The sequence below is a fragment of the Marinococcus sp. LNHM3E3-2.2 genome, assembly GCF_056034385.1.
Window position 1 is genome coordinate 1 of sequence record NZ_JBQLIC010000002.1, and the last position, 230,686, is coordinate 230,686.

A 230,686-nucleotide genomic window follows, 5' to 3' on the forward strand; every position below is an offset into this window, starting at 1 on the left:
TGCTGTGGCATCCGAAATGCCCTAAAAATGTGTTGCTTTTGATTGGGGCTCTGGCTTGTCTTTCCTTTTCAAAGAACAATCTGTCGTTATTTTCGCGACTTTTATATATTAACACCGGAGCGTTATTAAGTCAATAACTTTTTTCAGCTGCCTGAACAGCCTGCCGCTCTCTTTACGGCGACAAAAAATAATATATCATCGTTTCTTATTTGTACGCAACCCATTTTTATATTTTCTTTTAATTTTTTATATAAATGCCGGCTTTCGAGTCAGAAAGCCGGCAGAAAACTGTCTACTCTTCGTGGGAAGCCTGGCTGCGCATTTGCGGAAACAAGAGCACATCTCTGATAGAAGCAGAGTTCGTTAGCAGCATCACCAGCCGGTCAATGCCTATACCGAGCCCTCCTGTTGGTGGAAGTCCGTATTCCATTGCTTCAAGATAATCGTAGTCCATCATATGAGCTTCTTCATCTCCAGCTTCTCTTTCTTCCACCTGTTTTTCGAACCGCTCCCGCTGATCTACAGGATCGTTTAACTCACTAAAGGCGTTTGCATGTTCACGTCCTACAATAAATAATTCAAAGCGGTCTGTAAATCTGGAATCTTTTTCATTTTTCTTTGCAAGCGGAGAAATAGCGAGCGGATGACCGTAAACAAAAGTAGGCTGAATTAGTTTTTCTTCCACAAAGTGCTCGAAGAATTCGTTAACCACATGACCAAAGGACATCGTTTCCCGAATAGGCACATTATGTTCTTTAGCCAGCGCTCTGGCTTCTTCGTCACTCATTTCCTGCCAGAAATCCACGCCGGTTTCTTCTTTGACAGCGTCTACAATGTGCATTCTTTTCCACTGATTACCGAGTTCAATCTGTTCGTCTCCGTATTGGAGCGTGGTACTCTCAAGTACATCTTCTGCGATCTGTACGATCAAGCTTTCGGTCAGGTCCATAATATCTTCATAGTCTCCGAAGGCTTCATACAATTCCATCATAGTAAATTCAGGGTTATGGCGGGTGGAAATACCTTCATTCCGGAAGACGCGGCCAATTTCATATACTTTTTCCATGCCACCGACAATCAAACGCTTTAAATGCAATTCAATCGCAATACGCATGTACAGCTCCATGTCCAAAGCATTATGATGAGTAACAAACGGACGCGCAGACGCTCCGCCCGGTATTGTATGCAGCATTGGTGTTTCCACTTCCAAAAAGCCCTGACGGTTCAAATGATTTCTCATGGATTGGATGATCTTACTCCGCATGATAAACGTATCTTTCACTTCGGGATTTGCAATAAGATCTAAATAACGCTGGCGGTAGCGCTGTTCAATGTCCTGAAGTCCATGGTATTTATCAGGCAGCGGGCGAAGAGCCTTTGTTAAGAGCGTTACTTCTGTGGCCCGCACAGATAATTCCCCTACATTTGTTTTAAATGCACGGCCGCGCACCCCGACAATGTCTCCAATATCCATATCCTTAAAGCCTTCGTATGCTTCGTCGCCGACTTCGTCTTTCCGTACGTAAATCTGAATCTGCCCTTCAAGATCCTGCAGGTGGGCAAATCCTGCTTTCCCTTTTCCACGCTTAGTGACCATGCGCCCCGCTATCGTAATATCCGTATTTTTTTCGCTCAGCTCTTCCTTAGAGAAGGCGTCGAACTCCCGGTGCATAGTTTTTGAATCATAAGTACGCGCGAAGCGTTCTCCAAATGGGTTTTTCCCTTCATTAATCAGCGCTTCTCTTTTTTCACGCCGTACACGGAACTGGTCGTTCAGCTCTTGATCCTGGCTCATAGTAGTCTCCCCTTTAGATCGCTTTTAATTTTTTCTTCTATTATATAATACCTTTTGTTTCCAGTTTTATTCCAGCACTCATAAACAGAGCGGCTTCCCTGGAAGAAGCCGCTCTGCGTGCAAATGCTTATGCCATACTGGGAGCTTCCGTAGAACCGACAAAATTATATAGTGTTTCCGCCACTTCATCGCGTGTATTCAGTTCATTTACTTTACCCCGTACCTTAGAGCCGCCGTGCATGCCCTTTAGATACCAGGCCACGTGCTTGCGCATTTCCCGCACAGCCACATCTTCACCTTTCAACTCTATCAAACGATCCATATGCACGATACACACATCCATTTTTTCCTTTGGAGTTGGTTCTTCTTCTACAAGCTTTCCTGTCTCCAAATACTGTACTGTCCGGTAAAACATCCAAGGGTCCCCGAGAGCGGCACGGCCGATCATGACTCCGTCCACTCCAGTCGTATCAAGCATCGCCTGGGCGTCCTGGGGAGTAGAGACGTCCCCGTTGCCAATTACCGGGATGTTCACGGCGTCTTTTACTTCCTTAAGTATTTCCCAGTTTGCCACACCTTCATACATCTGCACCCGGGTGCGCCCGTGTACCGCTACGCCTTCGCCGCCGGCTGCCTCAATTGCCTGAGCATTCTCCACAGCCAGTATGTGCTCGTCATCCCAGCCCATCCGCATTTTTACCGTTACGGGCTTATCTACTGCGTTCACAGCTGCTTTTACCATTTGATAGATTTTATCCGGATCAAGCAGCCACTTGGCCCCTGCATCACACTTAGTGATTTTCGGCACAGGACAGCCCATATTTATGTCAATGATATCTGCATTGGTATGCTGATCCACTACTTCAGCAGCCCCGGCCATCGTTTCTTTGTCCCCGCCAAAAATCTGGAGACTGAGCGGCTTTTCCCTTTCATCCACGTAGAGCATCCGCATCGATTTTTCATTTTCATGCAGTATTGCTTTGTCGCTTACCATTTCTGCGCACACAAGCCCTGCTCCAAATTCCTTCGCAATCAGCCGGAAAGCAGGGTTGCTGACTCCTGCCATCGGAGCAAGCACCACCGGGTTATTCATTTCTATGTCACGAATTTTTAACACCACAGCAACCTCCTATGTGTTGTCTTTATTTTTCACGCGTCGTTGTTTTCTATTGACAGCTCGCCCCAGTATACTACGTCAGCCCGTTCTTTCTCTGGCAGATTTTTTACATACCAACGAACCGTCTTGTCCTCGTGAACAAAACGGTCGGGGGCAATATCAAAAAAGGGGACCAGAACAAAGGCCCGCTCAGTTAACCGGGGATGCGGAATAATTAAATGCTCCTTGTTCATATTTTCTTCATCATAGATAAGAATGTCAAGGTCCACCGTTCTCGGCCCCCATCGTTCTTCACGTATGCGCTCAAGCTCATGCTCGATCCGGTGAAGCGCCTCCAGCAGTTCTTCCGGTCCGTAATCAGTGCTCCATTCAGAAACCATATTCAGAAAATGCGGCTGATCGACCACCCCTACCGGTGTGGTTTCATACACCGGGGAAAGCTTTATCAGCTGCATCTGCTTCTCCTTTTGCATAGCCTGAACCGCCCGCTTTAAATACTCTTCCCGTTTCCCGAGGTTTGACCCCAGGGCAATAAAAACCTGGGGCATTACGGACGAACCCTGGTCATTTCAATGGCAACATGATCGTAGTGTCCCGGAATTGGAGGATCCGGTTTAATCACTTTTACATGAAGCTGCTTAACGATTTCAAAACGCGCAAATATTGTTTCAGCGATTTTTTCAGCAATAGTTTCTACCAGCCGGAATGTTTGGTTTTCCACGGCATCTTTCACCGCTTCGAATGCTTCGGCATAGTTAACGCTTTTTTCTACGTCATCCTCTGCCGCTGCCGGCTTTAGATCCGCTTCGAGTACTAAATTGACGCGAAAGCGCTGGCCGAGCCTGTTTTCCTCCTCAAACACTCCGTGATAAGCGTAAAACTCCATTCCCTGTAAATGAATTTTATCCAACCGAATGCTCCTTTCTTACTCCTAGCATAGCGTCCATCATCCGGGCTACGCGCGTCATTTCTTTTACGTCATGCACACGGACAATATCGCACCCGCGTTCAATACCAAGGCTTACTGTAGCGCCTGTTCCTTCTACCCGGTCGTCGGCAGGAAGCTCAAGCGTTTTTGATATGAGCGATTTACGGGAGCTGCCAAGAAGTACGGGGTACGAAAGCGACGTAAACTGATCCATTTTCCGCATCGCTTCCAGATTCTGCTCATAGGTTTTTGCAAAGCCTATGCCGGGATCCAGAATAATACGGTCTGCTTTGACTCCGGCCTTCTCGCAAATGGCTATGCTTTCATAAATATCCTGAATCATGTCCGGCATCAAATCCTGGTACTCAGTATTATCCCGGTTGTGCATCAAAATTATTGGCACGTCGTATTCAGCTGCTACCCGGGCCATGTCGGGATCTGCTTTTGCTCCCCACACATCATTAATGATATCCGCCCCGGCTTTAACAGCTGCCTCGGCGGTGGACGCTTTATAGGTGTCCACGCTGATAGGTACGCCTATACGGCCCCTCAGGGCTTCGAGCACCGGAACAATCCGCCGCTGCTCTTCTTCTGCTTCTACAAATGCCGCCCCGGGGCGTGTGGACTCCCCGCCGATATCGATAATATCCGCTCCGTCACCCACCAGTTTTTCTGCCTGCGCGACAGCATGCTCCACCTCGCTGTAACGGCCTCCGTCAGAAAAGGAATCCGGCGTCACATTTAAAATTCCCATGACAAACGTTTTTAAGGAAAAATCAAGCTCCCAATTCTTCCATCGCATTACCTGATTGCGCATTTTCTCTCCTCCCTGCCGTGCCAGCTGTTATTTTTTCTCTCTTTCTTTCTGGTAGCGGCGGTGCAGCAGCCGGGCCGCTGAATAGCTTGGAAAATAATAATCCCCAAGGGCACGGACCGCTGCAATTTCCTGAATAGAATTCGTGACAAACATTTCTTCTGCCGCTTCTATATCCTGCGGGAGGAAGTGGCCTTCCTCCACGGTGTAGTCATTTTCATGTGCTAACTGTATCACAAATTGACGGGTAATGCCGTTTAAAATACCTGTCTCCACTGCCGGTGTATACAAAGTATCTCTTTTCCGCCAGAAAATATTGGACACGATGCCTTCTGCAGCATATCCCCCGCTATTGACGAAAATACCCTCCGCCTCCGGACGGTCTTTTATTTCCTGCTTGGCGAGCCAGTTGTTCATATAATGGTGGGACTTCATTCGTTCCCGGCCTTCCGGACTGTTGCGCCTCAGCTGAAGCCATAAGGCGTCCTTTTGCATAGGTTCTGCTCCCGCTGCCGGAAGCGGCTTCATGTAAATAACAATAACCGGCTCAAGATAGGGAGTCGTTTGAAGCCCCAAATCCCCGGGACCTGCGGATACATTATATCGTACGTAGGCATTCTCTAGCCCATTGGCGTCGAGCAGCTGCTGAATTTCTGCCTCCACCGTTTCGCGTTCATAGCGGAAGACAATGCCGAGCTCTTCTGCGCCGGCTTCGAGCCTTTCCATATGAGCATTCAGCAAAAACGGGTGCCCGTTATACACCCGAAACGTCTCAAATAAGCCGAGCCCGTACATAAAACCGTGATCAAACACAGAAAGACGAGCTTCGCCCGCCTTCTTTACCTCACCGTCTATATACACATACAATGCTACAGCACCTCTTCCGACTGCCGGTGCCGATCCACAAAGCGCTTGAGCATCTGTTTCCCTTCACCGGTCATAATCGATTCAGGGTGAAACTGCACGCCTTCCACAGGAAGGGTGCGGTGGCGAATACCCATAATCTCCCCGGCTTCCGTTTCAGAGGTGATGTCAAAGCAGTCCGGCAGTGTTTCTCTTTTCACAATTAACGAGTGGTATCTTGTAGCCGTCAATGGATTTGGAAGATCGGTATAAATACTTACACCGTCATGATGGATAGCCGATGTCTTTCCGTGCATCAGCCGTTCCGCCCGTACAACATCGCCGTCAAAAGCCTGCGCAATCGCCTGATGGCCGAGGCAGACACCAAAAATCGGGATTTCACCGGCAAAGCGGCGTATCGCTTCGACGCTGATCCCCGCCTCATTCGGACTGCAGGGCCCCGGGGAAATCATCAGAATATCGGGATTCAAATGAGCAATCTCCTCCACCGTGATTTGGTCGTTACGCCGCACTTCGAGTTCTTCTCCCATTTCTCCAAGGTACTGCACGAGGTTGTACGTAAACGAGTCATAGTTATCAATCATTAAAATCATGCGAAAATCTTCCTTTCTATTCTAGTCTCAGCTCTGCTCGTGGGTGATGCCGGCCTCTGCTTCGCTCTGTCTTTTCGCTTCCCATAACGCTTTGGCTTTTTTGATTGATTCTTTGTATTCTGCTTTTGGATCAGAGTCGATAACGATCCCGGCCCCTGCCTGAACATGGGCGTACCCGTCCTTGGCAAGCATGGTGCGGATAGAAATGTTCAGCTCCGCATCCTTGTTGTAGCCGATCCAGCCAAACGCTCCTGTATAAAAACCCCGGCGTACCGGCTCGAGCTCTTCAATAATTTCCATTGTCCGTACTTTCGGAGCACCGGTGATCGTCCCTCCCGGGAACACTGCCCTTATCATATCATATACCTGCTCTGTTTCAGCAAGTATTCCTCTTACATTAGAGACAATATGCATCACGTGGGAATACCTTTCCACTGCCATTAATTCATCCACTTTTACCGAACCATAGCGGCAGACACGGCCCAGGTCATTTCTTTCAAGATCGACAAGCATGACATGCTCGGCCCGCTCTTTTTCCGTGCCCATCAGCTCCTGTTCAAGCGCCATATCCTCCTGTTCGTCCTTCCCTCTCGAACGGGTTCCGGCAATCGGGCGGGTGGACACCTCCGCACCCCGTTTTTTAACCAGAAGCTCCGGGGAGGCACTGACCGTCTGCCAGTCCGGTGTATGCATATAGCCCATATAGGGGGAGGGATTCAGCTCTCTCAGCTTTTGATAAATATGAAAGGCAGAGGTATGCAAAAGCTGTGTCTGGCGAGTGGATAAATTCACCTGGAAGACGTCCCCCGCAGCAATATACTCTTTAATCTGCTCTACTGCTCCGCCGAACAATTCCCCGGAAAAGGAGGGCACCGACTTTTCGGCAGATACAGCCCCCTTCGATTCTGAACGCTCCTGTCCGGCAGACTTTTCTGCCGCCTCCATCCATGTTTTTTTCCATTTCTCGACGAATTTAACGGCGTCTTCCTCTTCAGCATGTAAATGCCATACCCACGTTTCCCCGGTTTTTTTATCATGAATGAAAAACAGGTCATACAGTAGAAAATACGCATCCGGCATCCTCAGGTCATCCACCGCGAGTTCCGGCAGCTGTTCAATATAACGTACATAATCGTAGCTTATCTGGCCTACCGCTCCCCCCTGGAACGGCGGCAGATCCGGATCCTCTGGAAGATTGTACGGCTCCATCCATTTTGCCAATGCTTCAAGTGGATCTCCTGCATGCATTTCAGTACTTCCATGTCTATGAAGGCTCGTCTCTCCATCTTTCCCTTCCACTACCGCAAAGGGGCAAAGGCCAGCGATATCGAGTTCGCCCTGACGTCCGCTTTCAAGCAGCATATGGTAAGGTTCTTCCCTGGCAAGAAAGTCGAACGCCTGAAAAAACTGGTCATTCGTCTGAAAAAACGACGTCGTAGTCTGTGTATATGATTCTCCTGCTTGAGGCCCTCGGGCCAGTCGCTCATCCATTATGTGTATGCCCCCGGTTTCATCCAATTCTCTCTTTTTTTACAGAAAATTCTCTTTACATTTCTACCAAGTCTACGAAATTTTTTATAAAAAAACAATCAGAACGCTGCGTTTGCTTCATTACCCTTTTTCGTTCCCATTCACTCCAAATAAACCAAAGCGCATCATTAAAGCTATTTCCATAAAAAAAGCCCGTCCCTTTTTGAGGGTACGGACTTTTAAACATTTTTTATCTCAGTCTACAGTGTCTTCAAACTGGTAAAGAGGCGTACTCAAGTAGCGCTCTCCGTTACTAGGAATAACAGCCACAACTTTTTTGCCTTTGCCGAGCTTTTTCGCTTCCTGAAGAGCCACATAAATAGCCGATCCGGAAGAAATACCGCCCAAAATGCCTTCCTCGCGGGCAGCGCGGCGGGCATATTCAAACGACTGCTCCGTGGTTGCTACCGCTACTTCATCGTAAATGTCTGTATTCAGCGTACCCGGTACAAAACCGGCACCGATGCCCTGAATTTTGTGAGGGCCTTTATTTCCGCCGTTTAAAATTGGGGAATCTGCTGGCTCAATACCTACAATACGCATCTCCGGATAGTGCTCCTTCAAAAGGCCGCCTGCACCGGAAATCGTGCCACCGGTCCCGATTCCGGAAACGAAGGAATCAATCGGCCCGTCAATCTGCTCCAGCAGTTCGCGGCCGGTGGTTTCACGGTGGATTTTCGGATTGGCTTCGTTTTCGAACTGCTGCGGCATAAAGTAGCCTTTTTCTTCAGCAAGCTCATTCGCTTTAGAAATCGCACCACCCATGCCGTCAGGTCCTGGTGTAAGCACCAGTTCCGCACCGTATGCACGAAGAAGATTGCGACGCTCCATGCTCATTGTTTCCGGCATTACCAACACCGCCGGATAGCCTTTGGCAGCAGCTACCATCGCAAGGCCGATGCCTGTGTTACCGCTTGTTGGTTCAACGATTGTATCCCCTTCTTTTAAACGGCCATCCCGTTCAGCAGCTTCGATCATAGCAAGACCAATACGGTCTTTAACACTGCTTCCTGGATTCATATACTCAAGTTTCAAATAAACATCTGCATCATTTTCCCCGGTTAAACGGTTTAGTTTTACTACGGGAGTATTTCCAATGAGTTCTGTAACGTTATTTGCAGCCTTCATTCATGCTCCTCCTTCAAACACCAAGTAAATTTATTGGTTTTATTATAATTTAATCGTATCAATTTGGTCAACTTCTGTCAATCTGTAGATCAAAAGGCGCATAAATAATCTAGGAGCGGTTTTCAATTTCAGAGGTGCGCTCTTTCAAACGCTCCAGATCGTCCACGTCCAGGTGATAGACCTCGTTACAAAAGTGACAAGTTGTTTCGGCTCCCCCGTCTTTTTCAATCATATCCTGGAGCTCGTCGGTGCCAAGAGAAATAATCGCATTTTCCACCCGTTCCTTGGAGCACTGGCAGGAAAATTGAACCGGCTGGGTATCGAGCACGTTCACTTCTTCACCGAGGATAATATGAAGAATTTCCTCCGGGGTTTTACCGTGTTCAATCAGCTTGGAGACCGGCGGCATCTGCTGTATCTGCTGCTCAAGACGCGCTACATATTCTTCCTCTGCATCAGGAAGAACCTGAATAATAAACCCGCCTGCTGCTTTCACAGAGTTATCCGGGTTTACAAGCACTCCGAGACCGACAGACGAAGGCAGCTGCTCGGAATTCGCAAAGTAATACGTAAAATCGTCTCCGAGTTCACCGGAAACAATCGGAACGTTGCCGGTAAACATGTCCCGCATGCCAAGATCTTTAACGACCGATAAGGTTCCTTCTGTACCGACGGCACGGGCTACGTCCAGTTTACCGCTGTCGTTTAAATCGAAGTGAACCTGCAGGTTGTGGGCATACCCCCTCGTATCACCCGAAGAGTTACTGTCGACAATAATTGGACCCATCGGCCCATGCCCTTCAATTTTAATGGTCAGTTTATCGTCGCCTTTAAGCATCGCTCCCATCATGGAACCCGCTGTCATCGCCCGGCCTAAAGCCGCCGAAGCAGTCGGCCATGCCTGGTGGCGTCTGACCGCCTCATCCACCATCTCTGTCGTGTGTACGGCGTAAGCACGGACCTGATGATTAAACGCTGTTGCTTTTACTAAATAATCCTTCATTGATTTAATTCCTTCCTTTCCACTCTTGCTCTCTATATCATAATATTATCTTTGAAAACCTGATACATAGTATTGTACAAAACCAATTGAAAAACAACTAATCCGCTCGCATGCTTTCTGTTTATGCTATACCGCAGAACGTGCGGAGAAAAACATCCGCTCTCTTTTAAGCATACAAAAAAGGATGCCCGCTTAAAGGCACCCTTTCTTTCATGCTAGTCACGACGGTTCGTATCGTCGCTGTCGGAGCCCGAGTCCGAAGAAGTTGTCGTTTCTTCAGAAGAGGTTTCCTCCGAAGAAGATTCACCGCTGTCATCTTTTAGGACGTGGTCAGCCTGCTCCTCTTCATTTTTTTGCTCTTCGCTTTTCGTAGCACCCATCTCTTCATCCGATTTATTCGAATAGTGATCCTCTGGAAGCTTGCCATCTTCAACAAGGGAACGGATCTGCTCTGCATCCAGCGTTTCCAGCTCCAGAAGGCTTTGGGCTACAAGCTCAAGCCGGTCTTTGTACTGCGTAAGAATCTGTTTACAGCGTTCATACGATTCCATAATGATTCTTTGCATCTCATTATCAATTTCGTGAGCGATAGCGTCACTGTAATTTTGTTCGTTCTGCATGTCACGGCCGAGGAATACCTGGCCGCCGCCGCTTGAGCCAAACTGCAGCGGGCCGAGCTTTTCACTCATACCATATTCGGTAACCATGCGGCGGGCGATATCTGTAGCACGCTGGAAGTCATTATGAGCACCTGTACTCACTTCGTTAAACATAACTTCCTCTGCCACACGGCCGCCTAACAGGCCGACAATTTTATCGAGAAGCTCCGGCTTGGTCATAAAGTAACGATCTTCCTTCGGAAGCATCATTGCATAACCGCCGGCCTGGCCGCGCGGAACGATGGTTACCTTGTGCACCATATCCGCGTTTTCAAGCTTCATACCAACAACTGTGTGGCCTGCTTCGTGGTGCGCCACGATGTTACGTTCTTTTTCTGAAATAACGCGTGATTTTTTCGAAGGACCGGCAATAACGCGGTCAATCGCTTCTTCCACATGCGTCATTCTAATCTTCTGCATATCAGCACGGGCTGCCACAAGCGCCGCTTCGTTCAGAAGGTTTTCGAGGTCCGCCCCGGTAAAACCAGGCGTACGCTGTGCGATGGCCCGGAAGTTAACGTCTTCTGCAAGCGGCTTGTTGCGCGCATGCACCTGAAGGATTTCCTCCCGGCCGTTTACATCCGGACGGCCGATAAGAATCTGACGGTCAAAACGTCCTGGACGGAGAAGTGCAGGGTCGAGTACGTCGGCACGGTTAGTCGCTGCAATGATAATGATACCTTCATTGCCGGCAAAGCCGTCCATTTCAACCAGAAGCTGGTTCAGCGTCTGCTCACGTTCATCGTGGCCGCCGCCGACGCCGGCACCACGCTGTCTTCCCACTGCATCAATCTCATCAATGAAAATAATACACGGTGAATTTTTCTTCGCGTTTTCAAAAAGGTCACGTACACGGGAAGCACCGACACCGACAAACATTTCCACGAAGTCTGAACCACTGATGGAAAAGAACGGTACGTCTGCTTCTCCGGCGACCGCCTGGGCGATCAGCGTCTTACCTGTACCCGGAGGACCGACAAGAAGTACGCCTTTTGGAATACGGGCACCGATGTTGGAGAATTTACGGGCATCTTTCAGAAAGTCAACGACTTCTACAAGCTCCTGCTTTTCTTCCTCCGCACCGGCTACGTCTTTAAAACGCACCTTCTTTTTGTCTTCCTGGTACATCTTCGCCTTACTTTTACCAAAGTTCATCATCTTGCTGCCGCCGCCCTGGGACTGGCTGAGCAGGAAGAAGAACAGAAGGAAGATAATGATGAATGGAATCATCGTTGTAAGGAAAGTAACCCAGCCGCTCGTTTCTTCTTCCGGCTGCGTATCAAATTCGACAGCGTTGCCGTTAGGCCCCTGTGCTGTCTGCAGCTGCTGTGTTGATTCATCTGTCATCGGAATATACGACTCGTACGTTTCCGCATTTTCAGTATCTTCACTGGTGGCAGCTGTTACATTGTAAACTCCGCCCTCGGGCTGGAGCGTAATAGTAGCAAATTCGTTCTCACTAAGACGTTCATTGAACTCTGTACTGCTGATTGTATTTGTATCTCCACCATCGTTTTGGGCAAAGCTGATAATCCCTATAATAACCAGGAATAAAAAAAGCCAAAACACAGTGTTACGAAAAATTCGGTTCATTCCTGACCTCCTCCTGCATACATCGAAAGCTGCAATAATAGTATCATATTCACTTGTCTGTTCCTAATCATCCGCCTTGATAAATCTCGGGCTTTAATACACCGATATACGGCAGATTCCGGTATCTTTCTGCGTAATCCAGACCGTAGCCCACAACAAATTCATCCGGCACTGTAAAGCCAACCAGGTCTGCGGTAAGGTCCACTACCCGTCCCTCCGGCTTATCCAGGAGCGTTACCACTTTTAACGACTTTGCTCCCCGGGTCTGCAGGAGGCTGATTAAGTATTTAAGCGTGCGCCCGCTGTCAATAATGTCTTCAAGTATTACGATGTCTCTGTCGTAAACCGTTGTATCCAGGTCTTTGATGATTTTAACTTCCCCAGTGGAAACCGTGCCCCCGGCGTAGCTTGAAACGTCCATAAAATCCATCTCAAGATGAATGTTCATGCGCTTGACAATATCAGCCATAAAAGGAAGTGCTCCTTTTAAAACTCCGATCACTAAAGGAAAACGCCCGTCATATTCTTCCGTAAGCGTTGTGCCCAGTTCTTTAATTTTTGTCTGCAGTTCTTCTTCCGAGATTAATATATCCTGTATTTCGTCGTGCATCTGAATGTCTTTACCCTCCCAAGCGAATTTCATTCTTTCATCCGGGCTGAATTTTAACAGCCGCTGTTTTATTTTATAAAACTATAGTCACAAAACAGAAGCATTACAACCATGTTATAAGCTGCCATTGTTAAAAATGGTCCATTTTCAATCATAGCACGTATAAAGGGAATTTGCTTCCCTGCACAACAAATTTTCCGAAATTGTCACTTCTTATTTCACGTGCCTGCCCAGTGCTTTTTCCATACGAAATAGGCTGATTCTTTTTCATAGCGAAAGGAGGCACGCAGGCCGGGGAGCCATAAAATAGTCCCTTTTTCATCTGTAAATACGGGCCGGTGCGCACGTTCATGCTTTGGAACTTTTTCGTCTATAAACAGACGATGAATTTTTTTCGCTTCCTTCATGCCTGGTATATGTATTCGGTCCCCTGCGCGCGGGGGTCTTACGTATATCGGGAACGAAAGAATTCTTTCCGGGACAGCCACCCACCAATCCGCATCCTCCGGACGGTCACGACTTACCCTGACGACCCCGGGGCCGTATTTGTAGTTACCGTAGTCAGAAATACGGACCAGTTCAGGAAAAGAAGGGCCGGATTTTCCCCTGCATAAGAATTCCAGCCTATCGTAAGATTTACGGACCAGTATCCCCCCGGGTAAATGAAGCTCTCCTGAAGCGCCGGCGGCAGAAGCCAGACTGATACAGGAATCCACCAAAGAAGCCGAAATACCTGTTTCTTCTGCAGAAAAATAATAATTTAATAGTAGCGAAACCGTTTCCCTTTGTAAAGCAAGAGGGGTTTCATGAAAAAAATCCATTCTTACAGCTGCATAATTAAGTTCCAGCTTTTCTCCGTAAAAATCGAGAGAAGCACCTGCCTGGCTGCGCATATAGTTTTGCTGTTCTTTATGCCATTCATATTTTTTCTGCATGTGCTGATGCACTGAAGGAAATTCATCTGTCAGCGCCGGAATGACGTGGCGGCGCACCCGGTTGCGCCTGTAATCGTCCGTAGCATTGCTTTCATCCTCCACGTAAGGTATGCCGTGCTCTTTGCAATAGAGCAGAATTTCTGTTTTTTTCACACCAAGCAGAGGACGTGCAACCTTCAAACCGTTCATTGCACGCTTCGGGGCAATTCCTTCTTCACCGAGAAGCGACCGGCCCGAAGCTGCCTGCATGATCATCGTTTCAAGCTGATCATCTGCATGATGGCCGGTCATCAGCACGCTGTAGTCAAAATGTTCCATAGTGCGGAAAAAGAAATCATACCTTTTTTTCCGGGCCGCTGCCTGTGTCGCCTTTTCATCAGGGGTTTCTTTCATAAACATTGCCGCTGAAAAAAAAGGCAGCTGCTGATGCTCCGACCACGTCCGCACCATCTGCGCCTCGGATTTCGATGTTTCCGGACGGAAGCCATGGTTTACATGCGCAATTCCCAGGGTGAATTCATATTTACTCTGTAAGCTTTTCAGGATGGATGCAGCTGCCATGGAATCCGGGCCCCCGGAGACCGCTGCGAGTACTTTCGCTCCCGGTGGTATCATTTCCCATCTGGTGATCCATTCTTCAACGATGTGTTTCATAACGCTGGCCCACCCCTTTGCCAACAGAAAATACCGAAAATGCGAACACGAGGCCAGCCGCAATTGCAATGGCCTGCAGCACTGTTTCCACGCCCTGCTCCAGTCCGTATAAATACCGTTCCTGTACGAATGCAAGCATCGTTTCATACGCCCTGCTGCCAGGGATCAGTGGAATGATTCCCGGGAGACTGAAGGTTGTCACCGGGACTTTCATAAACCGGGCAAACCATTGGCTGACAAACGAAGCAAAAAATGCAGCTACCGCCGCCGCAAAAACGAGCGACAGGCCTAAAACCGGCATTAGTGAATAAATCGCCCACGTGCCTACACCGATAAACCCGCCCCACCAGACGAGCCGGAGCGGAATATTAAAAATAATCGCAAAAGCGATCGTCGCGACAAAACAAAGGCCCAGCTCTAATGCAAACATCGCCATCGTTATTTCCCTCTTTTCCTCAGTCTATACGAAAAAAATTGTGAGTGCTACTGCCACACCGCCTGCTATAGACATGCTTGAGACAGCCGCTTCGGCGCCCCTGGCTACTCCTGCCACCAGATCTCCCGACATTAAATCACGCACCGCGTTCGTCAGCGGCACACCTGGTACAAGAGGAATAATCGTGCCGATAATTACCTGGTTGGTATTCATTACAAGTCCCATCTGCACCATCAGCATGGCTATTAAAGCACCCGTGAATGAGGCCAGAAACTCCGAGAAAAACTTCACTTTCAGCCTCATTTGGTAGCGTACGAGCGCTACCGCTGTCACGAGTCCGCCAAGTGCGGCCGGCAGCATATCCATAATGCTCGAGCCGATCAAATAAGAAAAAGCGCCCCCGCCAATACCGGAAGCCAGGTAAATGAACCATACAGGATAATTCATCGGTGATTCTTCGATTTCTTTTAACTGCTTCTTTACTTCCCTTGAAGTAAGAAGACCACTCACGTATTCCCTCGACAGCTGGTTGACTGAGGTCACCTTGCTCAAATCCTGGTAACGCTCCTCAATTCGGAGCATCTGTATATGATCACGCTGGTCTACAGGCGATTTAAACGACAAAAAGATAGCTGTTGTCGTCACAAATGTATTCACCTGCTCCATTCCGGCAGCCCGGCCCATTCTCCGCATTGTGTCCTCTATCCGAAACGTTTCTGAACCGTAGCGGAGCATAAGCTGTCCGGCATGCAGACACATAGCCATAATGTCATCTGCTTTTTCCACGTGCCTCCCCGCCCTTCCTCAATTAATATGTAAATGTGCTTTCGCTTAAAGTATAGAATACTCGCCAGCGGAACAAAAGTAGTTTTCAGCATTGAAACCGCTTTAATTATCTGGAACAAAATAAAACCACTGCCCAATTGGCAGTGGAAGCATTCAAGTTATAATTTGGTAGCGGCGGAGGGGATCGAACCCCCGACCTTACGGGTATGAACCGTACGCTCTAGCCAGCTGAGCTACGCCGCCATTTATTGCGACATTCACGATTATAAATTGTTTTTGTATTAAAAGTCAATATGCGCTATGAAATTAATTTCTGCTGAAGCATTTCCCCAAGCAAAGAGAGCCTGCCGTGCGTTGGCAGGCTCTCTCCAGGGTTGGAAGCTTTCGGCATTACTTGCGGGATTTTTTTCCTCGTTTTTCAGTTTGCTTACGGATAGTGGCCAGGCGTTCTTCACTGTCTTTCATGAAGCTGCTCATTTTGTCTTCAAAGCTTGCCGGACGCTGCTGCGGAGGCTTCGACCCTCCACGTGGCCGGTCTCCCCCGCTTTTTGGGCGACCGCTGCCGCTGCTTTTCGGGCGTTCTTCCTGAGGACGGTCCTGCGCCTTACGGATGGAGAGTCCGATTTTTCCATCATCCTCTACCTTCATCACCTTTACTGTCACTTCATCCCCGACGGACAGAAAATCACTGATGTTTTCCACGTATTTATCCGCGACTTCACTAATGTGAACGAGACCCGTTTTTCCCGGCTCCACTTCTACAAAAGCGCCAAACTTCGTAATGCCGGTAACCTTGCCCTGTATCTTGCTGCCCACTTCAATTGCCATCTAAAAAATGCTCCTCCTTATGGATCCTATATGAAATATAAAAAGAGATTAGTGCAAAAGAAAGAGAAACGCCTCACGTTTTCAATTTCTCTGTGTCCAAGTAATTATACTCGAAGCCAAAAAACAATGTCAATTAGATGAATCGCTTTCCGGAAGTTTATAAAGCGTTTCCCCTTCTTTAGTTAAATAATACTCTTCCCGGGCGACTTCTGCTATGTAATCAAGGTCGTTGTAATCCTCCACCTGCTGATTTAAATCCGCTTCTTTATCCTCAAGGTTCGCCATCTGCTCTTCCATCTGATGCTGCTCCTCATTATTGGCCGCAATGGTCTGCCACTGTGAGAACAAAGTAATTCCCATTAATATGACGACAAAGGCAGTAACAACGGTTAAAGCAGTCATTCTTTTTTTCAATCCACGGCGCTGCTTCTGTACTGAGGCTTCTTTACGGGCATCTGTCTGTGTCTGCTGGTGGGAGTGCGGTCTATGAATGTTTGTTACTTTTTTCTTTTCTTCAATCAATCAAGAGCTCCTCCTTCGCTTGTCTCTGCAAGCTTTGTTGTAAAACAAGCGCTTTATAAACCGTTTACGATTTTAGTTATGTTAATCATAACGGAGCAGCGAAAGAGTTTCAACACGGTTTTTCCTCTTTATTACAGTTTTTCGCTTTATTTTTTCTGTTTTCGCAGGTTTTCTTCCATACTAAATAATAAAGCCGCCCCAAAAAGGAACGGCCGTTCGTATTATTTGCTTTCTTCTTCCATCAGTGTATACATCGATTCTGCTTCATCTTTTTTCGTTGTATCTTTAATGGCTTCCACTCTTAATTTTAATGTCTTCGAAGCAAAACGTACGATGATTTCATCCCCAGGCTTTACTTCCGTTCCGGCCTTCGCCTGATTACCGTTTACCGTAATGCGTCCCTGGGCAGCTACTTCCTTTGCAAGAGTTCTTCGCTTAATCAGCCGGGACACCTTTAAAAACTTATCTATTCTCACCGTTACCGTTCCTCCTTCTTCGCTTCCTGCCACCATGCTTCCGCCGTCTGCAGAAAGTTTTCTTCCTTCCAGTGCCGGTTTTCTTCATTCATTTTCTGTTCAATGTAGGCAAAACGACGGAAAAACTTCTGGTTCGTCTGTTCGAGCGCTTCCTCCGGATGTACGCGAAAGAACCGGGCAAGATTAACGAGCACAAATAAAATATCCCCAAATTCCTTTGAGCTGTTTTGTTCGTTTTCTGCACGAAGCTCCGCTTTCCATTCGTCTATTTCTTCGTGGAGCTTGTCCCACATCGGAGCATCATCGCCCCAGTCGAACCCGGCCTTTGCTGCCTTTTTCTGAATTTCGTAGGCTCTCATTAGTGCCGGCATTGCCTGCGGAATATCCGCCAGTACAGAATCTTCTTTGCCATCTTTGCTTTTTTCAGCTTTTTTAATCTGTTCCCACTGCGTGTTCACTTCTTCCGGGGTAGCCGCCGCTGACTCTGCAAACACGTGCGGATGCCGGCGGATCATTTTTTCCGTTACTGATTCCACCACATCATCAATGGTGAAAAAGCCTTCTTCTTCCCCAATTTGAGCATGAAGCATCACCTGAAGCAAAATGTCCCCCAGCTCTTCCTGCAGGTTGTCGTCGTCTTCAGCATCGATGGCACTTAATACTTCATAGGTTTCTTCGAGCAGATATTTTTTCAGCGATTGGTGCGTTTGTTTCCTGTCCCATGGGCACCCGTCCGGAGCCCGGAGAGAGGCGATAATGCTGCGCAATTTGTCCCAGTCTCCGAACCGGGCCGAAAACGGCAGCGGCGGCACATAAACGGACATTAGATTATCGACAAAGTCTTCGCGGTCAAGCTCGTACAGCGGCAGCTTCTGAAGCCGTTCTGTTCCGGTTCCCGCTCCGGAAATCATGTGTACGGTGTGCTCTTCCGGATACAGCTCCATCAGCGTCAGCTTCACCTCTGAAGCTGTCATACGATCGTACACCTGGGTAAGCAGCAAATGGGTGGAGGTCTGCACGTCTTCTCTTTTCAGCGCCGTCGCATCCAGCAGCTGGAAGCCTTCACTCGGATCCAGCCGCAGGGATGCAAAGACAGGGTCTAAAAAGCTTTGTCCGCCCACGATGTCCACCCGGCATTTTTCGGCCTTTTCTGCTTCAAGCAGTTGCTGCACCACCATTTCTGCCACTAGCGGATGACCCGGGACTGCGTAACAAATTTCCCCGGAAGCTTTGGAAGCCATAAGCAGCTCTTCCGTCATTATTCCGTATGCCTCTTCAAACGAATCTGTCTGTTCGTAGACCTGGTCAAAGGTTTTATGCGCCGGCAGCTCTTCCTGAAGCTCTCTGACTACCGGGTGCTCCCTGGTACGTAAATACAGAGAGGAAGCTGCGCGGAGACGACGGTAAACGTCCAGGGGGAGCTGCCCGGCATCTCCTGCTCCGAGCCCTAAAACGGTAATAACTGGTCGCGTGTCTGCATTATTCATTAGGAAGTCCCCTTCTTTTCATTCTTATTTCCGCCTGCGGAAAATATGTTCCACTCCTGGCGTTCGAAAAGTTTTAAGCCTTTGACAAGAGCAAGGCACAATGCCACTCCGGCCCCGGCCAGACCCAGGGCCCACATGCCAGCGACCGTCCGTGCGTCTACGCTGGCGGCAGGCAGCTGCAGCATCCACAGTCCAGCGCCAAGCAGGACTAAAAGAGTCACCCAGCAGACGCCCCACCTGGGGGAAGGCCAGGAAATCAGCCGGTACTTCTGCAGAAGCGCTCCCTGCAGAAGGCTCGTAACAGCAAGGCCGCCGATCGTTGCCGCAGCTGCACCAACTGCGCCAAAGGCCGGTATAAGCACTATATTTCCGACGAGCTTTATGATTCCTCCAGCCACTATTGATCCGGCAGCTATCCGTACATAGCCTCCCCCCTGGAGAATCGCGTTCGCAGTTACAATCCATCCGCTAAACAGAAGTGAAATAGCGAGCGCAGCCATAAGCTCTGTCCCCCTGCTGTTTTCAAACAGCATCACATTCACAAAGTCAGCTACTGTATAAAGGCCTACAGCCGCCGCTCCGCCGATAACCAGACTGATCCGAAGAGCAAGTCCACCGAGGAAAACTCCTTCCTGTCCGCGCAGCGAAGGGAGTACAGCTGCTGCGAGCGCCGTAGATACTACCGTGCCGAACTGGAGAAGCGGCTGTGCCCGGTCCAGAACACCCTTCGTTTCTTTTGCATCCTGTCCGGAAACACCGTAAGCCTCAAGGCCGGGGACTACAGTAAACGCATCTATCCATTGATAAAATAAAAACACCATTGCACCGAGACAGGCAACTACCCCCGGGATAAGCAGTTTTTTCACCATTGTTTTATACTCGTTTCCGGCTCCCCGAAAAAGAAAAGACAGCGGTTTGCGACGGTGCTGAAACCACCAGAGAAGCATCAGAATCAAAGCCCCGACGCCGGCGCCTGCTATGGAAGCTCCCATGGCTCCGGCACCTACGTTATATACCCCCTGCCCAGCCGATACTGCTGCCCAGGCAGACAACAAAATAAAGGTTACCCGGCACACCTGCTCGACTACATGCGATAAAGCTGTCGGCTCCATTTTTCCTATCCCCTGGTAATATCCGCGTCCAAGCGAAAGTACGGGCACGAGGAGAAATACGAATGAAGTCATACGCAGTACAGGTGTAAGCTGCTCATCTCCCATCGCTCCAGCCACCACGGGCGCAAAAAGAAACAGAAGCACAAAAGCCGAAGCTGCCGCAGATACCAGCACCACTCCAGCCGCTTTCATCGTTTCGAGTCGGTCGGATGCTTTTTTCTGCTGTATCATTTCCCCGGCCAGTACAGCCGGAAAGCCGTAAAGAGCAAGAATCATCGCTATACCGAAAAACGGGTACACCTGCTGATAAACATAATACCCAATATCCCCGGTCATATTTTGGTATGGAATCCGGTAAACGGCGCTGAATACTTTTCCTATCAGGGCAGCTGCTGTCAGCAGGGAAACGCTTTTTAGTAAACGGGCGAAAGAGCGTCTGTCATTTGTCATCTTCGGTCCCTTCTATTCGCCCGCTCTATTTCGGGGACGTTGTTTCTTCCGGCTCTTTTTTTGCTTCCTGTACCCCTTTTACGACCGCCTGCACAGAAGTGAGGATTTTCATTTCTTCGAGCCGCTGGTGCTGCACTGATATCTGAATCTTTTTCCCGCTGGTCCCGATACCTATATGACGTCCCAGATCATTTACAAGTCCGAACAGCGAAGCGCCGTCTGCCTCACTGCTTGCTTCTTCGCCTACCAGAATAATGGTTTTGTTTGCTTCCTGGGAAACCGACTCCACTCCGGAAGCTTCCGCGCGCAGACGAATATTACTGAGAATAAAAAGCTTTTCCACTTCCACCGGGTATTCCCCGAAGCGGTCGATCATCTCACTCTGCAGATCTTCCATATCCTCAAGTGTCTCAAGCCCCCGGAAGCGTTTATACATCTCTATTTTCTGCTTGGAGTCGTCAATATAAAAGTCAGGGATGTAGGCATCTGCTTTCATATTCATCTCCATATCCGGCTCCTGCTGCTTCGGCTTATCTCCCTTACGTTCTTCAATAGCTTCTTTAAGCATCTGTGAGTACAAATCAAAGCCAACAGATTCAATGTAGCCATGCTGCTCTGCACCGAGCAGATTACCCGTGCCGCGGATGGAAAGATCTCTCATGGCAATCTTAAAGCCCGAGCCGAGCTCCGTAAATTCCTTGATCGCCTGCAGCCGCTTTTCCGCAACCTCAGAAAGCACTTTGTCGCGCTGGTACGTGAAATACGAATACGCTACGCGATTGGACCTGCCGACCCGGCCGCGGATCTGATACAGCTGAGAAAGTCCCATCCGGTCAGCATTGTTAATAATAAGCGTATTCACGTTCGGGATATCGACTCCTGTTTCTATAATCGTTGTTGTGACCAGTACATCCTTGTTGCCCTCTAAAAACTCCACCATGACTGATTCAAGCTCCTGCTCATTCATCTGTCCGTGAGCGTAGGCGACCTCCGCTTCCGGCACAAGCATCGAAATCTGGTCAGCCATCCGGCTGATATTATCCACCCGGTTATGCATAAAGTACACCTGGCCGCCACGGCTGATTTCACGTTCTATGGCTTCTTTAACGAGCGTCGGATTGTATTCCATCACATACGTCTGTACCGGAAAACGATTTTCTGGCGGGGTCTCAATAACTGAAAGATCACGAACACCTAGCATCGACATATGCAGCGTTCTTGGAATCGGCGTCGCCGTCAGTGTTAACACGTCAATGTTTGCCTTAAGCCGTTTGATTTTCTCTTTATGAGTAACTCCAAACCGCTGTTCTTCGTCGACAATCAGCAGACCTAAATCATGAAACTGTACGTCCTTGGAAAGCACACGGTGCGTGCCGATCACAATATCGACGCTTCCTGCTTTCAGTCCCCGGGTCGTTTCGTTCTGCTGTTTTTTCGTCCGGAAGCGGCTCATTAAGCCGATGTTGATCGGCTGGTCGGCAAAACGCTCGGTGAGCGTATCGAAATGCTGCTGGGCCAAAATCGTTGTCGGCACCAAAATGGCCACCTGCTTGCCGTCCATTACTGCCTTGAACGCTGCCCGTATTGCCACCTCTGTTTTTCCGTAGCCGACATCCCCGCACAACAGGCGGTCCATCGGACGTTCGCGCTCCATGTCTTCACGGATTTCTTCAATTGCTTTTATCTGATCCTCCGTCTCCTGGTAAGGGAACGTAGCAGCAAACGCCTGCTCTTCCATCGCATACCGGTTGAAGGCGTGCCCTTTCGTAGCCTCCCGTTCGGCATACAGCTTGATCAGGTCGTCGGCGATGTCTTCCACAGAGGACTGTACTTTGCGTTTTACACGCTTCCAGTCGTTGCCGCCGAGTTTATAGATTTTCGGATCCTTTTCTTCTGACCCCACATACTTTTGAACCTGGTCAATCTGTTCGACCGGCACATACAGTTTATCGTTGCCCGCATAGGACACGTTTAAGAAATCCTGGTGCACTCCTCCAACGTCCAGAGTTTCCATCCCCAGGTATTTCCCGATGCCGTGGTTCACGTGAACCACCAGGTCTCCCACCTGCAGCTCCGAATAGCTCTTGATACGTTCGGCATTGTTCAGCTTTTCCCGGCGTCTTGAGCGGCGCACCTGCTTGGTGAACGTCTCCTGCTCTGTAATGACGGCAAGCTTCTCCAGCGGCAGTTCAAATCCGCTGTCGAGCCGCCCCTGCACAATAGCAGGCCGTCCCGGCGTAAACGGTCCATCCTTGTCTGCCCGCTCTGCTTCTACTCCGTAATCATCGAGAATTCTCTGCAGCCGTTCGAGCCGGTCTTTCGTCTCAGCGGCAAAAACGATACGAAATCCGCCGTTCTGCCAGCGTTCAATTTCATTTTTCAGTACCGGCAGCTGGCCGTGGAACTGCTGCATCGCCTTGCTCGTGACGTTTGCCACCCGGCGCGGGTGAAACTCGGATAAACTGCGGGTGAATAAAGAAAAAAGCACCTTCGGAAAATCGATGTTTCTCATAAGCGTATGGAACGGCACCGAAAGCTGCATCTCTACCGGCAGCTCCCCCTGCTCCACCATGTTTGTCCGCCATTCTGCCTCTTCTTCATCCAGCCGTTCTGCTGTTTCCTGTACCCGGCTCACTTCATCGATAAAAAAGACCGTTTCCGGGGAAAAATAATTGCTCAGGGTAGCCGGCTCTTCATAGAAAAACTGCATATATTTGTACAGACTTTGAAAACGTACGTGCTGCAGCAGCTGCTCCCGCTCTTCCGACAGGCGCTCCTGCACCTTCTGTTTCACGGTCTCGTCCTTGACCGTTTTCAGCGTTTTGCCCAGGCTGTCCTCAAGCTGCGAGGCTGCGCGCTGAAACTGTTCCGGATAAAGAATTGTCTCCTGAGCCGGACTAATATTCACTTTAGTAATCTGTTCAATTGTCCTCTGGTCCTCCGGATTAAACAAACGAAGAGAATCAATCTCTGTATCAAACAGCTCCAGGCGCACCGGATTGTCCGCTGTAAGCGAGTAAATGTCAATAATACCGCCGCGAATGCTGAATTCACCGGGAGCCGCCACCATATCGGCCCGCTGGTAGCCGGAAGCATAGAGAAATTGCTGAAACGCATCCAGATCAAGATCGTCCCCGTTATGCAGCGGCCACTGGGCTGCTTCCCAGACAGCAGGCGGAGGCAGCAGACGGCGCAGCCCGGCCACCGGGCTTACAATAATTCCGTCAAAGCCGCTGACCAGACGGTCGAGCACTTCAATCCGCTGCGACCTCATTTCCGGACTCGCTACCGCAATTTCAGCAGAAATAAGCTCATTGACCGGATAAATTAATACGTCCTTTTCTGACCATTCTAACAAATCATCGTACAGCTTCTGCGCCTGATACAACGTATGCGTCACTACTAGCTGAGGCTTTTGCGTCTTCTCCTGGGCAAGCGTCATAAATAACGTTCTTGCCGAGCCGCTGAGCCCTGAAATCAGCTGCTCCGAAACCCCGTTTTGGAGGTCGCTGATAACTGCGCTGATCTCCGGATTGGAGGCCAATATCGATGGTAAACCCTTCATGCTCGTTCCTCCCTGTTTATGGCGATCTCTTTTTTTATCACGCAAAAGGGGAGCGGAACCTGGCAGTCCCACCCCGTTTTATTAATTAAACTCGTTCATCACTTCATCAAATGATTTACTGCTCCATGCTTCCGCCGAGGCTGCGGCCTTTTTGACTGCCTCATCCATATGCTTTCTCTCTTCCGGTGGAAAGGTGCCGAGAACATAGTCGATCACAGACGCCTTCTCCGGCTTTCCAATGCCAATGCGGAGCCGCTTGAATTCCTTCGTACCCAGATGTTCAATTAACGAGCGTATACCGTTATGGCCGCCGTGCCCGCCTTTTTTACGCAGGCGGACCGTGCCGGGAACGAGATCCAGGTCATCATACACAACTAGAACGTCTTCCGGGGACGCTTTATAAAAATCAAGCATCGGGCCCACCGCTTCTCCCGAAAGATTCATATAAGTCAAAGGCTTTACCAGTATCACTTTTTCGCCCCCTGCCATTGTTTCGGCAGTTTCGCTCCTCCACTTGCTCTTTTTCCATGACAGCTTCCACATGGAAGCGAGCTCTTCAACAGCTTCAAATCCGACGTTATGACGTGTCTTTTTATATTTTTTTCCCGGGTTGCCTAACCCGACAATAAATTTCATGCTGGTCCCCCGCTCTGCCTCGTACGTATAATGTTCAGGCTGCTTCTTCATATTGTACTAAAAAAACTGCTTCTTGACGTTTAAAACGATTACAGTGCTTGTCTTATTTTAAGATATTTCAGCTTAACAGCATAGCATAAATAAAGATCGCAGGGCGCCTGTAAAACAGAGTCGCCTGCGATCTTTATTTATGACGGAAGGCAGCACGCCCTCCGTCAGCTTTGGTGCAGTGATTATGAATTGTTGTTGTCGTTGCTGCCTTCTTCAGAACCGCCTTCTTCGGATTCTTCATCCGCATCTACAAGCTCAGGCTCTTCTGCTTCTTCTTCGCCTGGCTCTTCCGGCTCTTCTTCCGGTACAAGAACAGTAACAATCGTTTCTTCCGGCTCACTCGTAATCGTGTAGTTCAAACCTTCTGGAAGATCTGCTACCTGAATGGAGTCGCCGACATTCAATGTCGAAATGTCCACGCTGATGCTGTCAGGAATTTCAGCAGGCAGTGCGCTGACAGTAATATTGAACATCATGTGGGAGACAACGCCGCCGTCTTTTTCCCCTGGCGCTTCGCCTTCGAGGCTTACAGCAACGTCTGCTTCCATTTCGGAAGTCATGTCTACTTCAAAGAAGTCAACATGGATAAAGTAATCCTTGATGGAGTCAACCTGCATATCATGCACGATGACCTGGTGCTTTTTGTTTTCGCCTTCAATAGTCAGATCAATGATGCCATTCTTCCCGGCTTCACGGATCGTTTTTAGGAATGTAACGTTGTCGACAGAGATAGGCTGGCTTTCCGTTTTCTTGCCATAAATAACGGCTGGAATCGTGCCCTCTCTGCGGAGTTTTTTCGTCACTGACTGTTTTGTTTCAGGACGACGAGCTGCAGTTAACTGCGTAGCCATGGTATTCACCTCATAATTAAATTTTATTTTCACGTGTTCGCGTAATTTTGCCCACTTGAGACAGAATTATACCAGAATCCACATCAAAAATCAATGGCTTATTCAAACCATTGATTTTCTTGTAGATTAATTAAACAAGCGGCTGACCGAAGTCTGCTCAAAGACGTTAATAATTGCTTTAGCCATAAGCGGGCCGACGGAAAGCTGTGTTACTTTATCGATATTTTTCTCTTCCGGGAGCACGATGGAGTTTGTTACGACAAGTTCTTCAATCCTGGAATTTTCGATTCTTTCTATTGCCGGGCCGGAAAGTACCGGATGGGTGCAGCACGCATACACATGGTTTGCGCCCGACTCGATTAACGCATCCGCTGCGAGAGTAATTGTTCCGGCGGTATCAATAATATCATCAATAATGATTGCCGTTTTGCCTTTTACGTCACCGACGATATTCATAACCTCTGAAACGTTTGGACGCGGCCGGCGCTTATCAATAATCGCAATAGGAGCCTTTAAGCGGTCTGCCATTCTGCGTGCGCGCACCACGCCTCCGTGGTCAGGCGATACAATAACGAGATCTTCCAGGCCTTTTTCGTTGAAGTGACGGGACAAAATAGGCTCTCCCTGCAGCTGATCCACCGGAATATCGAAGAATCCCTGAATTTGCGTCGCGTGCAGGTCCAGGCTCAAAATTCTGGTCGCTCCAGCTGTCTCCAGCAGATTGGCAATCAGCTTGGCTGTAATAGGCTCTCTCGCCCGGGCCTTACGGTCCTGACGTGCGTAACCGTAATAAGGGAGGACAACGCTGATCGTTTTTGCCGAAGCCCGCTTCATGGCATCGATCATAATCAAAAGCTCCATTAGATGTTCATTGGCCGGGTCTGAAGTTGACTGGACCAAAAAGACATCGCAGCCGCGGATACTTTCTTCAATGTTTATCTGCACTTCGCCGTCACTGAATCGTTTTACAGAGCTGAGCCCCATTGTTGTACCGATCTGTTCAACAATTTCCTCTGCGAGCCTTGGATTCGAGTTCAGGGTGAATACTTTCAAATTGGAGCGATCCATCGTGGACATTTTTTAATTCCCTCCGTCACTTGTTTTGCTTTTTATCTGCATTTAATTTTTCACTTACATAGTTTTCTTTATTCGTCTGCCTTGCCCGTGCAATGGAAAGCGCATCCTCCGGCACATCCGAAGTAATAGTGGAACCTGCTGCTACGTAAGCGCCTTTCCCAACGTTTACCGGAGCTACAAGATTGGAGTTGCATCCAATAAATACGTTATCTTCGATCTTCGTTAAATGCTTGCCCATACCGTCGTAATTAACAGTAATGGAGCCGCAGCCGATATTCACATTTTTTCCTACCTCTGCATCTCCAATGTAGCTGAGGTGGGACGTTTTGCTTCCCTGTCCGATGGAGGCTTTCTTGATTTCAACAAAATTGCCGATTTTGGCTTCATCACCGATTGACGAAGCCGGCCGGACGTGGGCATAAGGGCCGATTTGTACGGAGTTTCCTACCTCGCTGTCCGTCACTGTCGATTGACGGACCACTGTTTCGCTGCCAATGACTGCGTTGCTGATTTCTGAATGCGGGCCTAGCTGGCAGGAGGTTCCTACATGTACACTGCCGCGGAGAATTGTCCCGGGCTCAATTACTGTATCAGCTCCGATCACAGATTCCTTGGAGATATAAGTGTTCTCCGGATCAATGATAGTTACTCCCTGGCGCATCCAATGTTCATTAATGCGGCGCTTCATAGCTTTTTCAGCCTGGGATAAAGCCACACGATCGTTCACCCCGATTGTCTCAGAAAAGTCCGGGGTGGTCCAGGCAGATACGGTTTCTCCCTTTTCCTGAAGGATACCAATAACATCAGGAAGGTAATATTCCCCCTGAACGTTGTTGTTATCCACCTGACTGAGGGCATGAAACAAGGCTTCATTATCAAAGCAGTAGGTCCCCGTATTAATTTCCCGGATGCTTTTTTCCGTTTCGTCTGCATCCTTATGTTCAACGATACGGACAACTTCCCCGCTGCTGCCCCGGATGACCCGTCCGTATCCGGCGGGGTCGTCTGCTACGGCTGTTAAAATGCTTGCTTTTGCTTCCGTTTGTTCATGATGATCCATCAGCGCCTGCATCGTGCTCCCCTGGATCAGTGGAGTATCTCCACACGCAACGATAGTTGTTCCTTTTTTTCCCTCAAGCATCTGCCTTGTCTGCATTACAGCATGAGCCGTGCCAAGCTGTTCCTCCTGAAGAACATAGGAAGTACGCTCTTTTAAATGCTCTTCGACAGCTTCCGCCCCGTGGCCGGTCACCGTCACCAATTGATCGACACCGGCGTCTTCGAGCTCATCCACTACGTGCTCCACCATCGGTTTTCCGCAGACAGGATGAAGTACTTTATAGAGACTGGATTTCATGCGGGTGCCTTTTCCGGCAGCTAAAATAACGGCATAGCGATTGTTCATGTAGGTTCCTCCATATGCGCATTTTTGTCCATTAAGAATAATATCTTAAAAGCTGTAGGTTTTCAAGAATACACTATTACCTATTCTACATAATGAACGTTTACCTATCCACCCGATTTCGTTTACAGCCAAAAATAAATAACGGCCCCATCGAGACCGTTATCGCTGCCCTGGTACGTATGAAGTTACGAAGCGCCGGCTTCGTTAAAATTTTTTTCTGCGGGCTGCTGTTCCTGCTCGTCATATTCTGCCAATACAGCGGACTGGATCTTTTCTCTCGCTGCTGACGAAATAGGATGGGCAATATCACGGAATTCCCCATCAGGGGTGCGTTTACTCGGCATAGCAACAAAGAGACCGTTATTTCCATCAATGACCCGAATATCATGGACCACAAACTCTTCATCAAATGTAATAGAAGCAATTGCTCTCATCCGTCCATCAGTATTTACCCGGCGCAGCCTGACATCTGTTACCTGCATGTTTTCACCACCTTTGGTTTATTAACTCTCTCATCTATATGTATCTCTTCTTTCGCATCAAGCGTAAAGAGGCTGATTATTGATTTCTATATTATTCCGCAAAGTCCTGCCCGGACAAAAAATCGTCTGCAGATATATTTGATTTAAAGTATATAAACATGTATTAAGTATAACGATGTTTCATGTATGTTACCATATCTTTTTGCTCGAGCTAAAAGTCCTGTCTTTAAAAATCTTTCCGTTATTCTTCTTATCGGCCTGTTTTATGCTCTTTTCTACCCATATCGCAAAAAAAGCACCCCGGCTGCCATTCGCGCAGGCAGCACAGAGCACTGTTTTTATGAAGCCAGTAAAGCAATAACTTCAATTTCCACTTTTACATCCTTAGGGAGACGGGCGACTTCGACACAAGAACGGGCCGGCTGATGCTCCTGAAAGTAAGAACCATACACTTCATTAATAACCGGAAATTCATCCATATCTTTAATAAATACGGTTGCCTTAATAACATGATTCAGCGAAGAACCAGCTTCAGCAAGTACTGCCTGCAGATTCTGAAAAACCTGGTGCGTCTGCTCTTCAACTCCACCGCTTACAACTTCACCAGCCGTCGTTAAAGGAATCTGGCCGGAGCTGTAAAATACATTGTTTACCTTAATGCCCTGCGAATACGGACCAATGGCCTCTGGAGCCTGCTTAGTAAATACTTCCTTCATCGTGATCTCTCCTTTTCGAGCTTTGTTAGAAAATTACCGGGAACTACACGGATGTTTTTTGTCTTTTCGTTTACCTCTTCCACTCTTGCGATGCTTACGTAATCATCCACCAGACGCTCTCCCGCGCCTTCAGCTTCCACAAGTACTCCGATGCCTGCCACATTTGCCCGGAACTCCTGCAGCAGCTCTATCATTCCGCTCACCGTACCGCCTGCTTTCATGAAATCATCCACTACAAGGACGTTAGATCCTTCCGGCAGGCTTCTCCGCGCTAAGGACATTGTCTGAATGCGTCTCGATGAACCTGACACGTAATTGATGCTCACGGTCGATCCTTCCGTAACCCGGTGGTCTCTTCGGACAATACTTACAGGGACGTCAAGATACGTACCAATCGCGTGTCCAAGCGGGATGCCTTTCATAGCCACAGTGACAATGGCATCAATCTGCCTGTCCGCAAAAACAGAAGCAAACATTTTCCCCACTTCGTTCATCGTACGTGGACGCCCAAGGATATCCATCATATATAAATACCCTCCAGGCAGCAGCCGTTCTTTGTTTTCCAGTTTTTCACACAGGTCTCCGACAAACAATTCTGCGGTGCTTTTTTCCACTTTTGGTACATATCGCACGCCGCCGCTCGCGCCTGCTACCGTACGCAGTGCACCAACGCCCTGTGTTTCAAAAATTTCTTTAATGATAGTCAAATCTTCACTTACCGAGGATTTGGCGGAATCATACCTCTCCGTAAAATAACCAAGAGAGATAAGTTCATGTGGATGCTGCAGTAAAAAATTGGTCATATCAACCAATCGGCCGCTTCGTTTCAGTTTTTTCATGCTTACCTCCGTAAAATCCGAATATTTAGCAAGAATATACCATTTTCATACGGATTTTATCAAGCGTTTCGGTTGTTCAATAGGCGAACCGCGTACACTTGGGAGCAGAAACCACGCAACGCATTATACACACGGCTTACTTTGCTTTCCTTATCCACCAGCCCGAAAACAGTAGGACCGCTGCCGCTCATCAGTGCAGCATCCACACCGGAATCGAGCATGCGGGCTTTAATCTGCCCCACTTCGGGATAAAGCGGCAGAGTTACTTCTTCAAGGGTATTGGATAAAGAGCGGCAAAGCTGTTCATAATTGTTATTCCGAATCGCTTCCACCATCGCCGGGGTCATCTCCTGGCGTTTTTTAGCCGCGTCGATTCTGCGGTAAATTTCCCCGGTGGAAACACCTGTAGGAGGTTTAGCTAAAATTACCCAACAGGACGGGGGAGGGTCAATGTGCTCAATCTGCTCTCCCCGTCCGGTAGCGATCGCCGTTCCCCCGTGTACGCAAAAGGAGACGTCCGAGCCGATCAGCGCCCCAATTTCTGCCAGTTCCTCCATGTCCGCGCCGATTTCCCACAGCTCATTCACTCCCCGCAGCGTAGCTGCGGCATCACTGCTGCCACCGGCGAGTCCGGCAGCGACAGGGATGTTTTTATGTATGAAAATCGACACGCCATAAGCAATACGGTATTTATCCTTTAACAGCTTTGCAGCCTGGTAAGCCAGGTTTCTATGGTCTTCCGGAAGAAAGCCCTCTGACATTTGCACGACAATTTTTCCATCTTTTCTTCGCTCAAACTCCAGACGATCAGCCAAATCCACCTGGGCCATCACCATTTTTACTTCGTGATAGCCATCTGCCCGTTTACCTAAAACATCGAGCGTCAGATTTATTTTCGCCGGAGCCTTTTTTGATAACTTCACCATCATTCTCCTTCTCTCATCTTCCTCCACGTTTACCGTACTTTCAACCTTCTAACATTTTAGTTGAAAAACTGCAGCATGTACAGCAGGAAAAGCTTCCCTTACTCCCGCAGGCGCACGTAAATTTGGAAATCGGACTTTCGCCAGCCTTTTGCTGTTCTTTCTTCAACATGGCTTTAAAAATGAAAAAAGCTTTCCGCTTAGCGCAGAAAGCCTGTATGCTGTCCGGGGACTGCATTCGTATGTGTTAGTTAAGCCTGAAGCTCTTCTTCTTCCGTTAGATACAGTTTGACTGTCTGGGTGAGTACATCTGTATAGCTGTAAGAAAGACGTTCGACAGGATGCTGGGCTCTGTCCAGTTTGACAATAAAGACGGAAGGATATGTTTCCTCTAAATACCCGGAACGTTCGACGGTTTTCTTGCGTCCGCCATTAGCAATTACCGTAACTCGTTTACCTACTTTTAAATCCAACGCTTCTTTAATCTCCACCAATGTTTTTCCCATTGTCTAACCCACCTCACTAAAAATCATGTTAACATAACCCGGGTTAGTTGTCAAAAATTTTTCATTATACCAATTCTTTAATTTGAATGTCAATTACTAAATCTTCTTTTTCCGAATGTCTTAAAATTCTTGATAAAAAGGAGCAAGTTCATTGGATAATAGAGCAAATTCCTCCATGGAAAGCGTTTCACCACGTCTTCCCGGATCGATGCCAGTCTGCTCAAACGCCTGCAGCAGTCTGCCTTTGCCCTCCGCTCCGGCCAGCTGGTTCAGCAAATTGTTCCAGAGGGTTTTTCTGCGCTGTACAAATGATGCGCGCACCAGCCGGAAAAAGAATTCCTCGTTCACTACATGCACTGGCGGAGCAGAACGTTTTCTCAGGCGGAGAATCAATGAATCGACTCTCGGCTGCGGAATAAAAACGGTTTTCGGAACGGTCATCACCTTTTCTGCTTCCGCAAAATATTGTACCGCTATGGATAAGGATCCGTAGGCTTTTGTACCTGGCACGGCCGCCATTCGCTCTGCCACTTCTTTTTGCAGCATAATCACAATGTTTTTAATCGGCAGCCTCTGTTCAAGCACTGCCATCAGTATAGGAGTGGTAACATAATACGGAAGGTTCCCTACGACGGATACACTTCGGCACTCACTCATGTGTTCATGAATAAACGCCTCGAGGTCCACCTGCAGAATATCGCGGTGGTGCACCCGGACGTGCGGATAAGGAGCCATCGTTTCTTCAAGAATCGGAAGCAGGCGCTGGTCGATTTCGAATGCCTCCACCTGCCCGGCCTGTTTTGCGAGATGCTCTGTGAGGGCCCCAATGCCGGGACCCACCTCTATGACCCCGTCTTCCGGCTCTATGCCCGCTGCCTGGGCAATGCGCGTTAATATGTTTGCGTCGATTAAGAAATTTTGTCCCAGGCTTTTTTTAAACGCAAATCCGTGTCTTTCCAGTATATCCTTCGTCCGCCCCGGGGTTGCTATATCCTTCACGCCTTCTCCTCCTCTTCCAATAATTGTTCATATGCTGCGGTAAATTCAGCCTGGCTGATTTGAAACATCTCTAGCCTTTTCAAAAACTGCTTTCCATTGGCATAGCCGATGTTCAGTATTTCCCCCAGGCGGGCGCGTTTATCTCTAGAGCCGCTTCCGGCGAACAGCCCAAGCTCCAGGAGGTCTTGCCTTGTCACTGCTGCTGTCACTTCCGGATGCTCTTTTTCGCTGCGCACGTGCCTTAAGGCTTCACGGATCGTTTCCGCAGAAGCGTGCTCCACCCCCAGACTCTGGCCCGGGCTCCCGAAGGCTTTACCTTTTGTTAAGAAAGCGTGCTTGCACCCCGGCACGCGACGGCTGACTATCCTTCGGATTCTCTCGCCCGGAACGTCCGGATCAGTTAAAATAATGACCCCTCTCCGCTCCCTGGCCAGTTCAATCCGGCGGAGCGCTTCCTCACTTACTGCCGAGCCGTTTGTTTCAATGGTGTCTGCCTCCACCGCGTTGCGGACAGCTGCGGTATCAGATTTGCCCTCCACTACGATACATTCGTAAATACGCACGGTTACCTTCCTTCTAAGTCAATTTAGTCTTTTGCTATGATACAGCCCGCTTTTCCATTTTCATGGAAAGAGCGGGCCCGTTCATCGTTTACAGACGAAAAAGCTGTTTAGCGTTTTTTGTCGTCTGTTCAGCCAATTCCTCATACGGAATTTCTTTCAATTCTGCGATTTTTTCAGCTACCAGCTTTACGTATGCAGGTTCATTCCGCTTACCCCGGTATGGGTGGGGGGCCAAAAACGGACAGTCGGTTTCCACCAGCAGCCGATCCATCGGAATTTCCCTGCTTACTTCCTTAGGAAGCTTTGCGTTTTTGAACGTGACCGGACCGCCAAAGGAAATATAAAAATTCATATCCATACAGCGCTTCGCGGTTTCGGCAGTGCCGCCAAAGCAGTGCATAATACCGCCGACTTCTCCCGCATTTTCTTCCTCCAGCAGATCGACAATATCATCATGGGCCTCGCGGTCATGAATAATGATCGGCATGTTCACTTTCTTTGCCAGGTGGATCTGCCGGCGGAATACCTCTTTTTGTACATCCTTCGGGGATTTGTCCCAGTGATAATCGAGCCCCATTTCTCCGAGGGCTACAACCCGGGGATGGCCGGCGAGTTCCTCAAGCCATTCCAGGTCCTCATCGGTCATGTCAACAGCGTCGACTGGATGCCAGCCGACTGCTGCATAAATAAAATCGTACGTTTCCGCCAGTTCTATCGCTTTAGGAATCGTCTCCCGGTCAAAGCCGACGACCGTCATGTAATCGACCCCGGCTTCTTTAGCCCGTTCGATCGTTTCTGCGACTTCTCCTTCGAATTGTTTTACGTTCAGATGAACATGCGTATCAAAAAGCATCACATTCTCGTCCTTTCTTTAATTCACGACCGATCCGTTTGGAAGAGCCTGATCGATAGTGGCAAGCGTCAGTTCTTTTCCTTTAGAAGCAGCCAGGATCATTCCTTCCGACCATTCTCCCCGAAGCTTCACCGCTTTCAGGTTGGTTACACAGATCACCTTCCGGCCTTTTAAATCCTCCGGGGTGTAATGCTCTGCAATGCCGGAAACGACCTGACGCTTCTCATCCCCTACGTCAAGCTGAATTTTAAGCAGCTTATTAGCCTTTTTGACTAGTTCTGCGTCGATGATTTCCGCTACCTTCAGCTCCACTTTGCCAAAGTCATCAATTGTGATTTCCCCGTTTTCTTCTGTTTCCTCTTCCTCTTCTGCTTCCGCTTTCACTGTACCACCCATCGACTCAATAATATACTTCACTTCGTCCTCCTGCTGAAGACGCGGGAAGACAGGCACGGCCTTACCGGCTACTCTGGTGCCTTCTTTTATATGGGCGAAGGATTTTGTCGTTTCCCAGCCTGTAATTTCTTTCTCTATACCAAGCTGCGACCAGATGCTCTTCGGCGTTTCTGTCATAAACGGCTGAATCAGTATACTGATTACCCGCAGAGATTCCGCCAGATGGTAAAGCACGGAGCCCAGAACTTCCCGCTCGCTTTCATCTCTTGCAAGAATCCACGGCTGCGTTTCATCAATATATTTATTTGTCCGGCTGATAAGCTGCCATATGGCTGTCAGAGCCACTGAAAACTCCATCTCTTCAACCGCATTTTCTACCTTAGTGACGGTTGCCTCTATCAGCTCAAGCAGCGAAGCATCATACGGACTCGCGTCCTTCACATAAGCCGGGATGGAGCCGTCAAAATATTTGTTAATCATTGCCACGGTACGATTTAAAAGATTGCCCAGGTCGTTTGCGAGATCATAGTTCAGCCGGTCCACAAATCCTTCCGGCGTGAACACTCCGTCGGAGCCAAACGGTACCTCCCGGAGCAGATAGTAGCGGACAGCATCCAAACCGTAGCGGTCAACAAGCGGAATCGGGTCCACCACATTGCCTTTGGACTTCGACATTTTTCCGTCCTTCATCAAAAGCCATCCGTGGCCGAACACTTTCTTCGGAAGCGGCAGATCGAGGGCCATCAGCATAATCGGCCAGTAAATAGTATGGAAACGCACGATTTCCTTGCCGACAATATGCACATCCGCCGGCCAGTATTTTTGGTATTCTTCGTCTTGCTCTGTCGTGTAGCCGAGCGAGGTGATGTAGTTGCTCAATGCGTCAATCCATACATACACTACATGCTCCGGGTCGCTTTTGACAGGAATGCCCCATTCAAAGGTCGTTCTTGAAATGGACAAATCCCCGAGACCCGGTTTGATAAAGTTATTAATCATTTCATTCTTACGGGATTCCGGCTGGATAAATTCCGGGTTATCTTCATAAAACTGAAGCAGGCGGTCCGCATACTTGCTCATTTTGAAAAAATACGATTTTTCCCGCACCTTCTCTACCGGGTGGCCGCTTTCCGGACTGATACCGGCGGTTACGTTGCCTGCTTCATCGTACTGTTTCTCTTCGAGCTGGGTTTCTGTATAGAAGGTTTCGTCCGGCACCGAATACCAGCCTTCGTATTCGCTCAGATAGATATCGCCGTTTTCTTTCAGCTTTTCAAAGATGATCTGTACAGCATCGCGGTGACGGTCTTCAGTCGTGCGGATAAAATCATCGTAGGTAATATTTAATTTGTCCCACAGCTGCTTAATGTTCTGCGCTGCATCATCGACGAACTGCTGCGGACTGACCCCGTTTTCCTCCGCTTTTCTTTCAATTTTCTGCCCGTGTTCATCAGTTCCGGTTAAGTACTTTACATCGTAGCCTCTCAGGCGCTTGTAGCGGGCGAGAGCATCTCCGGCTACTGTCGTATACGCATGTCCGATATGAAGCTTTCCACTCGGATAATAAATCGGCGTCGTTAAATAAAAAGTATTCTTTTCTTCTGGCATATTTATGTCCTCCTTCAAAGGCGTGTAAATTCTTTTCCAATATAAAAAAGCCTCCGTCCGTCAAAGGGACGAAAGCTGCGCTCACGTGGTACCACCCAAATTTCCGTTATTTTTACAAACAACGGCTTATTTCCAGGCGCATCCGGCCCCCGGAAGTTCAGCGTTAACGCCGCTGACGGCCCGTCTTTACTGTTACAGCTCACACGGACGCCCTCCCGGACCATATTCTCTAGTTCCGCCGCACCGGTTTTCAGCATTCCCGGTTCTCTGTGCCGGCTTCTGTAGATACTCATCCATTCGTCGGGCCAATATTTTCTACACTAATATACTATGTGTTTTTTCCCTTTTCGTCAAAAATATTTTCATTCGACAATTCGACAAAATTAGTTTGGCCCAAGTAAATATTTCCCTATTATAAATTTTTATGGTTTTTTATACATAATCGGGCTGAATAAGTTCTAATTTGTTTAAAATTAATATATAAATAGATGTATAAAAGAATTTATTTCTGTATAAATGATTGAAATTTTTGTTAAATTTCACAGAAATCATAATTCAAATTCGTTGACGGTATTAGAAAACATTGGTATTGTTAGCGTACAGATAGAAAATGTCGAATTTTGACGAATAAAGCTGAATTTAAGGAGGACCTACCAATGAAATCAACAGGTATCGTACGTAAGGTTGACGAATTAGGGCGCGTAGTCATTCCGATTGAACTCCGCCGCACACTTGAAATCCAAGAGAAAGACGCTCTTGAAATTTATGTGGATCATGACCGCATTGTATTGAAGAAATACAAACCAAACATGACCTGCCAGGTAACCGGAGAAGTGTCGGATGACAACTTATCTCTTGCCGATGGTAAAATTATTCTTTCCCCTGAGGGCGCTGAAGCAATTATTAAAGATCTTCAGGATTACGTGCAAAACCATAAATCGAACGCTTAAGTTCACGAAAAAGCCTTTCCTTTCGGGGGAAGGCTCTTTTTTTATGATTTATTTAATCCGTGGTAAGCCGCATATACTTCCTGTTTTTTAACATTTCGGCGCTGGGCAGTTTTTTTAATCGCTTCTTTGCTCGATGCACCCGCTTCCACATACTTCCGGACTTCCTCCTCCATCGGCCCGTGCTCCTCTTCTCCGGATTCATCCGAAACAGGCTTTTCTACAATTAATACACATTCCCCTTTAATGTCTCTGTCTTCAAAAGCAGCCGCTGCTTCAAGCAGGGTGCCGCGGACAAACTCTTCATATTTTTTCGTTAATTCTCTTGCCACGACCGCCGGCACGTCCCCCCACTCTTCATGCAGAAAGTGGATCGTCCCGAGGAGGCGGTAGGGTGATTCATACAAAACAATTGGCACTCCTGAAGGAAGCTTTTGCAGAACCATTCGTATCTCTTTTTTCTTGCGCGGCAGAAATCCATGAAAATAAAAGCCGCCGCCCCCGAGTCCGGAAGCCGTCAGAGCTGGCAGAAGAGCACTTGCACCCGGCAGCGGCACTACCGGTATCCCCTGCGCAATGCATTCCTGCACGAGTTCATTCCCCGGATCAGATACAAGCGGCGTGCCTGCATCACTTACTATCGCCACCTGTTTTCCCTCTGTGAGCCACTGCAGAATTTTTTCCTGTTTTTGACGCTTGTTATGTTCGTGATAGCTTTCTAAAGGCGTATCTATTTGATAGTGCTGGGTAAGCTTTTTTGTCTGTCTCGTATCTTCGGCCAGAATATATTCCGCTTCCTGAAGTATGCGGACAGCCCGAAAAGTAATATCCTCTAAATTCCCGATCGGTGTTGGCACTAGGTAAAGCATGCCGGTATTTTCAGTAGCTTTAAAGCTGAACTGCTGGGTCATCATGCCCCTCCTTCATTAACCGTTGTTTGTGACTGCGGGGAAGCTGCTTAATACGGTATTCCTCCCGCATCGCCTCTCTTTTTGTAGGGAACCTCTGATGATAAACGAGCCGCACAGGCCCCCTACCCTTCGTATATTTTGCCCCCCGGCCTGCATTGTGGGCTTCCAGCCGCTTTTGCAGATTGTTTGTATAGCCGGTGTAGAGGCTCCCGTCCCGACATTGCAGTATATAGACAACATGTTTATTTTGTTCCATAGTACGCCCGAAACTCCTCTGTATACTCTCCGTCCGCCTTATATACAATAATCGGGGAAAGGCATTCCAAACCGGGCCTGCCTGCTTTTATTCCCTCCACCATCACAATATTTGCCGCCCGCCCTGCCTTTGGATGCACAAACTGCATCCGCTTCGGCTCGATCCGGTATTTCTGGTAGTAGCTAAACAGCTCTGCAAGCCTTTCCGGACGAAGAACTATAGCCACTTTTCCTTTCTGCTTGGCTAAAAATGCAGCGGAACGGACAAATTCTTCCAAACTTCCGTGCTCCTCGTGGCGTGCGTTTGCCAGCTTTTCCTGCTTATTTTTCATTGTCTCCCGGGCGGTATCAAAATAAGGAGGATTGCACGTCACCAGCGACCACTGATCCCCGTGATACCTGGAACGAACCTTCCGTACGTCTTCCTGCTGAACAGTAACCTGCCCTTCCGCTCCGTTCATCGTCATCGTCCGGGACGCCATATCACACAGCTCCGGCTGTCTTTCTATACCTGTAACAGGAACGCGGCTCCGCTCTGTTAATAACAGAGGAATAATCCCGTTGCCGGTCCCAAGATCGATAATTTTCCCAACAGTTTTCGGCACAGAGCAAAAGTACGCAAGCAGCACCGAGTCAATGGAAAACGCAAAAGCATTTTCATGCTGAATAATAGGCTTCCTCGAAGGGGTATAGTCGACTCTCTCTCCTGCCTGTAATACCTCTTTCACTGCCTGGGCCCCCTGATTTTGAATTGATTCACATTTTTTTTCATATATCCACCTTCTGCTGATTGGCCTCCTGAAAAGCTGCATATCGTCCCTGCTTTCGAAGAAGTTCTCTGTGCGTTCCCTGTTCTGCAATTTCTCCATCGTCCATTACGTAGATGGTATCTGCTTTTTCAATGGTATTTAAGCGGTGCGCCACTACAAAAGAAGTACGGCCTTTCATTAAGCGCCCCAGCGCCTCCTGTATTCTCATCTCCGTTACTGTGTCCACGCTTGACGTTGCTTCATCAAGAATCAGAATTTTCGGGTCGGACAGCACTGCCTTGGCGATGGAAAGCAGCTGCCGCTGCCCGTGACTGAACCCGCTTCCTTCCTTCCCAAGCATCGTCTGGTAACCTTCCGGCAGCCGCTCGATAAATGCATGGGCATTGGCCGCTTTTGCCGCTTCTATTACTTCTTCATCCGTAGCCTCCAGATTACCGTAGCGTATGTTTTCCATTACCGTTTTTTCAAACAGAAAATCATCCTGCAGAACTACGCTCATCTGCTTCCGAAGATGTTTAATATTCCATTCAGAAAGAGGTGTCTGATCCACATAAATCTCTCCGGCTTCCGCCGTGTAAAAACCGATAATTAAATTCATAACGGTCGTTTTTCCGGAACCGGTAGGGCCTATAAAAGCAGCTGTCTCGCCGGCATTCACATGAAAATCAATGCCGCGGAGCACCTTTTCGTTTTCATAGCCAAACGTAACTTCCTGAAACTTTACTTCCCCGGAAACAGTCTTGGCTGTTCCTCTCTCCTCCCGGTGATCCTCCGCCTTTTCGTCCAGAAACGAAAAAATTCTCTCTGCCCCGGCAAGCGCCGCAAACAGAGCATTAAACTGATTCGCCAGGTCGTTCAACGGCCGGGTAAACTGACGGGAATATTCCACAAAAATCACGATCGTACCAATAGTAACTGCACCGACACCATAATACGCCAAAATTCCTCCGGCTCCTGCCGTAATCGCGAAATTAATATTGTTTAAAAAATTCATCCATTTCGGGATAAAACCGGAATACGTCTGAGCCCAAAATCCTGCATGACGAAGGGTTTCGCTTTCCTGTTCAAAGTTTTTCATGACGCGCGGCTCTTTGGAAAATACCTTCACGATCGACTGGCCGGAAATCGTTTCTTCAGCATACCCATTCACTGCCCCGACCGCCTGCTGCTGTTTTTGAAACAACAGTCTGGTCCGCCTGGTAATCCAGCGCAGACCCAAAAACATGACCGGTAGAAACAAAAGCGTAAAAAAGGTGAGAAGCGGGCTGATCACTAACATAATAACGAGAATACCGGTAAACGTTAACAGGCTGGTCATGATCTGCACGACCGAGGTGTTTAAGGTAGTTGATATGTTATCCATATCGTTCGTCATTCTGCTCATGATAGAGCCATCCTGCCGTTTGTCAAAAAACGACAGCGGCAATGTCTGCAGATGAGAAAAAAGGTGGTAGCGAAGCTTAAAAACGGCCTGTTGGGCAAGAGAAATCATCACATAAGTCTGGATGGTGCTCATGACTCCCCACCCAACGTACACAGCAAACAACAGTAACAGTATCGTTCCAAGCCCTTCGAGCCGCTGCGGCACTAAATACTGGTCAACGATATGACCAAGAAGCAGCGGCCCCGAAAGCATAAAGGCGGCAGTGAAAAGCACGCAGACAAAAACAGCCGTCAGCCGCCATTTCTGAACGGACAGATAAGACCAGAGCCGGGCGGTGGTACGTTTCCAGTTCTGTATCTGGTCAGTGTCCGGGCGGTCGTCTGCCTGGGAAGGATCAATGTCCGGATGTTTATATTGAAACGGCGAGGTAATCCAGTGCCTTTTCATGTCGCCGCCTCCTTCCCATACTGTGATTGATACAGCTGTCTGTAGAATGCAGACTCCTCATACAGCTCTTCATGAGTGCCGAATCCAATGACTTCCCCATGCTCAAGAAGCAGCATTTTATCCGCCTTCAGTGCCGTAGAAAGCTTTTGAGTTACTAAAATGGAGGTACACGGGTACGCTTCAAGCGCTTCCAGAAACTGTGCCTCCGTTTCCGCATCCAACGCGCTCGTACTGTCATCGAGGAGCAAAAGCCCCGGGTTTCTCAGCAATGCCCGGGCAATCGTCACCCGCTGTTTCTGGCCCCCCGAAAGATTTACGCCATTTTGGCCGATCATCGTCTGCTCCTGCTCAGGCAGGGCCCGGATCGTTTCCTCAAGCTGAGCCGTCTCCACCGCTCTGCTCATTTCCTCAGCTCCGGCTTCCTCACGCCCCCACTGAATATTTTCCTGAATCGTTCCTGAAAACAATTTTGCCTCCTGGGGGACGTAGCCGATCTGGGTTCTTAACGAAGCAATGTTAAGATCCCTGGTGTCTGCATTATCAATAAAAAGACGGCCGCTGACCGGCTCATACAAACGAAGCATTAACTGGAACAAAGAAGATTTACCAGCCCCGGTCGCCCCGAGAACCGCCATCTGCTCGCCGCGTTTCACGTGAAACGTCACATCATTCAGAGCCGGAACCCGGCTGTCGCTATAAGCAAAAGTCACATTCTCAAACTGGACGTCTATACTTCCTTCTTCTTTTACGTCCTCCTGGCCGGAATTTTCCTTTTCGGCACCTTCGAGCACTTCTTCAATCCGCGAGGCGGAAGTTCTCGCCCGGGCAAGCAGTGTAATCAGCATGCCGACAACGCCAAGCGCGCCAGTCATTCTTGCAGCATAGTTCACTACCGCTACCACCTCACCTACCTGGGCCTCGTTGTTCTGCACGGCAGAGCCTCCGATCCAAAGCATGAGCACAATCGCTGCGTTCATTAAAAACAAAAGGATCGGCGAAGTAAGAGCTGTATAACGAAAAGCTTTGACAGCACTCGCCTGGAGAGCTTCATTCTGCACAAAAAAACGTTTAATTTCATGCTGCTCGCGGCCAAAAACCCTTACAAGCCTAAGGCCGCCAAGGTTTTCCTTCATCACCCTGTTTACGGCATCGATACGCTTTTGCAAACTGCCGAAATAAATCATTCCCTTTGTCATCAGCCATGCGAGGATCAACAGTAAAAAAGGAATAAAAATCACCAGTACGAGCGCCATTCGGGCATTTACCACAAAAGCCATAACTGTCGCGCCAATTAGCAAAAGCGGCGAACGAAGCATAAACCGGAGCATCATTACAATCAAGTTTTGCACCTGGGTAATATCATTGGTGAGCCTGGTCAGTAACGAGGACTGCGGGAAATCCTGCAGATTCTCCAGGCTCGACTCCTGGACACGCTTATACATTTCATTGCGCAGATCAAAGCCGGTGCTGTGCCCGACGTGATCTGCGAAAAAACAGTTCAGTACCCCGACACCAAAGCTGAGCAGGGCAAGACCTGCCATCGCAAACCCAAGGCTTACGACCAGGCCGATATCATTGTTTGCCAGACCTTCATCAATCAGTCTCGCAAGAAGAAGCGGCTGAAATAATTCAACCGATAATTCAATCAAAAGCAGAAAAAAAGACAATACCGCTGCTGCTTTATAAGGACGAACGTAGCGTAAAATAGTTTTCATCAAAAGACCCCTTGCACATTTCTGCCCGCGTAAAGAATTATTTATATTTTAGCACACGCCTGCAGCTTATTTCTTCTCGATCCAGCATAAAAACCGGCCTTCTCATACGAAAAGGCCGGTGGGCAGCTACACGATATCGAGCGGTTGCTTTGTCTGCGGCTTCGGAAAAGCACTATCTAGCATTTCGACTTCTTCATTTGTCAGTGTAATACTAGCCGCCTCGGCATTCTCCCGCACATGCTCCGGATTGGAGGTCTTCGGAATACTTAACACCATCCCTGAGCGAATGGTCCAGGCGAGGGCAATCTGCAGCGGGCTCATGCCCCGGCGTTCAGCGATTCTCTGCAGGGTCCGGCTTTCCCCAAGCGTACGCCCTCCTCCCTGATCAAGTGGACAGTATGCCATTACCGGCATCCGCTGCTCCTTCATCCAAGGCATCAGATCAAATTCAATCCCCCTTGAAGCCAGATGATATAATACTTGATTGCAGACAGCATTACCTCCGTGTTCGAGCGAGAGCAGCTCCCTCATCTCCCGGGTATCGAGGTTGGAAACGCCCCACCGTTTGATTTTTCCATCTGCTTTTAATTTTTCCATACCCTTCACGGTTTCTTTGAGAGGCACGCTTCCGCGCCAGTGGAGTAAATACAAATCCAGCTGTTCCACACCGAGACGGCTAAGCGATCCTTCGCACGCTTTTTCAAGCTTCTCGCCGCCTGCGTTATTGGGAAGAACCTTAGAAACGAGAAAGGCTTCCTCTCTTCTTCCTTCCAATGCCTCTCCGGCCAGCTGCTCTGCTTTACCTCCGCCGTACATTTCGGCTGTATCAATCACCGTCATTCCATAATCAAGTCCTGTCCGCAGTGCTTCTATTTCCTGCTCTCTCAGCCCGGTATTGTCTCCCATATGCCATGTGCCCTGACCAAGCGACGGAAGCTCTGTGCCGTCCCGGAGGGTCACCGTGCGACCCTGAACGTGCTCTTTGATGGTTTTTGAAATATCACTCATTGATGATTCAATCCTCTCTCCATCTTTATTGTTTTTAACGGCGTTTCCATGAACATTTCTGTGAAGCGCTCTGTTTTCCGGAAGCCCTGCTTTTCATAAAAAGCTTCAGCCCGGGTGTTTCCCTCTTCCACGTACACTGTCATCGTTTTCTTTTCAGCAGAAATATATTCCATTCCGGCGTCGAACAGCTTTTGTCCCCAGCCGGCGCGCTGATACCGGGGCAGCACGTAAAGAGCTGCGAGCTCTGCTTCCTCCTGCTGGAGCAAGTTAATATAACCTATCAGAACACTTTCGCTAACCGCCGCTAAAAATATGGATTCCCCACGCTTAACATCAAACATTTTTTTAGAGTAAGCAGCTTCAATGAACGCCTCTCTTGCCCGGGCTGGTATTAAATTTTCATACGTATGCTCCCACGTGATCTCAGCAACCCCGCGCACCGCTTCATAGTCTTCCTCTCGTACAGGCCTGATCATTGCATGCCCTCCTCGCTGAAAATGCATCACTTTGTCTTCTGAAGATATAAACGAAACCGCTTGTCTTTACAGACAGGCGGTTCCAGATTGCTTGTTCCTTATTTTTGATTTAAAAACGAGAGGCAGAATAAACAGTCTCCGTCCGTCCGCAGGCTGCCGTAATGCATATTACAAATGTGGAAGCCTTCATGGTACAAGCGGGCGAGGTTGTCATAGCCCTCCCCCATACTGCTCGTCTGAATGCGGCTCGGACCCGGCTGGGACGTCCCTCCGGCTAATTCCTTTTCCTGAATTTCCTCACCGCTGTCTTCCACCCGCTGACGCAGATGCTGATTTTCAAGTACGAGTGCCTGGTTCTCTTCAATAAGCATCGCCAGCTGTTCTTTGAGCTCTCCCAGTTCATCATGGAGCCTTCCAATCCGCTCTTCCATATGAATCACCTGGGAGAAAATTTCTTTTTTATCCACTCGCACCCCCACCTTCTCCGTCCGTTTAACTGTTATCCTGCGATGAAGCCTTCATCAAGCAGCTCATCCAGCGAAAATTCCAATACTCTCTCTTCTTCTGCGTAGTTCACCTGTACGAGACGTTCTAAAATATTAATACCGGCTACCTTTCCTTTGCCTTCCGGGGTATTAATATGCTCTCCAACGTCCGGCATTTCACGCTTGGCTGTTTCATAATGATCGTTTTCATATTTCAGACAGCACATAAGCCTGCCGCACAGGCCGGAAATCTTTGCCGGATTTAAGGAAAGATTCTGATCTTTTGCCATCTTAATGGAAACCGGCTCAAAATCCCCGAGAAACGTCGAACAGCAAAGCATTCTTCCGCACGGGCCGATCCCGCCGAGCATTTTGGCTTCGTCCCGGACCCCGATCTGCCGGAGTTCAATCCTTGTACGAAATTGGGAAGCTAAATCCTTCACCAGCTGACGGAAATCCACCCGTCCTTCCGCCGTGAAATAAAACAAAATTTTATTCCGGTCAAAGGTGTATTCCACATTCACCAGATTCATATCCAGCTGGTGCGTCGCAATTTTTTCGCAGCCGAGATCATATGCTTCCTGCTCAAGCTGTTTATTTTCTTTCACAGCAGCGTGATCATCCTCATCGGCAAGCCTCATAACTTTTTTAAGCGGCAATACGACGTCGTCGCCGCTGACCTGCTTATTTTCAAGCACTACTTTCCCGTACTCAATTCCTCTGGCCGTTTCTACTATGACCCAGCTTTCTACCTGTGCGTCATGGCCGTTCGGGGAAAAGTAATAAATCTTTCCCGCCTTTTTAAACCGGACGCCTACTACATCATGCAATGTCATGATCCCTCCTGTAACTGGATCAGCAGCTGTTCCATCAGAAGCTGCGCATTCGCGTTAGCCCGGAGCCGGCGCTTTGCTTCTAAAATTGCCTGCAGTCGGGCAACGACCTCCATCTCTGAAAAACGAAGGGCTACTCGTTCCAACGTCGCTTTTTGATCGAAGTATGTGATGTCATCCGAACCGTATGTGATCGACAGGAGGTCGCGATACCAAAAAAGCAGCATATCTAAGCCGATGTCCAGTTCTTCTCTATCTGAAAAATGTACAAGCCATTTATCCTGCAGTGTCAATAGTGCACTGTGAAGGCGCTGATGCACCTCTTCCGTTAATTGTATCACTAGATTTCGGCCCTGTACAATCCACTCAGCCTGTGCTGCGTCGTTTTCACGCTCAGGGACATGAGGCAGTTTTGCAAGCAGGCCGGCCGCAATTTCCCCTGTACCTTCCCTTTCCTGAAACAAATGGCGGCGACGCTCCACGGAGGGAGGAGAAAACGCAATCTTTTGGGCGCGGGACTGAATCGTGTCCAGCAGAAAATGAGCATTCTCCGTTAATAAAATGGCGAGAGTCGGGCTTTCCGGTTCTTCGAGAAACTTCAGCAGGCTGTTGGCTGCACTGGCCGTCATACGGTCAGCGTCTTCGATAATATAAATTTTTAAACGGGCTTCCATTCCTTTATAGGTGAATTCTTTTTGAAGCATTTCCACCTGTGCTTTTTTGATTGAAGCGCCTTCCGGCTGTAAAAACATTACTTCCGAATGGTTCCCGTGCGTGATTCTTCGGCATTCCCTGCATTCTCCGCACGGCACCGGGCCGTTGTTTTCTACGCAAAAAAAGCGCTGTGCCATCAGAAGCGCTGTTTCACGCTTGCCGGCACCCGCTTTTCCTTCAAATATATAAGCATGGGCCACGCGGTCTTTGTTCATGCTTCTTTCCAACAGCGACATTACTGTAGGCTGTTCTTCCTGCATGGCTTCCCAACTCATATTAATCTCTCCGTCTTTAATATTTTTCAAACTCTTCCACGTTTAATTGAAAAACGGTCGCTCCACCGACCTGTACTTCCACAGGGTAGGGAACGTAGGAATCCGCATTTCCGCCCATAGGCGAAACAGGAGCGACGAGCTGTTCCCGGGTTTTGCAGTTTTCCTGGATGACCATTTTTACTTCATCCACCTGCTCATCTTCCACACCGATTAAAAACGTAGTGCTTCCGGCTTTCAAAAACCCGCCAGTACTCGCGAGCCTGGTCGCCTGAAAATTTGCTTCCACCAGCGCATTAGACAACCGGTTACTATCTTTATCCTGCACCACAGCCACTAACAGCTTCATGCTCCGTACCTCCTATTTCGTCCAAATCCATAATATTTATTATTTTTATTTTACTGTATATACAGTAAAAAGTGAAGCATACCAACGAAACAGCCATTTTTTGAATGCTGAATTCAATACTTAAGCCTAAGACCTTTTGATCAATATTTGGGAATAAATACACTGTAATTGAAGCTGAAAGCAAAATATGGAATACTTCAAGTAACAGTTTCCTATTTATGGCATTACCGAACCATCAGATTAACGAAGAAAGGAAGTTGGACTCATGCGCTTTCCCCGCTGGCTGATCCGGGCTGTACTTATTACCGCCGTTTTATTAATAAGTTCTACAGCTATTGGCTATTCCAAGGCAGAAAACCCTTACCGGTCCTTTGACGGAATGGGAAGCAGCTTGTCCGTCGCTCCTTCTGATGACAAATTAGCGTTCACCTATATCACGGACGGCCAGGAGAAAATATATACCTCCGCTACTGATGGCGAAAATCCCGAGCCGCTTACTGACCTAAAGCAGCCGCAATTTTCTCCTTCTTTCCATCCGCACTCGCCGGAGGATATTCTATTTTTATCGGAACAAAATGATTCAATTCGCTCTATTTATACAGCAGAGACAGAAAGCAGCCAGCATGAACGGTTAACCGGCAGTGAGCTTCATGTACGTGATGCTGCCTACTCACCGGATGGCATACTCATTTACTTTTTAGGAATGCCAGCCGACGCCTGGAAATCCGCAGACCGGAGCACAGAGGAAGGATTTAGCATTTATTCCATGCCTGCCAGCGGAGGATCTTACAAAAAGATCACCAGTGAAAGCAAATATTTAATGGGAAACATCTCTCCGGACGCTACGGGCAATATGCTTCTGTATACTTACACCGAAGGCCCCGATGATGAAATGCATGTGGGAATGAAAACCCTGAACAATAAAGTATATGAGGAGCATATCGAATTTGCGAACAACCTTCCCGGGGGGCTGTACAACCCGACAGCTTCACCGTCAGAAAGCCTCTATGCCTATACAACCAACGTTGCTTCCAGCCAGGAGCCCAACTACCAGTACGATTTGTTTTTATATGATCTTGAGGATATGCAGGCCAAAAGATTAACCGACCATGAAAATAATATTGATTCTCCTTCTTTTTTTCATCAGTCAGATGATATTGCCTACATGCATCAGAAAAACTGGCCGGAGGAGCCGGCAGAGTATGAACTGCGCATTGTGAACAGCGAATCCGGGACCGATGAAGTGGTGCCGGTTAATATGAATCAAGCCGGGGATTCGCTGCTCTCTGCAGGACTCGGAGCAGCTCAGAAAACAGTCAACGTATATGTAATTGGTTTTTTCTACACTTTGTTTGGCAGCTGGTTTATTATTGCTGCCTATAAAAAATACCGTCCGTTTCTGGTCGGAGCGGCAAGCACTGCTGTTGCCCTGGGGCTGTGGGGCTTCTGCCATTTTGGAGAGACCTCCTATCCATGGTTCGCTGCCATCTGCTCTGGACTTGTCGTTCCTCTCTTTATCTGCACAGGTGTTTTATTTCTGTTCGCCGGTATTCAATCGTACCGGCTGAACATACGCGAGTATAGAGCTTCCTCCCAGTAAAAAAGCAGCCAGGGGCGGGCCCCTGCTGCTTTTTTCTATGCTTGTTTACGGTTTTTCCATTTAGCGTACAGGTCGACTACCGTGTCGCCGATGTCACGTATTTGTGCCACCTGTTCATTTTCCTTCGTACGCTTTTGATTTTCATGAAGCGTTTCGGTAGCTACAGCACGCGTCGCTATGTGATATTTTCCTACGGCTTCTTTGGAGCCCTTGAGCGTATTCGTAAGCTCCTGGATCGTCTCCATATCCCGGTTGACGGAATCGTTAATAACCTCCAGTCGCTGGGTCAGTGTTTCCGACTCATTAATCAGGCCGTCTGTTTTCTTTTGAATCCGTTCCATTGTTTCATTGATGGTCTTCATCTGGGAAGATGCTGCTTTAACAGCCTGAACAACACCGATAACTAACCAGACAAGTGCCAAAACAATGATAGCGATACTCACATACAAAATAGCAATCATCTGTCCGGCTCCTTCCTTACTTGCGATATTTTCCTAAATGCCTTTTCCCGTTTTTATTTTATTGTATGTACTGAATTTGTATTTTTCCTCAACTTTTTACGTTCAGGTAGGCCTGTACCTTTTCCCTGCATTCTTTAATTACTTCTCCAAGCGGCTGTCCGGCATCGATTTTTTTAATACGGGCCGGGTATCTCTCCGCGAGCGTCATATACGCTTCATGTACCCTCGTATGAAAAAGCGCTGCTTCATTATCTAGGCGGTTCCATTCCCTTTCTTCGGCCCGCTGGATTCTTGCTATCCCTTCCTCAGGATCTACATCAAGCAGCAGCGTGAGATCAGGCATACGTCCTTCAATCGCAAATTCATTTACAGCTGCCACTTCATCTATGCCAAGACCCCTGGCTGCCCCCTGGTAGGCGAGGCTGCTGTCCACAAAACGATCGCAGAGCACCACAGCTCCTTCGTCCAAAGCCGGAAAAACCCGCTCCACCAGGTGTTGGCGTCTCGCTGCGGCGTATAACAGTGCCTCTGTGCGCGCATCCATCTCTGAATATTCCGGCTCGAGCACCAGACTCCGGATTTTTTCAGCAATCGGAATACCTCCGGGCTCCCGCGTTTTTAACACCTTGAATCCCTCTTCCTGCAGCCACTTTTCGAGAGCTGTAATAACCGTAGACTTTCCGGACCCTTCTCCTCCTTCCAACGTAATGAACTTGCCTTTATTCGTCTCCTGCATATGACTCTATCCTTTCTTCCTATGTTTTACTTTTACTAAAAAGCGGCTATCTTTTTGACTGCCACCCTGCAGACGCCCCCCGTTCTGCAGAAGGTCAAGGGCATAGCGAATTCTTCCGGCATCCACGTATTCTCCTTCAAGCCAGAGAGGTATACCCGGAGGATAGGGCACCAGCGGCGCTGCTGCAGTTCTTCCCTCTGCGCTTTCAAGCAGGACCCATTCTTCTTCGCCGGGTTCTTCTTCCCAGACGCCTTCGGAGAGACGGGGAAACAATTCAAACATGGAAAAGGACTGGCCCATGCTCCCGTGCCGGGGTTCAAGCCCTTCCCATACTCTCTTGACTGCATTTAATGGAATGTTGATATGTTCGCTGGTCAGGGGCAAAGTCCACAGCAGGTAGCTGCTGCCGGCAAGCTCTGAATAGATGTGCTCCTGCTCGAGAGCTTCCTGCACCTCCCATCCTGTATACCCTTCAGGCACCGGCACTATCCACTTTAACGGATCCGCATCTACGTGCTCTGGCGGCTGTATCAGCCTGCTGCCGATGACTGCTTCAAGCTGCTGCTTTTGAGCGGAAAGCTGTTCGGGGCTCCACCCCTCATGCTGTATTGTATGTACGTAGTGACGGGCCGCATCGAGTGAAGCGAGCAGCAGATATGAAGGACTGCTCGACTGCAGCACCCCCAGATAATAGGATAGACGTTCACGGGAAACCCGGGAGCCGGACACATGCAGATACGCACTCATCGTGAGAGCCGGCAGCATTTTATGCGCGGACTGGACGACCACATCCGCCCCCTGGGCGAGAGCCTCCTTCGGAAGCAGCGGGCTTGCCGCAAAGTGGGCTCCGTGGGCTTCATCCACCAGCAATACTCCTTCATGCCCGTGTACGAACTCTGCAAGAGAGGATATATCACTACTCCACCCTTCATACGAAGGAGAAGTGATGACCGCCCCTTTTAACGAGGGATAACGACTCCACGCATCCACCAGTATTTCCCGGGAAATACCGATGGAAAGCTGCGTATATTCATCGATTTCCGGCCGTGCAAATACCGCCCGGACACCGGCAAGCTTCAACGCATTCATCACCGATTTGTGAGCATCGCGCTGCACGAGCACCTCGTCTCCCGGAGAAAAGGCGGCCATCACCATCGCAAGGTTCCCCGTCGTAGAACCGTTAATTAGAAACCACGTTTTTTCGGCCCCAAACACTTCCGCCGCTAAATGCTCCGCTTCTGCAATTCCTTCTTCAGGCTGATGAAGATCATCGAGCCCGGTGATTTCTGTCAGGTCGTAAGGAAATATGTTTTTCCATTCCTGCAGCGACGCCGGGAAAACAGTGCCGTTTTTATGCCCGGGCACGTGAAAGGAGACCGGCCGGCCGGCCATATGCTGCTGCGCCATGCGAACTATAGGCTGCTCCTGTTGGCAAACCATGACAACCACTCTCCCTTTTCGCCTCTATTTTTTATCTTAACATGAAAATTTGGCTGTTCTTTCTCTTTTTTTACTCGTGCTATACTATTCAATGATTGAGATATTAAAGGAGAGATGCCTGATGAAAAGCATTGCTGTATTTTGCGGCTCCCGCCTTGGAGACGATCCTATATATAAAGATTCAGCAGCAGCTCTTGGTCGAGAAATAGCCTCCTCCGGGCGCACCCTGGTCTATGGCGGCTCCAACGTAGGAACGATGGGCCGTCTCGCAGATGCTGCGCTCGAAGCCGGCGGTGAAGTGATAGGAGTTATACCGGATAAACTCGTTGAACGGGAGATTGCCCATCCTTCCTTGAGTAAGCTTTATAAAGTATCTACGATGCATGAGCGAAAAGCCAAAATGGCCGAACTGGCTGATGGATTCATAGCGCTTCCAGGCGGGCCCGGGACCCTTGAAGAGTTTTTTGAAATGTTTACATGGGCTCAGATCGGCGTGCACCAAAAACCGTGTGCGCTTTTAAACATTCATCACTATTATGATCACCTGCTTCAATTTTTCAACCATATGGAACAGGAGCAGTTTCTCCCTGCCGACCACCGCGATAAAATTATCGTTTCTGACTCTCCGGAAGAGCTTCTTCAGCAGCTCAGCGAAAATCCGGAGCTCGAAAAGAAGTCCTACGAGTAACAGGCATAAAGCTGTGCCTGTGCTCTTTTTTTATTCATTATTACTCCAGCCGGGTAAACGTTTTGCGGAGCACCTTATTTTTCGTTATGATAATAATAATTAAACAAACTATGCGGAGGAACCTATGCGAAAAAAAGTGTTTATACATATCGGTTTTCATAAGACAGCCACTACGTTTTTACAGCAGAATGTGTATCCTAAACTAAAACAGGAAATCAAATACATACGAAAAAAGCGCATCGATCAGGAGCTGTATGATTTACGGCTGAAACGGCTGAGCGATGAAAACATTTATACCATCCGCACAAATATTGAAGCATTTATGCATCCGGACAAGCCCGTGCTTATTTCCTATGAAGGCCTCTCCGGCAGTCCATTTTCCCAAAAAAAATCAAAAAACAATCTAAAGGTGCTTGAAGACCTCCGCCGCATTTTTCCGGCAGATACGTATGATACCCATATTATCGTCGGTGTACGGGATCAAATTGACCTGCTGACCTCTCTCTACGTTCAATATCTCCATCAGGGCGGGTACAAGAGCGCCAAGGCTTTGTTTAAAGACTGGGAGGACCATGGCATTCTGGATCATTATCACTATTACCGCTATCTCCAAAAAATAGAAGAGCTTTTCGGCCCGGATAACTATTACCTGCTGCAGTATGAAAACTTCCGCAATGATGAATACGGTCAAATTTTGCAGCTGCTTCAGTATATGGGCATCGATCGTGTGCCAAAATACAACCGCTCAAAGCTGAACCGCAGCTACGGAGTCATGCAGGCGGTAATCGCCCGCAAGTTGAATTATTTCTTTAAAACACCGCTGAATCCAAATGGTAAAATTCCCATTGTCGACATACCGAAGATTGGTATTGTATCCCCGCGGCGGCTGCTGCAGAATAACGCGAGCTTTGCCCTTCATTATAAAAGGTACTCGCTCCCTGTGAATCTTCAAAAAGTGCTGCAGCTGAAATACCAGAAAGATAATGAAAAGCTTGCCGAAGCCTATCACATTAAGGATTATTCCAAAAGCTAACCGAAGAGCCCAGGCTCTTCGGTTATTTTTCAATCAGGGCGAGCGTATAGCGGCTTTTGCTCCCAGGTTCATAAAGATTCACCGTATCTGTGGAATACTGCAAAATCTCCGCCCGAAATGGTTCTGCTGCCCCCACCTGCACACTAAAGTCATTTTCGTACAATAATACCGTCACATCGTGCTACTCCTCATGAGTAACCTGAAACGTAAATTCAACGATCCGTTTTCCCTCTTCCGTGCGATCGTTTCTTAACAATGTCTCTTCCTGAAACGCACGGCTATTAATATAAATCATTTTTTTCCTCCTTTTGTTCTCTGCTTCATTCTGCCCTATAAAACCTTCCGTTACAATAATTACGTCCAGTTCTTCCCCCGCCAGTTTAAGCCAGCCCTCCTGGTGGTACGGTAAGGAAAGGCTTTGTATAACTACGTATCGCCAAGCTGCAAAGAGAGGGGTAAAACATATGAATACCATCAAATCCTATGCCAAAGAACTCATGGGCGAATTTAAAAAGGACGATGTCCCGTTACTAGCCGCCGCCCAATCCTACTATTACCTGCTTTCCATTTTTCCAATGATGATTTTAATACTTACCATTCTCCCCCTTCTTAATATTGATTCCCAGGCCGTCGTCACGCTTGTGCAGAATACGGCCCCAAGCGGCATGACCTCTGTGCTCGAGGAAAACATTCTGAGTATCGTTGAAACCCCGAGGGGCGGACTTTTCACCATCGGCCTGATCGGCGCATTGTGGTCGGCTTCAAATGGGATCAACGCCTTCATTAATGCCTCTAACACTGCATATGATATCGAAGAAACGCGCTCCTTCATTAAAGTCCGGGGCCTTTCCATTGCGCTGACGCTCGGCATGATTATTGCACTTGCTGCCGCTCTTATTCTCCCTATATTCGGCAACCTGATCATTGATTTTATCAGCTCTGTCGTCAGCCTCCCGCCTCAGACCGAGCTGCTTTTTCAAATTCTCCGGTGGGTCGTCGCCCTGACTATAATGTCTGCTGTGCTTCTCGTACTGTATCGTTTTGCTCCAAACAAAAAATTGAAATGGAAGGAGATTCTGCCGGGCGCTATCACAGCCGCGGTGCTGTGGCAGCTGATATCTCTCGCTTTTTCCTTTTATGTCAGCAACTTCGGCAACTACTCTGCCACCTACGGAAGCCTTGGAGGTATTATTATTCTAATGCTTTGGTTCTTCCTGACCGGCATGATTTTAATGATCGGTGCTGAACTGAACGTTATTTATCACCGCCGGCGCGGGAAATCCTCCACCACGTCCGCTTCCACAGAAGAAACGTGAGCCGTGCTGCCCCCGGAGCAGTCCGTTTTTTCTTTTCAAGGCCTATCCTTTCAGCTTCGGGTCAAAAATAATAAAAGGAAGGCCCCTATCGCGGGAGCCTTCCTTTTTTGCGTTACTCAACTGGTTCCTGTCGACTGACTGCTGCTGCTTTCCTGTAAAAACTGCATTCCTACCCACGTTTTACGGCCCCGCTGCTGAATCCACTGGGTACGCGCGTAGTTATCTGGAAAATGATCCTCCCTCCCGGAAATATAGACTATATCTCCCGGCTGAATGCTTTTGACGTTTTTCACCTGCACCCGGCAGCCGCTCATGCTGTAGTCCTTAACTACCGCTTCATAAATAACGTTGTTTACTTTTACAGTTGCCGACATATTCACCTGTTCCCGGACAGCCATCCGTTTTGCCTGGGCCGGCTGTTTTTCCGTGCCTCTGAAAAACTTCAGAAAGGCTCTTCCAAGCGAAGAACGCTCGTAAATACGTTTCGTATAAATATCGGTCATTTCCAAAAACATGACCTGGATTAAACTCCGGTACTGTTCCAAGGTCACATTTTGAAATTTACCTCCGGCAGCAGCCATGGCCTCTGCCTCGCCGCCCACCCACAGCTTATGCACGTGGAGGCGGTTAATCGGGCCGGCGCTGAGCGTAAAGTGTTCTTCATGTGAAAGCCAGGATTTTGCTTCCGGGTGTGCTACTTCAAAACGCACCCCGGTTTCACTAAGATCCAGCACCTTGCACGGAAGCGTTCTCCCCCCGGCTGACACAGTACCTTCCAGGTCTACTTTGTGCCGTTCAGCTCCGCGAAAACGCGGACGCTCCACTGAAACCATTAATGCCAGTACAAGAGCTACAGCGTTATAAAGGATCCAGAAAATATTAATGTACAGTACGTCTTCGTTTTGAAAAAATGTTAGAGACGTGGCGAAATGCAGCACCACTCTCGCCAGTGCGATAAAGGTGAGCGCAAGCAGCACCAAATACGGAATACTGACCCTCCACAAAAACTGACGGCGGTCATTTTGGATCCCCTTGGCTGTGACATTAAACTTGATGTTTTTCCGCATAAACGCTTCCGTAATTACCGAGACTGCCATGTACGGGGCCATGGCTACTTCATAAACATGGCTCCAGAGCACGGTCCGTTTTTGGTCGGACATTAACCGGAAGGCCAGCTGGGATGAAAGAAAGGCCGGCAGCCAGTAAAGCACAAGCGTTTCAAAATCTGCGTTCAGGCTGTAAATCGAAAAAATCAAAAACAACAGCGGTGCCAGCAGGAAAATCATTTTATAAACGCCGAAGAACCAGTAGTTGATACCATCCATATACAGCAGCCGCTGCATAAAGGAGAGGCCTTTGATTTTCATGGGATTCCATTTCCGGGTGACCTGAATATTGCCCCGGCACCAGCGGTCTCTCTGTTTTAAAAGGTCGGCATATGTTTCCGGTGCGAGCCCGACGGCGAGGGTTTCGTTTACAAATACCGTCTTTTGATCCCCGGTTTGAAGCAGCATTCCAGTCGCCATATCTTCAGTAATCACTCCAGTGGCAAATCCACCGATATCCTCGAGCGATTTTCTGCGGAACAGGGCGTTACTGCCCACATACATAGTAGCGTTAAAGCGGTCTTTTCCTTCTTCAAGCCGACGCATGAAAAAATCCTGCTCGTTAGTGATGTTGTCTTCAAAAAACAAATTGTACTGAAAAGGATCTGCATTATAAAATACCTGCGGTGCCTGGACGAACGAAACTTTTTCGTCCGTGAACTGTCCGACGGTGCGCTCGAGGAATTCGGCTTTCGGCACCATGTCAGCATCCATCGTAACGACTATTTCTCCGTCGGTTTTTGTTAACGCATCATTCAAATTGCCAGCCTTGGCGTGTTCGTTGCCGGGACGGGAAATGTAGCCTACACCTAGGCTTTCTGCAAGACGGCGCACAGACTCTCTTTTTCCGTCATCGCAGACGTACACCCTAAGCAGCTCTTCAGGATAGCGCATCATTGTGCATGCAGTCATGGTTCGCTTCAGAAGATCTTCCGGTTCGTTGTATGTGGCGATAAACACATCGACTGTAGGCAGGCTTTCCAGCTCTGAGAGCGGAATATGTTTTCGTTTGAATGGTTTCCAGGATAAAATCGTAAACATGATTGCCTGGAAATAGCCCATTATTTCTGTGGCCAACAGCAGGATTCCTGCGATAAAGCTGATGATGCCCAGTGTAGGAATCGTTTCGGCCGCTCTCCAGAAAAGATAGACAGCATTGACGATAAGAAAAAGGGAGAGCAGTATGTGCCGGGACCATGTCCATTTTTTTGCTGAAAAATACAGCAGCATTAGTACAATTATCTCTGCTGCTACAATATACCAGAATGTGTCATTCATGTCCTGCCCTCCTGTCAAAGTATATGGTTAAAAATAAATGTTCGTTTCATGCGGTCATATGCAGGCTTCACTTCCCAGCTGCTGTCAAACAGCAGCGGCTCCCCGCTTTCTGATTCCTGCTCGGTGACCCAGCTTTCTGCATCACCAACTCCCCAGACGGTAAGGCCGCTGCAGGACTCCTCTTCCATACAGATGCTCGTTACATCTGCATAAATATCTGCCTGCCTCTCCAGACGTTCCTCTCGGGGAGTATCCAGATTTTGCAGCTTTACATCCATTTCAGTTACAGCAGTCTCAAAACCAGCCGTTCCCCAACGCTTAAAATTCTCCTGCATCTTTTCCCGGGAAAATCTCGGATCGGCAGCATCAATATGGGTCTGCATGCCAATACCATCAATCGGTACGCCCTCGTTTTTCCAGCTGTTTAAGGCTTCAAACATAGCATCCGTTTTTTCATTTTTCATTTCATTTCCGTAATCATTGTAGTAGAGCTTTGCTTCGGGAGCCGCTTCGCGTGCCCATTCGAAGGCAAGAGGAATATATTCCGGCCCTATGTACTCCAACCAGATTGTTTCTTTGTAGCTTCCGTCGTCGTTCCAGGCTTCGTTAACGACGTCCCATTCCTGTACGCGTCCGCTGTAGTGTCCGGCCATTGTCTGCACGTGGTCCTTCAGCACTGCTTTAGCGCTTTGTTCATCTACTACCTCTTCATGAACCCAACCAGGAAGCGCTTCGCCCCATACCAGCGGGTGACCCCGGACCTTCATATCATTTTGTTCAGCAGTCTCTACAATTTCATCTGCTTTTTGAAAGCTGTAATTGCCCGGTTCAGGCTGTACGGCTTCCATCTTCATCTCGTTTTCCACCGTGACACTGCTGAATTCTTCAACGAGCAGATCTTTATACTTTTCATTGTCTGAAAGCGGATCCCAGCGCACCGAAGCACCTATATAGTGCCCGGAATTCTCCGCGTTTGTACCAAGTGAAGCGTTTGATTTCACTGCAAACCACCCTCCTGCCCCTGCCATAAGTAAGATCAGAAGCCCGGCTGTTACAAAAAAGACCTTCTTCAAAACAGCATTTTCTCCTTTTGTGCATTGTCATTATAAAGGCTGAATTTATAACTTTTTTTTCCAATTACGTATGTATTTATACTTAATGATATCATTATTTCGATGCGTTAAGAAGCTTTAACCCACACTTTTCCATTGATAATTTCCATCTGTTTCTATATCCGTAAATTTAAAACGGGAAGCAAATTATGTTGAACTGCGAAGCTTTTATGTATAAAAACTCTTTGTTTTTAAAGATTTTTGCTTAAAAAACCTGTATTCCTGCCTGATTTATGCTTATAGTGTAACTAGTAAAATTAAGACTGCAGTTGTAATAAGGAGGACCATATATGCTCGCTTTTGAACGAAGAGAAAAGATTCTATCCACCCTCTACAGTGATAAAAAAGTATTCGTCGCTCCCCTCGCTTCAACGTTTAACGTTACTGAGGAAACGATTCGCCGTGACCTGGAAAAGCTTGAACGTGAAGGCATTGTTACCCGTAATTACGGAGGAGCCACGCTCAATGAACGCACGAGTGAAGACCTTCCATACCAGACAAGAAATACGATTAATCTGGAAGAAAAAAGAATCATTGCGCAGCTCGCTCCGCCGCTTATCAAGGACGGCTCTTCCATTATGGCCGACACGAGTTCCACGGTCTATGAAGCACTGCAGGTGCTTCAGCAGTCCAAGGATCATCTCACCATTATTACAAACAGCGTATCTATTCTTCAGGACTTTGCATTTTCATCCTTTGACGTGTTTTCTACCGGAGGAAGCCTTCGGAAAAACTCGCGCTCTCTGGTGGGGCCTTCAGCCATTCGTTCAGTACAGCAGTACAACGTAGATGCAGCTGTTGTCAGCTGTAAAGGTATTTCCATGACGCAGGGCATCATGGATACGAATGAGCCGGAAGCTGATTTAAAACAGTACATGCAGAATCAGGCCCGGCAGGTTATTCTGCTTGTTGACCATACAAAGTTCGGAGCTGTCTCCCTGGTCAAAACATTTCCTTTTGAGCAGGTGGATTGCCTGGTAACCAACAAAAAACCAACGGATGAGTGGCTCGATTTTTTCGGGCAGCATGATATCAATGTTATTTTTCCTTCATAATAAAGCTCTGTCTCTCTGCTGTGGCTGCAGGGATGACAGAGCTTTGATTTAAGAGCTGGTAAGGTGCTGCACAACATCTTCAGCCATTTGATGGGTTTCCCAGGCCTGTTCATACATATATTCCGGTATAATGTCCTGTTCCACAAAGGCCAGAAAGGTTGTAATAATAGTTTCAAAGCCGCGCTTTTTCAGCGTGGATTCCCAGTCGTTTTCTCCCTGGTGCCAAATGTCTTTATTTTTATGCACACTGACATCCCGGACATTACTTACCGTCAGCGTCTGCTCCTGGTTCATCACGTCTACACGTTCCAGGGAGGTGCCGGCTTCGCGGTTCATAATACCGAGCGCTGTCACATTTGGTGACTCAAGCTGAAGCGTCACATGGTGCAAGAGATCATATTCTCCTTTACCGCTCACCGTCATGTTCTCAATTGTTTCTGGGAACAAATACAAAATCGTATCAATCACATGAATAAAGTCGTCAAACACAAACGTGCGTGCATCCACTGCCTGATGACCCCGATGCTTTTGAACGATAATCATATTCGTGTCCTCTGCTTCCATCAGCTTTTGATAGGAAGGTGCATGCCGGCGGTTAAAGCCTGTCATTAACAGCAGCCGCTTCTCCTTGGCTTTGGTAAGCAGCCGCTGGGCAGATTCGGCGTGGTACGTAATAGGCTTGTCCACATACACATGGATGCCCATGTCGAGCAGCGCATCAATAATAGGCTCATGCGCTACGGTCGCTGTATGCACAAATGCTGCTTTCATACCGCAGCTCAGCCACTCGTCCATCTGCTGATACGTGTGAGGTATCGTATACGTATCAGCAATTTCTTTTAACGTGTCCGGGTTTCTTGTATACACGTGCAGTTCTACATCTTTTAAGTTGCTTAAAATGGGGAGATACGCTTTTTTCGCAATGTCCCCGATGCCAATCATTCCTATTTTCATGGTGTCCCCTCCCGGGCCTGAGTTCATCAAGATAACGGTTTCAAAACCAACAGAACAATTTTGAATACCTTCTTTTCTCAGAATACCATAAATTGTTTCTTCACCGTTTTTCCAGCAGATTATTTATAGTAATTTTCTTTCTGTTCTGCTATTTTCTGTACTTCAGCACGAATTTGCTGGTACGCAAGCCGTCCGCCCAGACAAAGCAGATCATCTTCTTTGCTGTAGGGTGTGCGGCTGGTTAAATGATCAATCTGTTTGTCCAGATAAGCGGAGAGCATAGCGAGTTCTTCGTTTTTCACAACTCTTCCCACCCTTTTTGTACGGAAAGAATCCGGTCAAAGGAAATATTATAATAACTGCCCTGCTCGTCCTTCCAGTGAATAAGCCGCTTAATGTGATCAATATACGTACACGTCCCTGTCGTTTCTATATCATTTTCTTCGTTTTTCCAGTGCAGTTTCAATTCATGCTTTTCTGCCCAGGCTTTACGGAGAAGGCGTTCCTTCTGTTTCCAGTCCTCCGTTTCTTTTTCCCATTCCGCCGCTATCATGCGGGCGATTGTTTTTTGTTCTTCATTCATCAGCCTCACATCCCTTCAAAGAGAAGTATATTACTTCCATTATACAAGAACGTACGTTCGAGAAAAGGATATTTTTTTCCTGGTTTTCTAACTGAACAGAAAAAACCGCTCTCTGTAAGCATTTCTGTAGGCAGAAAAAAATTTTTTCTTCATACTGGATATAGCGTATTTTAAAGGAGGAAAAGCATGCAGGTAGATATTTGGTTTGATGTAATGTGCCCGTTTTGCTATTTAGGAAAACGGCGCTTTGAGACCGCTTTGGAAAACATGTCTTTCAGGCACCAGGTGCAGGTGGTCTATCACAGCTTTCAGCTGAACCCGGAGATGCCAAAAAATCCGGCTTCGGACATTCATACCTTTCTCTCTGAACAAAAAGGCATGGACCGGGAGCAGGTGCTTGCGTTTCACCGGCAGCTCACCGATCAGGCGAAGGATATTGGTTTGGAATACAACATGGACACAGCAGTACCGGCTAATTCCTTCGACGCCCACCGGCTGTTGCAGTTCGCCACAGAACGCGGTAAAAACAACCGCATGACTGAGCGCCTTCTGCGCGCATATTTTACCGAATCCAAAAACATTGCAGATATCGACACCCTTGCCGCACTCGCAGGAGATGTCGGCCTTGTGGAGGAGGAAACGAAAGAGCTGCTCGAGCTGGATGCCTACACCCCCAGCGTACAGAAAGATTTACAGGAAGCTTCCTATATAGGAATTGACGGAGTTCCTTTTTATGTATTCGATGAAACGTACACCCTCTCCGGTGCCCAGCCGGCAGAAACATTTGAACAGGCACTGCAGCAGGTTTGGGATGAAAAGCAGCAGGCATAGCAGGAGAAGCTCTTCCTTTCCGGAAGGGCTTTTCGTATAAAGATAGGACGAAAGTAAAGCTTAATACGACTGAGCACAGGGAAACTTATTCCCATAATTGTAATATAGGAGGCCTGCGCCATGCTTGCTGTTAAAGTGAATCGTGCGCTCCATAAACTAAACAAACATGCAGCCCCTGCTGCCAAAACTGCTTTGAAAAGAAACGAACCGGTCGTAGTGCATTTAACCAGCACTCAGGAGCGGAAAGTAAAGGACTCTCTTTATTTTCTTGAAGAGGAACAATTAATTTACTGTGCCAGATTAGAAGAACAAACCACTACAGACCCCAGAATAGACACGACGCTCGAGCTCATCCCCCTTCCCAGGCTGTTTAACGTTTTAGATTAATAAAAAAAGCCTCCCCGGGATACGGGAAGGAGCATAGAGGGGTCCCCTGTCCAGCGGGATGAACCTGGGGGGATCAACACCTCCTATATTAAGCCCTTAATGTAACGCTTGTATGAAGAACCTGTTAACGTTTTGTTATTTTCTTTGGACCTGCTGCTTTTTGCCTGTAAGCACCACAAAACAAAAAATCATGATACCAATTCCAATCGTCCCGGCGAGCCAAAGAGCATTTAACAGTGCGAGCACGGTAAACATAAAGGTAAGCAGAACATATAAAGCAGCAGTGCGCGGCTGCCAATAAGCCGACACGTCAAACAACCTCCCTTGAAAGTGAAGAACCAAATACATAATCGTATGCAGAAGAAAGCCAATAATAAACCATCCCTGGAAATTCGAAAACGGAATATCATAATACCAGCCGCCTTCATTCCATATCCAGTACCCCTGCACCAGATAGTTCACAGGGTCGAGTACAAAATCAATTCCGGTGACTAAAAGTGCTCCCAGCAGCACATAAAGAATAAACGATACCCATCCACGCAGGCGTGGAAGCATGCCCAGAATATAAAGCATTAACGCATGTGACCCAGAAACGATGGCCACCCAGGCTGCTCCAATCGTCAGCGGCACCCCTAGAACCATCGCCCCGAAATCAGAAGCATATTCATAGCTTCCAAAAAAGAGATTCAGCTGCACACCGATCCCTTCAAGAAACATCGAAAGCAGAAAAATAACGGCAGTCAGCCCGCCTCCGGTTTTCCCCCCGTAAGACCGAATCAGAAAAAAAGCACCAATTACTCCGGTTAAATACAGAAAAACAGCGTTTGCCCATTCCAGCCATACCGGGAGCAAATCAAACGTCAGCAGCACGATGCCGCATATGTACCAAAAGATAAAAAAACGAAATAAACCTATGTCAAACGGTAAGTTTCTCATGGCCCCTCCTGAAGTTACAGACTATTAATGGATGCCCCTGTCTATTTCCCGGGTAATACTTGTTTTAACTGTATTTTATAAAAAAAAACAGAAAACCCCGAAGGATTTTCTGCCTGCAACTAATATTATCTCTATATTTTAAAGTAGTTGACCTCCTGTTGAAGGTCCTCTGCCATGGAAGCGAGCGTTTCGGCCGCAGAGGATATTTCCTGCATCGAGGCGAGCTGCTCCTGCGTGGACGCCGCCACCTCTTCGGAGGAAGCCGCGTTTTCCTGGGCGATCGAAGAGATATCAGAAGCCGAATGCGAAATACGCTCGACGCTTCCGGCCATGCTCCGGATCGTTCCAGTCACTTCTTCAATCTTTGGAGCCATATGCTCCATGCTGTCAAGAATCTGCTGAAACTGTTTAGAGGTGTCCTCAGATACGGTCAGCCCCTGCTCCGCATTTTTTGATACGCCCTCCATTTGAATTACAGACTGCTCTGCATCATTTTGAATGCTTTTAATCAGCGTACCAATCTGTTCTGCCGAAGTGGAGGACTGCTCAGCAAGCTTTCGCACCTCTTCCGCGACGACGGCAAAGCCCTTTCCCTGTTCTCCGGCCCGTGCTGCTTCAATGGCTGCGTTTAAAGCAAGCAGGTTAGTCTGACTCGCAATGCCGGTAATAACCTCAAGAATGCCGCCAATTTCCTTGGAGCGATCCGACAAAGCCTGAATCACCTGATTGGAGGCAGTAACAGATTGATGGATATCCTGCATCTGGGAGAGATTGCTTTCTACATACCTGCTGCCTTCGCGGGCCCTTTCTGCTGTTTCAGCTGACAGCTGAAGCACGTTGTCCGTCCGTTCCTCAATTTTTTTCACTCCGCCGGTCACTTCTTCAAGCGCGGCGCTGTTATGTTCAATTTTTTCCGTCTGTCTTTCTGCTCCGCTTGCCACCTGTTCGGTAGCGACAGCTACTTCGCTTGTCGCCTGCGAGGTCTGCTCCGAGCTTGCTTTCAGCTGCTCTGACGATGAACTCATATGCTCCACAGACGCAGAAAGCTTAGTGAGAATGCCCCGTAGAGATTCCACCATATGGTTAAAGCTTGCGGCGAGTGCTCCAATTTCATCGTTGCTGTTTACTTCCACCTGCCCGGTCAGATCACCGCGGCTGATTTTTTCAGCAGAAGCCTGAAGACGCTGGATCGGCTTTAAAATATTTTTTACGATAAAGTAGACAAACAGAAGGCCCCCAAGGAGTGCAGCGGCAATGACGATACCGGTTCTCCAGAGAATCGGCGCTGCTGCTTCCTGAAACTCGCTCGTATACATCGTGCCGCCGACCGTCCAGCCGGTGGTTTCATTCTTTATAAATTCCATTTCCTTTGCTTCCCCGTTCAGCGTGTACGAAAAATGGCCGTCACTCTTACCGTCGATTTGGCTGTAGACGTTTTCTTCCATAGGTTCTCCAGGTTCTGCGTTAGGGTTAACCATATAATTGCCCTGCGTATCCGCCAATACAACATATCCTTCTTTACCAATGGCCGCTCCTGCTGCCAGAGACTCCAGGGAGGATAAATCGTAGTCAATAGCCATTACCCCCGAGCCGTCATCCAGCTGCTGGGTAATCGTTACGATCTGGGCTTCTGTTGCTGCATCTACATAAACATCAGTAAGTACTGCCTCACCCCCAGCTTCGACTGCTTCCTGGAACCATGGACGTTCGGTTGGATCATAATCCTCCGGCAGTTCCCCCTGATCCGATGCAAACAGTGTTTCTCCTTCATTCGAGCCCGTGTAGATGGAAATAACCTTGCCATGTGTTTGAATATAGTCATTAAAGGTGTCGAGCATACGTTCTTCGGCTTCAGGATCGGTAAATGACTCTTCGGTGACGAGGCCGGCGTAATGGCTGATATCAGCAATTCTTGCATTCATTTCTTCATCCACCTGTTGGTTAATAAGACCAACGCTTTCCCCGGCATTGCTATTCATCTGGCTCCTGACTTCATTTTTGGCAGACGTGTAGGAGCTGAAGCCGATAATAATACTTGGCACCAGCAGTACGAGTAAAAACGAGATGTATAATTTTTTTCGCAGCGTTAATGATTGCAGCATAGGCATCCTCTTTTCTAAAATATATTTTTCTATGTAATAGGCCCTCTACTATTATCTATCGGTTCATTTTTGCAATTCTTTGTTCTCCAAACTGTTTTTATTTTGCATTGGCATAAAAAAATCCTCTCCATATAAATTCAGGAGAGGAAAACATTTTATTGATATTCAAGCTGTACACTGTTCAGCGAAGCAAAAACGCCGTTTTTATGGATCAACTCTTCATACGTCCCCTGCTCAGCAATACGGCCGCCGGTCACCACCACGATATTATCGGCATGCCGGATCGTCGCAAGCCGGTGGGCGATTACAATCGTCGTCCGGTTCTCCGCCAGCTGGGTCAACGACTGCTGAATCAGTGCCTCGGTTTCCTTATCGAGCGCTGAGGTCGCTTCATCCAAAATTAAAATCGGCGGGTTCTTCAAGAAAGCACGGGCAATTGCAATCCGCTGCTTCTGGCCCCCGGAAAGCTTTAACCCCCGCTGGCCGATTTCTGTTTCATACCCATCCGGAAGCTCCTCTACGAACCCGTCCAGGTTCGCCAGCCGGGCAGCTTCTTCAATCTCTTCCTCCTCAGCCGTCAATCGCCCGTAAGCGATGTTTTCCTTCAACGTGCCGTTAAACAAAAACACATCCTGCTGCACCATGCCGATCTGGGAACGAAGGGATTCCTTTGTCATCTTCCGGATGTCTATACCGTTAATTGTCACAGCACCGGCGTCCACGTCGTAAAAGCGCGGAATCAGCGAGCTGATCGTCGTCTTCCCGGCCCCGGAAGAGCCGACAAAGGCAACTGTTTTTCCAGCTTGTACCGTTACTTTCATGTCCCGGAGCACCGGCTGGCTTTTATGGTACCCAAACGTGACATCTTCAAGCCTGATGTCACCTGTAAGCACCGGAGCTTCTACTGCATCAGGGTGGTCGACAATATCTTTTTCTGCATCTGTCATTTGCACGAACCGTTTAAAGCCGGCCATGCCCTTCGGATACAGCTCTAAAATCGCACTGATTTTTTCTATCGGTTTGAAGAGCACGTTCACGTACAAAATAAAGCCGACGAACTCACCGTTTGTAATGGCACCTGTGTAAACGAGCCACGCACCGTAAACAAGCACTGCCAGAATCATAAGACGGGTCGTTAAGAAAATAGTCGCCGTAGTGTGCCCCATCGTCCGGTAGCCCGAGAGCTTAGCCCGGCGGTAACGGTTGTTGTTTTTGGCAAACCGGTCGATTTCAAAGGCTTCGTTTGTAAAGGACTGTACTACCCGTGCCCCTGAGACGCTGTCCTCCACCCGGGCGTTCACATCGCCTATTTCTGCGTACATTTTTGTCCACGCTTTGTTCATTTGAATATTCGTATAGGTAATAAGCGCAATCAGAAATGGCACAAACACAAGAGCAACAAGGGCAAGCTGCGGATTAATCGAAAACATAATCGTAAAAGCGCCCGCAAACGTCATAACGGCAATAAATAAATCCTCCGGCCCGTGATGGGCAAGCTCTCCAATATCAAACAAATCGTTAGTGATACGGCTGATAATGTGGCCGGTTTTCGTATTATCAAAAAATCGGTATGACTGGCCCTGAACGCTCTTAAACAGCTCCCGCCGCATATCCGTTTCAATATTAATGCCAAGCTTGTGCCCCAGATAATTGACGATGTACTGCAGGTAGGCACTGAATAAATAGATGGCAAGCAGGCCGGCTGAGACCCACACGACGAGGTTCCAATCCTCCTGGGGAAGCAGGGAATCAATAAACCACTGGACAACAAGCGGAAAGACCAGATCCAGGGCTGCAACAGCGATCGCGCTGAAAAAATCGATGAAAAACAGCTGTTTATGAGGAAGGTAATAGGAATAAAAACGTTTAAGCATCAGGGTCTCCTCTTCTAATCAAATTCACGTTGAAATACTTCTTTTATTGTATAGAAATGCTGATGAAATTCAATCATTTTCTACCTGGCTATTTCCATATAATGCAAATAACCATGAAATAATATGAAAACAGGCGCTTATCGGTATGGAAAGCAAATATTAGCTAAAAAACAGCATTAATTATCGGTATTCTTTTTTGTGTTTAATAGACAAACAAAGGAAATATGTTAATATAGATACACTGAATGCCATCAGGTATGTTGACCTTCCCGAAAACTTCCTAAGCTTCAGTATACAGCTGTAGAAGCTGTTTTCTTTGTATATGCGGCGCTGTACGCCAAAAAGCCTGAAAGCATTGCTGCTTCCAGGCTCTTTTTTTGACTTTATTTAGACGGCTTTTTTTCTAAAGCTGCATTGTCATCTCGTTCATGTGGCATGAGAAGCGGCTTTGGAACAGCCTTTTTCTTTGTAGCTTCAGAAACCACAAATATAAGAATAAACGCGATAATAACGATCACCGTACGGAAGGGGAAAAGCACAATCCCGTCTTCAATCATTGGGTACGGAAGAAAGACCGGCAGGCCGATCGCCGGTTCTCCGCCGCCAAGGCGCAAAAAGACAGATACAATAAATGCTGTCAGGGAACCATACACGTTCGCATTTTTATAAAACAGAGCCATGGTCAGCTGCGGGAATAAAATACAAAAAATCAAATCCGACGCAAGGTACCACAGAGTATATACACTTCCAACATTTAAAGCAATCAGGGTAGAAGCCGCCCCGATAATCACAATCGAGGTCTTGATCACCTTTTTCAGTTCATCGTTGGAGGCTTTCGGACGAAGCAGCGGGCGGTATATGTTCCATGAAGCCATCGAGGAGGCGGACAGAATCGAGGAGTCCATGGAAGACATAACGGCTGCTGCAAGAGCCCCGAGGCCAATCGCCGCTACCCATCCCGGCGTCAGATGCTGGAGCACCTCCGGCAGTACCATGGCCGCTGTTTCCGGTGCTGAAGTACCAAAGGACGCCCAGTCGACATTATAGCCGATTATACCAATAAGAACGGCTGGGACAGCCGCAATAATACATACTACACCGGCAATGATCGAAAACCACATAGCCGTTTTTTCATCTTTAGCGGAGAGCACGCGCTGGAAATAAACCTGCCAGGCAATGCCGCCGAAAATTAATAGAAAGGCATAGTCCCACCAGTTCCAGAAATAGTTGCCCCATTCCGGATGATTCCACCCGTCAAGTGGCGGAAAAAGGTTCGCATAGGTGCCAAGATCCGCCTGATAACCATTCCAGTTTACGCTCAGGCTGCCGGTGCTGCCAAAGGCAAACGGCAGCACAAGAAACAAACCACCCAACAGCAGAATCATCTGTAAAAGATCTGTATAGGCAACCGCCCACATGCCGCCAAATACGGTGTAGGCAATCGCAATAATGGCTGAAATAACAATCGACGTCGTAAAATTGATCCCTAAAATAGTACCGAATGTAGTGCCTAGTGCTGTCAGAATCGCGCCGCTCCAGAACATTTCCCCCAGGAGCGCCGGAAGATAAAGCAGACCGCCCATTTTCTTGCCAAACCGCTGCTCGAGCGGATCAATAATGGTTTTGAATTCGTAACGGCGCATTTTTCTCGCATAAAAAATACCGCCGATAATGAGACTGAGGGCATAACCCCACGGGGCCTGAGCCCATACAAGGCCGTCAGCATATGTTGATTCTGCGGTCCCGTTAATATAACCGCCTCCTACCCAGGTGGCGGCCATCGTGAAAATCATGATAACAAGCGGCAGACTCCGTTTAGCCACCATCATGTCATCGAGAGAATCAGACTTTTTAGCGGCAAAATAGGCCCCGACATAGTACATCAAAGCATAGAAAACAAGCATGGCAATAAAGCCGCTCCACATCACTTCGTCACCAGTGGCAATTATGTAAATCAGTACTGCTGCTACCAAAAGGACAAACCCTAGACTCTTTAATAAGTTTAAATTTTTCTCGATCACGAGCAACACCTCTATTTTTTATAAAATTCTAAATATTGCGAAAACATTTTCCGGAGAGATAAAGTAAAACTGTTATCTCTCTTTTTCATCATCTTCTTCTATCGGAATATATTTAAATAATTCTCCTGTTTCCATAGACTCCACGAGACGACTCAACCATTTGTAGTACTTGATCGACTGGCTGAGAATTCGCTGAATCTCCCGGGCTTCTTCTTTTATGGATTCTTCTGCTTCTTCCGACTGAATCAGCATATCCAATTGTTCCCAGGCGCTTTCGATAGCGCTCAAATTCGTCCGCACTTCTCTCTCCCACTGCTGGGCAAAGAAGTTGGTGAAAAAACGGAAAAAATCCTTTTCGGCTACGTAGGTCTGCTTTCGCTTTCCGCGCCGGTGCGTTTTCTTTACAACATTGAACTCCTGAAGCTTTCGTACTCCAGTGCTCATACTCGGTTTACTCATTCCGAGTTTTTCTCTCATTTCATCCAGCGTCATATCGCCTTCAACATACATTGTCCCATACAACGTGCCAACGCTTCTGGTGACACCGTACAAATCCATGGTTTCAGCCAGGGAATCAATGATAATATCTTTGGCGCCTTCGAGTGACTCCCTCCATTCATCCTGGTGATGAGAATCCGTCATGGGCCCCTCCTTTTCTATTAAAAAAATTCAATTTGTTAAATATTTTCTTCACAGTATCTAATCTTAACGTATAAAAATTTCTTGTCAAATGCCTAATCAAAAATATTGGAATCTAATCTTTATGTGCATTCCCCGGGAAATAAAAAGGCTTCGGATATACTCGCACGCGCGAGAGAGCCTAATAAAAATTTTAAAATTTATTTATTTCAGGGTAATGACTCCGGGCGCTGGATGAAAATTTCCCTGAAGGTCTTTGACAAGATAATTGAAAGCTGATAGATTTAGGTTATTCAAAACGTTAAATATTTTTTTAACAAAGTTAACGACTAGGAGGCATACACATATGGATATTCGCATGTATATTGACGGCGAATGGGTCGACGCTGCTAACGGCAAAACCCGGGACATTATTAATCCGCTTGACCAAAGCGTTATTACGCAGGCAGCCGAAGGCTCCCGTGAGGACGCTGTAAAAGCCGTACAGGCTGCCCGCCGGGCATTTGACAAAGGACCATGGGCCGCTACTTCCGCTTCGGAGCGCGGAGCGTATGTATTAAAGGTCGCCCAGCTCATTGAGCGGGATAAGGAAGAACTCGCAGAGCTCGAAACGCTCGATACAGGTAAAACAATGACCGAAAGCCGTGCTGATATGGACGATATCGCCGGAGTGTTCCACTATTTTGCCGGACTTGCTGATAAAGACGGCGGCGAATATATCGCTTCTCCACTGCCCAATTCCGACAGCAAAGTTGTCCGTGAACCTGTCGGCGTATGCGGTCAAATCACCCCTTGGAACTACCCGCTGCTGCAGGCATCCTGGAAGATCGCACCGGCTATTGCAACGGGAAACACCATTATCGTCAAACCAAGTGAAATTACGCCGCTTACGACCGTCAAGGTATTTCAATTGATGGAAGAAGCCGGCCTTCCGGCAGGCGTGGCCAACCTTGTGCTCGGAAAAGGCACCGACGTCGGTGCGGAGCTTTCTGAAAGCGTGGACGTGGACCTGATTTCCTTTACAGGCGGTATTGAAACCGGCCGTAAAATCATGCAGTCCGCCACCTCCAATATGAAAAAAATCGCCCTTGAGCTCGGTGGTAAAAACCCTAACATTGTTTTTGCCGATGCGGATTTCGATCTTGCCGTGGACCAGGCGCTAAACGCCGCTTTTTTTCATGCCGGACAGGTTTGTTCCGCCGGAGCACGGCTTTTGGTGGAGGAATCTATCCATGACGATTTCGTCAACGCGATCGTTGATCGGGTGAAAAACATTCGTCTCGGCAGCGGTCAGAATGAAGAAACACAGATGGGACCGCTTATTTCCGCAGAGCACCTGAGCAAGGTCGAAAACTATATCGACATCGGTAAACAGGAAGGAGCAACCGTTGCGGTCGGCGGCGGACGCCCGGACGACGAAACGCTCCAAAAAGGGTTCTTTCTTCTGCCGACAATCTTTACCGACTGCCGCTCCGACATGAGAATCGTGCAGGAAGAAATCTTCGGCCCGGTACTTACCGTGGAAACCTTCACTTCGGAAGAAGAAGCCGTGGAAAAAGCGAACGACACAGTGTACGGCCTTGCCGGCGCTACGTTTACCACCGACATCAGCAAAGCCGAGCGGGTGGCCTCCGGCCTCCGTCTTGGCACCGTCTGGATCAATGACTTCCATCCTTATTTTGCCCAGGCGCCTTGGGGCGGCTACAAGCAGTCCGGCATCGGCCGTGAGCTTGGCAAGGTAGGCATGGAAGAGTACACCGAAACCAAACACATCTTCCGTAACACGAACCCGGAAGCTCTGAATTTTTTCTAAAAAACCAGCAAAAAATACGACGTCTTCCGCTTACGCAGGCTGACGCCTTCCTATAGACATAAACTCTATAAATCATTTCTCGTTTTTTTATGTTGAGTAAGTATCATTTTATTAATAACTCTCCACGAAATAACATAGTTGGATCAAAAGTTATTATATAGCTTCACACACATCGTTAAACAAAGAAAATCTTTGGGGGTGCACAATATGAGTGAAACATTTGACTATGTAATTATTGGTGGAGGAAGTGCAGGATCTATACTTGCGAACCGGTTAAGCGCAGATAGAAATAATAGCGTGCTTGTACTAGAAGCAGGGCGAAGTGACTATGCGTGGGACTTACTGATTCAGATGCCGGCGGCGCTGCCGTTCCCTGCAGGAAAGAGTCTCTATGACTGGAAGTATCTGTCTGATCCGGAACCATACATGAACGGCCGGCGCATTAAGCATGCGCGAGGAAAAGTACTCGGCGGATCCAGCTCTATTAACGGCATGATTTATCAGCGCGGGAATCCCCTCGATTATGAACGATGGGGTGCAGACGAAGGTATGGAGGAGTGGAACTACGCGCACTGTCTTCCATACTTCAAGCGGTTGGAAAACGCGCTGGCAGCTGAAGAAGGAGACGAGTTCCGAGGTCAGGACGGTCCGCTTAAGCTGGAACGGGGACCAGCAACGAGCCCGTTGTTCGAGGCGTTTTTTGAGTCAGCTGTAGAAGCAGGCTATACGCGCACACCGGACGTGAACGGTTACCGCCAGGAAGGATTCGGGCCATTTGATAAGCATATCCATAAAGGCAGAAGAATGTCTGCTTCCCGGGCATTTTTACACCCGGTCATGAATCGGAAAAACCTTACCGTAAGAACCCGTGCGTTTGTTGAAAGCATAGATTTTAACGGGACAAAGGCAGAAAGTGTAACCTATCAACACAACGGCAAAACGCTGAAGGTGAACGCAGGAGAGATCATTCTTTCCGGCGGCGCGATCAATTCTCCGCAGCTGCTTCAGCTTTCCGGTGTCGGGGACGCAGAACACCTGCGTTCGCTTGGAATCGAGCCGGTCGTTGATCTGCCGGGTGTCGGTGAAAATCTGCAGGACCATTTGGAAGCATATATTCAGTATTCCTGCCCGCAGCCGGTTTCCATGCAGCCAAGCTTGAATAAGTTGAAAATGCCTTGGATCGGTCTGCAGTGGCTGCTTGGCCGTAAAGGTCCCGCAGCGTCGAATCATTTTGAAGGAGGCGGCTTTGTCCGCTCTAACGAGACTGTTCCTTATCCGAATTTAATGTTCCACTTTCTCCCGGTAGCAGTACGCTATGACGGCAAGAAAGCAGATACAAAGCACGGATTCCAAGTGCACGTTGGGCCAATGTATTCTGATGCACGAGGAAGCCTGAAGATCCGCTCCAGGGATCCAAGGGAGCATCCAAGCATGGTGTACAACTACCTTTCCACGGAGCAGGATAGACGCGAATGGGTTGAAGCGATCCGCATTTCCCGTGAAATCATGGCACAACCAGCCATGAAACCATTCAATTCTGGAGAGATCGCTCCAGGGGACGCTGTACAGACAGACGAAGAAATTCTGGAATGGGTTGCGAATGATGCCGAAACGGCGCTGCACCCAAGCTGTACTGCGAAAATGGGGCCTGCTTCAGACCCAATGGCCGTTGTTGATCCGAAGACGCTGAAAGTACATGGTGTCGAAAATCTTCGCGTCGTGGATGCCTCTGTCATGCCTTATGTGACGAACGGAAACATTCATGCACCGGTACTCATGATCGCTGAAAAAGCAGCGGACCTGATCCTTGAGCGTGAGCCGCTCGAACCGATGCATACAAAATTTTATCGTCACGGCGTTGATCCGTCGGATGCAGGGACAATTAAGTCCTAAAATAAAATATAAAAAGGATTCTTTTTATCCAGTGCAGCTTCTTGTAAAAGCCCTCGCTTTGGAAAAAAGGATCTTTTTTCATTCATTAAGGAGGATTTTCCCATGAGCATGAACATGAAAGTCGAAAGCATGTTAAGCTATCACACATTTGAAGTACCAACAGCAATCAAGCACGGCATCGGTGCCATCAAACATATTGGTGAAGAAATCAAAGCCCTCGGCTCTGACAAAGTACTGCTCGTCACAGACCCGGGTATCCATAATGCAGGCGTAACAAAGCCTGTTATCGAAAATCTTGAAGCTTCCGGTGTAGAGGTCGTTCTTTTTAACAAGGTAGAGCCAAACCCTCCCGTACGTCTTATTGAAGAAGGCTCCAAATTTTACACAGCAGAAAACTGCAATGGTCTGGTTGCTGTCGGCGGCGGAAGCTCGATGGATACCGCAAAAGCGATCGGCGTTGAAGCTACCCACGAAGGCTCGATTTTAGATTATGAAGCTGCTGAGGGCAAAAAGCCGCTGGAGCGCCGCATTCCTCCATTCATCACTGTACCGACAACAGCAGGCACTGGCTCTGAAGTAACCCAGTGGGCGGTGATCACAGACGAAGACCGCGAATTTAAATTTAACACTGGCGGCCCGCTCATCCCGGCATACGTAACCATCATTGATCCGGAGCTGCACGTTTCCATGCCTCCGCATATAACTGCCATGACCGGTATTGATGCGATTGCTCACGCGGTTGAATGCTATACAATGAAATTCGCCCAGCCTGTCACAGATGCGGTGGCACTGCTTGCGATTGAGTACGCTGCAAAATACATCCGCCGTGCCTATGCCGACGGCGAGGATCTTGAAGCCCGTTATGGCATGGCACAGGCTGCAATGCTTGCAGGCCTTTCCTACGGCAGTGAATCTGCCGGCGCTGCGCACGCCATGAGCCAGACACTTGGCGGTATTATTCCAGTAGCACACGGCCAGTGCGTCGCAGCTATGATGGGACCGGTAATGGAATACAACTGGAAGGGTGCCCCGGAGCGTTTTGCACGTGTTGCCCAGGCATTTGGCATCGACACCGTACGCATGAGCACCGAAGAAGCAGCTAAAGCTTCTATCCAGTATATGTATGATCTCGCGGAAGAGCTCGACATTCCTTCCCTCGAAGAGCAGGGCGTAAATCCTGATATGACCGAGCGTCTTGCCAAAGAAGCAATGAATGACCCGCAGACAGAGGGCAATCCCCGCGACTTGAAAGTGTCCGACTACGAGTGGATCTACAAGCGCTGCTTCCATCAGGTGCCAAAAACCGTTTAATATTATCCTTACGCAAAAGCCGGAAAGAGGAGCGCCCTCTTTCCGGCTTTTTTATATTATATAGCACAGGTTTAAAACTCTTCGTATACCGCTGGGTCCTGATCATTTATGCGCCCGTCCGGCTGAGTCAACGAAGCAAGCATTTCCATTTCGCGCTCATCGAGCGAAAAGGAAAAGATCGAAAGGTTTTCAATCTGCCGGCGGGGCGACATCGATTTCGGTATCGGTATTGTGCCCAGCTGATAATGCCAGCGCAGAATAATCTGAGATACCGTTTTATTATGATTATTTGCTATTTTACGAAGCGTTTCATCCTGCAGTACATCGCTCGCCTTTGCCAGCGGACTCCAGGATTCGGTTTGGATGTCATGCTTTTCGTGCCATTTTCTTGATTCTTCCTGATTAAAATACGGGTGCAGTTCAATTTGATTGATGCTCGGCTTCACGCCTGTCTCTTTTTCAAGATGTTCCAGGTGTTCCGGCAAAAAGTTACATACCCCGATGGAGCGGACAAGCCCCCATTTTTTAGCCTCAATCAACGCCTGCCATGCTTCAACGTAATGCCCCTGCTTCGGATTCGGCCAATGAATCAAATACAGATCATAGTAATCCAGCCCTGCGCGGTACAGCGATTCCTGGATTGCCGGCACGGCCTTTTCATATTTCTGATAGCGTCCCGGCAGCTTGGACGTTATCCGGAGCTCCTGCCTCGGGACAGAGCTGCGCCGCACAGCTTCTCCTATGGTACCCTCATTTTCATAGTTGTATGCCGTATCGATCAGACGATAGCCTGCATGAATCGCCCGGTCCACAGCATTAGCGCCCTCATTTCCAATCACCGCCGCGGTCCCAAAACCGATGACTGGAAGCGTCAGGCCATCATTCAGACGGATTTCCGGAATTGAACTATTCATCAATAACTCATCCTTTCCCTGAAAGCTTGAAATATGTTCATGCTTTTGTTCGGTAGTTCTCTTCCCTTTTCGGAAGGTTTATTAACCTAAAGAAAAAGCCGGAAAAGAAATATAAACTTTTCTGGCCCCAGTACGTATACTATTTTTATCTTCACCGTACTATAAAAGGTTTATATTGAAGAATTTTTCTGCTGTTCTTTTTTCTTCTGCTCCATTAGGCCATGATACACAGCCCCGAGGAGGTTGGAATGCTGACGAAACTTAAAGGCTGCGATCGATGGCTTGATTTTCCCCAGCGGCAGAGATTCCATCATTCTATCCAATTGTTCATTCACTTTTGCAATAAGATCTTCGCGAGCGCTCACTCCGCCACCAATAGTGATTAATTCCGGATCGTACATGTACTGTAGGTTGTAAATGCCTGCCGCTACATAGTAATAAAATTTTTCTACAGCTGCTGCAGCCTCCTGATCATGTTCATCTGCAAGCCGGAAAACATCTTCCCCCGTATAGTCAGCGGGATCTCTTTGTTTCGAATTGGCAAACCGACGTACCAATGCCTGGGTAGACGCCAATCCGCTCCACGTCTGGCTAAATCCTAACTCCTCTGCATTTAACAGCATGTAGCCAAATTCACCACCGTGCAGATTATTTCCCCGGTGCAGCACTCCGTCCTTAATAATCGCTCCGCCAATGCCTGTTCCAATAACTACCGACAGCATATCCCGGACTTCGGTTCCTGCCCCTTTCCATACTTCCGCATATGCTGCGCAATTCGCATCATTTTCCATATAAACCGGCAGTTGCACTCTTTTCTGAAGCAGTTTTTTTATATTCGGACCATGCAAATAGGGAAGAGCACTGGATCCTTTTATAATACCTTCTTCAGTTACTGCACCCGGTGAGCTCACTGCGACTGCCTGAATAGGAGAGAGCTTTTCACAAAGCTGGCCTACTGTTTCTACTAAAGCATCGACGCTGACAGGGCTTTTGGTTTTTTCTTTTAATTGAATCGTTCCTTCTTCCGTGATTAACGCATATTTTATAAAGGTACCGCCCAGATCTACTGCTAAATACGTATTCATATTATCCCCGCCCTTTTATTTATAAGGCTCTTCTTCCACCTTAAGTGTACGGGTTTTGATCACATTCTGGAACCAATAGGCGGACTTTTTCATGGTCCGGTCCCGATTATTTTCCAGGTCGATGGAGACGAGCCCGTACCGGTTCTTAAACGCGTTCATCGGGGAAACGTTGTCGGAAAAGGCCCAAAGCATATAGCCCCGGCAGTTCACGCCTTCGTTGACGGCCGCCAGAAGCCATGCTAAATGCTCGGTAATAAACGCAATCCGGTAATCATCCTGAATGATTCCCTCCGCATTTTTGAACCGCTGCTCGTTTTCAACCCCCATCCCGTTTTCCGCAATAAACCATTCGATGTTTCCATACTCTTCTTTCATGCGGATCGCCATATCGTACATAATACGCGGAAAGATCTCCCATCCGCGGTAAGGATTCATTTTTTTCCCAGGGAGGTCGAAGGGATCGTAATAGTACCTTGGATGAAACGGAACCTGCTCGTTCCACCCGGACGTCCGTGCCTGCACGCGGTGAGGAAAATACAGGTTCAGTCCGACATAGTCCACGGTATAGCTGCGGATCGTATCCAGGTCTTCCCCGGTCGCGGTAAAGGCAATATCGTGCTTATGCATCAGCTCATACAGCTCTTCCGGATACTCTCCTTTAATCGTTGGATCCAGAAACATCCGGTTAAAAAAAAGATCGTGCTTGTTTGCTGCCTCCTGGTCATGAGGCGCTGTCGAACGGGCATACGTGACTTCTGGATTGAGAATGACACCGATTTTCGCTCCAGTCCTCTCAGCGAGCTGTTTTTCCCGGAATAGTTTCACGACCCGGGCGGTCGCAAGTGTTTTATGAAAGTTCCACTGCATCCACTTTTTGGTGTTCTGTTCAAAGGGATAACGAATCGCATCCAAATACATGCGGGTCTGCGGCACGATGGGCTCATTAAACGTCAGCCAGTGCTTGACCCGGTCCCCGAGCCGGTCCATCACTTTTTCAGCGTATTTTTCGAACAAAAGCACGACATGCTTTGACTCCCATCCGCCGTACCGCTCAAACAGCTCGGCGGGAATCTCGTAGTGCTCGAGGCAGATCATCGGCTCTACCCCCTGGGCGATTAATTCATCCACCATGTCCTCCACATACGAAGCATAATCTTCATCAACAATGGCATTTTCATAATCGGTTAAAAACCGGGACCAGTTCACCGAGGTGCGAAAATGCGTCAGACCGATGGTTTTCATGTAGCTGATGTCTTCTTTGTACCGATTTCGGAAATCCGTGGCCACGGCCGGACCATAGCCGTCATGCCAGACATGCCGATTATTTTTATACCAAAGGTCCATATATGAATCCTGGCTCTCCTTCTTCCCGGACCAGCCCTCCGACTGCCAGGCCGACAGCGCGGCCCCGAGCATAAAATTTTCTGGAATAGTTAATGTTTTAGTAGACATATTTTCGTCTCCTTCATTTTAAAAATATCAGCCTTTTACAGCTCCCTGCGTCATACCTTCTACGATTTGCTTTTCCATCAGCAGATAAAAAATGATTGTCGGGACCAGTACAAGGGTTAACCCTGCCATCTGAGCCGGATAATTTGTTGTATAGGCTCCTGCAAAGTTTGCCAGGCCGAGTGGCAGTGTTTGAAGCGCTTCGTCGCTGATAAGCACCAGGGCGAATGCAAACTCGTTCCAGTTATTAATAAAGTTGATGATGACTGCCGTAGCAATGGCCGGCCTTGTCATTGGCAGAATAATGGACCAAAAGATACGGAAGACCCCGCACCCGTCCATAATTGCTGATTCCTCCATTTCCTTCGGGAACGAACTCATAAAGCTGGTAAGTAAAAATACTGTGATAGGCAGATTAAACGCTACATACGGGAAAATTAATGCCCAGTATGTATTTAAAATTCCTAAATTCTGCATAAGAATATACATCGGTACGAGTGTGGCGTGGATCGGGATCAAAAGACCAATCACGAGAAAGCCATAAATGAATTTTTTACCCCGGAATTCAAACCTGGATAAAAAGTAGGCTGCAAGTGCGCCGGAAAAAATAGAAATCAGCACAGCCACCGCCCCGACCAATACACTGTTAAAGAAAAATGTACCGATATTTGCTGTTACCCACGCATCCTGAAAGTTTTCGAAAACCCAATTAGCCGGAAGCCCGAACGGATTTAACGAAAAATCCTGGCTCGTTTTAAATGCGTTCATGATCATCCAGAAGATAGGGTACGCATTCACGATGGTGAATAAAATTAAAATGATGTATACAAGCGTCCGCCGGAGTTTTCTTTTTGTTTTCGCCACAGCGTCCCGGTCTACGGGAGCCGCTTCTCTTGGTTCTACTTTATTTCCCATCATATTTCTTTTCTCCCTTCTCTATGTTCTTTTAACGCCCATTACTTTTGTCGTGATCAAAATCAGGATTAAGCTGAATACGAGAATTAAAATCGAAAGCGCACTTCCATACCCGTAGCTCAAACCTTCAAATGTTTCGCTGTACATATAGGTAGCCATTACCTCTGTGGAATGCGCGGGTCCTCCCTGCGTCATAACATAAATCAAATCAAATGTTTTTAAACTACCGCTTATGCACAGGACAATCGCGACTAAAATAACGTTTCGGATAGAAGGAAGTGTAATGTGAATGATCTTATGCCATTCCCCTGCCCCGTCAAGTTCTGCTGCTTCGAGCAGCTCCTTGGGAATCGTCTGGAGAGCAGAAAGAAATATAATGAAATACAAGCCAACAAACTGCCAGACTATCGTAATTAAAATAGCAAATATGGCGGAATCCGGGTCGCCAAGCCAGTTCTGCTGGAGAAAACCAAGCCCTGTAGTCTCCAGTAAATTATTAAGAAGACCCTGCTCTGAGTTGTAGATCATTCTCCATGTAATAGAGATGACCACGGTCGAAATAACTACTGGAAGAAAACCGATCGTCCGGAAGAACTTCGCTCCTTTAATTTTCCGGTTTAATAATAGAGCCAGACCCAGCCCAATTGGAATTTGTCCAAGTACAGAGGCAAGCACCACTAAAATATTATTACGCAGTGACAGCCAGAACGTAGAATCCTGAAATGCAGTAATGTAATTTTCTATTCCGACAAAGCTCATGGCGGAGAAGCCGTCCCAGGCCATAAAAGAATAGTAGAAAGAAATAAAAATCGGAATAATGCCAAATACCATATAAATAATCAATGGCAGCACCAAACCTAAACCAATTTTCCATGGACTTCTGAGCAAGTGCATTTTTCCCACCCCTTTTTAGAAAACGCTTACATTTTGATTATAAAAGGAGTGGCTTATACAAAAAATCGACTTTTTTAACATAATATCCACATTTATTGAGTATTTGTTGTATTCATAGCCCGGTACTGCGTAGGGGTCGTTCCCTTATATTTCTTGAACACCTTCACAAAATATTTGTACTCGCTGTAGCCGACATATTCGGCAATCTCAAATACCCGGTTTGAAGTAGTGACCAGCAGCTCTGAGGCTTTTTCGATGCGGAGCGTATTTAAATAATCTGAAAAGCTCAATCCTGTTTCCTGCTTGAATAATATACTGAAATAATTTGGAGTAATGAAGTGATCTTCAGCGATCGTTTTTGCCTGCAGATCGTGCTGATAATTGTGCTTCATGTAGCTGAGCACCTGATCAATGATCCAATTAGTTTCTTTTCTGTTTGATAAAGCTCCGGCCATGCGAAGCATATCCTCCATGAAGAAGCTTTGAATATCTTCGACTGTATTATAAATACGCATATCGACATCCTGCTGAAGCTTAAACTCATTTATATCAAACGTCCGCTCCTGTATTTGGGAAAACACCTTGTTTTTTATTACTACTTCAAGCTCTCTCATCATACGGAAGGCTGGTTCAACAGCTGTATCTTTTTCAATTAATTCGTCAAATACTTTCTGTACAAGTTCTTTCGCCTCTCCAGTTCGTCCTTCCATAATAAAAACAGCCAGCTGATCCTGAAAGGCTTTTGTAACCGACAGGGATGGTTCCTGTATTTTTTCATTTAGCCTGGATGTAACGCGTTTAGAGGTACCTCTAATGCTGGTTAAAAATGTATCCGCTTGTTCATAGAGCCTTCGGATATCTTGAAAAGACCCGGAAGCAGACACTGCTGCCTGGACGTTTATCCCTTTCTCTTCGATTTGTTCCTGCAGTTTCGTTATTCGTTCTTTCTTTACAGTCAGGCCCGAGTCGTCCCCACAGCATATATATATCCATTCATTTTCATGCCTCCATACGCGGACGAATTGCTTAGACCACACCGCCAGATTTTCTTCAAACATCTGCATCAACTGCTCTTTCTGCCCTTCTTTTTCTATTCGTCCTTTCCCAAGGGCATATTCCTTTATTTCTGCAACCACTACGTAATAGCTTTCGTACTGTTCTTCCCATCGAACCATTTCTCCAACTGTAATGTGGTGACGGAAAAGCTGTTTTTGCACTGCAAGCTTTAGCTTCTCCCCCGGATCATTATAGTCTTTACTATCATAATGTTTTTTGTGCTGAAGTCGTTTTACGATTGTTAACAGCTCTTCAATGTCGATTGACTTCAGTAAAAAGTCATTCACTCCCAGGCGGAGAGCCTGTCTAGCGTATTCGAATTCATCATATCCACTGAACATAATCACTTCTATATCCGGATGGAGCGCTGTCAATTCTTCTGTTAAAGCAAGGCCATCCATATTAGGCATCGTAATATCCGTAAGAACGATATCTATTTTGTGCTCTTTTAATATGTCCAATGCCTCGATACCGTCATAAGCTACACCTTCTACCTCTACATCAATGCTTTTCCAATCAATCGTTTGAGAAAGCCCTTCGCAGATCATAGGTTCATCGTCCACGATCAGTATTTTCGTTGTCATTTGCCTCCCCCTCCTCATGGTCGAGGTACGATTCGGTATTTTTTTCTTTTAAAACAGGGAAATGTATTTGAATATGCGTTCCTTTCTTTGCCGGCACCAGATTCAAACCAAAGGCTTCCCCGTAAGTAGTGGTAATACGCTTCTCAATATTTTGCAGCGCAAATCCCTGACGCGATTCAGGAGAGCTGCTTTTTAATTCTTTAATATCCAAAGCCCCAATGCCCAGCCCATTATCTATGACATCTATAATAAGCTTCTCTCCCACCTGATAAGCCCGGACATCGATATGGATCGTCTGTTTATTAGCTCCCATTCCATGCTCAATGCTGTTTTCAATCAAAGGCTGCACAATCATTTTCATGACGGGCACATGCTCCAGTCCTGTTTCCACAAATAATGAGTAATGAAGTTTTGCCCCCATTCTTCGTTTTTGAAGCTCCAAATAACTTTTCGTACTCATTAATTCATCTTCAAGGTCCACCCAAGTGTTGCCCTTGCTTAAGGTATGCCGGAAAATCCGGGAAAGATCTTCAATGCTTTTACCAGTGTTAGGGGCGTTTTCCAGCCTCGCTGACCATCGGATCATGTCCAGAGTATTATATAGAAAATGCGGATTGATCTGACTCTGCATCGCCTTCAGCTCTGATTCCTTCGTCTTGAGCTCCAATTTATATTTTGTATTGATCAATGATTGAATTTCCTGCACCATTCGGTTAAAACGTCTGCTTAGCGTACCGATTTCATCTTTGGAAGCTACTTCCACCCGGGCAGTAAAATCTCCCTTTTCCACCCTTTTAATTTCTCGTGTTAAGGCTCCTATAGGCTTCAAAACAAACATGAAAAAGCCTGTGATGACCAGGATACTTAAAAGAATAGTGCCAATGATAATACCGGCAGTAATATGGCGTACATTGGAAAGCTCCGTTGCTATATACGATTCCTTCACCATAGAAACAAGATATAAATCTTCGAGCTGCTTGGAGGAAACGTAATAATCTTCGCCGTTGTAGCTGTATTTAAAGGGCTCTTCCTGTTCGTTTTTTATTCGCCGCATAAGTGTTTGGTCGGAAAAAGAGCTTCCGGCGGTTTCTTTGTCTGCATGAAGCATCAATGTGCCATCTTCCCTCAGTACAAATAAATCGCTGGAGTCGTTTTCCAGATCGCTCATTAAGTAATCATACAATTGCTGCTCATTTAAGTGGATCCGTACCTCTCCTATTGAATTCGTAAAATCATACCTGCTGTTAATCTGGCGAAACAGGCTGATCACTTTTTTCTCTTCTGCCGGAAAACCCGTCTGCACTTCGTATGGATCTGTCCACAGCACCCGACCCTCCAGTTCTCTCGAGACCTTGACCCACTTCTCATTTTCGTCTTCAACATAGTCCCCCATCATAATGGAACGTCCATTTTCTCCTTCAATAAAAACAGACTGAAAATAACTTTTATTTGTTAAATGAAAGGTGAAAAATGCGCGCAGATTTTCATTCATGTTGCTGAATTCTTCCACCGTGGCTTCTCCGTCTTCAAGGGTCAAATACTGATGGAATTCGTTATTATATATAATGTATTCCGAAATATCCTCAATCTCTCTCATTGTGTTACTTAAGTCAGCTTCAATGGAAGAAAGGTTTTGATTGGAGGTTTCAAGGGCCTGTTGACGAAGAATATTGTTAGACTGATAAAAAAAGATAACGCTTACTGCTAAGATAGGAAGCGTAGCCAGGCAAAGAAATATGATGGTTGATTTTGATTTGAGGCTCCAGTCCTTTACTTGAAGCTTTTTACTCACTGCCCTGCCCTCCTTTCTTTGAACAAAAAGGAGGATAAACCTGGAATTCGGTTATCCTCCTTTTACTTAGTATATACGAAATTGTCTCTGATAGGCAGACAGGCTGAACTACTCTACTTCTTTTTGCAAAGCTTCACCGATTTCTTCCGGCGTCGTTTCCCCTAGAGTTAAAGCCTGAAGCTGGTTTTCAAGTTCATCGTTTAAGCTCGGAGTGAGAGTGGCATCATACACTGGGGCATTTTCTGCCTCCTGCGTAAGCTCCATCATTTCTTTTATAAGCGGATCCAGTTCATCATTTGGATTTTCTACATTTGTCGGTACAATCCGTCCCACCGATTGAAGCTCTTTAAACAACTCCTCGTTATAGAGCCATTTTAAGAATTCTTTGGCTGCTTCTTTTTTCTCGTCAGAGATATCACTGTTAATCGCGCTCGCGCTTCCCATTGTATTTGAAATGCTGTTACGATCCCCTAAAGGAATCGTAGCAAGACCAATATTCTGATCCTCCTGTTTATTTTCAATAATTTCAGTAGCCGCCCAGTTGCCATCCATTACCATGGCAGACTCCTCCTGCAGAAATTGATCTATCATCTGCATACTGTCAATCGTATTCAAATCATTATTAAACGCTTCCATGTTATTTAATTCTTCAATGACCTCAAGACCCTGGATAAACTCTGGATCAGTAAATTTTCTATCTCCATTTTCCACATCCTCCAAAAAGTCAGGACCTGTAAACCGGTCCGCTATAGTGGAGATGTAGACTGACTGCAAAACCCATCCGCCTGAATTTCCAAGAGATATTGGCGTTACATCTTCATCCTTTAGATCTTCAATAAGCTGCAGAAATCCGTCGTAATCTTCAGGAAAGCTGTCATATCCGACCTTACTTAGCATATCCTTGTTATAGTATATAAAATGTGTTGGGTTACTATTTACCGGCACTGCGTATGTGTTGTCTTCTATTGTAAACTCATCAAAGGATCCCTCTTCCAGTAAACCGCTGTCAAGCCAGTAATCCTCTATATCATCAATCGGCTCCACCGCGCCCGCTTCCACAAGCGGTCGGAGCTCTGCTCCCGGCCATACCTGGAATACATCCGGCAGGTCCCCGCCAGCGGCCCGTGTATTTAACCTTGTACGATAATCATCATTCGGTGTTGTATTTACATCCAGTTGGATATCCTCATGTTCATCATTAAATTTATTTACTACTTCCATGAATGCTTCAAAATCAGGACGTCCTGTATCAGCCGATTTCCAGTAGCTGAGCGTTACCACATCGTCATCTCCGCCGCCGCTGCTACTGTCATTTCCGCACGCAGCGAGCCCACCGAGCGCTAGTACACCAGCCAGTGAAGCCGCTACCGGCTTTTTCCATCTACTCCCCATGATATATCCCCCTCATTAATGTAATCGCTTTCAAAAATAATCGTATCATGAGGCTTTTAAGGAAGTAATACAACAAAATTTGAATAATATCTACTTTCTTAATCTGAGTGTTTCTTTCCTATTATGTAAAAAGCCGCTTCAGATTCCGGATATCCCAGAAGCCTAAAGCGGCTTTTTTGTATTAATTCCGAATAAACGGGCTTGTTTTTACTTCATACCTCTGATGCCTTGCTTCTTTGAGTAAAAAAACATACTTGGCCTGATGAATTTTAAACTGGATCGTAAGCTCTTCCGACGGCTCCACGCTTTTATTCAACAGTTGCTGATACTGCTCCATTTTTTCCTTCGCATCGTAGATATGGTCCTTCAGCCGTTCGAGCTCCTGTTTTTTCAGCTTCTTTTTCAGTGGCATACAGATCCCCCTACAGCTCGCGACGTCCTTCAATGGCTTTTGATAATGTTACTTCATCAGCGTATTCCAGATCCCCGCCGATTGGCAGACCATGAGCAATTCTTGTCACCTTCATACCAGTTGGTTTTAACAGCTTCGAAATATACATAGCTGTAGCTTCTCCCTCAATAGTCGGGTTCGTCGCGATGATCACTTCCTGAATCTGCTCGTCCTGCAGCCGGGTTAACAGATCCGGCACGTTAATGTCCTCGGGCCCGACACCGTCCATCGGGGAAATCGCCCCGTGCAACACGTGGTACAGCCCTGAAAATTCCCGCATTTTTTCCATAGCTATAACGTCTTTGACGTCCTGCACGACGCATACGATAGAGCGGTCGCGCTGCTTGTCCTGACAGATATAGCATGGATCCGTATCAGTAATGTGGTGGCAGACCGAACAATATGTCAGTTCCCGTTTTGCATTAACAAGCGCTTTGGCAAATTCGAGAACATCGTCTTCTTTCATATCTAATACATAAAAAGCCAGCCGGCCGGCCGTTTTCGGGCCGATGCCGGGCAGCTTCATAAAGCTGTCGATTAATTGCGAAATAGGTGTCGGATACTGCACCTGATCTCCTCCTAGAACATTCCGGGAATGTTCATTCCTTTAGTAAATTTCCCCATGTCCTGCTCAACAAGCTCATCCACTTTCTTCAGTGCTTCGTTCATTGCTGCAAGCATAAGGTCCTGAAGCATTTCAACATCGTCCGGATCAACAACATCTTCGTCAATTTCAATGTCTAAAATCTGTTTATCCCCGGAAGCTACTACTTTTACAGCTCCGCCGCCGGCAGTTGCTTCTACCGATTTTTCCTTCAGTTCTTCCTGAGCTTTCTGCATATCCTTCTGCATTTTCTGCATCTGCTTCATCATATTTGCCTGGTTTTTCATTATAAATTCCTCCTCATATTAGTGATCCACGACTTCGACAAACTCAGAGCCGAAGCGCTTCACTGCTTCTTCCACCAACGGATCCGGCGCCTCTTCCTGTGAATTTTCCGGAGCTTCGGCTTCTTCGCTCTCTGCTGCTTCCGTTCCATTTTCCTGCTGATGCTGCTTATAATCTTCCTTAACCCTTTCCCATTCATTTGAAAGGATCGTGTATGGCTCCAGTTCTTTCCCTGTGATTTCCCGAAGGGCGTCGATAACTTCCTGGCGGAACTTTGTTTCAATCATATTGCGGTGCATTTCGTTTTTAAAAGCCAAAAGCACGGCTGTTTCATTCACAATCACTGGTTTAGAGTTGTTCAGCCAAGCATGTCCGGGCACGCTTCTCGCCCGCATCGCATTCATCACATTGTTCCATTGATTGGCCAGGTCCTGCAGGTCCTGCTTCGTCGCTGTTTTTAGAATCTCTTTAACTTTACCCTGTGACGGGGAAGAAGAAGCTCCTTTTTTGGAAGCACGCCTGGCCGGCTCCGGCTTCGGCTCTTCAGCTGCCGAAGCTTCCTGAACCGAAGCTGCCGGGGGCCCTGGTTTTTCTTTCAATGCTTTTTCAAGCGACGCAATACGGTTTTCGAGACGCTCAGTTCTGTCATCCGAAATACTGCTTTCTGCCACCGGGGCGGTACCTCCGGAAGAGAGGTGGCAGGACTGAATCAGCGCAACCTCCAAAAAGATTTTAGGATGACTAGACCAGCGCATATCCTGGTGAATTTTATTTAACTGATCAATCATCTGGTAAATCCATTCTGCCGGGACATCAGAAGACAGGGATTCAAATTCCTGATCAAGTGTAGCCCGGTCCAGCAGCTCCTGCATCCCCGGAGCTGCCTGGTGCAGCAGCATATCCCGGAGATAGTAGATGATGTCTTCCATAAAACGAACCGGGTCTTTGCCTTCCTTTACCAGACGGTCGGCTGCCTGCACCGCTTCAGCTGTATTCTGTTCCTTCAATGCACGCACGGTATCTGTCAAAAACTGCTGCGAAACGGCACCGGTGATCGCCAGTACGTCTTCTGCCTGTACCGCATCTTCAGCAAACGACATTGCCTGGTCAAGCAGGCTGAGGGCATCCCTCATTCCACCCTCCGCCGCCCGGGCAATCAGGTAAAGTGCCTGCTCCTCCGCTGAATCCTGCTGCTCCTCAAGTATATATTTCATGCGTTCGACCAGCGTCTCCGGCTGGATACGCTTAAAATCAAAACGCTGACAGCGGGAAACAATTGTAAGCGGAATTTTATGCGGCTCCGTGGTAGCCAAAATAAAAACAGCATGCTTCGGAGGCTCTTCCAATGTTTTCAGCAGCGCATTGAAAGCCCCGGTCGACAGCATGTGCACCTCATCGATAATATACACTTTATAACGGATATCCCTCGGAGCGGCAATCACGTTTTCGCGGATATAACGAATTTCATCCACTCCGTTATTGGAGGCAGCGTCAATTTCTATCACATCAACGACTGAACCGTCCATAATGCCTCTGCAGGCATCACACTCGTTACATGGTTCAGCTGTCGGAGCCTGCACACAGTTAATTGCTTTGGCGAAGATCTTAGCGGCACTCGTTTTTCCTGTTCCTCTTGGACCGCTGAATAAGTAAGCATGGGAGAATTTTTCCTGCACGAGGGCGTTTTGAAGCGTTTTTGTAATATGTTCTTGGCCCACTACGTCTTCGAGCAGCTGCGGCCGCCACATCCGGTATAAAGCTTGATGGCCCAACCATGTTTCCCCCCTTCTTTTCCGTTTCTTCCTCTGTCCATTATACCTATTTATAAAGGTATTTTCAAAACTCAAACGACCTGAGGAGGCATGCAAATATAAAAATAAAACGACCCCTGAAACGGAATCGTTTAGCTGATATGTTTATAGAGCCGTGCACCTTTCTTCGACAATATTTTCATAAGCGTTACCTGCGCAGTTTGCTCGGTCCAGGCAGCTCTGCGGCACACGGAAGAGTCCGCTTACTGCTGCTTCCTTCCGGACCTGACAGGGTTCGCGGGTTTCCGTTGCGCAGAACCTGGACGTCAACACCACTTACGCAGGGCAGACCCTACAAAAATAAAGCCTCGGAAAGGGATTCGGTCTTGCTATAGCGGATTGCAAGTACAGGGCACCGCTACCTCCCCACTTAGCACGGCAAATGGGTTCACTCTATTTAGGCACTTCTAATTGAAGCGCATTAATAAGTATATCTATTTTTTCGATAATATGCAACCGGTGAAGTTTAATCGGCAGACATGGATTTACAAGAGCTTTTACCGACTTCTTTTTCTTCCCATTCGGCAATTTTTTCTTTAATCAGATGAGGTGGTGTATGCATGATTTGCTCAGCCGGAACATTCAGCTTTTCGGAAAGCTTTTGCGCCGTTTCCACGGTAAATTGATTTGAACGCACTGGAAAACCTCCTGTTTATTCAATAATTTTGTTAAATATAGCACGGCCTGCTTCTATATTCCAAATAGAATTAAACGACTGTAGAGCTATTCCCCGTTTTCTTTCTTTTTATTCTTTTTCTTATCTCTCATTCGCCGGAAAAATGACGTGAGAAGACGTGCACAGGTGGTGCTTTCAACTTCGGGAATGACGTCACAGCGGTGATTAAAGCGCTCCTCCTGAAGCAGGTTCATCAGCGTTCCGGCGCAGCCTGCCTTTGGGTCGTACGCTCCAAAAACGACGGAAGGCACCCGGGACTGCACAATAGCCCCTGCGCACATCGGACACGGTTCAAGCGTAACGTAAAGCGTGCATTCCTCAAGCCGCCAGCTGTTTAAAAACGTACAGGCTTCCTGAATGGCAATCATCTCAGCATGAGCAGAGGCCTGCTGATCTTCCTCACGCCTGTTCCGTCCCCGACCTATCACTTCATTCTGATAAACGATGACCGCACCGATAGGCACTTCTCCAGCTGCTTCTGCCTGCTCTGCCTCGCGGATGGCTTCCTGCATCCAATATGTATGTAGATCCATTACCGTCTGCCCTCTTTTCACTTGTAACGGGTAGTGGCGTTAAAAAAAACTGCCGTCTCGGGCAGTTATCACTGGTAAATTAATGGCGGAGGAGGAGGGATTCGAACCCCCGCGGGCCGCAAAGCCCCTGGCGGTTTTCAAGACCGCTCCCTTCAGCCAGACTTGGGTACTCCTCCGTGCTGAAAAATATGTAGCTTGGTGACTGACAACGATAATCATAGCACAGGCCCAACCGTTGATCAACCCATACAGAAAGAAAATTTCCCCGTTCCTCTACGGCTTATGGAACGGGGAGATATATTTTATACCGGTGCCTGCTGCTGCATCTCTTCAAATTCTTTACTTGTGCACAGCACGTAGTGATCCTTTGTTACTTCCCGGAATTCAGGCTCTTCGCTCTGGTCATGATCTTCCGGGTTATAAGCAAGCCGGCGTCTTGTGCGTTCGTGTACCGGGTCCGGCTGTGGAATCGCGGATAGAAGCGATTTCGTATACGGATGCAGTGGATTTCTGTAAAGCTCTTCACTCGAAGCAAGCTCTACCAGACGTCCAAAATACATGACACCGATACGGTCGCTGATATATTTTACCATGGACAAGTCGTGGGCAATAAACAAGTACGTTAAATCCTCTTCCCGCTGAAGCTTTTTCATTAAGTTAACGACCTGTGCCTGAATCGACACATCGAGAGCCGAAATAGGTTCATCGGCAATGATAAATTCCGGCTTCACAGCAAGCGCCCGCGCGATCCCGATCCGCTGGCGCTGGCCCCCGCTGAATTCGTGTGGATAGCGCTCCGCGTGTTCCCTGCTCAGCCCGACCGTTTCGAGCAGATCATACACACGCTGACGCCGCTCCTCTTTATCCTTTGCAAGTCCGTGAATATCAATGCCTTCCGCGATAATATCAATGACCTTCATCCGCGGGTTCAACGAGGAATATGGATCCTGGAAAATCATCTGCATCTGGCGGTTAAATTTTTTCAGCTCCGCCTTGGATTTTTTCCCCTGCACATTTTCTCCCTTGAACAAAACCTCGCCGCTAGTCGCTTCATACAGGCGGATAATCGAGCGCCCGGTCGTTGACTTTCCGCAGCCCGATTCTCCTACAAGGCCAAACGTTTCACCTTTATATATATCAAAATTCAAGCCATCGACTGCCCGAACGACACTCTTTCTGCCTGTTTTAAAGTGCTGACTCAGATTTTTGATTTCCAGTAATTTCTCATCACTCATATCTACTGTCCTGCCTCCCATTTCCCGTCCATCTCCTCAATGCGCTGCTGTACTGAGGCGGGTGGTTGTACATCCGGTGAGTTTTCGTGCAGCAGCCATGTCGCTGCGTAATGCGTCTCAGAGACCTGAAACATCGGCGGCTGTTCTTCATAATCGATTTTCAGCGCGTACCGGTTCCGGGGAGCAAAAGCGTCTCCCTTGGGAGGATGAAGCAGATCCGGAGGCGTCCCCGGGATGGCAAACAACTCTTCCTCGCGCTGGTCTACTGTCGGCATGGAGCCTAGGAGGCCCCATGTATACGGATGCTTGGGGTTATAAAAGAGTTCATCAACAGAACCGATTTCTACAATTTTACCAGCATACATAACTGCCACCCGGTCCGCCACATTTGCCACAACACCCAGGTCATGCGTAATGAAAATGATCGAGGTTTCAAACTCCTGCTGGATGTCTTTCATGATATCGAGAATCTGAGCCTGAATCGTTACGTCGAGCGCTGTTGTCGGCTCGTCTGCGATCAATACCTTCGGGTCGCAGGCAAGTGCAATAGCAATGACCACCCGCTGGCGCATACCGCCCGAAAACTGGTGTGGATATTGATCCATCCTTGCCTTCGCATCCGGAATCCGGACCAGCTCCAGAAGCCGCACCGCTTCTGTTTTCGCTTCCTCTTTGTTCATGCCGCGGTGCATCCGCAGCCCTTCCATCACCTGCGTTCCTACCTTCATCGTCGGGTTCAGGGACGTCATCGGATCCTGGAAAATCATCGCAAAATCCTTGCCCCGGTATTTGGTCATCTGTTTATCGCTCAGCTTGGCAAAATCCTCATCCCCGTATAGAATATTGCCGTTTTTAATATAACCCTTCGGCGCCGGAAGCAGGCCCATCAGCGCTTTTGTCGTCACCGATTTACCCGATCCGGACTCGCCTACGATCGCCAGCGTTTCCCCTTTTCCGACTGAAAAACTAATGTCTCTTACCGCCTGAACTTCACCGTTGGCGGTTTTAAAGGAAACACTTAAATTTTTCACTTCTAAAATGGTCTCATTACTCATGTTCGTTCCTCCCACATTCTAATCGCGCATCTTCGGATCAAACGCATCACGCATACCGTCAGCCAGAATATTAAAGGCAATCATTAACACCGATAGCACGACGGCTGGGAATATTAATACGTGCGGCGTAGTCTGCAGAGCATCAAAGCCGTTATCAATCAACACCCCGAGCGAAGCATTCGGCGCCTGCAGTCCAAGGCCGATAAAGCTCAGAAAAGCTTCGAAGAAAATCGCATTCGGAATTGTAAACATCGTGTTTATAATGATTAAGCCTAATGTATTTGGCACCAGATGCCTTGTAATAACTTTGGAGTTAGATAAACCGAGCGTCTGGGAAGCCAACACAAATTCTTCGTTTTTCAGCTTAAGAATTTCTCCCCGGACGATACGCGACATCCCGATCCATCCGGTAATCGCAATCGCAAGCGATATGGAAAGGATACCCGGATCGAGTACGACAATCATCAGAATTAATATAACCAAATTCGGTATACCGGAGAGAATTTCGAGTATTCTTTGCAGAATGTTATCTGTCCTTCCGCCAAAGAAGCCGGAAATACCACCATAGGCAACACCGATAAACAAATCAAGCAGCGTCGCAATCAGGGCAATGTAGAGCGATACCCTTGTACCGTCCCACGTTCTTGTCCACTGATCACGACCGAGCCGGTCTGTACCAAACCAAAAGTTCTCTTCCACCCCGGCTTCTGCATAAGTATCAACACTCGCCTGAACCTGGGCGGATCCTACCGAACCGTCGCCTTCACTCAGCGTTTCATATTCTACGTAGTCCCCTTCACCGAAACGGCTTTCAGCGTTCATCTGCGCCTGCTCGGCGGAGATATGCTCGAATACATAGGTTTCCTGGCCGTCCATATTTAAAAACCCAATGTTTTCTAAAACAGGTGCCTTTGGAGGCAGATTGGACCTCGATAAATCCTGCTCCCTCGGCGTGTATTCATTCATCATTGGGCCAAATATCGCGAGCAGCGTAATTAACACTAAAGCGGCCAGAGAAATCATAGCTGCTACGTTTTTACGCAGCGCGCGGAACGCATCCTGCCAGAACGTCCGGCTCTGGCGGTTGATTTTCTCTGTTTCCTCCTCATTGACATCTGCCGGGGAAAACAATTCCTTATTATATTTTTTTTCTTTATCATTTTCGTGCTGCATAATGTCTTATTTCCCTCCATCCAGGCGGATTCTCGGATCGATGATGCCGTAAAGAATATCAATGATTAAAATAATCAGAACGAACAAGAAACTGAAAAACAGCGTTGTTCCCATAATCATTGGATAATCGTTAGTCGTTACAGCTGTGACAAACTGTTCCCCGATCCCCGGCACCGCAAAGATCTGCTCGATAACAAGCGTTCCAGTCAACAGACTGACCGCAAGCGGACCGAGCACTGTAATTAATGGGATCAGCGCATTGCGCAGCCCGTGCTTCAAAATTACAGAAGACCATTTAACCCCTTTGGCTCTAGCTGTCATAATATAATCCTTATTAAGTACTTCAAGCATTTCTGTACGCATAAACCTCGCACAAATCGCCATAGGGAATATTAATAAAGCAATTGTCGGCATAATAGTGTGGGCAAATGTGCCCCACGTGGCGACCGGCAGCACCTGCCATTGCACACCTAAGTAATATTGAAGCAGCCCTGCAAAAATAAAGGAGGGAATAGAAGTCCCAATAACTGCAAGCAGCGTGGAACCAAAGTCTAAAATACCGTTATGAAAAATAGCAGCAATCAGCCCTAGTATAGCGCCTAAAATAGAACCTATGATTAACGACTGAATCCCGAGCTGCAGGGATGGGCCGATACGGTTCTCAAGTATTGAGGAAACATCCCGGTTATCAAACTGAAAAGAAACCCCCAGGTCTCCCTGGACCAGGCCAAGCATGTAGTCAACATATTGCAGCGGCACCGGTTTATCCAATCCGTACTGCTCCAGCACAATCTGCTGCTGGGCTTCCGGCAGGCGGTCGGCAGCGCTCAGCGGTGTCCCCGGCATTAATTTCATAAGAAAGAATGTAATACTGGCGATAATAAAGAGTGTAATCACCATGTAGACCATTCTTGTGACAATGTAACGAGCCATGTGCTTTTTTCCTCCTTGGAGATTTCATGATGTTTTTCTTTGCTGCTCATATTTGTAAATTAACAGGAAACAAGGGAAAAGAGAGTATAAGCCAATTATCATGGATATACTCTCTTGCCCCCTGAAAATATTATTTTATTTAATTTTTATTCTTCTGTCGCGTCTTCGTTCATGTAGGCCCATTTGTATTCAAAATCAGGACCGGCAGAGTTTACGATAACTCCCTGCAGCGCCGGGTTCCAGAGATAAGCCTGGGAGCGCTGGTACAATGGTGAAATTGCGGCATCCTCTTCAATAAGAATCTGTTCCATCTGGAGGAAGTTGTCCCAGCGTGCTTCAGGCTCTGTAGCCAAATCACTGTTTGCTTCTTCAAGAAGGGAATCATATTCTTCGTTGGAGTAGCCCATATGGTTATTTTCGCCGTCAGTTTCAAACAGGTTCATGAATGTGTTTGGATCCACGTAGTCTGGTCCCCATCCGGCAAACTGCATGTCGTAATCCATGTTCGTGTCACGGTCCAGGCGTTCCTGGAAAGGCACTTCCTGAACATCAACAGTCAAGCCTTCAAGGTTGGTTTCCAGCTGTTCTTTAATATAGGCGTTAGTGTTTTGAGCCGTTTCTGTGTCATCTCCCAGGAAGCCAACCTCTACACTGTCGGTGCCGACTTCTTCAAGCCCCTGTTCCCAGAGATCCTGAGCTTCTTCTTTGTTTACTTCAGCAAGGTTTCCGTTCTGCTCGCGGAAGTCTTCTTCACCATCCGGACTGAACACAAAGTTTGCAGGCATTAAACCTTCAGCAGGAATAGAACCGTTGTTTAGAATCGTGTTCGTTAATCCTTCTTTGTCCACAGACATTTGGATAGCCTTACGAATATTTTCATTATCGAGGGCTTCATTGCCTTCCTGATTCATTTTAAGATAGAAAACAGTCGGCTCCTCTACCGTACGGAAATCCTGCTCCGTGCTGTATTCGTCCACAAATTCTGCACTAACTCCTGCACGGTCCACTTCGCCAGTATCGTAAAGGTTAACGCCAGTGGATACTTCTTTTACAACCTGGACGTTGATTTCTTCAAGCTGCACAGCGTCTGCATCCCAGTAGTCTTCGTTTTTCACAAACGTCATGCTTTCACCCTGATTCCACTCTTCCATTGTGAACGGGCCGTTCGTCATCATGCTGTCTGGTCCCAGGGCATAATCATCTTCCTGCTCTTCAATAAATTCTTCATTTAATGGAAGGAAGGTTGGGAACGTAGCTAATGATTCAAAGTAAGGTGTCGCTTTTTCAAGTGTTACTTCAAGCGTATAATCATCCACGGCTTCGACTCCCAGTTCTTCGGGGTCTGCCTCGCCTTCACTGATCTCGGTAGCATTGTCGATAACGCCGCCCATCATGTAAGGGCCATACTCAGAAGCCGTTTCCGGATCCACGGCACGCTGCCAGGAATAAACGAAATCCTGAGCTGTGACAGGGTCGCCGTTTGTCCAGGTGGCATCCTCACGGAGATTGAATGTATACGTAAGCGCATCATCACTCACTTCCGGTTCTCCCATGGCAATCCCTTCTTCTGTCTCTCCGTTTTCACCCAGGCGGTAAAGACCTTCATAAATTTCCCCTGTCCACTGAATACCGTATGTATCCGTGGTGAGTGACGGGTCCATGGAAGGAATATCCGCAGACTGCGCCAGGTTGACTACCTGATCCCCGCTTGCCTGGCCTTCACCGCCTCCATCACCACCGCCGTTGCCGCCGTCTCCGCCGGACTCTCCGCCCCCGCCGCCGGAACACGCTGCGAGCACTGTGCTTGCTGTTAATGCAGAAGCTAATACTGTCATTTTTGTCTTTTTCATAAGATATGTTGACCTCCCCAAAACTTTCGTTATTTTATTGTGTAAAATTTCTGTTATCTCTGTATTTACAAAGTATACAAGAAATTGCGAATATTTTCATTAATTTTTTAATTTTTTGCGAAAATGAAAATTTATTCGCTTTGTCTATACGAAAAGCATTAATGTTTTTACCTGCAGGGCAATTATTCGTAAATGAAAGATCCTATTCAGCGGTGGACAGCAATTGTGCTATAATAATGGGCGTTATAAAATTCCTGAAGGAGTCCCGTCTATGCATTGGAAGCTGAATCTCTTTGTATTTGCCGCTAATTTAATAGCTGCCGGCCTGCTGTTTTTCATTTTTTCTCCGGCCTTTGAACTGCTGAATGTGATCAATTATGTGTTTTATGTAGGTCTGTTTTATCTAATCATTTTCATTGCAGCGTTTGTAATGCGCGGAGGATTTTTCGATGCCATTACCCACAGCTTTCGAAAAGTGGCTCACCGCCTTGCTCCCTCCAGACCTTCGACTCAAGGCTGGGAACAACGGCTTGCTCCCTCTGAAGTCATTCAGATTTCTTTTTTCCGTATGCTTTTCATTCAAACAACAGCGCTGATTATCTTGGATCTTTTGCTGCTTGCTGTATACTACGCAACAAATTAAATTGGCCCGGCTTTATCTGCGCCCGTGGTACCACCACCTTTAATATTTATTTTCATTCAGGAGTAAGGTAAGAAAACGAATCCTTATACTGTTTTAATTCAACGTTTACATCGGCGTTCAAAATTCCGTCGATCTGTGCTAAATCTCTGTTAACAAAATTCACTAAATCCTCGTTATTTCTAAAATAAGCCTGTAAAATTAAATCATGATTACCAGAGAAAGCACCGACAAATCGCACTTCGGAAAAGCGCTGAAGCTTACTCGCAATTTCGTCCTGCATCCCGAGCTTTGTGCTCAGCCCGATGATCGTCTGCACATCTAGCCCAATTTTGTTCGGATTGGTGTGTATGATAAATTCAAAGACATTGTGCCGGAGCATTTTGTTAATTCTTGAACGAACAGTCCCCTCACTCACTCCCAGACAGCGGGCAATTTCACTGTATGATTCCTTGCCGTTAGCCTGCAGATATCCGAGTATCGACATATCTACCTGATCTAATGAAACGCTCATTGGCATCCCTTCTCTTTTTCCCATTCTCACCTTGATGACCTTGCATCCTTTATTACGAATCACCGAGTCAACCGCAGATTAATTTAGTAATTTCGTAACATTTCCCCGGGTGGATTAACGTAATTATAAGTAATTGTTCTTATTATTGCAATATTCGTGAAAGAATTTTATGAATTTTTTTGTAAGATTATATAACGCTATATGATTCGAAAACAGCCCGAAGATACTTCCCATACTACAATGTAATCGCTTTCATTACAATCGTATCTTCGAAAGTATTTTGCATAACTATAAAAAACTCTGGCCGCCTAAAGCGTCCAGAGTTTTATCGAAGTCTGCTTATTTTGCTGTAATATACTCTTTGTTGCCCATATATCCGCGAAGCACTTCAGGAATCTTAATGCTGCCGTCCTCCTGCTGATGGTTTTCCATAATCGCTGCCACTGTTCGTCCCAGCGCAAGCCCTGAGCCGTTTAGCGTATGCACAAATTCTGTTTTCGCATCGCGGTCCCGCTTAAAGCGGATGTTTGCGCGCCTGGCCTGGAAATCCTCAAAATTACTGCAGGACGAAATTTCTTTGTAATCTTCATAGCTCGGAAGCCATACTTCGATGTCATATTTCTTTGCTGCCGTAAAGCCTAAGTCTCCCGTGCACATGTTCATCACGCGATACGGAAGCTCGAGCAGCTGCAGTACTTTCTCCGCATGGCCAGTTAATGTTTCAAGCTCTTCATAGGAATCTTCCGGTGTCGTAAACCGTACAAGCTCCACTTTATTAAACTGGTGCTGGCGGATTAAGCCGCGAGTATCGCGCCCTGCTGAGCCTGCTTCAGAACGGAAGCAGGCACTGAACGCAGTATAGGCTTTCGGCAGCTCCTGTCCCGCGAGAATTTCTTCGCGGTGCATGTTCGTGACAGGCACTTCTGCCGTTGGTACGAGAAAATAGTCCTCTTCCCGGATTTGAAAAGCATCCTCCTCAAATTTTGGCAGCTGGCCGGTACCGGTCATGCTGTCGCGGTTCACCATATAAGGGGGGATCAATTCTTCATAGCCGTGTTCATCGCTGTGCAGATCCATCATAAACTGAATCAGCGCCCGTTCAAGACGAGCCCCGGCTCCTTTGTAAAACATGAACCGGCTTCCGGTTACTTTTGCCGCCCGCTCAGCATCAAGCATATTCAGCTCTACGCCAAGCTCCCAGTGCGGCTTCAGGGCAAAATCAAATACCGACGTCTCTCCCCAGGCTCTTACCTCTTCGTTATCCGATTCATCTTCGCCGACCGGAACTGTTTCATGTGGAACATTTGGAATCGAAAGCAGAATCTGCTGCAGGCGTTCATCCTTTTCACGGATTTGCTCATCCAGTTTTTTAACTCTGCTTGATACGTCCCGCATTTCCGTAATCAATTCATCGGCGTCTTCTTTGTTTTTCTTTTTAGCTGCGATTTCATCGGAGACGGTGTTACGCCGCTGTTTTAACTCCTCCGTCTCCTGGATCAGCTCCCTGCGTTCCCGGTCAAGTTCTTCAAAAGAATCCAGTTCACTGATATCTTCATTTCGCTTTGAAAGCTGCTCTTTTACTGCATCAAAATCATTTCGCAATCGTTTAGGGTCTAGCATAGGTGATTCCTCCTTCGTATAGTAGCTGTTTATATATTATAAAAAAGCCCCGCCCCTGTGAATCAGGGACGAGACTTTAATTTCCCGCGTTGCCACCCTCGTTGCAGTAAACGTTACTGCCGGCTTCTTCTCTCATCCGTTAACGGGGACGAGCCGAAAACGGCTACTTACGTTCACCGTTTTACTCCGGACGGGATTCCTTTTACACTTTCATCGGTTCGCACCAGCCACCGACTCTCTGAAGAAAAATGCAAAAGTACTATTGTCCATCAACGCGATTGTATTTACACATTTACTGCCGCCTGTGCTTCACGTACCATCTGTACGAAATACTGATGAAATCTGCGGTCGTTCGTCAGCTCCGGATGAAAGGAGCAGGAAAGCAGATGATCCTGCCGTGCCACCACGATTTCATCTTTATATTCTGCAAGCACTTCGACATTTTGTCCAACTTCCGTAATTAACGGGGCTCGGATGAATACCGCTTCCACATCATCCGCGACTCCGCGAATGGAAAGCTCAGTTTCAAAGCTTTCACGCTGGCGTCCAAAGGCATTACGCTGAACCGTCATATCCATCAGTTCGAGATGGCCTTCCGGTTCGCCTACTACATCGGTCGCCATTAAAATCAAGCCGGCGCATGTGCCAAACACTGGTTTTCCTGCTTTGGCAAATGACTGCAGCGGTTCAAAAAACTGATATTTTTCCACCAGCCGCCGCATCGTCGTGCTTTCGCCGCCTGGAAAGACCAGTCCATCAATTTCTTCAAGCTGTTCCGGCCGTTTTACGATAATAATTTCCGTATCAGGGGCCTCTAAACTTTTGACATGTTCACGAACAGCGCCTTGAAGAGCTAAAACGCCGATTTTCATCATGAGTAAAAACCCCCTGTAATTATATTACTGGCTGCGATCCTGCATGCGGTCAAAGCCTTCAAGCTGGGAAATATCCATCCCGGTCATCGCAGTACCCAGCCCTTTGGACAGCTTAGCGATCAGCTCATAGTCTTCATAGTGAGTCGTCGCCTCTACGATGGCCCGGGCAAATTTATCCGGATATTCGGATTTGAAAATACCGGAGCCTACGAATACGCCGTCGGCGCCGAGCTGCATCATTAAAGCAGCGTCAGCCGGTGTTGCTATGCCGCCTGCTGCAAAGTTAACGACTGGAAGACGTCCTTCTTCGCGAATTTGAAGCAGCAGTTCGTACGGAGCACCAAGGTTTTTAGCTTCTGTCATTAATTCGTCCTTTGAGAGGCCGATCACTTTACGAATCTGAGACTGGATCAAACGCATATGGCGTACTGCTTCCACGATGTTGCCGGTACCCGGCTCTCCTTTTGTCCGCAGCATGGAAGCCCCTTCGCCAATACGGCGGGTCGCTTCACCGAGATCACGAGCTCCGCAGACAAACGGCACCGTATATTCTGATTTATCCATATGATACACATCGTCCGCCGGTGTAAGCACTTCGCTTTCATCAATATAATCAGCGCCCAGCGATTCGAGCACCCGGGCTTCCACGATATGGCCGATACGGGCTTTTGCCATTACAGGAATCGATACAGCGTCCATCACTTCCTGAACAATTGTAGGATCTGCCATACGGGCTACGCCCCCGGCAGCACGAATATCCGATGGCACCCGTTCCAGTGCCATGACAGCTACTGCTCCTGCCTCTTCGGCGATTTTCGCCTGTTCTCCGTTAACGACGTCCATAATAACGCCGCCCTTTTGCATTTCAGCCATGCCTCTTTTAACGCGGTCTGTTCCTCTCTCTGCCATACTTCAGCCCTCCAGCTCCATTATTCTATCTATTGCCACCGATTTGGCGGTGTAATAATAACACTCAGTAGCCCTATTGTAACACTATACTATGTCCGGATAAAGTATCTTGTTTGCAGCTGAAAAAGCTTTTCTGCCGGCTTTTATTTATCAGCATCTGCGTGCCGGAAGCTGCTGAACAGGTTGCCGATGCTCTGCACAATATTTCCAAACCATCCGCGCTCCTCCACGGCTTCACCTGCTGTCAGAGGCACTTCTGTACGGCTCGTCCCGCCCTGCACATACGAGGCTTCGCTGTTAGTGACGACCACTGTTCCAACCTCTTCCCCCTTTTCGATCGGGGCTTCATTTTTGGATATGGCAATTTCATATTCCGGTTCTATTTCCTCCGATGAAATCAGCTCCAGCTTTTCTCCAGCTGTCACGTCTATGCTTTCTTCCTGGCCGCCTTCAACTTCAATGGATGATTCCCCATCGATTTCTGCGCCCTTCTCCACGAGTGTCCGGCTTTCAAGCTCGCGTTCGGCATAATCGTACAGTTTAGCCGTTTCTGTGAAGCGCGACATTTTCGTTTCTGCGTTCATCACTACCGATATATATCTGTTTCCGTCCTGTTCAATCGTCCCGGTAAAAGCATTGCCGGCCAGATCAGTGGTCCCTGTTTTCAGGCCATCCACTCCTTCGTACTCCTGTTCGAGCCCTGGAAGCATTTTATTCCAGTTAACCATATCGATTGGTTCTTCCGTGCCTTCTTTAAATGTTTTTTTCGGAATGCCAGCCACCTCCAGCACTTCAGGATACTCATCCAAAAGATGGTAAGCCAAAAGGGCCGTATCGTTTGCCGACATCATGTTTTCTGCATTTTCTTCGCTGCCTTCCGGTGCATAACCCATCATCGTGGAATTATTCAGTCCGGTCGCATTCACGAATTCATATTTCTCCATACCAAGCTCTCCGGCCTGCTGATTCATCCGGTCAGCAAAAGCTGCCTCGCTGCCCTCGATATGTTCTGCCAGAGCTATCGTTGCTCCGTTCGCGGAATAAATGGCCATAGCCTCGTAGAGCTCTTCCACTGTATAGGTTTCGTCCTGGCGAAGAGGGACGTTTGATAAATTTGTCTGAAGAGAAAGCTCGCGGACTTTATCGCTGATTGCTACTTCGTCGTTCCAGCTGATATCTCCGTCCTCGATTGCTTTGTTTACTATGTATTCTGTCATCATTTTGGACATACTGGCCGCAGAAAGCAGTTCATCGGTATTATCTTCAAAAACTACCTGTCCTGTATCTGCATCTATCATAATAGAAGCGCTTGCTTCTATCTCAGGCTCTGCCGCTTGAGCTGGCAAGCTTCCGAACGTCCAGATGGCTGCAGCCGCCACGCAGGAAACACCTGCTGTTTTCAACTTATTTCTCCTCAATCTCTGCACCTCCGTGGTGTTTTGCTATCGCATATTTTACCACAGCCCCATTTTAAAACATACCTGCCATTGTTCCTTTTATAAAGCCGCCTGCACTCGAAAACATCAATAGATATTTCCCGGGAAATATCTATTGGCATAAAAAAGACGGGAGCCGCCGGCCCCCGTCTTTCGTTCTTAGGAAGAGTAGTTTGGTGCTTCTTTCGTAATCTGCACGTCGTGAGGATGGCTTTCCCGCAGGCCGGCATTGGTAATTCGCACGAAGCGGGCATCTTCACGCAAAGATGAGATGGTCGGAGTGCCGCAGTAGCCCATACCGGCCCTCAAGCCGCCAAGCAGCTGGTGGATCGTATCCTTCAGCGGGCCTTTATAAGGAATACGGCCTTCAATGCCCTCAGGTACAAGCTTTTGGCTGTTTTCCTGGAAATAGCGGTCCTTGCTTCCCTGCTCCATAGCGCTCATTGAGCCCATGCCACGGTAAACTTTAAACTGGCGGCCCTGGTAAATTTCACGCTCTCCAGGACTTTCTGTCACTCCTGCAAGAAGGCTGCCGAGCATCACTGCATGAGCACCGGAAGCCAGAGCTTTGGCGATATCGCCGGAATATTTGATTCCGCCGTCGGCAATAATCGGTACGTTATGCTTATCCGCTTCTTCTGCACACTCATATACAGCGGTGATCTGCGGAACGCCAACGCCGGCTACTACGCGGGTTGTACATATGGAGCCCGGGCCGATGCCGACTTTTACAATGTCGGCGCCTGCCTCAATTAAATCCCTGGTTCCTTCAGCTGTGGCCACATTGCCAACTATCAGCACAACATCAGGATAGCTGCTGCGGATTTCTGCAATTTTGTCGAGGACGCCTTTGGAGTGACCGTGGGCAGTATCGATCACAATTGCATCGGCTTCTGCTTTAACCAGAGCTTCCACACGTTTATCCGTATCGGCGCTCACCCCGACAGCCGCTCCGACGAGCAGTCTTCCCTGGGTATCCTTTGCCGAATGAGGGAATTCGATTACCTTCTCGATGTCTTTAATCGTAATCAGGCCTTTCAGGGTGCCATCCTTTTCTACAAGCGGAAGCTTTTCAATCCGGTGTTTCTGCAGTACATCCTCCGCTTCCTCAAGCGTGGTCCCCACTGGCGCTGTAACGAGATTGTTGGCGGTCATCACTTCTTTGATTCCAATCGAATAGTCTTCGATAAAGCGGAGATCGCGGTTCGTAATAATTCCCACCAGCTTTTGATTCTCGTCAACGATCGGTACGCCGGAAATGCGGTATTTTCCCATTAGATGTTCTGCATCGAACACCTGATGGTCCGGATGAAGGAAGAAAGGATTCGTAATAACTCCGCTTTCTGAGCGCTTCACCTGATCCACCATTTCTGCCTGGGCTTCGATAGACATGTTTTTATGCACTATACCGAGACCGCCGGCCCGTGCCATCGCAATCGCCATATCTGCTTCCGTCACTGTATCCATTCCAGCACTTACAACAGGAATATTTAAAGGAAGCTTATCGGTTAACGATGTCCGTACTGATACATCCCTTGGATGAATATCAGATCTTGCCGGTAACAATAAAACGTCATCAAATGTTAGACCTTCTTGGGAAAACTTATCTGCTCGCACGAATCTTCCTCCTTCAAAATGGTTGGTTTTACAGGATTTCTCACTGTCCTGCTGCCTGTAACTATATTTATTTCTAATATCTTATCACGTTTGAGCCAGTCTCAGAAGTAAAAGGAATATGTTTTATTTTTCCGAAAATTTATAAACAGGCGCTAATAATTATGTAAAGGATTTCAAAGCTGTACCCACCATGCTAGATCACATGGTGGATGGCTGACTTTTCGTTTAGCTGGACGACCTGACCGTCTTTATCAAGCTGAACCAGCGGATATTCTATTTCACGGCGGTCCAGGTGCACGATCGAAGCAGAGCTGCCGTCGGCGAGCTGCACTTTCTTTCCAGTCATTACAGTAATGAACTGCTCTGTTAATGTTTCGACTACGGCGGGGGGCAGCTTTCCAAACGACTGCACCGTCAGCTCACGCATGGCATGAAAAGCCGATTTCCCCTCATTCTCCAACCGCTCGCTTGCCATGGCGTGATACATGTCCGCCGCTGCTACAAGACTGCCCAGCACATATATTTTGCCGCTTTTCATCCCGAATGGATACCCGCTTCCATCCTCACGTTCGTGGTGCTGCAAAATAGCCAGCAATACCTCATCACTGAGCATCCCGGTAGCCTTTGCCATCTGGTAGCTCTGAATCGGATGCTTTCCCGCCTTCTGACGTTCTGCGGCAGAAACTCTGGCCAGGGAAGCGTCACACAAGAGCCCGGCGAGCGCCGCCCCGAGCCATTCCTTTCGGCTGCAGCCATGCTTTTTAGCCAGCAGCGCAGCTAAAAGCGCCACCGATACCGCATGATGACTCTCGTACTTTTCCTGTTCTGCAAACTGATAGCTGGTAAATATATGAGAAGCGTTTTCTTCAATATCCTCGAGCAGAGGAGCAACAACGGCACGAGCTTTTTTCATTTCAATGGGGGCTCCGGCTGTCCATGAGCGCCACATGGCTTCATGCGCTTCTACCGCTGCATCATAAACGTCTTCAAATCTCGGCTGATGATGCCGCATGGCTGTCTCAGTCTCTTCATCTGGTGAAAAGGGATCACCGTTGACAAGCACCGGCTTTACTTCAATATACTCCACAAGAAACTGTTTGATAATATCGACTAACTGCTCTGTCAGCGCCGTTTGTTTTCTGACCACCGGTGTTTCGTTCACTGCATAGATATCGTTCATCAGAACACATCCAGGCACTGCCTGATTAATATGTATCCGCATGGAGACCACTCCATTTCTCCTAATATAATACTTATATTTTACTATTTCCCCCGGAAAATACCACTACTTTCCCTATTCTTATGAAGGTTTTTAGAATAAAATTCCATTTTCCACGAAAAAAAGCCCAGCCGTTTAAAATACGGCTGGGCTTCAAACTATTCTTCCTCTGATTCTGCTGGAACGTTTTCTTCTTCGATGGCTTCATGTTCAATTACGGGCGCCACTGTAGAAACAGCCTCGCCTTTATCAAGACGGATGAGGCGTACACCCTGGGCGTACCGCCCGAGTCTCGAAACATCGCCTACCTGCATACGGATCACCACTCCCTGAATGGTCATCACCATCAGGTCGATGTCCAATGGCACCGAACGCATCGCTGCGAGTTCCCCTGTGCGGCTTGTCAGTTTAATCGCTTTTAACCCTTTGCCGCCCCGGTTCTGCTTACTGAATTCTTCAATTGAGGTAAGCTTCCCGTATCCTTTGTTTGTTACCATTAGTATCATTTCATTCTCTACTGAAATATCCATACCTACTACTTCGTCATCTTCGCGAAGGGAAATGGCTTTAACTCCGGAAGCCGTCCGCCCCATCGAGCGCACGTCCTCTTCATCAAAGTGAATGGACATTCCCTGCTTTGTGCCGATAATTAAGGAATCGTCGCCGGAGGTGAGACGCACGCCGTGAAGCTCATCGTCCTCCCGGACGTTAATAGCGAACAGGCCGCCCTTGCGGATGTTTGAAAAGGCCGACAGCACAGTTCTTTTCGAAATTCCTTTTTTCGTCAGGAAGAATAGATAGGCGTTTTCTGAAAATTCCTCGATCGGAATTACCGTGCTGATATATTCACCTTTATCGATCTGAAGCAGATTAATTAACGGAATCCCTTTAGCCGTACGGCTTAATTCAGGAATTTCATAAGCTTTCAAACGATATACTTTCCCTTTGTTGGTAAAGAAAAGAATCGTCTGGTGGGAATTGGTCGTCAGCAGATGCTCTACAAAGTCATCCTCATTCGTCCCCATTCCCTGTACGCCCCGTCCACCGCGGCGCTGGCTCCTGTACGTATCAATCGGCATACGTTTAATGTAGCCCTGGTGCGAAATAGTGACTACTACGTCCTGCCGCGGAATAAGGTCTTCATCTTCGATGGAATTCTCTCCGGCTTCCAGACGTGTCCGACGGTCGTCACCGAATTTCTCCTTCACTTCGGTAAGCTCTTCCCGGATAATTTCGAGCACCCGCTCTTCGTTAGCCAAAATTTCTTTCAGCTCCCGGATGCGCTCCATCAGCTCCCGGTACTCCTGTTCAATTTTGTCTCTTTCAAGGCCGGTTAAACGCTGCAGTCGCATATCAAGAATAGCCTGTGCCTGATCTTCACTCAAATCATAGTTGTCCATCAGACCATTTCTTGCGATCTCCGTTGTTTCCGATCCCCGGATCAGCTCAATCACCGCATCCAGATGGTCAAGCGCCACCCGCAGACCTTCAACAATGTGGGCACGGGCCTCTGCTTTTCGAAGTTCAAAAGCAGTCCGTCGCTTGATAACTACTTTTTGATGCTCGAGATAGTGATACAGACATTCTTTGAGGTTAAGCACCTTCGGCTGGCCGTTCACAAGAGCCAGCATGTTAATACCAAAGCTCGTCTGCAGCGCCGTTTGCTTGTATAGGTTATTTAAAATAACGTTGGCGTTGGCATCTCTTCGTACTTCCACAACGACCCGCATGCCATTACGGTCTGATTCGTCGCGAAGATCAGTAATACCGTCGATTTTTTTATCGCGAACCAGCTCTGCAATACGCTCCACCAGCCGGGCTTTATTCACCTGGTATGGCAGCTCATCTACGATGATTGTTTCCTTGCCTTTTTTATCTTCTTCAATGTAGGCGTGCGAACGGATAATAATTGATCCTTTGCCTGTCTGGTAAGCCTTGCGGATACCCGAGCGGCCTAGAATGGAAGCAGCTGTTGGGAAATCCGGACCAGGGATATATTCCATCAGCTCTTCTACCGTAATATCAGGATCTTCACTCAGGGCGAGTACCCCGTCAATAACTTCTTCAAGACGGTGCGGCGGGATATTGGTAGCCATACCCACCGCAATTCCGGACGTACCGTTAACCAGCAGGTTCGGGAAACGCGCCGGCAGAACTACAGGCTCCCGCTCGTTACCGTCATAGTTTTCCTGATAATCAATTGTGTCTTTGTTAATATCGCGGACCATTTCAAGCGATATTTTAGACATTTTTGCTTCGGTATAACGCATCGCCGCTGCTCCGTCCCCGTCCACGGAACCGAAGTTTCCGTGCCCGTTAACGATTGGATGGCGGTAGCTGAAATCCTGTGCCATGCGCACCATTGTTTCATAAACCGCGGAGTCGCCGTGCGGGTGGTATTTACCGATAACGTCCCCAACGATACGGGCGGACTTCCGGAACGGCTTTTCAGGCGTCATGCCGAGCTCACTCATTGCAAATAAAATACGCCGGTGCACCGGCTTCATTCCGTCACGAACGTCCGGGAGGGCCCGGCTGACGATAACACTCATCGCGTAATCTAAAAATGAGGTGCGCATCTCCTCGCCAATACCAATCTCCGTGACTCTGGATTCGTTTTCTGCCATTGCAGTAACCTCCTACTTTCTATTCCAGCAGGCTTGAGTGCCTGTTTCTGCTATATTCGATAGAAACCCCCGCTTTAATCTTCCGCGGGGGTTTCTTTGTTTCACCTTAATGCCGGCTCTTACACGTCGAGGTTCTGTACGTAATGCGCGTTTTCCTGGATAAAGTCACGACGCGGCTCGACGTGATCACCCATCAGTGTTTCAAACACTTCATCGGCTACCATTGCATCTTCAAGTGTAACCTGCATCGTCGTTCTTGAATCCGGATCCATGGTCGTTTCCCAAAGCTGGGTCGGATTCATTTCCCCGAGCCCTTTATAGCGCTGAAGATTCGGTTTTGGCTGCGCCGGGAGCTCGGCCAGGGCAGGCTGAAGCTCACGTTCGAAAAAGAGGTAGCGCACGTATTTGCCCTGCTGGACCTTGTACAGAGGTGGCTGGGCAATATAAATATATCCTCTTTCAAGCAGCGGCCGCATATAACGATAAAAGAAGGTTAGCAGAAGTGTCCGGATATGGGCTCCATCCACATCGGCATCCGTCATAATAATAATCCGGTGATAGCGGGCCTTTTCGATATCAAATTCGTTGCCGATTCCCGTTCCGAGAGCTGTAATAATGGTTCTGATTTCATTGTTGGCAAGAATCTTATCCAAACGTGCTTTTTCCACGTTCAGAATTTTTCCGCGCAGCGGCAGAATAGCCTGGAAATGCCGGTCCCTTCCCTGTTTGGCTGAACCGCCGGCAGAATCGCCCTCGACGATATATACTTCACTGCTCGCCGCATCCTTCGAGGTGCAGTCGGCCAGCTTTCCCGGAAGGGAACTGACTTCGAGGGCACTTTTACGACGGGTTAATTCCCGTGCTTTTTTCGCAGCGTCCCGGGCTCTTGAGGCCATAAGCCCTTTTTCTACGATCGTCCTCGCCGTGTCCGGATTTTCGCTCATAAACCTCGAAAAATGCTCCGAGAATAATGAATCTGTAATGGTACGGGCTTCCCCGTTCCCTAACTTTGTTTTTGTCTGTCCTTCAAACTGCGGATCCGGAATTTTCACGCTGACAATCGCGACCAGTCCTTCACGCACATCGTCTCCGATTAAGTTCGGGTCGTTTTCCTTGAACAGGCTGTTTTTACGGGCATAGTCGTTAATAACTCTCGTCAGTGCCGTCCGGAATCCGGACTCGTGGGTTCCGCCTTCATGGGTATTAATATTATTCGCAAACGAATACACATTGCTCGTATATCCGTTGTTATACTGCATCGCCACTTCCACCTGAATATCGTTGCGGTTCGCTTCAAGAAAAATCGGCTCTTTGTGAAGAGTGTCCTTCTGACGGTTCAGGTATTCCACAAACGAAGCAATACCGCCTTCGTAATGGTAGGACTGCACCTGCTCTTCTTCCGTGCGTTTATCCGTACATGTAATATGGAGGCCCCGGTTGAGAAACGCGAGTTCCCGTACACGGGTGGTGAGCGTTTCAAATTCAAACTCGGTCGTTTCTTCAAAGATATCCGAATCCGGTTTGAAACGGATCTTTGTGCCCCTTTTGTCTGTCTTGCCGACCTTTTCAAGGTCGTGCTGCGGGATACCGCGGCGGTAAGCCTGCTGATAAATTTCGCCTTCCCTGTGTACTTCGATATCAAGCGTTTCGGAAAGAGCGTTCACCACGCTCGCCCCAACACCGTGAAGACCGCCGGAAACCTTATAGCCGCCGCCGCCAAATTTACCGCCGGCGTGCAGTACGGTCATAATAACTTCCACTGCCGGCCTGCCCATTTTTTCGTGCATGCCGACAGGAACACCACGGCCGTTGTCTTCTACGGTGATGCTGTTGTCTTTTTCGATCGTAATATATATTTGGTCGCAATAGCCGCCCATGGCTTCATCAATGCTGTTATCAACAATCTCCCACACTAAATGGTGAAGTCCTCTGGACGTTGTAGAGCCGATATACATGCCTGGGCGCTTCCGGACTGCTTCGAGTCCTTCAAGTACCTGGATTTGACTTTCATCATATGAATTTTGATTCATCGACAATCTGTTCACCTTCGCTTCCTGCGGGATCAAATCTCGCGTGTAGTCCGTAAATACATGCTGTCGTTTTCATGTCTTTATAAGCTCAGTCCTCTTTAGCTGACTGTATTTCTTCATGATATTCATCATATTCTGAAATAATCTGCGATCTGCGTTTCAGCGTTAACGAAGAAATAGGAGAGAAATAAACCTTCTCTTTCGTAACCACGACGGACTTTGCTTCGGAATCTGCAATTTGCTCTTTATCGTCATTTTCGACTGCCTGCAGGAACTGTCTTGTGATACTTGAAGAGTCCTGACTGTTGCTGTCTAAAATCGCAATGACATCTTTTGAACGTATTACGGTGCCGTCGCCTAAATGTATAAACAATGTGATTCACCACCTACTGTTTTTCCAATTGTCCCTGGCGGGCAGTAAATACGGTTGCCCGCTCGATTGTCTCGTGCTTGATGCTTTCAATGCTTGTCGTTGTAACAAAGGTCTGTACTTTTCCCTGGATCGCGTCAAGTAAATGAGACTGCCGATGCTGATCGAGTTCAGAGAGTACGTCATCAAGCAGCAGGATCGGATACTCTCCCACATAAGCGCGGATCAGCTCTATCTCTGCCATTTTTAACGATAGGGCAGCTGTTCGCTGCTGGCCCTGGGACCCGTATGTCTGTACGTCCCGTTCGTTAACCAGAAGCTTCATTTCATCCCGGTGCGGTCCTGCCAGCGACAGTCCACGGCGGATTTCATTTTCCCTGCGGCGCTCAAGCTCTGCCCGTAGCTGTTCAGCGAGTGCTGAGGCTTCCATTTCCGCGTGAATGTTTGCGGAAGGGTCATACTGCAGCTCAAGCTGTTCCCGACCCTGTGTGATCCGTGTATGAATCTCTGAGGCCCATCCTTCAAGCTGCTGCAAAAATCCGTAACGCCGCTGGATTACTTTCACGGCTGCTTCGATGTATTGTTCATCGATGACCTCAAGTGTTAATTCCTGCTCCCGGCTGGGTACGGGGAACATACCCTTCAGCAGCTGGTTGCGCTGCTTTAGAATGCGCTGGTATTTGGAAAGATCGTGAAGATACACCGGACTGATCTGGCCAATCTCCATATCAATAAAACGCCGCCTCATATTCGGCCCGCCTTTTACAAGGTTTAAATCCTCCGGGGCAAACATGACGACGTTGCATGCGCCTATATATTCGCTCAGCTTTTTTTGCTCGATGCCATTCTTTTTTACTTTTTTTCCTTTAGCCGAAAGAATAACTTCGAGATCAACATGACGCTGCTCCCGCTCTACCGAAGCTTCGATACGGGCAAATTCGTGGTTCCAGCCAATCAATTCCTTGTCTTTGGAAGTCCGGTGGGATTTCGCAAAAGCAAGCATATGAATAGCTTCCATCAGGTTTGTTTTTCCCTGGGCATTTTCCCCGACAATAACGTTTACAGTGTTCTCTATTTGCAAGGCAATATCACCGTAGTTGCGATACTGCTTGAGCCGAATGTTTTTTACATACACAGGCCTGTGCTCATCCTTCGCCGGTACCGATAGTGAAGCTTCCGTTTTCTTCGACTTCCACTACGTCCCCTGGATACAGCTTTCTTCCCCTGCGGGCTTCTTCTTCTCCATTCACTTCTACAGCGAATTCAGAGAGAAACCACTTTGCCATACCACCTGTATCGATGATTCCAGCTTCTTTGAGGAACTGGCCGAGTGTTATATATTCGGTTGTGATATTAATCGCCTCTCCCATATCGATCCTCCCGACGCCGGATATTAAAGCATAATTATTACTTCTGCCTGTTTCCGAACATATTTCATTCATACTCTATATTTTACTAAAAATAAGCGAAAAATGCCAGTATATCGCACTATTCGTTTCATATTCCCTGTCAGCATAACATAAGAAAAACGGCCTCCTGTTTTATACAAAAGGCCGTATAATTGTTCAACTTTTAATACGTGCGTACCGGCGAAAATAAATGCAGCATCTGATCATGGTCTGTCGGCCGCACCACAAATGGGCTCATTGCCCCGGTAAATTGAATATGAATTTTTTCACTGTCGATTACTTTCAGGGCATCTGTGATATTTTTTCCGTTAAACGAAATGCGAAGCTCTTCTCCGTCTATTTTATCACAATCGATGTTTTCCGTCACTTTCCCAATTTCGGAGGAAACGGAGTTGATCTCTACCCTTCCATCTCCGAGTGTTTTTAAGTTGATCACGTTGTTTTTTGTTTCTCTTGAAAGCAGCAATGCCCGGTCAAGTGACTGGAGTAATTCTTTCGTATACAGCTCCACCCCGGTTTTCGTTTCAGAAGGAATCATATTTTTTGTGACTGGATATTTCCCATCAAGAAGCCGGGAATAAAACAGGAGATGCGGAAAACGGAACATTACCTGGGTTTCCGTAATAATAATTTCCACCGTGGCATCATCATCGCTCAGCAGGCGGCTTAGCTCATTCAGGCTTTTACCTGGAATGACAATGTTAGACAGGTCAGGTGCATCCGAACCTGCTTCGAGATTTGCTTTCCGGAGAGCAAGCCGGTGGCTGTCTGTAGCAGTACAGATCAGTTCTCCGTTCTCACTTTCAAGGTTTACACCTGTCAACACTGGTCGCGTTTCCTGGGCCGACACGGCAAAAACCGTCTGGCGGATCATGTCCTTGAGTAAGCTCTGGGGCAAATGAAACATATTTGTATCATCCAGCTTTGGAAGCCTTGGGTATTCTTCTGGGTCCAGACCATTCAGGTTAAATACGACAGAGCCGGAACGGATCGTAGTCGCGAACTGGTCCTGTACGACGACTTCAATTTCTTCCCCTGGAAGCTTTTTTACTATTTCCGCAAAAAAACGGGCCTGGAGCACAATGCTTCCCTGCTCCTGCACCTGAACATACTGATTATCGTTTTCCTCTGTGGGAATGAACGTTTCGATGGATATATCAGAATCACTGCCGGTTAACGTTACGCCATCAGCAGCTGCAACGATTTTAATTCCGGTCAGTATTGGAATTGTCGTTCTGGAGGAGACAGCTTTATTTACGTTTTGTACATGTTGCACAAATTGATCTCGATCGACGGTGAAATGCATAGGTCATCTCCCTTTATATATATTGTTTTTAAAGTAGTAATAGTAGTAGGGCTTGTTAGTAATGTGGATAAATAACATTTGAACTGCTAAATCGGGCATTTGTCCCTGTGAGTAAGTTGTGTATAACTTCGGTTCGTTATCCACACCTATGTGCGTAATTGATCGATGATCCCCTGGACAGTTTTTTGCAGTTCTGTATCTGTCGACATCAGATTTGATATTTTTTCGTGGGCGTGAATGACGGTTGTGTGGTCTCTGCCTCCAAAAGCCTCACCGATTTTCGGCAGAGAGGCATCCGTCATTTCCCGTGACAGATACATGGCGATCTGACGCGGAAAAGCAATGCTTTTTGTACGCTTTTTTGCTTTTAATTCCGGCACAGGCATCTGAAACTGGGTAGCCACCCGTTCCTGGATATGCTCAATGGTGACTGTCTTAGGCTGGGCGGTAGGAATGATATCTTTCAGAGCTTCAGCCGCCAGGTCAGCATTCATGTCCTGATTGATCAACGAAGAATAAGCGACGACACGGATAAGTGCCCCCTCGAGTTCACGAATGTTTGTATCAATCTGATTGGCAATATAGAGCATGACTTCGTTTGGAATATCGAGCATTTCCGCTTTCGCTTTTTTGCGCAGAATAGCGATTCTAGTCTCGAGGTCCGGCGGCGTGATATCAGTGATTAATCCCCATTCAAACCGGGAGCGGAGCCGGTCTTCAAGCGTTGGTATTTCCTTTGGCGGACGATCGCTGGAAATGACAATTTGTTTGCTTTCTTCATGAAGAGCATTGAAGGTGTGGAAAAACTCTTCCTGGGTCTGCTCTTTTCCTGCTAAAAACTGAATATCGTCAATAAGCAGTACATCGACGTTTCGATATTTGTTCCGGAAATGCACAGCTTTGTTGTCCCGGATAGCATTGATGAATTCATTGGTAAACTTTTCAGAGGACAGGTACATAACTTTGGCATTTGGATTATGATCAATAACGTAATGACCGATGGCATGCATTAAGTGGGTTTTTCCAAGGCCGACACCGCCGTAAATAAACAATGGATTGTACGCTTTGGCTGGCGCTTCGGCTACTGCAAGCGATGCAGCGTGGGCAAAACGGTTCCCGGAGCCGATCACGAAAGTATTAAATGAATATTTATCATTCAGCATGCTCTTTGGAGGGTCCTGGCTGGAGCCGGACGGAGCTGCTTTTGGGGGCGCTGGTTCATTTTCAACCGGAACTTCAGCCTGCGGGATCACAAATTTCACCTGCAGCGCGGATCCGGTAATATCTTCTAAAGCATCCGTAATCAGGTTTGTATAACGGCTCTCAAGCCAGTCGCGGGCAAACTCATTCGGTGCTTCAATAATTACGGTATCTCCTTGAAGATCCGAGGCCTCTGTCGCTTTCAACCACGTTTCATAGCTTGGTTTACTTACTTTTTCCTGCATTAGTTCCAATGTCTGGTTCCATAAATCAGTAATATTTTCCAATAAGGACGCACTCCTCTCGTACAGGTTTAGCAGTATACAATGGTTTGGCTGGAGACTCAAATCGCTGGAAAGACAGAAAAGGCTTCTATCTTATCATGGTGAAAGAAAGAAACCCAATAAGTGAATATGCGGGAGATGCATATTGTATGCGTTATAAAATTATTGTGCAATAATAATAAAATTATGTAAAAAAAGAAATACACATAATGCACAGGGCTGTGAATAACATTGTCCAATGGCTGTGGAAAATTATCCACAAAGTTATCAACAGCTGTGGATAAGGTTGCATTGTATGGAATGTTATTAACAGAAACTTAATCCATGATAGCAAATAAAAAGATGAATAACAACGGGAACATATTTGTTTATCCACAAACTCAAGAACTTGTGTATAGAAACTATCCACAGCACTAGATTATGTGTACAGGTTGTTCATAATGCTGTGGGCATTTTTTATGTTCGCTTTTATTTATCCACACAGCAGAAAAGAATTGCTGTGCACAAATGCAGGAAACACAGCCAGCGGTATCGGCCAGGGGGTGGTTGACAGTTTTTCTTATTCTCTATATAATTTACGGGAATGTTTTCGAACGTTTATTACTCCTTAAGGAGGTGCGATACACTATGGGAAAACCAACATTTACCCCTAACAACCGGAAGCGTAAAAAAGTACACGGTTTCCGTGCGAGAATGGGAACAAAGAACGGTCGTCAGGTTTTGAAAAATCGTCGTCGTAAAGGTAGAAAAGTATTATCTGCATAAGAAGGCCACGGATTTTATCCAGTGGTCTTTTTTTCTGTCTTCAGCCGGAAAGAAAAATAAAAATGCCGGTGGTTTTTATAGGAAAAGGGGGAACCGGGTGATGAAAAAGCACAATCGTTTAAAAAAGAATCACGAATTCAGCTATATTTTTGCGCACGGAACTTCCTTTGCCAACCGGCAATTTGTGCTTTATACCTTAAAAAAAGAGGAACAGGTTCATTACCGGGCAGGACTTACCGTCAGCAAACGGATGGGAAACGCCGTCATGCGCAACCGGATCAAGCGTTATCTGCGTGAAGCTGTATCGGAGCTTGAGCCCCGGATCCCCGGAGGCTATGACCTGGTAGTAATAGCGAGGAAACCGGTAGCGGATATGGATTACCATGAAACAAAAAAAAGTCTGACCCATGTATTTAAAAAAGCCGGTTTGTTAAACTCAGGTAAAGCAAAGCCCAACAAGTAGACACAAAGTTGTTTTCGCTTCTGGCCGGCAGCGGCTGGGGGCGAAAAATACTTTTAAAATAGAGGGATTTCTGCTGGTGCTGAAGAAATTGTTTACAAGGACCGTGCGTAAATAAACTCAAAATCACTTTACACATACATGTACGTGCAGCATAAGCATATACATGCCCGTAATAAACGAAAATCGGGTACTTAAGAAACGTAAGGAACGAGGAGGGCGGGGTAACGGTGAACCAATCGATGAAGGTTTCGGGGAAAACAGTAGAAGAAGCTTTAGATACAGCTGTGCGGGAATGGGAAACAACAATAGACCGTATCGAGTACCAGGTGCTTGAAGAACCAAGAAAAGGATTTCTCGGCATTGGAGCGAAGCAGGCTTTCGTAGAAGTATCCCTTCGAATCGACCCTGTGGAGGAAGCGGCTGCATACTTAAAAGATCTGATTCAGGCTATGAACGTAGAAGCAGAAGTGGAAGTACAGATCTCAAGAAAGCATACCGCGATGGAGATCAAAGGCTCTTCTCTCGGCCTTCTGATTGGAAAGCGTGGAAAGACCCTCGATGCGCTCCAGCATCTTACGAATACAGCCGCCAATAAGCATGCTGACGCCAAGCAGCATATAGTACTTGATGCTGAAAATTACCGTGGGAAACGAAAAGAATCGCTGCAGAGGTTTGCAGAGCGGATGGCCGGAAAAGCGCTCCGGGAAGCCAAAGCAATTAAACTTGAGCCTATGGACGCAGCGGAACGAAAAATTATTCATCAGGCCCTGCATCAGCATAAAAATATTGAAACAACTTCTTCAGGAAAAGAACCAAGACGTCACGTAGTAATTACACCTGGTGCAAAAGAAAAGTTAAAATGAGACAAATTGCCGCCTGGACTGCCGGGCGGTTTTTTAAAAAGAAACAGGCAGATGTACACAGGTTATCCACATGTGGATAAAAACCTTTTTCGAACTGCTTTCATATGATATTCTATTTAGTTAGAAGCATATAAGGAAACTGACGAAAGCGATGCCGAAAAAGGTGTCGTCCTTTTCGTGTGTCTAATAGATGAAGAAAAACCCAGGGAGGGTTGATGAATGGAAACAGATACAATTGCCGCGATTTCGACTCCGAGCGGGGAAGGAGCTATTGCGATTGTCCGCCTGAGCGGAGACGAAGCGCTAAATATTGCGGATCATGTGTATAAGGGCAAAAAATCTCTTCATGACGTGGAAACCCATACGATCCATTACGGGCATATTATCGACCCAGCGGACGGCTCCGTGATTGAAGAATCCATGATTTCTGTCCTCAGGGCTCCAAAAACATTTACAAGAGAAGATATCGTGGAAATTAACTGTCACGGAGGACTGGTTTCGGTCAATCGTGTCCTTGATAATGTATTAAGTCAGGGAGCGCGGCTGGCGGAGCCTGGAGAGTTTACGAAACGGGCATTTTTAAATGGGCGTATTGATCTGACGCAGGCGGAAGGTGTCATGGACCTGATCAGAGCTAAAACCGACCGGGCGATGCAGAGTGCTTTAAAGCAGGTTGAAGGAAGGCTTTCTGAACGCATCCGTAAGCTTCGCCAGAAGCTTCTTGAAACAGTAGCCAATGTGGAAGTGAACATTGACTACCCTGAATTTGATGCTGATGTTGTGACGACAAATGTTTTGAAAGAGAATGTTTCGTTTGTCGGCGAAGAGATCGATCAGCTTCTCGTAACGGCGCGGCAGGGAAAAATCATGCGTGAAGGACTTGGCACAGCGATTATCGGCCGGCCGAACGTGGGAAAATCCTCCCTGATGAATAATTTGGTACATGAAAACAAAGCAATTGTAACGGAAGTGCCCGGCACCACAAGAGACGTGCTCGAGGAGTATGTAAACGTCCGGGGGGTGCCGCTTCGTTTAATTGACACCGCCGGTATACGTGAAACTGAAGATATTGTGGAAAAGATCGGCGTAGAACGCTCCCGCCAGGTGCTGCAGGAAGCGGAGCTGATTCTTCTTGTCATCAATAGTGCAGAGCCGCTCTCCGATGAAGACCGAGCATTATTTCAGGCAGTTCAGGGCATGAATGTTATTGTTATAATGAATAAAACGGATCTTCCTAAACAGGTCGATGAGGAAGAACTCCGGGAGTATACCTCTGGGCGGCCGATTATTGCCGCTTCTTTTCTGAATGATGAAGGCATTGACAGTCTTGAAGAAGCAATTGCCCACCTCTTTTTTGATGAAGGGGTGGAGGCAGCGGACATGAATTATTTGTCCAATGCCCGTCATATTGGGTTATTGAATCAGGCAAAACGTTCGGTAAATGACGCTTTGGAAGCCGTGGAAATGGGAGTACCAGTAGACATGGTACAAATTGATATTACCCGGGCCTGGGAACAGCTCGGAGAAATTGTCGGGGAAAATGTGCATGACGGATTAATTGATCAGCTGTTTGCCCAGTTTTGTCTCGGAAAATAGATACACCCGCTGCAGGCGGAGGGTAATACTAGAAGGAGGAACTGTAATGAGTTACAACGGAGGAAATTATGACACGATTGTCATCGGCGCCGGACATGCGGGCGTAGAAGCAGGGCTTGCTTCTGCACGCATGGGAGCTAATACATTGATGCTGACGCTGAACCTGGACGCCGTAGCGTTTATGCCGTGCAACCCGTCCGTAGGAGGGCCGGCAAAAGGCATCGTCGTCCGCGAAATTGATGCGCTCGGCGGAGAAATGGCTAAAAATATTGATAAAACCCATATCCAGATGCGGATGCTTAATACAGGAAAGGGACCGGCTGTTCAGGCGCTCCGTGCGCAGGCTGATAAATTTCTTTATCAGCAGGAAATGAAGCGGACCCTTGAGAACACAGACAATTTAACGATCCGCCAGGGACTGGTGGAGGAGTTGATCGTTGAAGATAACGTATGTAAAGGCGTAGTCACTAATACTGGTGCGAGCTATTATTCTTCCTCGGTCGTAGTGACAACGGGCACTTATCTGCGCGGCAAGATTATTCTCGGAGAACTCGCTTATGAAAGTGGTCCGAATAACATGCAGCCTTCCATCAATTTATCGGACAGCATTAAAGCGCTCGGGCTCGATATGGTCCGGTTCAAAACCGGCACTCCGCCCCGGGTGAACAGTAATTCCATCGATTACAGCAAAACAGAGATCCAGCCCGGCGACGAGCAGCCGCGGGCCTTTTCCTACGAAACGGTGGAATTCATTACTGATCAGCTCCCGTGCTGGCTCACCTATACCGGCGCAGAAACGCATGAGCTGATTACAAACAACCTGCAGCGCTCCCCAATGTATTCCGGTATGATCGAAGGAACAGGTCCGAGGTACTGCCCTTCAATTGAAGACAAAATTGTCCGTTTTAACGACAAGCCGAAGCACCAGATTTTCCTCGAACCCGAAGGCAGAAATACAGATGAAGTTTACGTGCAGGGGCTCTCAACCAGTCTTCCGGAGGACATTCAGTTTGGCATACTCAAAACGATCCCGGGACTTGAAAACGTAAAAATGATGCGCCCGGGATATGCGATCGAATACGATGCAATTGTTCCGACGCAGCTGTGGCCGACCCTTGAAACAAAAACCGTGGAAGGTCTCTTTACGGCCGGTCAGATTAACGGTACTTCGGGTTATGAAGAAGCTGCCGGGCAGGGGATTATGGCCGGAATCAATGCAGCCTGTAAAGCACAGGGCAAGGAAGGCGTCATCCTTGACCGTTCGGATGCGTATATTGGAGTACTTATTGATGATCTGGTCACTAAGGGCACCAACGAACCATACCGCCTGTTAACATCGAGAGCGGAATACCGCCTGCTTCTACGTCATGACAATGCCGATCTGCGTCTAACCGATATCGGTCATGAGATCGGATTGGTTCCGGAGGCCCGCTACGAACGATTTGTGCATAAAAAAGAATCGATCGAGGCTGAGAAAAAACGATTGGAGAGCTTTACTCTGAAGCCGCATGAAGAAATTAATGATATGCTCATTTCCCGCGGTTCAACAGCGATGAAGGAAGCAGCTTCGGCGGCCCACCTGATGAAGCGGCCGGAAATCGGTTATGCTGACGTTGCTCCATTTGCAGACGCGCCTTCGTCTATTGCGCCGGATGTAGCCGAACAGGTGGAAATTCAGGTAAAATACGAAGGATATATTTCCAAACAGCTTGAACAGGTCGAGCGGATGAAAAAAATGGAAGAGAAAAAAATTCCAGAGAGCATCGATTACCACTCCATCTCGGGTATTGCGATTGAAGCGAGACAAAAGCTTTCAGAAGTACGTCCGCTTTCTGTCGGACAGGCATCCCGTGTATCCGGGGTGAATCCGTCCGATATATCTATACTGCTTGTGTATATTGAACAGGGCCGTATGGCAACAACGTAACAGTGCGTGATAAAGCCCCTGCTTACTGAAAGCAGGGGCTTTTTTTAAGACAACGCCGTTTTGCTAAGGGGTAAACACCAGGAGTGTGAGCGTTGTCGTATTATCCAGTGAAGGGCAGGAAAGAAAAGAATGAGTAAAGAAACGTTTCCGGAATGGCTTGAAGCCATACATATTTCTTTGGACGATAAACAGAAGAAGCAATTTGAACAGTATTATCAGCTGCTAGTGGAATGGAATGAGCGCATGAATCTGACAGGCATTACTGAAGAACGGGAGGTATATGAAAAACATTTTTATGATTCTCTTACCGGGGCTTCCCTTTCGGCCTTTAAGGCAGAAGGAACCCTGATCGATGTCGGTTCAGGAGCCGGCTTCCCAAGTCTGCCTCTTAAGATCTGCTTTCCGGAGCTTCAGGTTACGATTGTCGACTCTTTAAAAAAACGCATCGGTTTTTTAGAGGAAATCGTCAGTGAGCTTGGACTTGAAGGAGTGACCCTTATCCATGACCGGGCGGAGCAGCTGGCTCGTCAAAAGACGTACCGGGATCAGTTTGACGCAGCGAGTGCCCGTGCTGTGGCTAAGCTGCCAGTACTGCTCGAGCTCTGCCTGCCGTTTGTAAAGCCGGGAGGTGTTTTCATTGCTTGGAAGGGAGCCAGCGGGGAAGAAGAACTGCTTGAGGCAGAAAACGCCCTGTTAAAATTAGAAGCAGAAGCATTGGCCCCGAAGAAAATGAAACTGCCTGAAGAAGAGAGCGAACGGGTGCTTTTAGCATTCGAAAAAAGGAAAAAGACCCCAAAAGCGTATCCGAGAAAACCAGGGACCCCGGCAAAAAATCCTTTATAATCACCCACGGCTCATTCGACAACCCTTAGAAACGTGATAGAATGAAAGAGCAAATGTACGAAATCCACTAGTGAAACATCATGGGCCGCAGTTTTTAAGTGAGGTGATATACGGGTATGAAACAGTCGATTCAAAAATGGTTCGGTCTGGGAGACAACCAGGCTGAAAAAAGCGGCATTAATGAACACGAAGTTAAAATGATTCCCATCCATCAAATCATGGCGAATCCTTTTCAGCCACGGACCATCTTTTCAGATGAAAAGCTTTCGGAATTAGCTCAATCGCTGCAGACGCACGGCCTTCTGCAGCCAATAACGGTCAGAAAGCAGTCCGGAGGCTATGAGATTATTGCTGGCGAAAGGCGTTGGCGCGCTTCGCAGAAGCTTGGATGGAAAGAGATCCCGGCGCTGGTGAAAGAATTTAATGATACCCAGACGGCCTCAATTGCGCTTATTGAAAACCTGCAGCGGGAAGCATTGACAGCGCTTGAAGAGGCAGCTGCATACGCCAGGCTGCTTGAAATGAATCAGCTCACGCAGGCAAGTCTGGCGCAGCGGCTGGGAAAAAGTCAGTCGACCATTGCTAACAAGCTCCGTCTGCTGCATCTGTCTGAATACGTTCAGGAGAAGCTCTCAGAAAAAGAAATTACTGAACGGCATGCCAGAGCCCTTCTGAAGCTGCCGGAGGCGGAGCGCCAGGATCGTATCGTTAACGAGGCCATTGAAAAGGACTGGAACGTGAAACAGACGGAAGACAGGATTGCTGCTTTGCTTGATCCAAAGCCAAAAAAGACAAGGCAGCCGAAAAAGCACGTATCCAAAGATACCCGTATTGCCTTAAATACGATCCGGGAGTCGATAGATATGGTGACGAAAAGCGGCATGGCAATTGATACGGATGAAGAAGACTATGATGGTTATTATCAGGTAACCATTCGAATACCAAAATCGAAGCAGTAAACAAGAAGAACAGCATGGAACTGGGAAAGTAGGTGTATCGATGGCAAAAACTGTTGCTATCGCCAACCAGAAAGGCGGCGTTGGGAAAACAACAACAGCAGTAAATATTAGCGCCTGTCTGGCACATGTAGGACAGCGGGTGCTTCTCGTGGACATTGATCCGCAGGGCAATGCTACCAGCGGGGCGGGCATTGAAAAAGGGGACGTTGAAAAGTGCGTTTATAACGTTCTCGTTGAAGACACAGATATTCGTGATATTGTCCGGGGAACAGCCTTGGAACAACTGGACGTAGTACCTGCCACCATCCAGCTTTCCGGGGCAGAAATTGAACTGGTCTCCACTATTTCCCGGGAAATCAGGCTGAAAAATGCATTGGAGGATGTGGCGGCGCAGTACGACTACATAATAATCGATTGCCCTCCCTCCCTTGGGCTTTTAACGATCAACGCGCTTTCCGCTTCGGATTCGATTTTAATCCCTGTGCAGTGCGAGTACTACGCCCTCGAAGGATTGAGCCAGCTGCTCAATACCGTCCGGCTTGTGCAAAAGCACTTAAACCATGATCTGGAAATCGAAGGAGTCCTGCTTACAATGCTCGACGCAAGGACCAATCTCGGATTCCAGGTTATAGAAGAAGTAAAAAAATATTTTCAGGAAAAAGTATTCGAAACGATTATTCCCCGGAATATACGTCTTGGGGAAGCTCCAAGCCACGGTCTTCCAATTATTATGTACGACGCAAAGTCTAAGGGTGCCGAGGTCTATTTAGAATTAGCAAAGGAAGTGGTTGCTGGTGGCCAAAGGTCTAGGTAGAGGATTGAACGCTTTTTTCCCGGAAGAAACAGGCGGCAACGAAGATCAAATCACTGCCGTACCAATACAGGAATTACGGCCGAACCCTTATCAGCCGAGAAAACGATTTGAAGAAGAAGCGATTGAAGAGCTGAAGCAATCTGTGGCGGAGTTCGGTGTTTTGCAGCCAATTCTCGTTCGCAAAAGTATTAAAGGGTACGATATTGTTACGGGAGAGCGGCGGTTCCGTGCTGCCTCAGCGGCAGGCCTAAAAGAAATTCCGGCGATTGTAAAGGATTTAAGCGATGAGCGGATGATGGAAGTCGCGTTAATTGAAAATCTGCAGCGGGAAGATCTGAATCCATTAGAAGAAGCCCATGCGTATCAGCGTCTGGTGGAATCACTCGACATTACTCAGGATGAACTGTCCAAGCGGCTCGGAAAGAGCAGACCGCACATTGCCAATTATATCCGACTTCTGCAGCTGCCGGCAGAAGTGCAAAAGCTCGTTGAGACCAAGGAGATTTCCATGGGACATGCCAGAACGCTTCTTGGATTGAAAAAGAAAGAGCTGGCGGTGAAGGTAAGCGAACAGATTGTTAAACAGGCACTCAATGTCAGGCAGACGGAAGCACTTGTTCAGCAGATGAACGAGGGTGTTCCACGTGAAACAAAGCCAAAACAGCCGGCCTCTCCTTTCCTTGAACAAAAAGCTGAGGAACTCCAATCATATTTTGGTACCTCCGTTTCTATTCAGCAGGGAAAAAACAAAGGAAAGATTGAAATCGAATTCTTTTCGGATGAGGACCTGGATCGGATTCTTCAGCTTCTGAGTGAAGAAAAAGAATAAGGAAAGGGCTTCCGGTTTTACCCGGGAGTCCTTTCTATTTTGCATGGCTTAAAAGGCGGAGGGTAGGACGAAGTATCAGGCGTAGGAGGAATGGCGTTCAAGTACTACCATGGGATGCCCGTCGGAAAGGCTGAATGTGCGGGAAATGACAAATCCAAATGAATGGTAAAGATCGATCGCCGGCTGGTTTTTTTCGCTTGTATAAGCGTAAATTAAAGTATCCAGATGGTGATTTAATAGATATTTCAGCAAATAAGAGGCAAAGCCCCTCCGGAAAAAATCCGGGTGGACGACGAGTCTTGTGATTTGCAGCTTTTTTTCCTGGTATTCATAAGCAATAAAAGCGCAAAGCTCCCCCTCCACAAAGTAACCAACAAAGGTTTCCTTCGATGCCCGGATAGCTTCCACCGTTTCATTTAGAGCAGGGATATCAAAATTGTCTATAAGCACAGCTTCTGTATGGTAGGATTGCTGCTGCAGAGCAAGTATACTTTTAGCGGTATTGTATTTATGATTAGGTAAAAGGACGATCATTATAATCTCTCCTTAAAATGAAAGGGCAGAAAAAACGATAAAAGACATCAGCTATGTAACCTTTGCCTTTTAGGGCAAGCCCGCTCCAGTTCATTTTATAGTAAAATATTTAAAGCCAGCCCAAAAGGCACAAAAATCAATAGCCAAAAGCACAGGATGAAGAGACTCACCGTTGCTTCCGGCATTTGGACTGCACTTATCAGCGTATCCACAAAGGATTTCAAAAGAATATACAGAGAGAAATAAAGAAACAAATGGGAAAAGGGAGCGGACATTTATGGTGCTGACAGGAACATTGGTCAACGGAGTGACTATTATTATTGGATCATTAATGGGGTTATTGTTTCACCGTATACCGGAAAGAATGAAAACAACCATTATGCAGGCGTTGGCGCTGGCGGTTGTTCTTCTTGGCATTCAGATGGGACTGCAGACAGAACAATTTTTAATTGTCGTGGGCAGTCTGGTAACTGGAGCCTGGGCAGGAGAGCGCCTGCGAATCGAAGATGGTCTGGAGTCGGTCGGCCAGTGGGTGGAAAAACGAATGGGAAACAGCGGTACAGAGAACACAGTAGCCAAAGGTTTTGTAACTGCCACGCTGGTATATGTGGTGGGAGCTATGGCAGTGCTTGGAGCAATGGACAGCGGGCTGCGCCAGGAGCACGATGTGTTATTTACAAAATCAATGCTGGACGGATTTTCAGCGCTTATTTTTACAACGACGATGGGGATCGGGGTGTTATTTTCGTTTATCCCAGTCGTTATTTACCAGGGATCCATTGCCCTTTTTGCCGTCCAAATTGATAGGCTGGTGCCGCAGGAGGCCATGGATACCTTTATTACTGAAATGACGGCTACCGGCGGCGTGATGATTATTGCTATCGGCTTAAAGCTGGCAGGTCTTTTAGAAATCCGGGTGGCAAATCTACTTCCGGCGATACCGATGGTGGCTTTTTTTGTGTTTATTATCCGTCTGTTCGGCGGATGAAGCCTCCCGAAGGAAGCGGACATGGTCGTCCTCGTTATGGAAAGTTAACGGAGGGGTGGTGGCTTCTTCCTCCTTCAGGACATGCTGCGTTGAGATTGACCGGTCGGCAAGAAGGAAGCTTTCTGCTATTAAAGAAGCCATTGTGTCGATAGTATACAACCTGGTATTTTGCAGTACGAAGTATTCCATCATTCCGCTGACATTCACTATGCCGTTAATATGCATATCTCCAACCATTGGAAGCTTCTTTTTCATGGCAGCTCCCGGAGTTACTCCTCCTTCATTCAAAGTAACTTTCCCTACATTCTGAAGATAACCAAGACAGGCGTCTACAGCGATAATAAAAGCATGCGGATGCTCTGCGGCAATGATCGAAAGCGTTTCTTCTAAATTAACAGCATGTACCGGGTACTGGAGAGTGCCGTATATATAAAAGTTTTCCAGTTGCTTTTCAAGAAGCTTGCTTCCGGTTAAAGGCCCTAGAGAATCTCCGGTGGAGCGGTCTGTGCCAATACAGACCAGGATGATATCTTCATCTGTGACACGCTCCCGGATGTGACCGGTCAGGCAGTCCGCCAGCTCTCCAGCACTTCCGGGCTCATCCATGCTGACGTGGCAGTGAGTACGGTAGGCTTCACGTGAAACAGCTTTTTTCCCCATAGCAGATAACTCCTTTCCAGAATTCTCCCCAAAAATAATTGTATTAGCCTACTATACCCGCGTTTGGGTAAAAATAACTGTCGTATTTAAGCAAAAGCCGCCCCGGACAGAAAGATGAGAGTTTAATTGAGGTTTTTGACGGATTACGATAGGATAAAAAGTACCGAATCGTTCAGGTGAGATGAGAAGAAAGGAGAAAACGGGCCTTATGGTGGAAAAGCAGCCTTTTGATATCAATAGTATTGTGGAAATGAAAAAGCAGCATCCTTGTGGAGAAAATCGCTGGAGAATTATCCGGATGGGCGCCGATATCCGGATTAAGTGCGAAGGGTGCGGACATAGCGTGATGCTTCCGAGAAAAGAATTCAGTAAAAAGGTGAAAAAGGTGCTCGAATAATTCCGGTAAAGCTGCTCTTGTTGTCGCAAAAGTGAAATTATACTATACTCAAAGCAATATACTAACGATAAAGAGTTGCTTTTAAGGACAGCTGCGGTTGTCCTCTTTGTTATGTTTAGAGAAATATTAATTGAAAGAAAGAAGGAAATAATAAATGGCTTTAACTACAGGTATAGTCGGACTTCCGAACGTCGGGAAGTCAACATTGTTCAACGCGATCACTCAGGCGGGAGCGGAGTCTGCCAACTATCCGTTCTGCACAATTGACCCGAACGTAGGTATTGTGGAAGTGCCGGACAGCAGGCTCGAACAGTTAACAAATATGTTTCAGCCGAAAAAAACGATTCCTACCGCATTCGAATTTACAGACATTGCCGGCATTGTTGAAGGAGCGAGTAAAGGAGAAGGCCTGGGAAATAAATTCCTTTCGCATATCCGCGAAGTGGACGCTATTTCCCACGTGGTACGCTGCTTTGACAGTGATGACGTGACTCACGTCTCGGGGAAAATAGATCCGATCCATGATATCGAAGTAATTAACCTGGAACTGATTCTTGCAGACCTTGAGACGGCAGAAAAGCGGATCGATAAAGTAGCAAAGCTTGCCAAATCCAAGGATAAAGATGCAATGCAGGAGCATGCAGTACTCGAAAAGATTGTCGAAGCACTGAAAGAAGAACAGCCCGTGCGCAGCCTGGAATGGACTGAGGAAGAGCTGAAAATCGTTAAAGGCTTCCAGCTTCTCACGATGAAGCCGGTATTATACGTCGCCAACGTCAGCGAAGATGACTTAATGGAAGAAGAAGACAATGAGCACGTCTCCCGTGTCAAAGAATTTGCAGCAGCTGAAGGTGCGGGCGTTGTAGTTATCTCGGGGAAAATTGAAGAAGAACTCGCGGAGCTTGAAGGAGAAGAAAAAAATGAATTTCTTCAGGATCTCGGCATTGAAGAGCCGGGGCTTGACCAGCTGATCCGGGAAGCTTATTCCCTGCTTGGCCTGCAGACGTATTTTACTGCAGGTGAACCGGAAGTAAGGGCCTGGACGATCCGCAAAAATACAAAAGCTCCCCAGGCTGCCGGTGTAATCCACAGTGATTTTGAGAAAGGCTTTATCCGTGCCGAGGTTGTCGGATACGAAGACCTGATGCAGGCAGGTGCAATGAATAGCGCCAAAGAAGCAGGCAAGGTAAGGCTTGAAGGCAAGGAATATATCGTTAAGGACGGCGACGTTGTTCATTTCCGCTTTAACGTTTAATTTTTCCTCCGGGAATATTGTAAAATGCAATTCAAGCTGATATAATTTTAACTTGCGAGTTAAAAACGGATAAGCGTTTTTTGCTCCTTGTTCTTTTCCACCGGAGAAGAGCCGAAGACCAAAAGGAGGTGACGCAGCATGCGGAATTATGAAGTACTTTACATTATCAGCCCGAATGTTGACGAAGATGGTGTCAAAAACACAATCGAACGGTACAACAAAATCTTAACGGATAACGGCGCTGAAATTGAAAAAGTAGACGAAGTAGGAAAAAAACGTCTCGCATACGAAATCAATGATTTTCGTGACGGGTATTACGTTGTAACCTACATTAAAGGCACCGCGGACGCTACCAACGAATTTGACCGTCTGGTTAAAATCGATGATAACGTAATCCGCCACTTAGTTGTTCGTAACGACGACTAATTTCATTAACAATCAGGAGGGGTTTAAATGATAAATCGTGTCGTGTTAGTCGGTCGGCTGACCGCGGACCCTGATCTGCGTTATACCCCGAACGGCGTAGCAGTCGCTAACTTTCGCATTGCGGTAAATCGTCCATTTACCAACCAGCAGGGCGAACGGGAAGCAGACTTTCTTAACTGCGTCATTTGGCGGAAGCAGGCAGAAAATGTGGCCAATTACTTGAAAAAAGGCAGCCTGGCCGGTGTGGATGGACGTATGCAGAGCCGGAGCTATGAAAACCAGGAAGGCCGTCGTGTAACGGTAGTAGAAGTTCAGGCGGAGAGCGTGCAGTTCCTTGAACCGCGCGGAGCGTCCGGAGGCGGAGGTTCTTCGCAGGGAAGCGGCTATTCTCAACAGCAGAGCAGCCAGAGCTCAGGTTCAGGCCAGCAAAATCGCGATTCGTCTAATTTAAACGATGATCCGTTTTCGGATAACGGGCAGCCAATCGACATTTCAGATGACGATTTGCCATTCTAAAACCCCTGAGAGCATAAACAATCTTTTATAAAGGAGGATAAACAATGGCAGCAGCAGCACGTCGTAGAGGAAAAAGACGGAAAGTTTGTTACTTCACAGTAAACAAAATTACTCATATCGATTACAAAGATACTGAACTCTTGAAGAAGTTTATTTCAGAAAGAGGGAAGATTCTTCCACGCCGCGTAACTGGTACGAGTGCGAAATATCAGCGTAAGCTGACCCGCGCTATCAAGCGTTCCCGTCACGTAGCATTGCTTCCTTTTGTGCGCGAGCAGTAAAGGAAACATTTAAACACCCTTTTCCAGGCCTTATGCCCGGGGAAGGGTGTTTTATTGTATGGAAACTGGCTGTATGTTTAGGCCGCTCCCTCCCCGGGGTATAAATGAAGTAATTGTTAAAGCGTTTTATATACTGGGAAGGAGGTTTTCATATGGACGTTCAGTCTTATATTACAAAAATTAATAAACAGCTTGAAGAATTGAAGCAGGATGATATTCAAGCCGCAGAGGAAAACATAGAAGCAGAGGTTCCAAACGAATCTTCCTTCAAGCTGCCGAATGAAGAATAAATAAAAGCCCGGCTGCAGATAAATAAACGAAATAAGGCGCTGACGTAAGTCAGCGTTTTTTAGATATGTACAGCCTTTGACTATTCGGCTGTTCGTCTTTCTTTTTAAAAGGGAATAAGCTAAAATGAACGAATGGAATTTCCATGAGTACGAAGAGATAAAGGCAGCACTGGGATAATGTGGGAGTGAAAGCAATTGGGCGGCTGCTGTACATTTATTTGACTGCCTTTGTAAATGAGGTGAACGTGAAGTGAAAAATGCTAGAAGTGTCGCAGAAGCAGCCGTCTTTAGCGCTATTTTCCTGGTGCTGGTACTGCTGCTGATCTTTGTGCCGGTCGTCGGAAGTATATTAACGATAGCGATGCCGCTTCCGTTTATTATTTTTGTGGCAAGAAACGGATGGAAGCCGGGCATTTTTATGTTTATCGTCTGTGCGCTGCTTGCGACTTTGTTTACGGGTGGTATTGGTTTTCCGACTGCTTTGATTTTCGGTCTTGGGGGCATTGCAGCAGGTGCGCTTATTCATCAAAAGAAGCCGGCTTTTGCCGTTTTTGCTGCAGGGACTGTGGCTTATATCATCGGCCTGGTTTTATTTTATTTAAGTTCGGTTCTTTTGTTTAATATTGATCCGATCCAATTGATCCAGCAAACACTGAATGAATCTATTGCCCAGGCGAGAAGCATGATGGAGAGTATCGATCAGAATACCTCAAATCTGGATGCCTTAGCAGAGATGGTTACACTGATTCAATACATCGGTCCGGTGCTCCTTATTGGCACAGGCATTATTCTTTCATTTATAACCCAGGTGTTCGCTCATGTTATTTTGAAGCGTGTCCGGATGGATTACCAGCAGTTTCCGGCTTTTCGAAACTGGAATTTTCCGAGGTCTCTCATATGGTATTATTTGACCGGTTCCATATTTATTTTGATTGGGCTTGAAGAAGGCACGGCTATGTATATTGTTGTTATGAATCTTTTTCCTCTTTTGGAGCTGGCTGTGGCGATTCAGGGCTTTACCGTGATCTTTTATTTCCTGCATGCTAAATCCTATCCGAAATACTACGGGGTTCTCATTATCGTCGGGAGTATATTATTATCAACAATAGCATTATTTTTGGCCCGCATTTTAGGTATAATAGATTTAGGTTTAAACTTGAAGCAACGCATTCAAACCGACACGAAGTAGGGGTTGAGTTACATGCCGAAGTTTTTAATACGGCGGTGGTACGGCTATCATATCGTCGGATTGTTCATACTAGCCGGAATAGCACTTGCCTTTCTCACCTGGTTTCAATGGGAAATAGGGGCTGTAGGATTTGTCCTGCTTGGAGCTTTGGCTATTTATGTTATCCAGGCGGAGCGTTCATTTGAAAAAGAGCTTGAACGGTATATATCTACGCTGACCCACCGTGTGAACAAGGCGGGGGAAGAGGCAGTAACCGAAATGCCTATCGGCATACTGTTATATGATAAGAATTATCAGATACAGTGGGCGAACCCCTTCATTCTTTCCTACCTGCCGAAGGAGTTCATGGGAAAACCGATCAGTACTGTATCTGAACGTCTGGCTGCAGCGATTAAGCAGGGGGAAAGCGAAATACATTTAACGATGAGAAATCGTCATTATACCGTTTATATTCACCGCGAAGAACGGCTGCTGTATTTTTTTGATATGACTGAAACGACGGATATTCAGGCGATGTATCAAAAAGAAAAATCAGTTGTGGCGTTTATTTATTTGGATAATTTCACTGAAGTTACCCAGGGCATGGACGATCAGACAAGAAGCCGGCTGATGAGTCATGTGACTACCGCTTTGAATGAGTGGGCGGGGGATCATGACATTTTACTGCGCAGCATCGCTGTAGACCGGTTTATTGCTATCATGAATCAGGACGCCCTTGATCATCTTGAGCAGACAAAGTTTGAGCTGCTCGATTACGTACGTGATATTACGAGTAAAGAGAAGGTGACCATCACCCTTAGCATCGGCATCGGTTCGGGCGAGCCCTCCCTGCAGGAGCTTGGTTCCCTGGCCCAGTCCAGTCTCGATCTCGCACTCGGACGTGGAGGCGATCAGGTAGCCATCAAGGACGCGAACGGAAAGGTGCGTTTTTACGGGGGAAAGTCCAATGCGGTCGAAAAGCGTACCCGGGTGCGCGCCAGAGTTATTTCCCATGCACTGCGTGATTTTGTTCTCGAAAGCGACCAGGTCATTGTGATGGGCCATAAAAATCCGGATATGGATGCTATTGGTGCTGCGATTGGCGTGCTTAAAATCGCTGAGGTAAATAATACAGATGCGTATGTTGTCGTAGATCCGGATGAAATTAATCCGGATGTGAAAAAGCTGATGGAAGAAATCGAAAACCATGAATACCTTTGGTCTCAATTTATTACGCCGTCAGAAGCAATGGATGAAGTGACGAAGCACACGCTGCTCGTTGTTGTGGATACACACAAACCCTCCATGGTTATCGAGCCGCGGCTGATTGACCGCGTGAACCGTACGATTGTTCTTGATCACCACCGCCGGGGAGAAGAGTTCATTGAAGATCCGGTGCTTGTATATATGGAACCGTACGCTTCATCCACAGCCGAGCTTGTAACAGAGCTTCTGGAGTATCAGCCGAAAAAGCTCAGTATGGATGTGCTTGAAGCAACGGCGATGCTTGCAGGCATTATTGTGGATACGAAAAGCTTCGCCATCCGAACCGGATCTAGAACGTTCGATGCAGCCTCATTTTTAAAAATGCACGGTGCCGACACGACTATGGTGCAGATGCTCTTAAAAGAAGATCTCGATCAATACGTGGAGCGGTCGCATCTTATCGAGCGGGCGGAGGTCTACCGTGACGGCATGGCTGTTGCCGCCGCTGCGGAAGATGAAATGTACGGCCAGATTTTAATCGCTCAGGCAGCAGATACCCTGCTTACGATGAACGATATCAAAGGTTCATTTGTGATATCTAAGCGTCAGGATGATAAAATTAGTATCAGCGCCCGTTCGCTTGGTGAAGTGAACGTGCAGTTAATAATGGAAGCTTTAGGCGGAGGCGGTCATTTAACGAATGCGGCAACGCAGCTGACCGATACTACGATTGAAGAAGCGGAAAAACGCCTGAAGCAGGCCATTGATGAATATTTGCAAGGGGGCACATCCGAATGAAAGTCATACTGAAACAAGACGTAAAAGGCCAGGGGAAAAAAGGTGAAGTTGCAGACGTATCCGAAGGGTACGCCAGAAACTATTTATTAAAGAAGGACCTTGCTGTAGAAGCGAGCAAAGGCAATCTGCGGGACCTGGAAGCTACGCAGAAAAAACAAAAAGAACGTGAGCAGGAAGAGCTTGAGCAGGCGAAGAAGTTTAAGGAGCAGCTCGAAACAACAGACGTAGAGCTTACTGCCAAAGCAGGAGAAGGCGGTCGTTTGTTCGGAGCGGTTTCTACAAAACAGATTGCGGAAAAGCTGAAAAGCATGAACATGAAAGTGGATAAACGTAAAATAGAAATTGACCAGCCAATTCGTTCACTTGGCTATACTAAAGTACCAATCAAGATTCATCCTGAAGTCACAGCTGTCGTAAACGTACACGTGACGGAAGAGTAACAGCTGCGTGGATGAATAAAGAGCCTGTTTCCCCGTCATAAACAGAGGGTAAGAACCAGGCTCTTTTTTTCAACACGTTCTATAGAGGTGAAAGCAATGAATGATATTTTCACAGAACGGGTCCCCCCGCAGAATATTGAAGCAGAACAGGCTGTTTTAGGTGCTGTCTTTTTAGAGGGCGAAGCACTCATTACTGCCACGGAGCATTTGATGCCGGAAGATTTCTATCGTCAGTCGCATCAGCGTATTTTTAATACGATGATTGAGCTGTCTGAACGGGGAGAGCCGGTTGATCTTATTACGGTCAGCACGGAACTGCAGGCAAAACAGGTGCTCGAAGAAATCGGCGGTCTTTCTTATCTTACCGATCTGGCAAATGCTGTACCGACAGCGGCCAACGTTGGTTATTACAGTCAGGGCGTATACAGTAAGTCCCTGCTGCGGCGGCTGATACGTGCGGCAACTAACATAGTGAATGAAGGCTACAGCGGAGAACATGATGTAGAGGAAGTACTTAACGAAGCTGAAAAGACTATAATGGAAGTATCGCAGGAGCGTCGTTCGTCTGCCTTCGTTTCCATCAAAGATGTACTCATTGAAACATATGACAATATTGAAATGCTGCAGAACCGGGAAAATGACGTAACCGGAATTGCGAGCGGCTTTGCCGAGCTCGATCATATGACTGCCGGATTTCAGCGCAGTGACCTGGTGATTGTGGCTGCGAGGCCTTCGATGGGGAAAACGGCCTTTGCCTTAAACATTGCCCAGAACATTGCAACAAAAACCGAGGAAAATGTGGCTATTTTCAGCCTGGAGATGGGTGCTGCCCAGCTTGTGCAGCGGATGCTCTGTGCAGAGGGAAACATTGATGCTAACCGTCTTCGTACCGGTGCGCTTCAGGAAGAGGACTGGGAAAAGCTGACGATGGCGATGGGGAGCTTATCTTCAGCCGGTATTTTTATTGATGATTCCCCGGGCATACGGGTAAACGATATACGTGCGAAATGCCTCCGTTTGAAGCAGGAACGGGGTATTGGAATGATTCTGATTGACTATCTGCAGCTGATCCAGGGAAGCAGCAGAGGCGGGGAAAGCCGCCAGCAGGAAGTTTCGGAAATCTCCCGAAATTTAAAAGCTCTTGCGCGTGAACTTGAGGTCCCTGTAATTGCGCTCTCCCAGCTTTCCCGCGGGGTGGAATCCAGGCAGGATAAACGCCCGATGATGTCTGATTTAAGGGAATCCGGAAGTATTGAGCAGGATGCAGATATTGTATCGTTTTTATACCGTGATGATTACTATGATCAGGAATCCGAAAACCAGAATATCATTGAAATTATTATTGCCAAACAGCGTAACGGGCCGGTTGGTACGGCCGAGCTCGCTTTTATTAAAGAATATAATAAATTCGTTAATTTGGACCGGCGACACGACGATAATCAGATCCCGCCCGGAGCTTAGACTCCGGGCTTTTTGTATAAGCGAACAAATTAAGCAAATAAAACTTTTAATGTTCGTGTTTTATTGACTTTGTGTGCCGTGGTTGATAGACTATCTAAGGGATTTTCTCCATAATAAAATAAGAATATGAAAACTTTAGATGAAGCCAAGTGAACGTTATTGGATAAGCAAGAAAAATATGCCTAAGGTGCCGGCAGGAGAGATTGTGGAGGTGGACGCTGTGTCGTCAATAGTAATTGTAGGAACTCAGTGGGGAGACGAAGGAAAAGGAAAAGTAACGGATTACTTATCAGAAAATGCGGAGGTTGTGGCCCGTTACCAGGGTGGAAATAACGCTGGTCATACGATTGTCTTCGGAGGAACTAAATACAAGCTTCATTTAATTCCGTCCGGAATTTTTTATGATAATAAAACATGTGTCATCGGAAACGGAATGGTTATTGATCCGAAAGCGCTCGTTGAAGAGCTGGAATATCTGCATGAGCGCGGCGTTGATACAAGCAACCTGCGTATCAGCAACCGTGCCCACGTTATTCTTCCTTACCATCTGCGTCTCGATGCCGTGGAAGAAGACAGCAAAGGCACAAATAAAATTGGAACGACCCGTAAAGGCATTGGCCCGGCTTATATGGATAAAGCTGCCCGCGTAGGCATCCGTATTGCTGACCTTCTGGATAAAGATGAATTCCGGGAAAAACTGTCGCGGAATTTGAAAGAAAAGAACCGTCTGCTCGAAAGAATGTATGACGCAGAAGGGTTTGAGCTTGAAGATATTCTGGATGAATACTATGAGTATGGCCAGTTCTTTGCGAAGTATGTCTGTGATACATCGGTAGAGTTGAATGAAGCGATCGATAAAGGCCGCCGGGTGCTGTTTGAAGGTGCGCAGGGCGTGATGCTTGATATCGACCAGGGCACGTATCCCTTTGTCACTTCCTCAAATCCTATCGCCGGCGGCGTAACTATCGGTTCGGGAGTAGGACCGTCCAAAATTCAGCACGTGGTGGGCGTTTCCAAAGCATACACGACCCGCGTTGGCGACGGCCCGTTTCCAACAGAGCTGTCTGACGAAACCGGGGACCAGATTCGTGAAGTCGGAAACGAATACGGGACCACTACCGGCCGGCCCCGCCGTGTCGGCTGGTTCGACAGCGTAGTCGTGCGTCATGCCCGCAGGGTGAGTGGGATCACCGATTTATCTTTAAATTCCATTGATGTTTTGACCGGTATTGAAACGCTCAAAATATGCAAGGCCTATAAGTACCGGGGAGAGATTATGGAAGAATTCCCTGCGAGCCTGAAGGTACTTGCAGAGTGCGAGCCGATTTATGAAGAGCTGCCGGGCTGGACAGAAGACATCACCGGTGCTTCGTCGCTCGGGGATCTTCCGGTAAATGCCCGTCATTACATTGAACGTATTTCCCAGCTGACCAACATTCCTATCAGCATTTTCTCAGTAGGCCCGGACCGGAATCAGACAAATATGGTCCGCGGTGTATGGGCTATCCAATAAAAACCACTAAGCATCTGCCATAGAGGCGGATGCTTTTTTCAACGAATCACTTTTTTCATGCAAAACTAGTTGAAATTGCATCTGTGACGTGATAATATTACTCATGTTGTCGTTATCCACAGCGACAATTTCTTCATATTAGGAGCCATTAGCTCAGTTGGTAGAGCATCTGACTTTTAATCAGAGGGTCGGAGGTTCGAATCCTCCATGGCTCACCATGAAAGGCCCGTTGGTCAAGTGGTTAAGACACCGCCCTTTCACGGCGGTAACACGGGTTCGAATCCCGTACGGGTCACCATTTTCTTATCAAGCAGAAAATGAACATCACTGAAACAAACGATAAGATTCGCAGTGTATTCCCCCTTACTCATTTTTGGAAAGAAGACACCAGAAGGTTGAGTTTGCCAGGGAGAGAGCAAAGGAACGTACAAAGCGTACGTGACTGCAGCGAACGAAAGCAGCAGACGATAAGATTCGCAGTGTATTCTTTTTAAAAAGGGCCTGTGGTGTAGTGGTTAACATGCCTGCCTGTCACGCAGGAGATCGCGGGTTCAAATCCCGTCAGGCCCGCCATTTTATTTTCTGATTTACTCATGGCCAGGCAGCTCAGTCGGTAGAGCAACAAGCGATACTTCTCCGAATGTTCTGCGAGTTGTCCGTCCCGAATTGCTTCATCGAATAAGCAAAGAATGAGGGTAAGGACAGTAGCCCTGGAAGCAAGAGCAGTATCTAAGCAAAATTATTTTTTTAGCATGGCTCGATAGCTCAGTCGGTAGAGCAGTGGACTGAAAATCCTCGTGTCGGCGGTTCGATTCCGTCTCGAGCCACCATTTTTATAAAATAACCAGCGCCTGGACATTGACGTCCAGGCGCTTTTTTCACAGGCTTTCGGCCTCGATAGGAACAGATAAAGAGCTGTGTTACAATGTGAAAGAGAATTGTAATCCTCTTAAATATTTTGCAATAAACATAAAGAGGCATACCTTTGCAGGATGTTACTACACATAGATGATTGAATTTATGCCTTTTCACATTTGAGGAATGGAGCGGTGGGAACATGGATGAGAAAATATTAGTAGTCGATGATGAACAGCCAATTGCTGATATATTAGAATTTAATCTTCAAAAAGAAGGGTTTCAGGTTGTTTGTGCATATGACGGCGACGAAGCTTTAGAAAAGGTGGATAATTTCGGTCCGGATCTGATTCTTCTTGACGTCATGCTTCCAAACAAGGACGGCATGGAAGTATGCAGAGAAGTCCGGAAGCGGTTTGATATGCCCATCATCATGTTAACTGCTAAAGACGGGGAAATCGATAAGGTGCTCGGTCTTGAACTTGGAGCAGATGACTATGTAACCAAACCGTTCAGCAACCGGGAGCTTCTGGCCAGAGTTAAAGCCAATCTTCGCAGGAAGCAGCCGGCAGCAGAAGAAGGCAGCACCGAGCCGCAGAATGCTATAAAAATCGGTGACCTTCTCGTAGACCCGGATGCTTATTTAGTAACAAAACGTGGGGAGCCGATAGACCTTACGCATCGGGAGTTTGAACTGGTTCTTTACCTTGGCCGCCATATCGGCCAGGTAATGACAAGAGAGCATCTTCTGCAGGCCGTGTGGGGCTATGATTACTTTGGGGACGTACGTACCGTGGACGTAACGGTGCGCCGTTTAAGAGAGAAAGTAGAAGACAATCCGAGCTTCCCTGAGTGGATTGTGACAAGACGTGGTGTTGGATACTACTTAAAACATCCAGAACAGGAGAAGTAATGTATGAAGATTATCGATTTTTTCAAATCGATTCATTTTAAACTCATTTTGATCTTCGTGCTGCTGATTTTTGTAGCGATGCAGTTCATTACCGTATTTTTCACGAGCGCTCTTGAAGACACGCTCGTGGAAAATTTTAATGATACGCTCGCCGAGCAGACCGATCTTCTGGAGTATAATGTGCAGGAAGAACTGACACAGAGTCGAGGAGAAGACGATAATACGGTTCAGGAGGATATCGACAGTTTATTAAGCCAATTTGCCAATTCAGGAGCAAATAATGATCCGGGACAGTCGAGTCCGGAAGCCAGGGTGATCGGCTCCAATCAGATTATTTTAGGCACGTCGAATATAAACGAGCAGGATATCGTCAATAACCAATCGAACGATGACCTTGTGCAGCGGGCGTTATTAGGGAATACGCTTGAAGAAGTGCGCTGGGACGCCGACAGCGGCCACAGGGTCAGCTTAATTGTGCGGCCGATCGAAGAAGACGGAGAAATTCTGGGTGTATTGTACGTGCGTTCCGACATGTCGAGCGTATACAGCCTGGTAAATGACATCAGCAGTATTTTAATTGCAGCGAGCATTATTGTGCTGATTTTAAACGCCATCCTTGGTATTTTGCTAGCCCGCACGATTACAAGACCTATCGCGGACATGCAGCGCCAGGCTAAAATTATGGGGGAAGGAGACTTTTCCCGCAGAGTCCGCGTGTACGGCAACGATGAAATCGGGCAGCTGGCCCATTCCTTTAACCAGCTGACGCTGAAACTAAAAGAGAGCCAGGCAAGCACCGAGGATGAAAGGAAGAAATTAAGCTCGGTTTTGACCCATATGACAGACGGGGTTATAGCCACTGATGAACTCGGGCGCATCATTTTGATGAACAAACGCGCTGAGCAGCTGTTAAACAAAAACAGCGACGAAATGGAAGGCACGTACATTACAGAAGCTCTGCATTTGTCTGAGACGCTGACATCGAGTGATCTGTATGATTATAATGAAGCGATTATGCTGGATTTCAGCAGCGAGGAACAGGATTTTCTGCTGCAGGCCAACTTTTCCATCGTGCGAAACGAAGACGGACCGGTTACTGGTCTGATTACCGTGCTTCATGATGTCACGGAGCAGGAAAAGATCGAAAGAGAGCGCCGGGAATTTGTATCAAATGTTTCTCACGAATTAAGAACTCCGCTGACTACGCTGAAGAGCTACATGGAAGCTCTCGAAGACGGAGCGATGCAGGATGAAAATCTGGGACCCCGCTTTTTACAGGTGACCCAGAACGAAACGGACCGAATGATCCGGCTCGTGAACGACCTGCTTCAGCTTTCGCGGATGGACAGTGACGAAATCAGCCTGGACTTTTTTACTGTGGACCTGTCTGAAATGATTAATCAGGTGATTGAACGCTTTGAAATGATTAACAAGGATAAAAATATTGCTTTCTATAAAGAAGTCCCTTCCTACCCGGTATACGTAGATATGGACAAAGACAGGATTTATCAAGTCTTTGATAACGTGCTTTCAAATGCCGTGAAGTACTCGCCGGATGGCGGGGAAATCAGTGTGCAGATGTTTACTCGTGCCGATGCTGTAGACGTGGAAATCAGCGATCAGGGTGTAGGCATTCCAAAAGAAAGCCAGCACCGTATTTTTGACCGGTTTTACCGGGTGGATAAAGCGAGAGCGAGAAACCTCGGGGGCACCGGACTGGGTCTTGCGATTGCCAAGGAATTTATCCATGCGCACGGCGGAAGAATTGCGGCTGACAGTGAATGGAAAAAAGGAACCACTATATTAATTACGCTGCCATATTCAGTGATTAATAAAGCGGAGGCTGGATCATGAAAGAAACAATCAAATCCTGGGTGTTAACGATTTTAGTAATAGGCAGTCTGCTTCTTACCTGGCAGAACTGGTCGTTTCAGCCCGAATATGATAGCGTCAATTCCTCTGAAACCGTACAGGAAACGACAGAAATAGCAGAGACCCGGGAAGCAGGTGAAATCGTCCGGCCGAATCAGGGAGTAGTGCGTTCAAATGGCAGAAGTGTTCTCATGACCGAGGACCAGGCTTCAACTGACCTGGACAAAGCCTTCCGGCAGCTCGAAGAGGCAAGCATCACAGAAACATCAGCGACTGACCTGGAGCATGATGAGCTGTACGAAAACGTCTCTTCAGCAGAATATTCGATGGAGCTTGTATTTCCGTCGTCGGTATCGTGGTCGATGATCAATGAACTGTTCAGCTTTGAGGATGAAAGCGATGAAGCATCCAGCATCCTGGATGGCTCGATTGACCGGATTATATTAACAGCTTCACCGGCAAGTGAAGAACTGAACGCTGCGTTTGTTTCCTACGATCAGGGTGTAGTTGTAAACAGCAACACCAGCCTGGATAAAAGCGATGTGGAGCACGAACGGTATCTCTCGGAATACGAAAACATGCTTACTTACAGTGCTGATGAAAACGGGTATGAAAAGCATATTTATATTCCCGAAGATCCGGGATCCCGGACGAATTATACCTATGCTTCCACGAGTTTATCAGCCAACAGCTTTCAGCAGGTGTTGCTGCCGGAAGGAAATGGACAAAACCTTCAGACGTACAACTATGATTCATCAGAAGTCATCACAGACGGCACGAGAGAGCTGCGGATTAATAATGCCGGGGATTACCTTCGTTATGCCAACCCAACCTATTCGGAGCAGACAGACGGTAATGATACAAGCAGCCTTGTTTCTTCCTTTGAGTTCGTGAACAATCATGCCGGCTGGTCGGATAATTACCAGTATTATGATTCCACCACCCTGGACGGAGAAACAACGGTTACCTTCAGAATGAATAAAGGCGGTCTGCCAGTCTTCCGGGACTCCAATGGCAGTGATTTTGCTTCCATTCAGGTGTCGAATGTAGGCACGCAGACAAGTGGGTATTCCCGGCCGCTGTTTGATTTGGAAAATAACCCGGTCAGGACCGGGGCTGCTGGTGTCTCCACCGATCTTCCCACCGGGGAAGAAACGCTCGATGCTGTACAGGAGCAGTGCAGTTCTTCGCTGATTGAAGATATACAAATCGGCTACAGCATTTCAAGAAACGGGGAAAATTCCGGCTATTATGACATGGAGCCCGGGTGGTTTGTCCGCTGCGATGGCAGCTGGTCTCCAGTGGATTTTGGCGGAGACGATAACGAAGAAGGAGGAGAATAAGATGGACTGGGCGAGAACAAAGACCATTTTTATTATTGTTTTCCTGCTTCTTAATACATTTTTGCTTTCGAGTTATTTAGAACAGCAGACCAATTACCAGGAAAGCTCTGCCTCCCAGACAGGCGGTGAGGAATCAGAACAGCGGCTCTATGGGTATCCAGAGGATGATCTGCCGGACCGGATTGAACAGCTTCATCTAGAAGCAAGCTACGTGGATTTTGAAGACGGGAGCCGCTCTCAAAAGGTAGAAGACAACTCAAACATTAGTGAAATTACGTATATATCAAACGAACGACTGATTGGAATGAGTGCTACGCTCGAGGAACCGGTGGAAATATCTGAAGCTAACCGGAACGAGGATCTGGCCTCCTTTTTAAGCGACTATGTCTGGAGTGCAGACGATTATGAACAGGGCCAGATGGATGAAGAGTTAAACAGGCAGTACTATTATCAGACGTTTGACGATAAGCAGATTTATAAACCGGAGACGTCTGCCCAGCTTGAGCTGGTGTTTAACGACCAGGACGAGATTGTGGGCTTCCGACAGTCGTATTTTGAGCTCGATGCCACTCCGGCAGACAGCACCATTCCTCCGGAGGATGCTATTGAAGCCCTGGGGAACCCGAGCAACGGTATTCTGCAGACAAACGATACGGTGAGCGATGTGAGCGTCGGTTACTTTAACCAGGTTACACCTCAGGGAGAAAACGTTTATTTATATACACCGATGTATATTGTGGAAGTAAACGGAGAATCGAGGTACCTGGTGAATGCCAGAACCCAGCGCGTCCAATCATGGGAGCAGGTAATGGAGAATAACGGCGAAGAGGATATCATGGTCGAACCGGAGGTGCCGGAAAATGACTCTGACCCGGAAGAAGATGCTGAAGAAGATGGTTCAGCGGAAAACGGGGAAGAAGCACCGGCTAATGAATAGGGAAAGCAGGAGGATAGAATGACACTGCAGTTCAGTGTACTTGCCAGCGGCAGTACAGGCAATGCTATTTACGTACAGACTGGGAAGCAGCGTTTGTTGATTGATGCAGGATTGAGCGGCAAAAAAATAGTGGAAAATTTAAATGCGATCGGTGTGGATCCAGCAGCTTTGGACGCGCTGATAGTTACCCATGAACACAGCGATCATATTAAAAGCGTCGGGGTATTAAGCCGGAAATACCAGCTGCCGGTCTATGCCAACGTAAAAACGTGGCAGGCGATGGAAGGGCTTATTGGGAAGGTACCCCTGGAACAGAAATTTCACCTTGACCGAAATCAGCCGGCTGCATTTGGCAATATTGAGCTTGAGCCATTCCACGTTTCGCACGATGCAGCAGATCCTATGTTTTTTGTGTTTCACCATGAAGGCAAAAAACTGGCGCTTGCCACAGATATGGGATACGTCAGCGACCAGATCAAAGGCACGGTAAAAAATGCCGATGCGTACGTTTTTGAATCAAACCATGACATTAATCTGCTTCGTATGGGCCGCTATCCCTGGAATGTTAAAAAACGAATCCTGGGTGATTCCGGACACGTGTCGAACGAGGACTCCGCTTATGCGCTCGCGGATATTGTCGGAGAGCGGACGAGCAGAATCTATCTCGCGCATTTAAGCCGGGACAATAACATGAAAGACCTGGCACGGATGACAGTAAAGCAGGTGCTTGAAGAAGAGGAAACAGGAATAGGTCATACGTTTCATCTCTACGATACGGATCCATTTCTTCCTACAAGCCTGCATACCCTTTAAACCAATATATATGGTACACCTTAGGGGTATTCTCTATAAACGTAAAAAATTATCAAAAGCGCGCCCTTTTACTGGACGGGGCGTGCTTTTTCTTCGTACAATAAATATACATCCCGGCACCCGAGACGGGTATGATAAAGGGTCTTCATTTCAGTATGTGTCAAAAGCACTGAAATCAGCCCCGGTATCTTATGAAAAAGGAAGTGTCGGAATATGGGTTATTATGATGATCATGCAAGAAAAGAAAGTCAGAAGCAAAAGAAAAGTCGCAGAAATGTAGGTATCGCGGGCTTTGTGGGGGCAATTCTCGGTGCAGGGGTAATGACAGTATCAGCACCGTTTATATATGATTCGGTTTCAGGGGAAAATACTGAAACGATTGACGGGACGGCGGATTTATCGGACAACGGTTCCGGATCCGACGTCTCTACGGAAGAAGTCAGTGCAGAGGCTGGCACGGTAACAGCAGCAGCAAACGAGGTTTCCGGGGCTGTAGTCGGAGTGTTTAATCAGGTTCAGTCAGAAAACGCCGGTATTCAGGGCAGCGAGGACCAGGGCGAAGAATCTGTCGAACAGGGGACCGGCTCTGGCGTTATTTATAAAAAGGAAAACGGCTCAGCGTTTATTGTTACCAACAACCATGTGGTAGAAGGAGCAAATTCAGTAGAAATCAGCTTAGAGGATGATACCCGGCTGGAAGCAGAGATTGTCGGTACTGACCCTTATACTGATCTGGCCGTGTTAAAAGTAGATGGCGGACAGATAGACACGGTAGCTGATTTTGGCAGTTCGGATGACCTGCAAGTAGGTGATCAGGCAATCGCCATTGGGAATCCGCTCGGCACAGATCTGTCACGAACAGTGACAGAGGGAATCATCAGCGCGAAGGACCGCAGTATTCCGGTGGATTACGACGGGGATGGACAGGATGACTGGGAAGCAGACGTCATGCAGACGGATGCAGCGATCAACCCCGGCAACAGTGGTGGTCCTTTGGTCAACAGCTCAGGTCAGGTCATCGGCATTAATTCGATGAAAATTGCCCAGTCTTCGGTGGAAGGCATCGGGTTTTCGATTCCAACATCAGTGGCAGTGCCGATCATTGAAGATTTAGAAGAAGACGGCGAAGTAGAACGCCCGCAGCTGGGTGTTGCTATTCAATCAATTTCTGAACTGTCAAGCTACAACTGGACAGAAGAGCTGGGACTTCCGGAAGATGTGGATCACGGAGTGTACGTGACCCAGGTCCAGCCAAATTCTGACGCGCAGGAGGCAGGACTCGAACAAAACGATGTGATCACTCAAATTGACGGCGAAGAAGTACAGGGAGGCAGCGACCTCAGGAATTATCTCTATAACAGCACCGAAATCGGAGATACAGTTACTATAACGTATTACCGGAACGGGGAAGAGCAGACAACGGATATAGAATTAACACAGACAGCATCCACAGGTGAATAAATCAATTCAGGGCCTTCCATTGAAGGCTCTTTTTTTGTGGATAAATATAGATATGGTCGAACTGAAGAAAATATATGCTACAATAGACGCGGAGAAAATTGTATGGAGAAAGAGAGACAAACCCTTGCTATACTGCTGTAAAGAACATATAAGATAATTATTGGATGACGTATTGTAAAATGAAAAAAGTATAGCTGTGGGTGTGGATAGGATTGTGGATGAAAGTGAAAAAATATCCACACCCTGTGAGTATCGGGGAGAAAAAGCAGAATATATCTTGTCAATTTAGGCTCGTTCACTTGTGAATATGTGGACAATTTCTGTGGAAAAATAAGCTGGAGGGAAAAGACCTGTGAATATATTGATTATTGCCGTCGGTAAATGCAAAGAAACATTCATCAATGAAGGAATCGCAGAATATAAAAAAAGACTGAGCAGGCAGGGCTCCTTGGAAATTGTTGAAGTAAAGGATGAAAAAACACCGGAGCAGGCCAGTGATAAGGAAAATGAGCAGGTAAAGAATACAGAGGGCGAACGCATTCTCAAAAAGATTCCTGAACGGGGATACGTGATTGCTCTTGAGCCGGAAGGCAGAATGATTTCTTCTGAACAGCTGGCTGCAACCTTCCAGGATTTAGCCGTACAGGGAACGAGTACAATTGTTTTTGTCATCGGTGGATCGCTCGGCCTATCCGGGGAAGTATTAAAGCGGGCTGATTTCAAATGGTCATTTTCTGCGTTAACCTTCCCCCACCAATTAATACGCCTGATGCTTACAGAGCAGATCTACCGTGCAGTACAAATTAATGCGGGTAGCCCGTACCATAAGTAAAAGGAATGTAAAAAGCGCTTACTCTTAAAGGAGCAGGCGCTTGTTTAACAGTTAATTATTGTAGGCGCTTAACTGTTCTTCATAGGCGAATTCGACCATAACAAAATCATAGCCCCAGTCGTTGTAAGCGTTTTGCAGAAGCGTTTCCTTTGTACCTGTGTCGATGGAAAGCTCTGATAAGCTCTCGTAGGCAGCTCTCTGCTCCTCTATGACGAAATCCTGCATGACGTAGTCGTCAGGCCAGTCGCTCTCTGCATTTTCTTTAATACGGGTCTCTGCCTCTTCTTCAGTAATCGAAGCGATAACGTTCGTGTAGCTTCCGTCTGTCTCTTCGCTGGAATCGGATGAAGCTTCTGTCTCTTCTTTCTCCTCGTTGAAGGTCCCTGCTTCTTCTTTTAATTCTGCGTTTTCTTCCTTAAGCTCTTCGTTTTCTTCCAGTAAATTCTGGTTCTTTTCCTTTAGATTTGTTTTCTTTTCTTTTAGACTGTTCTTTTTCTCGCGGAGTTCTTCATTTTTTTCCTGCAGATTGGACACTTTTGTTTTCAGTTTCTGGTTCTTTTCCTTTATTTCCTGCAGTTCTTCCTTCACAGAAGACCCTGAAGCAGCTTCGGTCTCTATAGAAGTACTGCAGGCTGAAAGCATGAATAAGGAAACAAGACCTACGACAGGTACAATCTTTTTGTTCATATAACCTCCTAATAAAATGTATTTAATAGTTATATAGTACTGCCGGTGAGAAGGATAAACAAGTATTTGTTTGCCGGCCATTTCTTTTTATAGGCAGCTGCTTTTTTTGCAGGGATGCTTTACTTTACGGACAAAAATTCGGCGCTTTTAGGTGTAAAAAACCTAAAAGCGCCGATACTTTTATCATAATACAAAAACATTTAACGTAATGATAGCTCCTATTATCGTTCCAATTAAGCTGAAAATGACTCCGGCCAATGCTGCTTTTCTTCCGCGGTAATGATAGTTTTTAATGTCCTTTAATGCTTTAATCCCGGTCCACAAACCAATAATACCGAAAATTACACTGAAAGGAAAAAGAATTACAAGAAAAATGAATGCATCAAACCCCAGGACTAAGGAAATGATGGCTTTAAGGCTTCTTGGCTGGGTCGCCACTGTATCAGTTTCATTCATGGGCTGCCGCTCCTTCACTATACCAGATCACATTATCGTCTTTTTTATCGTAACGCGACTGTGAAGCAAAAACAATGAACAGGAGTGGCATTCTATTGACATTTCCCGGACTGCTTACGTTTGATCTTTCTAAAAAAAGGATATTAAGGATTTAGAGCATACAGTAAAAGAAATCAGCAGGCGAAGGAGTCGACGCGGCTATGGAAATTCTGCAGAATGACTGGGCTCCTGTGCTCGAAAAGGAATTCGAAAAAGAGTACTATCAGGAGCTGCGGGAATTTTTAAAAAAAGAATACCAGGAAAAGACCGTCTATCCTGATATGCACGATATTTTTAATGCGCTGCATTATACAGGATACGAGAATACAAAAGTGGTTATTCTTGGTCAGGACCCCTACCACGGGCCGAAGCAGGCCCACGGGTTAAGTTTTTCCGTAAATCCGGATGTTTCCATCCCCCCATCGCTGAAAAACATCCATGCAGAGCTGGAAGAAGACCTGGGCTGTGAAAAACCGCGTCATGGTTCCCTCGTTTCCTGGGCAAAGCAGGGAGTGCTTCTGCTGAACACAGTACTTACGGTGCGAAAAGGGGAAGCGAATTCGCACAAAGGACAAGGATGGGAAACCTTCACAAATGAAGTAATCCAGCAGACTAACGAAAAAGAGTATCCCGTGGTATTCATTTTATGGGGCCGCCATGCACAGGCAAAAGAAGAGCTTATTACAAATGAGCATCACTTAGTCATTAAATCTCCACATCCGAGTCCGTTTTCCGCTAATAAAGGATTCTTTGGAAGCCGCCCGTTTTCAAAAACCAATCAGTTTTTGAAAGAGGCCGGGCGTCTGGAAATTGACTGGTGTATTCCAACAGAGGAGGAAGATCGTACATGAGTATTCAAACATCTGTAACAACCTTAGCAAACGGAGTAAAAATGCCGTGGTTAGGCCTTGGCGTCTATCAGGCAGAAAAAGGTGAAGAAGTAAAAAATGCTGTTTTAACCGCCCTGCAGGCAGGCTATCGCTCCATCGACACCGCTTCCTTTTATGACAACGAAGAAAGCGTCGGAGAAGCGATTCAGGAAAGCGGAGTGCCGCGTGATGAATTGTTTATCACCACAAAGCTTTGGAACAATGAACACGGCTTTGACGAAGCGCTGGAAGCCTTTGAGCGCTCCCGTAAAAAACTCGGCGTTGATGTAGTGGACCTTTATTTGATCCATTGGCCGGTTCCCGGAAAGTTCAAAGAAACTTGGGGAGCGCTTGAGAAGCTGTATAAAGACGGCAAAGTACGTGCCATAGGAGTCAGTAACTTTACCGAACAGCACCTCGAAGAGCTGCTGAAAACAGCAGAAATCACGCCGATGCTGAACCAGGTGGAGTTTCATCCGCGTCTTTTCCAAAAAGCCCTGTTAGAATACTGCCAAAGCCATGATATTCAGCTTGAAGGCTGGAGACCGCTTGGGAAAGGCGATCTTCTTGAACACGATGCGGTGAAAGAAATTGCTGACAAGCATGGCAAAACGCCGGCACAGGTTCTGGTACGGTGGGCCCTTCAAAATAAGGTTGTATCTATTCCTAAGTCTGTTACAGCCGAACGGATCCGCTCTAATGCAGAAGTGTTCGATTTTGAACTCGATACGAAAGACATGGACACGATCAACGGCATGAATGAAGACGCCCGTTATGGTCTGCACCCGGATGAGTTCGATTACGCGTCAACGACAAAATAATGAAGTAAAGCAGCCGGCATATTCGCTATGCCGGCTGCTTTTTTATGTTTACCATCTTTAAGACTGCTGAAGGCCAGTTTCAATCATGCTCGTTATTTGCGGATCGGTCGGTTTTGTACTGCTTTTGAAGCTGCCGAGAACTTCGCCGTGGCGGGAAACAAGAAATTTCTCAAAATTCCATTCGATCTCACGGTCTGGGCTCGTCTGCTCCAGAAGCCAGTCGAACAGGGGATGTTTTTCGTTTCCTTTGGCATGGATCTTATCAAAAATATCGAAGCTGACCCCGTAATTGGTTTCGCAGAATTCCGTGATATTTTCAATAGTGTCCGGCTCCTGGCCGCCAAAGTCGTTCGAAGGAAAGCCGAGTACCTGAAAGCCACGGTTTTTGTATCGTTGATACAGCTCCTCCAATTCTTCGTACTGCGGAGTGAATCCGCATTCTGAAGCAGTGTTGACAATCAGCAGTACCTCTCCCCTGTACTCGTTCAGTGTTTTTTCTGTGCCATCAGCCTGCACGGCCTCAATGTTGTAAATACTGGAAGTCATAATTTCCTCCTTTGAGCGAATAATACGTTTCATATAACCTCCGCCATTCCCATTCAAACTCCTGTGCTGTGAATAAAATGCAATTAATGCAGGAAATAGCGGGAAGGTTTTTCAATTTCATCAGGATGCTATAATATTAACCGATATGGATGAATGAGGAAAGAAGGCATCAGGATGAAGCGGACAAAACTTTTATTATTAGCAGCTGCCGTACTAACAGGCAGCTTGTTTACCTACTTACAGCTGCCGGCAGGATGGCTGCTTGGCGGGCTCGTGACAGGGATTGTTTGCGGGATGGCGTACAAACGGCTCGTTTTTGATGGCTGGCCGTTCCGCACCGTTCTTGCTTTGATTGGATGCAACATTGGTTTTATGATGGAGCCCGGCATCTTTGCTCTTCTGGGACAGTATATTTTTCCGCTGATTCTTACCCTCAGCTTAACAATGGCGCTCGGCGTTGGTCTCGGCTGGCTGATGAACCGCTGGACGGATCTCGATCCGCTGACGGCTTATTTTTGCTGTGTCCCGGGAGGCGCTTCGGAGGTGATCGGCTTAAGCAGCGATTACGGAGCTGACAACCGCATGGTCGCGGCATTTCACACTACGCGAATAACGCTGTTTGTGTTAACGATACCAATTTTTATCGGTCTTACGACCCCGGCGGATATTGGCTCGATAGGAAGTGCCGGACCGGCGATATCCGAAGTCTCTCCTACAGTAATGGGAGTGTTCGGTATTTGCGTTGTGGCCACGGTTCTGCTTTATTATTTGTATAAAGTACCGGCAGGAACGTTGTTTTACGGGTTACTAATTGGATTTGTCGTTGGCCACTGGGTGGTGACAACAGACAATGGACTCCCCTCTGTTATCGGTGGGAGCGGCCAGGCTCTGCTCGGAGCGATGGTCGGTATCCGTTTTGACCGTCCGACCTTTTATAAATTAAAGGAGATCGGATGTCCAAGCGCGGTGCTTCTCGGGTTTTACTTCATTTTCAGCCTGCTGCTCGCTCTAATGTTTCACGCTGCTACGGGTCTGCCGTATGTGACGAGTCTTCTCAGCACAGTCCCTGCAGGGGCAGCAGAGATGAGCAGCACGGCGGTTGCCTTACATCTTGAACCGACTCTTGTATCGAGTCTCCATATTATAAGAGTGCTTGTGTTGTTTCTCTGCCTGCCATTTTTTGTGCGTCTGCTGCAGAGGCTTATTCAAAAACAGTCGGTATAGCAGAACTGAATAGAAATAGACAGCTGGGGCGATAATTAATTTTATCGTCTTTTTTTTGGGAGAAAACGCTGGAGAAAAAATAAAAAGACTATTATTTTAAGGTAACGCTTTCAAAAATAATGAAAACAAAATTATTTCGTAAAATAATAAACCTTTTGAACCCGTTGCATATCACTGATTTTTCGGATTTTTAAGTCATAAGGAGGATATTTTTGTGTGAGATTATCTTACATAGTACTAGATTCTGAAAATTTAAACGGTAAAATACTATTTAACGCAAGATGTTAGCTAAGTTCACATGAATCTTGCACGATAATAACAGAGGGGGAAAAAACGTGGATCCGATAGTATTGCTTGATAACCTTTGGGTTATGCTTGGATTTATTTTAGTTATTCTTATGCAGGGTGGATTTATTCTATTGGAAGCAGGTTCGACCCGGATGAAAAACGCGGGTCACATTGCAGGAAAAACAATCTTTACACTGGGGATTTCCTCACTTGTCTTCTGGGCTGTCGGGTACGGTTTTATCTACGGTAACGACGTTGGAGGCATCATCGGGCTTTCGAACTTCTTTTACGGGGACGCAAGCACCGCAGACGGTTTAACGCCTGCCATCGACTTTATCTTCCAGCTCGCATTTGCGGCGATTGCCCTTACGATTGCTTTTGGCGGTTTCGCTGAACGTGCGAAGCTTGCAGCTTACGTAGTCTTCGCTATTTTATTCTCTGCCATTGTGTATCCAATAATTGCACACTGGATCTGGGGCGGCGGCTGGATTTCCGGTCTTGGCAAACAGGACTTTGCCGGTTCCACAGTAGTCCATTTGACTGGTGCGATGGGTGCTCTTGCGGCAACAATTTTACTTAAGCCGCGTATTGGGAAATACAATAAAGACGGTTCGGTCAACAATCTTCCAGGTCATAACCAGGTGTTTACTGCTTTAGGGGTGCTTTTCCTGTGGGTCGGCTGGTTCGGCTTTAACGGAGCGAGTACCTTCGGTGTAGCGGACGGTTTCTTTGGTTATGTTGCAATGAATACACAGCTGGCAGCGGCGGCGGGTGCTTTTGCAGCACTTCTGATTGCCTGGGCTGTGCTCGGAAAAGCAGACGTACCAAGCATGCTGAACGGAGCACTGGCAGGACTTGTAGCAATTACCGCTTCCTGCGCATTTGTAGCTCCATGGGCATCCGTGGTTATCGGCGCAATTGGTGGAATACTCTGCTTCTTCAGCGTTCGTTTCTTTGAAAAACGTAACATCGATGATCCAATTTTCGCCCTTTCAGTTCACGGTATGGCTGGTATCTGGGGTACGCTTTCTACCGGTTTCTTTGCTACACCGCAGCTTGCTGAAATGAACGGCGGCCGTGCCGGTTTATTCTACGGCGGCGGGCTGACCCAGCTGGGTGTTCAAGCAATCAGTGTCGTAGCTTGCGGACTGTTTGCACTCATCGCTTCTTACATTATTCTCTTAATTACAAAATCGATCATCGGCGGCCTTCGCGTATCGGAAGAAGAAGAAATCATGGGTCTTGATATGAGTGAGCACGGTGCATACGGGTACCCGGAAAACGTGCAGCCTACTACAGACAATTCTTCGGAAAGAACAGGAGCATAAATTATGTCGAATTCTTCATTCTCACAAGCACAGGGATTTTCAGCAGAACCTTCCTTTAAGAGCTATGAAGAAATAAAAAAAGACAAAGAAGAGAAGATGGACGATTTGGCGGGAGAGCCAGTAAAGCTTAATGAAGCCCACGATATGTGGATTTCAGAAACGGTTACTCTTGCTGTTCATCATCACCAGAGTGAGCGGGGAGACCTTCCTGCTCACTTTGCTTTTTTTCTTATGGGAAGCGCGGGAAGACAGGAGCAGGCGAAGTTCAGTGATCAGGATCATGGTATTGTTTTTGAAGGGACAGACGACGAACACCAGGATTACTTTCTCGGCCTCGGAGCAGAAATACGTGAAGGAATGGCGATCGTTGGATACCCGCGCTGTGAAGGACTGGTTATGGCTTCGCACAAACGCTGGTGCCACGGGGTGGAAGGGTGGAAAAAGCAGGTGGATGGCTGGATTGAAGCCGATGAATGGGGACCGTTCCGCCACCTGCTCACCTTTATCGATGCCAGGACGCTGGTGGGAGAAGATGAGCTTCTTGAGGAAGTAAAGGAGCATGTCTTCGAGCAGGCCGGCCAGCGAGACGTATTAAAGCGATTATCCGAAAACACTGCGTACCTGCACAAGGGCCTCAACGCTTTCGGCCAGCTTCTCCCGGAAGAAAAAGGGCAGTACGCAGGCTCGATGCACATTAAAGATGTTGGATTTTTCCCATACGTTCATGCTCTGCGTCTGCTTGCGATCCATGAGGGGATTCATGCTTCCTCCACGATAGAACGCATCCGGCAGGTGTCGGAAAAACATTCCTATGTGAAGGGCAAGGACGTGCATTTTAAAAATCTGCTGGAGCTGCGGGCTTCATTTTCCAAGAAACAGAATGTTTATGAAGATGTTCACTACGTACCGCTGCAGCAGCTTTCGAAAGCCCAGAAGTCCGAGTTGAAATCTGCATTAAAAGAAGGAAAACACTTGTTTCAGCACACAAAAAAAATCATGGAGTCGGGTGATTTTTAGATGTTTCAATGGATGCGCAGTATTTCTAGTCGATTTGGCGGTCTGGACTCCACGAATCCCCAGCATCAGTCTTTTATGCGTCAGCTGCAAAAAGATGTAAAGGCAGAGCAGCCTCTGCAGAAATCGCTGTCTTCACTGAACGTCACCGTCCTTGATCTGGAAACCTCGGGCTTTAACGCAGACGCCGGAGATAAGATATTGTCGATGGGAGCGATTAAAATTAAACACAACCGGCTGGTCCGGGACGATGCCTTTTATACGCTTGTCCATGAACCAGAGGCTGTGTCCCCGGAGGTAAGCGAAGTCACCGGTTTAACAGCGGAGGAATTGGAAGCAGACGGCCAATCGATCAGCGAAGCTCTCGAGCAGTTTTATCAGTTTGCCCAGGCGGATATACTCGTAGCGCATCACGCCTCCCATGAACGAAAGTTTCTGCAGAAGTATACGTACCGGACGATGGGAACGAACCTGCAGCATCGTCTGCTCGATACTTCGTTTGTGTTCAGTATTGCTGCCCCGGATTTTGAATTTCGTTCGCTCGATGACTGCTGCAACTATTACGACATCCCGATAAAAGGAAGACACAATGCTCTAGGGGATGCCATTATGGCGGCTGAGCTCTGGACACGCTCCATCCAGACGGTACAGGAGCTTGGCTATGAGACACTTCAGGACGTATATGCACATCTCAGCCACCGCCGGAGGTAACCCCTTACGGCAGGCTGAAAAAATTTATAAAGGAGGAGGGCGCGGTGAAGGGTAATATTCCTCGTAATGCTGCTTGTTTTCCCATTAGCGTGGTACAAGAAATCACATCATTGTCAGCTCGCCAAATCCGTTACTACGAAGAACAGGGGTTGATCAATCCAGAGCGAAATCAGGGAAACCAGCGCCTGTTTTCGATGAATGATATTGATCGGTGTCAGGAAATCAAAGAGCTTATCGACCAGGGGTTAAATATTGCCGGTATCAAAGCCGTGCTCTCCGTCCGGGATAAGAGTTCAAGTTGAGGAATTATCGCAGGATATGCATTAATAAAAAAGTCCCTTTTTTAAAAAAATTCTTTATATCTGTTTGAATAAAGAAGTGAACGGGAACACTTTCGAAACAACGGAGGTGTTTTATTCATGTCATTTATCATAGTAGAAGATATTCAAGTACCGGCGAAAAAATTCGACGAGCTTGAAAACGCCCGTGAAGACGCATCGGAAAAGGAAGTAATTGTCCGCAATAACGATGGCCAGTACTGGGTGATTGACGAAGAAGACTATGCGAAGATCGAAGCCTACGGCTATGAGCTTGTAGAGAAGTAAACGCAGACGTATAAGAGTCCGCACCTGATTCAGGGCGGGCTCTTTTTTAAATGTACCCGGGACAAGAGGGAAACGGGTTTCAATGGAAAGAAGAAGTGAAAAAGTACAAGTAGTGCAAACACGACTCAGGCAAGTACAAATAACAGGATTTAAAAGGGGGGACTGGAATGACACGCTATGAAGATGACAGTTTATCGCTCCATACCGATTTATATCAGGTGAATATGGTGGAAACGTATTGGCGGAGCGGCATGCATACCCGGAAAGCCGTATTTGATCTATATTTTCGGGAGCTCCCGTTTGGCAATGGGTTTGGCGTATTTGCCGGATTGGAACGGGTCGTACACTTTTTGGAAAATTTCCGGATGACAAAGGAAGACCTTACTTATCTGCGGGAAGAAGCAGGCTACGGGGAAGATTTTCTTTCCTATTTAGCGGAACTCCGGTTTACCGGCAGTGTTTATGCGATGAAGGAAGGCGAGCTTGTCTTCGGCAACGAGCCGATGATCAAAGTAGAAGCGCCGCTCGGAGAAGCCCAGCTGATTGAAACCGCGCTGTTAAACATGGTGAACTACCAGACACTGATCGCTACGAAAGCAGCCCGCATTAAACAGGTGACGGGTGGGGACGGACGAGCGATGGATTTCGGTCTGCGCCGGGCCCAGGAGCTTGACGCCGGGCTGTGGGGGAGCAGAGCGGCTTTTGTCGGCGGTTTTGAAGTAACGAGCAATGTCAGGGCCGGAAAAGTATTCGGGCTTCCTACAGCGGGCACACATGCGCATTCTATGGTACAGGCATGTGAAACAGAGTATGAAGCCTTTAAAATGTATGCCGAGCACCACACGGATTGCGTATTTTTAGTGGATACGTACGACACTCTCCGCTCGGGAGTACCTAATGCCATCAAGGTCGCAAAAGAGATGGGTGAAAATATCCGCTTCAAAGGCGTGCGTCTCGACAGCGGGGATCTGGCCTACCTGTCCAAAGAAGCAAGAAGAATGCTCGATGAGGCCGGCTTTACAGACACCCAGATTATTGCCTCCGGAGACCTGGATGAATATACAATTACCAATTTAAAATCCCAGGGGGCAGAAATTGATACGTGGGGTATCGGTACCAAGCTTATCACCGGGTATGACCAGCCTGCTCTTGGAGCTGTATACAAGCTTGTGGCGATTGAAAACAATAATGGTGACATGCGTGACACGATGAAAATTGGAGCAAAAAAATCCGGCAATCTGGAAAAAATGACTACCCCGGGCGTGAAAAATGTTTACCGGATAATAAATACTGAAAACAAACGCTCGGAAGGAGATTACATTACGCTTTCCGGGGAAGAGCCAAACGAGCAGGAGGAGCTGCACATGTTCCATCCGGTGCACACGTATATCAGCAAAAAAGTTCAGAATTTCAAAGCGGTGAATCTTCATGAAACAATATTCAAAGACGGTAAGCTGGTTTACAGTCTCCCGTCCATGACAGATATCCAGACCTATATGCAATCAAATCTGCCGCTTTTATGGGAAGAATACAAACGGTCGTTAAATCCTGAAGAATATCCAGTTGATTTAAGCCCGAAATGCTGGGAAAACAAAGTGCAGAAGATGCATGAAATTCAAAACGAATTTAGTCGGTAAAAGAACAGTCTGCCGGGCCGAATTTTTCGGTTCGGCAGTTTTTTTATACTATCTGCCGGAAAATTGCGAACGTCTCGTGACAATGAGGAGAAACATAGGGCTGCGGGCTGTACATATGATATAATTTGACAGAATTCCAAATGTGAATGCTTTGAAGCAGAGAAAGGGAGGGCAGAGCCTATGCAGATATCTGTTCAGACCGTGATTGAAAAAATGGAAGAGGAACTGCTCCAGCTCGCAGAGCAGGGGGAAAAGGGAGACGAGCGGGCGCTGCAGGAGCACGCAAGAACGCTTCGAAACTATTGTGATATTCTGCTTTCTTCCAGGGCCGGGGAAGCACAGCGCCCGGCTGCAGAACCTCCGCAGCCAAAAGCTGCGGCTCCTGCCCCGGAAAAGCCTGCAGCATCGAGGCCGAGCCGTGAAACGGTGGAAGAGGAAAAAGATATTCCGTCAACGGAAGGTAATTTACTGGATTTTTAATTAAGAAGGAGACTTAGGCATGCTGTGGAAAGTACTCGTTGTGTTAGGGGCAGTAAACGCTGCGTTGGCAGTGGGAATTGGGGCGTTCGGTGCCCACGGCCTGGAGGGCCGGCTGTCGAACCGGATGCTTGAAACGTATAATACCGGAGCGCAGTATCATATGTATCATTCCCTGGGACTGATCGCTATCGGTGCTGTAGCAGCTTATACTGGCGGAGGATCAGCGCTGTTGGGATGGTCCGGATGGCTGTTGTTTGCAGGAATTGTTTTATTTTCCGGCAGCCTGTATGTGCTGTCGCTTTCTGGCATTTCCTGGCTGGGGGCCGTAACTCCTTTAGGCGGAGTGGCTTTTATTGCCGGGTGGATTTGTTTAATTATTTACGTGCTGAAAGCCTAAGAAAAGCCGGCTGCGGTTAAAAATCCGCAGCCGGCTTTTCTCTTTTTCATGGGAATTACACTGCTCTGGTACGATCGATCCGGCCAAGGAAAAGCGCCAGGCCGAGGCCGACGGCAAACATTACCAGGCTGACGATAAAAGCAATCACACCGTCATTTAAGCCGGGAAATATAACGTAAAGCGACCCAAGGAGCAGGCCGGTAATCACCGCATACGTTCCGACAGTATGAGCACGCAGCAGGTAACGAAGGAGCTTACTCATAATGGCGATCCCTACGAGCACGCCGACTCCGAAGGTGAAAAGCACAGGCAGGTTCAGTTCTGTTAAGGCGTTGATCACCGTCTGATAAACCCCGATGATTACGAGCACAAACGAACCGCTGATGCCGGGGAGAATCATCGCTGTGCTCGCAAGCCATCCTGAGAAAAATAAGGTGGCAAAGCTTCCTGCGCTGCCGGTGGCAATGACAGCTGTCTCCTCATCCCCCTGGAAAAGACCTGAAAGAAGGACAATTACGGCTGCGATCAGCAAAATGACGTAATGATGCTTTTTAAAATTCGTTTTGTAATTCACCTTGTATAAAATAAAAGGAATCGTTCCGAGAATTAATCCAAAAAAGAAGAAAAACGTCGGCTGCGGGTGTTCGGCAAGCAGCCATTCAAGCAGATGAGCAAGTGACAGAATAGCTGTCCCCATCCCTACACCGAGAGGAATTAAAAAGCCGAGCTGCTGCTTCCACTGGCGTGAAAAAAGCAGGCTGATGGCAGACAACAGCCGGTAGTAAATACCAAGGATTAACGCCAGAGTGCCGCCGCTTACGCCCGGTATAACGTCACTAGCTCCCATGGCCATGCCGCGTAAAATATTTTTCCATTCAATCATGTACATCGAGACTCCTCGTTCATCAAAATTGTTTTATGTAAAAACTGCAAATTTTTCACAGCATCAATTCTTTATATCATGTTTTGAAAGAAATTACTATAAGTCGCCTGCGGCCCATGAAAAAAACCGAACGAAGGGTTCGGTTTAAAAAACGGCACCGGGCTCAAGTTCTTCATTTTCTTCACGCCGCAGGCTGCGCTCAAATACAAACGGGCCAAATGGGATGACGGATACAATAACGGCAATAAGCATGCGCAGAAACGGCCAGCGCTTCTGTATCCAGACAAATAAAGCAATAGCTACATACAGGACGAACAATCCGCCATGGGCAGCCCCAACGACACTGACAGCCATGTCAAAGCCTGCCCCGTATTTTAAAGGCATAGCAATAAAGAGCAGAAGCAGAAATGAGATTCCTTCAATGATACCGGCCCATCTAAGCGCTTGGAGAGAATTCATGCACGGCCTTCCTTTCTAATGTCAAAATCACGATAAGAATATATCGTTAACATAGCACAGGGAAAGAACCGGTACAATGGACGAATTGTGACAGTTGAATCAGGGGCGGGCTGCAGCATATAAGCTGAAGGAACGGTTCCACCGTTTTACAGGACGCTGATAAGTCATCCCAATATTTTCAGCTACTTTAATAGAAGGCGTGTTTTCAGGATCGATGATTGATATAAGCATTGAAATATCGAGTGAATAAAATGCGAAATTCCGGACCGTAGCAGCGGCTTCAGATGCATATCCGTATCCCCAGTTCTCCGGTGTGAACAGGTATCCAAGTTCAATAGAAACGCTGCCCTCTATTTTTTCGGGGACAAGTCCGCACTGGCCGATAAAGCGTTGGTTCTGCCGGTCTTCCACGATCCACATTCCGACCCCGTACGATAGATAGTGACTTTTATTCCAATGGATCCATTCATCGATTTCTTTTTCGGACTTTAACGCGGAGTAATAGCGCATAACGTCTTCATCCTGGAAAATGTTTTTCAGCAGCCGGTGATCTTTATGCTGCATGGAACGAAATGAAAGACGTTCGGTGGAGCGGGGTAGTCGCAACGCTTTCACCTCTTTGATTAATTGATGACTGTCAGTGTTTCGGTAAAGCATTCATATGGCTGCTTAAAGCTGCCTGGAAAGAATATTCTTTTGAATTTCCTGATTTTTTTCCGCAAACCGCTCGTTGTGGGAAGATACCATGGCTTTTGCTCCGGCACCGGGTTCAAGAAACTGTTTGACGCTGTTCGCAGCTGAAGCGCCTTCCACAAATGCGCCGGCAATCAAATGGACTTTTCCCTGGTGGCTGGTAATATCCCCGGCAGCAAATAAACCTTCGATATTTGTCCTCATCTGCTCATTTACGAGGATTTTATTTTCTTCTGTCTGCAGCCGCAGGTTTTCAAGAAGCTCGAACTCCATCTGGAAACCGTGATTCACGATGACAGCATCCACTTCTTTTTCCATACTTTCGTTGGTCTCAAGGTTTGTGCAGAGCACCCGTTCGATAGCAGTGCCCTCGTCGTTGCCGTGAAGTTCCGAAAGAGCAAACGGCGTCTGTACATTTACTTCGGAATCCTTCATTTCCTGAACGTGCCGTTCATGACCGCCGAATTCATCGCGCCGGTGCACGACTGTGACTTCGCTTGCGATCGGGCAGAGAGCGTTCGCCCAATCCACAGCAGAGTTGCCGCCTCCGGAAATGACGACCTTCTGGTCACGGAATCGCTCAAGCTGCTGAACGGTATAGTGCAGATTCGAAAGCTCAAATTTTTCTGCGCCTTCGATGTCGAGCTTTTGGGCATGAAGAATGCCGTGGCCGACAGCAATGATAACCGCACGGGAATAATAGATGCCTCCTGTTTCTGCCTCCAGACGGAAAAGCCCGGTCTCTTCCTTTTCCACATGAATAATTTTTTCATTTGTAGTAATTGCCGGGTGAAACGTTTCTGCCTGGGCCACCAGCTGATCCATCAGCTGTTTTCCGGAGGAAGGAGGCAGGCCGCCGACATCCCAGACGATTTTTTCAGGGTAGGCGTGAATTTTTCCGCCCAGATCAGGCTGCGCTTCGATTATATGGGTGTCGAGCGCACGCATCCCGCAGTAAAAAGCAGTGTATAGACCAGCAGGACCGCCGCCGATAATAGTAACATCATGTATGTGAAAGTCAGACAAGGTGTCCAGCTCCTTTAGTGATAATCGTTATCAATTACATTGTACGCTCTTTTTGTACAAAAGTAAAAGGAAGATGGGAAATAGCTTCACAAACATAAAATGTTCCACGTGGAACATTTAGCATTTCGGGGGAGAGAGCTTATAATACATGCCACCGCTATGTTCAGTAAAACGAGTAAGAAAATTAAATAATTAAAGAAGTTTTATTCTCCGGTGCGGGTTCCGATGCTGTAAAAAGCGGTGTTACAGAAAAATGCTTCTTTTTTGTGATACGCGGCGAAGGAAAAGAGCACATAAAATAAGTAAGCGGTCCATCATAGATATTCTTAAGTATAAAAAAGCCCTGCGGCAGCTGCTGCAGGGCTTTCCTTTTATGAGAATTATTCTTTGGCGGAGGCAGACGTTTGTGCATTGGCTACTTGGATATCGTTGTCATTCACCGTGATAGCAATATTTTGCACGTCTTCCTCTTCAAGCATAAGATCAGCAATGCCGTCTTCTACTTTCTCTTCGATTACCCTGCGAAGAGGGCGGGCACCGAATGAAGGGTCGTAGCCCTGATCGGCAAGCATGCGTTTTGCATCCTCAGATACGGTAACATTCAGTCCCTGCTCGCTGGCTGCTTCCAAGATGTCTTTGAGCATAAGATCTACAATGGTAACAAGGTCTTCGCGAGCCAGTTCTTTGAAGCTTACAATGCTGTCGAAACGGTTCAGGAATTCAGGACGGAAATAATCGCTGAGGGATTCCATGATTTTTGGTTCTACCTGGTCTTTGTCTCCAAAGCCTACCGTGACGCGCTTCATTTGCGAGCCGGCGTTTGAAGTCATGATAATGACTGTATCCTTAAAGCTGACCGTGCGTCCCTGACTGTCGGTCAGTCGGCCATCTTCCATGATCTGCAGGAACATATGCTGCACATCAGGGTGCGCTTTTTCAATTTCGTCCAGAAGAATAATGCTGTAAGGCTTCCGGCGCACTTTTTCTGTCAGCTGGCCGGCTTCATCGTGTCCGACATATCCCGGTGGTGAACCGATAAGCTTGGACACAGAATGTTTTTCCATATACTCACTCATGTCGAGGCGGATCATTGCTTCAGGGTCGCCAAACATTTCAGAAGCGAGTGTTTTGGACAGCTCGGTTTTCCCGACACCGGTTGGTCCGACAAATAGGAAGGAACCAATTGGGCGGCTGCCGCGGCGAAGGCCGGCACGATTTCTGCGAATCGAGCGGGCAACTTTGCTTACTGCTTCTTCCTGCCCGATAACATTTGCATTCAGACGTTCAGGCAGGTCGCGCATTTTCTTTTGTTCATCACGCTGGAGGCGGCGAACCGGGATACCAGTTTTATTTTCTACAATCATCTGGATCGTTTCTACATCAACGGTCGGTGTTTCTTTTTGAATATTGCCGTTTTGTTCGGCTTCCTTAACCTGCTCCTGCAGCTTGGCCTCTTCATCGCGAAGCTTAGCTGCACGTTCGTAATCCTCCTGCTGAGTGGCGCGTTCTTTTTCCGCAGCAATCTGCTCGAGGCGGCTTTGCAGGGATTCGCTGTCATCATCGCTGTGAGCGAGGTTTATTTTGGAGCCTGCTTCATCCATTAAATCGATAGCTTTGTCCGGCAGGAACCGGTCCTGTACATAGCGGTTGGATAAATTCACGCAGGCTTCAAGTGCTTCATCGGTAAAAGCCACATGATGGAATTTTTCATAGTTTGTCTGCAGGCCTTTTAAGATCGCTACGCTGTCTTCGAGGTTTGGTTCGTTAACCATGACCGGCTGAAAGCGGCGTTCAAGCGCTGCATCTTTTTCAATTTTGCGGTACTCTGCGAGTGTTGTTGCACCAATCAGCTGAATTTCTCCCCGGGCGAGCGCCGGTTTCATAATATTGCCGGCGTCCGAAGAACCTTCTGCCGAACCTGCGCCAACGATTTGGTGAACCTCATCAATAAAGACGATGACGTCCTGGCGTTCCTGCAGCTCTTTCAGCAGCTGTTTCATGCGTTCTTCAAACTGGCCGCGCACCCCGGTATTTGCTACAAGGGAAGTAACGTCGAGCAGGTAGATGCTTTTATTTTTCAGCTTATTTGGCACGTCGCCTTCTGAAATGCGGAGGGCGAGTCCTTCGGCGATGGCTGTTTTACCGACACCAGGTTCACCGATAAGAACCGGATTGTTTTTATTGCGGCGGTTCAATGTTTCAATGACCCGCTCAACTTCTTTATCGCGGCCGATGACTGGATCAATGAGGCCGGCGCGTGCAACATCAGACAGGTTTTTACCTAAGTCGTCAAGAAGACCTCCGCCCTGGCCGCCGCCGGATTGAGCCTGTTCCTGACCCTGACTGGAGCCTTGTTCTGCTCCGCCGCTCATCATGTTGTTGAAGAATTGGTCAAATGGGGACTGGGAGCCGCCGAAGCCGCCCTGGCCGGATGGCTGATTCATATTTTGACGAATTTCTCTATAGCACCGTTCACAGAGGTGCATTTTTTGATGACTTCCATTAACATTCATGTTCAGTTCAATGCGTGCTGGACGCTGTTCGCAATGTTCACATCTCATCATACTGAACCGAACCTCCTTATTTTAAAATAGTATTATTGACGTGTGCATCGTTCATTTTCATCTTCGGAAGGTCAGAATTATTTCATTGACTTTGACTATCTTTGACCTTGTAACAGTATTATATACCCACTTCCCGTATAATGCAAGAGATAAATTTGATTTTCTCTGACCAATTGATTTACACCTACATATTAGGAAATAGGGAAGAGAAATTCAAGAAATATGCTCGGATGGCATCTGTGAAAAAACGGTAAAGAATGTATTAACGTTTTTGCGAAAGTCTAAACATTTCTGACCAATAAAAAAATTGACTTCAAGAGAAGAAAAGCAGAAAAGGTTTGCAGGAAAAAAGGGAAAGGAAAAGAAACGAAAATGTTTAGAAAGGACGAAGCCAAATGAGAAACAATGAAAAGCGTTCACCCGCTAAAACATACAGATTATCAGAACCACGTCATTTGTTTGGAGAAAGCCGTCCGGTGCCAAGAAGAACATTTCCAGTCGAGAGGGTGCACCCGGTGGAGGTAAAACGAAAAATTGAAAATGGGAATCCGGTGGAAGCAGTGAGTGTGGCCGGAGAGCTAAAGGTAAAACTGTTCCGGTGGACACTGCTCCGTGTAGATATCCCTGCGCTGACAGTCCATCTGCACCGGCCAAAAAAATGAGCGGATAATGATTCGAAGACACGCGGATCAAGACACATAAGCTTTCTCGCTTTTTTTAAATGGAAGGCAGAGCCGGTAGCTGATAAGACCAACAACTCCCAGGAGAACGAACAGTGTCGACATTCCTGCAGCAGGAATGACGGCACTTGCGGTAAGCATAAAACTGCTGAGGAGAAGAGCGGTATTATACATCATTGACTCCATGGCCATATAAGAACCGCGGGAATCATCGTGAACGATGCCAGCGAGAATAGTCTGGCGGACCGGAATATAAATGATCTCTCCCAGAGTAAAGGCTGCAGCAGCTAGGATGAGGACTAAAAATGAAGTGCTGAATCCGAAAAAACCGAAGGCGAGGGTGTAAATACCGAGCCCGGCGGCCAGAACTTTTTTATAATCGAGGGAGGAAACCCGGGCCGAAACCGGCATAGTAAAGAATACAACGCCGAGGGTGTTAATAAACATAATAAGGCTGAACATTCGTACGCCCGTGAGTTCAAACCCGCCCAGCATCATATGAAATTGTTCATCCAGACGCACGGCCACGTATTTATCCAGCTGAAATTCCAGACTGGCAATACATACAGTCCCTACTAAAAAGAAAAGAAATCGACGGTCCTTCAATACGGCTGCATACCGCTTCCATATAGTGAGCGGTACCTGAATCTGCCGGGAGACGTTCCTGGAAAACGGAACGGTCTGTTGTTTTTCCTTTAATTTAAATGCGACGACGTACCAGATACATATGCTTACGAGAAATAAAGCAACAAATAAATAAAAGCGCCCGCTTTCGAAAAACAGTCCCCCAATAACTGCACCAAAGGCGTATGCTACATTGCCAAGCCAGTAGGCAAGCTGGTAAACGTAAGGGCGCTCTGCTTCAGAGCTGTAATCAATAATCATTGCTTCGGATGGCGGGTCAGCAGCGTTAAAACAAGCGTTAGCGATAAGAAAAGCTGCAAATGTAAGCCATACAGATTCTAATATGGGAGAGCTTGCCAGGGCCATTACACCAAGGCTCAATACCTGCAGCCCCTGAGCGGTAACTATAATTCGCTTTCGGCCGATGAGGTCCGATAAATGTCCGGTCCATAAACCAATTCCGATGCCTGCGGCCATAGTGAATGCGAGCAAAAGACCGGCGGTGCCGGCTCCGAGATGACTGCTGAAATACACCGCCATAAACGGAAGAATGGCCATCAACACAAATTCCATAGAAAAATCAGTAATAAGACGTATTTTAATGTTTGTGTGCAGTCCCTGGAATTTAGTCAACGCAGATCTCTCTTTTCCAATAATATTGAAGTATAAAAATGATAATACCTAAATATGGAAATGTTATCAATGTGTTTCCTGTAGCTTTTAAAATATAAAAATCACGTACTCTGACTATAAACTCCCTTCTGCTTAGTCTTTTCTTTTCACGTTGGACGTGAGAAGATCACGGTAGACAGCATTTTGTATGCGCTGACATTTTAAGGGAAAGGGTGACTGTGATGACTTGGGAACCGGAAGAGATGAAGAAAAGGGATGAGGAAAGTATTTGGCATGCTATGAGGCCTTACAGCCCGGGGGGAGGGATGGTTGTAGAGAAAGCGGAAGGCTCATGGGTAACAGACGTGGACGGAAAGCATTACCTTGACGGAATGTCCGGTCTCTGGTGTGTAAACGTCGGCTACGGGCGGCAAGAAATTGCCGAGGCAGCCTATGAACAGATGCTGAAGCTTCCATTCTATCCTTTAACGCAGAGTCACACTCCGGCCGTGCAGCTGACTGCAAAGCTTGATGAATGGCTCGGCGACGGCTATATGTACTTTTTTTCCAATAGTGGCTCGGAAGCAAACGAAACAGCATTGAAGCTGGTGCGTCAGTATTTTCAACAGATCGGCGAAGGCAGCCGCTATAAGACTATTTCACGCTACCGTACCTACCATGGGAGTACACTTGCCACCATGGCAGCAGGGGGACAGACGCAGCGGAAATACCGGTACGAGCCGCTTCCACCGGGCTTTGTGCATGTAACGCCGCCGGACCCGTACCGCAAGCCTGAAGGCCAGAGTGATGAAGAGTACAGCCTGGCTTGTGCTGATGAAATTGAACAGGCCATTTTATGGGAAGCGGAAGAATCTGTAGCAGCGGTTATTATGGAGCCTATCATCACCGGCGGCGGAGTGCTGATTCCCGAGGCCTCCTATATGAGACGAGTGCGGGACATCTGTGACCGCTACGGCGTTCTTTTGATCAGCGATGAAGTTATTTGCGGGTTTGGACGGACCGGGAAGCGCTTTGGGTTTATGCACGCAGATGTGAAGCCGGATATTGTAACGATGGCGAAGGGAATAACGAGCGGATATATGCCATTATCTGTAACCGCAGTGCGAAAGGATATGTACCAGGCATTTACAGGAAGTGAAGCCTATGACCATTTCCGCCACGTGAATACCTTCGGAGGCCATCCAGCTGCCTGCGCAGCCGCTGTGAAAAACCTGGAAATCATGGAACGGGAAAAGCTGGTGGAACGATCGGAGAAAAAAGGCAGGGAGCTCCTGGAGGCGTTAAAGGAGCTGGAAGAGCTTCCCTGCATAGGTCAGGTACGGGGACGTGGGCTTCTAGCTGGTATTGAATTTGTCGAAGATAAAACGACTAAAAAGGCAGCACCGGAAAAGCTCGTGAAGCAGGTTCTTGCAGCCTGCAAGAATGACGGGGTCATTGTCGGTAAAACGTCCGATATTGCCAAACACCATAATAATGTTTTAACTCTTTCACCGCCACTGAACATCGAAGACAAAGATCTCCAGCTGCTCATTACCACACTGAAAAAGCATGTAAAAGCTGCAGTGCATCCGGCATAAAATACAGAAATGTCCCCGCCTTGAGTAGGGGGCATTTCTATGAAGGTTTTTCTACTTTCTCAATCAAAATGAAAGCGCTTTCTGTTATAATTAATATCAGGAAACTGTCGGTTAAGCCAAAATGTATTTAATAACGGATCAAGGGCGGGAGGCAGGGTGATGGAACACTCATATTTGCCGGCTGTTCATGACGCCATTACGTACATGCATGAACATCTTCAAGAACCAATGGATCTTGCCGGGCTGGCCGCGCAGGCTGCCTATAGTCCGTACCATTTTTCGCGACTGTTTAAAAATAGTGTCGGGGTGCCGCCGCTGTATTACCTATCTGCTCTGCGGCTTCAGAGGGCAAAGGAGCTGCTGCTTGAAACAGCTCTTCCTGTACGTGACATTGGTATGGAAATCGGCCAGCAGAGCGTAGGAACGTTCACCACAAGCTTTGCGTCGAGGGTAGGAATGACGCCGGGAGTTTTTCGTGCATCAGCTGCTTCCACAGAGGAATCTTTGTACTCGTTAAGAAAGTCCCGCCATTGGGCCGAGCCGGTTTTTCCTTCGGCGAAAACGTGTGTCAGAGGCCGTATTTACAGTGAAACGCCTTTTGAAGGGTTTGTGTTAATCGGACTCTTTCCCCGGCCGATGCCGGAGGGCCTGCCATTGTACGGCACGCTGTGCGATGCGTCGGAAGAATACTGTATCCGTGGGGTGAAGCCGGGAATATATTACATGATGGCTACCTCGGTCGCCTGGAAAATGAAGACTGCCGACATTCTCATCCCTCATCACACACTTCGCACACGCTCAAAAGAGCCGTGTCATGTAGACGGAGCACTTGCAGAAGAAAATAGAGACGTTTATTTATACCCGCCGCGCCTCGATGATCCTCCCATTCTCATATCATTGTCGCTATTGATGAATAATTTTCTAAAGCGCCAGGCTAAAACCGCAATCGGGAAGAAATAGGGTGGAAGCGACCTTGCTATAGTGAAGGTAATCATTAAATAGAGGAGGATGTGTACGATGATTACCGGGATGACTCCGTACCTCACTTTTAACGGAAAAGCTCGGGAGGCGACTGTTTTTTATGAAAAAGCCCTGGGGACAAAAGTTATCGAAATCCAGACTTATGCAGAGGTCGAAGGCATGGAAATACCACCCGGAGCCGAAGAACTCATTATGCATGCTTATTTAAAAATCGGTGATATGGAGCTGATGCTCTCGGATACCTTTCCAGAAAGCCCTGCTCTGGAAGCTCCGGGGAGCCTGGTGTCGATCGCACTTAGCATGAGTAACGCTTCCTCGGCAGCAGCAACCTTTCACGCTCTTGAAGCCGGCGGGGAAGTAATCATGCCTATGGCAGAAACGTTTTTCAGTCCGGCTTACGGGCAGTTGAAGGATCAGTTTGGTGTGCTGTGGCATGTGGTTGCTTACGAAGAAGGAAAATGACAAAGAGGGAGGTGCAGAGGCAATGAGTCTGCAGACAAAGCAAATATTTGTAAATATTCCGGTTAAAAATCTTGAGGTCTCGATGGAGTTTTTCCAGACTATCGGCTTTTCATTTGATCAGCGCTTCACGGATGAAAATGCTGCGTGCATGATACTGGGAAGCGGTATGTATGTCATGCTGCTCCAGGAAGCATTCTTTCAAACCTTTACTAACAAAAATGTAGTGGATACGAGCAGGGAGGCGGAAGCCATTCTGGCCATTTCTGCAGACAGCAAGGAAGAAGTCAATGAGATTGTGCAGAAGGCGCTGGACGCAGGGGGCCGTCCATCCAACGAACCGATGGACGGAGGCTTTATGTACGGATGGAGCTTCCAGGACATCGATGGGCATCTCTGGGAGGTAATGTATATGGATGAAAACGCAGTGTAGCAGTAGAGCATCAGTAAACAACAGCAGCTTCATCCGGAAGAAAGGAGCAGAATTTAATGGAAATCATGCCATTTCAGGAATGGAAGGAAACCAAACTGACCCTTCAGCTTCTCTCTCAGATTCTCGGAAAAATACGGCTTGAAACAGCGCCGCAGGAGCCGCAGTGGGAGCATGTGATGCTTGAAGTTACCCGTAACGGATTCTCTACAGGCATGCTGCTTAAGGAGCACAAGGCATTTGAGCTCGAAATCGACATTCGGAACAGCCGGCTTGTGTTGGCAGTCGAAGATGCTGTGGAAACTAAAAGCCTTGAGGATGGCACGCCCATTCAAGCGTATTACGAATGGATTTTCAAATATCTTCACCAGGCAGGGGTGCACGTGAACATCCATCCCAAACCACAGGAAATGCCGGTAACAGTACTTTTTTCAGAAGATCAGACGCATAAACGGTATGATGCAGAGGCAGCCATGAAGGGATTCAAAATGATGCAGGCAGCGTATCAGGAGGAGCTGGCTTTTATCGGGCCGCTGCGGTGCCGTAAAATCAAACCGGGTTTATTCTGGGGCACCTTCGACGTCTCGACGATTATCGTGGAAAATATTCCGGAGCCTTTTCCGGAAGATAAGACAATTGAAAAGGCTGCTTTTGACGAACAGTTTATCGAATTTGGATTTTGGCCCGGCGATGAAGATACAGCTGTGCCTGCTTTTTTCGTGCTGCCATACCCTTTTCAGCAAAAGGATTTAAACAGTCCAGCGCTTGAGCCTGAAGACGCCTATTATGATCAAAACGCAAGTGAATACTTTCTGCCTCTTACAAACGGCTTTGACGAAAAGGCCATACAGAGGTTTTTCCATACGACGTTTGCTTTACTGCATGCAGAACTCGGATGGAAGGACCGGGATTACTTTTACCGCCCGCTTTTAATGAAAAAGCCTCCAACCATTAAATAGAGAAACCCCGTGCAGGAGAGCCTGCACGGGGTTGATGTTTATATGGCTAGAACGCGTCCGTCTTCGTATACACGGTACGTTTGGAGTAGGCCATCGTCGCCCTGCTCAATAAGGGAAAGGTCCAGTGCCTGCACCTGGTAATAAGCCTTGCCGCTTTCACTGATCGAAGGGTATTGATCAATTTTCAATTCCGCATCTGTGTCTTCCTGATCTCTTACTGTCTGTAGTGCTTCATAGGGGGTGAATTCCTGCTTCTGTTCCTGCTGAACAGTCGTTGGGGCTTCAGAAGCCTGCGCCGGGACAGCCGATCCTGTTACAAATAAAGCTGCGAGACCGACGATGGAAAAGAATTTTTTCATAGATGATCTCCTTTCAGTTGAAGGTATATTTCTACATTCCCTCGAGGAAATAAAACGTAACCAACAGCAGCAAATTCAAATCGAAAGTTGGACCTCTGCCTGCGCAGTTAAATAGTCTTGAATCATAAGCCCGGCAGAGGAGGCAGCCACTGCTGCAATCCCCGGGCCCTGGTGAGGTTAAGAGGAAACAGCTTCCTGAATATATTTTTCGTAAGAAGCAGCATCTTTATCACTAAACAGCACAAAGCGGATATGCCGAACAGAAGCAGCGTGAGAAAGCTGATCCAAAAAGGCAGGCATAAAATCCTCAAGAGCCTGATCGAGAGGGTAGCCAAAAGCCCCAGTGGAAAGAGCAGGAAACCCAATGCTTGTTATGCCTTTGTCTTCGGCCAGCTGCAGGGCATTAAGGTAGCAGGCACGAAGAAGTTCGTCAGAAGGCTTGTCGACGCCGTATACGGGTCCAAGACAGTGAATAATGTAATCGTTTGGCATTTGAAATCCCTCCGTAATCACTGCTTCCCCGGGGGAAATAGGAGCCAGCGGTTTGCAGGCTTCCTCGAGCTCCGGACCTGCCGCCCGGTGAATAGCGCCGGCAACCCCTCCGCCGATTAAAAGCTGGGCATTGGCGGCATTGACTACAGCTTCGAGACCCTCCTGCTTTGTAATATCGCCTTTTATAGATTCGATAGTAATACCCTTATATTCTGTCTGCATAAAAACTTTCGCCTCCAATCCATTGTTTGTAGAGGCTTTTCCCTCATCTTTGTTTTTTTATGCGGAGAGTCTTTTGTTTATCATTTTTTATACAGGGGTAGGGTATTTACAGGAATCATATTAAAGGAGGCGGGCTAATGGCACATGAACACGCAGATCACGAACAGGAGCATCAAGAACATGAAGGTCATGGCGGCGGACATGATCATCATGAACATCACAGCGCTATGATTGCTGATTTTAAAAGAAGATTTTTTGTATCCATTATTTTAACCGTTCCTATTTTGCTTCTGACCCCGATGATCCAGGGATTCCTTGGTCTCGACTGGGGTTTTCCTTATGATCAGTGGGTGCTGTTCGGACTCGCAACGATCGTATTCTTTTACGGCGGCTGGCCGTTTTTAACCGGAGCAGTAGACGAACTGAAGCAAAAAAGTCCGGGAATGATGACACTGATCGGGCTTGCGGTCGTTGTAGCTTACGGATACAGCACTATGGTGGTGTTTGGCTGGGAAGGCACCCAGTTTTTCTGGGAGCTCGCTACGTTAATTGATATTATGCTCCTCGGGCACTGGATCGAAATGCGCTCGATTATGGGAGCATCAAACGCCCTGCAGGAGCTGATTAAGCTCATGCCTCATGAGGCCCGCCGGGTGAAAGCAGACGGGGAGACAGAAGAAGTCAGCGTAGACGATCTTCAGCAGGGAGACCACCTCCTCATTAAGCCGGGGGAAAAAGTGCCGGTGGACGGAACGATTATAAAAGGACGGTCCTCGGTGGATGAATCCATGCTGACCGGAGAATCGCTTCCGGTGGAAAAGAACGAGCAGGATGAGGCGATTGGAGGAGCAGTCAACCAGGACGGAAGCTTAACAATTGAAGTAACAAAAACCGGCGATCAGACGTATCTTTCGCAGGTGGTTACGCTTGTCCAGGAAGCCCAGGAATCCAAGTCGCGGGCTCAGGACCTGGCAAACCGGGCGGCTAAATGGCTGTTTTATGCTGCGCTTGGGTCGGGCATCGTGACGTTTATTATCTGGTGGCTGGTAAGCGGCTCGACAGACAGTGCAGTAGAACGGGCCGTTACTGTAATGGTCATCAGCTGTCCGCACGCTCTCGGACTCGCAGCTCCTCTCGTTGTTTCTGTCTCTACGGCATTATCCGCAAAACAGGGACTGTTAATCCGGAACCGGCCGCCGTTTGAAAGCTCCCGGAAGCTTGATGCAGTCATTTTTGATAAAACGGGGACCCTGACCCAGGGAAGCTTCGGCGTAACCAACGTTGTCCCAAGCGGCAGTTATTCTGAAGAGCAGGTACTCGAATTTGCCGGCTCGGTCGAACAGGAATCGGAGCATCCGCTCGCAGAAGGCATCGTTAATGAAGCTAAAGCGCGCAATATCAAGCTGCATGAGGTGAAAGACTTTCAAACAATGACCGGCCAGGGGCTTGAAGGAACTGTGAACGGGTCAGCGGTGAAAATTGTCAGCCCCGGCTACATGAAAGACCAGCAGCTGACGTATGATGAGAAAACCTTCGAGGAAAAGGCAGAAGAAGGAAAAACGGTAGTATTTGTCCTTGTTGATGGAGATCTGATTGGAATGGTGGCACTTGCTGATATGGTGAGAGAATCCGCCAAAGAAGCTGTGGAACGCTTAAAGGAACAAGGAATTAAACCAATCATGCTCACGGGAGACAATCAGCGCGTGGCGGATTGGGTAGCTGCCCAGCTTGGCATTGAAGAAGTGTATGCGGAGGTGCTGCCGGACCATAAAGCAGAGCAGGTGAAGAAAGTCCAGCAGTCCGGGCGGAAGGTTGCGATGACGGGCGACGGCATCAATGATGCGCCGGCGCTTGCGACAGCGGATGTTGGTATTGCGATTGGCAGCGGTACAGATGTTGCTATGGAAACCGCCGACATTGTACTCGTGCAGAGCAATCCGCTCGATGTGCTTTCCATTATTGATCTGTCCCGGAAAACGTACCGGAAAATGGTTCAGAACCTCTGGTGGGCTGCCGGCTATAACATCGCTGCTATACCACTTGCAGCCGGTGTGCTGGCGCCTGTCGGAATTCTGCTGAGTCCGGCTGTCGGAGCGCTGCTGATGAGTATCAGCACGGTAGTAGTGGCTATAAACGCTCAACTGCTGCGAAATTAGGAAAAACCCGGAGGGCTTTCTGCCTCCGGGTTTTTTAATGGAATTACAAGGGTTTATTTCACCGTTTATTTTTTTCGAACGTTTCAGCTCCGCTGTCTGTACCTGCAATGATGACATCTGCCATGTCGGCAAATAAACCTGTTTCCACGACGCCGACGAGCTGAATCAGCTGGTGATGCAGCTCATCCGGCCGCTCGATCAACTGGAAATCACAATCGAGCACGTAGTTGCCGTTATCTGTTTCGAATGGATGGCCGCTATCGCGGCGAAGGACGGGGTCACAGCCCAGCAATTGAATATCTCGTGCTGTTTTCTGCCACCCAAAGGGCGTGATTTCGACCGGCAGTGGAAAGGATCCGAGCTGTTGAACAATTTTGCTTTGATCCACAGCAATAATCAGCTTATCTGCTGCGTCGGCAATAATTTTTTCTCTGAATAGGGAGCCGCCGCCTCCCTTGATCATATGAAAGTCAGGATCCACCTCGTCTGCGCCGTCAATGGCCACATCTGCTTTCGTCATTTCAGTGGAAAAGTATACGAGCGGCACGTGAAATTCGTTTGCCCACTGCTCGGTAGCAGGGGAGGAGGGGATGCCCTGGACGTGCATTCCCTGCTGAACAAGTTCTCCAAGCTTCTGCATGACCCAGTACATCGTGGAGCCGGAGCCCAGCCCGATAATAGAATTATCTGGAATATACTCGACAGCCTTTGCTGCTGCATCTTGTTTTTGCTGTTCCCTGGACATAAAAAAAGCTCCTTTAGGATGTATTTAAGCAGGCTATTTCCTTTTCTGACTCTGATCAAACCTGGGAGTGCTGGTTGGTCCCTGCAGAAATAAGCTTCACTCCATTTGGATCGACAGTATCTTCAAAAGCAGGATGTGACATCCAGGCTGAATGAAGAGCATGACGGCGAGTGATAAGAGATTGTACGCCGGAAGAATGAGGGTGAAGCAGCTGGTTTATTTCATGGTCAAGGCCTTCCGCAGTAGTTTCAATGTTGATGCTCTGGAGCCGGAAGGAACTGTCAATCTCGTCAACCGCCTCCTGATGTGTCTGAAGCTCCACCCGGAATGAATGACTGGTGGAAATAAACGTTCTTTTTTCTCCTCGTTGGATATGCAGTCCGGCCGTCTCAGCCTGCTGGCAAATAATCCCGAGCCGATGTTCATTTGTAAGGTAGCCGATATGGTCAAACATGATCCGCTTTCCCTGGCCGAACGTAATATTAACGGAGCCTCTGCGCATTTCAATAATACGGAATGTGATTGGTCTATTGCGGAAATCATCCCAATCCAGTGGAGGGTCAAAGGAATGATAGCTGCCTTTATATTTTCCAATACGCTGGGAGACGCGAAACCCCAGCCGGGCATAAAACGCTTCGGTTTGTTCTAAATAAGGGGTCCAGTGATGATAATGAAAAAGCATATGACAGCCTCCTATTTCCATTTCCTGCTATTGTACCAAAATCATCCAAAGGAAAAACCGGCCGTCATAATTTCGGTAAAAGAGGGTAGAGAAAAGTGAACGTATCACGATAAAAAGGAGTGTCTTCGATGACGGAGCCAGTATTTATTATTTCTACCGGGAGAAGCGGATCAACGGCTGTGTCCAACTGCATTCATCTTCATCCTAAACTTGTAAGCCTGTCTGAAACGATTCTTTCTGTTCATTATAATTTTGGGATCAGCGGCGAAGAATGGAAGGAATTCGATAAACAAACGCGGACAGGCAGTGAATTCTGGGAGATGCTTTCTCAAAAAGAGCCGGTACGGCTGGCTCCGTACGAAAAGAAAGGGCTATACAATAAAGAAGTGCTTTATGAGAGAACAGAACATACGTTATTTAACGAGAAAACGGGCTTGCCTGCTATAGCATCCATCACCCTTCCTCACTTAACCGATGAACCGGATAAGCTGTATCAGGAGCTTGAAGAAATCGTGCCGGCGTTTCCGGAAGCTCCGCTTTCGGAGCAATACGGCCGGCTGTTTGCGTGGTTGCAGCAGCGATTTGATGGAGACACGTGTGTGGAGCGTTCCGGATTTTCTACAGACGCAGTCGAACACTTAATAGACATGTTCCCGAATGCGAAATATGTTTTTTTGTACCGGGATCCGCGGGAAATTGCGGTGGCTTTTAACCGCTTCCAGACGATGAAGATGGGAAAAGCTATTTTGAAGGCGATGGAAGAAACAGGGGCTGACCCCTCGGATCCGTCGACAGAGGCCGAAAAGCTTGGTTCCTACCGGTGGCTGCACCCCGATTATTTTGAGCTTGAACAACTGCACCAAATGGACATGCCGTACAGGGAGCTTGGGTCCTGGATTTCGAGGTCACTGCTGCACGCAGGCTGTGTGATCGGGGGTCTGCCGGAGGATCAGCAGCACTGGCTTCGGTATGAAGACCTGCTGAAAACACCGGAAAAAGAGCTCGGGCGTCTGATTGCTTTTATAAACCCGCCGTCTGCGTCAAAAGAAACGAACGAACAATGGATAAACAAAAGCGCCGGTCACATCAACCACAAGCCGGATACGTGGCCGGACCTCCCGGAAGACAAAAGAACTGCGCTGATAGAAGCGGTTCAGCCTGCGCTTCGTTATTTAGGCTACGAGTAACCAGGTGTTTACAAATCAGTATAATCGGAAAGAGTATTTAAAACCAGTAACTCCAGACACGAATTAAAATACAGAAAGGCTGGTCTTAAAATAATGAAAGCAGTAACGATTCAAGGCAAAGAACACATGGAAGTCAAAGAAGTTGCAGACCCGAAAATTGAACGCAGCGATGACATGATTGTACGCATTACAGCCAGTGGTATTTGTGGATCGGACTTGCATTTATATAAAGGTGGTATTCCGACACCGGAGGACTATGTTGTCGGCCATGAGCCGATGGGAATCGTAGAAGAAGTCGGCCCTGATGTAAAAACGTTGAAAAAAGGGGACCGGGTTGTTATTCCATTTAACATTGGATGCGGGGAATGCTATTACTGTACCCATCAAATGGAAAGCCAATGCGACAACTCCAATCCTCACGCCGAAATGGGTGGACTGTTCGGCTTCTCTGAGGATTTCGGGAACTTCCCGGGCGGCCAGGCGGAGTATCTGCGCGTACCATATGCTGACTTTACCTCCTTTAAAGTACCGGAAGACAGCGAGCTGAAGGATGAAAGCGTATTGTTCCTTTCAGACGTCGTGCCGACTGCATTCTGGAGCATTGAAAACAGTGGAGCGACATATGGAGATACAATCATTATTTTAGGCTGCGGGCCTATCGGGTTAATGGCCCAGAAGTTTGCATGGATGAAAGGGGCTTCCCGAGTCATAGCCGTCGATCAGGTGCCGCACCGTCTCGAGCATGCAAGAAGAACCAACAATGTGGAGACGTATAATTTCAGTGAAACAAAAGAAATAGGCAAACTGCTCCATGAAAACACAAAGGGCGGCGCAGATGTAGTCGTTGACTGTGTAGGTATGGACGGTACGGTACCACCGGATACAACGTTCGGTTCCGAAAGCGACAACCAGTTTGGCACTATCAGCCCGATTGTGACAGCTTCCCAGTCTGTGAAGAAAAACGGAGTCGTGCAGCTGACAGGCGTTTACGGCACAGAAGCCAACAGTTTTCCAATTGGTGACTTCTTCACGAGAAACGTTGCGCTTACCATGGGCCAGGCACCGGTTATTCATATGATGCCAAGTCTCTACCGTATGATCGAAAATAAACTGTTTGATCCAACTGACATTATCACACACCCAATTCCATTGGAGGATGCAGCCGAAGGCTACCGCATCTTTGACGAAAAAGAAGATGGTAATATTAAAGTGATCCTGAAGCCATAAAATAATTCTAATATAATAAATGCGGACCCTCTAATCTTATTCAGGGTCCGCATTTATTATGTTAAAAATAGAGAAATCAAAATAAAATGTTTCACGTGAAACACTGTATTTATGCATTTTTATAGTAGACAAGGTTATCTGTCCATGCGTCATTTTCGTAAATGAACTTCCGGCGCAGACATTCGTATTCCATTCCGGCTTTTTCTGCAAGAGAGATGGATGGGTGATTATCGACATTTATGTGAGCTTCTATTCGATGAAAATGCAGATTATCAAACGAAGCGCGTAGAACCTCCTGGACGGCTTCTTTGCCAAACCCTTGATTCCAGTACTGGTTATGAATCATATAGCCGAGCATTCCCCATTGAAACTCTTCCCGTATTAACGTAGTAATATCAGCATGTCCCAGATGCCTTCCGTCTTTATGAAAAATATCATACACATAGGTGTAGTCCTGCGCAGCCATTTCTTTTCGCTTTCGAATCATGTCCGTAAACTGTGTTTTGGTAAAGCGGTTGATTTTTGGACGACCGGGGTCGTATACATGCTGGGAGGCTTTTCTTTCCGAGAGGGCATGCTGGTAGTTATCAAAATCATTTGGCTGCAGGGGGCGTAGAATCAAACGCTCTGTATGCCTGTTTTTTTGCGAAATGTTCATCATACACCTCCTGTATTCAATATATTAATATAATATAAATCTTGACTTTCACACATATTTTCAAATGAAAAAGCCCCGCCTCTTTGAGCAAAGAGAGGAGCTTAAGGATGCTGTGAAGTTAATGAATATGTTTGACGCGTCCTACCTGGCCGTCTTCGAGCCGGACTTTAATGCCGTGCGGATGGCTCGGGGAATTGGTCAGCAAATCCTTAACAATCCCCCGGGTCAGTGCGCCGCTCCGCTGATCTTTTTTCAATACGATATCGACTTCTGCTCCCGGGGTAACATCTTTACGCTTTGTGCCGTCCATAACATGTCCTTCCTTTCAAAGGTGATGCTTTATTATAGCAGACAAGCGAAAAGAGAAAACAATAAATTCTCTTTCCTGCATCGCTGCACCACCGGTTTAAATAAAAATGCCGAGCCATACGGCACTTAGCATAGCAACCAGCAAAAGGCTTTTCTCTACAGCTGATACGTGCTCGGGGTTGGAGTTATCCATTCGGCTGACAAGAATAAAAGATATAGCCATAAGTACGGCCAGCCCTGCTGCCGCCCACAGGCGGTCACTGCCGAGCCAAAAAATAGTAAGCCCCGAAATCACTAAATAACATACAGCAGGCATATGAGCGTAGGATGAACCAAATTTACGGGTGAACCAGACTACAGTAGTGCGCTTTTCGGGAGAGGCCTGCATATCCGCTTCCCGGTCCGGGATGTGGTGGACCATCACCCAGGCCAGACAGATCATAGCATTGATAAAGGCGTTCTGCCAGGCCCATTCCGGAATGTTTCCAAGCGCCAGCCATGCTCCTCCGAGACCGAGTGAAAATATGGATGGAAACAGGCTCAGCCATTCTCCGAGAAATGGCTTGTAGCTGAGGCTGAGCGGCGGAAGGGAATAAGAAGCCGCAGCCCAGATGCCTATAAGAAGAAGCACGCCTACTTTAAAGTAGCCAAAGATAAAACAAAGCACGGCGGCCACAATCAGTGCGATAGCGAGCCATTTTCCCACCAGCCATAATGATTTTAGCGACATGGCGTTGGTCTGTAGAACGCGGCTCCCGCCGGAAAGAATAGCAGGGCTGTGTTCATCCGTGCCTGAAAGATAGTCAGCATAATCATTAAAAGCATGAGTGAGAAGACCATGAATAAGAAAAGCGCCAATGGCCAGGAGAATAAAAATGGCTGTTAAATAAGAAGCAGGGAAAGACGAATATAAAAAAAGCGGCAGCATGGTAGAGATAATCGTAGCGATGCTTGAGGATATAACGGCAATGGCACGAACAAGCATCCACGCACTGCGCAGCGTTCCGGCGAACTGATTGGCCATCCACATCCTTCCTTTCTGGTTCCTGATGATTTCAATTTTTCTGGTACCAGTATCCCATTTTCTGGCGGTTTCGTACAGCCTCCAGAGGAGAAGAGGCGGCATAGGACAGTAAAAAAGGCGCTGTTCTATAAAAGAACAGCGCCTGCGGCTGCACCGCTGAAAACGATTACCCACGGCGGAAGCTTCCAGAAGGCAAGCATCGTGAATAGAAAAGCAGCTAGTATAAAATCAAGGGAGGACGTAATGGATGAGGTCCAGATTGGATTATAAAAGGCAGCCAAAAGGATACCTACAACAGCAGCATTTACACCGGTCAACACGCCTTTCATATGAGTGTTTTTACGGAGCAGGGACCAAAACGGCAGCGCTCCGATAATTAAAAGGAAAGCCGGTAAAAAAATGCCTGCAGAAGCGACCAGTGCTCCCTGCCAGCCGGACAGGACCGTGCCCAGGTAAGAAGCAAAGGTGAATAAAGGTCCCGGTACGGCCTGGGCTGCCCCGTAGCCTGCAAGAAACGTCTCTTCACTCATCCATCCGGTCGGAACAAACTCCCTTTCCAGCAGAGGAAGCACAACGTGGCCGCCGCCGAATACAAGTGACCCGGCCCGGTAGAAGCTGTCAAACATAGCTACGAAGGTGGAGCCGGTCCATTCCCGCACAAGCGGAAGTAGAGCGAGCAGAACAAAAAAGAGTATCAGGCAGAAAGCACCTGTTTTGCGCGAAACGGTTTCGATGACCTCCGAATTATCTGCCTCCTGGACCGAGCGGTACAGCACCCAGCCGGCTCCGCCTGCTGCCAGTATGACGAGTACCTGTGCAAGTGAGGTCTGCCATAAAAGGGTACCGCTCATGGCGAGCAGGGCGATGGTGCGCCGCTGAAGATCAGGCGTGAGCTTCTGGGCCATGCCCCATATCGCATGGGCAACGACTGCCACAGCGACAATTTTCAGTCCCTGGAGCCAGCCGGCATCGCTGACGTCGAGGCCCTCAAGTGCGAGGGCGAAGATCACTAAAGCAATAACGGAAGGAAGTGTGAACCCCAGAAATGAAATAAACCCTCCAACGAGACCGCCGCGCACAATGCCTATTCCTATGCCGACCTGACTGCTGGCGGGGCCGGGGAGAAACTGACATAAGGCAACCAGGTCCGCATAGCTCTGCTCGTCGAGCCACTTTCTGCGCCGTACGTATTCTTCATGAAAATAGCCTAAATGGGCGATAGGACCGCCGAAAGAGGTCAGCCCCAGCCGGGTGGAAATCAAAAATATTTCCAGCCATTTTCGGCCCAATGTTTTTCCCATGGCGTTCTCTCCTATCCTTACTTGATTTCTTTAAACAATTCATAAGCTTTTGCGCGGGCTTCCTGCAAAATGCCGGCTCCTTTATCTGTGGTGGTATAATATTTACGGATTTTTCCGTTCACGTTTTTATTTTCTTTGTGTAAAAGGCCGTCATTTTCCATAGCATGGAGAATAGGGTAAAGAGTGCCCGCACTCATTGAATAGCCGTGTTCCTGCAGTTCCTCAAGCATCCATTGCCCGTATACGGGATGCTCGGAGGCATGGTGCAGAATGTGAATGTGAATGAAGCCTAAAAAAAGCTTGCGAAGCGTTTTATCTTCCATGATCGATCATCCTTTCGGATTCCGATATCGAAATCCGATATCGGAATAGTAACAATTAATTTTTATTATAGCAAGAGGGGAACACAAATTTGAAACCCTGCCGGAAAAATGAAAAACGGCTCCGCTGGCTGGCGGAGCCGTTTTAGGTGCTTAAAGACTGTTCGTCTGTTCAAGTTCTGCTTCTACAATGTAACGATCAGGAGCACTGCCGATATAGTCAAAAGGATAGCAGGTGGTGAGCGTAAGGGTTGGCTCGTCTTTGTCGACAATGACAGAGCGGTCCTCTGCGTCCGTCACCCATGTTTTCTGCAGCCGGTACACGTACTGGGTGTTTTCATACTCGACGATAAGAGAGTCCCCGTCTTCAAGTTCGTCAAGCCCGGTGAAAACCGTGTCCCGGTGACCGCTGAGCACCGTGTGGCGTGACTCGTCCGGAGTGGTTGTCCATTCACTGACATACATACCAACGCCCTGATCAAGCGATGTATCATCTGTACCCCAATAGACGGAATAAGAGTTGCCAAGCTCCGGAATTTTTAATTTGGCTACATTTTCACCTTTATCCCATTGCTCTATTTCATCGCTCATCACCGCCGAATCTCTGCTGTTGTCGGAGGAATCTTCGTTAGGTGTCGTGTCTGTATTGTTTCCTTCAGGAAGCGTATAGGCTCCTGGTTCCCCAGCAGCTTCCACGCTGGAGGAATCATCCTGCTCTTCGGAGTTATTATCGTCCGGGGCTTCCGCTGATTCATTCGTAGAATCAGTGATAACGTCTTCTTCGTTGGTGGAAATTTTATCTACGCCTGCTCTGGCATCAAACCACTGGTATCCGAAATATCCGGTAATACTCAGCCCGATAATAATCATTGCAATAAATACTTTTTCCATATAGGCTCACTCCAGTAAAAGGACATAACAGACTGCAATAGGCATTACTATTATTTCCATAATACATGGTCCATGGAGAAAAAAACAACCTTCACCCAAGAGGTGAAGGCTGCGCGCTCGAAAGGTTATTATGCCTGCTGGCGGCGTCTTGTCCAAAGCAGAGCTCCGCCGGCCAGGCCTGCAAGGGCCAGGCCTCCAGCCATATAGGCCGGATCGGTGCTTGCTGTTTCAGGCATTTCTCCGCCTTCAGCGCCTTCTTCCATTGAGGCACCATCCTCAGACATGCCTTCTTCAGGCATCTCTTCCATGCCGTTCATTCCGTCCATGCCTTCCATTTCATCCATCGGTACAGCTTCATTCATGACTTCCTCCGGCACAGTAATATCACCGACGCTGTTGAAGTTGGAATAGGTGGAATCAGCTGTCAGGTTCATGTCTGTTGTGATTTCTTCCATCTCATAGGAAGCATCCAGATTAATGGTGCTCGCTGTCATGTAATGCGTTTCCTTATCTACGGTCAAACTCATGGATACGTCCTGAATATTAATCATACTCCAGGTCTCTTCCATCATTTCCTCATCAGCCATGCCGCTTCCCATATCCGACTGCATCATTTTACTGGCTGCTTCTTCTATCTCTTCACCGCTTCCTTCGTATGTGAGCACGTAGGAGTTCTCGGTCTCTTCTACATCCATCTCGTCAGCAAAGGACTCTGAAGCTCCCATATGCATGCCTGGATTTGTGGTCATCTCTTCCATGCCACCCATCATGTCTCCGGGCATCATTGTCCAGCTGCCATCCGGCATTTCTACATAGTAACCGTCTTCTGTCCAGTACATTTCTGTGGACACTTCTTCACCGCTGACCGGATCGACCGTATTAGTTGTCTGGTGGAGAGCGAAAGGGTCCATCGTAATATCCTGTTCCGATGTGGAGCTGTTTGTTATTGTTTCCCCTTCGCCAGCGGCATTTGTAATTTCCTGTGAAATTTCGGTGGTGGCAGAGTAGCTGTCGAGCTCAGCCATAGTTTCATTTGACTGCTGCAGAACGTCCCCTGCATTCATCTCTTCTGCCTGGGCGGGTATTGCGATTACACCGAGAGCTAAAAAACCGGCGCTGCTTCCTGTTATCCATTTTTTCATCATTATTCGTCCCTTCTTTTCTTTCATGTATTCGGCAAAAGCTTATGTGGTAAACCACTGGCTTCTGGTATTCTATGGTAATTTTACCTTATAAATGTCGGAAATAAACGCATTTTTTAAAAATATGTGAAAAAATATGTGAAAAAAAGCCCATACAGCCATATTTTATAGAGGCTTCGGGCTTAAAAACCGGCGGGAGCTTAAGCATGCCGGGCACGGGGGAAATATCTGCTTTTTTTCGCCCGGCGGCTATTTTTCACATGAAGAAGAATAAGCCCCGAAATGACCAAAATTAAGCCGGCAGCCTTCATCCATCCAAATGACTCCTGAAAAAGCAAAATGCCTGCTACGGCTGTTAAGGCAGTGCCAAGACCTGCCCATACAGCATAAGCAACAGATAACGGGATCGATTTTAAGGCGAGGCTCAGGAAGAAAAAAGCCGCGATAAATGCTATAAAAACGGCCAGAGAGGGAATAAGGTTGGTAAAACCTTCGGAAAGCTTCAAGGATGTAGAAGCAATAACCTCAAATAAAATCGCAGCAAATAATAAAAGAACAGCACGCATACATTATTCCTTCCTTTCATCCTAAATTCATCAAAAGAATACCAATTACCAGACAGACAATACCTAAAGTATTCGTTTGATTCATCTTTTCCCTAAAGTAAAAAACGCCGATGCAGGTAGTCAAAATGGTGCCAAGGCCGCTCCATGTAGCATAAACGACACCGAGCGGAAGAGTTTGAAGAACGAGAGCGAGCAGGTAAAAAGCAATACCCATGCCGGCTGCAAAGCCAATAGATGGAAGCAGCCTGGTAAAACCATACGAAAGCTTGAGCATGGAAGAAGCGAATACTTCGCATACGACAGAGATAATAATGAGCACATAAACCATTACATTTCTCCTTCGTCAAAGCGTCTCAAAAGGTTTTGAAGCAGACGCTCAGCCTGCGCAAGGGGCATGGTATTAATTTCAAAAATATGTGAAAACCAGATGCCGTCACTTAACAGCCGGATCATCGAGGCTTCATCAGCTTGAAAAGCATCGTAAGCAAAAAGTGCCTGCCAGCGTTCATTGTATTCCTTCCAAAGATCGAGCACCTCTTTGTGATCAGCAAGGGTGGCAAGCAGACTCGCATTTATTAAAAAATTGCTTCCCGATCGAAGCTCTTCGAGCGTTGCTTCCGCATAAGCTTTAATATAGCTTCCGCCAGAGCTTTGTTTTTCTTCAATTAATTCATGAAACCGGGCAAGCGCATAAGCATTCATTTCATATACGAGCCGTTCTTTATTTGGAAAATGATAAAGCAGACCGCCTTTACTCACTTCCGCTTCATCTGCCACAGCGTGCAGAGTTAGGCGGTTAAAGCCATCCCTGCGAATGATGCGGGCGGCAGCATGCATAATCTCTACTCGTTTACTCATTTTTGATTCTCCTTTAGTAGTTAACAGTCTGGACGGTACAGTAAAAAGTGTACCAGAGGAACGGATAAAAGGCGAAGAAGACCGCCTATCCATAACTGGTGCAAGGTTCTGTATAAAAAAGATGGAGCCGCGGAGCGCTGAGGCGCAGACTGGGGCCTGAATGGTGGGAGGAGGCCGTGGTGTTTAGCCAACTTTTTGTTAATTTAACCATTTTAGTGACATTCCTTTTTTTTTATTACCAGGTGTTCCGGGAGCATTCCTTTTCACGTGTAACCTCCATTCCAATGAGGATGTTTACCGGCGTATTGTTTGGCGTGCTCGGCATGGTGTTAATCGGATTTGGAATCAGGGTTAACGAATATACCCTGCTCGACCTGCGTCATATTCCAATTATGGTTAGTGCTTTATTTGGTGGATGGTTGCCTGCAGTAACAGCTGCGGTCATTATTTCCTTTTCCCGTCTTGCAATCGGTGGAGGGGTGATTGTTTTGTATCCGCTCAGCATGATTATTTTCAGCACGGCGGTGTCTATTTTTATCGCCCGGATGGTACGGAATCCGTGGCTTGCAGCATTCTATATGCTTCTATGCTCCAACATTTACTTTCTCATTATTATGATATACCAGCTGAATACTGTGAATCTTTACATGGAAGTGGTGCTCAGCTATTGGTTTGTGTCGTTTGCCGGAGCGTTTGCAGCAGTATATATGGTAAAGCGGCTGACTTATTCCAATCAGCTGCTTCATAAGTACCGGGCAGAGTCTTTAAAAGACCCACTTACGGGGCTTGATAATCCGAGAAGCTTTGCGTATTCGTTAACAAAAAAACTCGAACAGGCTTCAAAAATGAAGCAGGCAGTCTCATTGCTCATTATCGATATCGATCATTTTAAAGACATTAATGACCGTTACGGCCATGCAGCTGGAGATGATATTTTAAGGCAGCTTGGCACCGTGCTTCTTGAAATGGTCCGGCCGGAGGATTCTGTGTACCGCAAAGGCGGAGAAGAATTTACGGTTATATTGTCCAATTGTGCAGCGTCCAAAGCAGTCGATATCGCTGAACGAATAAGAGAGCGGGTGGAAAAATATCCTTTCCTCACGGATCATCAGACATTGTATATTACTGTGTCGACCGGGGTTTCAATATTTCCTGAGACAGCTGTAGAGGAAAGAGAGCTGTTTAAGCAGGCAGACGACGCTTTGTATCAGGCAAAAAACCAGGGTCGTAATCAGACATGCATGTACTCGAAAAAAGACCTTATAAAATAGGTCTTTTTTATTGTTTGTAAATAATTGAGTCTTTTTTATAAATATGTATTCGGAAAAGTGTTTTTAAAATAGTTTATTGGGTATAAAGTATTAATGATATATAATAAAAAAGAACTAGAGAGGTATTCACCATGCAAAAAACAAAAAATAACGATCAGGTATTAGACACGTCCCAGGTTTTACGTGCGCTGGAACAGTCGCTCGCTATCATTGAGTTCGATCTCAATGGACGGGTGCTGTGGGCAAACCACAATTTTGCTGCAGTGATGGAGTACCATGAAGAAGATATGGCAGGAATGCATCACCGGCAGTTCTGCACCCCGGATTTTGCCTCAAGCCGGAATTATGAAAGATTTTGGCAGGATCTTCGCGCGGGAAAATCCTTTCAGGATAAAATACAGCGGATGACGCGAAGCGGTAAGCTGGTAAGGCTTGAAGCTACGTACATGCCGGTGCTTGATGACGCGGGGAATGTCCATGCGGTGTTGAAAGCAGCGACAGATATTACCCTCCGGGAAGATGAAATGACAAAGGTGTCAGATTCTGTGCAGAACATGTCTGAGGAGCTGTTAAAGAGGGCGGAGGACGGCATGACAAAAAGTCGTGAGATTACTGAAAACTCCCGGCAGGTAGTGCAGGAGGCGAATAACAATCTTGCAATTCTGGAGTCATTGGAGCAGCAGGCGGATTCTATCAGGGGGATCGTAAAAACGATCCGCGAAATTGCTGACCAAACGAATATGCTAGCTTTAAACGCAGCGATTGAAGCTGCAAGAGCCGGGGAGCACGGCCGGGGATTTACGGTAGTGGCAGATGAAGTACGGAAGCTGGCGACTAGAGCCCATTCCTCCATCCAGGAGGTAAACAGTCACGTCGAGGGGATCACTGGGGAAGTGAGTAAGATCAGTGAGGGCACGATCCGTTCCCAAAAAGGAATGGAAAACAGCCAGGAGCATATTAGGGAGGCTGTAAAAGAATTCGAACATATTGGCGCAGCAGCGAGAGGCCTCGAAGAAAGAGCAAAGCAATTCCGGCATATCTTATAAAAGGCAGCGGACAAACATCCCTGCTTTTTTATTTGCAAAAAATGCATGTAAAACTTTAGAATTAGTTCAAATGAACTATATATAATATGTGTCATGCTATAATAAATACATTTCCAATTAATTGTATTAAACATTGTAGTAAAGGAGAGAGCACATATGGCGGTACGACCTGAATTACTTATGCGTCTTCGTATCGAACAGCCCATTATTCAAGCCGGAATGGCCGGCGGGGTCACCACTCCGGAATTAGTAGCAGAAGTCACAAAAGCAGGCGGGCTTGGGACTATAGGAGCCGGATATATGACTGCAGAGAACCTTCGCTCTGCTGTTCGGCTTGTGAAAAAGCAGACGTCGGGCCCGTTTGCGGTAAATGTTTTCGTGCCGGAAACTCCGGAAGTGATCGCTGAAGATGTTCAGGCAGCCAATGAAAAGCTCTCCCTGATTCATAAAGAATTAAAATCGGAGCCTCAAGCAATGCCTGAAAAGCTGTCTTCTTTCTTTGAAGAACAGCTCGAAATTATGATAGAAGAAGAAATTGCGGTTTGCAGTTTTACCTTCGGCATTCCTCCTGCTGCACAGATTGAGCGGTTGAAGGCCCACGGCGTCTTTTTGATCGGTACTGCCACCACAGTTGAAGAAGCCGTTCAAAATGAACAGGCAGGGATGGATGCGGTCGTGGCCCAGGGAAGTGAAGCCGGCGGGCACCGTGGGACCTTTGCAGAATCCTTTGGGAAGGCGATGATCGGAACAATGGCCTTAGTGCCTCAGGTGGTGGACGGGGTCAACATTCCTGTAATTGCAGCTGGGGGAATTATGGATGGACGCGGTATTTTGGCTGCGCATGCCCTCGGTGCGGGAGCAGTGCAGATGGGCACTGCTTTTTTAACAAGCAGGGAAAGCGGCGCCCCGCAGCCCCATCAGGACGCGGTATTAATGAGTAAAGAAACGGACACCGCTGTTACTTCCATATTCAGCGGCAAGCCGGCTAGAGGAATTACGAATAAAATGATGATATGGATGGAGGCGCTTGAGCACAATTGGCCGCCGTACCCCATTCAAAATATGCTAACACAGCCGATTCGAAAAGAAGCGGCCAGACAAAACGAGCCTGCATTTATGTCTCTCTGGAGCGGTCAGGGCACACGTCTGAGCGTACAGGAGCCGGCAGGTGCCATGATTAAGCGTCTCATGGAAGAGGCGGAGGAAACATGGGAAAGCCTTTAGAAACACCCCGTATGTTCTGTTTGTTAAAATGAAAACATCATAAAAACAAAGGAGCAGAACGAATGGCGTTATCGAAGGATTACAACGAGAGACTCGCCGGGGAAAAAGAAGGACTAACGTACCGCGACCCTGTTGGTGAATTGATTCGGGAGCACGAAAAAAAGGGTGGCTTTGACAATCTGCCGGGACGCGGCAGGCCGCTGACAAAGGAGTATCTGCAAAGCGACACCTTTGACACTCTTTTAAAGCGAAACGGATTTGTGCCTTCGTGGGTCCGGCTGCAGCGGGAAATCCGGGAGGATCTCGGGCGGGTGCTGAAGCAGCAGACGGATGAAGCAAATTCTGATCGCCGTATAAAAAAAGAAATCGGTAAAATCAATAAAAAAGTCCGCCGGTACAATCAGCTTTGTCCAGCACCAAGTCTGCAAAGGCGTTTAATAGAGAAAGAAAGCCTGTACAGCCAGTATGAGCGGTGGCGTTAAAAGTTGCTGAAAAAGCGCTTGTAAGTTCCACGTGAAACGTCGAATTGATTATAGTTTTCTGTGCTTTCAGTCTCCGTCTGCTGGCGGAGACTTTTTAGTTGCTCCAAAGCTTAAAGCATTTAAAACTCTGAAGCCTCTCTCATTAAAAAGAGGAAAAGAAGGTTATTGTTATACTCGAGAGGGTAAAACGGGAAAGAGTTCTTAAATATTTAAGGTTCCAGGTTATTGGTCGTGAACAGACGGAAGGAGTCAATGCTTTATTACCGCTACGCTATCAATTGTTGCATTTATACTTTCTGCCGCAGTTTCAGTGTTTTCAGCTGTGAAATTGTCAGGCTATGCAGATATTATCAGCAGAAATACGAAGATTGGCGGGCTGCTGGCGGGCACTATTCTGCTTGCCGTTGCTACCTCTCTTCCTGAATTAACCGCAACCATCTCGGCAAGTGTGATCGGCAATGCCGATATTGCTGTAGGCAATGGACTTGGAAGTATTATTTTTAATATTTTCTTTTTGTTTTTGCTGGATATTTACTTCCGGAACAAACGGTTGTTTCTTAAAGTATCAGACGACCATCTCTATACGGCTGTTATTGCTCTTCTGCTCTGTGTGGTCACAGCTGGCGGGCTGATACTTCATTACCCGCTCTCCTTTTTTGGGGTAAGTGTGATCAGTCTGCTGGTTGTTGCTATTTACACCGGCGGGATGCTTTATATATCTAAAAAGCAGAACGACACTGCAGATGAGGGCAAACAAGCTTCGCCGGACCAGAATGTAAATATCCGGCGCACTGTTATTAAATTTATCACATTTGCTGCGATCATCTTTGTATCCGGAAGTGCCCTTTCTATATCCGGGGACCTGATGTCGAGCACTACAGGCATCAGCGCTACGGCAGTCGGCAGTATTCTTGTCGCAACCGCTACTTCCCTCCCTGACGCCGTCAGCGTATTTGTAGCACTTCGGCTGGCTAATGTGAATATGGCGATCGGCACGATTCTTGGAAGTAATATCTTCAATGTGCTTGTGACAGCCATCGGTGACGTATTTTACCGTGGGGGCAGCATATGGGTAGATACGAGCAACCAGACAACAGTGGTCGCTGTAGCCGGATTTGTGCTCACGGCTCTTGTAATGATTATAGTGAAAAGGGACCGGACCAAAAATGCGTTCACCTACATGATGCCGTCGCTTGTAGTCGTGATCGGCTATATGGTTATGATTGCTTCGATTTTATTTTATAACGGAAGCACGTAAAAGCAGGCAGCCGCCTGCTTTTTTTAGTAACAAAAGAACATGGCCAGGCGTATTAGTTGCACGAGCAACTAATTATTTATATGGTGGGTAGAGTAAAATATAGACAAAGGAGTAATCAAGTTGTCTCAAAAGCTGGCTATACTATCCATTTCGCTGATCACCGTTATGGCAGGAGCTGCTATTTCTCCGGCGCTCGGTTCCATTTCTGAAGCTTTTCCGGATGCCAATGAAACCTCGATTAAATTAATTAATACCCTGCACGCATTGTTCATCATTCCATTTACTTTTATATCAAGCCGGCTCACGAAACGAGTGTCCAAAAAATCTGTTTTAACAGCCGGACTCATTCTTTATGTCGTTGGAGGTCTGGGAGGGGCTTTTGCTCCAACGCTTTGGCTGCTGCTCGTTTCAAGAGCGGTGCTCGGTATTGCCGTCGGATTGATCATGCCCATATCGACGAGTCTGATTCCAGATTTTTACGAAGGTAAAGAAAAAACTGTCATGATGGGAAGAGTGAGTGCCTCCAATCAGCTGGGCGGTATTATCTCCATCGTGCTTGCGGGCATACTGGCAAGTATCTTATGGAGGCTGACATTTGTAGTTTACGGCCTGGCCCTGCTGGTGCTGGTGCTTGTCTTCCTTTTTCTTCCGAAACAAAAGCCGGAAGCGGCATCGGTGTCAGAAGACAGCTCATCGAGGGGAGTGGAAAAGCCTATTTTTGCTCTTGCCGGCGGTATGTTTATTGTCTTCTTATTCTTTTATTCCATTCCGACGAACATGGCAATCTTTCTGCAGGAGAGCAATATTGCTTCTGCTTCCCTGGCCGGGGTGATGATTGCTTCTTTAAACGTAGGAGGCTTTGCCGCAGGCTCGATGCTTGGCAGCATCACTAGCCGGCTGGGCAGATGGACAGTCCCTTTACAGCTGGCTGTAACTGGTCTCGGGTTCGTTCTTATCGCTTTTGGCGGACAGGCAGTATTGATCACAATAGGGATCGTTTTGATTGGTATCGGGCTTGGTACAGTTATTCCGTTGATTTTTGACCGTGTGACGAAGGTGTCGAGCGCTGCCCAGATGTCTTTAGCAATGGCGGTAGTGCAGAGCTTTATGTATTTCGGGCAGTTTATGTCGCCGCTCGTGCTGGATGTTGTCGGCCGTCTGGCGGGCAGTTCGGTCGGTACCAATCAGTTCATATACGCCTTTTCCGGCCTCACGGCTCTTGTAGTGGCAGCGATGGTGTTTCTGTTTAAAGCTTTCGGGAAACGTAAAGCTCCGGAGGAGGAGAAATAGTATGACTGTTTATTCTGTGGGAAAATGGGCAGCTGTTATTCAGCGTTACACTCATCAATATATTGATAAACGATTCAATCATTTTGGTTTAGGGAATACAGAAGTGCTTGTACTTTTAACGTTATACGCTCAGGAAAATGTACCTCAGGAGTACATTACCAGGCAGATAGTGATGGATAAAGCTACAATTACGCGCGCTATAAAACGCCTCGAAGAAAAAGGATATCTTTACCGGAAAGAGAGCGTTTCGGACCGGAGGGAAAAGATCGTTTTTCTTTCTGAAGCGGCCTGGAAAATAGAAGAAGAGATTTCAGAAGCGATGCGGGAATGGACAGACATTATGACAAAAGAGTTTACAGAGGAAGAAAAACAAACGCTTCTCAGGCTCATGGAAAGAGCGGCAGAGGGGGCGAGGGCTGAAGTGGAGCCCGGGTAGAGTGTTTGTGACAGTAGGCGGCTCATGGTAGCATAAAGGTATATACTTCGTATAATTCGATTATTCCCCCGTCGTTTACTGCCTTTCATCATTTATTCCTATTAATTTCTATCCGTGTATATTCCATATATAGGAGGTGTATAGTTACTTGCGAAGAGAAACCAAATTTTTATTTTCTTTTATGCCTTTCACTACCTACGATAAAGAAAAAAGCCGTTTGAAGGAGCAGCGCCAAAAAGGATGGCAGGTGCAGGACTGCTCTCTGCTCGGCTATTCTTTGTCGGAAGTAAGGGAAGAAGAAAAGGAATACCAGTTCATCATGTCGAAAGATTATCAGGGATTGCGGAAAATTTCTGAGGATGAATGGACACTTCTGTGTTCCTCCCCGGTACTCCACATATTTGAAGGGGAGAAAGATGCTTCGTCCTTTCAGGACCACTGGACGCTTTATTTTTTGGAGGAGTACCGGAAAAAGTGCCGGAGGTGGGGGATTACAGCTGCAGTAAGTGCTCTTTTGTTTATAGTATTTCTGCTTTTGGTGATAACTGATTTGAACCTGCCGGGCATGGCGGTGAATTTTGCCTTTTTTATGCTTTCTTTGTTCACGGGAATAGTAGCCTTTACCGTGATACGGTGGCTCCGGACGCTTACTGTCATCATTCAGGCTAAGCAGATTGTCAGTACCGGCACAGAATAATATTTTATCCTGTACATGAAAGGAAGGCCTTCATGGAAGAAGAGCTTCGCTATTTGAATGATGAGGACAAAAAACGTTTTGCAGAAATTCAGGCAATGCTGGAAAGAAATCTTTCGTATGACGACCAGAAAAAGCTCGTGACAGAGCTGGCAATACTGCGTGAAAGAAACGAACTCAGAAAAAGATCCCGGCCGGAATAGGCACGGGATCTTGCTGTATTTATGCCTCTGGTTTAATACATACAGCGATGCCAAGAGGGTAGTGAACACCGGAACGGGCGGGATGTTCGAAAGCGACTCCCTGCTGGTAATACAGCTGCAGCCTCTCCCACGGCCAGTCTTCTCTTGATAAGAGCTCTTCCCATTCCTCTGTCGTCAACTGATGGTAATGAAAAAGAGAATTGCTGGGCTTGTGCCTTCCCTGGCCGAAGGGCGTAGAAACGATGAGTGTACCGCCAGGCCGGAGGAGGGCGTACATACGTTTCATAAAGATACGGTCATCGGGCACGTGTTCAAGGGTCTCAAAGGAAACAATCGTATCGAACGTGCCTATCTGCAGGGGGAGATTCTCATCAAGAGCATCTCCTGTCTGGAAAGAAAGCTGGGGATGATAATAGTGCTTTTGGGCAAATGCTATCGCTTCAGCGTCAATGTCGACGCCGAGCACATAGTCTACCTCACGTTTTTTGCCTTTAGCTGTCATCTGGGCCCCATAGCCGACCCCGCAGGCAATATCAAGCACGCGGCCCTTTGCGTACGGCATGGCAAAATAATAGCGGGCCAGATGCTCAAGCAGCATACCGTTGGTCGGCTTCATTTGTGAAGGGATGATTCGTTCTCCTGTGTCTTTTAGCACGAATAGTCACCGCTATCTGTATAGTTTAGTCTTCTCATCATATAAAAAGAAAGAAGGGAATTGCAAGGCTGAAAAATATCACGGGAGGCAGCAGCTGCCGGTACGCAGCATATGATACATATTTGACAAACAGGAGAGCATCGTTTATATTTTTTATATACCCGCATGGGTAATGAAAAGAAATGAAGGCAGTATAAATAAATACTCTATTTGAAAGGAGGAGCCTTTCATGGAATACAATGATCAAATGAAAAACCGGGTAAAAAGGGTAGAAGGGCAGGTCCGCGGTGTTCTTCGAATGATGGAAGAAGAAAAAGACTGTAAAGAGCTTGTTTCTCAGATGAATGCTGCACGTACAGCGCTCGATCGAGCGATCGGTCTGGTAGTGAGTGCGAACCTCGAGGAATGTGTGCGTGAACAGATAGAAAAAGGGGAAGACAGCGAAGAGCTAATCCAGGAAGCTGTTAATCTTTTGGTTAAAAGCAGATAATAAACCGAGTTAATGAATTTTTAAAAGAAATAAAAGAAGCTATTGAGTATATACTGAAATAGGGAATAGATCAAGCTTTTTAATGATTATAATCCGCGTTCTTCCATGAAGAGCGCGGATTATTTAGTATGAACTATTGTCGTTTTTTTTATACATTTTAAATAGTTCATCTCCAGCAACAGGCGGACTGTATAAATAACCCTGGTATTCCTGACATTTTTTCTGTCGTAAAAGATTTAATTGCAGCGGGGTTTCAATACCCTCTGCTATAACATGAAAATTCAATTGTCCTGCAAGGTGTAGAATACTTTCGACAATAGCTGTTTCACGTGAAACGCCGTTCATGCCCTGAATAAATGTTTTATCAATTTTGAGCGTATCAAGAGGAAAATCCTTTAAATATCCAAGTGAAGAATAACCGGTACCGAAATCATCCAGAGAAAGCTTCACACCGATATTTTTTAACTGGTGGAGAACAGGGACAGCTTCTGTAGCATGCTGGATAATATTTTCTGTCAGTTCAAGCTCAAGCACAGACGGCTCGAGACCCGTTTCCTTCAGTGTTTCGGCCACCGTTGAAGAAAAATCGCTCTGCTGAAATTGAATAGTCGAGATATTCACGGACATTCGGGAAAGGGAAAAGCCTTCTTTCTTCCAGGCTCTGGCCTGGCGGCATGCTTCTGTTAATATAAAACGGCCAAGGGGAATAATCAGACCGGTTTCTTCTGCTAAAGGAATAAATTCATCCGGTAGAGTTAATCCAAGCTCCGGATGCTCCCAACGGACTAAAGCTTCCACCCCTTTAATTTCGCCAGTGAGAGTATCAATCTGCGGCTGGTAAACTAAAATGAATTCATTACGCTCGATGCCTTTTCGCATCCCTGCTTCCAGCAGAATTTTTCTTGAGACATTTTCATTCATATCTTCAGTGAAAAAACGATAACGGTGCGTGCCCTTGTTTTTAGATTTATACATCGCAGTGTCCGCATTTTTAATCAAAGCATCAGTGTTTTTTCCGTTTTCAGGAAAAAGACTGATGCCGATGGAGGCAGACACAAACATTTCAAAGCTGTCAATAATAATCGGGTCATTCAACACATCCAGAATACTTTCGGCCATATGAGCTGCCTGATAGCCTTCCACACGAGAAAGAACCACAACGAATTCATCACCACTCTGCCTGGCTAAAAGATCCTTTTTTTGAAGAAGGCTGTTAATACGGGCGGCCACTTCTTTAAGCAGCAGATCCCCGGTAGCATGGCCGAACCTATCATTTATGTTTTTAAAGCGGTCCAAATCGATAAACAAAACGGCAAGGGAGGGGCCCTTTTCAGCACCGGAGTCCAGACAGGCATCCAGATATTCCTGAAGCATTCGCCGGTTGGGCAGCCGGGTGAGTTCGTCCCGGTAAATGAGTTCTTCAATCCGTTTTTGATAGCAGACCCGCTCTGAAATATCCCGTATGATACCGGTCACGTAAGAATGCGTACCGCTTTGCTGTCCGGAAAGGGAAAGCTCTATAGGAAAAGAGATGCCGTTTTCATGAAGGGCCTCCAATTCGTAAGTATTGCCGGAGGACCCCCCGTCAGGTAAGGATTGGTAACGTTCAAATCGTTGCCAGTAGATCTGTTTATATTTTTCAGGCACAAGAGCGGTAAAGTAAGAGCCAAGAATGTCAGCTTCCTTGTAACCAAAGATCGTTCTGGCCGCCTGATTCCAGGCTACTATCCTTCCGTATTCGTCTAACGTAATAATGGCATCATTGGCCGAATGGATAATGGATTGATACAAATCATCCAGCAGGCCATAGCGGCTTTCGCTTGATTCTACCCTTCTGTCAAAAAAAGCAGCGATAAGAGCAATAGAAATAATCGCAGTAATACTGACACTGATAAAAATGGAAAGCATATGCGAATCAACGGTGCCAGCAGGCGTTACACTGCCCTCATCTGATTGAAAAGAAGCTGCTGCCATACCTGTATAATGCATACCTGAAATGGCTGCTCCCATAATTGCTGCGCTGCTCATATAAGCGATTTGGCTGAGAGACCGGCTTGGGTTGCCCGGCACTGAAGAAAACAGGCGGAGAGCGGTAAAGGAGGCACCTACAGCAATAACAATAGACAGGAAAACAAGCCAGGGATTGTAGGAAATGGAGGCTGGCATCTGCATTGACTCGATGCCCACGTAATGCATAGAGATGATGCCCGTTCCGACGAGACAGGAGCCGGCGGCGTGATAAAGGAGCCGCGGCCGGGTGAATTGAATAATGGCAAATGCAGCCCAGCTTGAAAGTATGGCCAGCAGAATACTTAAAGTTAAAAAAAGCGGTTCATAAGAAACGGGCATGCCAATGTCATAGGCGAGCATGGCCACAAAATGCATCGACCAGATGCCGCCCCCGAGAGACACTGCTCCCCCGGCAGTCCATAAGTGCTTATTTGCATAGTTCGTATGTACAACGCGGCCGGCAATATGAAATGCAGCATACGAAGCAAATACGGCGATGAACACCGATAAAAAAATGAGAGAAATAGAATAGGTTCCGGACAATAAATTCATAAGCATTGCTCCTGCCTTATTCAGTCAAAAGTAGGTAAATAGTTTTACAGCTAACGATATACCCTTGCGCTATACAAATCAATCAAACTTATTTATGTAATTATTATATTTTTAACATGTATATTAAGACATATATGTGCAATCAAAATTTTAAAGAGTTATACCTTTTTTTAAATTTACCGGATGATTACAGGATAAAAGGGGTATAGATTTTAGGGCGATCGGCATAGGTTAAACTAAAAATTAATAAAGGTGGTTTCGCAATGCAGGGAGAGGACCGTGAAGTAGTATTTATCTCAGACAAGATCCATGCAATTATTCTTTTTCTGGATGATATTATCATTCAGGAAAAATATCACATGAAGGATATTGAAAAGCTTCAGCCTGAAACGATGGAATCTCAAAAGCATAAATCAGCGATTATTTTAAACATTATGGAACGCTCGGCAGAATTACTTCGTGGACGGTTTCCGGACTGCTGTGAGGCAGGGTCGCAGGTTACTTACACCGTGAAGGATCTGGAAAAGACGAGAGAAGATTTAAAAACAATTCACAATGAAACGTTTAAAGAGTACGGAATTATTAAATCCACGTACGAGCCGGGAGAAGAAAACGAGGATTCTTTTATTACGAAAACGGTCGTAGGCCTGGTGAACTATAATGTACATTTATTTGAAACGAAGTTTCTGGACTACATAGACCCCCACGCTCTCTAGGTGAAAAGAGGGAGTTTGCCGGGAAATGGTTTAAACAGAGTCAGAATTGTTTATTAGAATAGCAGTAAACATTAAAGGGAGGTTCTTATGAAACCATTCGTGAGAGAATACACTAATGACGAGGCTCTGCAGCAGGACGTTCAGCGTTTAGCTGAGAAGGGCATTGATAAAAGTAACGTGTACGTTATGACCCACGATAACGACCGCACCGGCCGTATCGCGGAGAATGCGAATGCCAACACTGTCGGCATGAAAGAAGAAGGAATAAAAAATGCAGTAGGAAATATGTTCAGCAAAAAAGGCGATGAACTCCGAAACAAGCTGCAGGAAATTGGGTTATCCCAGGAAGAAGCTCATGAGTACGAGGATGAACTCGATGAAGGAAAGATCCTTCTCATTGTGACAGACACTGAAGGGGTCAACACGATTATTTAACAGTGAAAGAATAAAGCCGCTCTCCAGATGGAGGCGGCTTTACGTTTGTCGATTGACAAACTTTTACAACAAGGAATAGAATAACTTTAGACTTTCCTTAGGGAAACTTTTTTAATAGAGTGAAAAGGAGATTATATTATGGAGTGGTTTGCGGAGCTGCATCCTACACTGCAGGCGCTGATTGGCTCTTTGTTTACCTGGGGTATGACTGCAGCAGGCGCTGCGGTTGTGTTTTTTACGAACAGAAATAATCAGAAGCTGATGGATAGTATGCTTGCATTTGCCGGCGGGGTCATGATTGCTGCGAGCTTTTGGTCGCTTCTTTCTCCCGGCATTGATATGGCGGAGGAACAAGGCCAAATACCTTATATTCCAGCTGTTATTGGTTTTTTACTTGGGGGTGTTTTTCTGTTATTGCTCGACAGGGTCATCCCCATGATGGATGAAGACACATATTTCACGGAAATAAAAGACAAGTATGCCAAGCACCGGACCACAATGCTTGTTTTTTCGATTACTCTGCACAATATTCCGGAGGGACTAGCTGTAGGGGTAGCGTTCGGGGCGCTGGCTTCGGAATTCAGCAGCTCTACGCTCGCCGGAGCAGTAGCGCTTGCGCTTGGCATCGGCATTCAAAACTTTCCGGAGGGAACTGCAGTATCGATGCCGCTTCGCCGGGACGGAGTGTCGAAAAAGAAAAGCTTTTTTTACGGGCAGCTGTCCGGTTTTGTAGAGCCGGTGGCTGCAGTAATTGGTGCTGCTGCAGTTATCATCATCCAGCCGCTGCTTCCGTTTGCTCTCAGTTTTGCAGCAGGAGCGATGATATTCGTCGTTGCCAAGGAGGTCATCCCCGGTTCCCAGGAAAAGGGCAACGTACGGCTCGCTACCTTCAGCCTGATGATTGGCTTCAGCGTCATGATGATACTGGATGTAGCTTTAGGGTAAAAGGGGCGGCTGAAGCAGAGAAAGCTTTTTCTGCTTCAGCTTTTTTTGCTGAAATTAAGGATTTTTTATCTGGAAGGCCGTTTTTTAATGAATTAAGGATAAAATCCATGCTCCCTTTTGTGATAAAGTAGCATAGATGAACAAACGGACCAGGAAGCTGAATTTATTTATAGTTTCTGGAGAAAATGCTGAAAAGGAGCTTCGACATGCGGGCTGATAAACCGAAAAACGGGTCGGGTCCCATTTTTTATGGATGGGCGATTGTGGCTTTATCCGCGTTAAGTATGTTTTTTTCCGGACCGGGCCAAACGTATTCGATTTCTATTTTTATTGATTATTACATTCAGGATTTTTCGTATTCACGTTCCTTTGTCTCTGGTATTTATTCGGTTGGTACTCTGGCTGCCGGTATTACTCTTTTTTTCGTCGGCCGTGCAATCGATCGTCTGGGCCAGCGTCTGGTAATGGGGGCTGCAGGAGTTCTTTTGGCTCTCGCCTGTATTTGGAATGCCTTTTTGACAGGTGCTGTAATGATGTTTATCGGCTTTTTTGCTATTCGATTATTTGGCCAGGGATCGCTGACCCTGGTTCCTAATACGCTTGTGCCGCAATGGTTTGTGCAGAAGCGCGGCCGGGCCTTAAGTGTCATGGCGATTGGCGGTTTTGTCGGTGCCGCTGCCCTGCCCCCGTTGAACACATGGCTGATCCAAATGGTCGGCTGGCGGGACACATGGTTAATTTGGGGTGGACTGTTACTTTTTGTTTTTGTGCCGCTGGCTTTCTTAGTGGTGCGGAACCAGCCGCAGGATATTGGCCAGGAGCCCGATGGCAGAGGACCAGCGTCTCATGAGGAGGTCCGGGGCCAGCGAACAGGCATGCAGGAAAAAAGCTGGACCCTTCAGGAAGCGCGCAGAACCAGAGCCTTCTGGCTTATTCTTTTTTGTGTCAGCGTGCCGGCAATTGTAAACACAGGTGTTACCTTCCACTTAGTATCTATCGTAGAAGGAAAGGGTCTTTCGATTTCGCTTGCGGCATTAATTCTTTCCTTGATGGCTTTTATCGGTTTCCCGGTAACATTTGCTGTAGGGTATTTGGTGGACCGCATTGCTGTGCATTATGTGCTTGCGATGACGTTTGGGGTACATATTGTTTCACTTTTGGTGCTTTTAACTATAAATTCCTGGACAGGAGCTATCATTTTTGGAGTGCTGTGGGGGGTAGCCCACGGCTTTGAACGTATTGTGTTAAGCATTGTGTGGCCCAATTATTTCGGCCCCAGGCATTTAGGGAGTATTAAAAGCATTGCCCAGACGGTAATGGTTATTGGCTCCGCTCTTGGTCCGCTGCCATTTGGTATTTTTTATGACTGGTTTAATAATTATACGGCAATCTTATGGCTTATGATGCTTTTGCCGGCGACAGCTTTGGTTTTTGCTCTTTTGTCTCCGAAGCCCTCCTGACAGCTTTATTACTAATATACCCTTGTTCCGCGGACCTATAAATCCGCGGATTTTTTGCATCAAAACAGGATCAGGAAGTCTTTGCACATTAAACAAGGGTAAGAGATAATAAATACATATTAAGTAAACGTTTTCAATAGCATGAAAAATTTCCAGCTGAATATGGTGGTGAGGATATGATTTCAAAATTTATGGCTCCCGAAATTATTTTCGGAGATCATTCGATTCATCAGGTAGGTGAGAGCTTTCTGCGTCTGGGAGCGCAGCGTGTACTCGCAGTAAGTGATCCGGGCGTCAAAGAAGCCGGCTGGACGGTCCAGGCTGTGGAAAGTATACAAGCTTCCGGCCTTGAGTATCACCTTTTTTCAAATATTAGTACCAACCCTGACACAGCTCAGGTAGTAGAAGGTGTGGAATCCTATCATAAAGCCCGGTGTGACGCTGTACTTGGCATTGGGGGAGGAAGTGCGCTGGATGTGGCTAAAGCGGTGGCTGTCATTGTGAGCAATGGCGGAAAAATCGAAGATTACGAAGGCGTAGACCACATCCATAGTCCACTTCCACCAGTCATTATGGTGCCGACAACGGCGGGGTCGGGATCCGAGGTCTCCCAATTTTCGATTATTGTTGATCCGGTGCGGAAAAAGAAGATGACGATCGTTTCTAAATCGCTCGTGCCCGATATTGCGATTGTCGATCCGTTTGTCTTGATGACCAAAGATCATTTGCTTACAGCAGCTACCGGACTTGATGCAATTACCCATGGCATAGAAGCGTATGTAAGTGCGGCAGCGACGCCGCTGACGGATGTGCATGCGGTAAATGCGATGAAGCTGGCTGCTGAATTTCTGCGGCCGTCGGTGGCATCACATACAAATGTGGAAGCCAAGCGTGCGATGGCGATGGCAAGCATGCAGGCGGGACTTGCGTTTTCCAATGCCATTTTAGGTGCAGTACATGCGATGTCCCACGCGATTGGCGGACGCTATGCTCTTCCGCACGGAGAGATTAACAGCATTTTGCTTCCGCATGTCATGGAATTTAATCTAATTGCTTCACCTCCCCGATTCGCTGCTATCGGTGATATTTTCGGTGCTTCTGCGGATGCCGGGGAAATGGTCCGTGCCAGATACGGCATTCAGGCAGTCCGGGCTCTTGCAGATGACATCGGTGCTCCCAAGACACTGCGCTCTGTCGGTCTGAGAGACCCTGACTTTGAAAGCATGGCCCGCATAGCCCTTGATGACGCATGCATGATCACCAACCCACGGGACGTAGCTTTGAAGGATATCGAAATGCTGTTCAAAAAGGCTTACGAATAAAGGAGCGTCGGTATGTTCACAGAAAAAGAGATGGTGATTGAAAAATTAACCGGGGTCCGCGCCTCGAAAAAAAGCTATTATACAGACTTGAAAGCAACAATTGCGGAACTTGAAAAAAAGAATCGTAAGCTTGAAATTTTGAGCGAAGTAGCAAAGGGGTTTCAGGTTACAGGAACGATGGAGACGGCACTGCAGCATATTCTTGAAACCATTTACGAACTGTATCCGATCGACCGGGTAAGCTTATCGCTAATCGAGCATGGGGCCATGTCATTAAAAAGTGTCTATCCTCTCTATGCAGAGGACTCTGCAGTAGGTATGCACCTTCCGAAAAAAGAGTCGTTGTACTGGAAAGCAATCGAACAGAATATGATTGTTTTTCACGAATGGGAGCCTGCTGATGCGTATGCGTTTGTGGAGGAGCAGACGCTTTCGGCTTTGAATTTTTACTATGTGTGTGTCATACCGCTTCGGATTAAAGCATCGACCATCGGCGTTCTTACCTTTGCTGCGGCTGAACGGATCGAGTGTGACCAGTCTGATATCAGCTTCTTCCGACAGCTTTCGGACCATATCGCCGTTATGATGGAGAACGCGAGACTGTACCAGGAGGTGTATCAGGGCAAAAAGGAATGGGAGGAAACCTTTCAGGCTGTAGCGGACCTACTGATATTAACCGATAACGATCACCGGATCGTCCGCTGTAATCAGGCTTCCCACTCCTTTTTTGGCGAACCCCCCGAGGCGGTGGCCGGCCGCCGCTGTCATGACCTGCTTTTTCATGATACGAAAGAGTTCTGTCCAATTGAAGAGAGTTACCGCGGCGACTCGATGAAAAACTATCAGATGACATTAAAAAATGGCAGTGTTTGCGACATTCAGACATATCCGGTCCGGAACGGAGAGGGGATAATGAAAGGACTGCTTATTTATATTAAGGATGTCACGACGCGTATCAAAACCGAAGCCCAGCTTCAGCATTCCGGAAAGCTCGCGGCGATAGGGGAAATGGCAGCCGGAGTAGCTCATGAGTTAAACAGTCCGTTGACCGCGGTGATCGGCAACACCCAGATACTGCAGCGGAGTCTGCCAGAGGAAGGGCCTTCGAAGGAGCTTGCGGCGGCGATTGAAAGAGGGGGCCGCCGCTGCCGGACGATCGTGCAAAATCTGCTTTCTTTCTCCCGTCCGGAAAAAGAAGAAAGTACGGAGTGCGATATTAATGAAGCAGTTGAAGATGTACTGAGTCTGATTGGCTTTCAGATCGAAAAAGAGAATATCCTGATTGAAAAGCATTATACGCCCGCTCTGCCATTTGTCCAGGCAGGACCTCATCAGGTCGGTCAGGTGGTTATCAACCTGCTTCTGAACGCAAAAGATGCGTTAAAGGACAGCGCAGAGACGGATAAAAAGATCCAAATTAAAACCAGTGTTATTCATTCAAGCGTTGTGCTTGAGGTGAAAGACAATGGATGCGGAATCGCCCAGAGTCAGAAGCCGTCAGTGTTTGAACCTTTTTTCACTACGAAAAGAAAGCAGAACGGGACCGGCCTGGGTCTGTCGGTAAGTAAGGATATTGCAGAGAAAAATGGGGGGCGGCTGACGTTTACAAGCGAAGAGGGAAAAGGAAGTACCTTTCAATTGAAGCTGCCAGTTCATGGAGGAGGCGATAAGTATGAAGATATTAGTCATTGATGATGACTATGATATAGGCACGTTTTTTCGTTATCTGCTTGTAGAACAGGGTCATCATATTGATCTTGCCCATGACGGGAAGGAATATGAACGTCTTCGCGGCCAGAACCATTTGTATGAACTGGCATTTATCGACTTAAAGCTGCCTGACACGAACGGATTGAAGCTGCTTGCAGACTTGAAGCAGGCGCAGCCCTCGTGCCGCTGTATTGTTATGACAGGATACAGCACAATTGATACAGCTGTGGAAGCAGTTAAGCTGGGGGCGGAGGACTATATTGAAAAGCCATTTGAAGATATCAGCATTATTGAAGAGAAAATAAAGCAGCCGGAGTCAGACCCGGAAGTGTCAGGACAAATTGAACAGGCAGCCGCAAGAAGCGGCTTGATAACCGGAGAAAGCGAAGCAATGAAAGAAGTGGTGCGGCTGGCTGTGCGCTTTGCGCCAAAGCTTCTAACAATCTTAATAGACGGAGAAACGGGCACAGGAAAAGAGGTAGCCGCCCGCTTTATTCATGAGCTTGCCGGGTCGGGAGAGCGCTTATTTCTCGGTGTGAACTGCGGGGCACTGCCGGAGCAGATGCTCGAAAGTGAGTTGTTCGGTCATGAAGCAGGAGCCTTTACCGGGGCAAATAAAACACGGAAGGGTTATTTTGAACTGGCCTCGGAAGGGACGCTCTTACTTGATGAAATTGGAGAAGCATCACTCTCGACGCAGGTGAAGCTGCTGCGGGTAATCGAAACGAGAGAGCTTTACCGGGTGGGTGGTGAACGCCCGATTAAAACAAAAGCCCGTATCATTGCTGCCACAAACCAGGACCTGCATCTTGCTGCAGAGGCAGGAGAATTTCGTGAAGACCTGCTGTACCGCCTCGAGGTCGTCCGGCTGACTATTCCGCCTCTGCGGGAACGAAAGGAAGATATCCCTGCGGTGGCCCAGTCGATTCTCCGCAAAGAAGCTCCGGCAAACACAGTGATCAGTCTGGAAGCTTTGGAGGCGTTACAGGCTCACCACTGGCCGGGCAATATCCGGGAGCTTACAAACGTACTGATCCGGGCGGCCGCAGAATCAGACGGAAGGATTGAACGCCGTCATTTAAACATGAGGCCCTCAAGCCGGAAAACTGCTGCCAGGAACCGGATTGTATCAGGGGACTGGCTCAGACAGAAAAAGCAGGAGCTCGAAGAGACTAACTATTTGTCGCTTGAAAGCACTGTTGAAGATCTACGGAGTGAAGAAAAGAAAAGTATTCAGGATATTATTGACCACGCTTTAATGCTCACCCGTGGAAACCGCCGGGAGGCAGCAGAAATGCTCGGAGTGAATACCAGAAAGCTGCGCTACTGGCTGAATGAATAAATTCGGGAAGAAAAATCAGCAAAACCCGGCGGGAAGAGGAGCCCGTCCGGGTTTTACTTTGTGTAAGCGTTTCGTAACTTTACCGGTAATCTAGTCCTGAATTTTGAGTACAATCCTGCCGTTGATATCGCCTTTTTCCATTGAATCAAATACGTCGTTAATATCATCCATTTCCTTCGTTTCAATAATCGGGCGGATCCTGCCGTTAGCCGCGAGCTCGAGACACTCCTGGAGGTCTTTGCGTGTACCGACAATGGAGCCTTTAACGTTCACGGCGTTTAAGACTGTGTCAAAAATAGGAATTGGAAGGTCCCCGACTGGAAGGCCTACAATGACTAAATTTCCTCCCCGTTTGACCGTCGAGTACGCCTGTTCAAACGCTTTTGGACTGACAGCTACGCTGATAGCGGCTTCTACTCCGTTTAATTTTTCCATCAGTATCCTGCCGGGATCCTCGTTCATACTATTAATGGTCATGTCTGCTCCCATTTCCTTTGCGAGCTCCAGCTTGTCGTCGCGTATGTCGACAGCTACAACGTTTAAGGCCATGGCTTTCGCGTATTGTACGGCAACGTGCCCGAGTCCGCCGATGCCAAAGATGGCTACCCAGTCACCCGGTTTGGCTTCAGAGACCTTGAGCGCTTTGTACGTTGTCACCCCAGCGCAGAAAAGTGGAGCCACTGTATCAAAGTCCAGGCTGTCCGGAATTTTTGTTACATAGTGGGCGGGAGCTTTACAGTATTCCGCGTAGGCTCCGTCTACGGAATAACCGGCATTCAGCTGCTGCTGGCAGAGTGTTTCTCTTCCCGAAAGACAGAATTCGCATTCACCGCAGGCAGAGTAAAGCCACGGAATGCCGACGCGATCGCCGATTTTGATGGATTTGACGCCATCTGCAACCTTTTCCACTGTACCTACACCCTCGTGTCCCGGCACGAGAGGCAGCTTTGGTTTAACCGGCCAGTCGCCGTGAGCTGCATGCAAATCGGTATGACAGACACCGCATGAATGAATTTTGACAAGCACTTCTCCGTAATCAAGTTCAGGCACCGGAATATCTTTAATCTCCAGTTTTTGATGAAATTCATTAACTACTGCTGCTTTCATGAATGAACCCTCCTTATAATTTTGCAGGATGCACTCTATGTATATGCAAGGAACGTGCCAACATTGAAAGCGCAGTCAACAACTGGTACAAGCGGTCCAGGTTATAAATAATTAATGAAGTAAGCCGAAATTTCGGCTCAATGCGACAAAAAAAGGCTCCGAAAACAAAAAAACAGCTCTGCTGTTTAAGCAGAACTGTTTTTGGGGCGCTTGTTATTCAGCTTCAGGAAGACCGGCCATGACGAGCTGTGTTTCGCCGTCTTCATTTTCCTGGGTGTCGAGCGTAACGTCCTGCATTAAGTCTGTAACGCGGTTATCCACTGCTACTTTAATGCCGTTTGCTTCAAGCACCTGATCGCTCTCCTGTGGATCTTGAAGAACAAGACCGATTTGAGAGGATTCTTCCATTTCTTCGACTGCCACGCGAAGGTGGTCCATGTTGTTTTCTTCCATCAGCGGTTCTAGTACTGCTTTAGCACCGTTTGTAATTTCCAAGAGTGAGCCTCCTTAATTTTTAAACCTGTATAGAATATATCTATACCTTTTTTTCTATGCCTGCAAACTGCTGAATACATTCCCTGCTCTCCGTAAGTTTAAACTGCCGGAGCCGGGCGCTGGATAATTATCATTTGCAACTCTGCCAAGGGTAACAACAATATTGCTGTTATTCAACTAATTCATTCAGTAAGCCTGTCAGGTATTCATATTTCGAGCGCAGAAGGTGTCATATTTCCCGGGAAATGACCGGCTGTTTCCGGTCAGCCGCCAATGATTAACAGCCATACATAGAGGCCGACAAGAGTAATAAAAAGCGTTGGAATGGTCAGAATGATACCGACTTTGAAGTAATAAGCCCAGGAAATATGAAAGCCGAACTGACGCAGCACATGAAGCCACAGCAGGGTAGCGAGAGAGCCGATCGGAGTGATTTTCGGCCCCAGGTCGCTGCCGATCACATTGGCGTAAATAAGGCCTTCACGTACAGCTCCGGAAGTAGCTGTTTCTGAAATAGCCAAAGCATCAATCATCACTGTCGGCATGTTATTCATGACAGAAGATAAGAGAGCGGCGATGAAGCCCATCGAAAGTGTTCCGACAAATAAACCCTCATCAGCAGCTGCCTGTATCACAACTGCCAGCTGCTCGGTAAGCCCGGCGTTCTGAAGGCCGTAAACGACGACGTACATTCCCACTGAAAAGAAAACGATATCCCACGGCGCTCCCTTTAATACTTTGCCTGTTTCAACAGCCGGACTGCGGCGGGCCATCAGCAGGAAGAATAACGCCACGATACCGGCTATGACGGAGACGGGAACTGCTACGAATTCGCTGACGAAGTACCCGACAAGCAGCACCGCAAGCACCACCCATGAGAGCCGGAACATTTTTATGTCCTGGATCGCGTCCTTCGGATTTTTTACTTTTGTGACGTCATACTTTCCGGGAAGATCCTTCCGGAAAAAAAGGTAGAGGACAAGAAGGCTCGCCCCGATAGAGAAAAAGTTTGGAACAATCATCCGGGTCGCGTATTCAACAAAGCCGATACCGAAAAAGTCGGCAGAAACGATGTTTACGAGGTTGCTGATAATCAGGGGCAGGGAAGCTGTGTCAGCGATAAAACCACTGGCCATAATGAACGGAAGAATCATACGTTCCTTAAATTCAAGCGCTCTTACCATCGCGAGAACGATAGGCGTCAGTATAAGGGCAGCACCGTCATTGGCAAAAAGCGCAGCAACGACGGCTCCGAGCAGAATTATGTAAATAAACATCCGCAGGCCGCTTCCTCCGGCGATTTTTGCCATGTGTAGAGCAGCCCATTCAAAAAAACCAATTCTGTCGAGAATCAGACTGATAATGATAATAGCAACAAAGGCGAGCGTAGCATTCCATACGATGCCAATAACGGTTTCGACGTCTCCAAAGCTGACAACGCCTGCGATAAGAGCGATAATAGCGCCTCCGCAGGCAGACCAGCCAATATTTAAATTTTTCGGCTGCCAAATAACCAATACGAGCGTGATAAGAAAAATAATAACTGCGAGCAGGGTGTTCATAAATACCTCCAGGCCGGGCCGAAAACGATGCGGCATCCGTTTCTTTCTAAATTTAATCAGGCAATTGCTGAATTTATTATATAAGCATATGCTAATATAAATATATATAGAAGTCAAAGCACGATTCAATACTTTTAGAAAAAAGTGTGATTGCTAGGGTAAAAGAGCAGAAAAAATGTATAATGAGGCTAGAAGATGAAGGCAAAGGCGGTGAACCTTATGACAGAGGAACAGATGAATGTAACGGTGATATGCGGGAGTCTGCGGAAGGAATCCTATAACCGGAAGCTGCTGGATTTAATGAAAGCTGAGTTTCCGGAGCACTGGGAGGTCGAAGAAGCATTTTTGCATCACATCCCGCTTTACCATGCCGATGTGGAAGAAGCAGGAACCCCCGAATCTGTTGTAGAATTGAAACGAGCAATGATGCGTGCGGACGGGGTTATTATCGTAACCCCCGAATACAATAACGGGATGCCGGGCGTTGTAAAAAACGCCCTGGACTGGGCGTCCAGTCCGCCTGCGCACTCCGCTCTGACCCACCGTGCCTTTGCGCTTGCCGGAGCGACTCCTGGGGGCGGCGGCACGGCTTTATCCCAGTATCAGGTCCGGCAGACACTTACAGCTGCTGAGGCCTATGTAATGCCAGGGCCGAAAATGCTGGTGGCAGGAGTGAGAGGAAAAATGAACAAAGAGTTGGATACGCTTGAGGATGAAAAAATCACGCAGCACGCAAAAAAGTTCGTGCAGGCGTTTAATAGCTGGATGCACCGTTTTGACGGATGACGAAAAGAATCACAGGAGGAATGACAAATGAGAATCAGAGAACATGACCTGCCGGGGGTAGGAAAACGGATAGCGTTTGAAAACCGGGACGGTATTACCACGGTCATGATCGTACACCATAGCGGCAAGAGAGAAATTTATTTTGTGGAAGACGAGGACGATGATGAAGCGCTTTTTTCAACCATATTCACATCTGATGAAGCGAGAGAACTGGGCGCCCGCCTGCTTGGCGTTCATGAGGACCCCGTGGATGAAGAAAGCTTTGAGCGTTTTCGCCTGTTAAGAAAGAAAATGCTTGTCGACTGGATCAAGGTGAAAAAAGGCTCTAAGATGGATGTGCGTTCAGTGGAAGAAGCCCAGACATCAATACCGGAAGGAGTTTCTATTGTCGGCATCATGAGGGATAACGATATTCTTCCGAAGCCGGAGGATGATTTTATCATTCAGGCCGGGGATACCCTGCTCGTTGTTGGAAAAAAAGACATTATTGGGCGCTTTGAAGAAGTTTGTAAGGCGAAAGGATAATTCTTATGCCGGAGATGCCTGATTTGCTTGCTGCGGGATTGATGCTGCTCGTACTTTTTGTCGGGGGATGGATGTCCTTTAAAATGCGATTCCCTGATGTCATCATCTATCTATTAATTGGAATTGTCGTCAGCAGCTGGCTGGCAGATTCTCACCTGCTGTATTTTGCCGGTGAGATCGGTATTGTCCTGCTTTTTTTTATGCTGGGGATGGAATTTCCAGTCCGGCAGCTCATGCATGTCGCAACAAAAGTTTTCCGGGCCGGAGTCCTGGACATTGTGCTCAGCTTCGGAGTTACCGTAGGTATTACGCTGGCGTTTGGGCTTGGATGGCTTGAAGCACTAATCATAGGCGGAGTCACCTACGCGACAAGCTCTTCGATCACAGCCAAAATGCTTGAAAACTCTAAACGGATGGCAAACCCCGAGTCTGAATTTATACTCGGCCTCCTCATTTTTGAGGATTTATTTGCCCCGGTCCTCGTGGCGGTGCTTGTCAGCATGACCGTAGGCAGCGGAGTTACTATAGGCACGCTCGGATGGACCTTCGTTCAAATTATTATATTGGTGGCAGGAGCAATCCTGCTCGGAATATTTGTTTTCCGAAAATTGCGTTCATTTGTGGACCGCTATATGGATGAGGATTTTTTTCTTCTTTTCGTGTTTGGTATTGCGCTTTCGTACGGCGGTATTGCTTTGTACCTGGATTTATCCGAGGTGCTGGGCGCTTTTCTGGCCGGCATTATTCTGGCTGAAGTGAAACGGAGCGACGTGCTCGAAGGCCTGGTCGTGCGCTTCCGGGATCTGCTTCTCCCAATGTTTTTTGTTTATTTCGGCACAACGATTGAGGTTGGGGAAGGAGTGCCGATGATTCCGATGCTTCTCGTGCTGCTTTTCTGGTCAGTGGCTGCGAAAATAATTGTCGGATTTGCAGGCGGGAAGCTGTACGGTCTGTCATCCAAGGTAGCTCTGCGTGCAGGCTTATCTTTAACCCAGCGCGGGGAATTCTCCATTATCATTGCAGCACTTGCTACAGGCACGCTGCGGACCTTCAGCAGTATTTTTATTCTTCTTTCGGCTCTCGCCGGAGTATATTTGTTCCAGAAAGCACCTGAGCTTGCCACAAGCATTTACGGAAAGAAAAGAAATAAAAAAACAGTATAGGACGAAGCTTTGAAGGCTGCTCATAGAAGAGCAGTCTTTTTTATAATTTTACGAAGGCTTCATTTTTACTCATATCTACGGTATGTTGAACACAAAAAACCCGCCAGAGACTGGCGGGAGGGATTTACATGGAGGGAATCGTTCGGTGGGGAAGCTTCCATTGAAAGCGGTAGGAGCATACACGGCCGGAAACGAGCAGAACGAACAGCAGGAACAGGCCAAAGCCGCCGGTAACCCAGCCCATACCGATAAATAAGCCGCCGACCAGTGCCCACAGGGCGTAGACCTCCGAGTGAAGCACCATCGGTTTTCGGTTGGCGAGCACGTCACGGATCAGTCCGCCGCCGCTGCCCGTGAGTACCGCTGCCACGATGACAGCGCTGAGGGGATGGCCCATTTCCACTGCAAAAAGGGCCCCCTGCATCGCAAAAGAAGCAAGGCCGATGGCATCAAAAAATGACCCCCAGCTGTGCCAGTGCTTCATTAAAATATTTGGAAACAGCACAAACAGCAGAATAGAGAAAAAGGAAACCTGAAAAAACAGACCCTGGCTCCAAAGCTCCGACACTGGAACCCCAATCAGAATGTTTCGAATCGCTCCTCCTCCAAACGCTGTGATAAATCCTAAAAACAATACTCCAAATATATCAAGGTCTTCCTCCATAGCGACAATTGCCCCGCTGATGGAAAAAGCGATGGTGCCTATCACCGTCAGCATATCCCAGGTCATACAGCTCCTCCTTTTTCCGGTTGATACGTCTTCATATAAAAATCGCTGCCGGAAAGGCAGCGACGGCGTATACATTTATAGTCCGAGAATGATTATAAGCTGTAACTGTAAAAATAGCAACCCAGTGTCTGTGCCAAAGAGAGCGGCGGAATATTTCTGTTAGTATGGTGCAAAGAGCAGTTAATGTTTCACTTGCCGGGGGAATCATATATAAAATGGGAACTAAAAATAATATTTATGCAAAAAGAAGGGATCCTATGGATATAGAAAGCTTACATACAAAGGCTTATGCGAAAAAACTGGATGACGATGATGTACTCCGGAAATACCGCCGGGAATTCTATATGGGTGAGACGATTTATTTAGATGGAAACTCGCTCGGACTGCTGTCGGAGAGGGCGGAAAAAAGCGTAAAGGAAATTATGGATATGTGGAAGAATCTGGGTATTGAGGGATGGACAAACGGAAGCCATCCCTGGTATTACCTGTCGGAAAAACTGGCCCAGACTTCGGCTCCGCTACTCGGGGCAAAAGAGACAGAGGTGATTGTTACCGGTTCGACGACCGTAAATATTCATCAGATGCTTGCTACCTTTTATCAGCCTACTGCTGAACGATACAAAATACTCGCAGATGATGCGGCTTTTCCTACCGATATTTACGCATTAAAAAGCCAGCTTCATTTGCGCGGTCTGGGTAAAGAAGCGCTGGTTCAGGCGCCGAGCCGGGACGGGATGCTTGATGAGGATGATATTATTGATAGGATGAATGACGATACCGCTCTATTGTTTCTTCCGGGCGTATTGTACCGGAGCGGCCAGGTGCTCGATATGGAGCGGTTAACTAAAGAAGCCCATGCCCGAGGCATTATGGTCGGCCTCGATCTTTGTCATTCGGTCGGGTCAGTACCGCACGAGCTTCACGCATGGGGCGTCGATTTTGCCGTTTGGTGCAATTATAAGCATTTGAACGGAGGACCGGGAGCTGTTGCAGGACTGTACGTTCATGAAAAGCATTTTGGGGGATCGCCGGGGCTTGCGGGCTGGTTCAGTTCAAAAAAAGCTGTCCAGTTTGATATGAAGCATACCCTCGAGCCGGAAGAATCGGCCGGAGCCTACGAAATCGGGACCCCGCATGTGCTGAGCATGGCTCCATTGATCGGGTCTCTGGAAATGTTCGGGGAAGCAGGAATCGAACGAATTCGGGAAAAGTCCCTGGGGTTAACCGGCTATATGATTGATCTGGTTGATTCCGGTATTGGCAGCGGCCTGAAGGTGATAAGCCCGCGGGACCCCGCTTTGAGAGGCGGACATGTGCTTTTTAAACATGAATACGCTGCCGGCATCTGCAAGGCATTGAAAGCTGAGGGCATCGTGCCTGATTTCCGGGCACCGTCCTACATCCGGATTGCGCCGGTAGCGTTGTACAATACGTATGAAGAAGTCCGGAGGACAGTAGAGACGCTGAAAAAAATCATAGATAATGAAGAATACCTGCAGTTTTCAAATGAACGTGGAACGATCGCCTGAAAAAGGTGAAAGGAAAGGAGGACGTTTGGAGATGGAAACAGCTATTATTATTCTTTTGGGTCTGTTAATTGCTTTTATCGTCTTAGTGCCGGCAGGCCTGGTGCTTTGGATGTACGTTAAGGACCGCCGGCAGAGGCAGCACGCTATTTTAAAAAATTTCCCGGTTCTCGGGAGAATGCGTTATTTAATTGAAAAAACAGGTCCGGAGTTTCGCCAGTATTTATTTAACAACGATCTTGAAGGAAAACCATTTTCAAGAGAGCAGTTCATTTCTACGGTAAAGGCTGGTAAATATAAAACACGCATGCTTGGTTACGGGTCGAAAGAGGACTTTAATACGAATGGCTATTATATCGTAAACGACATGTATCCTACGCTTGAAGAGGATGTACGCCGGGATCGGAGGGCGGAAGCAGTCCCGTCCAAAGTATATGAAATTGACAACGAACGGCTGTTTACGAGACAGGAGCACCGGGTGGAGGAATCGTTCGATCCGTTTCTGCTGGATGAGCAGGACATTCTGACGCTTGGAAAACATAGCGGGGTCAAGCATCCCTTCCGTGTTAAGGGGCTCATCGGCCAGTCAGGCATGAGCTACGGGTCGCTCGGAGACCGGGCGATCGAAGCATTGTCCATAGGAAACGCCCGGGCTTCCGGCTCCTGGATGAATACCGGGGAAGGCGGGCTGTCAGACTATCATCTTAAGGGCGGAGCGGACATCATGTGGCAGATCGGCCCGGGATTGTTCGGTGCAAGAGACCGTGCCGGCAGCTTTAATCGGCAGCTGTTTCAGGAACAGGCAGCTTATGAGCAGGTGAAGGCTGTAGAGATAAAGCTGGCTCAGGGAGCAAAGCAGCGGGGCGGACACGTTGACGGGGCTAAGGTTACCGAAAAAATTGCCGCTGTGCGGAACGTGGAGCCATGGAAAACGATAGACAGCCCGAATCGGTTTAAAGATATTGAAACAACCGAAAAGCTTATGTCTTTTCTTGAAGAACTGCGACAGCTGAGCGAAAAACCCGTCGGTATTAAAATTACGCTTGGCTCAAGACAGCACGCTTCCAAGCTGGCAGAAGAGCTGAAGACTTCAGAGGTTCTCCCCGACTTCATTACACTGGACGGCAGCGAGGGCGGCACGGGAGCTTCCTACAAAGAAATGGCGGACAGTGTAGCCCTCCCGCTTTTTTCAGCGCTGCCGATGCTTGAAGAAGCACTGCTTGAAGCAGGAATTAGAGACAAAATCACCATCATTGCCTCCGGGAAGCTTTTAACGCCGAATAAGGCGGTCACTGCACTGGCCCTGGGCGCAGATTTGATCCATGTGGCGAGAGGATTCATGGTGAGCGTCGGCTGTATCATGGCCCAGGTTTGCCACACCAACGAGTGCCCGGTCGGGGTGGCCACGACTGATCCGAAGCGGCAGGAGGCTCTTGATATTGAAGAAAAATCCTACCGCGTCACTAATTTTATAATTTCGATGCGGGAAGGGATGCATAATTTAGCAGTGGCGGCAGGCCTCCATTCGCCGACGGAATTTAACCGGAATAATCTTATTTATAAAGATATGGATGGCCGGACGTATTCCGTCGAAGACATTGTAGAAAGAAAAATGGAAAGAACTGAAAGCAAAGCTTGAGAAGATTTTAATCCGCCACGGAGAGCGAAAACATTTCCCGGGAAATATACGGATTCTGCAGGGGGCTCAAAGATAAAAAACCGCCAAAGTGTATGCTCACTTTGGCGGTTCGTTCTATTATACAGAAAAATATGCCTGGATTTTTTCGGGCTCGAGAATGTTTCCGACATAAAAGGCTCCAAAATCGCCGTAGCGGGCAGAGACTTCGTCAAAACGCATTTCGTACACGAGTTTTTTAAACTGGAGGGCGTCATGGGCAAATAAAGTGACTCCCCATTCCCAGTCATCAAGGCCGGTGGATCCGGTAATAATCTGTTTTACTTTTCCGGCGTACTGCCGGCCGGTCATGCCATGTGCTTTCATTAATTCGCGGCGTTTATCGATCGGAAGCGAATACCAGTTGTCTTCGCCCTCCCGCTTTTTGTCCATCGGATAGAAGCAGAAATGCTCCCATTTCGGCAGGATAGGGTAAATACGGCCACGGATCCATGGGTTATCGAGAGGATCGCTGTCGTCTTCCGGAGGCATATAGTTTCCAAGCTCTACGATGGAAACGTATGAGTAGGCAGGGGTCGTGTAAGCTGCCAGCCCGGATTTATTGAAAGCAAGCTCAATATCGTGAATCTCTTTCATGGTCTCACGGAGCACCATGATAACAAAATCGGCTTTTTGACCGACAATCGTGTATAAAGCATGGCTGCCTTGTTCAGCCTCTTCCACCTGCTGAAATCCTTCAATCATACGATGGAATTCGTTAACCATCTGGTCGCGCTCTTCGCTTGGCACCTGCTTCCATGCATGCCAGTTAAAGTGGCGGAAGTCATGCAGGCAATACCAGCCGTCCAGTGTTTGAGAAGCTTCGCTCATCATGATTCCTCCTTCATCTAAACCTTCCGTTGCCCACTATACCACAGTACGAAAGCGTCCAAAACGAATATGATTGAGCAATTTGTGACACGTGCATAATTGCAGTTGAAAACGGCCATCCCTTCTGTATCAGGAATTAAGAGGGGGGACAAAAGTGTGAAAATTTACAAATCATTGAATTTATTCGTCCCGGTTTATTTTTTCTGACAGAAGGAGTATGCTAATGTATGAAAACTGTGCAGGTATTTTCATAATGAATAAACGAATGCTTCTCCGCAGGAGCTTCGCTAATTATCTGAAGAACTACTACAATGAAACCAACACCATATACACTTGTTTACAATATTTTGAGGAGGAATTTTGTTGAGCGATCTTTTCGCATCCATCTATGATCAGGTGAAAAAAGAACATCCTTCCATCGTACTGCCGGAAGGGGACGATGACCGCGTCGTCCAGGCAGCTTCACGTCTCGGGGAAGAAAATGTGCTTACCCCTATTCTTATTGGAGACGAGCAGGAGATAGAGGCCAGGGCACAGAATTTAGGCGTCTCCCTTGAGAACGTTACTGTCTTCAACCCGGAAACGTATGAAAAAATGGACGAGCTTGTAGCTGCATTTGTCTCCCGACGAAAAGGGAAAGAGACAGAGCGGACAGCAAAAGAAAAGCTAAAGGACGTCAATTATTTCGGTACAATGCTTGTATATATGGATTTTGCAGACGGGCTCGTCAGCGGGGCAGCTCACTCTACCGGTGACACCGTGCGTCCGGCGCTTCAAATTATTAAAACAAAACCGGGTATTCAAAAAACGTCCGGCGTATTTATTATGGTGAAAGAGGATCACAAATTCGTGTTCGCGGATTGTGCCATTAATATATCTCCAAGTGCTGAAGAGCTGGCGGAAATTGCGATTTCCACCGCGGAAACGGCAAAATCATTCGATATCGATCCAAAAGTAGCGATGCTCAGCTTCTCTACTAAAGGCTCGGCCGCTTCCATGGAAACGCAGAAGGTGTCCGAAGCGACAAAAACCGCCCAGCAGACCCGGCCGGATCTTGTCATTGACGGGGAATTCCAGTTTGATGCTGCGTTTGTGCCGGCGGTGGCTCAAAAGAAAGCACCGGATTCCCCGCTTCGCGGCGAGGCAAATATATTTATTTTCCCAAGTCTCGAGTCCGGCAACCTTGGCTATAAGATCGCCCAGCGTCTCGGCGGCTATGATGCTATCGGCCCGATTCTTCAGGGCCTGAACAAGCCGGTGAATGACCTATCGAGAGGGTGCAGCATAGACGATGTGTATAAGCTTTCCCTTATTACGGCCAAGCAGGCCATCACCGAACGCGAAGCAGTAGCCAATAAAAAATCATAAATGAAAAAGGCCTTTCGGATAAAAACTCCGAAAGGCCTTTTTTGCTACTGCCGCGTATCGTGCGTCTGCGTCTCCGGTACGGCTATGGTATCAAAGTTGTCTGCGAGCTTTTGCAGCCCGTCCTGCAGCGCGCTGCCGCGGATAGGCATGCCGTGGCCGGTGATTGCAGCGGCTGGCTCGAGTTTGTTTAGTTTTTTAACGGAGCTTTTAGCGGCGACCCAGTCCATTGTTAAATATTTCGGAGGTCCGTGGATTTCGAGCTTTTGCGTTGTAACACGGGAGAGGGACTCCTGTTTTACGGTAACAAAAGCATCACCGACGATAAGGGTACGGTCGTCTTCACGAAACAGCGAGATGTGCCCCGGCGTGTGTCCCGGTGTGTGCATCCATTTCCACTCGCTCAACTCAGGGACAGAGCCGTCGGACGGAAGCGGCTGTACGAAGTCTCCCAGATTGACGGGCTCGGTTGGAAACCGCGGCGACATCTTAGCCACGAGTCCGCGGTCTACAGAGCTGTCCGCCTGTGGATAGGCTTTCTTTCCGGTCAGATAAGGCATCTCCTCCGGATGGGCGTAAACGGGAACGTTCCATTTTTTTACGAGCTCCACTACTGTACCCACATGATCAAAATGACCGTGCGTGAGTATTATGGCGTTTGGTTTATTGTTTGTGCCGTATAAATCCTCGACCGCCTGAATAACTTTATCCGAGGATTTAGGCATGCCGGTATCAACCAGCACCCAGTTGTTGTTGTTATCATGCTGCTCGATAGTACAGAGATTAACGATTTTATTTGTATAAGCGTGTACGCCCCGGGCTACCGTATGCTCTTTGCCGCTTTTCACTGAGGTCATCGGCAGATACTTATCCGCCATTGGATTATACAGCTCTTCGTTCGTTTCTTCGCTCATTATTTTCCTCCTTCAGAAATAAGCATGTATGATACGTATTTCCGTGTCCCGGATAATTAAAACCGGAAAAAGACGGACGCTCCTGTAAGCGCCCGTCTAAAAAAGCTATTATGATTTGGAGGATAATCCTCCGCGAAGATCTTTTTCGATATCCTCGAGACTGCGTCCTTTAGTTTCCGGAATAAACCGCAGTACGAATAAGAAGGCAAGAACGCCCATGAAGGCGAAGATAACGAAAACCCAATTGATCCCTATAGCGCCTAATAGAATAGGGAAGGTTAAGGAAACAATTAAGTTTGCCAGAGATAGTACGAGCGTTGTAATACCAGTAGCTGCACCACGTGCTTTCATTGGGAAAAGCTCCGGCAGCATAACCCAGACGACCGGTCCCCAGGTGGCGGAGAAAAACATAATAAATACGCCAAGGAAGACCACGATCAGCCAGGCTATAGTGGTGGTGAGTTCGACGCTGAACAAAATAATTGAAAGCGACGCGAGACTGGCCACCATCCCAACGTTACCGATTAAAAGAAGCTTTTTCCGGCCAAGCTTATCGATCGTTGCTATTGCGACCAGGGTCATCAGCACGTTTACCGTACCGATACCGACTGTGCCAAGAATTGAAGCGGCATTGCCGAGTCCTGCTTCCGTGAAGATCGTCGGCGCATAATAAATAACGGAGTTAATACCAATCAGCTGCTGAAAGGCAGCTAGCAGACAACCGACCACTAACATTGGGCGCAGCCATTTTGCCTTCAGGAGATCGCCGGTGCCTTCTTCAATGTGCTCAATTTCCTTCATCTGTTTCATTTCATCTTCGATTTCTGACTGATCGCGCGTTAAGCCCATTATGTTCCGGGCTTCCTGTTCGCGGTTACGTTTAATCAGCCAACGCGGGCTCTCCGGCATAAAGATTACGCCGATCATAAGTAGAATCGCCGGCACGGCTGCGAGCCCGACCATCCAACGCCATCCTTCAATTGGAGTGAAGGCGTAGTTGACGATGTAGGCAAGTAAAATACCGAGAGTAATCATCAGCTGGTTTAAAGACGAGAGAGCGCCGCGCTGACTTGTCGGGGCCATTTCCGATAAATACACTGGTACAAGCGCAGTTGAGCCCCCGACTGCAAGGCCGAGAATAATACGGCCGGTAATAAGTACACCTGCGTTTGGAGAAAATGCAAGAGTCAAAGAGCCAATTAAGTAAACGAGAGCGATTACAAATACTACCCGTCTTCGGCCGAACTTATCCGATACATAGCCGCTCAAACCGGCACCAACAATAGCCCCTGCGAGCAGCGAGCTGACGACGACACCCTGCAGGAAGTCCGAAAGAGGAATATCCTGATCAATGAAAATGAGAGCGCCGGATATAACACCGGTTTCATAACCGTACAATAAGCCGCCAAGGGCGCCAAAAAAGTATATCCAGCCCTTGCTTAAGCCGTTAGACATTATATACCCACCTTTAAATTTTTGTCCTGACAGGATTCTTCCACGTTTGAGATTATCCCAAACATTTCCATTCAATAAATTCATAAGAAAACAGCCGTAAACTATACGTGTTTTTGGCTGTTTAAGGTTTTCCTATGAGCGTGGCTGGGTCGCTTTTTTGTTTCTTGCAAGCACCCGGTCGTAGAAATGTGCAAAACGGGACTGTTCGTCCTCTGTAAGCTGATCATCATATACAGAAGCACCCAGGCGTTCTGCTGTCTGCTGGATCCTCCGGTTGATGTCCTGAATGGAAAAAGCGGTGCCGTACAGTTCTTCGAGAGAAGTCATCACAGAGGGAACAACGGCCGGCCAGGTGATCTTTGTGTTTGTCTGGTCGTCAGCGGCACGCTTGTAGAATTCCCGCAAAACTTCTGCGCGGGCAGCGCCGCTCCGGGTGACGGCTAAATAAATCTGCACCGCTACCCCGCCTCTGATCCGCCGCTGTGAAATGCCTGCGAATTTTTTTCCGTCGATGCTTAAATCGTAAGATCCCGGACAGTACGATCCGACAATTTCATAAGCGTCAATGTAACCTGGACTGTCTTCAAATACTTCCTGCATAAATGCCCACATCCATTCATATCCGGCATGAATAGAAGTTCCGCGTTCTTCTTTGAAAATGAGGGACAGATTATAAATTCCCTCATCGAGTACGACAGCAAGACCGCCGGAGTTGCGTACTATAACTTCGTAGCCCTGCTCCCGGAGATATTCAAGTCCCTCGGCCGCACCCGGCAGCCGCGTGTCCTGAATACCAAGGACAACGGTGGGGGCATGAACCCAGGCACGCATAACCGAAGGGGAAGAACCCTCTCCCAGACTCACACAAAAATTATCATCAAAGGCAAAAGATTGCAATGGATCCATATTAATTCCAGTTACCGAATGATCGATCCACCGCCATTTTTTATCCGTAAAAATATCTTTCATTTCCATTTTATGTACCCCGATTCTATTCATTTTCAATTTGACCGGTCTTATTATAACACTGCTATTTCCATGTGAGATATTACACGCTACTAAATAATAGAAGAAACCAGGATTTTTCCTTTCCAAACAAAGTAATGAACAGTATAATTACGGTATCTGCCTGAGAGAGTTTTTAGTGGAGGGGCCCGAAAACAACATAGAGAGAATATTCATAATATTTATATTTGAAAAGGGGGACCTTAACATGAACAAGAAATTGACGATTTGGATTTTAATCGCGCTGGTTGCGGGTGTGATCGCAGGGATCATTTTAAGCTTTGGACCGGACAGCGTCTATAATCCGTTGGATACATACGTGTTATATCCTGTCGGCGAAATTTTCCTTAATTTAATCACAATGCTCGTAGTACCGATTGTGTTCGTTTCGATTACGCTCGGGGCGGCAGCTTTGAATCCGAGAGATCTCGGACGGATTGGCGGCAAGACGATTGCGTTTTACCTCGCCACGACCGCGATTGCCCTGACCATCGGTGTTATTGTCGCTTACGTGCTTCAGCCAGGAGCCGGCGGGGACTTTGATATTCAAAACGCTAGCTACGACGCAGAGGAAGCGCCTTCGATTACAGACACCCTGCTTGGAATTATCCCGGATAACCCGGTACAGGCAATGGCAGAAGCCAATATGCTGCAAATTATTGCTTTTGGTATCTTCATCGGTATTTCTCTCGCCATGCTTGGAAGCAAAGTATCGATGGTAACGAAATTCTTTGAACAGCTGAATGATATCCTTATGTTTTTGGTTACGATTGTAATGTACACAGCTCCGTTCGGCGCGTTTGCATTGATCGCTTCTGCTATTGGAGAAGCGGGACTGGATGGCCTTCAGTCCATTCTCATGTACGCTCTCGCAGTTATTCTTGCTCTTGTGCTGCAGGCGGGTATTGTATATACCCTTGCGATCTCTCTACTCGGCAAGGGCAACCCGCTCACCTTCTTTAAAGAATTCTTCCCGGCGATGGCCGTGGCCTTTAGTTTATCGAGCTCCAGCGGCACGCTGCCGATTTCGATGAGAATGGCCCAGGAACGACTGAAGGTAAGTAAGCCGGTATCGAGCTTCGTACAGCCGCTCGGTTCAACGATTAATATGGATGGTACGGGCATCATGCAGTCCGTGGCAGCGGTATTTATTGCGCAGGCGTACAGTATCGAGCTTTCGTTTACTCAGGTGATTGTTATTATCCTGACGGCGACTCTGGCAAGTATCGGGACTGCCGGTGTTCCGGGCGTCGGGCTGATCATGCTTTCGCTCGTGCTGACCCAGGTCGGACTGCCGGTGGAGGGCATAGCCCTAATTATTGGTATCGACCGCCTGCTGGATATGCTCCGGACTTCCCTGAACGTGACAGGCGACGCAGCGTGTGCGTTCGTCATCGACCGTTCGGAAAAACGAAAACGGGGCGAAGAGATAGAGCATATTGGAAAGTAATGATCTTAAATAGGTACCGGCGGCATATGCTGCCGGTATTTTTTATGGCTGCTTTTTTTGCTAAGCCAGGAAGGAACTTGCTATAATAATAGTATTGAAATATACGATCAGCGGGACCGCTGAAACAGAGACGGAAAGGAACGCAATGACCATGCCGGTTGGGAATAAGAAGCTTCCAGAAGAAAAAGTATTTAAGGATCCGGTCCACCGCTATATTCATATCAGCGATGAACTCATATGGGATCTGGTGGGGACAAAAGAATTTCAACGGCTGCGCCGTGTCCGCCAGCTTGGAACGACGTTTCTGACGTTTCACGGAGCGGAGCATACCCGCTTTAACCATTCCCTGGGCGTGTATGAAATCATGCGCAGGATTATCGAGGTATTTGAAGGCCGGCCGCACTGGAACGGGGATGAAGGGCTGCTTTGCCTGAGTGCGGCTCTTCTCCATGATATCGGCCACGGCCCGTTTTCCCACTCGTTTGAAAAGGTTTTTAATACAGACCATGAAGAATGGACGCGACATATCATTTTAGGTGACACAGAAGTGAATACCGTTCTCCGGCGTATGGGCGGGGATTTTCCTCAACAGGTCGCAGACGTGATAGAAAAAACCCATCCGAATAAACTGATTGTCAGCATGATCAGCAGCCAGATTGATGCGGACCGGATGGATTATCTGCAAAGGGATGCCTTTTACACCGGGGTAAGCTACGGTCATTTTGATATGGAGCGTATACTCCGGGTTATGAGGCCGACAGAGGACCAGGTGGTTATTAAGGCAACCGGCATGCATGCGGTCGAGGACTACATCATGAGCCGGTACCAGATGTACTGGCAGGTGTATTTTCATCCGGTGACGCGGAGCGCGGAAGTGATACTGACAAAGATTTTACAGCGCGTTAAAGACCTTAAAAATGAGGAGTACCCGTTTAAATACCCTCCGGACCATTTTGAAAGCTTTTTTCGCGGTGCCATTACGCTCGAGGATTACCTGGACCTCGATGAGTCGGTCGTCATGTATTATTTTTTAATGTGGCAGAAGGAAGAGGATGCGATACTTCAGGATCTGTGCCGGCGCTTCATGAACAGACGGCTGTTTAAATATGTGGAATTCGACCAGCATTTTATGATGAATGAGTGGCTTCGCCTGCAGCAGCTGTTTGCAGATCTCGGTATAGATCCTGCATATTACCTGGTCGTCGATTCTTCGTCGGATCTGCCGTATGATTTTTACCGGCCCGGCGAGGAAGAGGACCGGGTGCCTATTCATCTTTTGATGCCGGATCGCCGTCTTCGCGAATTATCGAGAGAATCGGATGTAGTAGAGGCGATATCGGGTAAAAAGCGGACCGACCATAAATTATACTACCCATCGGAGATTCTCGAAGAGCCGGGGCAGGAAGACACGAAGCAGCAGATTAAGGACATACTTCATTTAAAATTAGGGAAAGTAGAACGGTGATCCCGCCGTCTTCCGGTGAGGCCGGAAGATACATAAAGACAGCAGCAGAAAGGGAGGGGGAGCGGCATTATGTTACCGGACCACGCCAAGATCATGGCCCTGCTTGAGGATACAAAAGAAGTTATTGGACGAAAAAAACTGCAGAAAATCGTATATATCGGAAAAAAGCTGAACCTTCCATTTCAGGAAAAATACACGTTCCGCATGTACGGACCTTATTCAGAGGAGTTGACGCTCCGTCTCGAGGAACTGTGCGGCCTTGGCCTTATTACAGAATGCAAGGAAACAAAATCCGGCTACTATCAGTACCGGTATGAGCTTTCGGAAGACGGCACGTCGTTTCTGGAAAAGTTTCCGCTCGACTGGCCGTCTGAGCGGGCGAAGCCTGTCCTTCAGAGCCTGAACAGTCAGAGTGCCCGGTTTTTAGAGCTCGTTTCCACGATGCTCTATTTTGACCACCTGTCCAAAGAAGCGGTGGAAGACCGGGTAGCCGAGCTAAAAAAAAGCCAGAATTACCGCCCGGAGGAATTCGAGGAAGGCTGGGAATATATCGAATCGTTGCAGAATCAGTAAGAAAACAGGTACGATAAGAATAAGGAACAATTAAAGGAGGAGCTTTTCCGAATGAGTGAATTCAGTAAAGATAATAATAAAGGCGCTGAAAAGAAACGCGGCAGCCAGTTCAATATTTTAAGCGGGGACGCTACTAAGGGGGACGGCGGCTTTAACGCCGGTGCCCTTAGTCTGGACCATGTGACCCCCGTCTTTATCGACCCGGCAGAAGACGCAGCATTTATTGACATGGGAGCGCTGCACGCCAGATCTGAACCGGAAAAGAGGGTGAAATTCGGCCCCGATAAAAGCAATGTGCCGGATGGCAAGCTGTACTGGCTCGTATGGGTATCGACGGAGCAGGGAGAAAATGGCCCGTTTTACGCTGGTCTTGGCGCCTGCGAAATGCTTGTGGACAAAAAAGCCCGCCGTGCATACAAAAGTATGCCGGAGCATGTAAACAATCTGGATAAAGCAATTAAAGGGCGCATAGCCATTGCGCACATGGATGAGCATTCCCGCTACATTCTGCAGGAATATTTAAAAGCATTTAACCGGAACATGTGGGACAATTCGACCGAAGAGCTGTATGAAGCCTTCCGCGGAGCGGAGGAGCAATAAAAAAACGGGGCGTGCGGGGATATTTCCCGCACGTTTTGTCTGTGAAAAGAGGAGGAACCGCTATGGAAACGTGGTTTACAGAAAAACAAACGGAGCATTTCGGCATCACCGCACGTATTACGAAAACACTGCATTCCGAGCAGACCGATTTCCAGCAGCTCGACGTGGTGGAAACGGCAGAGTTCGGGAATATGCTGCTGCTTGATGGTATGGTGATGACTACAGAAAAGGACGAGTTCGTCTATCATGAAATGATGGCCCACGTGCCGCTTGCAGCACATCCAGAACCGAAGCATGTGCTTGTTGTCGGCGGCGGGGACGGCGGTGTTATCCGGGAAGTACTGAAGCACCCCTCGGTGGAGGCAGCTACGCTTGTGGAAATTGATGGCCAGGTAGTAAAGTATTCAAAAAAATATCTGCCTTCCATTGCCGGGGCGCTTGATGATCCGCGGGTCGATGTGCAGGTAGCCGACGGATTTATGCATATCGCAGAAAGTGAAGCAGCGTATGATGTGATTATGGTGGATTCCACGGAGCCGGTAGGCCCGGCGGTGAAGCTGTTTGAAAAAGGCTTTTACGAAGGTATTCACCGGGCGCTAAAGAAGGATGGCATCTTTGTCGCCCAGACGGATAACCCGTGGTTTCACGCAGACCTGCTTCAGACAGTATACAACGACGTAAAAGAAATATTTACCCATACCGAAGTATATACGGCAAACATTCCGACGTATCCGAGCGGCCTATGGACATTTACTATCGGTTCGAAGGAGTACAGGCCGAAAGAATCGCACCGAAGCCGGGCAGCAGCACTGGATACGCATTACTATACGGCGGATATACACGAGGCTGCATTTGCGCTTCCGGCTTTTGTGCAGCGGGGCCTTGAGCGGGAGGAGAAATGACTATGGATGCCTTTGATCCGGCTTATACAGGAAAGGTATTTATCGGGAGCTCTGCTTCCTATGAGGACAGCAGCGTGGTATTGTACGGCATGCCGATGGACTGGACGGTCAGCTTCCGTCCGGGCTCCCGTTTTGGCCCGAACCGGATTCGGGAGACCTCTATCGGTCTCGAGGAATACAGTCCCTATCTGGACAAGCATCTGGAGGACTATTCGTATCACGATGCCGGGGATATGGTGCTTCCATTCGGAAATCCGGTCAAAAGCGTAGAGATTATCCAGGAGACGGCGGCGCATCTGTTTGCGGATGGCAAATTCCCTCTGGGGATAGGGGGAGAGCATCTTGTGACCTGGCCGATTATGCAGGCGGCCTGCGCGCATGATCCTTCTGTCGCCTTTATTCATATCGATGCGCACACGGACCTGCGCGAAGATTATGAGGGAGAGCCATTATCCCACGCTACCCCGGTACGGAAAATCTGCGAAAAAATAGGACCGGAAAATGTGTATTCCTACGGAGTGCGCTCCGGTGAAAAGGAAGAGTTCAACTATGCCCGCACGTCCGGCATGCACTTCTCCCCGTTTGAAGTAGCAGAGCCGCTGCAGCGGGATCTAAAAGAGCTGCAGGGACGCTCGGTGTATGTATCGATTGATATCGATGTTTTAGATCCGGCGTACGCGCCGGGTACAGGTACGGCGGAAGCCGGCGGCATAACGTCAAAGGAGCTGCTGGAAGCCATTCACGCAATTGCCGCTTCGGAGGTTAATGTAATCGGAGCCGATATTGTGGAAATTTCACCGCCATACGACAGCGGGGATCAGACTGCGATTGCGGCCGGAAAATGTATTCGGGAGATGCTTCTCGGCTGGACAAAATAGAAGCTGAGACCATTAAAAAGGCCGGAAAGCCTCTTAAGGTTTTCCGGCCTTTTATTTACGTCAGACGAACGGGAAGCTCTGTGAGGCCGCGCATGAGTATGCCGGGCCGCCATTCCAGGTCATCAGACGCTATGTCCAGCTGCAGCTCCGGGAAACGTTCAAGCAGCGTATTCACGGCGACTTCCGCTTCAACTCTGGCAAGCGGGGCCCCGAGACAGAAATGAATGCCTTTGCCAAAAGCAAGATGTTTGCTGTGGCCGCGGGTGATGTCGAAAACATCGGGGTCTTCAAATGCTTCCGGATCACGATTGGCCGCATCAAGCGCGACAAGTACATGGTCTCCCCTGTTGATCGTTTTTCCCTGAAGCTCGAGTGTTTCAGAGGCCCAGCGGTCGGTGCTGAATTCAACCGGTCCCTCAAAACGAAGCATTTCTTCAATGGCCGGGCGGATGAGGTCCGGCTGCTGCTGTAACGTGCGCATCTGCTCCGGGTGAGTCATCAAAGCGAACAGGCCGTTTGCAATGAGGTTTACCGTCGTTTCATGACCGGCGATAATCAGCAGGGAAACGACTCCGTATAGCTCCTGCTCGGATAAACGATCGCCTGCTTCTTCTGCCTGGATGAGCTTACTCACCATGTCATCCTCCGGCTGCTCCCGCCTGGTGGCTATCCAATCCCTGAGGTAGGCGGTGAATTCCTCCGTGTGCTGCTGAATTTTTTCAGCTTTTCCCGGGTCGTTGGAGGCTTCGACGAGGGTGTTGGACCAGGTACGGAATTTATCCCTGTCCTCGCTCGGCACCCCGAGCATTTCGCAGATAACAATGATAGGAAGCGGAAAAGCGAAGTCATCGATAATATCAATTCGGGAGCGGTTCTGCATGTCATCAATCAGCTCATTTGCAATTTCTGTAATTCTGTCCCGCAGCTCTTCGATCATTTTTGGTGTAAATGCCTGCTGAACGAGTCCGCGCAGCCTTTTATGATCCGGGGGATCCGCAAAAAGCATATTTTGGGAAAAAATATTTTTCTGTGCTTCGGCGCGTTCTTCTTCATTTAAAAACACAGTGAAATCCTTAATGAAGCGATTATCCTTCAGTACCGCGACAGCGTCCTCGTAACGGGTAACGATCCAGGCGTAATGACCGTCGGGCATTAAGGCCTGATGTACTGGGTCATGCTGCTGGAGAGAGTGAAAGGCGGGATACGGGTTCTGGTTAAAGGCATGAGTGAATAAGCCGGCTTCTTTACTGTGGAAATCGCTCTTCATTTTGATCGGCTCCTTTATAGTAGGTTTGGGGAGGAAGTACCCGTGCATTTAAAGAAACGGGGGACAGGTTAATGATATTCCCGTTTTTTCGAAAGCGTCATCATTGTTGTTTAAAGAAGAAACAATTAGAATGTAGAAAAATCCATCCTTTGCGGAGGTATAGCAAAATATGATCTATCATGAATGGAATCGTAAATGGAATGAACTTGAATGCCACCGTCTATACCGCAACGATGATTTAGAAAAGGATAAACAAGGATATATTGCGTGGGAACGGGAGCTGCCGTTTTTTAAAAGCTACCGCAGTCGTGCGTTTTATGTTGCTGATATGTCCCGTTATATTGAGCATTGGGCTGCCGACGAAGAAAGAAAAGCGAGAGCAATCACGCGTCGTTTTCCGGAAAAATTCCGGGAGCAGAAGGAGGAAGCCGACCGTCTCATCCAGGCGGACTACCGGCTGCTGCTTTACCGTCGTCTGTATGAGGGAAGAGTGCCTTACGTTTTAATGTCTCCAAGACAGATGGAAGTGTGGCTGCAGAAGGAAGAGGCATTTCAGCTGCAGCTGACAACGCTGAGTGCCGAAGAGGGCCCGCTTCAAAGCCTTTCTTTTTTGAAAAAACAGATGGGAAACAAAAATTATCGTAAATGGTTTGCCCAGCGCCGAAAAGAATGGGAAAAAATAAAGAAGCAGGACGCCATGGACCTGCTTTCTTTATCTCCGTACCGGTGGCGCCAGCGGGAAGAAAAGAAAATATAACCCCCGGGCAGCGGTCTGTTTAAATATACGGAGCGACTGCTTTGCGGTGGGTGTGAACGTCCACACTGCTGCCGGAAACGATGAGAACAGTGGGGCCGTTAACGGATATGAGTCCATCTAAAAGAGCGCCGGCGCCGACAGCGGCTGCCCCCTCGACCACCATTTTATGCTTATCGTATAAAAACGCCATGCCACGGGCGATCGTGTCTTCATGCAGCCGGAGGCGCTGGTCGGCATAGCGCTGAACCATGGAAAAAGTGTATTGATTTTCGAGTCCGATACCTCCGAGCAGGCTGTCAGCAAGTGTCGGGGCCTCCGGTACGATAGTCGGCTTGCCGATATTCAGGCTCTCATCCATAGCAGCTCCTTCCCGGAGGGACAAACCGCTCAGCTCAAGATCAGGAATTTGTTCCTTCAGAGCAAGACCGAGGCCGGACAGCAGGCCCCCACCGGACAAACCGGTGAGCACGTGCTTCACGGAGGGTAGATGCTCGATGATTTCGAGCCCCATCGTTGCCTGCCCGGCGATGACAGAGGGGTGGTCAAAGGGAGGGATAAGAGTCAGCCCCTCCTCTTCGACGAGCCGGGCGCTGACTTCTCCGGCTTCATCCTGGCCGCTGCCTTCCACATGCAGCTCAGCGCCGCTTGCTTTGAGTGCCTCGACTTTATTTGCAGGTACGTTTTCTGAGACACATACGACGGAGCGGATGCCGAGACTGGCTGCTGCTGTCGCTACAGCGAAACCGTGATTGCCGGTGGAAAATGTGACTACGCCCTGGGCACGCTGCTCCGGAGTCAGAGAACGAATCATGTTAGTCGCTCCCCGGAGCTTGAAGGAGCCGGTGACGTGCATTTGCTCGAGCTTTAAGTACACGGGATGGCCGGCAATATTTGTCAGAGGCTGGGAAAAAAGGAGCGGTGTTTCCGGAAGTACCGGACGTAATCGCTGTCTTGCTTCCCAGGCATGCTGAAGTGTTAACATAGAATCATCTCCTGCTGCAGCAAAATTTATAATTATACTTATTTAAACATAAGCGGAGAAGCGAAAACAATACGGTCTGGTGGACGTTTGCCAGGTTGCGGATAGGGAACACCCAAATAGAAGTGTACGCAGAAAGGATGAATGAGTGTGAGAGTTGGTTTTATTGGAACAGGGATTATGGGTTCAAACATGGTAAAAAATTTAATGGATGCCGGGGAAAAGGTTACGATTTATAACCGGACTAAGCAAAAAGCACAGCACCTGCTCGACGCAGGAGCTGGGTGGCGGGAAACGCCGAGAGAGCTGGTTTCCAAGGTGGATGTCGTATTCACGATGCTGTCGAACCCTGAAGCAGTTGAGGAAATCGCGAACAGCGTGGACGGCCTGTTTGCCGGTGAAACAAGCCGGAAAATCTGGGTGGATATGAGTACCGTTAATCCCGGCTTTACCAGGCAGATGGCCAAAACCGCAAAAATGAAGGAAATGCGCCTGGTGGATGCACCGGTATCCGGATCTAAAGGGCCCGCTGAAAAGGGAGAGCTGGTGTTTCTGGCCGGCGGCCGTGAGGAGGACGTACAGAAGGTACAGCCGCTTCTCGAAATTATGGGTAAAAATGTTCATTACATGGGAGGCACTGGAAGCGGATCTGCAATGAAAATGTCCGTCAACTTAACGCTGATGCATGCCATGACGAGCTTATCAGAAGGCCTGCACGCAGCAGAAGGACTGGGACTTGATAAAGAGCAGGCGCTTGATGTGCTGCTTCAGGTGCCGACGACGGCTCCTGCTGTGGCTGGAAAGCGTGACATGCTTCTGAGCGGCAGCTACGAAACCCAGTTTCCATTGAAGCATGCCTACAAGGATTTACATTTGCTTGAGGAATCAGCGTACCAGGCAGGAATTTCCCTGCCGGTCACCGGCTCCGTCCGGGAAGCGTATGCGCTGGCAAAGCAGTACGGTATGGGTGATGAAGACTTTGCGGCGGTGTATAAGCTGCTGGCAAAAGGGAGCGAATAAAAAATCCCCGGCAGGCCTGAAAAAACGGCCTGCCGGGGATTTTTGCTATTTAGCGGGAGCGCTGCTCTGCTGTTCTTCGTTTGCCTGACGGGTCATTTCCTTTTCTTCTTTCGGTGAGCTTAAGAAAAGGGAAAGAATCAGGGCGACAAAGGCAAGAGCCGTGCTTCCCATAAAGGCCCATTCAAACCCGGCTACCTGAGCGAGCTGGGGAGCCGCTTCTGCGGAGGTCGAGGCGTCCGGCTGATACTGCTGGGCACCTAAGGCGACAAAGGTAACCAAGAGGGCCGTACCGATAGAAGCGGAAATCTGCTGCAGCGTATTCGCCATTGCCGAGCCGTGGGCGTACCATTTCATCGGCAGCTGGTTTAAAGCTGATGTCATAACCGGCATCAGTGCGCAGGCGAGGCCGAACATGCGGATGGCATATACGATAGTTAAATACGTAAACGATGTTTCAAGCGAAAGGTTCGTAAACATAAAGGTCGTGATGGTCACAATGGAAAGCCCGGTAATGGCAAGCCATTTTGCACCGAAGGCGTCAAACAGGCGTCCGGTAATCGGCGACATAATCCCAATCACAATGGCGCCCGGTAAAAGCATCAAGCCAGATTCCAACGGTGTAAAGCCCAACACATTCTGCATGAACAGCGGCAGAAGCGTTTCTGCTCCTATTAATGAAATCAATACCGCCATAGTGATACCGATGGCGAGACTGAATATCTTAAATTTAAATACGCGGAATTCGAGCATCGGCGATTTCAGCGTAAACTGACGCCAGACGAATAATCCGATAATCAGGGCCCCGACAATTACGGCGGTAAGAACGACCGGGCTGCCCCAGCCGCTTTCGGAAGCTGTCCCGAAGCCATACAAAAAGGAGCCGAAGCCAAAGGAAGAAAGAATGATGGACAATACATCAATCTTCGGACTGCCCAGTTCGGTCACGTTTTTCAGGAAGACTGCCCCGGTAATAATTGTCAGTGCTACGATTGGAAGCACGGTAATAAACAGGGCTCTCCACGGAAAGTGCTCGAGTAGAAAACCGGAGAGCGTCGGGCCGATAGCCGGCCCAAACGAAATAACGATCCCGATCATGCCCATCGCTGTGCCGCGGCGCTCCACGGGAATAATGGCCAGAAGCACTGTCATTAAAAGAGGAAGCATAATGCCGGAGCCGGATGCCTGGATAACACGTGCAAAAAGAAGCACCGGAAACGAAGGAGCAATGGCAGCGATAGCGGTACCGGCACCGAATAAGCTGATAGCGGTCAAAAATAATCCTCTGGTAGTAAAGCGTTCAATTAAAAAGGCAGAGATTGGAATCATAATGCCGTTTGTCATTAAGAAGGCCGTCGTCAGCCATTGAACGGTCCCCTGGGTGACTCCGAGTGCGTCCTGAATGGAGGGCAGGGCAGTAGCGAGCAGTGTTTCGTTAATAATTCCCATAAAAGCACCAAGCAGCAGGGCAGTAATCATAGCTGCCTTCTGCCTGGTGGGAATGTCCCAAGATGAAGAACTCATAGTACGTGTTTCTCTCCTTTCCATGCGCTCCATTTTGCACTCAGCTTCTGTGTGTGCGTATGGAGATCCGCGTGGTGCTGCAGCTGATGCAGTAAAGCATCGATCAAAAATTCCCTCGGTATTTCTGACTTGAACTCTTCGTGAATCATTTCAGTTGTCTGGAGTGTCTTTTCAGGCAGTTCGCCCTGCGTGTGCCGGGCTTTTACAAATAAAAGCAGTGCTTCGGATTCGCAGCGGATGCTTTCCATGCCCTGCACGGGCTCTTCTCCTCCGGCCCATTCTCTCGGAAGCTGGGGATGGAGATCACTGTCATCTTTAACGATGGAATGAATCCTCTCTACGATGAATGCCGATAGCTGGTTCAACGGGAGAGCGGAAACATGCCAGGTCATAAGGGTTAAATAGGAGTGCATGATCCCTTCGAGAATGACAGCAAGATCACTGACGTAAGGGTGCACCCGGGGGCCGAAGGCTTCCAGTAGTGATTGTTCATGCCATTCCTGAAAAAAGCGGCGCATACGGTTTAAGTAGTTGGAAATTTTGTTTTCCGTATGAGGGGGGAACTCCGTGAATAGCATCTGAAAAAGTGGACGGTACTCCGTGAATTTCTCCAGCTCGATGCGTACTTTACCCTCGAGCCGCTTGAGCTCAGGCTCATGCTGCTTTCCCTGATAGTTTTCGGCTTCATAAAGCATATTTTCATGCACTTTGCGGAGCAGCTCTAAAAGCATCGTTTCTTTGGAATCAAAATGCTTATAAAAGCCGCCTTTGGATATGCCGCAGGCCGCTGTAATGTGCTGGATGGAAGTCGAGTGGAAGCCCTGCTTCACAAACAGCTGGAGTGCTGCTTCCAAAAGCTCATCCTTACGCTCTGTCATGCAGCTTTCGACCCCCTTTTTGACTCTGTGGTTACTTTTGGTGAACGTTTAGTCACAAAGAGTATCGTAGCATTTGCCATGTAGAGAATCAAGTAATGGGCTTAGAGATTTTAACACAAAAAACCTGCCGGCAGCCCGGCAGGCTTATGTATCTAAATAATCAACACCCCGCTCTGTGAGCTTTTTTGTACCATGGCGCAGATGGAGATAGACGATCAGGAGCGCAATTCCGGCGGCAGACAGAAGTCCCCCGGCTCCCAGCAGGCTGATCCATTGCCACGGGGCTGTATTCCATAAGGGAAGAAAAGCCGGCTCCGGACCGTGCCATTTTGAGTGCAGGGACAGACCGGCACTTAAAAGCATCCAGGCGGGGACGAAAAAAAGCAGAAGGTACAGAACGTTGAGAAAAAAGGATACCACTCCTGTATCGAACCGCACCCGCTTTTGCGGGTTTTTTTCATTGTATGTTCCGCCGGCGGCCCCGGCCCAGACACCTGAAGCAGCGGCAACAGCTGTGAGGGAAAGTGTCAGGACAAGCCCGGCGAAAAACAGTACGATGCTCCATCCAAAGAGCAGAAAGGTAATCAGTTCAAGAGCTATAAGTGCTACCCCTGTCATAACCCAGTGAGCCAGAAATTTTCCGAGGACAATCTGCCGGGGTGTTATAGGGAGCGCCCGCAGCATCCATCGGGACTCGCCCTCTCTTCCAAATGCGGCCGCAGCAAACTGCTGCAGACCAAGCAGAATAGCTGGACCGAGCATAACGTGCACACTGCTCCAGGCGGAGGCGGGGTTTGTCCAGGGCGAAGCAAGCGCCGAGTCGCTGCCAAAGAAATTGATGAACATTAAAATAAGAATAAGGGCAAACGTGAAGCAGGTGGTCCATTCTTTAGGATTTCGCTGCACAGCCCGCCATTCCTTAAAGGCAATAGCATGGGGGACAGGGCGGGCGGCCCCGGGCCTGGTCGATTTGGTTTTGTTTCCCACGGGCTCGGCGGCCCGCTGCCAGGAGGAAAAATAGTGTTTTTCCACGAACCACAGGGAAGCGAGGCTTATAACCGCCAAAGCTCCGAGGGAGGCAGCCGTATAAATGACTCCTGCGCCTTCCCCGTGAAAAGAAGCGAAAAGAGCGGCTGCCACCGGCTGCGTGGGCAGCCATACGGGAGCTGCTTCAATGGTAAGGGATGTTTTACCGTTTTGCATAATAATGTTTGGCATCTGCGCAGCCAGAACAAACAGGGCTACAGATATGAAGCTGATTACAGTAGTCAGCTGCTGGACACGCTGGGCCGGCAGAATATAAACCAGAAACAGATTCAATAGAAACGCGAGGCCTGCTCCAAAAACAGACAGGCCGAAAAACAAAAGAGCAGCGGCCGGATAAAACAGTAGGTGGGCTCCGGAAACGACTCCGATAATAATGCTGAGCCCGGTTAACAATAAAAAGGAAAGCAGGGGGAATCCGGCCCATCCGGTGAAAAACTGCATGGCAAACAGATGCCTTGAGCGGATGGGAAGAGTGAATAAAAACTCAATATCCTTGGAGCCGAACAACAATTGAAAGGTGCGCGGCATGGTCACGAAAGTGATGACGGCCATGATGCTCAGCAGCAGGTAAACGATGACCGCATGTAAGCTTTCCGGAGAAAAAACGTCCCCGGCCGCAGCCATGCCGAGACCAAAGGGAACCATAATGAACAGGGCCAGGGCTGTCAGAGTGATGTATAATACTTTTCGCCCGGACGGCAGAGACTCGTACTGATGGCGCAGCGTTTTTTTCTGATAATACCAGAGCGTTTGTATCACGGAACCTCTCCTTCAGGGCCTTCGGTTTCGTGCTGCTCTGTCATGCGGAGAAAGACATCCTCCAGAGAGCCTTCGGCGTGACCGGCATGCTCCTGTTTAAGCGCCTCTGGAGTGCCCGTCTGCAGAAGCATCCCCTGGTGAATGATCCCAACCCGGTCACAGAGCTGATCAGCAACGTCGAGCATATGAGTAGAGAAAAAAACGGCAGTGCCGTCTGCTGCGGTTTCGCGCAGAATAGCCCGAAGGTCGCGCGAGCTCTTCGGATCGAGCCCGACCGTAGGTTCGTCCAGAAAAATAACAGACGGCTGATGAATCAGGGCTCCGGTTAAAGCTATTTTCTGCTTCATGCCATGTGAATATGTCTCCATTAACCTGCCGGCGCTTTCTGTTAAATCAAACCGGTGCAGGAGCCTCTCTGCATGTTCTATCCATATGTTTTTGTCGAGTTTAAATACAGAAGCAATAAACTGAAGAAATTCCCATCCTGTGAGCTTTGGATAGATATCTGGTTTATCGGGCAGATAAGCAAGCTGCTGCTTTGCTTCGAGCGCCTGACTTATAATCGATTTACCATGAATGTATCCATCCCCGCTACTCGGTTCAAGCAATCCGGCGAGCATCCGCATCGTCGTTGTTTTACCGGCCCCGTTTGGTCCGAGAAAGCCGAATATTTCATGAGCGTGGACCTCGAAACTCAATGGGTGTACAGCAGTGGCCCCCTTAAATTGTTTTGTCAGCTGGCTTACTTCTACTGCGGGATAATCATGCATGTCGGGCCCTCCTTTGTATGATATGCTGTGGGAAAGATGAAAAGACATGTTCATCATAAATGATATAGAAAATAATGGAAATGATAAAAGAGCGTACCGTGTAAGGAGGCAGAGGGCTGAAATGACCTACGAAGAACTGGCGGATAGACTGGACCGCACGTCTGACGGTGAAATGATTGGTTTTTTGATGGTGCCAAAAGCGCACCGGAAGCAACAGAAAAAAGTGAACAGCTATTTAAAGGAACGCTACGCTGCATCTGATTCCGCTTCCCTAAAAGATATCGTGGAGCAATTTTGTGAAGAAAACCTGGAACCGGGGGAAAGCCGGGAAATTGAATTTTATCCAACGGAAAAATTAACATAGCTAAACGGGGGAGAAACGTTGAAACCAAAAAAAGTGATGAATCTGGCCACGCTTATTAACGGCATCGGCGTATTTTTATTTATTTTAGCCAGTGTCCCGAACTGGATTCCCGCGATTTTATGCTTGTTTGGGTGCGCGCTGCTCGTGTTTCGCAAACAGGCAGCAGACTGGTGGAATAAAAATATTACTAAAGAACCGGAGCAATGAAGGCAGCTGCGCTTGAGCGGCTGCCTTTTGGATTCACGCCTTACGGGCGTAGGTCCATTTGCGCCACAGATATTCCATTGGCCCCTGGGAAAATTTCTTCACATACCAATGGCTGCCGGCGAGCTGGAAAATATAAATGATTAACGCTGCAATAAACCCGCCAGTAACAGAAACCTCCCCGAACAGCCCCAGGCCGTAGCCATGAAACAAGAGAACAGCAATAATAGTCTGCAGCAGGTAGTTTGTTAAAGCGAGTCTCCCCATGGAGGCGAATGGAAGCAGAAGCCGGCGCAGTCCTGGTTTTTTTACGGCCAGCACAAACGACGACACGTAACACAGCATCATCACTGGTCCGGCGATATAATTCAAACCATCTCCGAGCCCGGTGCTGATACCGCCGGGAAGGGCTGTCCATTCCTGTTTAAGTGCTGTAACGGCGGCATTCAGGGCAAGGCCGAGCCACAGGCTGTGTACCCAGAGGCGCTTCCATGACTTTATATGAAACGCGGCTTCTGTAAACATGCTCCGGCGTCCAAAATAAAAGCCGATGAGAAATAATCCAAGAATGAAAGGCACAGAAAACGGAAGCTGAAGCAGAACGAATACGACTTCATTGCTCAGCCGGTAGGATAAAATATCGACGTAGGAGCCGTTTCTCATTACAGAAATTCCCGAAGCAACTGACTGCTCGGCGGAGGCCCCGGGGTTCATTGAGGCAGTCCCCGCGGAGGCTGCAGTTAACAGGAGGGTCATAAAGACTCCCGAAGCAAGGATAAGTCCGAGAGCCCATGCTAAAACTGCTTTACTGCTTCTATAAATAAACATAAGCAGAAAGAAGCCAGTCACCGCGTATAAGTGAAGAATATCGCCGGACCATAAAAATACGAGATGAATTATGCCGGTAAACAGTAAAAAAAGAAGCCGGCGCTGAAAAATACGGTCAGCGGAAAGGTTTTTTTCTACCAGACGCTTGTGGAACATATAGAATCCGAGCCCGAATAAAAAAGAAAACAGGGGATAAAATTTTCCAATCACAAAAAAGTCCAGCAGCGTATTAATAGCTTGATCGGCTGC

General features: G+C 47.6%; 228 protein-coding genes, 6 tRNA genes, 1 other RNA gene and 1 other annotated feature (1 of these 236 cut by a window edge). Of the genes, 97 read left to right on the plus strand and 138 right to left on the minus strand.

The window, feature by feature from the left end; genetic code table 11:
• Positions 1–292 precede the first annotated feature (292 nt).
• The 36 genes from lysS to ACTRXF_RS02735 form a co-directional block, all read right to left on the minus strand.
• A complete protein-coding gene (gene lysS, locus ACTRXF_RS02560) occupies positions 293–1,795 on the minus strand; it encodes a lysine--tRNA ligase (protein WP_474277720.1) in 1,503 nt (500 codons plus the stop codon).
• Positions 1,796–1,922: 127 nt separating this feature from the next.
• Entirely contained in the window at positions 1,923–2,912 is a 990-nt protein-coding gene (dusB, locus tag ACTRXF_RS02565; protein WP_322525259.1) for a tRNA dihydrouridine synthase DusB, read from the minus strand.
• A gap of 32 nt (positions 2,913–2,944) precedes the next feature.
• Positions 2,945–3,460 carry a 2-amino-4-hydroxy-6-hydroxymethyldihydropteridine diphosphokinase gene (gene folK, locus ACTRXF_RS02570; protein WP_474277722.1) on the minus strand — a complete coding sequence of 172 codons (516 nt, stop codon included), beginning with the start codon at positions 3,458–3,460 and terminating at the stop codon, positions 2,945–2,947.
• The gene (folB, locus tag ACTRXF_RS02575) at positions 3,460–3,822 is read right to left on the minus strand and encodes a dihydroneopterin aldolase (RefSeq protein WP_474261149.1); all 363 of its coding nucleotides are present in this window, start codon (positions 3,820–3,822) and stop codon (positions 3,460–3,462) included. The genes folK and folB overlap by 1 nt, the downstream gene beginning before the upstream one ends.
• A complete protein-coding gene (folP, locus tag ACTRXF_RS02580) occupies positions 3,815–4,657 on the minus strand; it encodes a dihydropteroate synthase (RefSeq protein WP_474277724.1) in 843 nt (280 codons plus the stop codon). The genes folB and folP overlap by 8 nt, the downstream gene beginning before the upstream one ends.
• 27 nt (positions 4,658–4,684) lie before the next feature.
• On the minus strand, positions 4,685–5,521 hold the full coding sequence (pabC, locus tag ACTRXF_RS02585) for an aminodeoxychorismate lyase (protein ID WP_474277726.1): 837 nt from the start codon (positions 5,519–5,521) through the stop codon (positions 4,685–4,687).
• A gap of 2 nt (positions 5,522–5,523) precedes the next feature.
• On the minus strand, positions 5,524–6,111 hold the full coding sequence (gene pabA, locus ACTRXF_RS02590; protein WP_474277728.1) for an aminodeoxychorismate/anthranilate synthase component II: 588 nt from the start codon (positions 6,109–6,111) through the stop codon (positions 5,524–5,526).
• Positions 6,112–6,138: 27 nt separating this feature from the next.
• The gene (locus ACTRXF_RS02595; protein ID WP_474277730.1) at positions 6,139–7,602 is read right to left on the minus strand and encodes an anthranilate synthase component I family protein; all 1,464 of its coding nucleotides are present in this window, start codon (positions 7,600–7,602) and stop codon (positions 6,139–6,141) included.
• 234 nt (positions 7,603–7,836) lie between these two features.
• On the minus strand, positions 7,837–8,769 hold the full coding sequence (gene cysK / locus ACTRXF_RS02600; protein ID WP_474277732.1) for a cysteine synthase A: 933 nt from the start codon (positions 8,767–8,769) through the stop codon (positions 7,837–7,839).
• Between the two features lie 109 nt (positions 8,770–8,878).
• A complete protein-coding gene (gene hslO, locus ACTRXF_RS02605) occupies positions 8,879–9,772 on the minus strand; it encodes an Hsp33 family molecular chaperone HslO (protein ID WP_298786971.1) in 894 nt (297 codons plus the stop codon).
• Between the two features lie 215 nt (positions 9,773–9,987).
• Positions 9,988–12,024, minus strand: a complete 2,037-nt coding sequence (ftsH, locus tag ACTRXF_RS02610) for an ATP-dependent zinc metalloprotease FtsH (protein WP_474277734.1) — start codon at positions 12,022–12,024, stop codon at positions 9,988–9,990.
• Between the two features lie 67 nt (positions 12,025–12,091).
• A complete protein-coding gene (gene hpt / locus ACTRXF_RS02615; protein ID WP_027847186.1) occupies positions 12,092–12,634 on the minus strand; it encodes a hypoxanthine phosphoribosyltransferase in 543 nt (180 codons plus the stop codon).
• Positions 12,635–12,852: 218 nt separating this feature from the next.
• Positions 12,853–14,223, minus strand: coding sequence for a tRNA lysidine(34) synthetase TilS (tilS, locus tag ACTRXF_RS02620; RefSeq protein WP_474277736.1), 1,371 nt, complete (start codon positions 14,221–14,223; stop codon positions 12,853–12,855).
• The gene (locus ACTRXF_RS02625) at positions 14,207–14,659 is read right to left on the minus strand and encodes a threonine/serine exporter family protein (RefSeq protein WP_022792856.1); all 453 of its coding nucleotides are present in this window, start codon (positions 14,657–14,659) and stop codon (positions 14,207–14,209) included. Before ACTRXF_RS02625 ends, tilS begins: the two co-directional genes overlap by 17 nt.
• A 24-nt stretch (positions 14,660–14,683) precedes the next feature.
• Positions 14,684–15,445, minus strand: a complete 762-nt coding sequence (locus ACTRXF_RS02630) for a threonine/serine exporter family protein (protein WP_322525270.1) — start codon at positions 15,443–15,445, stop codon at positions 14,684–14,686.
• A 166-nt stretch (positions 15,446–15,611) separates the two neighbouring features.
• A tRNA-Met gene (locus ACTRXF_RS02635) sits at positions 15,612–15,688 on the minus strand.
• A 147-nt stretch (positions 15,689–15,835) separates the two neighbouring features.
• The gene (locus tag ACTRXF_RS02640; RefSeq protein ID WP_322525271.1) at positions 15,836–16,273 is read right to left on the minus strand and encodes a S1 domain-containing RNA-binding protein; all 438 of its coding nucleotides are present in this window, start codon (positions 16,271–16,273) and stop codon (positions 15,836–15,838) included.
• Between the two features lie 129 nt (positions 16,274–16,402).
• Positions 16,403–16,795 (minus strand): FtsB family cell division protein, encoded by a 393-nt coding sequence (locus ACTRXF_RS02645; RefSeq protein WP_474261159.1) that lies wholly within the window; start codon positions 16,793–16,795, stop codon positions 16,403–16,405.
• Between the two features lie 221 nt (positions 16,796–17,016).
• Positions 17,017–17,271, minus strand: coding sequence for an RNA-binding S4 domain-containing protein (locus ACTRXF_RS02650; protein WP_091615012.1), 255 nt, complete (start codon positions 17,269–17,271; stop codon positions 17,017–17,019).
• 2 nt (positions 17,272–17,273) lie between these two features.
• Positions 17,274–18,758 carry a bifunctional methyltransferase/pyrophosphohydrolase YabN gene (gene yabN, locus ACTRXF_RS02655; RefSeq protein ID WP_474277738.1) on the minus strand — a complete coding sequence of 495 codons (1,485 nt, stop codon included), beginning with the start codon at positions 18,756–18,758 and terminating at the stop codon, positions 17,274–17,276.
• Positions 18,758–20,320, minus strand: a complete 1,563-nt coding sequence (locus tag ACTRXF_RS02660) for a putative polysaccharide biosynthesis protein (RefSeq protein WP_474277740.1) — start codon at positions 20,318–20,320, stop codon at positions 18,758–18,760. Before ACTRXF_RS02660 ends, yabN begins: the two co-directional genes overlap by 1 nt.
• A gap of 25 nt (positions 20,321–20,345) precedes the next feature.
• Positions 20,346–23,885 (minus strand): transcription-repair coupling factor, encoded by a 3,540-nt coding sequence (mfd, locus tag ACTRXF_RS02665; RefSeq protein ID WP_474277742.1) that lies wholly within the window; start codon positions 23,883–23,885, stop codon positions 20,346–20,348.
• An 81-nt stretch (positions 23,886–23,966) separates the two neighbouring features.
• Positions 23,967–24,521 carry an aminoacyl-tRNA hydrolase gene (gene pth, locus ACTRXF_RS02670; protein WP_474261163.1) on the minus strand — a complete coding sequence of 185 codons (555 nt, stop codon included), beginning with the start codon at positions 24,519–24,521 and terminating at the stop codon, positions 23,967–23,969.
• Between the two features lie 233 nt (positions 24,522–24,754).
• The gene (locus ACTRXF_RS02675) at positions 24,755–25,423 is read right to left on the minus strand and encodes a 50S ribosomal protein L25/general stress protein Ctc (protein WP_474261164.1); all 669 of its coding nucleotides are present in this window, start codon (positions 25,421–25,423) and stop codon (positions 24,755–24,757) included.
• A 126-nt stretch (positions 25,424–25,549) separates the two neighbouring features.
• Positions 25,550–26,500 carry a ribose-phosphate diphosphokinase gene (locus ACTRXF_RS02680; RefSeq protein ID WP_091615026.1) on the minus strand — a complete coding sequence of 317 codons (951 nt, stop codon included), beginning with the start codon at positions 26,498–26,500 and terminating at the stop codon, positions 25,550–25,552.
• Positions 26,501–26,516: 16 nt separating this feature from the next.
• On the minus strand, positions 26,517–27,905 hold the full coding sequence (gene glmU / locus ACTRXF_RS02685) for a bifunctional UDP-N-acetylglucosamine diphosphorylase/glucosamine-1-phosphate N-acetyltransferase GlmU (protein ID WP_474277744.1): 1,389 nt from the start codon (positions 27,903–27,905) through the stop codon (positions 26,517–26,519).
• A gap of 185 nt (positions 27,906–28,090) precedes the next feature.
• Complete coding sequence (gene spoVG / locus ACTRXF_RS02690; protein ID WP_474261166.1) at positions 28,091–28,387, minus strand: septation regulator SpoVG; 297 nt, start codon at positions 28,385–28,387, stop codon at positions 28,091–28,093.
• Between the two features lie 338 nt (positions 28,388–28,725).
• Positions 28,726–29,103 (minus strand): RidA family protein, encoded by a 378-nt coding sequence (locus ACTRXF_RS02695; protein ID WP_322525282.1) that lies wholly within the window; start codon positions 29,101–29,103, stop codon positions 28,726–28,728.
• Entirely contained in the window at positions 29,100–29,942 is an 843-nt protein-coding gene (gene purR / locus ACTRXF_RS02700) for a pur operon repressor (protein WP_474261167.1), read from the minus strand. Before purR ends, ACTRXF_RS02695 begins: the two co-directional genes overlap by 4 nt.
• Before the next feature lie 59 nt (positions 29,943–30,001).
• Positions 30,002–30,865 (minus strand): 4-(cytidine 5'-diphospho)-2-C-methyl-D-erythritol kinase, encoded by an 864-nt coding sequence (gene ispE, locus ACTRXF_RS02705; RefSeq protein ID WP_027847189.1) that lies wholly within the window; start codon positions 30,863–30,865, stop codon positions 30,002–30,004.
• A 251-nt stretch (positions 30,866–31,116) separates the two neighbouring features.
• Positions 31,117–31,371 carry a Veg family protein gene (locus tag ACTRXF_RS02710; protein WP_022792872.1) on the minus strand — a complete coding sequence of 85 codons (255 nt, stop codon included), beginning with the start codon at positions 31,369–31,371 and terminating at the stop codon, positions 31,117–31,119.
• Positions 31,372–31,491: 120 nt separating this feature from the next.
• Complete coding sequence (rsmA, locus tag ACTRXF_RS02715; protein WP_474261168.1) at positions 31,492–32,370, minus strand: 16S rRNA (adenine(1518)-N(6)/adenine(1519)-N(6))-dimethyltransferase RsmA; 879 nt, start codon at positions 32,368–32,370, stop codon at positions 31,492–31,494.
• Positions 32,367–32,933: a ribonuclease M5 gene (gene rnmV, locus ACTRXF_RS02720; RefSeq protein ID WP_091615040.1), complete on the minus strand. Its 567-nt coding sequence runs from the start codon at positions 32,931–32,933 to the stop codon at positions 32,367–32,369. Before rnmV ends, rsmA begins: the two co-directional genes overlap by 4 nt.
• An 88-nt stretch (positions 32,934–33,021) precedes the next feature.
• Entirely contained in the window at positions 33,022–33,786 is a 765-nt protein-coding gene (locus ACTRXF_RS02725) for a TatD family hydrolase (RefSeq protein ID WP_474261169.1), read from the minus strand.
• Positions 33,787–33,804: 18 nt separating this feature from the next.
• Positions 33,805–35,796: a methionine--tRNA ligase gene (gene metG / locus ACTRXF_RS02730; RefSeq protein ID WP_474278107.1), complete on the minus strand. Its 1,992-nt coding sequence runs from the start codon at positions 35,794–35,796 to the stop codon at positions 33,805–33,807.
• Positions 35,797–35,804: 8 nt separating this feature from the next.
• On the minus strand, positions 35,805–35,993 hold the full coding sequence (locus ACTRXF_RS02735) for a hypothetical protein (protein WP_474261170.1): 189 nt from the start codon (positions 35,991–35,993) through the stop codon (positions 35,805–35,807).
• Positions 35,994–36,446: 453 nt separating this feature from the next.
• Between ACTRXF_RS02735 and ACTRXF_RS02740 the strand changes: the two genes are divergently transcribed.
• Complete coding sequence (locus ACTRXF_RS02740; protein ID WP_022792877.1) at positions 36,447–36,740, plus strand: AbrB/MazE/SpoVT family DNA-binding domain-containing protein; 294 nt, start codon at positions 36,447–36,449, stop codon at positions 36,738–36,740.
• A 41-nt stretch (positions 36,741–36,781) separates the two neighbouring features.
• On the opposite strand, the gene rsmI is transcribed toward ACTRXF_RS02740, so the two are convergent.
• The 11 genes from rsmI to ACTRXF_RS02795 form a co-directional block, all read right to left on the minus strand.
• Positions 36,782–37,651 (minus strand): 16S rRNA (cytidine(1402)-2'-O)-methyltransferase, encoded by an 870-nt coding sequence (rsmI, locus tag ACTRXF_RS02745; RefSeq protein WP_474261171.1) that lies wholly within the window; start codon positions 37,649–37,651, stop codon positions 36,782–36,784.
• The gene (locus ACTRXF_RS02750; RefSeq protein ID WP_474261172.1) at positions 37,626–37,904 is read right to left on the minus strand and encodes a GIY-YIG nuclease family protein; all 279 of its coding nucleotides are present in this window, start codon (positions 37,902–37,904) and stop codon (positions 37,626–37,628) included. The genes rsmI and ACTRXF_RS02750 overlap by 26 nt, the downstream gene beginning before the upstream one ends.
• Positions 37,891–38,631 carry a tRNA1(Val) (adenine(37)-N6)-methyltransferase gene (locus ACTRXF_RS02755; RefSeq protein WP_474261174.1) on the minus strand — a complete coding sequence of 247 codons (741 nt, stop codon included), beginning with the start codon at positions 38,629–38,631 and terminating at the stop codon, positions 37,891–37,893. The genes ACTRXF_RS02750 and ACTRXF_RS02755 overlap by 14 nt, the downstream gene beginning before the upstream one ends.
• Positions 38,632–38,671: 40 nt before the next feature.
• Positions 38,672–40,504, minus strand: coding sequence for an ABC transporter ATP-binding protein (locus ACTRXF_RS02760; protein WP_474261175.1), 1,833 nt, complete (start codon positions 40,502–40,504; stop codon positions 38,672–38,674).
• Positions 40,501–42,219, minus strand: a complete 1,719-nt coding sequence (locus tag ACTRXF_RS02765) for an ABC transporter ATP-binding protein (protein ID WP_474277746.1) — start codon at positions 42,217–42,219, stop codon at positions 40,501–40,503. Before ACTRXF_RS02765 ends, ACTRXF_RS02760 begins: the two co-directional genes overlap by 4 nt.
• 126 nt (positions 42,220–42,345) lie before the next feature.
• On the minus strand, positions 42,346–43,227 hold the full coding sequence (locus ACTRXF_RS02770; RefSeq protein ID WP_474261177.1) for an aldo/keto reductase: 882 nt from the start codon (positions 43,225–43,227) through the stop codon (positions 42,346–42,348).
• Positions 43,224–43,703 carry an N-acetyltransferase family protein gene (locus ACTRXF_RS02775; protein ID WP_474261178.1) on the minus strand — a complete coding sequence of 160 codons (480 nt, stop codon included), beginning with the start codon at positions 43,701–43,703 and terminating at the stop codon, positions 43,224–43,226. The genes ACTRXF_RS02770 and ACTRXF_RS02775 overlap by 4 nt, the downstream gene beginning before the upstream one ends.
• Before the next feature lie 98 nt (positions 43,704–43,801).
• The gene (yabA, locus tag ACTRXF_RS02780) at positions 43,802–44,170 is read right to left on the minus strand and encodes a DNA replication initiation control protein YabA (RefSeq protein WP_462868267.1); all 369 of its coding nucleotides are present in this window, start codon (positions 44,168–44,170) and stop codon (positions 43,802–43,804) included.
• Between the two features lie 32 nt (positions 44,171–44,202).
• Entirely contained in the window at positions 44,203–45,018 is an 816-nt protein-coding gene (locus ACTRXF_RS02785) for a PSP1 domain-containing protein (RefSeq protein ID WP_322525628.1), read from the minus strand.
• 2 nt (positions 45,019–45,020) lie between these two features.
• Entirely contained in the window at positions 45,021–46,010 is a 990-nt protein-coding gene (gene holB / locus ACTRXF_RS02790; protein ID WP_474261179.1) for a DNA polymerase III subunit delta', read from the minus strand.
• 16 nt (positions 46,011–46,026) lie between these two features.
• The gene (locus tag ACTRXF_RS02795; RefSeq protein ID WP_322525299.1) at positions 46,027–46,356 is read right to left on the minus strand and encodes a cyclic-di-AMP receptor; all 330 of its coding nucleotides are present in this window, start codon (positions 46,354–46,356) and stop codon (positions 46,027–46,029) included.
• 265 nt (positions 46,357–46,621) lie between these two features.
• Here ACTRXF_RS02795 and ACTRXF_RS02800 point away from each other — a divergent pair, with 265 nt between their 5' ends.
• Positions 46,622–47,956, plus strand: coding sequence for a TolB family protein (locus ACTRXF_RS02800; protein WP_474261180.1), 1,335 nt, complete (start codon positions 46,622–46,624; stop codon positions 47,954–47,956).
• Positions 47,957–47,991: 35 nt separating this feature from the next.
• Here ACTRXF_RS02800 and ACTRXF_RS02805 read toward each other — a convergent pair whose 3' ends face one another.
• From ACTRXF_RS02805 to ACTRXF_RS02815, 3 genes are all read right to left on the minus strand, one after another.
• Positions 47,992–48,417, minus strand: coding sequence for a DUF948 domain-containing protein (locus tag ACTRXF_RS02805; RefSeq protein WP_022792890.1), 426 nt, complete (start codon positions 48,415–48,417; stop codon positions 47,992–47,994).
• Between the two features lie 88 nt (positions 48,418–48,505).
• Positions 48,506–49,153, minus strand: a complete 648-nt coding sequence (tmk, locus tag ACTRXF_RS02810; RefSeq protein ID WP_474261181.1) for a dTMP kinase — start codon at positions 49,151–49,153, stop codon at positions 48,506–48,508.
• A 6-nt stretch (positions 49,154–49,159) separates the two neighbouring features.
• Positions 49,160–50,593 carry an aminotransferase class I/II-fold pyridoxal phosphate-dependent enzyme gene (locus ACTRXF_RS02815; RefSeq protein ID WP_474261182.1) on the minus strand — a complete coding sequence of 478 codons (1,434 nt, stop codon included), beginning with the start codon at positions 50,591–50,593 and terminating at the stop codon, positions 49,160–49,162.
• Between the two features lie 121 nt (positions 50,594–50,714).
• Here ACTRXF_RS02815 and ACTRXF_RS02820 point away from each other — a divergent pair, with 121 nt between their 5' ends.
• Both ACTRXF_RS02820 and ACTRXF_RS02825 read left to right on the plus strand, forming a co-directional pair.
• Positions 50,715–51,281, plus strand: a complete 567-nt coding sequence (locus ACTRXF_RS02820; RefSeq protein WP_474261183.1) for an LOG family protein — start codon at positions 50,715–50,717, stop codon at positions 51,279–51,281.
• 124 nt (positions 51,282–51,405) lie between these two features.
• Positions 51,406–52,314 (plus strand): sulfotransferase, encoded by a 909-nt coding sequence (locus ACTRXF_RS02825; protein WP_474261184.1) that lies wholly within the window; start codon positions 51,406–51,408, stop codon positions 52,312–52,314.
• Between the two features lie 22 nt (positions 52,315–52,336).
• On the opposite strand, the gene ACTRXF_RS02830 is transcribed toward ACTRXF_RS02825, so the two are convergent.
• The gene (locus ACTRXF_RS02830) at positions 52,337–52,489 is read right to left on the minus strand and encodes a DUF3219 family protein (protein WP_474261185.1); all 153 of its coding nucleotides are present in this window, start codon (positions 52,487–52,489) and stop codon (positions 52,337–52,339) included.
• Between the two features lie 289 nt (positions 52,490–52,778).
• On the opposite strand from ACTRXF_RS02830, the gene ACTRXF_RS02835 reads away from it, so the two are divergent.
• Positions 52,779–53,630 carry a YihY/virulence factor BrkB family protein gene (locus tag ACTRXF_RS02835; protein ID WP_474261186.1) on the plus strand — a complete coding sequence of 284 codons (852 nt, stop codon included), beginning with the start codon at positions 52,779–52,781 and terminating at the stop codon, positions 53,628–53,630.
• 116 nt (positions 53,631–53,746) lie between these two features.
• On the opposite strand, the gene ACTRXF_RS02840 is transcribed toward ACTRXF_RS02835, so the two are convergent.
• Both ACTRXF_RS02840 and ACTRXF_RS02845 read right to left on the minus strand, forming a co-directional pair.
• The gene (locus tag ACTRXF_RS02840; protein WP_474261187.1) at positions 53,747–56,014 is read right to left on the minus strand and encodes a glycosyltransferase; all 2,268 of its coding nucleotides are present in this window, start codon (positions 56,012–56,014) and stop codon (positions 53,747–53,749) included.
• Positions 56,015–56,028: 14 nt separating this feature from the next.
• The gene (locus ACTRXF_RS02845) at positions 56,029–57,015 is read right to left on the minus strand and encodes an endo-1,4-beta-xylanase (protein WP_474261188.1); all 987 of its coding nucleotides are present in this window, start codon (positions 57,013–57,015) and stop codon (positions 56,029–56,031) included.
• A gap of 401 nt (positions 57,016–57,416) precedes the next feature.
• On the opposite strand from ACTRXF_RS02845, the gene ACTRXF_RS02850 reads away from it, so the two are divergent.
• Complete coding sequence (locus ACTRXF_RS02850) at positions 57,417–58,181, plus strand: DeoR/GlpR family DNA-binding transcription regulator (protein ID WP_474261189.1); 765 nt, start codon at positions 57,417–57,419, stop codon at positions 58,179–58,181.
• Positions 58,182–58,229: 48 nt separating this feature from the next.
• Here the strand turns inward: ACTRXF_RS02850 and ACTRXF_RS02855 are convergent, their stop codons facing one another.
• From ACTRXF_RS02855 to ACTRXF_RS02865, 3 genes are all read right to left on the minus strand, one after another.
• The gene (locus ACTRXF_RS02855) at positions 58,230–59,135 is read right to left on the minus strand and encodes a Gfo/Idh/MocA family protein (RefSeq protein ID WP_474261190.1); all 906 of its coding nucleotides are present in this window, start codon (positions 59,133–59,135) and stop codon (positions 58,230–58,232) included.
• A 119-nt stretch (positions 59,136–59,254) separates the two neighbouring features.
• Positions 59,255–59,437, minus strand: a complete 183-nt coding sequence (locus ACTRXF_RS02860) for a hypothetical protein (RefSeq protein WP_474261191.1) — start codon at positions 59,435–59,437, stop codon at positions 59,255–59,257.
• Complete coding sequence (locus ACTRXF_RS02865) at positions 59,434–59,718, minus strand: hypothetical protein (protein WP_474261192.1); 285 nt, start codon at positions 59,716–59,718, stop codon at positions 59,434–59,436. Before ACTRXF_RS02865 ends, ACTRXF_RS02860 begins: the two co-directional genes overlap by 4 nt.
• 186 nt (positions 59,719–59,904) lie before the next feature.
• On the opposite strand from ACTRXF_RS02865, the gene ACTRXF_RS02870 reads away from it, so the two are divergent.
• Both ACTRXF_RS02870 and ACTRXF_RS02875 read left to right on the plus strand, forming a co-directional pair.
• Positions 59,905–60,549: a DsbA family oxidoreductase gene (locus tag ACTRXF_RS02870; protein ID WP_474261193.1), complete on the plus strand. Its 645-nt coding sequence runs from the start codon at positions 59,905–59,907 to the stop codon at positions 60,547–60,549.
• Positions 60,550–60,669: 120 nt separating this feature from the next.
• On the plus strand, positions 60,670–60,936 hold the full coding sequence (locus ACTRXF_RS02875) for a hypothetical protein (RefSeq protein ID WP_474261195.1): 267 nt from the start codon (positions 60,670–60,672) through the stop codon (positions 60,934–60,936).
• Between the two features lie 135 nt (positions 60,937–61,071).
• Here the strand turns inward: ACTRXF_RS02875 and ACTRXF_RS02880 are convergent, their stop codons facing one another.
• The 5 genes from ACTRXF_RS02880 to cudC form a co-directional block, all read right to left on the minus strand.
• Positions 61,072–61,872, minus strand: coding sequence for a carotenoid biosynthesis protein (locus ACTRXF_RS02880; RefSeq protein ID WP_474261196.1), 801 nt, complete (start codon positions 61,870–61,872; stop codon positions 61,072–61,074).
• Positions 61,873–62,003: 131 nt separating this feature from the next.
• On the minus strand, positions 62,004–63,974 hold the full coding sequence (locus tag ACTRXF_RS02885; protein WP_474261197.1) for a methyl-accepting chemotaxis protein: 1,971 nt from the start codon (positions 63,972–63,974) through the stop codon (positions 62,004–62,006).
• A gap of 155 nt (positions 63,975–64,129) precedes the next feature.
• Positions 64,130–65,848 carry an ABC transporter ATP-binding protein gene (locus ACTRXF_RS02890; protein WP_474277748.1) on the minus strand — a complete coding sequence of 573 codons (1,719 nt, stop codon included), beginning with the start codon at positions 65,846–65,848 and terminating at the stop codon, positions 64,130–64,132.
• A gap of 383 nt (positions 65,849–66,231) precedes the next feature.
• Positions 66,232–67,869, minus strand: a complete 1,638-nt coding sequence (locus ACTRXF_RS02895; protein WP_474261200.1) for a high affinity choline transporter 1 — start codon at positions 67,867–67,869, stop codon at positions 66,232–66,234.
• Positions 67,870–67,941: 72 nt separating this feature from the next.
• The gene (gene cudC / locus ACTRXF_RS02900; RefSeq protein ID WP_474261201.1) at positions 67,942–68,511 is read right to left on the minus strand and encodes a choline uptake/conversion transcriptional regulator CudC; all 570 of its coding nucleotides are present in this window, start codon (positions 68,509–68,511) and stop codon (positions 67,942–67,944) included.
• Between the two features lie 343 nt (positions 68,512–68,854).
• On the opposite strand from cudC, the gene betB reads away from it, so the two are divergent.
• From betB to ACTRXF_RS02915, 3 genes are all read left to right on the plus strand, one after another.
• Positions 68,855–70,321: a betaine-aldehyde dehydrogenase gene (gene betB, locus ACTRXF_RS02905; RefSeq protein ID WP_474261202.1), complete on the plus strand. Its 1,467-nt coding sequence runs from the start codon at positions 68,855–68,857 to the stop codon at positions 70,319–70,321.
• Between the two features lie 207 nt (positions 70,322–70,528).
• Positions 70,529–72,214: a choline dehydrogenase gene (betA, locus tag ACTRXF_RS02910; RefSeq protein ID WP_474261203.1), complete on the plus strand. Its 1,686-nt coding sequence runs from the start codon at positions 70,529–70,531 to the stop codon at positions 72,212–72,214.
• Positions 72,215–72,316: 102 nt separating this feature from the next.
• Complete coding sequence (locus ACTRXF_RS02915) at positions 72,317–73,525, plus strand: iron-containing alcohol dehydrogenase (protein WP_474277750.1); 1,209 nt, start codon at positions 72,317–72,319, stop codon at positions 73,523–73,525.
• 71 nt (positions 73,526–73,596) lie between these two features.
• On the opposite strand, the gene ACTRXF_RS02920 is transcribed toward ACTRXF_RS02915, so the two are convergent.
• The 21 genes from ACTRXF_RS02920 to ACTRXF_RS03020 all read right to left on the minus strand — a co-directional run bounded on the left by ACTRXF_RS02920 (position 73,597) and on the right by ACTRXF_RS03020 (position 94,212).
• Complete coding sequence (locus ACTRXF_RS02920) at positions 73,597–74,439, minus strand: aldo/keto reductase (protein WP_474261205.1); 843 nt, start codon at positions 74,437–74,439, stop codon at positions 73,597–73,599.
• A 170-nt stretch (positions 74,440–74,609) separates the two neighbouring features.
• Positions 74,610–75,524, minus strand: a complete 915-nt coding sequence (locus tag ACTRXF_RS02925) for an ROK family protein (RefSeq protein ID WP_474261206.1) — start codon at positions 75,522–75,524, stop codon at positions 74,610–74,612.
• Positions 75,525–75,539: 15 nt separating this feature from the next.
• Complete coding sequence (locus tag ACTRXF_RS02930; RefSeq protein WP_474277752.1) at positions 75,540–76,976, minus strand: glycoside hydrolase family 1 protein; 1,437 nt, start codon at positions 76,974–76,976, stop codon at positions 75,540–75,542.
• A 27-nt stretch (positions 76,977–77,003) separates the two neighbouring features.
• Positions 77,004–77,891 carry a carbohydrate ABC transporter permease gene (locus ACTRXF_RS02935; protein ID WP_474261208.1) on the minus strand — a complete coding sequence of 296 codons (888 nt, stop codon included), beginning with the start codon at positions 77,889–77,891 and terminating at the stop codon, positions 77,004–77,006.
• 18 nt (positions 77,892–77,909) lie between these two features.
• Complete coding sequence (locus ACTRXF_RS02940; protein WP_474261209.1) at positions 77,910–78,782, minus strand: carbohydrate ABC transporter permease; 873 nt, start codon at positions 78,780–78,782, stop codon at positions 77,910–77,912.
• Positions 78,783–78,874: 92 nt separating this feature from the next.
• Entirely contained in the window at positions 78,875–80,422 is a 1,548-nt protein-coding gene (locus tag ACTRXF_RS02945) for a response regulator transcription factor (RefSeq protein WP_474277754.1), read from the minus strand.
• Positions 80,391–82,214, minus strand: coding sequence for a sensor histidine kinase (locus ACTRXF_RS02950; RefSeq protein WP_474261211.1), 1,824 nt, complete (start codon positions 82,212–82,214; stop codon positions 80,391–80,393). Before ACTRXF_RS02950 ends, ACTRXF_RS02945 begins: the two co-directional genes overlap by 32 nt.
• 108 nt (positions 82,215–82,322) lie before the next feature.
• A complete protein-coding gene (locus tag ACTRXF_RS02955; RefSeq protein WP_474261212.1) occupies positions 82,323–83,606 on the minus strand; it encodes an ABC transporter substrate-binding protein in 1,284 nt (427 codons plus the stop codon).
• Between the two features lie 181 nt (positions 83,607–83,787).
• Positions 83,788–84,018, minus strand: coding sequence for a YaaL family protein (locus ACTRXF_RS02960; RefSeq protein ID WP_474261213.1), 231 nt, complete (start codon positions 84,016–84,018; stop codon positions 83,788–83,790).
• Between the two features lie 10 nt (positions 84,019–84,028).
• Entirely contained in the window at positions 84,029–84,625 is a 597-nt protein-coding gene (gene recR, locus ACTRXF_RS02965) for a recombination mediator RecR (RefSeq protein WP_091615138.1), read from the minus strand.
• Between the two features lie 11 nt (positions 84,626–84,636).
• Entirely contained in the window at positions 84,637–84,948 is a 312-nt protein-coding gene (locus ACTRXF_RS02970; RefSeq protein WP_022792923.1) for a YbaB/EbfC family nucleoid-associated protein, read from the minus strand.
• Positions 84,949–84,966: 18 nt separating this feature from the next.
• Positions 84,967–86,718, minus strand: coding sequence for a DNA polymerase III subunit gamma/tau (gene dnaX, locus ACTRXF_RS02975; protein WP_474261214.1), 1,752 nt, complete (start codon positions 86,716–86,718; stop codon positions 84,967–84,969).
• 152 nt (positions 86,719–86,870) lie between these two features.
• Positions 86,871–87,136, minus strand: an RNA gene (gene ffs, locus ACTRXF_RS02980) — signal recognition particle sRNA large type.
• Positions 87,137–87,223: 87 nt separating this feature from the next.
• Positions 87,224–87,394: a YycC family protein gene (locus tag ACTRXF_RS02985; protein WP_322525327.1), complete on the minus strand. Its 171-nt coding sequence runs from the start codon at positions 87,392–87,394 to the stop codon at positions 87,224–87,226.
• Positions 87,395–87,480: 86 nt separating this feature from the next.
• Positions 87,481–87,966 (minus strand): tRNA adenosine(34) deaminase TadA, encoded by a 486-nt coding sequence (gene tadA, locus ACTRXF_RS02990; protein ID WP_474261215.1) that lies wholly within the window; start codon positions 87,964–87,966, stop codon positions 87,481–87,483.
• A gap of 83 nt (positions 87,967–88,049) precedes the next feature.
• Positions 88,050–88,142: transfer RNA gene (locus tag ACTRXF_RS02995), tRNA-Ser, on the minus strand.
• 126 nt (positions 88,143–88,268) lie between these two features.
• Positions 88,269–89,201, minus strand: coding sequence for an ABC transporter ATP-binding protein (locus ACTRXF_RS03000; protein ID WP_474261391.1), 933 nt, complete (start codon positions 89,199–89,201; stop codon positions 88,269–88,271).
• 2 nt (positions 89,202–89,203) lie between these two features.
• Positions 89,204–90,256: an ABC transporter ATP-binding protein gene (locus ACTRXF_RS03005; protein ID WP_474261216.1), complete on the minus strand. Its 1,053-nt coding sequence runs from the start codon at positions 90,254–90,256 to the stop codon at positions 89,204–89,206.
• 18 nt (positions 90,257–90,274) lie between these two features.
• Entirely contained in the window at positions 90,275–91,429 is a 1,155-nt protein-coding gene (opp3C, locus tag ACTRXF_RS03010; protein ID WP_091615150.1) for an oligopeptide ABC transporter permease, read from the minus strand.
• 6 nt (positions 91,430–91,435) lie between these two features.
• Positions 91,436–92,362, minus strand: a complete 927-nt coding sequence (gene opp3b, locus ACTRXF_RS03015; RefSeq protein WP_474261217.1) for an oligopeptide ABC transporter permease — start codon at positions 92,360–92,362, stop codon at positions 91,436–91,438.
• Positions 92,363–92,508: 146 nt separating this feature from the next.
• Positions 92,509–94,212: a peptide ABC transporter substrate-binding protein gene (locus ACTRXF_RS03020; RefSeq protein ID WP_474261218.1), complete on the minus strand. Its 1,704-nt coding sequence runs from the start codon at positions 94,210–94,212 to the stop codon at positions 92,509–92,511.
• Positions 94,213–94,483: 271 nt separating this feature from the next.
• Between ACTRXF_RS03020 and ACTRXF_RS03025 the strand changes: the two genes are divergently transcribed.
• Positions 94,484–94,855 carry a DUF3899 domain-containing protein gene (locus ACTRXF_RS03025; RefSeq protein ID WP_474261219.1) on the plus strand — a complete coding sequence of 124 codons (372 nt, stop codon included), beginning with the start codon at positions 94,484–94,486 and terminating at the stop codon, positions 94,853–94,855.
• 52 nt (positions 94,856–94,907) lie between these two features.
• Here the strand turns inward: ACTRXF_RS03025 and ACTRXF_RS03030 are convergent, their stop codons facing one another.
• The 14 genes from ACTRXF_RS03030 to dnaA all read right to left on the minus strand — a co-directional run bounded on the left by ACTRXF_RS03030 (position 94,908) and on the right by dnaA (position 112,271).
• Complete coding sequence (locus tag ACTRXF_RS03030) at positions 94,908–95,366, minus strand: Lrp/AsnC family transcriptional regulator (protein WP_022792933.1); 459 nt, start codon at positions 95,364–95,366, stop codon at positions 94,908–94,910.
• 339 nt (positions 95,367–95,705) lie between these two features.
• Positions 95,706–96,986 carry a serine--tRNA ligase gene (gene serS, locus ACTRXF_RS03035; protein WP_474277756.1) on the minus strand — a complete coding sequence of 427 codons (1,281 nt, stop codon included), beginning with the start codon at positions 96,984–96,986 and terminating at the stop codon, positions 95,706–95,708.
• 61 nt (positions 96,987–97,047) lie between these two features.
• Positions 97,048–97,268 (minus strand) — a binding site (T-box leader).
• Positions 97,269–97,270: 2 nt separating this feature from the next.
• On the minus strand, positions 97,271–97,861 hold the full coding sequence (gene pdxT / locus ACTRXF_RS03040; protein WP_474261221.1) for a pyridoxal 5'-phosphate synthase glutaminase subunit PdxT: 591 nt from the start codon (positions 97,859–97,861) through the stop codon (positions 97,271–97,273).
• 24 nt (positions 97,862–97,885) lie between these two features.
• On the minus strand, positions 97,886–98,770 hold the full coding sequence (gene pdxS, locus ACTRXF_RS03045) for a pyridoxal 5'-phosphate synthase lyase subunit PdxS (RefSeq protein ID WP_474261222.1): 885 nt from the start codon (positions 98,768–98,770) through the stop codon (positions 97,886–97,888).
• Positions 98,771–98,913: 143 nt separating this feature from the next.
• Positions 98,914–100,173, minus strand: coding sequence for a D-alanyl-D-alanine carboxypeptidase family protein (locus ACTRXF_RS03050; protein ID WP_474261223.1), 1,260 nt, complete (start codon positions 100,171–100,173; stop codon positions 98,914–98,916).
• Between the two features lie 192 nt (positions 100,174–100,365).
• Positions 100,366–101,823 (minus strand): IMP dehydrogenase, encoded by a 1,458-nt coding sequence (gene guaB, locus ACTRXF_RS03055; protein ID WP_322525339.1) that lies wholly within the window; start codon positions 101,821–101,823, stop codon positions 100,366–100,368.
• Between the two features lie 193 nt (positions 101,824–102,016).
• Entirely contained in the window at positions 102,017–103,045 is a 1,029-nt protein-coding gene (locus ACTRXF_RS03060; protein WP_474261224.1) for an HD-GYP domain-containing protein, read from the minus strand.
• A 155-nt stretch (positions 103,046–103,200) separates the two neighbouring features.
• Positions 103,201–105,669, minus strand: coding sequence for a DNA gyrase subunit A (gyrA, locus tag ACTRXF_RS03065; RefSeq protein ID WP_474261225.1), 2,469 nt, complete (start codon positions 105,667–105,669; stop codon positions 103,201–103,203).
• A 119-nt stretch (positions 105,670–105,788) separates the two neighbouring features.
• Positions 105,789–107,705: a DNA topoisomerase (ATP-hydrolyzing) subunit B gene (gyrB, locus tag ACTRXF_RS03070; RefSeq protein ID WP_474261392.1), complete on the minus strand. Its 1,917-nt coding sequence runs from the start codon at positions 107,703–107,705 to the stop codon at positions 105,789–105,791.
• Between the two features lie 82 nt (positions 107,706–107,787).
• Entirely contained in the window at positions 107,788–108,072 is a 285-nt protein-coding gene (gene remB / locus ACTRXF_RS03075) for an extracellular matrix regulator RemB (protein ID WP_022792942.1), read from the minus strand.
• A gap of 13 nt (positions 108,073–108,085) precedes the next feature.
• Positions 108,086–109,204 carry a DNA replication/repair protein RecF gene (recF, locus tag ACTRXF_RS03080; RefSeq protein ID WP_474261226.1) on the minus strand — a complete coding sequence of 373 codons (1,119 nt, stop codon included), beginning with the start codon at positions 109,202–109,204 and terminating at the stop codon, positions 108,086–108,088.
• A 10-nt stretch (positions 109,205–109,214) separates the two neighbouring features.
• Positions 109,215–109,439, minus strand: coding sequence for a S4 domain-containing protein YaaA (gene yaaA / locus ACTRXF_RS03085; RefSeq protein ID WP_022792944.1), 225 nt, complete (start codon positions 109,437–109,439; stop codon positions 109,215–109,217).
• Between the two features lie 202 nt (positions 109,440–109,641).
• Positions 109,642–110,784, minus strand: a complete 1,143-nt coding sequence (dnaN, locus tag ACTRXF_RS03090) for a DNA polymerase III subunit beta (RefSeq protein WP_474261227.1) — start codon at positions 110,782–110,784, stop codon at positions 109,642–109,644.
• Positions 110,785–110,930: 146 nt separating this feature from the next.
• Positions 110,931–112,271, minus strand: coding sequence for a chromosomal replication initiator protein DnaA (gene dnaA / locus ACTRXF_RS03095; protein WP_474261228.1), 1,341 nt, complete (start codon positions 112,269–112,271; stop codon positions 110,931–110,933).
• Positions 112,272–112,895: 624 nt separating this feature from the next.
• Between dnaA and rpmH the strand changes: the two genes are divergently transcribed.
• From rpmH to ACTRXF_RS03140, 9 genes are all read left to right on the plus strand, one after another.
• On the plus strand, positions 112,896–113,033 hold the full coding sequence (rpmH, locus tag ACTRXF_RS03100; protein WP_079474470.1) for a 50S ribosomal protein L34: 138 nt from the start codon (positions 112,896–112,898) through the stop codon (positions 113,031–113,033).
• Positions 113,034–113,133: 100 nt separating this feature from the next.
• Positions 113,134–113,496 carry a ribonuclease P protein component gene (gene rnpA, locus ACTRXF_RS03105; protein ID WP_474261229.1) on the plus strand — a complete coding sequence of 121 codons (363 nt, stop codon included), beginning with the start codon at positions 113,134–113,136 and terminating at the stop codon, positions 113,494–113,496.
• A gap of 227 nt (positions 113,497–113,723) precedes the next feature.
• Positions 113,724–114,359, plus strand: coding sequence for an RNA-binding cell elongation regulator Jag/EloR (gene jag, locus ACTRXF_RS03110; protein WP_474261230.1), 636 nt, complete (start codon positions 113,724–113,726; stop codon positions 114,357–114,359).
• A 219-nt stretch (positions 114,360–114,578) separates the two neighbouring features.
• Entirely contained in the window at positions 114,579–115,955 is a 1,377-nt protein-coding gene (mnmE, locus tag ACTRXF_RS03115; RefSeq protein WP_322525348.1) for a tRNA uridine-5-carboxymethylaminomethyl(34) synthesis GTPase MnmE, read from the plus strand.
• 46 nt (positions 115,956–116,001) lie between these two features.
• Complete coding sequence (gene mnmG, locus ACTRXF_RS03120; protein ID WP_474261231.1) at positions 116,002–117,882, plus strand: tRNA uridine-5-carboxymethylaminomethyl(34) synthesis enzyme MnmG; 1,881 nt, start codon at positions 116,002–116,004, stop codon at positions 117,880–117,882.
• Between the two features lie 129 nt (positions 117,883–118,011).
• Positions 118,012–118,725 carry a 16S rRNA (guanine(527)-N(7))-methyltransferase RsmG gene (gene rsmG, locus ACTRXF_RS03125; protein WP_474261232.1) on the plus strand — a complete coding sequence of 238 codons (714 nt, stop codon included), beginning with the start codon at positions 118,012–118,014 and terminating at the stop codon, positions 118,723–118,725.
• Between the two features lie 116 nt (positions 118,726–118,841).
• A complete protein-coding gene (gene noc, locus ACTRXF_RS03130; RefSeq protein WP_474261233.1) occupies positions 118,842–119,684 on the plus strand; it encodes a nucleoid occlusion protein in 843 nt (280 codons plus the stop codon).
• A gap of 40 nt (positions 119,685–119,724) precedes the next feature.
• The gene (locus ACTRXF_RS03135) at positions 119,725–120,498 is read left to right on the plus strand and encodes a ParA family protein (RefSeq protein WP_022792953.1); all 774 of its coding nucleotides are present in this window, start codon (positions 119,725–119,727) and stop codon (positions 120,496–120,498) included.
• A complete protein-coding gene (locus ACTRXF_RS03140) occupies positions 120,479–121,327 on the plus strand; it encodes a ParB/RepB/Spo0J family partition protein (RefSeq protein WP_474261234.1) in 849 nt (282 codons plus the stop codon). The genes ACTRXF_RS03135 and ACTRXF_RS03140 overlap by 20 nt, the downstream gene beginning before the upstream one ends.
• A gap of 75 nt (positions 121,328–121,402) precedes the next feature.
• Here the strand turns inward: ACTRXF_RS03140 and ACTRXF_RS03145 are convergent, their stop codons facing one another.
• On the minus strand, positions 121,403–121,861 hold the full coding sequence (locus ACTRXF_RS03145; protein WP_474261235.1) for a GNAT family N-acetyltransferase: 459 nt from the start codon (positions 121,859–121,861) through the stop codon (positions 121,403–121,405).
• Positions 121,862–122,138: 277 nt separating this feature from the next.
• On the opposite strand from ACTRXF_RS03145, the gene ACTRXF_RS03150 reads away from it, so the two are divergent.
• Entirely contained in the window at positions 122,139–122,849 is a 711-nt protein-coding gene (locus tag ACTRXF_RS03150; protein WP_474261236.1) for a DUF554 domain-containing protein, read from the plus strand.
• Here ACTRXF_RS03150 and yyaC read toward each other — a convergent pair.
• A complete protein-coding gene (gene yyaC, locus ACTRXF_RS03155) occupies positions 122,787–123,509 on the minus strand; it encodes a spore protease YyaC (protein ID WP_474261237.1) in 723 nt (240 codons plus the stop codon). The genes ACTRXF_RS03150 and yyaC overlap by 63 nt on opposite strands.
• A gap of 208 nt (positions 123,510–123,717) precedes the next feature.
• Between yyaC and ACTRXF_RS03160 the strand changes: the two genes are divergently transcribed.
• The 22 genes from ACTRXF_RS03160 (at position 123,718) to rlmH (ending at position 142,286) form a co-directional block, all read left to right on the plus strand.
• Positions 123,718–123,906 carry a DUF951 domain-containing protein gene (locus ACTRXF_RS03160; RefSeq protein WP_091615215.1) on the plus strand — a complete coding sequence of 63 codons (189 nt, stop codon included), beginning with the start codon at positions 123,718–123,720 and terminating at the stop codon, positions 123,904–123,906.
• 154 nt (positions 123,907–124,060) lie between these two features.
• Entirely contained in the window at positions 124,061–125,161 is a 1,101-nt protein-coding gene (ychF, locus tag ACTRXF_RS03165; protein WP_322525355.1) for a redox-regulated ATPase YchF, read from the plus strand.
• Positions 125,162–125,299: 138 nt separating this feature from the next.
• Positions 125,300–125,587: a 30S ribosomal protein S6 gene (gene rpsF, locus ACTRXF_RS03170; RefSeq protein ID WP_022792961.1), complete on the plus strand. Its 288-nt coding sequence runs from the start codon at positions 125,300–125,302 to the stop codon at positions 125,585–125,587.
• Positions 125,588–125,614: 27 nt separating this feature from the next.
• Positions 125,615–126,103, plus strand: coding sequence for a single-stranded DNA-binding protein (gene ssb, locus ACTRXF_RS03175; protein WP_474261238.1), 489 nt, complete (start codon positions 125,615–125,617; stop codon positions 126,101–126,103).
• 44 nt (positions 126,104–126,147) lie between these two features.
• Positions 126,148–126,384, plus strand: coding sequence for a 30S ribosomal protein S18 (gene rpsR / locus ACTRXF_RS03180; RefSeq protein WP_022792963.1), 237 nt, complete (start codon positions 126,148–126,150; stop codon positions 126,382–126,384).
• Between the two features lie 152 nt (positions 126,385–126,536).
• On the plus strand, positions 126,537–126,674 hold the full coding sequence (locus tag ACTRXF_RS03185) for a hypothetical protein (protein WP_474261239.1): 138 nt from the start codon (positions 126,537–126,539) through the stop codon (positions 126,672–126,674).
• Between the two features lie 250 nt (positions 126,675–126,924).
• Positions 126,925–127,863 (plus strand): YybS family protein, encoded by a 939-nt coding sequence (locus tag ACTRXF_RS03190; RefSeq protein WP_474261240.1) that lies wholly within the window; start codon positions 126,925–126,927, stop codon positions 127,861–127,863.
• 12 nt (positions 127,864–127,875) lie between these two features.
• On the plus strand, positions 127,876–129,846 hold the full coding sequence (locus ACTRXF_RS03195) for a DHH family phosphoesterase (RefSeq protein ID WP_474261241.1): 1,971 nt from the start codon (positions 127,876–127,878) through the stop codon (positions 129,844–129,846).
• Positions 129,843–130,286, plus strand: a complete 444-nt coding sequence (gene rplI / locus ACTRXF_RS03200) for a 50S ribosomal protein L9 (protein ID WP_474261242.1) — start codon at positions 129,843–129,845, stop codon at positions 130,284–130,286. The genes ACTRXF_RS03195 and rplI overlap by 4 nt, the downstream gene beginning before the upstream one ends.
• Positions 130,287–130,382: 96 nt before the next feature.
• On the plus strand, positions 130,383–131,747 hold the full coding sequence (gene dnaB, locus ACTRXF_RS03205) for a replicative DNA helicase (RefSeq protein ID WP_474261243.1): 1,365 nt from the start codon (positions 130,383–130,385) through the stop codon (positions 131,745–131,747).
• A 220-nt stretch (positions 131,748–131,967) separates the two neighbouring features.
• Complete coding sequence (locus tag ACTRXF_RS03210) at positions 131,968–133,260, plus strand: adenylosuccinate synthase (RefSeq protein ID WP_474277759.1); 1,293 nt, start codon at positions 131,968–131,970, stop codon at positions 133,258–133,260.
• A 142-nt stretch (positions 133,261–133,402) separates the two neighbouring features.
• Positions 133,403–133,478, plus strand: a tRNA-Lys gene (locus ACTRXF_RS03215).
• A 5-nt stretch (positions 133,479–133,483) separates the two neighbouring features.
• Positions 133,484–133,558 (plus strand) — tRNA-Glu (locus tag ACTRXF_RS03220).
• Positions 133,559–133,757: 199 nt separating this feature from the next.
• A tRNA-Asp gene (locus tag ACTRXF_RS03225) sits at positions 133,758–133,833 on the plus strand.
• A gap of 181 nt (positions 133,834–134,014) precedes the next feature.
• Positions 134,015–134,090, plus strand: a tRNA-Phe gene (locus tag ACTRXF_RS03230).
• 227 nt (positions 134,091–134,317) lie between these two features.
• Positions 134,318–135,028 carry a response regulator YycF gene (gene yycF / locus ACTRXF_RS03235; protein WP_091615232.1) on the plus strand — a complete coding sequence of 237 codons (711 nt, stop codon included), beginning with the start codon at positions 134,318–134,320 and terminating at the stop codon, positions 135,026–135,028.
• A gap of 3 nt (positions 135,029–135,031) precedes the next feature.
• A complete protein-coding gene (walK, locus tag ACTRXF_RS03240; protein WP_474261244.1) occupies positions 135,032–136,882 on the plus strand; it encodes a cell wall metabolism sensor histidine kinase WalK in 1,851 nt (616 codons plus the stop codon).
• Complete coding sequence (locus ACTRXF_RS03245) at positions 136,879–138,243, plus strand: YycH family regulatory protein (protein WP_474261245.1); 1,365 nt, start codon at positions 136,879–136,881, stop codon at positions 138,241–138,243. Before walK ends, ACTRXF_RS03245 begins: the two co-directional genes overlap by 4 nt.
• A gap of 1 nt (position 138,244) precedes the next feature.
• Positions 138,245–139,180 (plus strand): two-component system regulatory protein YycI, encoded by a 936-nt coding sequence (yycI, locus tag ACTRXF_RS03250; protein ID WP_474261246.1) that lies wholly within the window; start codon positions 138,245–138,247, stop codon positions 139,178–139,180.
• 18 nt (positions 139,181–139,198) lie between these two features.
• On the plus strand, positions 139,199–139,993 hold the full coding sequence (locus tag ACTRXF_RS03255) for an MBL fold metallo-hydrolase (RefSeq protein ID WP_474261247.1): 795 nt from the start codon (positions 139,199–139,201) through the stop codon (positions 139,991–139,993).
• Positions 139,994–140,206: 213 nt separating this feature from the next.
• A complete protein-coding gene (locus ACTRXF_RS03260; protein WP_474261248.1) occupies positions 140,207–141,454 on the plus strand; it encodes a S1C family serine protease in 1,248 nt (415 codons plus the stop codon).
• 352 nt (positions 141,455–141,806) lie between these two features.
• Positions 141,807–142,286 carry a 23S rRNA (pseudouridine(1915)-N(3))-methyltransferase RlmH gene (gene rlmH / locus ACTRXF_RS03265; protein WP_474261249.1) on the plus strand — a complete coding sequence of 160 codons (480 nt, stop codon included), beginning with the start codon at positions 141,807–141,809 and terminating at the stop codon, positions 142,284–142,286.
• A gap of 51 nt (positions 142,287–142,337) precedes the next feature.
• Here rlmH and ACTRXF_RS03270 read toward each other — a convergent pair whose 3' ends face one another.
• Entirely contained in the window at positions 142,338–142,973 is a 636-nt protein-coding gene (locus ACTRXF_RS03270; protein ID WP_474261250.1) for a hypothetical protein, read from the minus strand.
• Between the two features lie 183 nt (positions 142,974–143,156).
• Positions 143,157–143,429 carry a DUF4190 domain-containing protein gene (locus ACTRXF_RS03275; protein ID WP_474261251.1) on the minus strand — a complete coding sequence of 91 codons (273 nt, stop codon included), beginning with the start codon at positions 143,427–143,429 and terminating at the stop codon, positions 143,157–143,159.
• Between the two features lie 200 nt (positions 143,430–143,629).
• Between ACTRXF_RS03275 and ACTRXF_RS03280 the strand changes: the two genes are divergently transcribed.
• Positions 143,630–144,319, plus strand: a complete 690-nt coding sequence (locus ACTRXF_RS03280) for a uracil-DNA glycosylase (protein WP_474261252.1) — start codon at positions 143,630–143,632, stop codon at positions 144,317–144,319.
• Complete coding sequence (locus ACTRXF_RS03285) at positions 144,316–145,158, plus strand: aldo/keto reductase (RefSeq protein ID WP_474261253.1); 843 nt, start codon at positions 144,316–144,318, stop codon at positions 145,156–145,158. Before ACTRXF_RS03280 ends, ACTRXF_RS03285 begins: the two co-directional genes overlap by 4 nt.
• 57 nt (positions 145,159–145,215) lie before the next feature.
• Here the strand turns inward: ACTRXF_RS03285 and ACTRXF_RS03290 are convergent, their stop codons facing one another.
• On the minus strand, positions 145,216–145,704 hold the full coding sequence (locus tag ACTRXF_RS03290; protein ID WP_474261254.1) for a glutathione peroxidase: 489 nt from the start codon (positions 145,702–145,704) through the stop codon (positions 145,216–145,218).
• Between the two features lie 174 nt (positions 145,705–145,878).
• On the opposite strand from ACTRXF_RS03290, the gene ACTRXF_RS03295 reads away from it, so the two are divergent.
• The 9 genes from ACTRXF_RS03295 (at position 145,879) to ACTRXF_RS03335 (ending at position 153,388) form a co-directional block, all read left to right on the plus strand.
• Positions 145,879–146,928: an AbrB family transcriptional regulator gene (locus ACTRXF_RS03295; RefSeq protein ID WP_474261255.1), complete on the plus strand. Its 1,050-nt coding sequence runs from the start codon at positions 145,879–145,881 to the stop codon at positions 146,926–146,928.
• Positions 146,929–147,263: 335 nt separating this feature from the next.
• A complete protein-coding gene (locus tag ACTRXF_RS03300; protein ID WP_474261256.1) occupies positions 147,264–148,544 on the plus strand; it encodes an ammonium transporter in 1,281 nt (426 codons plus the stop codon).
• Between the two features lie 3 nt (positions 148,545–148,547).
• On the plus strand, positions 148,548–149,561 hold the full coding sequence (locus tag ACTRXF_RS03305) for a DUF294 nucleotidyltransferase-like domain-containing protein (protein WP_474261257.1): 1,014 nt from the start codon (positions 148,548–148,550) through the stop codon (positions 149,559–149,561).
• Positions 149,562–150,269, plus strand: a complete 708-nt coding sequence (locus tag ACTRXF_RS03310; RefSeq protein WP_091615278.1) for an exonuclease domain-containing protein — start codon at positions 149,562–149,564, stop codon at positions 150,267–150,269.
• Positions 150,270–150,313: 44 nt separating this feature from the next.
• On the plus strand, positions 150,314–150,571 hold the full coding sequence (locus tag ACTRXF_RS03315) for a MerR family transcriptional regulator (RefSeq protein WP_462869050.1): 258 nt from the start codon (positions 150,314–150,316) through the stop codon (positions 150,569–150,571).
• Between the two features lie 117 nt (positions 150,572–150,688).
• Positions 150,689–150,874 (plus strand): hypothetical protein, encoded by a 186-nt coding sequence (locus ACTRXF_RS03320; protein WP_091615281.1) that lies wholly within the window; start codon positions 150,689–150,691, stop codon positions 150,872–150,874.
• A gap of 167 nt (positions 150,875–151,041) precedes the next feature.
• Positions 151,042–152,511, plus strand: coding sequence for a nicotinate phosphoribosyltransferase (locus ACTRXF_RS03325; RefSeq protein WP_474261258.1), 1,470 nt, complete (start codon positions 151,042–151,044; stop codon positions 152,509–152,511).
• 180 nt (positions 152,512–152,691) lie between these two features.
• Entirely contained in the window at positions 152,692–152,991 is a 300-nt protein-coding gene (locus ACTRXF_RS03330; RefSeq protein WP_474261259.1) for a DUF5327 family protein, read from the plus strand.
• Positions 152,992–153,010: 19 nt separating this feature from the next.
• Positions 153,011–153,388 (plus strand): DUF423 domain-containing protein, encoded by a 378-nt coding sequence (locus ACTRXF_RS03335; protein ID WP_474261260.1) that lies wholly within the window; start codon positions 153,011–153,013, stop codon positions 153,386–153,388.
• A gap of 55 nt (positions 153,389–153,443) precedes the next feature.
• On the opposite strand, the gene ACTRXF_RS03340 is transcribed toward ACTRXF_RS03335, so the two are convergent.
• The 5 genes from ACTRXF_RS03340 to ACTRXF_RS03360 form a co-directional block, all read right to left on the minus strand.
• Positions 153,444–154,271, minus strand: coding sequence for a DUF368 domain-containing protein (locus tag ACTRXF_RS03340; protein WP_474261261.1), 828 nt, complete (start codon positions 154,269–154,271; stop codon positions 153,444–153,446).
• A gap of 144 nt (positions 154,272–154,415) precedes the next feature.
• Positions 154,416–154,730: a DUF3817 domain-containing protein gene (locus tag ACTRXF_RS03345; protein ID WP_474261262.1), complete on the minus strand. Its 315-nt coding sequence runs from the start codon at positions 154,728–154,730 to the stop codon at positions 154,416–154,418.
• 99 nt (positions 154,731–154,829) lie between these two features.
• Positions 154,830–155,387: a GNAT family N-acetyltransferase gene (locus ACTRXF_RS03350; RefSeq protein WP_474261263.1), complete on the minus strand. Its 558-nt coding sequence runs from the start codon at positions 155,385–155,387 to the stop codon at positions 154,830–154,832.
• Between the two features lie 12 nt (positions 155,388–155,399).
• On the minus strand, positions 155,400–156,449 hold the full coding sequence (locus ACTRXF_RS03355; RefSeq protein ID WP_474261264.1) for an NAD(P)/FAD-dependent oxidoreductase: 1,050 nt from the start codon (positions 156,447–156,449) through the stop codon (positions 155,400–155,402).
• 380 nt (positions 156,450–156,829) lie between these two features.
• Positions 156,830–159,010 carry an ATP-dependent Clp protease ATP-binding subunit gene (locus ACTRXF_RS03360; protein WP_474261394.1) on the minus strand — a complete coding sequence of 727 codons (2,181 nt, stop codon included), beginning with the start codon at positions 159,008–159,010 and terminating at the stop codon, positions 156,830–156,832.
• Between the two features lie 398 nt (positions 159,011–159,408).
• Between ACTRXF_RS03360 and ACTRXF_RS03365 the strand changes: the two genes are divergently transcribed.
• Entirely contained in the window at positions 159,409–159,675 is a 267-nt protein-coding gene (locus ACTRXF_RS03365) for a hypothetical protein (RefSeq protein ID WP_474261265.1), read from the plus strand.
• Between the two features lie 27 nt (positions 159,676–159,702).
• Here the strand turns inward: ACTRXF_RS03365 and ACTRXF_RS03370 are convergent, their stop codons facing one another.
• Complete coding sequence (locus tag ACTRXF_RS03370) at positions 159,703–160,950, minus strand: MFS transporter (RefSeq protein ID WP_474261266.1); 1,248 nt, start codon at positions 160,948–160,950, stop codon at positions 159,703–159,705.
• A 221-nt stretch (positions 160,951–161,171) separates the two neighbouring features.
• On the opposite strand from ACTRXF_RS03370, the gene ACTRXF_RS03375 reads away from it, so the two are divergent.
• The 5 genes from ACTRXF_RS03375 (at position 161,172) to ACTRXF_RS03395 (ending at position 165,356) form a co-directional block, all read left to right on the plus strand.
• On the plus strand, positions 161,172–162,527 hold the full coding sequence (locus ACTRXF_RS03375) for an aminotransferase (protein WP_474261267.1): 1,356 nt from the start codon (positions 161,172–161,174) through the stop codon (positions 162,525–162,527).
• A 159-nt stretch (positions 162,528–162,686) separates the two neighbouring features.
• Positions 162,687–163,487 carry a helix-turn-helix domain-containing protein gene (locus tag ACTRXF_RS03380; RefSeq protein ID WP_474261268.1) on the plus strand — a complete coding sequence of 267 codons (801 nt, stop codon included), beginning with the start codon at positions 162,687–162,689 and terminating at the stop codon, positions 163,485–163,487.
• Between the two features lie 57 nt (positions 163,488–163,544).
• Positions 163,545–163,970, plus strand: a complete 426-nt coding sequence (locus ACTRXF_RS03385; protein ID WP_474261269.1) for a VOC family protein — start codon at positions 163,545–163,547, stop codon at positions 163,968–163,970.
• Positions 163,971–163,992: 22 nt separating this feature from the next.
• Positions 163,993–164,400: a VOC family protein gene (locus ACTRXF_RS03390; protein ID WP_474261270.1), complete on the plus strand. Its 408-nt coding sequence runs from the start codon at positions 163,993–163,995 to the stop codon at positions 164,398–164,400.
• Between the two features lie 56 nt (positions 164,401–164,456).
• Complete coding sequence (locus tag ACTRXF_RS03395; protein ID WP_474261271.1) at positions 164,457–165,356, plus strand: DUF5996 family protein; 900 nt, start codon at positions 164,457–164,459, stop codon at positions 165,354–165,356.
• A 38-nt stretch (positions 165,357–165,394) separates the two neighbouring features.
• Here ACTRXF_RS03395 and ACTRXF_RS03400 read toward each other — a convergent pair whose 3' ends face one another.
• Positions 165,395–165,715: a hypothetical protein gene (locus ACTRXF_RS03400; RefSeq protein ID WP_474261272.1), complete on the minus strand. Its 321-nt coding sequence runs from the start codon at positions 165,713–165,715 to the stop codon at positions 165,395–165,397.
• Positions 165,716–165,892: 177 nt separating this feature from the next.
• Complete coding sequence (locus tag ACTRXF_RS03405; RefSeq protein WP_474261274.1) at positions 165,893–166,429, minus strand: macro domain-containing protein; 537 nt, start codon at positions 166,427–166,429, stop codon at positions 165,893–165,895.
• Positions 166,430–166,566: 137 nt separating this feature from the next.
• Between ACTRXF_RS03405 and ACTRXF_RS03410 the strand changes: the two genes are divergently transcribed.
• Positions 166,567–168,585 carry a heavy metal translocating P-type ATPase gene (locus ACTRXF_RS03410; RefSeq protein ID WP_474261275.1) on the plus strand — a complete coding sequence of 673 codons (2,019 nt, stop codon included), beginning with the start codon at positions 166,567–166,569 and terminating at the stop codon, positions 168,583–168,585.
• Between the two features lie 58 nt (positions 168,586–168,643).
• Here ACTRXF_RS03410 and rpiA read toward each other — a convergent pair whose 3' ends face one another.
• Both rpiA and ACTRXF_RS03420 read right to left on the minus strand, forming a co-directional pair.
• A complete protein-coding gene (gene rpiA, locus ACTRXF_RS03415; RefSeq protein ID WP_474261276.1) occupies positions 168,644–169,330 on the minus strand; it encodes a ribose-5-phosphate isomerase RpiA in 687 nt (228 codons plus the stop codon).
• Positions 169,331–169,385: 55 nt separating this feature from the next.
• On the minus strand, positions 169,386–170,012 hold the full coding sequence (locus tag ACTRXF_RS03420) for a hypothetical protein (RefSeq protein ID WP_474261277.1): 627 nt from the start codon (positions 170,010–170,012) through the stop codon (positions 169,386–169,388).
• 128 nt (positions 170,013–170,140) lie between these two features.
• On the opposite strand from ACTRXF_RS03420, the gene ACTRXF_RS03425 reads away from it, so the two are divergent.
• Both ACTRXF_RS03425 and ACTRXF_RS03430 read left to right on the plus strand, forming a co-directional pair.
• Positions 170,141–171,199, plus strand: coding sequence for a sulfotransferase (locus ACTRXF_RS03425; RefSeq protein ID WP_474261278.1), 1,059 nt, complete (start codon positions 170,141–170,143; stop codon positions 171,197–171,199).
• A 93-nt stretch (positions 171,200–171,292) separates the two neighbouring features.
• Positions 171,293–172,426: an alcohol dehydrogenase catalytic domain-containing protein gene (locus ACTRXF_RS03430; protein ID WP_322525400.1), complete on the plus strand. Its 1,134-nt coding sequence runs from the start codon at positions 171,293–171,295 to the stop codon at positions 172,424–172,426.
• Between the two features lie 109 nt (positions 172,427–172,535).
• On the opposite strand, the gene ACTRXF_RS03435 is transcribed toward ACTRXF_RS03430, so the two are convergent.
• The 10 genes from ACTRXF_RS03435 to ACTRXF_RS03480 form a co-directional block, all read right to left on the minus strand.
• Positions 172,536–173,084: a GNAT family N-acetyltransferase gene (locus ACTRXF_RS03435; protein WP_474261279.1), complete on the minus strand. Its 549-nt coding sequence runs from the start codon at positions 173,082–173,084 to the stop codon at positions 172,536–172,538.
• 118 nt (positions 173,085–173,202) lie between these two features.
• On the minus strand, positions 173,203–173,394 hold the full coding sequence (locus tag ACTRXF_RS03440) for a YwbE family protein (protein WP_462865915.1): 192 nt from the start codon (positions 173,392–173,394) through the stop codon (positions 173,203–173,205).
• A gap of 96 nt (positions 173,395–173,490) precedes the next feature.
• The gene (locus tag ACTRXF_RS03445; RefSeq protein WP_474261280.1) at positions 173,491–174,417 is read right to left on the minus strand and encodes a prenyltransferase; all 927 of its coding nucleotides are present in this window, start codon (positions 174,415–174,417) and stop codon (positions 173,491–173,493) included.
• 125 nt (positions 174,418–174,542) lie between these two features.
• Positions 174,543–175,718, minus strand: a complete 1,176-nt coding sequence (chrA, locus tag ACTRXF_RS03450) for a chromate efflux transporter (protein ID WP_474261281.1) — start codon at positions 175,716–175,718, stop codon at positions 174,543–174,545.
• Between the two features lie 17 nt (positions 175,719–175,735).
• Positions 175,736–176,041, minus strand: a complete 306-nt coding sequence (locus ACTRXF_RS03455) for a PadR family transcriptional regulator (protein WP_091615351.1) — start codon at positions 176,039–176,041, stop codon at positions 175,736–175,738.
• A 150-nt stretch (positions 176,042–176,191) separates the two neighbouring features.
• Positions 176,192–176,929 (minus strand): class D sortase, encoded by a 738-nt coding sequence (locus ACTRXF_RS03460; RefSeq protein WP_474261282.1) that lies wholly within the window; start codon positions 176,927–176,929, stop codon positions 176,192–176,194.
• Between the two features lie 128 nt (positions 176,930–177,057).
• Positions 177,058–178,071 (minus strand): DUF6612 family protein, encoded by a 1,014-nt coding sequence (locus ACTRXF_RS03465; protein ID WP_474277761.1) that lies wholly within the window; start codon positions 178,069–178,071, stop codon positions 177,058–177,060.
• A gap of 200 nt (positions 178,072–178,271) precedes the next feature.
• Positions 178,272–178,637 carry a DMT family transporter gene (locus ACTRXF_RS03470; protein WP_474277763.1) on the minus strand — a complete coding sequence of 122 codons (366 nt, stop codon included), beginning with the start codon at positions 178,635–178,637 and terminating at the stop codon, positions 178,272–178,274.
• A 16-nt stretch (positions 178,638–178,653) separates the two neighbouring features.
• Positions 178,654–178,965 carry a DMT family transporter gene (locus ACTRXF_RS03475; RefSeq protein ID WP_474261285.1) on the minus strand — a complete coding sequence of 104 codons (312 nt, stop codon included), beginning with the start codon at positions 178,963–178,965 and terminating at the stop codon, positions 178,654–178,656.
• Positions 178,965–179,495 (minus strand): TetR/AcrR family transcriptional regulator, encoded by a 531-nt coding sequence (locus ACTRXF_RS03480; RefSeq protein WP_474277765.1) that lies wholly within the window; start codon positions 179,493–179,495, stop codon positions 178,965–178,967. The genes ACTRXF_RS03475 and ACTRXF_RS03480 overlap by 1 nt, the downstream gene beginning before the upstream one ends.
• Positions 179,496–179,674: 179 nt before the next feature.
• Between ACTRXF_RS03480 and ACTRXF_RS03485 the strand changes: the two genes are divergently transcribed.
• From ACTRXF_RS03485 to ACTRXF_RS03525, 9 genes are all read left to right on the plus strand, one after another.
• The gene (locus tag ACTRXF_RS03485; RefSeq protein WP_474277767.1) at positions 179,675–180,766 is read left to right on the plus strand and encodes a GGDEF domain-containing protein; all 1,092 of its coding nucleotides are present in this window, start codon (positions 179,675–179,677) and stop codon (positions 180,764–180,766) included.
• 131 nt (positions 180,767–180,897) lie between these two features.
• Positions 180,898–181,812, plus strand: a complete 915-nt coding sequence (locus ACTRXF_RS03490) for a methyl-accepting chemotaxis protein (RefSeq protein WP_474277769.1) — start codon at positions 180,898–180,900, stop codon at positions 181,810–181,812.
• Between the two features lie 156 nt (positions 181,813–181,968).
• Positions 181,969–183,036, plus strand: coding sequence for an NAD(P)H-dependent flavin oxidoreductase (locus ACTRXF_RS03495; RefSeq protein ID WP_474277771.1), 1,068 nt, complete (start codon positions 181,969–181,971; stop codon positions 183,034–183,036).
• Positions 183,037–183,098: 62 nt separating this feature from the next.
• Positions 183,099–183,518: a DnaJ family domain-containing protein gene (locus ACTRXF_RS03500; protein ID WP_474277773.1), complete on the plus strand. Its 420-nt coding sequence runs from the start codon at positions 183,099–183,101 to the stop codon at positions 183,516–183,518.
• A 277-nt stretch (positions 183,519–183,795) separates the two neighbouring features.
• The gene (locus tag ACTRXF_RS03505) at positions 183,796–184,776 is read left to right on the plus strand and encodes a sodium:calcium antiporter (protein WP_474261396.1); all 981 of its coding nucleotides are present in this window, start codon (positions 183,796–183,798) and stop codon (positions 184,774–184,776) included.
• Between the two features lie 120 nt (positions 184,777–184,896).
• Positions 184,897–186,066: an MFS transporter gene (locus ACTRXF_RS03510; protein WP_474277775.1), complete on the plus strand. Its 1,170-nt coding sequence runs from the start codon at positions 184,897–184,899 to the stop codon at positions 186,064–186,066.
• Between the two features lies 1 nt (position 186,067).
• Positions 186,068–186,502 (plus strand): MarR family winged helix-turn-helix transcriptional regulator, encoded by a 435-nt coding sequence (locus ACTRXF_RS03515; protein ID WP_474261292.1) that lies wholly within the window; start codon positions 186,068–186,070, stop codon positions 186,500–186,502.
• Positions 186,503–186,650: 148 nt separating this feature from the next.
• A complete protein-coding gene (locus ACTRXF_RS03520) occupies positions 186,651–187,199 on the plus strand; it encodes a DUF2812 domain-containing protein (protein WP_474277777.1) in 549 nt (182 codons plus the stop codon).
• A gap of 32 nt (positions 187,200–187,231) precedes the next feature.
• Positions 187,232–187,399 carry a hypothetical protein gene (locus ACTRXF_RS03525; protein WP_474277779.1) on the plus strand — a complete coding sequence of 56 codons (168 nt, stop codon included), beginning with the start codon at positions 187,232–187,234 and terminating at the stop codon, positions 187,397–187,399.
• A gap of 19 nt (positions 187,400–187,418) precedes the next feature.
• Here the strand turns inward: ACTRXF_RS03525 and ACTRXF_RS03530 are convergent, their stop codons facing one another.
• Positions 187,419–188,054, minus strand: a complete 636-nt coding sequence (locus tag ACTRXF_RS03530; protein ID WP_474277781.1) for a class I SAM-dependent methyltransferase — start codon at positions 188,052–188,054, stop codon at positions 187,419–187,421.
• Between the two features lie 229 nt (positions 188,055–188,283).
• Here ACTRXF_RS03530 and ACTRXF_RS03535 point away from each other — a divergent pair, with 229 nt between their 5' ends.
• On the plus strand, positions 188,284–188,544 hold the full coding sequence (locus ACTRXF_RS03535; RefSeq protein WP_474261296.1) for a metal-sensitive transcriptional regulator: 261 nt from the start codon (positions 188,284–188,286) through the stop codon (positions 188,542–188,544).
• A 123-nt stretch (positions 188,545–188,667) separates the two neighbouring features.
• Here ACTRXF_RS03535 and ACTRXF_RS03540 read toward each other — a convergent pair whose 3' ends face one another.
• Complete coding sequence (locus ACTRXF_RS03540; RefSeq protein WP_474277783.1) at positions 188,668–191,106, minus strand: EAL domain-containing protein; 2,439 nt, start codon at positions 191,104–191,106, stop codon at positions 188,668–188,670.
• Positions 191,107–191,369: 263 nt separating this feature from the next.
• Between ACTRXF_RS03540 and ACTRXF_RS03545 the strand changes: the two genes are divergently transcribed.
• The 7 genes from ACTRXF_RS03545 (at position 191,370) to ACTRXF_RS03575 (ending at position 199,036) form a co-directional block, all read left to right on the plus strand.
• Positions 191,370–191,822 carry a hypothetical protein gene (locus ACTRXF_RS03545; RefSeq protein ID WP_474277785.1) on the plus strand — a complete coding sequence of 151 codons (453 nt, stop codon included), beginning with the start codon at positions 191,370–191,372 and terminating at the stop codon, positions 191,820–191,822.
• A gap of 87 nt (positions 191,823–191,909) precedes the next feature.
• A complete protein-coding gene (locus tag ACTRXF_RS03550) occupies positions 191,910–192,257 on the plus strand; it encodes a YflT domain-containing protein (protein WP_474261299.1) in 348 nt (115 codons plus the stop codon).
• Positions 192,258–192,395: 138 nt separating this feature from the next.
• Complete coding sequence (locus tag ACTRXF_RS03555) at positions 192,396–193,202, plus strand: ZIP family metal transporter (RefSeq protein WP_474261300.1); 807 nt, start codon at positions 192,396–192,398, stop codon at positions 193,200–193,202.
• 206 nt (positions 193,203–193,408) lie between these two features.
• Positions 193,409–194,662, plus strand: a complete 1,254-nt coding sequence (locus tag ACTRXF_RS03560) for an MFS transporter (protein ID WP_474277787.1) — start codon at positions 193,409–193,411, stop codon at positions 194,660–194,662.
• 176 nt (positions 194,663–194,838) lie between these two features.
• Complete coding sequence (locus ACTRXF_RS03565; RefSeq protein ID WP_474277789.1) at positions 194,839–195,984, plus strand: iron-containing alcohol dehydrogenase; 1,146 nt, start codon at positions 194,839–194,841, stop codon at positions 195,982–195,984.
• 12 nt (positions 195,985–195,996) lie between these two features.
• Positions 195,997–197,676: an ATP-binding protein gene (locus ACTRXF_RS03570; RefSeq protein ID WP_474277791.1), complete on the plus strand. Its 1,680-nt coding sequence runs from the start codon at positions 195,997–195,999 to the stop codon at positions 197,674–197,676.
• The gene (locus ACTRXF_RS03575) at positions 197,657–199,036 is read left to right on the plus strand and encodes a sigma-54-dependent transcriptional regulator (RefSeq protein ID WP_474277793.1); all 1,380 of its coding nucleotides are present in this window, start codon (positions 197,657–197,659) and stop codon (positions 199,034–199,036) included. The genes ACTRXF_RS03570 and ACTRXF_RS03575 overlap by 20 nt, the downstream gene beginning before the upstream one ends.
• 90 nt (positions 199,037–199,126) lie before the next feature.
• Here the strand turns inward: ACTRXF_RS03575 and adhP are convergent, their stop codons facing one another.
• From adhP to ACTRXF_RS03590, 3 genes are all read right to left on the minus strand, one after another.
• Positions 199,127–200,143 carry an alcohol dehydrogenase AdhP gene (gene adhP / locus ACTRXF_RS03580; RefSeq protein ID WP_474277795.1) on the minus strand — a complete coding sequence of 339 codons (1,017 nt, stop codon included), beginning with the start codon at positions 200,141–200,143 and terminating at the stop codon, positions 199,127–199,129.
• Positions 200,144–200,356: 213 nt separating this feature from the next.
• Positions 200,357–200,638 (minus strand): adhesin, encoded by a 282-nt coding sequence (locus ACTRXF_RS03585; protein ID WP_322525430.1) that lies wholly within the window; start codon positions 200,636–200,638, stop codon positions 200,357–200,359.
• A 263-nt stretch (positions 200,639–200,901) separates the two neighbouring features.
• Positions 200,902–202,200, minus strand: a complete 1,299-nt coding sequence (locus ACTRXF_RS03590; protein WP_474278109.1) for an arsenic transporter — start codon at positions 202,198–202,200, stop codon at positions 200,902–200,904.
• Between the two features lie 195 nt (positions 202,201–202,395).
• Between ACTRXF_RS03590 and ACTRXF_RS03595 the strand changes: the two genes are divergently transcribed.
• From ACTRXF_RS03595 to ACTRXF_RS03605, 3 genes are read left to right on the plus strand one after another with little or no spacing between them, the layout of a single operon-like run.
• On the plus strand, positions 202,396–202,986 hold the full coding sequence (locus ACTRXF_RS03595) for an NADPH-dependent FMN reductase (RefSeq protein WP_474277797.1): 591 nt from the start codon (positions 202,396–202,398) through the stop codon (positions 202,984–202,986).
• Positions 202,987–203,013: 27 nt separating this feature from the next.
• A complete protein-coding gene (locus tag ACTRXF_RS03600; RefSeq protein WP_474261309.1) occupies positions 203,014–203,511 on the plus strand; it encodes a cation:proton antiporter regulatory subunit in 498 nt (165 codons plus the stop codon).
• A 5-nt stretch (positions 203,512–203,516) separates the two neighbouring features.
• Positions 203,517–204,674 carry a cation:proton antiporter gene (locus ACTRXF_RS03605; RefSeq protein ID WP_474261310.1) on the plus strand — a complete coding sequence of 386 codons (1,158 nt, stop codon included), beginning with the start codon at positions 203,517–203,519 and terminating at the stop codon, positions 204,672–204,674.
• 124 nt (positions 204,675–204,798) lie between these two features.
• Here the strand turns inward: ACTRXF_RS03605 and ACTRXF_RS03610 are convergent, their stop codons facing one another.
• Positions 204,799–205,404: a trimeric intracellular cation channel family protein gene (locus ACTRXF_RS03610; RefSeq protein ID WP_079474554.1), complete on the minus strand. Its 606-nt coding sequence runs from the start codon at positions 205,402–205,404 to the stop codon at positions 204,799–204,801.
• Positions 205,405–205,661: 257 nt separating this feature from the next.
• Between ACTRXF_RS03610 and kynU the strand changes: the two genes are divergently transcribed.
• Both kynU and ACTRXF_RS03620 read left to right on the plus strand, forming a co-directional pair.
• Entirely contained in the window at positions 205,662–206,933 is a 1,272-nt protein-coding gene (kynU, locus tag ACTRXF_RS03615) for a kynureninase (RefSeq protein ID WP_474277799.1), read from the plus strand.
• Between the two features lie 31 nt (positions 206,934–206,964).
• Positions 206,965–208,569, plus strand: coding sequence for a glutamate synthase-related protein (locus ACTRXF_RS03620; protein ID WP_474277801.1), 1,605 nt, complete (start codon positions 206,965–206,967; stop codon positions 208,567–208,569).
• 117 nt (positions 208,570–208,686) lie between these two features.
• Here ACTRXF_RS03620 and hemQ read toward each other — a convergent pair whose 3' ends face one another.
• The gene (gene hemQ / locus ACTRXF_RS03625) at positions 208,687–209,436 is read right to left on the minus strand and encodes a hydrogen peroxide-dependent heme synthase (protein ID WP_474277803.1); all 750 of its coding nucleotides are present in this window, start codon (positions 209,434–209,436) and stop codon (positions 208,687–208,689) included.
• Positions 209,437–209,799: 363 nt separating this feature from the next.
• Here hemQ and pta point away from each other — a divergent pair, with 363 nt between their 5' ends.
• A complete protein-coding gene (gene pta, locus ACTRXF_RS03630) occupies positions 209,800–210,804 on the plus strand; it encodes a phosphate acetyltransferase (RefSeq protein WP_474277805.1) in 1,005 nt (334 codons plus the stop codon).
• Positions 210,805–210,848: 44 nt separating this feature from the next.
• Here the strand turns inward: pta and ACTRXF_RS03635 are convergent, their stop codons facing one another.
• From ACTRXF_RS03635 to ACTRXF_RS03645, 3 genes are all read right to left on the minus strand, one after another.
• Positions 210,849–211,715 carry an MBL fold metallo-hydrolase gene (locus ACTRXF_RS03635; protein WP_474277807.1) on the minus strand — a complete coding sequence of 289 codons (867 nt, stop codon included), beginning with the start codon at positions 211,713–211,715 and terminating at the stop codon, positions 210,849–210,851.
• Between the two features lie 108 nt (positions 211,716–211,823).
• Positions 211,824–213,170, minus strand: coding sequence for a sugar porter family MFS transporter (locus tag ACTRXF_RS03640; protein WP_474277809.1), 1,347 nt, complete (start codon positions 213,168–213,170; stop codon positions 211,824–211,826).
• Positions 213,171–213,302: 132 nt separating this feature from the next.
• Positions 213,303–214,145: a lipoate--protein ligase family protein gene (locus ACTRXF_RS03645; protein ID WP_474277811.1), complete on the minus strand. Its 843-nt coding sequence runs from the start codon at positions 214,143–214,145 to the stop codon at positions 213,303–213,305.
• 238 nt (positions 214,146–214,383) lie between these two features.
• On the opposite strand from ACTRXF_RS03645, the gene ACTRXF_RS03650 reads away from it, so the two are divergent.
• The 6 genes from ACTRXF_RS03650 (at position 214,384) to speB (ending at position 220,043) form a co-directional block, all read left to right on the plus strand.
• A complete protein-coding gene (locus ACTRXF_RS03650; RefSeq protein ID WP_474277813.1) occupies positions 214,384–215,625 on the plus strand; it encodes a dicarboxylate/amino acid:cation symporter in 1,242 nt (413 codons plus the stop codon).
• 151 nt (positions 215,626–215,776) lie between these two features.
• Positions 215,777–217,090 (plus strand): HD domain-containing protein, encoded by a 1,314-nt coding sequence (locus tag ACTRXF_RS03655; protein ID WP_474277815.1) that lies wholly within the window; start codon positions 215,777–215,779, stop codon positions 217,088–217,090.
• A gap of 69 nt (positions 217,091–217,159) precedes the next feature.
• A complete protein-coding gene (locus ACTRXF_RS03660) occupies positions 217,160–217,663 on the plus strand; it encodes a YwgA family protein (protein WP_474261320.1) in 504 nt (167 codons plus the stop codon).
• Between the two features lie 51 nt (positions 217,664–217,714).
• Entirely contained in the window at positions 217,715–218,263 is a 549-nt protein-coding gene (locus ACTRXF_RS03665) for a YwhD family protein (RefSeq protein ID WP_474277817.1), read from the plus strand.
• Between the two features lie 62 nt (positions 218,264–218,325).
• Positions 218,326–219,165, plus strand: coding sequence for a polyamine aminopropyltransferase (gene speE, locus ACTRXF_RS03670; RefSeq protein WP_474277819.1), 840 nt, complete (start codon positions 218,326–218,328; stop codon positions 219,163–219,165).
• A gap of 2 nt (positions 219,166–219,167) precedes the next feature.
• Entirely contained in the window at positions 219,168–220,043 is an 876-nt protein-coding gene (gene speB, locus ACTRXF_RS03675; RefSeq protein WP_474277821.1) for an agmatinase, read from the plus strand.
• A 55-nt stretch (positions 220,044–220,098) separates the two neighbouring features.
• Here speB and ACTRXF_RS03680 read toward each other — a convergent pair whose 3' ends face one another.
• On the minus strand, positions 220,099–221,310 hold the full coding sequence (locus ACTRXF_RS03680) for a cytochrome P450 family protein (RefSeq protein WP_474277823.1): 1,212 nt from the start codon (positions 221,308–221,310) through the stop codon (positions 220,099–220,101).
• Between the two features lie 169 nt (positions 221,311–221,479).
• On the opposite strand from ACTRXF_RS03680, the gene ACTRXF_RS03685 reads away from it, so the two are divergent.
• Positions 221,480–222,067 carry a hypothetical protein gene (locus tag ACTRXF_RS03685; RefSeq protein ID WP_474277825.1) on the plus strand — a complete coding sequence of 196 codons (588 nt, stop codon included), beginning with the start codon at positions 221,480–221,482 and terminating at the stop codon, positions 222,065–222,067.
• A 19-nt stretch (positions 222,068–222,086) separates the two neighbouring features.
• Here ACTRXF_RS03685 and eutB read toward each other — a convergent pair whose 3' ends face one another.
• Entirely contained in the window at positions 222,087–223,049 is a 963-nt protein-coding gene (gene eutB, locus ACTRXF_RS03690) for a hydroxyectoine utilization dehydratase EutB (RefSeq protein WP_474277827.1), read from the minus strand.
• Positions 223,050–223,196: 147 nt separating this feature from the next.
• On the opposite strand from eutB, the gene ACTRXF_RS03695 reads away from it, so the two are divergent.
• Positions 223,197–224,066 carry an NAD(P)-dependent oxidoreductase gene (locus ACTRXF_RS03695; RefSeq protein ID WP_474261328.1) on the plus strand — a complete coding sequence of 290 codons (870 nt, stop codon included), beginning with the start codon at positions 223,197–223,199 and terminating at the stop codon, positions 224,064–224,066.
• 45 nt (positions 224,067–224,111) lie between these two features.
• Here the strand turns inward: ACTRXF_RS03695 and ACTRXF_RS03700 are convergent, their stop codons facing one another.
• The 4 genes from ACTRXF_RS03700 to ACTRXF_RS03715 form a co-directional block, all read right to left on the minus strand.
• Positions 224,112–225,587 (minus strand): MDR family MFS transporter, encoded by a 1,476-nt coding sequence (locus ACTRXF_RS03700; RefSeq protein WP_474261329.1) that lies wholly within the window; start codon positions 225,585–225,587, stop codon positions 224,112–224,114.
• Positions 225,584–226,465: a TetR/AcrR family transcriptional regulator gene (locus ACTRXF_RS03705; RefSeq protein ID WP_474277829.1), complete on the minus strand. Its 882-nt coding sequence runs from the start codon at positions 226,463–226,465 to the stop codon at positions 225,584–225,586. Before ACTRXF_RS03705 ends, ACTRXF_RS03700 begins: the two co-directional genes overlap by 4 nt.
• 144 nt (positions 226,466–226,609) lie before the next feature.
• Positions 226,610–228,271 carry a putative ABC transporter permease subunit gene (locus ACTRXF_RS03710; protein WP_474277831.1) on the minus strand — a complete coding sequence of 554 codons (1,662 nt, stop codon included), beginning with the start codon at positions 228,269–228,271 and terminating at the stop codon, positions 226,610–226,612.
• Positions 228,268–229,041: an ABC transporter ATP-binding protein gene (locus ACTRXF_RS03715; RefSeq protein WP_474261332.1), complete on the minus strand. Its 774-nt coding sequence runs from the start codon at positions 229,039–229,041 to the stop codon at positions 228,268–228,270. The genes ACTRXF_RS03710 and ACTRXF_RS03715 overlap by 4 nt, the downstream gene beginning before the upstream one ends.
• Before the next feature lie 121 nt (positions 229,042–229,162).
• On the opposite strand from ACTRXF_RS03715, the gene ACTRXF_RS03720 reads away from it, so the two are divergent.
• Complete coding sequence (locus ACTRXF_RS03720; protein WP_474261333.1) at positions 229,163–229,405, plus strand: hypothetical protein; 243 nt, start codon at positions 229,163–229,165, stop codon at positions 229,403–229,405.
• An 18-nt stretch (positions 229,406–229,423) separates the two neighbouring features.
• Entirely contained in the window at positions 229,424–229,612 is a 189-nt protein-coding gene (locus ACTRXF_RS03725; RefSeq protein ID WP_474277833.1) for a hypothetical protein, read from the plus strand.
• 33 nt (positions 229,613–229,645) lie between these two features.
• Here the strand turns inward: ACTRXF_RS03725 and ACTRXF_RS03730 are convergent, their stop codons facing one another.
• Positions 229,646–230,686 carry the 3' portion of a DUF418 domain-containing protein gene (locus tag ACTRXF_RS03730; RefSeq protein WP_474277835.1) on the minus strand. 159 nt of this gene lie beyond the right edge of the window, so 1,041 of the gene's 1,200 nt are visible here — the last part of the coding sequence; its start codon lies off the right edge, out of view — the gene reads right to left on this strand; it ends in the stop codon at positions 229,646–229,648.

What these genes read in the sequence shown, in the direction of transcription:
- lysS (WP_474277720.1), bottom strand. Translation starts at nt 1,795, where the DNA reads ATGAGCCAGGATCAAGAGCTGAACGACCAGTTCCGTGTACGGCGTGAA.
- folK (WP_474277722.1), bottom strand. Translation starts at nt 3,460, where the DNA reads ATGCCCCAGGTTTTTATTGCCCTGGGGTCAAACCTCGGGAAACGGGAA.
- folP (WP_474277724.1), bottom strand. Translation starts at nt 4,657, where the DNA reads ATGCGCAATCAGGTAATGCGATGGAAGAATTGGGAGCTTGATTTTTCC.
- pabA (WP_474277728.1), bottom strand. Translation starts at nt 6,111, where the DNA reads ATGATTTTAATGATTGATAACTATGACTCGTTTACGTACAACCTCGTG.
- ACTRXF_RS02595 (WP_474277730.1), bottom strand. Translation starts at nt 7,602, where the DNA reads ATGGATGAGCGACTGGCCCGAGGGCCTCAAGCAGGAGAATCATATACA.
- cysK (WP_474277732.1), bottom strand. Translation starts at nt 8,769, where the DNA reads ATGAAGGCTGCAAATAACGTTACAGAACTCATTGGAAATACTCCCGTA.
- hslO (WP_298786971.1), bottom strand. Translation starts at nt 9,772, where the DNA reads ATGAAGGATTATTTAGTAAAAGCAACAGCGTTTAATCATCAGGTCCGT.
- ftsH (WP_474277734.1), bottom strand. Translation starts at nt 12,024, where the DNA reads ATGAACCGAATTTTTCGTAACACTGTGTTTTGGCTTTTTTTATTCCTG.
- hpt (WP_027847186.1), bottom strand. Translation starts at nt 12,634, where the DNA reads ATGCACGACGAAATACAGGATATATTAATCTCGGAAGAAGAACTGCAG.
- tilS (WP_474277736.1), bottom strand. Translation starts at nt 14,223, where the DNA reads ATGAAACACATCGTTGAAGAATGGATCACCAGATGGGAAATGATACCA.
- ACTRXF_RS02625 (WP_022792856.1), bottom strand. Translation starts at nt 14,659, where the DNA reads ATGGCGATGTTTGCATTAGAGCTGGGCCTTTGTTTTGTCGCGACGATC.
- ACTRXF_RS02640 (WP_322525271.1), bottom strand. Translation starts at nt 16,273, where the DNA reads ATGGCAATTGAAGTGGGCAGCAAGATACAGGGCAAGGTTACCGGCATT.
- yabN (WP_474277738.1), bottom strand. Translation starts at nt 18,758, where the DNA reads ATGAATAATGCAGACACGCGACCAGTTATTACCGTTTTAGGGCTCGGA.
- ACTRXF_RS02660 (WP_474277740.1), bottom strand. Translation starts at nt 20,320, where the DNA reads ATGACAAATGACAGACGCTCTTTCGCCCGTTTACTAAAAAGCGTTTCC.
- mfd (WP_474277742.1), bottom strand. Translation starts at nt 23,885, where the DNA reads ATGAAGGGTTTACCATCGATATTGGCCTCCAATCCGGAGATCAGCGCA.
- pth (WP_474261163.1), bottom strand. Translation starts at nt 24,521, where the DNA reads ATGAAATTTATTGTCGGGTTAGGCAACCCGGGAAAAAAATATAAAAAG.
- ACTRXF_RS02675 (WP_474261164.1), bottom strand. Translation starts at nt 25,423, where the DNA reads ATGGCTACGCAGTTAACTGCAGCTCGTCGTCCTGAAACAAAACAGTCA.
- ACTRXF_RS02680 (WP_091615026.1), bottom strand. Translation starts at nt 26,500, where the DNA reads ATGTCCACGATGGATCGCTCCAATTTGAAAGTATTCACCCTGAACTCG.
- glmU (WP_474277744.1), bottom strand. Translation starts at nt 27,905, where the DNA reads ATGAACAATCGCTATGCCGTTATTTTAGCTGCCGGAAAAGGCACCCGC.
- spoVG (WP_474261166.1), bottom strand. Translation starts at nt 28,387, where the DNA reads ATGCAGGTAACAGATGTCAGGCTGCGCCGGGTAAATACTGATGGACGG.
- ACTRXF_RS02695 (WP_322525282.1), bottom strand. Translation starts at nt 29,103, where the DNA reads ATGAAGGAAGTATTTACTAAGCAGGCTCCAGAGGCCATTGGTCCGTAT.
- purR (WP_474261167.1), bottom strand. Translation starts at nt 29,942, where the DNA reads ATGAAAAAACTGAAACGAAGCGGCCGATTGGTTGATATGACCAATTTT.
- ACTRXF_RS02710 (WP_022792872.1), bottom strand. Translation starts at nt 31,371, where the DNA reads ATGGGAAAAACATTGGTGGAGATTAAAGAAGCGTTGGATTTAAAAGTA.
- ACTRXF_RS02725 (WP_474261169.1), bottom strand. Translation starts at nt 33,786, where the DNA reads ATGCTTTTTGATACGCATGTTCATCTGAACGTAAAACAATTCGAAGGA.
- ACTRXF_RS02740 (WP_022792877.1), top strand. Translation starts at nt 36,447, where the DNA reads ATGAAATCAACAGGTATCGTACGTAAGGTTGACGAATTAGGGCGCGTA.
- rsmI (WP_474261171.1), bottom strand. Translation starts at nt 37,651, where the DNA reads ATGATGACCCAGCAGTTCAGCTTTAAAGCTACTGAAAATACCGGCATG.
- ACTRXF_RS02750 (WP_474261172.1), bottom strand. Translation starts at nt 37,904, where the DNA reads ATGGAACAAAATAAACATGTTGTCTATATACTGCAATGTCGGGACGGG.
- ACTRXF_RS02760 (WP_474261175.1), bottom strand. Translation starts at nt 40,504, where the DNA reads ATGAAAAGGCACTGGATTACCTCGCCGTTTCAATATAAACATCCGGAC.
- ACTRXF_RS02765 (WP_474277746.1), bottom strand. Translation starts at nt 42,219, where the DNA reads ATGAAAACTATTTTACGCTACGTTCGTCCTTATAAAGCAGCAGCGGTA.
- ACTRXF_RS02770 (WP_474261177.1), bottom strand. Translation starts at nt 43,227, where the DNA reads ATGAGTGATATTTCAAAAACCATCAAAGAGCACGTTCAGGGTCGCACG.
- ACTRXF_RS02775 (WP_474261178.1), bottom strand. Translation starts at nt 43,703, where the DNA reads ATGATCAGGCCTGTACGAGAGGAAGACTATGAAGCGGTGCGCGGGGTT.
- holB (WP_474261179.1), bottom strand. Translation starts at nt 46,010, where the DNA reads ATGAGTTGGGAAGCCATGCAGGAAGAACAGCCTACAGTAATGTCGCTG.
- ACTRXF_RS02795 (WP_322525299.1), bottom strand. Translation starts at nt 46,356, where the DNA reads ATGAAGCTGTTAGTGGCTGTGGTGCAGGATAAAGATAGTAACCGGTTG.
- ACTRXF_RS02800 (WP_474261180.1), top strand. Translation starts at nt 46,622, where the DNA reads ATGCGCTTTCCCCGCTGGCTGATCCGGGCTGTACTTATTACCGCCGTT.
- ACTRXF_RS02805 (WP_022792890.1), bottom strand. Translation starts at nt 48,417, where the DNA reads ATGATTGCTATTTTGTATGTGAGTATCGCTATCATTGTTTTGGCACTT.
- tmk (WP_474261181.1), bottom strand. Translation starts at nt 49,153, where the DNA reads ATGCAGGAGACGAATAAAGGCAAGTTCATTACGTTGGAAGGAGGAGAA.
- ACTRXF_RS02815 (WP_474261182.1), bottom strand. Translation starts at nt 50,593, where the DNA reads ATGGTTTGCCAACAGGAGCAGCCTATAGTTCGCATGGCGCAGCAGCAT.
- ACTRXF_RS02820 (WP_474261183.1), top strand. Translation starts at nt 50,715, where the DNA reads ATGAAAAGCATTGCTGTATTTTGCGGCTCCCGCCTTGGAGACGATCCT.
- ACTRXF_RS02825 (WP_474261184.1), top strand. Translation starts at nt 51,406, where the DNA reads ATGCGAAAAAAAGTGTTTATACATATCGGTTTTCATAAGACAGCCACT.
- ACTRXF_RS02835 (WP_474261186.1), top strand. Translation starts at nt 52,779, where the DNA reads ATGAATACCATCAAATCCTATGCCAAAGAACTCATGGGCGAATTTAAA.
- ACTRXF_RS02840 (WP_474261187.1), bottom strand. Translation starts at nt 56,014, where the DNA reads ATGAATGACACATTCTGGTATATTGTAGCAGCAGAGATAATTGTACTA.
- ACTRXF_RS02850 (WP_474261189.1), top strand. Translation starts at nt 57,417, where the DNA reads ATGCTCGCTTTTGAACGAAGAGAAAAGATTCTATCCACCCTCTACAGT.
- ACTRXF_RS02855 (WP_474261190.1), bottom strand. Translation starts at nt 59,135, where the DNA reads ATGAAAATAGGAATGATTGGCATCGGGGACATTGCGAAAAAAGCGTAT.
- ACTRXF_RS02865 (WP_474261192.1), bottom strand. Translation starts at nt 59,718, where the DNA reads ATGAATGAAGAACAAAAAACAATCGCCCGCATGATAGCGGCGGAATGG.
- ACTRXF_RS02870 (WP_474261193.1), top strand. Translation starts at nt 59,905, where the DNA reads ATGCAGGTAGATATTTGGTTTGATGTAATGTGCCCGTTTTGCTATTTA.
- ACTRXF_RS02875 (WP_474261195.1), top strand. Translation starts at nt 60,670, where the DNA reads ATGCTTGCTGTTAAAGTGAATCGTGCGCTCCATAAACTAAACAAACAT.
- ACTRXF_RS02880 (WP_474261196.1), bottom strand. Translation starts at nt 61,872, where the DNA reads ATGAGAAACTTACCGTTTGACATAGGTTTATTTCGTTTTTTTATCTTT.
- ACTRXF_RS02885 (WP_474261197.1), bottom strand. Translation starts at nt 63,974, where the DNA reads ATGCTGCAATCATTAACGCTGCGAAAAAAATTATACATCTCGTTTTTA.
- ACTRXF_RS02890 (WP_474277748.1), bottom strand. Translation starts at nt 65,848, where the DNA reads ATGCTTAAACGTTTTTATTCCTATTACCTTCCTCATAAACAGCTGTTT.
- cudC (WP_474261201.1), bottom strand. Translation starts at nt 68,511, where the DNA reads ATGACGGATTCTCATCACCAGGATGAATGGAGGGAGTCACTCGAAGGC.
- betB (WP_474261202.1), top strand. Translation starts at nt 68,855, where the DNA reads ATGGATATTCGCATGTATATTGACGGCGAATGGGTCGACGCTGCTAAC.
- betA (WP_474261203.1), top strand. Translation starts at nt 70,529, where the DNA reads ATGAGTGAAACATTTGACTATGTAATTATTGGTGGAGGAAGTGCAGGA.
- ACTRXF_RS02915 (WP_474277750.1), top strand. Translation starts at nt 72,317, where the DNA reads ATGAGCATGAACATGAAAGTCGAAAGCATGTTAAGCTATCACACATTT.
- ACTRXF_RS02920 (WP_474261205.1), bottom strand. Translation starts at nt 74,439, where the DNA reads ATGAATAGTTCAATTCCGGAAATCCGTCTGAATGATGGCCTGACGCTT.
- ACTRXF_RS02925 (WP_474261206.1), bottom strand. Translation starts at nt 75,524, where the DNA reads ATGAATACGTATTTAGCAGTAGATCTGGGCGGTACCTTTATAAAATAT.
- ACTRXF_RS02930 (WP_474277752.1), bottom strand. Translation starts at nt 76,976, where the DNA reads ATGTCTACTAAAACATTAACTATTCCAGAAAATTTTATGCTCGGGGCC.
- ACTRXF_RS02935 (WP_474261208.1), bottom strand. Translation starts at nt 77,891, where the DNA reads ATGATGGGAAATAAAGTAGAACCAAGAGAAGCGGCTCCCGTAGACCGG.
- ACTRXF_RS02940 (WP_474261209.1), bottom strand. Translation starts at nt 78,782, where the DNA reads ATGCACTTGCTCAGAAGTCCATGGAAAATTGGTTTAGGTTTGGTGCTG.
- ACTRXF_RS02945 (WP_474277754.1), bottom strand. Translation starts at nt 80,422, where the DNA reads ATGACAACGAAAATACTGATCGTGGACGATGAACCTATGATCTGCGAA.
- ACTRXF_RS02955 (WP_474261212.1), bottom strand. Translation starts at nt 83,606, where the DNA reads ATGGGGAGTAGATGGAAAAAGCCGGTAGCGGCTTCACTGGCTGGTGTA.
- ACTRXF_RS02960 (WP_474261213.1), bottom strand. Translation starts at nt 84,018, where the DNA reads ATGCCACTGAAAAAGAAGCTGAAAAAACAGGAGCTCGAACGGCTGAAG.
- ACTRXF_RS02970 (WP_022792923.1), bottom strand. Translation starts at nt 84,948, where the DNA reads ATGAAAAACCAGGCAAATATGATGAAGCAGATGCAGAAAATGCAGAAG.
- tadA (WP_474261215.1), bottom strand. Translation starts at nt 87,966, where the DNA reads ATGGATCTACATACATATTGGATGCAGGAAGCCATCCGCGAGGCAGAG.
- ACTRXF_RS03000 (WP_474261391.1), bottom strand. Translation starts at nt 89,201, where the DNA reads ATGAGTGATGAGAAATTACTGGAAATCAAAAATCTGAGTCAGCACTTT.
- ACTRXF_RS03005 (WP_474261216.1), bottom strand. Translation starts at nt 90,256, where the DNA reads ATGAGTAATGAGACCATTTTAGAAGTGAAAAATTTAAGTGTTTCCTTT.
- opp3C (WP_091615150.1), bottom strand. Translation starts at nt 91,429, where the DNA reads ATGCAGCACGAAAATGATAAAGAAAAAAAATATAATAAGGAATTGTTT.
- opp3b (WP_474261217.1), bottom strand. Translation starts at nt 92,362, where the DNA reads ATGGCTCGTTACATTGTCACAAGAATGGTCTACATGGTGATTACACTC.
- ACTRXF_RS03020 (WP_474261218.1), bottom strand. Translation starts at nt 94,212, where the DNA reads ATGAAAAAGACAAAAATGACAGTATTAGCTTCTGCATTAACAGCAAGC.
- ACTRXF_RS03025 (WP_474261219.1), top strand. Translation starts at nt 94,484, where the DNA reads ATGCATTGGAAGCTGAATCTCTTTGTATTTGCCGCTAATTTAATAGCT.
- ACTRXF_RS03030 (WP_022792933.1), bottom strand. Translation starts at nt 95,366, where the DNA reads ATGAGCGTTTCATTAGATCAGGTAGATATGTCGATACTCGGATATCTG.
- serS (WP_474277756.1), bottom strand. Translation starts at nt 96,986, where the DNA reads ATGCTAGACCCTAAACGATTGCGAAATGATTTTGATGCAGTAAAAGAG.
- pdxT (WP_474261221.1), bottom strand. Translation starts at nt 97,861, where the DNA reads ATGATGAAAATCGGCGTTTTAGCTCTTCAAGGCGCTGTTCGTGAACAT.
- pdxS (WP_474261222.1), bottom strand. Translation starts at nt 98,770, where the DNA reads ATGGCAGAGAGAGGAACAGACCGCGTTAAAAGAGGCATGGCTGAAATG.
- ACTRXF_RS03060 (WP_474261224.1), bottom strand. Translation starts at nt 103,045, where the DNA reads ATGCGGATACATATTAATCAGGCAGTGCCTGGATGTGTTCTGATGAAC.
- gyrA (WP_474261225.1), bottom strand. Translation starts at nt 105,669, where the DNA reads ATGGCAGAAAACGAATCCAGAGTCACGGAGATTGGTATTGGCGAGGAG.
- yaaA (WP_022792944.1), bottom strand. Translation starts at nt 109,439, where the DNA reads ATGGGAGAGGCGATTAATATCACAACCGAATATATAACACTCGGCCAG.
- dnaN (WP_474261227.1), bottom strand. Translation starts at nt 110,784, where the DNA reads ATGCATTTCACCGTCGATCGAGATCAATTTGTGCAACATGTACAAAAC.
- rpmH (WP_079474470.1), top strand. Translation starts at nt 112,896, where the DNA reads ATGGGAAAACCAACATTTACCCCTAACAACCGGAAGCGTAAAAAAGTA.
- rnpA (WP_474261229.1), top strand. Translation starts at nt 113,134, where the DNA reads ATGAAAAAGCACAATCGTTTAAAAAAGAATCACGAATTCAGCTATATT.
- mnmE (WP_322525348.1), top strand. Translation starts at nt 114,579, where the DNA reads ATGGAAACAGATACAATTGCCGCGATTTCGACTCCGAGCGGGGAAGGA.
- mnmG (WP_474261231.1), top strand. Translation starts at nt 116,002, where the DNA reads ATGAGTTACAACGGAGGAAATTATGACACGATTGTCATCGGCGCCGGA.
- rsmG (WP_474261232.1), top strand. Translation starts at nt 118,012, where the DNA reads ATGAGTAAAGAAACGTTTCCGGAATGGCTTGAAGCCATACATATTTCT.
- noc (WP_474261233.1), top strand. Translation starts at nt 118,842, where the DNA reads ATGAAACAGTCGATTCAAAAATGGTTCGGTCTGGGAGACAACCAGGCT.
- ACTRXF_RS03135 (WP_022792953.1), top strand. Translation starts at nt 119,725, where the DNA reads ATGGCAAAAACTGTTGCTATCGCCAACCAGAAAGGCGGCGTTGGGAAA.
- ACTRXF_RS03145 (WP_474261235.1), bottom strand. Translation starts at nt 121,861, where the DNA reads ATGATCGTCCTTTTACCTAATCATAAATACAATACCGCTAAAAGTATA.
- ACTRXF_RS03150 (WP_474261236.1), top strand. Translation starts at nt 122,139, where the DNA reads ATGGTGCTGACAGGAACATTGGTCAACGGAGTGACTATTATTATTGGA.
- yyaC (WP_474261237.1), bottom strand. Translation starts at nt 123,509, where the DNA reads ATGGGGAAAAAAGCTGTTTCACGTGAAGCCTACCGTACTCACTGCCAC.
- ACTRXF_RS03160 (WP_091615215.1), top strand. Translation starts at nt 123,718, where the DNA reads ATGGTGGAAAAGCAGCCTTTTGATATCAATAGTATTGTGGAAATGAAA.
- ychF (WP_322525355.1), top strand. Translation starts at nt 124,061, where the DNA reads ATGGCTTTAACTACAGGTATAGTCGGACTTCCGAACGTCGGGAAGTCA.
- rpsF (WP_022792961.1), top strand. Translation starts at nt 125,300, where the DNA reads ATGCGGAATTATGAAGTACTTTACATTATCAGCCCGAATGTTGACGAA.
- ssb (WP_474261238.1), top strand. Translation starts at nt 125,615, where the DNA reads ATGATAAATCGTGTCGTGTTAGTCGGTCGGCTGACCGCGGACCCTGAT.
- rpsR (WP_022792963.1), top strand. Translation starts at nt 126,148, where the DNA reads ATGGCAGCAGCAGCACGTCGTAGAGGAAAAAGACGGAAAGTTTGTTAC.
- ACTRXF_RS03185 (WP_474261239.1), top strand. Translation starts at nt 126,537, where the DNA reads ATGGACGTTCAGTCTTATATTACAAAAATTAATAAACAGCTTGAAGAA.
- ACTRXF_RS03195 (WP_474261241.1), top strand. Translation starts at nt 127,876, where the DNA reads ATGCCGAAGTTTTTAATACGGCGGTGGTACGGCTATCATATCGTCGGA.
- rplI (WP_474261242.1), top strand. Translation starts at nt 129,843, where the DNA reads ATGAAAGTCATACTGAAACAAGACGTAAAAGGCCAGGGGAAAAAAGGT.
- dnaB (WP_474261243.1), top strand. Translation starts at nt 130,383, where the DNA reads ATGAATGATATTTTCACAGAACGGGTCCCCCCGCAGAATATTGAAGCA.
- yycF (WP_091615232.1), top strand. Translation starts at nt 134,318, where the DNA reads ATGGATGAGAAAATATTAGTAGTCGATGATGAACAGCCAATTGCTGAT.
- walK (WP_474261244.1), top strand. Translation starts at nt 135,032, where the DNA reads ATGAAGATTATCGATTTTTTCAAATCGATTCATTTTAAACTCATTTTG.
- ACTRXF_RS03245 (WP_474261245.1), top strand. Translation starts at nt 136,879, where the DNA reads ATGAAAGAAACAATCAAATCCTGGGTGTTAACGATTTTAGTAATAGGC.
- yycI (WP_474261246.1), top strand. Translation starts at nt 138,245, where the DNA reads ATGGACTGGGCGAGAACAAAGACCATTTTTATTATTGTTTTCCTGCTT.
- ACTRXF_RS03255 (WP_474261247.1), top strand. Translation starts at nt 139,199, where the DNA reads ATGACACTGCAGTTCAGTGTACTTGCCAGCGGCAGTACAGGCAATGCT.
- ACTRXF_RS03260 (WP_474261248.1), top strand. Translation starts at nt 140,207, where the DNA reads ATGGGTTATTATGATGATCATGCAAGAAAAGAAAGTCAGAAGCAAAAG.
- ACTRXF_RS03270 (WP_474261250.1), bottom strand. Translation starts at nt 142,973, where the DNA reads ATGAACAAAAAGATTGTACCTGTCGTAGGTCTTGTTTCCTTATTCATG.
- ACTRXF_RS03275 (WP_474261251.1), bottom strand. Translation starts at nt 143,429, where the DNA reads ATGAATGAAACTGATACAGTGGCGACCCAGCCAAGAAGCCTTAAAGCC.
- ACTRXF_RS03280 (WP_474261252.1), top strand. Translation starts at nt 143,630, where the DNA reads ATGGAAATTCTGCAGAATGACTGGGCTCCTGTGCTCGAAAAGGAATTC.
- ACTRXF_RS03285 (WP_474261253.1), top strand. Translation starts at nt 144,316, where the DNA reads ATGAGTATTCAAACATCTGTAACAACCTTAGCAAACGGAGTAAAAATG.
- ACTRXF_RS03290 (WP_474261254.1), bottom strand. Translation starts at nt 145,704, where the DNA reads ATGACTTCCAGTATTTACAACATTGAGGCCGTGCAGGCTGATGGCACA.
- ACTRXF_RS03295 (WP_474261255.1), top strand. Translation starts at nt 145,879, where the DNA reads ATGAAGCGGACAAAACTTTTATTATTAGCAGCTGCCGTACTAACAGGC.
- ACTRXF_RS03305 (WP_474261257.1), top strand. Translation starts at nt 148,548, where the DNA reads ATGTCGAATTCTTCATTCTCACAAGCACAGGGATTTTCAGCAGAACCT.
- ACTRXF_RS03310 (WP_091615278.1), top strand. Translation starts at nt 149,562, where the DNA reads ATGTTTCAATGGATGCGCAGTATTTCTAGTCGATTTGGCGGTCTGGAC.
- ACTRXF_RS03320 (WP_091615281.1), top strand. Translation starts at nt 150,689, where the DNA reads ATGTCATTTATCATAGTAGAAGATATTCAAGTACCGGCGAAAAAATTC.
- ACTRXF_RS03325 (WP_474261258.1), top strand. Translation starts at nt 151,042, where the DNA reads ATGACACGCTATGAAGATGACAGTTTATCGCTCCATACCGATTTATAT.
- ACTRXF_RS03330 (WP_474261259.1), top strand. Translation starts at nt 152,692, where the DNA reads ATGCAGATATCTGTTCAGACCGTGATTGAAAAAATGGAAGAGGAACTG.
- ACTRXF_RS03335 (WP_474261260.1), top strand. Translation starts at nt 153,011, where the DNA reads ATGCTGTGGAAAGTACTCGTTGTGTTAGGGGCAGTAAACGCTGCGTTG.
- ACTRXF_RS03340 (WP_474261261.1), bottom strand. Translation starts at nt 154,271, where the DNA reads ATGATTGAATGGAAAAATATTTTACGCGGCATGGCCATGGGAGCTAGT.
- ACTRXF_RS03345 (WP_474261262.1), bottom strand. Translation starts at nt 154,730, where the DNA reads ATGAATTCTCTCCAAGCGCTTAGATGGGCCGGTATCATTGAAGGAATC.
- ACTRXF_RS03350 (WP_474261263.1), bottom strand. Translation starts at nt 155,387, where the DNA reads ATGCTTTACCGAAACACTGACAGTCATCAATTAATCAAAGAGGTGAAA.
- ACTRXF_RS03360 (WP_474261394.1), bottom strand. Translation starts at nt 159,010, where the DNA reads ATGAGATGTGAACATTGCGAACAGCGTCCAGCACGCATTGAACTGAAC.
- ACTRXF_RS03365 (WP_474261265.1), top strand. Translation starts at nt 159,409, where the DNA reads ATGAGAAACAATGAAAAGCGTTCACCCGCTAAAACATACAGATTATCA.
- ACTRXF_RS03375 (WP_474261267.1), top strand. Translation starts at nt 161,172, where the DNA reads ATGACTTGGGAACCGGAAGAGATGAAGAAAAGGGATGAGGAAAGTATT.
- ACTRXF_RS03380 (WP_474261268.1), top strand. Translation starts at nt 162,687, where the DNA reads ATGGAACACTCATATTTGCCGGCTGTTCATGACGCCATTACGTACATG.
- ACTRXF_RS03385 (WP_474261269.1), top strand. Translation starts at nt 163,545, where the DNA reads ATGATTACCGGGATGACTCCGTACCTCACTTTTAACGGAAAAGCTCGG.
- ACTRXF_RS03390 (WP_474261270.1), top strand. Translation starts at nt 163,993, where the DNA reads ATGAGTCTGCAGACAAAGCAAATATTTGTAAATATTCCGGTTAAAAAT.
- ACTRXF_RS03395 (WP_474261271.1), top strand. Translation starts at nt 164,457, where the DNA reads ATGGAAATCATGCCATTTCAGGAATGGAAGGAAACCAAACTGACCCTT.
- ACTRXF_RS03400 (WP_474261272.1), bottom strand. Translation starts at nt 165,715, where the DNA reads ATGAAAAAATTCTTTTCCATCGTCGGTCTCGCAGCTTTATTTGTAACA.
- ACTRXF_RS03405 (WP_474261274.1), bottom strand. Translation starts at nt 166,429, where the DNA reads ATGCAGACAGAATATAAGGGTATTACTATCGAATCTATAAAAGGCGAT.
- ACTRXF_RS03410 (WP_474261275.1), top strand. Translation starts at nt 166,567, where the DNA reads ATGGCACATGAACACGCAGATCACGAACAGGAGCATCAAGAACATGAA.
- rpiA (WP_474261276.1), bottom strand. Translation starts at nt 169,330, where the DNA reads ATGTCCAGGGAACAGCAAAAACAAGATGCAGCAGCAAAGGCTGTCGAG.
- ACTRXF_RS03420 (WP_474261277.1), bottom strand. Translation starts at nt 170,012, where the DNA reads ATGCTTTTTCATTATCATCACTGGACCCCTTATTTAGAACAAACCGAA.
- ACTRXF_RS03425 (WP_474261278.1), top strand. Translation starts at nt 170,141, where the DNA reads ATGACGGAGCCAGTATTTATTATTTCTACCGGGAGAAGCGGATCAACG.
- ACTRXF_RS03430 (WP_322525400.1), top strand. Translation starts at nt 171,293, where the DNA reads ATGAAAGCAGTAACGATTCAAGGCAAAGAACACATGGAAGTCAAAGAA.
- ACTRXF_RS03435 (WP_474261279.1), bottom strand. Translation starts at nt 173,084, where the DNA reads ATGAACATTTCGCAAAAAAACAGGCATACAGAGCGTTTGATTCTACGC.
- ACTRXF_RS03440 (WP_462865915.1), bottom strand. Translation starts at nt 173,394, where the DNA reads ATGGACGGCACAAAGCGTAAAGATGTTACCCCGGGAGCAGAAGTCGAT.
- ACTRXF_RS03445 (WP_474261280.1), bottom strand. Translation starts at nt 174,417, where the DNA reads ATGGCCAATCAGTTCGCCGGAACGCTGCGCAGTGCGTGGATGCTTGTT.
- chrA (WP_474261281.1), bottom strand. Translation starts at nt 175,718, where the DNA reads ATGGGAAAAACATTGGGCCGAAAATGGCTGGAAATATTTTTGATTTCC.
- ACTRXF_RS03455 (WP_091615351.1), bottom strand. Translation starts at nt 176,041, where the DNA reads ATGGAAGATAAAACGCTTCGCAAGCTTTTTTTAGGCTTCATTCACATT.
- ACTRXF_RS03460 (WP_474261282.1), bottom strand. Translation starts at nt 176,929, where the DNA reads ATGGAAAAAGTATTTATTGCAATGATTATTATCGGGCTGAGTATTACC.
- ACTRXF_RS03465 (WP_474277761.1), bottom strand. Translation starts at nt 178,071, where the DNA reads ATGAAAAAATGGATAACAGGAAGCAGCGCCGGTTTTTTAGCTCTCGGT.
- ACTRXF_RS03470 (WP_474277763.1), bottom strand. Translation starts at nt 178,637, where the DNA reads ATGCGTGCTGTTCTTTTATTATTTGCTGCGATTTTATTTGAGGTTATT.
- ACTRXF_RS03475 (WP_474261285.1), bottom strand. Translation starts at nt 178,965, where the DNA reads ATGGTTTATGTGCTCATTATTATCTCTGTCGTATGCGAAGTATTCGCT.
- ACTRXF_RS03480 (WP_474277765.1), bottom strand. Translation starts at nt 179,495, where the DNA reads ATGAGTAAACGAGTAGAGATTATGCATGCTGCCGCCCGCATCATTCGC.
- ACTRXF_RS03490 (WP_474277769.1), top strand. Translation starts at nt 180,898, where the DNA reads ATGCAAAAAACAAAAAATAACGATCAGGTATTAGACACGTCCCAGGTT.
- ACTRXF_RS03495 (WP_474277771.1), top strand. Translation starts at nt 181,969, where the DNA reads ATGGCGGTACGACCTGAATTACTTATGCGTCTTCGTATCGAACAGCCC.
- ACTRXF_RS03500 (WP_474277773.1), top strand. Translation starts at nt 183,099, where the DNA reads ATGGCGTTATCGAAGGATTACAACGAGAGACTCGCCGGGGAAAAAGAA.
- ACTRXF_RS03515 (WP_474261292.1), top strand. Translation starts at nt 186,068, where the DNA reads ATGACTGTTTATTCTGTGGGAAAATGGGCAGCTGTTATTCAGCGTTAC.
- ACTRXF_RS03525 (WP_474277779.1), top strand. Translation starts at nt 187,232, where the DNA reads ATGGAAGAAGAGCTTCGCTATTTGAATGATGAGGACAAAAAACGTTTT.
- ACTRXF_RS03535 (WP_474261296.1), top strand. Translation starts at nt 188,284, where the DNA reads ATGGAATACAATGATCAAATGAAAAACCGGGTAAAAAGGGTAGAAGGG.
- ACTRXF_RS03540 (WP_474277783.1), bottom strand. Translation starts at nt 191,106, where the DNA reads ATGAATTTATTGTCCGGAACCTATTCTATTTCTCTCATTTTTTTATCG.
- ACTRXF_RS03545 (WP_474277785.1), top strand. Translation starts at nt 191,370, where the DNA reads ATGCAGGGAGAGGACCGTGAAGTAGTATTTATCTCAGACAAGATCCAT.
- ACTRXF_RS03550 (WP_474261299.1), top strand. Translation starts at nt 191,910, where the DNA reads ATGAAACCATTCGTGAGAGAATACACTAATGACGAGGCTCTGCAGCAG.
- ACTRXF_RS03555 (WP_474261300.1), top strand. Translation starts at nt 192,396, where the DNA reads ATGGAGTGGTTTGCGGAGCTGCATCCTACACTGCAGGCGCTGATTGGC.
- ACTRXF_RS03560 (WP_474277787.1), top strand. Translation starts at nt 193,409, where the DNA reads ATGCGGGCTGATAAACCGAAAAACGGGTCGGGTCCCATTTTTTATGGA.
- ACTRXF_RS03565 (WP_474277789.1), top strand. Translation starts at nt 194,839, where the DNA reads ATGATTTCAAAATTTATGGCTCCCGAAATTATTTTCGGAGATCATTCG.
- ACTRXF_RS03570 (WP_474277791.1), top strand. Translation starts at nt 195,997, where the DNA reads ATGTTCACAGAAAAAGAGATGGTGATTGAAAAATTAACCGGGGTCCGC.
- ACTRXF_RS03575 (WP_474277793.1), top strand. Translation starts at nt 197,657, where the DNA reads ATGAAGATATTAGTCATTGATGATGACTATGATATAGGCACGTTTTTT.
- adhP (WP_474277795.1), bottom strand. Translation starts at nt 200,143, where the DNA reads ATGAAAGCAGCAGTAGTTAATGAATTTCATCAAAAACTGGAGATTAAA.
- ACTRXF_RS03590 (WP_474278109.1), bottom strand. Translation starts at nt 202,200, where the DNA reads ATGAACACCCTGCTCGCAGTTATTATTTTTCTTATCACGCTCGTATTG.
- ACTRXF_RS03595 (WP_474277797.1), top strand. Translation starts at nt 202,396, where the DNA reads ATGAAGGCAAAGGCGGTGAACCTTATGACAGAGGAACAGATGAATGTA.
- ACTRXF_RS03600 (WP_474261309.1), top strand. Translation starts at nt 203,014, where the DNA reads ATGAGAATCAGAGAACATGACCTGCCGGGGGTAGGAAAACGGATAGCG.
- ACTRXF_RS03605 (WP_474261310.1), top strand. Translation starts at nt 203,517, where the DNA reads ATGCCGGAGATGCCTGATTTGCTTGCTGCGGGATTGATGCTGCTCGTA.
- ACTRXF_RS03610 (WP_079474554.1), bottom strand. Translation starts at nt 205,404, where the DNA reads ATGACCTGGGATATGCTGACGGTGATAGGCACCATCGCTTTTTCCATC.
- kynU (WP_474277799.1), top strand. Translation starts at nt 205,662, where the DNA reads ATGGATATAGAAAGCTTACATACAAAGGCTTATGCGAAAAAACTGGAT.
- ACTRXF_RS03620 (WP_474277801.1), top strand. Translation starts at nt 206,965, where the DNA reads ATGGAAACAGCTATTATTATTCTTTTGGGTCTGTTAATTGCTTTTATC.
- hemQ (WP_474277803.1), bottom strand. Translation starts at nt 209,436, where the DNA reads ATGAGCGAAGCTTCTCAAACACTGGACGGCTGGTATTGCCTGCATGAC.
- ACTRXF_RS03635 (WP_474277807.1), bottom strand. Translation starts at nt 211,715, where the DNA reads ATGAGCGAAGAAACGAACGAAGAGCTGTATAATCCAATGGCGGATAAG.
- ACTRXF_RS03640 (WP_474277809.1), bottom strand. Translation starts at nt 213,170, where the DNA reads ATGTCTAACGGCTTAAGCAAGGGCTGGATATACTTTTTTGGCGCCCTT.
- ACTRXF_RS03645 (WP_474277811.1), bottom strand. Translation starts at nt 214,145, where the DNA reads ATGGAAATGAAAGATATTTTTACGGATAAAAAATGGCGGTGGATCGAT.
- ACTRXF_RS03650 (WP_474277813.1), top strand. Translation starts at nt 214,384, where the DNA reads ATGAACAAGAAATTGACGATTTGGATTTTAATCGCGCTGGTTGCGGGT.
- ACTRXF_RS03655 (WP_474277815.1), top strand. Translation starts at nt 215,777, where the DNA reads ATGCCGGTTGGGAATAAGAAGCTTCCAGAAGAAAAAGTATTTAAGGAT.
- ACTRXF_RS03660 (WP_474261320.1), top strand. Translation starts at nt 217,160, where the DNA reads ATGTTACCGGACCACGCCAAGATCATGGCCCTGCTTGAGGATACAAAA.
- ACTRXF_RS03665 (WP_474277817.1), top strand. Translation starts at nt 217,715, where the DNA reads ATGAGTGAATTCAGTAAAGATAATAATAAAGGCGCTGAAAAGAAACGC.
- speE (WP_474277819.1), top strand. Translation starts at nt 218,326, where the DNA reads ATGGAAACGTGGTTTACAGAAAAACAAACGGAGCATTTCGGCATCACC.
- speB (WP_474277821.1), top strand. Translation starts at nt 219,168, where the DNA reads ATGGATGCCTTTGATCCGGCTTATACAGGAAAGGTATTTATCGGGAGC.
- ACTRXF_RS03680 (WP_474277823.1), bottom strand. Translation starts at nt 221,310, where the DNA reads ATGAAGAGCGATTTCCACAGTAAAGAAGCCGGCTTATTCACTCATGCC.
- ACTRXF_RS03685 (WP_474277825.1), top strand. Translation starts at nt 221,480, where the DNA reads ATGATCTATCATGAATGGAATCGTAAATGGAATGAACTTGAATGCCAC.
- eutB (WP_474277827.1), bottom strand. Translation starts at nt 223,049, where the DNA reads ATGTTAACACTTCAGCATGCCTGGGAAGCAAGACAGCGATTACGTCCG.
- ACTRXF_RS03700 (WP_474261329.1), bottom strand. Translation starts at nt 225,587, where the DNA reads ATGAGTTCTTCATCTTGGGACATTCCCACCAGGCAGAAGGCAGCTATG.
- ACTRXF_RS03705 (WP_474277829.1), bottom strand. Translation starts at nt 226,465, where the DNA reads ATGACAGAGCGTAAGGATGAGCTTTTGGAAGCAGCACTCCAGCTGTTT.
- ACTRXF_RS03715 (WP_474261332.1), bottom strand. Translation starts at nt 229,041, where the DNA reads ATGCATGATTATCCCGCAGTAGAAGTAAGCCAGCTGACAAAACAATTT.
- ACTRXF_RS03720 (WP_474261333.1), top strand. Translation starts at nt 229,163, where the DNA reads ATGACCTACGAAGAACTGGCGGATAGACTGGACCGCACGTCTGACGGT.